Raw genomic sequence first — 204484 nt, 5'->3', positions numbered from 1 at the left:
GGGAGACTTCTTTCTGAAGAACGTTAAAATCAAGTTTTTCTAATGAGCCATACATTTCAAATGGTAAAAGCACACAATATCCTGGTAGAAATTGAGTATCGCCAATGGCAGCAAAACCACTCCTCATTTTTTTTATAATCATAGGATTTTCCCCTCGATGTGCAGATGCTATTCTATCTATTTTCCATTTATCATTAATTGTCATATGGTATTTCTCCTTAGATTAATAGTGGGGTGTTATTTCCCCGTACGCTCCAATATTCCTGGATAATCATCATATATGACATTCATTGGCTTCTCTATGTCCTCCAATATTTTCTCTAAGTTGATGGATTCACCTTCTACTTCCTCATTAATTGTTCTATACACTGTAATAACTGCTTCTATTTTCTCTTGGTCTTCACTATTTATCGCATAAGAGTGATTTTCAAGGAATTTATTCGTCAACTGAGTTATGAATTCATCGGTACGAATCAAGCTAAATTTTAATAAATCCCATGCAGAGGATTCTTCCTCATCTGTATGTAATGTCGAAATAGCATACAAATAACTATGAATACTTTTACTTTCCCCTTTTACAACACGCCATGCATAGAATAATTCACTGTCCACCTCACTATTTTCTTGATTCTCCATCTTTAAGTTGGCGAATTCCTCGATCCAATCAGCCAAGTTGTCACCTTTTTCAGAAATGATTTCTAAATACTGATAATTTCCTTCGATACTCTGTTTAATATAGTGTCTGTATTCCAGATGGGTATAGAGACTATATAGCATATATATACCAATTAATAATAGTAGAAATCTGCGTACAAGCTTTTTCCAATTTTTCTTCATCTAATCCCCCGTCGTTACTTATCTAAGATATCGTTTATGTGTACAGAAGCGCTTATCGACTTTTTGTATGTTAGTGACTCAAGATTTAACTAGCTCCCCTTGATTTGATAACAATAAAAGACGGCCTTCTTTTTTCATTTACTAATTTAGGCATTTGCTCTAATCCAGATGGGATTGACTGTGGCTCAATAACCTTTTCTAATATAAATCCGTTGTCTAAGAGTGTATTTATTAAAGTTGAAATGGTTCTATGATAAACAATTACACCATCCACATACCAATTATGCTCCCTTTTTCCTTCTTCCTGATAATTGTCTAAAGCCCAATGTAGCTTTTCTCCGTTGCTATCCCTCAACCAATTGTCCATCTCAATTCGGGCAGTTACAATAGGATGTTCTGTTGAAAATATAAATTCGCCATTCTTACTTAATAAATTTCTTACCTTCTGAATCAGATTGGTATAATTTTTTATATAGTGTACAGCTAACGAGCTTATAATTAAATCGAACTTTTGGTTTTGTAATTCTAAATCTTCTATTGGGGTACATATATATTCTATTTTCTCATTCTCGTTTTCTTTTTTAGCCTGTTCTATCATATTTCTGGAGATATCTACTCCTATAACCTTTGATGCACCGTTATCTACACAATACTTTGCAAACTTACCGGCACCACACCCTAAGTCTAATATAGTTTTATCTTTGAGCGTAGAAATGGCAGATTTTATCGCTGGTTGTTCAATGAAATCATTATAAGTTATTCCACTTTCACGTAAATCCATATACTCTTTAAAGAAATCAGGATTGTCATAAATATTTTGCTTCATTTGTTTTCCTCCATTTTTAGATAACAAATAACTTCAAGTTATTGTTAAATATATAACATTTGAAAAACTACTTATCTTTTTCAAGTAGAGCGAACAAATATGCAAGGATGATCTCTATTTTTACGAGAGTGTTATAATAACCACGGTACTACAGTTGCAAGTAGATTAATGCCATTGTGCAATACGATTGCAGGTAGGATACTTCCTGAATTGGCTCTGATCCATCCTAAAACAAAGCCAGGATCAATGATAACGCTTAAATGATTGCCAAAGGTGATACCATGTATGAAGGCAAATAACAACGTAGTGATGATAGATTCCAACCTACCTTTGCTCCTCATAGCGTTTAGGAAGCTATAGAAAAAGATTTGCTATTCTTACTAGTGTTATTTCGATATCTATTCCATACGAACGGTCCGATCAGTAGGGTGATAATTCCTAACCATAGTGTAAAAATTGTTGATCATACACACAGCCACTCCTGACAAAGTATGTTCCAATATGTATTAGCAACAACACAAATGACAATTTGAATCGGGGTTTTCTTCACATACTTCTTCCCCTCCTTTTATTTGTTTTCTAAATCTTCTATTCGCTTTTCCAAATGATCTATCCTTTGCATTAATTCACTATTGGTGGTGTTAATTCGATTGGATATCATTTTTATAAGTGAAATAAGGAATAAGACTAAGACGACAGCACCTAGAAAATATCCAATGATGATTTCCATTGTATATACTCCTCCTTTTTTCAACTGGTTATCTTGATGAGTTCTCGCTATTTTTCTTTTCGGCGAAATAATTCCAAGTATGAAATATAGACCAAAACACAATGATTACTAGAAGTGTATAGTAGCTCGTATAAACCTTTGGAATGGAGAATAATAGGATTACAGCAATTATAAAAAATGGTGGCATTAGTATCCAATATCGTTTATTTTTAAAGTATTTAATTGCGACTTCCTCCTGTTTTCTTTTGAGAATATCTATTGTTATATTTTAACATAAAATAAAATTTCCTTCAGTGGGTGTTGAAGAGTGCTTCGATCTTTAACTTTTTGAATAATCCTTACTTCCGTCCAACTTAAAATCAATTTTGAAAAGGAATTTTACTATTTATGTCGAATATTCTAGAAAGAAAGGATGTGATTGCTATTATTATCAAGAAGCGACAGGAACCGGAAAGTATTTTAATGCTGAAACGTGGCCTGAAACGAATCAGAAAACGAAGGCGTGACATGGAGCTAGAACTTCGTAATATTGAACAAGGCTATCAAGCTGAATGCCAACTCGATTTTTACTTAGAACGAATCGGAATTAACTCAAACGATGTAGTTGTTCTTCAAGACCTCCGCCTCCCCGCTACAGATCGGCATTCCTTTTTTCAAATCGATAACCTTCTCCTTACTTCACACTTTGCTGTCAACATTGATGTGAAAAGCCAACCTGGTACATTCACCTTTCAAAACAACGCGCGAAATTTCCAATACGCTTTGCATGGAAAGAAATACGGGATGATGCACCCTATATCACAGGTAGAAGAACAGCGTGATCAACTCCGCTCATGGCTTGGTACTCAGTGGGAAAATTATCCGATCGTCAATCTTGTAGCTCTAGCAGATCCAAATGCTGAGATAGTTACGGACTCGAGTAGTGACTGGGTATATGATTGGGTTATGCCTTTTGCTTTATTGAAGAAATCTTTTAAACGTGCTGCTGATCAATATACGCAATCCTTTTTTCAATTAAGTGAGCTGACGCGTGTTGGTTATCAGTTAGCACAGGCGCATTGTAAACCAGAGATGCATTATTGGAAAAGATTTGGACTTGAACAAGGGGATGTCGAGAGCGGGGTGCTGTGCCCTTTTTGCGGTAGGTTGGCAATGGATCGCTTACGAGTAATCTGGGATTGTCCTCATTGTGGCGGGCGAGATCGTCATGCACATGTCACGAGCCTGCTCGATCATTTTGTATTTGTAAAACCGACAATGACGAACCAAGAGTGCAGGGAGTTTTTACATGTAGAAAAAGAATATACCGCTAGAACATTAATGACAAACGCCGGAATATTAGATTGGTACGGCAGTAAAAGCGGACGAGTTTATATTTTGAAGAAGTGATGTTATTTGAGCAAGTGCTATTCATTAAGTTTAATTAAGGGAAGGGTGGTTTTTCCTTGGAGCAGGATTTCGCTTCCGGGGATATTTGTTTCCCTTCCATGGATATATCCACTTATCCCGGGAACAGAGGATCTTATCCTTGGAAGGGAAGACTTTTTCCTTGGAACAGCATTTCTCTTCCGGGGATATCTACTCCGCTTCCGGGGATATTTGTTTCCTTTCCATGGATATATCCACTTATCCCGGGCACAGAGGATCTTATCCTTGGAAGGGCAGACTTTTTCCTTGGAACAGCATTTCTCTGCCGGGGATATGTACTCCGCTTCCGGGGATCTTTGTTTCCCTTCCATGGATATATCCACTTATCCTGGGAAGAGGAGGCTTTTTCCTCGGAAGGGAAAACTTTTTCCTTGGAACAGGATTTCGCGTCCGGGGATATGTGCTCCGCTTCCGGGGATATTTGTTTCTCTTCCCTGGATATATCCACTTATCCTGGGAAGAGGAGGCTTTTTCCTCGGAAGGGAAAACTTTTTCCTTGGAACAGGATTTCGCGTCCGGGGATATGTGCTCCGCTTCCGGGGATATTTGCTTCTCTTCCCTGGAAATATCATCTTATCCATGGAAGAGGAGGATCTTTCCTCGGAAGGGAAGACTTTTTCCTTGGAACAGCATTTCTCTTCCGGTGATAGGTGCTCCGCTTCCGGGGATATTTGCTTCCCTTCCCTGGAAATATCATCTTATCCACGGAAGAGGAGGATCTTTCCTCGGAAGGGAAAACTTTTTCCTTGGAACAGCATTTCGCGTCCGGGGATATGTACTCCGCTTCCGGGGATATTTGTTTCCCTTCCCTGGATATATCCACTTATCCTGGGAACAGAGGATCTTATCCTCGGAAGGGAAGACTTTTTCCTTGGAACAGCATTTCGCGTCCGGGGATATGTACTCCGCTTCCGGGGATATTTGTTTCCCTTCCATGGATATACTCACTTATCCTGGGAAGAGGAGGTTCTTTCCTCGGAAGGGAAAACTTTTTCCTTGGAACAGGATTTCGCGTCCGGGGATATGTGCTCCGCTTCCGGGGATATTTGTTTCCCTTCCATGGATATATCCACTTATCCATGGAAGAGGAGGTTCTTTCCTCGGAAGGGAAGACTTTTTCCTTGGAACAGCATTTCTCTTCCGGTGATATGTGCTCCGCTTCCGGGGATATTTGTTTCCCTTCCGTGGATGTATCCACTTATCCTGGGAAGAGGAGGTTCTTTCCTCGGTAGGGAAGACTTTTTCCTTGGAACAGGATTCTGCTGTAATACTCTGCATGCTTCCCCCTAACTTAAACAAGACGAACCAGTTTGAGCGTTTCTCTCAGCAATTGCTTTTAACCCCTTTGCTCTGCTAATGATAAACCTTGTCATATATTTTTCTAGAAACAACTTGTCAGCAATTCTTCCTATTAACCCAAAAGGTGACTTATACTCAAATGTATCAATCATTATGGTTCCACCTTTTTCTTCTACAAATTGATGTGTATGAGTAAATGAACTAAAGGCTCCTTTTACCATGATATCAACAAACTCCGTAGGCTTGTTCATATGAGTTACTTTTGCAGTTAGCCTTTGTTTAATGCCAAAGTGAGTAGCTTCCCAAGTGACCGTATCACCCTCATTTAATAACCCGTGTGTAACGCCACTAACAACTCTTTCCTTCGTATTAGCTGTTGTTTTAGTATGTATATCTACGCTTCTGGCAAGATTAAAACATTCTTCTACAGATGCTTCAATAAATTGTTTATGATAAACAATAGGCATTTTGTATTCTCCTTTGCTATGCGCCCATTACAATCAATAATTTGGTTTGCTGTTTCTTCTGTATAGTCTCTCTTGATTATAAAATCTGTTAAAGACCTCACCACATTAACTTCATAACAAATTGCTCACCAATTGGACCATGTTTTCTTTTTCCTGTATCTTGAAATCCCACTTTTTCATACAGTTTTTGAGCAGCTATGTTTTTGTGATTTACAGCTAAAACAATTTCATTACACTCTGGAAATTCTGCGCTAACGAATTTTCTTAGTGATTTCATAGCTTGCTTTGCGTAGCCTTTTCCCTGTTTAGTTTGGTTTATCGATAATGAGGTGAGCAACATTGCCTGAGGATTATCCGAATACTCCTTTACTCTGTCGGTTTCGTGCAAGAGAAAAAAGCCCACCGGCTCCATCTCGTCTAAAATAACAATTCGATGCTGTCCTTCTGTTACTTCTTTATAATTGATGGGCAACGATGTATATTGCGCTTGTTCATTAGGAAGTGCAAAGGAATTTAATACTTCTAAATATTCATTTGAAAAATGTCTTAATTCGATCATATCAGTTTTATCCATATAGCAAATCTCCTTTTAAGTTATGATACCGAAATGTATAGAGCCGTAAACAATCGAGCCAGTAATAAATAACACGCAAGTTACCGCACTTAGGAGATATGTTTGGTTATCTGTTGCAAACTTCCACTTCATCATGGCACGAAAAGCAAACATCAAACTAGGAACAATAAAAAGGAACAGTCTAAGCCTGTGATATTCACCAGTTATTGATGCAGGTATCAATAGCAAAGTTGCCCAGTGAAGGATATTCTCCACATATTTATGTGTTTTATTTACATATCTTTTCTCTAAGTCAGCCTCTTCCATGTTCATCTTTTTTATTAGCTTTCTATTGATAAGCTGATCCATGATAAAGATGCAAAATAGAATGACGATAATAACTATCATAGAAATCCCTTCCTTACAGATGCTAAATTTCATTTTAACATAAAATACCAAATTTACATCTTTTCATGCAAAAGTTCGTTCGCCATAGATAATGCTTGCTGATCTTTATATATTTCACCAGGCTTATTACCAAGTCCAAGGACATAGCCATCAAATGAAATACCAATAAAATCAAAAATATATTGAAATTGTTGGATCAAAGGCAATCCTTTCAATCGCGGATTATCCCCTCCTACAGCTATTACAAAGGCGTTTTTGGATTGCATTTGTTTTTTAAATTCCGGAAAGTTCGAATCCCTAAGTGTTTGAGACCAGCGATCAATAAAGGTTTTCATTTGCCCAGTCATCCCAAACCAATAAATAGGTGTTGAAAACACTAAGGTGTCATGAGCTAACAGCCGCTTTATTAATAAGTTATAATCATCATCGATATCTTTAAATCCTTCTTTTGCATGCCGTGAATCTTTGATTGGGACTATCTGATAATCATCCAAATAAATGCGTTCAGCTTGCACACCATGGATGGCATGTTCCGTTAGAATTTCCGTATTTCCGTTTTTTCGTGTCCCACCGTAGATAATTGCTATAGACATCCTATCCACTCCTTTATTATTCATATCCTTTGAGAAAAGGTTATTCATATCATAAAATAAAAACAATAATTAATAAAACTGAATATTTTGATTGCATCAATCGATATATTCGATTACAGGAGAATGAATATGGATATCAAACAGTTGAATACTTTTAAAATAGCAGCAGAAACTTTGAATTTTACCAAAACAGCTAAAATCTTAAATTTTGCTCAATCAAGTGTCACCTCTCAAATTAAATCTCTTGAAAAAGAACTAGATACCAAGTTATTTGAAAGATTAGGTAAGACATTATATTTAACGGAAACCGGAAAGCAATTCAAAACTTACGCAGACAAAATGGTTAACTTATCCGAAGAAGCAAAATCAATTGCAACAGGAGGAAATGAACCGTCAGGCACATTGATTATCGGAGCACAAGAAAGCCAATGTACCTATAGGCTCCCACCTTTACTAAAGGAGTTCCAACAGCAATTCCCAAAGGTCAAATTAATATTTAAACCTGCTCATTCAGATGAAGTCGCGAAAGAACAATTACTAAAAGGAAATTTAGATGTTGCTTTTATCATGGACGAAGTGAGATATACTGATTCTTTGGTAGTGGAGCGATTGGTAAAGGATGAAATGAAGATTGTGGCATCACCAGATCATCGATTAGCCAATCATTTAGAAGTGTATCCTCAGGATCTGAAAGATGAAACGCTATTGTTGACGGAGACAGGTTGTTCATATCGTACCATTTTTGAAAATACTTTAACAAAGGCAGAAGTATATCCTTCCAATAGAATAGAATTTGTCAGTATCGAAGCACTTAAACAATGTGCGATAGCAGGACTTGGAATAGCTAAGCTACCATATATGGCTGTTGAGAAAGATATACGCTCAGGTAGATTGAAAGAACTAAAATGGCAAAGCGATGCACCAGCTTTTTTCACGCAAATCGCATGGCATAAAGATAAATCAATGAATCTTCCGTTAAAATCTTTCATAGATTTGACTTGTCAGATGTTAAAAGATACAGAGGAAATTTAATGTAGATTCACTACAGAGAATCCCCATTAGCTTTTGTTTACTTTTTTTTCGCCATCAAAAACTAATTCCAGTACAGCTAGAAGCAATGCCATGATAACCTCTGTATACACGGAAAGGCTAATTCTTCTCATGAATTCATCTACCGTAAACAAAACGAACCAGTTAGATACCAATTCATAAACGAATCGGCTAGCTGGCGTTTGCAATTTACCTGTTATATTACGAAGGATTAACTTGAAAATCGGTTTGAAAATCAAATCGACAATAATTCCGATAACAAAGAAGCTGATAACAAAAACAATTAGCGACCAAACAGATGTATACTGAACACCCAGTAATTCAAAAACCCCTACAAATCCAAAGAAAAATATTCCTAATACAAAGCCAACTGCGACAATTATAAGAAGTGTTATGGCGACAACAGTAATGAGTTTCTCTTTTTTGTTCATATCATGGAATGAATCATTTTCTGACATAAGTCTGTTTCTCCTTCTAGAATTAATTAATTACTTTTTTACGCAACATTTTCTGGAGCTTTTTTTGATAAGACGCGCTATCGAGGTTCTCAACATTGAATTTCCCGATTGTCTCACGCACATCTTTATCGTGAATAATCTGACTTCTATATCGTTCATCTACTAGGAGGTTGTTGAACCACTGATATTTTTTAAGCTCTCTTATGTTTTTCTCTATTTCCATTTCAGTGACTTCCGTGATCAAAGGTGAGAAAGTAATGATACTTAACATATTCAAAACAAAATTTCTCAATTGAATCCCTCCTCAATTTAATCTGAAACTTAAAAATTTTCACTTGTTATATTTTAACATATATAAACCATTATCAGAAGCAAAAGAGTTGATAAAAAAGTTGATTTATGCTATAATGTAATATTAATAATTAGGTGATATAATAAGATTCTCCTGGCCAGGGGAATCTTATTTTTTTGTATAGGAGGAAGATGTTAATGAAGCAGAATGAGTCAAGTCTAACTTCCTTAGTATCGGCTTTTGGCCGAGCATATCACCATAAATACGATACGCCTAAGATTTTCGATGATTTTATTGCCAACGATTTACTATCCGAAGAAGAGTTTTCAGCTGTTAGTAAGAATATGATGAACGGAATTCAGTTTTTTAACAAAGATATTGGAGAGCGTTTTAAAGATCAGCCAGAAGAAATTTTGAAATGGATTACACAAGTACAGCTTTCTCCTACACCATTAGCACGTGCTGCATATTGTGAAAAAGTACTACTTCATGAAATTGAGTTGGGTTCATCACAGTATGTCATACTTGGTGCGGGATTAGACACTTTTGCTTTTCGGCACCCAGAATTGACAGATAGATTAGATATATATGAGATTGATTTTCCTGCTACACAGGCATTTAAAAAACAAAAGTTAGCTGATGTTAATTTTGATATTCCTGAAAATCTCCATTTTGTTGCGATGGACTTTACTACTACTTTTTCCCATCAAGATTTAACAGATCAAGGATTTGATAACAAAAAAACATTTATTAGCCTTTTAGGTGTTTCCTATTATTTAACGAAAGAGGAAAATGCGAATTTGATCCAACATTTATTTACTAACCTTCCTCCAGGCAGCTCTATTGTTTTTGATTATGCAGACGAAAAACTCTTTGAAGAAAAGGGCATTTCTAATCGAGTTGAAAATATGGTTAAAATGGCTGCGGCAAGTGGGGAATCAATGAAATCTTGTTTTACTTATGCGGAGATTGAGAGTTTGTTAGAGAAAGCAGGATTGCAAATTTATGAACATTTATCACCGACTGACATAAATGAGCATTTCTTTAGCAATAGGACAGATTATTTAACTGCTTTTGAGACGATTCATTTTATTCATGCTGTGAAGCGGTAATCAGAGAAAACCGGGTCCTTTAATGGATTCGGTTTTTTTACTGTTAAGATGCTTTTAAACTTACTCAAAAAATCAAGGATGATAGACGCCAATTTTTCTGAAGCCTCCATATTCACTTCATGACCCGCACCTTTCACTGTGCGAAATTCCCCTTTTGACATTTGTTCTACCAACTTCACCGCTGATTTTTTGTTTACTTTGTCATTTTCCCCACATAAGATTAATGTATTGCATGGAACCCTTTCTATATCTTTACTAAAATCTAATTCCATCATCGATTTCATCAATATAATAAATTGTCATACGTGGGGTCTTCATATTTCAGAAGATTAAACAAATCAGGATATAAAAAATCAGTTTTTCCCCCATGTGAGAGATAGTTTCTGCCCAACTTAAGACATTATACTTAAACACCCATTTCTCTACATCTTTTTGGTATTTGTCAAAAATTGATAACCCCAGTAAACTTGGCATATTAAAAAAAGCCCTATGAGAGTAAAAAAAGATACCTTATTCATATAGCCAAACATTGCTAATGCTAAAAGGCCAAATGAAAATAAAGTAGTCATCAAGTCAAAGGCTTTAGATTTCGCATTTTGATTGATTATGATATTTCGTTCATCATTTTCCTCAATATGTTGTCTTTTCGTCTTATATTTTTCGTGTATGATTGCTGAACCGCTCATAACAAATAATAAAATCCCACAAAAACTAACTGCTATTGGTACTAAATCCATTCTTACAAACGGAATTTTTAAAACTTCTGCACCAACAAACCTCAAAATAATTCCTGACAGTGTTAGCAAGACCCCCATAATTATTAAAGACCATGATAAATTATTTCTCATTATTCGTTTCCTCCTCATAGATAAAAATTTCTTCGATACTCATTCCAAAGTATCGTGCTATCTTAAATGCAAGAATAATAGATGGGTTATATCTTCCATTTTCGAGGGAACCAATTGTCTGTCTGGTTACCTCTAAAGCTGTAGCAAGTTCTTCCTGATTTACACCACGTTTTTTCCGTATTTCTTCTAATCTGTTTTTCATAACATAATTCCTTCCTCATAACGGAAAGTTGACTTTCCATAATTATAAAAGTATTTTTCTTTTTTGTAAAGCACGCTTTCCATTTGGAATATAAATTTGCAGGTTTAAATCAAAACCTGTAAATTTTATATTCAGTCCTATGATTTTAACAGCAAAGAGTAGCGGTTTTTCCACACTATTATCCGATATGATATGGCAAGCATTAGCTAATTTTTTTGGGGGATTCTACACGATAATCCGAATACCCCTTTAAAAAAAGACGGTGAATCTTAATGCACAGACACAAACCAATTTTTTGTATTTGCAGGTATAGCTTTGTAAAAAAGTTTAATCAAAAAGAAACTTAAACATTGAAAAATAAATGTTTCACTATCGGCTCAACAGTAATTTTGATCAATCTTTTTTAAAAACGGCACAACTTTTTTATATACGATCAAATACATGGTTATTAATTTTTATTACTACAAACGCAGCAAGGGCTGAGAAATGGTAGAACACCAGTAGTATTATATCGGTATATAAAGAAATAAGGATTAAATAGTGCCAGTGAAAATAGTTACTCATGGTTCATCTATTTAATTTTTTCAATTATGAATGAGGATTAAACAATTAAATAACGAAACCCATATAATGCTAAATTCGTCTTATTATATAAAGGGGGAGTGTATCTAATGAAAAAAAAAGTATTCATTACTTTTACTGCTATATTGTTAAGTATTTCAATAGCAGGGTGTGGCAAGTCTGATATGGAAGGTATTATTTTAGAAGTAACAGAAAATGAGATATTGCTTTCAAAGAATCTTTCTCTGGACAAGTATGAAGATATAAAAAATAAATCAATTTCAGAGATACAGGAAGAGGAAAAGGGTATTTCTTTAATTTCTTTAGCATATGACAATACAGAGGAATGGTCAAAAGGTGATGAAGTAAAAGTATGGATTGATGGAGATATACTTGCATCCTATCCTGAGCAAGCTAAGGCTAAGAAAATCCAATTTCAAAAATAAGTTTCTCAACAATTTACCTTTTTTTCCAAAACTTAAAACAAATTTTTAAACTTTACATGTTTAGACATAAGATCCTCCTAAAATTATTTACTGTCGATCAAGTATTCCAATCGCTTAATTAAGTCCTGACTTAGTGTCGCTAGGTATTTACTCTTGTTGCACCACAACCAATTACTGAACGCTCTTGGATAAGCTATTTATTGTTACAAGGTAATCCACCTTCACCACATTTTAGGTAGTTGGCTGAACTAATTAATGTATGTGAAAATTCAATGAATAATCTATGAGATATTTAAGAAGGGATAAGGATATGTTATCAAATTACTAATACGTAGTTTTTTTCACTCTTAAGAAGTTAGATGAAATACTTCTGCTATATCATAGAAGTGTTAGGAATAGAGGAGTACTTTGCTTACATAAATATCATCTGAATATTCAAGTCTCTCTATTGAATGTTTTCAGAGATAATAAAGAATTGTTCCTTCTCTGTTTAAGGAAGTTCTACTAGTTAGACGTAAGTATTACTGATAAGGTTACAAGCGAATGTATGATTAGTAATTTATTTCAAATAACTAGTATTTCGCTAGTTCCATTTTCGAATGATTCACCTATTGGTTCTTCCCCTTAATACCCCTTTAGACAATCATATACAAAGGGGTGAAGCTTCACGACTTTATTTTAAAACTACAGTTGGGTAATAAAGCCGATTTCTTAATGTAGGAAATCGGCTTCTATTAACTTGCAACCATAAATATAATAATATTATGCTTACCCTTTTACCGACCCAGCAAGTAAACCACGTACAAAATATTTACCTAATAAAATATATACCAGCAATGTCGGCATAGCAGCAAGCAATGCTCCTGCCATTTGAACATTCCATTGTACAATTTGACTACCGGATAAGTTTTGCAGTGCTACTATTACTGGTTGTGCATTGTTGTTCGTAATCGTTACGGCGAAAAGAAATTCGTTCCAAATGTTCGTGAATTGCCAAATCGCAACAACAACAAATCCAGTGATCGAAAGTGGTAAAATTATTCGACGAAAGATTCCTAAGAAGCTTGCACCATCCACTTGTGCGGCTTCAATCATCGAATCAGGAATGTTCGCATAAAAGTTGCGGAACATCAAGGTTGTAATCGGTAGTCCGTAAACCACATGGGTAAAGATCAACCCAATGATCGAGTTATAGAGATTGATAGAATTCAAGAATTGGATTAATGGAATCAGAATACTTTGATATGGAATAAACATGCCGAATAGAATCAGTGTGAATACCGTTTCGGAGCCTTTGAATCTCCATTTTGACAATACATATCCATTCATCGCCCCTAGTATCGCTGACAATAATGTTGCTGGGATAACGAGATAGAGACTGTTCATTAAATTTGGTGCGAGCTCCGTGAATGCGTGCGTATAACTAGAAAAGTCAATCGCTGATGGCAGTGACCACATTTCAGATAACGATACTTCATCAAGTGGTTTGAAACTGGTAATCAGCATGACATAGACCGGTGTCAGAAAAAAGAGAGCGATCGCGATTAGCACGGCATATTTAGCAATTTTCCTCACTACCATCATGATGCCCCCCTTCTTGAATTAATCAAATATGGCACGATAAATACGGCAACAAGTAGCAACATGATAATCGCGATTGCTGCACCGTTTGCGTAGTAGTTACCACGGAATGTTGTTTCAAACATGTAGACACCTGGTACATCAGTGACGAAATTGGCACCAGAACCTGTCATCGCATAAATCAGGTCAAATATTTTTAGTGAAATGTGTGCCATGATGATCACTACACTCATGGTAATTGGTGTGAGCATCGGTAGAATGACTTTACGATAGATTTGCAGTTCGGATGCACCATCAATTCGTGCCGCTTCTCTAAGCTCATCTGGAATTCCAGTAAGTCCTGCGACATACATCGCAAGTGAGAATCCCGTCATTTGCCATACAGCCGCTATTACAACAGCAATCATGGCGACAGGTAAACCGAATTCAATACTTCCCCACTGGAATCCCGCCAGAATGTTAGTATCTGTATACCATTTTGGTTGGATACCGAACACTTGTAAGAATTGATTGAAACCAGTAGACGGATTTAGTAGCCATTGCCAAACGACCCCCGTTACGACGAAAGATAACGCCATCGGGAATAAAAAAATATTGCGAAATAACGAATTAGCTTTTTTCGTTTGGTCGAGCAAAATCGCTAAAACTAATCCTAAGATAATAACAAATCCGATAAATAGAATTGTAAAAAAGACGGTATTACGTAAATCTGCTTGGAAACGATAATCTCCAAATAGATAGATATAGTTCTTCAAACCAGCAAATGACATATCAGGCACAAGGGTATTCCAATTACTTAAGGAAACCCAACCAGTCCAACCAATAAACCCATAGACAAATATAACAATGAGCAAAAAGGATGGGGCTAAGAACAATAATGCCATCAGCCGATCTCTGGTAATTTTCATCGCGATTGTCCTCCCATCTGAAGTAATTTCTTTTTTTTTTGAAGTAATTGTTGTTTTGGTTCGCATAAAAAGAGTGGGTTATTTGCAACTTTTAAGATTTATTTGCAAGTTACACTTTTTATTTGCAACTTTGCAGATTTATTTGCAACTTCCTCTTTTTATTTGCAACTCTGCAGTTTTATTTGCAACTTTCTCTTTTTATTTGCAACTTCCGCGCTTGTTTCAAAAGGAAGGCTCGCACAGGGCGAGCCTTCAGTTTTAAAGATCTCCTGCTATTTGTTGTAGTTTTTCGATAAATTGGTCGACATCTTGTTGGGTGACGAAGATATTTACTTCTTGATTTGCTTTCGTTAGGTATCCCTCTGATGCGGCTGAACCGTGCGCTAAGCTTGGTGATAAGTTACTGTTTTGGAAATCTTCCATTGTGTCTGTACCGTATTCATCATATTTGGATGGATCAGCATCGACACGTGCTGGTATCGAACCTTTTAATGGGTTGAATTCATCTTGGCCTTCCACGGAACCAAGAACTGCTAAAAATTCTTTTACTGTATCTGGATTTTCTACACCTTTAGGTAGACCGAATGTGTCGGTGATAACCATAAAGTCTTCTGTTGTACCTGGGAACGGGAAGTAACCAAAGTCAACATTGGTTTCTAAATCTAAATCATTAGAGAAGTAACCTTTTGCCCAGTCACCCATGTTAGTCATTGCTGCTTCTCCTTCACCAACAAGTTGGGAAGCGTCTTGCCAGTTACGGGATGCATGGTCTTCGTTGACATAACCTAGGATTGTTTCGAAGTATTCTGCTGCTTGGCGAACACGGTCATCGTCAAAGCCAACTTCTCCTTCCCACAATGCGCGATAGTCATCGGGACCAAGTGTTGCTAGTAGTAAGTTTTCAAAAATTTGTGTTGCTGTCCATGCTTCTTTATCACCCATTGCAAGTGGTGTGACACCTGCTTCATCAAGTTGTGCTAATACATCGACAAATTCCTCTAATGTTGTTGGTACTTCAATACCGTTCTCCTCAAATACTTCCATGTTATAGAAGATCACATTTCCACGGTGAATGTTTACCGGTACGGAGTAGATATCTCCGTCTTTACTTACCATGTCAATTAATTCTTCTGGAAATTTATCCATTAAATCATTTTCTTCATAAAAATCGTTCAACGGTTCCATCTTGTCAGCTGCAACCCAACTCTCATTTAGTTCTGCTCCACCATGTACCTGGAACGTGGATGGTGGGTCATTCCCTTGCATTCTCGTAGCTAGTACGGCTTTTGCGTTCGTACCTGCACCACCTGCTACTGCAGCATTTTCCACTTTAATATCTGGATGTTGTTCTTCGAATAAATCAATAAGTGCAAGTAAACCATCTTCTTCCCCTGCACCAGTCCACCAGCTGAAGATTTCTACTGTATCACCATCTCCTGACGATTCAGCATCTTCTTCCTCACTTGCTCCATCATCTGAAGTATCTTCTGTTTGATCGTCTGTGGTGCCTGTATCATCTGTCGTCTCTTCATCTCCTCCGCATGCCGCTAAGGCAACCATGAAGATGAACATAAATAGAAACATTAAACTTTTCTTTAACATCTTTTTTCCCCCTCGATATAATATAAGCGCTTTCAACTATGATTATATAAAAAGTTTTCTTCGGATAGATGGTTCATATACTGTAATATTTTAAGAATGCCTGCATTATTTTAAGATCATCATTTGATACTGTTTTGGGGAACGACCAACATTCTTTTTGAATACCCGACTAAAATAATTTGGATCCCGATAACCAACTAAAAAACTAATTTCTTTTAACGTCGCCTCATTTTGCTGTAATAGTTCTTTTGCCTTTTGGATTCGAATTTCTGTTAAATAGTCGCTGAATGTCTCTCCTGTTTCTTCGTGAAATAGATTCGATAAATAGTTAGTACTTAAATCAGTATATTTCGAGACATCCTCTAGACTAAATGATTTATGATAATTTTCATGAATAAATTTTTTTGCGCGTTCAACCTTGTTTTTGGATTGAAAATACCGCCGAATTTCCAGACATACAATTTGAAAGAATTCACGCCATTCTTCAGATGAAGTAAGTTGTTCATAAGGTATTTCTGGAAAGCTCAGATCTCTTTCTTCTAGTAATTGTTTCACCTTAAAATATGCTTCGATATCTAACTGTTTGACCGCTACATCAAAATAAGACCAAACTCTATCTTCATCCCCTTCTTTGAGTGCCTGCATTAACGGCGTAAAATCTGGTGATGATTCGATCCTTGTTGGGAAGCCGTATTTTTTTTGACCAACCTCAACTAAATGACGTAGTGCTTGTTTTGCTTCATAATAAGATGATGCTAGATTATTTGGTAACGAATATGGATGACCAACCCCAATAAATATGTCCTCACCTAATTGGAGTTGGAGCTTCCTCACCATCTTTAGTACAAATGCATTGTCTATTTTTTCATCAGAGACATAAAGACCTATTTTCTCATATTGAATAAATTCAGAAGGTAATGCCACATATTTATTCATTACAATAAAAAAGCCACTTTGCATGTTTGGACACAATTTTCTTTGCAAATTATACGTGTTTTCACCCTGTATGAGCATTTTAAGTAATAAAGTGCTTCGGATATCACTCATTTGCTTATCTTGATCGATTTCTTTCATTACACGAAATATAGCACGAATGGTTTCTTCCTTTTTGCTTGGTTTGAGGATATATTCTTTCACCCCTAACTTCATAGCCTGTTTGGCATAATCAAATGAATCATATGCGGTTACCATTATAAATTTAGTCATTGGGTGTATATTACAAATTTCCTCCATTGCTTCAAGTCCATTGATACCAGGCATTTTAATATCCATTAGGATAATGTCAGGTGATAGGGTTTTTGCTAATTCAATCGCTTTCCTACCATTCATAGCTTCACCCACCACTTCTAGGCTTTGAATATTTTCTTCTAAGAACTTACGCATTGCCTTCCTTTCTACAATTTCATCTTCTGCAATCATTACTTTCATGCTACTTCCCCCTTCTTCTGTAACGGCAGATAAAGTTTAATTTTTGTTCCTTCTCCTAGTTTGGAGTCTATGAATAGTATATTTTCTTCTTGATAAAACAGCTGTAATCGCTTGATCACATTAACAAGGCCTATTCCTGTAATATGACCAACATGTGCATCTTCCTCCATATTCAGAATCTTGCTCTGTTGATTCTGGCTGATGCCTACTCCATTGTCACACACTTCAATTAAGGCATATTCACCTAAATCATGAATAAATAATTCTATCTTACCGCCTTCTTCCAATGTCTCTAACCCATGAATAAAAGCATTTTCCACTAAAGGCTGCAAAATTAACCTCGGAATTTGAACATTCAAATGATCTTCTAACGAATCAATATGAAATTCGATTCGTTCCATGAATCTCATACGTTGGATATGAATATACTCTTCGACCATCTTTATTTCATCTTTCAATTGTACTGTTTTCTTTAAATCCCCTAAGCTATGTCGCATCATCGAAGCTAACGACTCTATTAATCTCGAAGTAGAATGTGCATCTTCTAAATATGCCATCTTCGTTACGGTGTTAAGCGTATTAAATAAAAAATGTGGTTGGATTTGATTTTGTAAATGCTTGAGTTCTAATTCTTTCATGAGCATCTGTTGTTCTGATTGATCTTGTATTTCTTTGATTAATTTTTGAATATTAGAACGCATCGTATTAAAAGAGTCTCCTAATAATTTCAACTCATCCGTTGATTCGATTCCAACAGGTGTACCTTCAAAATTCCCTTGCGAAACTTCACCTGCTACACGTGATAATTCCCGAACAGGGTGATGAATCCCCTTTGCAAGCCTAAATGCAAGATAAATGCCGATCATAATAGATGAAATTAACAGAAATATCGTAAAATATTTAAATGATTGACTGCGATCTTGCATATCTACATAGAATGGTTGATATTCCGTTAAAGAAGTATCAAGTAATTCCAGTGCTGTCTCTTGAGTGTAATTAGCCATACTTTGTACTTCTTTCATATGGGTTGTATATTGTTCAATATCATCCCGAATAACAAAGCCGATTGTTAATTCAGATTGATAGATAAGAGATTCAATCAAATTAATATAGTTTTTGTATTCAATTGGTGCTGATTCAGATAATAATGGTTGGATTTCCTCTTTTAGAAGCATTCTTTGCTGATAGTATTCTTGGAGGGCTGTATCTTCTCGATTTAACACATAGGATTTCGTAGCTTCTGATAAATTGGTAGCAGTTTTAGAAATAGAATTAAGTCGTAACAGAGATTCCGTATTCTCATGGTATTGTTTCATCATTTGGGTAGAACTAAAGTAGATAGAAATGGTTACAATATTAAATAATATAATAAAAACAGCAAAAATTAAGGTTAATTTCGATTGTATTGTTCTGCCACTGATAATAGTATAAAACCAATGTTTCATGGTAACTCCCCTACTTCTATCGGTGCAATAAGCTCACCATTATAAATATGGGATGAATCCACTACCCCGGTTTCCGTATAATAAAAAGGTTCAAGGGTTTGGTTTTGCTGCAGTTGTAACATCAGCTCCACCGATCTTCTCCCCATTTCTTCCGGATACTGAACAACCGTTGCTTCTATATATCCTTTCTCTATCTCATCAAGCGTTTCGGGTAATATATCAAATGAAATGATATATGGATGTTCCTTTGTTTTCATTTCTTTGATTCCTTGTACAATACCGATTCCATCTAATGCGCTGGCACCAAAAAAGGCAGTAATATCAGGATGTTCTTTTAATACACGATAAGTTGCTTGTGCTGCACCGAGTGTTGTAATATTGGATTCTGCTATTCGGATTAATTCTATCCGTTCTGATAAATCGATAGCATCTTGAAAACCAGATAACCTTTCAATTTGATTTTGAGCATTTCTCGTACCAATGATTACCGCCACTTTCTGCTCGCCAGTAGTTTGGTTGACCATTGTCTGCCCCGCTAAATATCCAGCCTTATAATTATCCGTGCCAATATAAAAATGACGACCACTATTCTCATTATCTGCGTCAATCGTTGCAACGGTAATATTATGATTGACTGCTTTTTGGACGAGGGTATCAAAGCGTTCATTATTAATCCCTTTGATAATAATACCATCTACATCTGCTGCAATCATACGGTCAAATATAGCAAGCTGTTCTTCTTCATCTAACACTTTGGGACCAGTGTACTCTAAATATATATTATGCTCTGCAGCTTCCTCTCTTGCCCCTTTCTCCACAAGTCGCCAATAATCATTACCTATTTCTTCTATAATCAGGACAAAGTGATAATCATAGGGGTTTTCCGTACCAAGTTCTCCTTCAATGTAAAAAGTCTCTTTACCAAAATAGATCATTAGCAAAAATGAAATACTAAATAAAAGAATAAATATCAGCTTCTGCATCTGTTCTCCCCCCTAGTCACTTATAATGGCAAACTACTTTAATTCCCATGACTATATTTGGAATAGGAAAGTCTCTCAAAGAGCAACATCTTTAAGAGACTTAGTTAATTTATATGTCATGTTTTCTTCTTTTAACATAAGTGAAAGTAACTATTACACCAATCAGTAGTAATAAGCTACCTGCTATTAAAATGTTAAATGTACTTGTAGCTGTATCTGGTAATTCGTCAGCTGTTTCGCGATTTGTATTATCTTCGCCTTTAGATGGATTGTCGGGATGCTGTTCAGAATCCGAAGTGTCATCCTGATCATCTTGTTTCTCAGGTTCATTTGTCTCATCATCCGTATCATCACTGGTGTTATCCTCCGCTTCAAATACCCCATATGCACTAAAATGATCAACTAGGGCATATACTTCTCTGCCTTCTCCATTGCCCCATTCGATCTCTTCATCTAGATCACTCGTGTAGATAACTTTAACCTCATCCCAATTTGGGTCTGCATTCTCATCTATCATAAAAGTAATGGTAATCGATTCAGGAAACTCGGTGATTTCTTCGTTTCCAATGAATAATTGAAAGATTGTCACATGGCTAATCGCTTCATAGCCCTCTACTTTCTCTTCCACATCTTCCATGACTAGACTGATATCTTCCCCCTCATATTGAGCCAAAAGTTGTTCTATTACATCGATGGGGAATGTTACTTTTGCTTGTGAAATCTCAGAGCTAAACACTACTGCTTCTGTTACATTCTTTAATTGCTCTTTCGCAATCACTTGTCCTGCTTGTACTTCTAATATTTTGATTTTCTCTTCTTCCTCGGGCTGTTTCTCTTCTAATGACTCTATAGCTGACTGTAAAGCAGTGATGGCCTGTTGTAAGTCTGCTTCTGTCTCAATCTTGGATCGTGCTACTTCAGCCTCTTCAATTGCTGTTTGTAATGCCTGATAGGATTCGCTTGTGTATTGTTCATCTGCATTATCTATCCTTTTCGCTTCCTCAATTAGATCTTCTAACGGTGTGATGTCAATTGGCTCTACCATATCAATTCCTATCGGACGTAATCGATAGCTATGTGTATATTCTTGATTTGCAAAAAGCGTAAATCGATCATACGGCCTCGCACCCCAGCTATTGTCACCACCAAGACCCATTTGTTTGTAGTTTAATCGTAAAACAACTTCCTCTCTTGGGGTTAACATGTATGGTCTTGAAACACTGTCTAAATCTTTTGGTGTATAATGAAGCGCATTCACTTCCATTAATGGTAGGCCTTCTGCTTTTAAACCTACCCCCTCTTCATTAGTAAGGGTCACCCAACGCACGTCTGTTTTATTTCCTACTTCCTGTGGTTCAATATGAGGTACGAATTGCTCTTCAACAGTACTGCTATATGTCCCAACAAAAGCACCGGTATTGCGATCCCAATAGTTTTCTTGTGGTCCTCTGCCATACCAAGTTAGGTTTTCAAATTCTGCTGGTAAGGTTAGCATCATTCCAATTTCCGGAATTTCAGGCAAATTGCTTCCCGGGTCTAACCACGTATCAACTTCGATTTCTCCATTCCCGTAGATCATATAGCTAACACGGTATTGCGAAGAATTATTTGTCGGTAGGGTGGCATTCACTATAACTTCTACTGCTTTATCATTTAATTGCTCAACATCGACACTATCGACTTGCCAGTTCTCCCCAGCATTACGCCATGTTCCCGTACGATTAGGCATACCATTACCTTTATCATTATCATTTGGTGCTCTCCAAAAATTAGGGATTGGTCCTGATTCAATAAGGGATGTGTCGCCGAACTGATAAGAAGTTAATGTACCTAATTTTTCACTAAAAGTCACTTCAAAAGTAGACCCCTCTATTGTAATTATTCCTTCTTCATTATTGAAGACAACATCGTCCATACCCGATATAGCTACATTTTCTCGGTATGGTATATCTTCAGATAAAGTAATTTGTTCACTCGCCACAACATGACCACTTTCCGCCCATTTAGTATCATGAGGTAATATAAAACTTACATTGACAAAATATTCTGCTCCTGCTTTACGATTATACTCATGATATGGAATCGTTACTTCACTACTATTTAATGCCTCTACATCAACAGTAGATGAACCACTGTCTACTACTTCCCCATCTTCCAGCAAACTCCATTCCATATTAAATTCACTCGTATTCGTAAACAAAAACTTATTTTTAATTTCCATAGTACCGTCTTCAATATTGACGGGAACTATATCAATATTTTGGTATACTTTTTTCACTTCCAATAGTTCCGGTTGCACAGTACGATCAGGAAAAACTAATCCATTGGCACTAAAATTACCATCATTTGGATTGTCTCCCCAGTCACCACCTACCGCATAGAATTCTTTCTGATCATATTCTTTTGCTTCGATATCTTCAAATTCCATCCATAACACGGCGGAATCATCTGGTTCTCTTGTCACGTCAATGATTTCTTCTAGTGAAAGAGCACGATTATAAATACGAACATCGTCAATTGATCCGCTTAATTGTCTATCAGGATGTTGTGAGTTGCGCCCGATATTAACAGGGTAAGGATTACTGTTTAATGTTCCGCTTACCTCCATTTCGCCAAGTACTTCTCCATCCACAATCAGTTGAGCTTTCTCACCATCATATACACCTGCTACATGATGATAATTACCATCATACCAATCATCAGGAAGAGGTGCTGCAACTGCTTGCCAAGTATCATTATAGACATAGAATTCCAATTCATCATCATTTTGTTTAATGGCAAATTGGGTATCACCTTTTCCTACAAAAGGGCTATGTGTTGAGGTTTGACTAGGCTTTACCATTGCTTCAACAGTCAATGCTTCCGTAAGGTTTAACGATTCAGTTTCTGGAACAGTCACATACCCTCTAATACCGTTTCCACTTGAGCCTGTAACGGATTCACCATGAAGCTGACCTGTAATATCATTGACCGCATCAGTAGTTAGGTAACGAATTGGTGTTGGCCAAAGCAATGCCTGGTCTACCCAATCCCAGATAAACCCACCTTGAAGGTTCTCATACTTTTCAAACACATCCCAGTATAAGAATAAGTTACCGATGCTATTCCCCATACCATGTGCATATTCAATCTCTAGATGTGGTTTACTACTACCTGACTGACCATACTCTTCCAACCAATCGGGGGAGTGATACATGGTCGAATCAATATCCGTCCATCTACTGTCTCCTTCATATTGTGTTAAACGGCTTGGATCACGTTCTTTTGTCCATTCATGCATTTCCTTAAAGGTATTACCTTGACCCGCTTCATTTCCTAATGACCAAATTAACACGGAAGGGTGATTTTTATCCCGTTCCACCATACTTTTCATTCGGTCTAATGAAGCCGGTAACCATTGTTCATCACTCGCAGGTATATAGGAACGAGCTCCATGTGTTTCTAAATTAGCTTCATCCACCACATATAAACCATATTCGTTAGCTAATTCATAAAAACGCGGATCATTCGGATAATGGGAAGTTCGAACAGCATTAATATTATGCTGTTTCATTAATTTGATATCTTCTATCATACGTTCTTCAGACATTGTCCTACCTGTCACTGGGTCTATTTCATGGCGATTTGTACCTTTGAACATAATAGGCTTACCATTTATTTTCATCTGGCCATCTTTCAGTTCAAATTCACGGAAACCAACTTGCGTGCTAACGCTTTCAACAATGTTATCATCATTATCTTTTAGACTTAGCACAAGCATATATAAATTTGGATCTTCGGCTGACCATTTCAACGGATTTTCGACCAACTCACTAAGTTCAACCTTCATTTCCTTTTCTTCTCCTATCGAAGCCGTTACTTCAACAGGATTAGATAAAACCTCTTCCTTATCGGCATCATATAACATAGCTTCCACAGTATGGTCTTCTAAAGTACCATCGATATGACTAGCTACATCTACTTCTACATTTAAAGTGGCATTTTTATAATCTTCATCTAGATCTGTTGTCACAAAGAAGTCACGCATATGAACCTTTGAAGTGGAATATAAATAAACATCTCTAAAAATACCACTTAATCGAATAAAGTCTTGATCCTCTAACCAGCTGGCATCAGACCACCGATACACTTCAACCGCAAGTGTATTTTCTCCTTCTACTAAATAGTCCGTTATATTAAATTCTGCTACAGTAAAACTGTCTTCACTGTATCCAACCCTTTCTCCATTAACCCACAGATAAAAAGCAGACTCTACCCCTTGGAAAGAAATAAAGACCTCTCTTTCTTCCCATCCTTCGGGCACGGTAAAAGTTTCTCGATAGGAGCCGACAGGATTATACTCTGTTGGAGCATTTGGTGCATTGGGATTTTCCACCCCTGTCCAAGGATAAGTGATATTTGTATAAATAGGATAATCATATCCTTCTAGTTGCCAGCTACTTGGTACTGGAATCGTATCCCAGTCAGAATCATCGTAATCTACCTCGTAAAAGTTCTTTGGGCGTGATGCTGGATTTTCTGAAAACTGAAATTTCCAATCTCCATTTAATGCTTGATAATTAGAAGACGATTCCTTGTCTCGTTGTAGTGCAGATTCGACGTCATTAAACGGAATAAAACTTGCATGTACTGGCTCTCGATTTACTTCATAGATTTCTGGATTACCATTCCATTCATCGTGATTGCCTGTCCATTCTTGCTCTGTAGCATAAGAAGTGATAGGAAGAATGAGTAAAATAAGTGTCATAAATGGTAGAGAATATAGATATCTTTTCCCCATTATATTTGTTACCTCCTTAACAATAAGATAGTCAGGCACACTTTTCTATTGCATCACTCTTTTAATCACCCCCATGTCACTAACTTTTTAAAACGCTTTCACTCATGATTATAAAGAACAGAATTAGTTATAAATTATTATTTTCTATATTATTTTAAGAAAACCTTCATTATTTTACGATTAATTTTTTTATTTCAGATAATCATTATGAGATCGGAGGCGATCAGTGAGATATTAACTGTACAAGTACTTCATGTAACTGCATTTACCGTCTTCATATCTTTCATGTATGATCATTGCGGCCAAGAGACAGATTTATGTCCAAAAAAATGCGCATGAATGCTTTAAAACGAATTACACAGCAAAAATCAAGACGAATTTTCTCTCCCTTATCAGTACACTAAATACTAGAAAAAGGAGTGAAAATATGAATAATAAATCTATCGGATTATTCCAAGGAATTGCATTATATATGGCAGCAATTCTAGGATCAGGTGTCCTTTTTTTATCATCTGTAACGGCAGCAATTGCTGGCCCTGCATCTATTGTATCTTGGCTTATTGTTATTTTAATTAACTTTCCACTCGCTTATTCGTTTGCTAGTTTGGCACAGAAATATCCTGATGCCGGAGGGGCAGCAACTTTTGTTAGAAATTCTTTCGGATATCATCTTGGCAATATCGTTGGATGGTTTTACTTTGTTACAGCAGCAGTTGGCCAAACAATTGTATCCTTAACCGGAGCTTTTTACATCAGTCAGGCATTTGGACTTTCACATTTTGAATCGACTATAACTGCCATCTTTATATTGGTCATTGCAGGTGTTTTCAATTATTACGGCGTAAATGTCAGTAGTAAAGTTGCAGTTATTTTAAGTTCATTATTACTGATTCTTTTAGTGTCAGCCGTATTAGTGTCATTTACAAGGATACAATGGGGAAATTTTACTCCCTTTGTTCCAAATGGATGGTTTTCTGTCGGCAGTGCTATAACGGTTATCTTTTGGTCATTTTTCGGTTGGGAAGCGATTTGTAATCTAGCAGAGCGCTTTAAAAGTCCAGAAAAAAATATGGTCAAAGGCGCAGTTGTTAGTTCAGTTATTATCGGATTATTATTTTTATCGTTAAGCGTTGTTACGATTGGAACGGCAACGTATGGTAGTCAGGAAAGTAATCTGTCTCCTATTGGTGTTATAATGGAAGATACAGTAGGCATCGGTGCTAAAGCCGTCACTGCTGTTTTAGCGTTAATTATTTGTACTGGGACAGCGAATGCTTTTGTAGCGAGTCTAACACAATTAGGATATTCACTAAGCAGGGATGGTGCTTTTCCAAAATTTCTCTCAAGACTACATGGTACTACTCAAATTCCAAGACAGATGGTATTGTTTGTTATCTGTTTTTCGATAACAGGTGTTTTAGTGACGAATGCTTTGTCACTAACGTTTGATGACATCTTGTTTATACCGACCTCTCTAGGGATATTAGTTTATGTTCTTTCAATGGCGGCAGGCGTTAAATTGCTTAAAAATTACACACCTGCATGGTGGGCATCGTTCATCTCTTTTATTTTATGTATGCTAGTAATTCCTTTCTTTCAGCTGTATATATTTGTTCCGTTCGTGATCATCATTTTATATATGGTTTATATGATAAGTAAGAAAATGAAGGGAGAGTCTGATGATGAGTGAAAATAATCTTTCCAAAGGAACCATGTGGCAAGCTACGACAACTTGTGATCCAGCTTATGACGGGGTTTTCTATTACGCCGTAAAGACAACCGGGATTTTCTGCCGACCATCTTGCAAGTCGAAGGTTCCCAATCGTGAAAATGTTGGTTTCTTTTCAAACGCAGATGAAGCTAAAACGGCAGGTTATCGCCCATGCAAGAGATGTCGACCAGATCTAAGTATTAAAAAATATGATCCGCTCGAATACATTTTAGAAGATACTATGCAATTGATAGAAAGTAACTATGATGAAAAAATGTCTTTACACGAAATGGCCTCTAGTATAGGAGTTAGTCGTTTTCACTTAAATCGGATTTTTAAAGAAAAAACAGGATGTACTCCACGAACATATTTAGAAAAAGTCAGAGTTAAGAAAGCGAAGGAACTTCTCTTGACAACAGCATTTAATAACACAGAGATTGGTTATCAGGTAGGTTTTCGGAGTATGTCCAGCTTTTATCATGCATTTAAACGAAACACAGGACTTTCACCTAGTCAATTCCGTGCTTACTATAGTGGAAATACGCCGAAGTCAAGAACTTGAATGAATTCACGTTCTTAACACAAGACAGAATGGGTAACAATGGTGTTTAGTACTAACTAGTCCGTTAACAAGAGACGATTACTCTTCTAAAATAATTGTACTAATGGTTTAAGGTGTTTTTCTCTATTTTTCTTTAATCATTGTCATGAACTCCGCATAATCAGTGGTGAATTTGTCCTTCTCTACAAACCCCAGTTTTTCATATAAGTGTATAGCTCTATTATTAAATGTTGCCACTGTTAATCTTATCGGGACTTCCGGGTTGTTTTCTTTTATATAGTTAATAATAAACGAACCAAATTGATATCCGTAACCTTTTCCTACATTGTCAGGATTCATGCCGAGACCTAAATCTATACTCTTAGCTTTATACACACCAAATTTATGTCCAACTGGGATTTGAGCTGTTTCACCCGTACATAAAAAGCCAAACAAATTACCTTCATCATCTATTATCGCTTTATAAGAACCATCGAGGCGTTCATTTAACTCTTCTTCCGTAACTTCACTATTATAGAAATCATAAGGTTTTTCATATCTCCATTGAAGTAGCTTTCTCGCTAAATTCTCATCCATATTTTTAATGGTTAAATGCATCCTAATCACTCGTTTCCTTTATTGTGTAGAAAATCGAATGGCTCATCGTCTAAATCGTACTCATACATAGGGTTTATACACTTTAAGATAGAGACAATTGCATTGTTATATCCAGACAATCTTTCTTTTTCCCTTTTATCTTTTAATTCTTCGTTTTTGAACTGTTTGGCTATTTCCTTTACTTTGTGGAGGTACTTACTTACAAATTCTTTTTCCTTCATTTCTTTAATATCCGCTAACATTTGATTATAAGCTAGTAATTCACCTTCATCATTATGTTTAAAATCCGTTTTATCGAATACCGTATTCGTGTTTAAAAAATGAATATTCCTTTTTCCCTTCGAACAATTTTTTCGATTTTCATATCGATCGATTATTCATAATCTTAACCTTTATTGATACCACCTGGGTATTAATCTATCGAAATAATCATGATCTTCTAAAAACATGTACACTTTGTCTAGCATTTTATTTATGTCGTCCGGAATAGTTTTTAAGGTCCATACTACTGTAGAAAACACACACATTGCTAGATAAAGTGAATATAATCTCCAAAAATATTCGTCAGGGTCATTATTTTTCAAATAGCCTTTAATTTGTCCTATTGAAAAAGGAATGCTTACTTCTCGACTAAATATCCCAATTTTAAGAAATTCATGAATGGGATCTCCCCAGTCATACCTGTTGAAGTCTATCACTCCAGCAAATTTCTTATTATTTACAATGATATTTCCAATATGGAAATCATCATGTTGAAACAAATTCGGACGTTGTTTCATGAGGTATATATTCTCCTCGATAAAATTCATTATTTTGTGGTCATTTTTCACTTTTACCCCACATGCTAAGTATGCGTTTATATAATTCTTATGCTTTTCTACTTTCCTTGAGTACCAGGAAGAAACATGACTTGGTGCTGCATACTGATGCATTTTTCTTAATTCTTTTCCTGCTTCTAAGCCAATATTAAATTGCTCTTGATCGGAGTATGTTTGAATTTCATCCTCAGCATCTATACCCTCAATGTATGATGTAATAATATACCCTCGATTTCCTGCTTCACCTATAGAGATTGGTTTCGAACAAGTAACGTTATAATCTTGCATTCGTTCTAGAATAAAAAACTCCTGCTTTTTTGATTCAATATCATTTAGCTCAAAAGTCCGTAGAAGTAACTGTTTGTCGCTATTTTGTACTAGATACTTTTCATCTGAGGAAAACCCCTTCTTAATTTGGAAATAGTCCTTGAAATCACCTAGTTCAGGAATCTGTTTTATTAGCGTTTCAATCATTTCCTCACCCTACCTTTTTGGCTTTCTATTATTTAAAGCACTCCCATTGAATTTTCCAATCCCAGCTTCAAACGCTAGAAATGAAAGGTCTAGTACGCACGGTAGAACTTAACCGTTTTGGGCTTGCATCAGTTCATATATCTTACGAGCAGTGTTGACATTCCTTACAGTAACTTGTTTGTATATCTTTGACCCAACGATCTTTGACATACCGCTTTTGGTCATATTTTTTTTATCAACCGACCATAGGATCGCGCCAGGAACATATTTTACTGTATCTATATTCGGTTTAATGACTAAATTCTCAAGTACAGATTTATCATCAATTTCATCCCACAAAAACATGACATCACTTTTCATGTCTTTGTCATTTTTCCACGTGTCTGCAATAGCGTTCATGATTTCGCTTACATATTTGATACTTCGAACTACTACCTTAATTTGCAACCCAAAATCATTATGTATCGCTTCCTCCAATAAACGTGATAGTTCGTTTTTTGAAAAACCATTATAAGAAAAAATAATATTTCCTGTATTGATGTACGTGATCACATCATTCATCCCAACTTGTTCAAACGTTTGTTTCAGTACCTTCATGTCTATTTTATTCTTTCCACCCACATTAATCCCTCGAAGAAGAGCAACATAAATCATAACCATCCTCCTACATTTTTGGTTTTTGACCTCACAAGATATGGAATACTAACTTAATATTGACCATCACACTACTCCTTTTGCGGCAGTGCAAAAAGTCATTCCAACTAAATACTAATCTTACCAGTTATCCAACCTTCAACAAATTGTTTTAAGGAATTTGCAATCCAAGTTCTACTGTCATCCTCATGATTCCAAACAAATATATCGTTTTTTTCAATGTTTCCGTTTTTTTGTATTGCGTAACAAAATAAGTCGCCATTACCTGCGTCTGAAAAAAAGAAAAGATTATCGAAAGGCATGTAAATGTCTCTATATTCTTCAAATCCTCTAAAAAATTGATTGTCCTCCATAATCAGGGAAGTTGACCAAATTAAAGGACAATTCCAACTATCACACACACCATTGGTTTCATTCAATAAGGCCGCTAATTCTTCTGGTAATTCAACATTTAATTCTTTTTGAATTTGAGAAATCTCATACTTTGATGCAGGTTCTTTAAAGTAATATTCCTCTGAAATGGAAGTGATAAATTCTTTCCACATATCCTTTCCCCCCTGAATTGGATGAATATCTGTTATATTCCATTTCTATTTATGAAAATCCTGCATTTAAGGAAGGTAATTTCTATTTAAAAAAGAAAAATGATATTTTACCGTGCAACACTTCCCAACACAAAAGATACAATGGAAAACATGCCTAAAAAGAAACCAAGAAACCCATAAGCGGCACCTTCAAACCCTCTAATGTTAACAAAACCTATATAGAATAGAACAACAGCAGCTATAATCGTTATGATTCCAGGCAACAGTCTTACTGATAAGGGAAAACCCTTTTTGCTGAACCACCAGGTCAACGCCAAAATAATCAGCCCCGGAATAAGTGCTATTAGAAAAGGTCCTAAAAGCATCATTGCTATTCCCTCCTCTCACCATATTAATCTATATTCATACTATTCATCAGTTGAATGGAGTTTTTCTTCTAATTCCTCAACCTTTCTCATAAACGGGCCCATACTATTACTTATTGAAATATTCAAATCTAAACCTACATCTCGAAGTATTTCTCGTAATTGTTCAAAATTCTTCTTATCATCTTCCGTTAACTCAACGAAACTATATAAAACGTCATTAGAATATTGATTTAATTTTGAATATAAATGGCTTAACGTTTTCTTATCACTGTTTGAGAGCGTCCCTAATTGTTCACCAGTAGTTATCCCAAGAGAAATACCTTCCAATATATCTCCTAATTCAATTGTCACTAAGTTAGGTTCTGACCAATTGTTCTCACTTTGGTGAGCAATTAAACCTTCTAATTCGACTAAGTTATATTGGACTTCTGTTAAAAAGGACTTGTTCATTTTAATAAACCCTCATATTACGATAGTGATAAATAAGATATTCAATCCTATTAAAATACTAAAAATTAACTTCCTTTTTTTACTCAATTTACCCCCCTCATATGAAATCGCCTTGTTAAACTATAGCCATTCGTTAGCTTAATAGTGAACCCAATATTAATGGTGCAACAATCAGTATTATGGAAGTGAAGGTTAATGTAATGGAAACCTTTCTCGGCAATTTCTCTCACCCATCTCCCTGATACCAACCAGAGAATTGTAATTTGTTTCTATATAATACAAAAAGCAAAACTAATATCGCTAATGCACCGAGCCACGAATAACCTTCAGTTGCTTCATTGATCGTATAAAGATCTCCTAAAATTGCCCAACCTAAATTACCAAGTAATACGAAAATAATTATTATACGTAGTAGTTCTAATAATGTCCTCATTACTTATCGCTCACCTACCTCTTTTATACCTAATTCGTTTATCCAATTCGGTCTTCGCTTGTCCACCCAGTTTGTTCAATAAAAATTATTAGTTTTGGTAGCAAGTCTCATATTCGTCTTTCATTAACAAACTTTTACAAGCCAAACCATTTTCGTGATAAATTTCTTTACCGATTTCTAATTCAATGCTTCTATTTGAATTGGGATAATCAGGGTCGTCATTTAGAATGTACAGTGTATTCCCATCCAGCCATTCCATCGAAATATTACTTTTTGCATCACTATAATAAACAGTTTGCACTTTGCTTTTCTCATTATTATCTGTGATTTCAACCCATACATTAACACCGCCTGCTGCACCACCATATAGTTCATAATAAGCATTAGCTGTATATTCCTCAGTGGGAGAGGTTAGGGGTCCAGGTCCCTTTTGCATGGATTCTCTATCAATTTCACTAAATGTAAAAAAATATGTTTCATATATATAGATCGAAAAAACCAGAACAACCCCACACAAAGTTGCAATCAATAATTTTTTAGGAAAAGGCTTATTTTTAATGAAAGAAATTATTATTCTTGTACATAAAATCAAAAGTAATATAACGGTAATGAAAAGTATTAAGAAACCAAATAAAATTAAAATCATAATCTCCCCCATACTATGTTCAATAACAGTATCTCAAATACTTACAAATATTGTAATACGCTTATTCAACTCATCAGCTTCAATAGTGAATAAACGTAACTGCTTATTCCTCCAGATAATAAATCTAATCCTTTAATGGGTAGCACATATCAAAAAGATTCCTTCTTATTCAAGAAAGCACCCGATTACAAAAGTTGAAAAAAGGTGTTAATTAAGTTCCCCCTTTTCCTTTAAGCTTAACATAATTATGTATTTTGAAAATTCATTAAAACTAACATGTTGTTATTCTAACCTGCCTTGTTAGGCGTGAAGAAGGAAAGCAAGGGCAAGTTTTCGTTTACCTTACAGGTAAATATTAATTTCTTTTTAAAAATTTTTCATTCACCTATTGAACAACACGTAACGTGCTGATTTATACTAAAGAAAATAAAGATGAGGTGAAGTAATGTACACGATTGGAAAACTCTCGAAAAATACAGGAGTTACTGTGAGGACATTGGATTATTATGATGAAATTGGTTTGATTAAACCTTCATCAAAAACGGAGGGAGGGCACCGCTTATACAGTGAGGATGACGTTATGCGGCTGGAACGAGTTTTAGCTTTGAAATATATGGGATTTTCACTGGAGCAGATTAAAGATATCCTGGAAAATTCTACTTCGACCTGGCAAGAGTCGATCCAGCAGCAGCTGGAATTGGTTAAACGAGAACAGGAACGACTGCAGGTCCTAGAGCAAGCACTGCTTGGTATCTCGTATTCCATTGAGATCGAGGGAGAAATTAACTGGAAAATTATTTTTAGTATTATTCAACTTTATCAACAGGATCCTGAAGATGCCTTACAGCAATATAAAGATTACTTGAATGACGATGAAATGAAAAAAATCATGGATATGAATGTGCAAAATATGAGTGAGGAAGACATACGGAAATGGATAAAGGTCATTCATGACATCAAAAATAATCTTAACATTGACCCGGCTTCAGAAAAGGCACAGCAGCTGGTGGAAAGCTGGTTAAACCAAGCAGAGAAAATGTATGGAAATGATGAAAAATTACTTGGAGATATGTGGCAAGCACTGCAAAATTTAAAGGAAGGCATTGCTTTTTACCCAATGAACAAAGATGTTATCCAATTCATTGAAAGTGTTTTTATTGCAAAGGAGGAATTAAAAAAATGATTCTCGATATAAAAGGTGTTACGAAGGTTTTTCCTGGTAAAGGAGAATCCAAAAATGTTGCCAATGACAATCTCACATTTACGATTAATGAAGGAGAAATATTTGGGCTTCTTGGACATAATGGTGCGGGAAAAACGACGTTGGTTAATCAAATATTAGGACTATTAACACCTGATCATGGTGACATTCATTTGCTGGGAGAATCAGTAATGCAATCACCTGCACGTGCCAGGTCCATTTGTTCCGTACAGCCGCAATCCCAAGTGTCATTGGGCTTACTTACTCCAAAACAGGCAGTAACACTGATAGGGAAAATGCGGATGGGAAAGAAATTTGAACCAAAGCGAGTAGAAGCGCTTTTCGAAGCATTGGACATGGGGGATTGGGCGAATACAGAAGGCGAAAAACTATCAGGTGGCGTGCGAAGGCTGACAGCCTTTTGTATGGCGGTGATCGCCCCAGGTGAGTTAGTTATCCTTGATGAGCCAACCAATGATGTTGATCCGGTTCGCAGAAGTTACCTTTGGCAGGTAATACGTGACTTGGCGAAAAACGGGAGCTCCGTTATTTTAGTAACGCACAATGTTCTGGAAGCAGAAAAGGCAGTGGATCGCGTGGCTATTATGGATAAAGGAAAAATATTGACACAAGGGGATCCAGCGGAAGTAAAAAGTTTAGTAGGAGACCGGATGCGAATTGAACTTAGTCTTGAAAAGGAATTTAAAAATATCGAGGTTCCTGGATGGGCACTTTCGCCGCATCAGAACGGATCCCGTCTAATTTTCTCTTTAGATCCATCAAAAGTATCATCCACGATTGATTGGGCAAAGAATCAGGTAGATAAAGGCCTTGTTATAGACTATTCCCTGTCTCCAACTACAATTGAGGATGTTTATATTGAATTAACTTCTAAAAAGGGGGCAGTTTCGTAATGAATATGGTCAGCCATTATAAGTATGTTTTTCAAATGCAGTTTCTTAGAAATGCCGGGTTTTTTATATTTATGGCTTTATTACAAATACTGATATCCATAGGGATTGTTATAGGCTTTTCCTATCTTATGCCAAATCCGGATACGGAAACGATTCTATTTTTAGCAACAGGAGCCCCTACGATTATTTTGATTATTGCAGGAATGGTTATCCTGCCTCAGCAAATTGGTACTGCAAAGACAGATGGATATATGGAGTACATGCGTACCTGGCCTGTGAGCCGCTCCGTTATCCTTGGGGCAGATACAACCATATGGTTATTGATTACCTTGCCGGGAATAATCGTTTCATCTATTGTTGCACATCTCATGTTCACTCCGGGATATGATATCTCTTGGACGGTAGTACCGGCATTACTGATGATTGCATTAACGTCAATTGGTGTTGGATATGGATTTTCCTATCTGTTGTCACCCACAGCATCAATGGGTATTTCCCAGATTGTTGTATTTGGAGCACTTATGTTTTCACCAGTAAATTTCCCAATGGATCGGCTGCCCGAATGGCTTCAGTCCCTTCATGAAGTGTTACCAATTTATTCGATGGCAGAAGTGATGCGTGCTTCCCTAGCTGCATCTACCTTTGATGCAACGATGGGAAATTATATTAATTTAATGGTATGGTGCATTTTAGGGTTTGGCGGAGCTATATTTATTTTGAATCGGAAGTAACGGTAAAAAAATATTCCATTTCAGATGAAAAAAGGGACTTGGAGGGAAGTCCTTTTTGCTAAACCACCAGGTTAACGCCAAAATAATCAATAAGTGCTATTAGAAAAGGTCCTAAAAGCATCATTGATATTCCCTCCTCTTACCATCTTAACGTTATATTCCATTTTTGCAGCGTTACACCTATTCCATTGATCTCTAATTAGTCCACAAGTAATAAACAAACTTTAGATTTTGTCCATCTATTTCTTCAGCGTCTGTTCTAATATGCTCAAAACCGTTTTTCTCCAATACTTTTTGTGATGCTATATTATTATTTGTTGTCTTGGCTAAGAGCTGTTTTATTCCTTGCTCACTTACTGTTTCTATTAATAGCCTTAACGCTGTGTAAGCAATTCCTTTTCCGGTATATGATTCTCCTACTCGATAACCAACATGTCCCGAATAACCCGACTTATCTATATCTACCAAATTCATTCTTCCAAGAATTTCTCCACTGATATTTTTAATTAAATAAAAATATGATAAACCTTGTGCTTGTTCATCTAATAAGGCTTGATGCCGTTTTTTAAATATCTCAAAGTCATAATAATCATCTCCACGACTTGGTACCATTTTTTCAAAGAAATTTCTGTTTTCAAGTTCAAATTTAAATAATTTATCTGCATCTTTGTACTGTAATTGCTCAATTAAAATGTCCATAGTTCCCACCTTCTTAAACGTTTGTGAATATCATCTATTCTAAAAGAGTGACTTTATTGATTTAATCGTATCCGTTAAAAATAGAACTGTTAAAACTCCGATTATCATAAACATATTTGAGAGTGAATCATTAGAAATATATATACTAAGAAATACTAACATAATTCCTATATAAAACCCTGGGTCTGAGAATTGATCAAAGTTTTCTTCTTCATCAATACTTATCTTATCTTGTAAGTCTTTATCACTTCTTATCAAATCATCAATCGTCACATTAAAAATATCACTTATTCTAATAAGATTATGTATATCCGGATAACCTTTATTCGCTTCCCATTTATAAACCGCTTGACGTGACACATTTATTTCCTTAGCTAAGTCATCTTGAGACCAAGCCCTTTCTTCTCTTAATGTCTTCAGTTTATTACCAAATTCAATATCCATATTAGCACCTCCTAAGAAAACACTACAACAATATGACATAATAAGAAATAAACTTATAGTTACAAGTGCAAACTCTTTGTTTACATCATTTAATAGCCTTATATAAATTCGCACTTAATGCCTACTTTATTTCTTTTACTGATTATTGATCTGTGCAGCTCCAACAACTAACTATTTGAGTATTTTAACATAAAATGCCAAGAACCATGTTAAATGTAAATTATAAGAAAAAGATCGCCACAATGGACGACCTTTATGTTTGTTTATGCATGTTTTAGATTTTCCAATTTACTTTTTAGCTATCAGAAGAAATCTTTTAGAGTTTGTGCGAATTCCTTTTTCACTGCTATAGTTCTCTATGAAATCATTCAATATTTCAAAGTCCTTTTTATCTTGACCAAAGTCAGGAATAATTGGTGTATGTTTCAGCAAAAAAAGAAGGTCTTCTGGTCTTTTAAAATATTCTATTGCATCATATTCAAAAGATTGAATGTCAGAAAAACCTGCTTCTTTCAGTTCATGAACATATCGTTCTTTTAATACTCCATCGGTTTGATGATAAGCTTGCCCTCTACCAAATGCTTTTTTTATATTTAATTTATCCGCTTCACTTACTTGTTCTGTCAAAAACCAACCATCGTTCTTTAATACCTTAGCTATTTCTGTTGCCGAAAAGGGTGCGTGACAGCATGACACAATGTCAAAAAAACAAGTAGGGAATCGCAACTCAGCAGACGACATTTGAAAGAACTTTACGTTTGGTATGGTTGATTTCTGTAAATTAGATTGAGCTGTTTCCACCATTGAGTTGGATAAATCAATTCCAACCAAGAAAAATAGGGAAGGTGCAATTCTTAATAAGTTTTCACCGCCACCAGTACCAATATCTAAAAGTACGTCTGTTTTCAAACAGCTATTGATTACTTCTTGATAAAAATCCCATTTAACACCTTCAGAGAAAGACTCTATATGAGTAAAATCCCAACCATTTAATTTTCCAACTTTATCGTAAAATTTTTCATCATTCATTTTTTACCGCCTTTCAAATGTAAAAAAACAAGACTACAGTGTCTTGTTTTCATCGTAATATCAATGACTTACCAACACTGTTCAAAATATAGGTTCTTAAAAAAGGGCATACTTCTCCCTTGACGGCTGGTACGCGTTTTTTCCAGCCCGAGAAACTAGATACTTCGAACAAGACGGTATAACATTCCATTCACCCCATTTGAAAAATTAGCTTAAATATAACAAATTCCACCGAGTATTGTAAACCTTTTCTTCTTTGATTTTTTGTGGGATTAAACACAAGAATAACAGGGATTTTAGTCCTTTGCTAAATCTTTTCGATTAGCGGCCAATGGTGGCTGCTCTAACCATTCATTTGCAATCATAATATTTGCGAAATCCTCCGAAAACTTCAACACCTCTGCTACTAATCGTGAATAATCCACAACTAAATCACTTCGTCGGCTCTCTGATATGGCTACTCCATAGTTTCCAATACCAGCATAAATCATAAGCCCAAAATGAAATAGCATTAATTTATCCGAAAATGGAGATTCTGTTGAATCGGTTACTTCCTGATCAAAGGACATAGGTACAGGAAGAGAGTTCATTTCTAAATAACTACTAAAGACCTTTATATGTTTCAAGGCAATGTCTTGCCCTCTTAACAGAAAATTAAGAATTTTTTTAGATTGAGCAACTTGACTAAAAGCCACAGCTATACTTGTTCCTAATTGGTTAGTCTGAATATTGGCATGAAGGTTAGCTATCTCTGCTCCCGTAAGCGCTTCTCGTCTACCTAGTCCTTCTAATAAAAAGGATTGTTTCTGTACAAACTCTAATTTTTGTGGATATGGAATCGATGGAGGACGCATGGCTATTCCTTTTTCTAATAAAAGCCTAGACAACTCCGTATCTAGCTCAATAGTAGATGTTAAACATTTGGAGAAAAAAGAACGGACATCTTGTCGATAGATATTGGATACTATTCTTCCATAAGTTTCTAACCCTCCTTTAGCCATATTCTTCATATATTTTAAATAAAACACATCAGAAAAAAGTCTTTTGGCTTTTAGGTTTACATCTTGTTCTGTAAATCCTTGTGGGATCTGTATTCCTTCTTTTGTGAACATATCTTCAATCATCACCACATGTTCCTGAGATAAATCCAATGCGTGATTTAAAATAGATTTAACATCTTCGTCTTCGATGTGTTCAAGAAAATACTTAAATACACAAATAGCCATACTATCTCCCATGTATGTGTTCCATAAGTAGGATGTTTCAGCGGCTGTTAATTTAACATTTTCGTGATTATTTTCCATCTGAACAACTCCCTAATAATAAGTTAGGACTATTATCTCTCATAATAGAAAAAATTATGAAAGAACAATTTCAATAACAAATGCTTTTTATATTAGCGAAAACTTTCTTTATTTTTTCTGTCGTTTTCTTGTGTAATGACTTATGTTCTTCACACCTTAAAATATACTTAAATCCCATTGCTTTGCTATATGCCGGAGAAGTTTAATTCCTGCGATACTATTGCCCTGTTTATCAAGCGCAGGGCCATAAACTCCGATTCCACACCCTCCAAGGAAAGGAAGATCTTCTTGTCTTGCTCTAGGAGGAGAAACGGCAATAATTCCACCAGAAACACCACTTTTAGCTGGAATTCCGACATACGCAGCAAATTTCCCAGATGCATCATACATCCCACAAGTCAACATCAAGGACTTTGCTAAACGAGTAAATTGCTTTGGAATAATGTCTATCTCTGTTTTCGGATCCCTACCGTCATTTGCTAGTACCGTTCCTAAATGCGCCAAATCCTGAAGGGAAATTTCAATTGAACATTGTTTAAAATACGTTTCCAATGTCAGTTCTAACTCTGATTCCAGATAGCCAGTTTCGACTAGATAATATCCAATAGCTCGATTTCGCATCGAGGTTTCTCTTTCCGATTCAAATACATCCATGTTTAATGAAGGACGATATCCTAGAATGGTTTCCAACAACTGAAAAAGAGGCTCCAATTTCTCATCAGATGTTTTACCGTTCAATAGCGAGCTTACGGTAATTGCACCGGCATTCACAAATGGATTAAATGGCTTTTTGAGCTGCTTCATTTCTAGATGCATAATCGAATTAAAAGCCTGACCAGTCGGCTCCACGTCAACCCGATCTAACACATAGGAAACGCCTCTTTCCATACATGCTACAATAAAGGTAAAAACTTTCGATATACTTTGTAGTGTGAAGGGAATATCAACATTTCCAGACTCAATCTTAACTCCATTAATCCCCATGATTGAGATTCCTAAGTGACTCTTTTCTGCTTGACTTAAAAGTGGTATATAGGAAGCAACTTCCCCTTCCTCTGTATGTTTCAAATAAAAATCCACCCAGTCATCCACATAATTTTGCAACCAATCTTTGGTTAACTTTGTATTTTGATTAATAGCTCCTTGTACCAAAATAACCACCTCATCAGGTAGTAGTTTGTGTATCTATTCGGGAAAGTTGCATGCAGAGAGAAAATAGTTACATTATTAAGTTCGGGATAACTGGTTATTCGTAGATGCAAACATTTAATTCATGATTTTAGGATTCTCTTCCGGGGATATGTGACGCTCTTCCGGGGATAACTGCTTCGCTTCCCGGGATATTCGCATATATCCCCGGAAGGGAAAACTTTTTCCTTGGAGCAGGGGGCTCGCTTCCGGGGATATGTGGCGCTCTTCCAGGGATATGTGTTTCGCTTCCCTGGATACTAGTATATATCCCCGGAAGGGAAAACTTTTTCCTTGGAGCAGAGGGCTCGCTTCCGGGGATATGTGACGCTCTTCCGGGGATAATTGCTTCGCTTCCCTGGATATTAGCATATATCCCCGGAAGGGAAAACTTTTTCCTTGGAGCAGGGGGCTCGCTTCCGGGGATATGTGCCGCCCTTCCGGGGATAACTGCTTCGCTTCCCGGGATATTAGCATATATCCCCGGAAGGGAAGACTTTTTCCTTGGAACAGGGACTCGCTTCCGGGGATATGTGCCGCCCTTCCGGGGATAACTGCTTCGCTTCCCGGGATATTAGCATATATCCCCGGAAGGGAAGACTTTTTCCTTGGAACAGGGACTCGCTTCCGGGGATATGTGCCGCCCTTCCGGGGATAACTGCTTCGCTTCCCGGGATATTAGCATATATCCCCGGAATGGAAGACTTTTTCCTTGGAACAGGGGCTCGCTTCCGGGGATATGTGGCGCTCTTCCGGGGATATGTGCTTCGCTTCCCGGGATATTAGCATATATCCCCGGAATGGAAGACTTTTTCCTTGGAACAGGGGCTCGCTTCCGGGGATATGTGGCGCTCTTCCGGGGATAACTGCTTCTCTTCCCTAGATATTAGCATGTATCCTAAGAAGAGATATTGCTTATCCAAGAAAAAACACGCACATCTTATAAAATGTGCGTGTACCAGAAAAAAATCAATCTCTAAATTCACCTTCCATAACCGTTTCCGTTAGTGGACGACGAACAGACGGTTGTTCACGTTCTTGGAATTTTTCCTCTAATTTATCTATTTCATCTTGGTAGCCGATTGCAACGACGGCATGGATTGCATATTGGTCTGGAATGTTTAATACTTCACGAGCTTTACCCTTATAAAATCCACCCATTGCGTGTGTGATGAGTCCTTTTTGCATTGCCTGTAAAGCTAAATAACCCCAAGCTGTACCAGTATCAAAACCATGTGTTCCTCCGACTTCTGTATCAGAGATAATTAGTACATATGCGGGTGCCTTGTCACACCAAGCAAGATTTCCATCCATAATAAAAGATTGAAACTTCTTGCGGTCCTCTTCTGTTCTTGCAATGATAAAACGCCATGGCTGCTTGTTACTTGCAGATGGTGCCCAACGTGATGCCTCCAATACTGACATCAATGTCTCTTCATCTACTTCTTGTTCTGAAAAAGAACGAGGTGACCAACGCTTTAAAAAGATATCATCAATTGGGTAATCTGGTTTACGATAATCATTAATATTAATGTTTTTCACGATATATTCCCCCTTCAACCACACATTATATGCTAACTTGGAAAATATCTCAAAAATCACGATTTTGGGCGATTGTCATAACTTATATTAACTACATAATCAAAGGAGATAACAACACCATGAAAAGTTTTTTTTATTTTTGCTTCATCATGATTGTTGGTTTCGCCATTTTTATCATCTGGTTACTTTTTATTGTACCGTTGATCGGCTTAAAAACATTTATCATTTTAGTAATTTTATTAATACTCCTGTTTTCGATCAAGATCATTTGTAAATAAATTGAATATTTTAGAAAATATATGGATTTTATAATGATTCTATAGTATTATATATATTGTACTAAATTTTATAAGGAAAGTGATGTGAAATCAGTGTATGAAAAAGGAAAATTAATACGTCAATATCGTAAAGAACACAATTGGACGCAAGGAAAACTGGCCAATAAAGTGGACACGAGTGTTACAACAATCAGTAGAGTTGAATCGGGTAAATCTTACCCCTCTCAAGAATTAATGTCGAGGATCGTAAAAGTCCTGCAAATAGGAGAACTTTCCCATCCAGAATACCATCCGCTCAATAATCAATTAACCTCCTGGCAACAAAGCATTAACCAAAGAAATTATGCGACCGCCAATAAATACTACAAAGAACTCAAAAAATTTCCCATAACTTATTTTTATAGTCAACGTGTGATATATACGTGGTGTAATTTCCAACATGCACTTAATCTTTTCCACACAGATGTAGCTGAAAGGTTCTTAGAAGATGCTAAGAAGTATGCTGATACCCTTACTCCTGTTAATAACTATCCATTTCACAAATCAATCGGCTTATATTATTTGTTACTCGACCAAATAAAGGATGCATTTACTTATTTAAATATAGCGATCAAGCAGAATCCTGTTATGTTTGAAAAAGATGGTGAAATTCACCTATACTATGCTCTTGCCTATGATAAAATCGGACAAACCTTATGTTCTGTTTCCTATGCCTCCACTGCACTATCGATATTTCAATCAACGCTAAATCAACCCAACATTTTATTATCTCGCATCATTAAGATTAAAAGTTCCCTTCGTAGTCAACAACTACCAATAAAGAATATCATTCAAGAATTACATACCATTCTGGATAACTACACAAGCATATACAGAAATTACATCTATTATTTATTAGGGACTGCTTACTTAGCAGACAACGATTTTGAAAGCGCACTAAAATATTGTAGAAAAGCAATCTACAATGAAAAAATAATTCCATTAAAAGTCATCTATAACTTTTTCAACGCTCTTATATACGCATTGCTTGAAGATGAAGAGATGGCATTAGATGTGATTGATGGTGGAAAATCACTTAACAAAAATAAAAAGTATGACTATTATTTCTACTTATTAAAAGGCATTATTCAAGGGATACATGGCTCTGAAAATTACCGAAACAAAATCACAAATGAAATCATCCCTTATTTCCAGTTGACAGGAAATTCGCTTGACGTGAAATATTGTCATGCCATTCTAGGAGATATTTATTACCAGAAAAATGTCTACAAAAAAGCAGCTGATAATTATTATATTTATCTTAAAAATGCTTATATTTCAGAGTTGCTAGCCAAGTACCCGCAAAAGTAAATTTTCCCACACATTATTTTGGATTCTTGAATCAGAATATCCATATAGGAGGTGTGTGAGATGGCGAAAGATGTTAAATGTGAGGTAAATAACTGTAAGTTCTGGGCTGAGGGCAATAGATGTCATGCAGCTACCATCTATGTTGTCAGTCATACCGGAAAAAGTGCTGCCAATGAAAAAGAAACAGATTGCCAAACATTCGAACCGACCGTCTAACAGCCTTCTTTAATGACCTCAGCTAACTATGGGGGTTAGCTGAGGTTAAATCATTTACTACCTCATTTTTTCAGGTAAAGCAACAATGGACTCAATTAATGTATTGAGCTTCGTTTCGATACGGTGTAACAAATAAAAAGTCACCGCAACTGGAAAACCGAGATCGGTAACTAACGATATCCATGTTTGCTCCATGTGAAGAACTCCTCTCCTTAAAGTAGTTGTATTTTGTTTGGATATTTTTAGAATGCTTTCTCCTTGAAACGTGCTTACATCACCTACATGAAAAGGAGAGCTAGTCTGCTCTCCTTTTTGTTACCTTAGATTTCGATTTCGCTAAAATTTCGTTCGACAATGCGGGCGCTTTTCTTTGTGACTAAGTCACCGCCAGAAGAAAAGAAGGCATTTTCATTAAGGATGGCATCCATTGCTGCATTAACTTGCACGGGATCGACAGGCTCCACTGGATTATCCAATGAGAAAGTAACTGTTTTCCCTTCTTCATTTTCGAATTTCAATTCGATCTTCTTCATTACCTACACCTCCCTAGTTCTGATGATTTTTGGATTAATCCTCTGTGATTAATTCTGTGTCATTACGTTTCACCGAATATAAGTCCATTTGTTGTAATGGGACAAGCTCTTGCGTGATCGCTAGCAGCTGGTCAGCTGTCGCATCTAACTTCACGTTGTTAAAAGACTTGGTCTTATAAATCGGATCTCCAGAGACTGGGTCTGTGCCTTCTTCGAATGTCAATTGTAATCTAGAATCAATTCTTTCTGCAGAAGCCATGTGTGCCACCTCCCTTCATCTTTATAATCAAATTTGAAGGTAAAAAGGTGTCACTATACTGTTGTTCGTTCCTCATTTTCATAAGTTAGAAAACTTTCTCCATTCTATATATCATTTTCTTACCTTTTCTATCCTGCATTGAAATCAGGTGCACCTAGTCTTGTTTGATAAATGTGATTAGTTACCGACACTCCCTAAATATTTTGTGATTAAAAAAGACACTCACCGATAAGGTGAATGTCCTAAGATTTTTACGATTCTTTTACTGTTCTGTCTTCAAACAAACGATATTTTTTAATTTGACCTTTATCATTTGTATAAGAGGCATTTACATAAGAAACTTTATCCTCTTCCCACGTTATAAATAGTATTATCTCTACTTCTCCATTCTTAAGCCCTTCTTCATCTATAGCGTCAACTATATCTTCGTTTTCGAAGGGCTGTTCAAAATAATAACCTTTAATTGGCCTAATGTTATAAAGCCATGTTGGTTCAGCATTCTTTGCATCATAACCTTTTTTGAATGGCTCTCCTATTAATTCTTTAACCTCTTGTTCAATCATTCCGATTTTTAATTCGTTTTTGATAAATTCAATATCGATTTCTTGTTCATCAACGCTTTGTTCTTTGGTTGCATCCTTACTTTTTTGTGAATCATCTTCGGATTCTTGTGATGTTGTTGTCAACTGTTGATCAGATTCTTTTGTAACAGCTTCTTCATTCTCTTCACTAGCCTCTGCTTTAACATTAGAATCTGTAGATGCTTCTTCAAGTACATTTTCTTCGCTTTCATCATTAACTGATTCATTTGGAGTTACTTCATCCTCCTGTTGTCCACATCCAATTAATACTCCAGTAACTACTATTAATAACAACCATTTTTTCATACTAATTTTATCCCTCCATATTTTATTCTCACTCATTTAGACGAATTAAATTACATTATGGACTCATTTTTGTTACAAAAAGATTACAAGTTTTAAGGTAATTAAAAAAAGTCATTAGTCAAACTGTATTATTTGTTTTTACTGTAGTCTTTTTAAAGTCAATCCGTACTATATCATATACTAAGGATAAGATGGAGCTTTCAAGAAAGTCATATTAGATATAAGAGGCGCAGGAGGATACTACAACTTCCCAATATATAGGTTAGAAATTTGCTGCTTCACATCAAGGTTAAACACATAATATTCGTATATTCTCTTAATAAGTAAATTATGCTCTTGTCTCATAACAGTTTTTGTAATGATAGAATTTTCATCGATCATAATCCCTTGTATTTTAATCCCCTTATGAATTCCAATATCGTACTGAATGGAAATATATATACTCTAAACTATCCATATCGGTAAATTTAAAGTAACCATTTGTACCAATCTCAAAATTACTCTATCCTTAAATAAAAAGAATTGCTGAATTTTGAATAACTTTTTCTTTTGGTTACGTCTAATTTATAAAGGGAGGTGGAGGGTATTGGAAATAAATAACAGGTTAGAGAGTGTACAATTAAAGGAAGATTTGTTAACTAAACTAATGGAAGACTTTGGTGACGAATTAAAAAGAATTGCTTACCTTTATCTGAAGGATAAATCACAATGTGACGATATTGTTCAAGAAGTATTTATATCTTGTTATATGTACTTAAACACATTCCGCCATGAATCAGATTACAAAACTTGGTTAATTAGAATCACATTAAACAAATGCAAAGACTACCACCGAAAATGGAGTATACGAAATATTATTCATAAACCCGTAATTGATTCAGATTTATACAATGATAACTCTACAAATTCTGCTGAAAAAATGGCGGAACAAAAAGAGATAAAAAATGAAATCATAAATACTATCTCCAGCTTAAAACCAAAGTATAAAGAAATATTAATTCTTTATTATTTGCAAGATTTTAAACTCAAAGATATAAGTATCACTTTAAAATTAAACTTTCATACTACTAAAACAAGGTTCATTAGGGGTAAAGCTTACCTAAAAAAAGAACTGGAAAAGAGGGGATATAAAGATGGATCATTTTGATTCCCAAGTTAAAAATCATTTAAAAAATCATTTAGACAAGAATGTTTATTTTTCCATAGATAATAAGGAAAAAGTTACACAGTCTTTATTAAAAAAAAGGAGACATCCTTTTATTATTACAGGATTAACAACTTTTATATTCTCCTTAGTGTTAATACTCGCAATAAGTTTCCCTTTTTGGATACAACCGGAAAACAATATTATATTAGAACAAAGTGCCTCTCCTTTTTCAGAATTGAATATTAGTGTAAAAGAAATAATTCCTGAAGGCTTTTTTAAACAAAAAGAACAAGAAAGCGAAAAGATCAATACTATTGAAAATAATAAAAATGATAGTGATCATAATGTAAGTAAGCATAATGAAAATACCTCTATAGAAGATAATAAAGATTCTAAAGCGGAAGATTCTAATAATCAGTTTAATCAAAATGAGACTGTTGATGAGGAAACTTTTATTCAATTAGTTAAAAAATACAATAACATGGGAAATTATTTAACAGAAAATATGACATTTGAGGAATCCTTAACACCAGAAGATGGTCCCGATTCTATAACTTCCTTTGAATCAAAAACTTTTAGTTCTAAAAAAGAATATTATGACTACCTTTCAACTTTCATGACTTATGATCTAGCAAAAGACTTATGGGATTACAGGCTTGTGGAGTATAACAACAAACTAGGGGTTATCCCGATGGATGGACATATATCATTTTTATTAGATCAACCTTATACAATAGAAAGACTTTCTGACACAGAGTACTTCATTAACCAAGAGCACAGCTCAGATTTATATGGCGTTATAAACCTAACAATTTATTTTACTTTCCAAGAAAACCAATGGTTAATAAGTAAAATTGATAAAGGATAAAACTAATCAAGGATGTTCAGTAACAGTCCATTATCATTAATTTTTTATTATTTATAAATAAAAAGCTAAATTGATCAGCGGACAAATTAGCATTAGTCTCAAATGTATCACCGCTAAAACTTGGTCCGCTGTCGTATCTACCTTTATATTTGCTTTTAAAAACCCCTTAACTTGACATTTAATTCTTTTTCTCGAAAGTTATCTGTATTCTTGAATCAAGACTTTCTCCATAGCAATTGTACAATTTCATTCACATCGCTCTAACCAAATTCAGAGGTGTGGACGTGTCTCTTTGAAGATTCAAATTATTTCTGTAACTTTTTATAAACAGTACCGTCTAAGTATATAAAGAACCTAGGAGGTATGTACATGAAACTATTAATGTTTAGCTTTTCTCTGTTGTGTATATTTTGTGTTATTGGCTGTAGCCAACAAACAATAAAAAGTCAAAGTAATGAAGCCACTATTATAAAAAAAGATCAAAAGACAATTCCAGTTCAGTTAGATGGAAGAATAATCGAAAGTATATCAATTTCAGAGATTGGAAAGGTTAATTCCGATGAAGAGGAGCCTTATATTGTTTATTCTCAAGAAGAATTCGAGACAATTTCTACTTTTGCAGAAATGGTAAAACGAGGAGAACGAATTAAGGGTGTTGTTGATGTTTTAAAGTCAGATTGTGCAGTTACTTTCATGTTTCAAGATAGATCCACTTCAAAATATTACATGAATCTAGGTGAAGATGAAGGTTCGATAATGAATCAAAATGACTCCAGTACAGTGTATATAATTCCTGAGGATTTAATCTTAAGTTTAAATCAATTAGTTTTATCGAATAACGAACAAGTAGCTCTGTGATAAGGGCTACTTGCTCGTTGGATTATAATTATCAACCTGTTGGAATAAACTTTCTAAATATTCATCTACATTTTCTTTTGTAACGACGGTGATGATATCATCATTTTCTTCTGGTTTTTCCAAGGCTTCAATTAACCTGTCTGCTTTCTTATGATTAATATGAGTTAAATCAAACCATGTGCCTTCTACATTCTCTGTAATCGGAGAAATCATTTGAAAAGAATACACTTTATCAAACTGGTTTACCATCGCATGATACCATTTATCAAAGCCATCACGATAGCCTTCTATTTTCAACATAGCCACTAGTTTACGGGCTGGCATCGGTTCAGTAAACGGAACAAATTCTGTTGTAGGATTACTATCGATAAGGTCTTGTAACATATCTTCATAATCAGGATTAAAGTCGTATTCTTCCATTTCCTTTTCTGACATCTTTTTTTCATATTCCTTGATTTTTTCTAGAATATCTGACCCATCTTGACCAGTAAATGCAACATTATTTCTTTTATATGCTCTGTGCCCTGTGAATTCACCTTCTGTAGACATTTTAATACTTTCCTTAGATTTTTGATAGGTATCATAAGAAAATAAAGAGGTATATCTGTAAAAGGGTTCATTTGTTGTTGAAATATGAACATCCGGATGTTCTCTTGTAATTTCGTGACCACTATGAGATGAGTTCAAATACATTTCCATATAGATTTTTTTAAATGGTTGATCTTTTTGTTTTTTGGCATATTCAATGTAATAAGGATACTCTAAAAATGATTGTGCACTTAATCCATAATTATAAGTAGGTTCACTAAAATGATACTGATTCATATAGGTTGTCCTGCTTGTTCCAATAAGCAAGTTATCATAATCAAACTCATCTCCAAATGTAATATCATTTGTTTTTTGCTGTCTTTCATTAAACCCTCGTTGCACACTATTGTACTTATTACTATGATCAAAATTCCATAATGGATCTACATACATATTAAATCCCATGATTGCACCCACGGGCAACCCTAAGAATAAAGTACCTGAGGAGATTAATAGTATTAGCCACTTCTTTGCATTCACCTCAAACACTCCTTTAAATTAGAAATTAAAATATAAAAATTCACTATTCTTATTAATGAAAAATATTACCACTAATGTAATGGCTACTAATAATTGTACAAAAGCTATATTGGTAAGATTTGTTTTAAAACCTTCTAATAATTCTATAGAGTTTCTACCAATAAATGAAATCAATAATAAAACAAACAAGCTTGCGACAATTATCTTTGGATTATCCAAATGAAAGAGTATAAAATCAAATTCATTACCCGAAGCGAATATTTCCATGGGTTTATTAAAGAATTTTCGAATTGGATACTCATAATTATATTCAAACAAGAACATTTTTTTTATAATTGTATTTGCTTGATCAAAACTTGTTGCTCGAAAGTACACCCATGTTGTATTCACAAATATAAATGTAAGAAACCATGATACAACCCATGGAAATGAAAGATTGATTTTTTTCATTAACCGCACAATTACTGAAGCTATTCCATGAAGCATTCCCCAAATTATAAACGTCCATCCAGCTCCATGCCATACACCACTAATAAAGAAAACTATTAAAATATTGATATATGTTCTACTTATTCCATTACGGTTTCCTCCTAAAGGAATATAAATATAATGTGTTAAAAAGCGAGTTAATGTCATATGCCATCTGTTCCAGAAGTCTTGAATATTACGAGCTTTATAGGGTGAAAAGAAATTCACTGGTAATTTAATATTAAATAAAAGTCCTATCCCTATTGCCATATCGCAATAACCACTAAAGTCAAAATATAGTTGTGTTGTATAACTTAATGAAGTCAACCAAGCATCAATAGTACTTAAATTTTCATAGTTTTGAAAACCTGCATTCGCCCATATCGCTACCGTATCAGCAATTGCAACTTTTTTTGTTAAGCCTATGATAAAAATAAATAAACCTCTAGCTATATTATCCCAGTTTAATCGTTTGTTTTCTTCATTTTCGAACTGAGGCATCATTTCTTTATGATGTACGATTGGTCCTGCTATTAATTGCGGGAAAAACGTAACAAATAATAAATAAGTTGAAAGTTTTGGATCGGTATAATTTCCTTTATATCTGTCCACAAGATAGGCAATTTGTTGAAAAGTAAAGAAACTAATTGCTAAAGGCAACATGATATGAAGCAAAGCAATTTCAGTCTTGAATACTGCATTGATATTTTTAATAAAAAAGTCGACATATTTAAAATAACCAAGTAGCCCTATATTAAATAAAATACCAAGGACTATTGCGCCTTTTCTAATTTTCCTATTCAAATTTTGCGAAAAACATTTTGAGATTGAAAAGTTCACAATCATTGATCCAATTATTAAAAAGATATAGATGGGATTCCAATATGCATAGAAGAATAATGAACATATTATTAACCATATTTTAGAAAATTTCCCCGAAGCAATCTTCGCTAAAATAAAATATCCTATAACTGCTACTGGTAAGAATACAAATATAAAAGGTACTGAATTAAACAACATAGATCTATGTTCCTTCCAAAGATGAAATTATGAGTAAATAATCAGCTCTAAGTAAATAGAGCTGATTATTTATTAAACTTTTTGATTTTTTCCAAGTATCTTTCTTACACTGTTTATTATTGGCTGATGTCCATTCATAACGATTCCTGATAATTCAGCAATTAACTGAATACCAATAATAATCAATCCTAAAATAATCAATGACGTTAACATGGTTGCACTGTTAAAGATAATCGCCATAATACCGAAGAAGCCGCTAAATGCATAAATAATTAACACAGAAGTTTGATGGCTGTAGCCCATATCAACTAGCTGGTAATGGATATGCTTACGGTCAGCTGTCCCTATATTCTGCTTATTGATCAACCGGCGCACAATGGCGAAGAGCGTATCAAAAATTGGAACAGCTATTATAATAATCGGTATGATAAAACTAAAAAAGGCGACATTCTTAAAGAGACCGAGCATGGATATGACGGAAATCGCATATCCTAAAAACAAAGCACCCGTGTCGCCCATAAAAATCTTGGCCGGGTAGAAGTTATGGTATAGAAAACCAAGGCAGCTTCCAACTAAAACCATTCCTAAATAAACAACGATCATACGGTAATCTGTGATCGCAATAATTAAAATGCTGGTTAAACCTATCGCTGATACACCGGCTGCAAGTCCATCCAAACCATCGATAAGGTTAATGGCATTAGAGACACCGACAACCCAGATAATGGTAAGAATTAAGCCTAACCCTTCTAAATGAACCGTACCTACAAAAGGCAACGTTAATTTATCTATTACTAATCCAGATGAAACAACAACAAGCGCGGCGGCTAGCTGCCCAATTAATTTCTGGTATGCTTTTAATCCAACAATATCATCAATGAGACCTGTTATAACAATAATGATACCACCAATAATGATCTCTAACATATGCGGATGCTGAGGCTGTAAATAAAGCAACCCTGCAGTAACACCTAGTACTATAGCAAGTCCACCTAATCGTGCTTTAATACCATCATGTTTTTTTCTATCACCTGGTAGGTCTACTGCATTTATTTTAATTGCTAATTTTTTGATAAGAGGAGTCGATGCGAATGCTACGGTAGCAGAAATTAGAAACGCTACGATTAACTCCGTTATGTTAAACATATTTACACCTACTTAATAATATAGAAGTCCTAATAAGGAATTTTAACATATTCCCATCCATTGTTGTAGAATTATCTTGACCATTATATCACGATTTTACTCGATGTATACTATAAATATACGATTTTGATGATTAATTCCAGACCGTTTTTATTTAGAATTAATCTCTACTATATAGATCACGTGTATACACTTTATCTTTCATAGCTTTTAATTCATCTGTTAAACGGTTCGCAACAATCACATCTGCAACTTCAGTAAAAGTATCAAAATCATTGATTACTTTAGAGTTAAAGAATGTTTCATCATTTAGGTTTGGTTCGCATACGACGACTTCTACTCCTTCTGCTTTCAAACGTTTCATGACTCCTTGAATAGCAGATTGTCTGAAGTTATCGGAATTTGTTTTCATTGTTAAACGATAAATACCAACTACTTTTGGATTCTTCGCTAAAATACTGGATGCGATATGGTCTTTGCGGGTACGATTCGCATCTACAATCGCTGCCATAATATTATTTGGTACGTCTTGGTAATTTGCCAATAATTGTTTTGTATCTTTAGGCAGACAATAGCCACCATAACCGAAAGAAGGATTATTATAATGTTTGCCGATTCTTGGATCTAAACCTACTCCTTCGATGATTTGTTTCGTATTGAGACCACGTACTTCTGCATAGGTATCTAACTCATTAAAGAAAGCAACACGCATCGCTAAATAAGTGTTCGCAAATAATTTAATCGCTTCTGCTTCTGTTGAGTTAGTAAAAAGAATATCGATATCTTCTTTGATTGCACCATCTGCCAACAAATCTGCAAAGATACGAGCACGTTCTGATTGCTCTCCTACAACAATACGAGAAGGATATAAATTATCATACAGTGCTTTTCCTTCTCTTAAAAACTCTGGTGAAAAAATAATTTTTTCAGTTTGGAACTTTTCACGTAATTCTAACGTATATCCAACAGGTATCGTTGATTTTATTACCATCGTTGCATCTGGGTTAATAGATAACACCGTATCAATCACTTTTTCTACAGTTGATGTATCAAAATAATTTTTATCCGGGTCATAGTTTGTAGGGGTTGAGATAATCACATAGCTTGCATTTTGGTAAGCTTGCTTTGGGTCTGTTGTAGCTGTTAAATTTAATTCTTTGTTCGCCAGAAAATCTTCAATCTCTGGATCAATAATAGGAGATTTTTTGTTATTAATAAGTTGTACTTTTTCTTCTACTATATCTAAAGCATATACTTCATTATGCTGTGCTAATAATATTGCATTCGATAACCCAACATAGCCTGTTCCTGCTACAGCTATTTTCATATGATTTCGTCCCTTCTTTACACTCTTGTAATCATATATCATCTTACCACATTTTATATATATAACATAGGATCTAGTTATTTCATTAATACGTTGTAACTTTTGTTGCAAAATGACGTCTAATATATTAAATTGTAAAATTTTTTCTGAAATCCAATTTACGTCCACCTCATTTCATAGTAAAATGATAGTTAGTGTGGGCTATTCTAGAAATCGGGGGAAATACGATGTCAAAAAAAGATGTGAATTCCAGAATTCAAATAAAAGAAAAGAAAAAGAAAAGTAAACGTAAGAAGATTTTATTCTTTATTTTCATACCTTTAATTATTTTAATTGGTGCTGTCTCTGCTTATGCAATTAACTTGGTCAATGAAGCAGAGAAAGCCGTATCAAATTCGTATGAAAGTGATGGGCGTGAAAATAACAAATCAGAATTGCGTGCTAAAGAGGTAGATCCTACAGAGGATCATGTTTCCGTACTGTTTATCGGTGTAGATGGTAGTGAACACAGAGGAGGAAACGATGAACCTATCCGTTCTGACGCATTAATCTTAGCTACTCTTAACAAGAATGATAACAGCGTAAAAATGCTAAGTATTCCTCGTGATTCATATGTTTATGTCCCAGAAGTCGGTTATGAAGATAAAATTACGCATGCACATGCATTTGGTGGCGTTCATGCGACGATAGAAACGGTAGAATCTTTCTTAGATGTTCCCGTTGACTACTACGTGAAGTTGAATTTTAATGCCTTCGTTGATGTCATTGATGCAATAGGTGGAGTTGAAATGGAAGTTCCATTTGAATTTACCGAATCCGATTCAAATGATAAACGTGACTCTATTCACCTTCTTCCTGGAGAACAGAATTTAAATGGTGAAGAAGCATTAGCGTTGGCGAGAACACGAAAAATTGATAATGATATAGAGCGTGGTAAAAGACAACAAGAAATCTTGAAAGCTGTAATTAATAAAGCAACATCTGTTAATTCTGTATTTAAATTAGATGAGGCAGTTCAAGCTGTTGGTAACAACATGACGACAAACTTATCTTTTGATGAAATGAAAGCTTTCTTATCTTATGGTACATCTGGCAACATTGATATCGAAACATTGAATCTTGAAGGTAGTGACCTCTGGTTAAACAATATCTATTATTATGGTCTTGATGAACAGAACCTTTCAGAAACGAAGGATATTTTACAGACGCATTTGGATTTAGCTGATGAAGAGAATGTAGACAATTGGGAGGGTTCTGAAGCAGGTGATCCTGCTAGGGAAACTCCGATACAATAAATAAAAACCGAACTTCTCGGAAGTTCGGTTTTATTTTATACTTATTTAGATACTAAATGGAATGAACTTGCAACTGCTTTAGCTGTTGTTTCTCCTATTTTTTTTAAGTAAGCTTCACTACTTAATAATTTATTGTCCGATTTATTGTCTATAAATAAGTACTCCATTAAAATCGCTGGCATGTTAGTATTTCGTAATACACTGAAGTTTGCTTGTTTCATACCACGATCCTTAAAACCCATTTCACCAACAAGATACGTGTGAATTTCTTTTTGTAAGTTCTTTGTCAAGCTTGATACATTACCATTATGGACATAACTCTCAAATCCACTTGCATTTCCATCGAACGCATTCGTATGAAAACTAACAAAATAGTCAGCTCTCCAATTATTAGCTAATTGAGATCTTGCTTCGAGTCCTACAAAGGTATCAACCGAACGAGAAAGTTTAACTTCTATGCCTTGATAATTCTTCTCTAGATATTGTTTAGTGTAATTAGCAATTTTTAATACAACTTTCTTCTCCTCTAGACCATAACCAGAGCCTCCTGGATCACTACCACCATGACCAGGATCAAGGAATATTTTCACTGTATTTTCTGGAACTTTAGACTGCTTTGCTAAGGAATTATTTTCTTTTGCCATATCTTTGATATCATTTGAAACAAATGGTGATTCTGTTATTTTGTTATATCTGCTAATTGCAACATCAAATTTTCTAGCTTCATGTTGAGCTGTAGCCCAAGAATAAAGATTAAGAGCACTAGAATTCAAACCTGCATTAATTCGTGAATCATTAGGATATAGAATAGCTCCCGCTTCATATGCATCAAATATTCCTGATGCTGTCGTTTTCGCTTCTGCTTCTTTCAATAAATAATCCGCGGAAGGGATTCTATTGGATTTTTTAGCATATGCTAGCTTAATGTCTATTTCTTTCAATATCATTGTATCAAGTCTTGGAACCTTTAACAGTTTTTCATAACGATCAATAGCAGTTGTATAATTACCGTTATTATGTTGGGATGAAGCCCAGGATAACAAATTACTAGCTCCATAGGTTATACCTTCTATAACTTGATTGTTTTCTGGATAAAAGGCGAATGCTTCTAAATAAGCATTAAGTATTCCCGATGCTGTTGTCTGCTGCTCCGCATAATGCAACATCTCATTTGCAGTTGGGATCTTTTTATTTTCTTTTGCGTATTTTAATTTTGTCTCTGCTTCTCTAATATACTTATCTTCTATCGCCGGTGTTTCCAAGATTTTTTCATATCTCGCAATCGCAGTCTGATATTCACCCTCACTTTGTTTATCAGTCGCCCATGATAAATAAGAAGAAACAACATCATTTATTGCTACTTCGATTGCGGTATTACTTTCATCGAAGTAATAATAAGCTCTAACAAGTTCTTCTAACTTTTGTGACAAGGTATTTTGATGTAGTGCATTTTCAATCATTTGTGAAGGTGTAGGAATACTTTTATTGTCCTCTGAATAATTTAACTGAAGTGAAATCTTATCTCGAAGTCTATCTGAAATATTTGGCACTTCTAGTAGTTTTAAATAACGGGCAGTTGCCACTTCATAGTTACTCTTATTATGCTGATTGGTTGTCCATTCATATAATCCATCAGCACCTTCTTGCATTCCATTTACAAAGCGTTGATCGTTAGGATAAAATTTATACCCTTCTAGATACAAATCTAGAATCCCTGAAGCTGTTGATGCATTTTTTGCAGCTTTATAAATTACATCTGGTGACCTCTTTCCGACTTTCGCATCATCTAGTCTTTGTTTTACTTGTTTAATGATGTTATCATTTACTAGTGATGCATTTAATATTTTTTCATATCGAGTTAGAGCTGTTGAATAATCTCCTTGATCATGTTTATTTTTTGCCCAGTCAAACAGATTTTCTTGACTTGCTAAGAACCCATTGACTATACGGCTGTCTTCCGGGTACCACACATAAGCTTCTTGATAGGAATCCATTAATCCTGATGCAGTTGTTTGTTTCCTCGCATTATCATATAAATCATCAGCTTTCGGAATAAACTTTTCATTTTCAGCTAATTGAAGGAACTTCTCAGTTTTAATTTGTAATTCAGGCGATATACCTTCAATTTCCAATATAAACAAATACCTATCAATTGCCGTTCTAAAATGACTATTATTCTGTTTATTACTCGCCCAATTCAATAGATTTTCAACACTAGTTTGTAACCCTCTTTGAAAACGAACATCATCTGGATAAAAATCCAACCCCTCCACATTAAGGCGAACTTTACCAGTAACTGTTCTTTCCTGTTCAACCATTTCATAAATGACATCTGATGGTCTCTTACCACTTTGAGTATCTGCCAATCTTTGTTTTACCTGATCCTCAATTTCTTTGTTAAGGATTGGAGCAGCTAGTAGTTTATTGTATCTGGACTCTGCTGTTTCATATCTAGCTTTATCATGTTGATTTTTTGCCCAATTAAATAATGCCTTTTGGCTTTTAAAGAATCCATTGAGGATTTGATCATCATATGGATACCATTTATAAGCTTCTAGGTAAGCATCAAAAATTCCTGAAACAGTCGTTTCTTGTTGTATTTTATTCTCCAAGTTAGATTGTAATGGTATTTTGTTCAGAGCATTTGCTTGTTCTAGATATTTTTTTGTAAGTTCTATGATATCTGACTTTACTCCATTGGTGCCTAAAATAGTTTGATAACGATCTTTCGCTATTTCATATTCACCATTATTTTGTTTTCTGCTAGCCCAACCCAACAAATTTAATACACTATCTTGAAGACCTTGTTCAAACCTACCATCATTAGGATATTGTTGATACCCTTGTTCAAATAACTTGACTTTACTTGTGGCTGATCTTTCATTTTTTGCTTGTTCATATAGCTCATCTGCTGTTAATGAAGAACTTATTTGCATTGTCTGTAATGAAGTTTGTTCTTCACCTTCTGAAACTTCTTTCTCAAGCAATGATTTTTCACTTTCCTCAAGCTCTCTTTTCACATCTTGTTCTTTAGACTGTTCATCCACGTTACCTTCAGTTTTATCTTCTTCTGGTTCCTTAATACTATCCTTTTCGTTGGCCTCAATATTTTCCTCCTCTGTTTCGATTAACACCTCCTCCTCATTTGTTGTTTCCGCATAAAGGGTTGAGGTTATACCCAAAAATAACGTGATACTAAGTACGAAAACTAGCCTTTTCATTACATCTCCCTTTCTCATGAACTAAGTAAATAATGATGATAAGCAACCAATTATATTATAACAAATTCCGACCATAAGTAATAGAACAAATGATTCATTCTACTAGAATTTAACTAAAATTTATTGAACAATGGTCTATTACGGAGGTTTTAAGTGGGTTAATTGAACTATATAAGTCCAAAAATATACCCCAAAAGTCAAAGCTTTGTACTGTAACTTTTGAGGTGCAGAAAACATAATGATATATTTCATACGTTCTAATTGATTGATTTAAACTATAACCATATAATTTACAACTTATATCAACCCATGTTTTATAATAAATGAAGAGCTTTTTCTATATGCTTTAACGTTTCTTTTTTCTTTAGTGGATTATGTCCAGACTTTTTATCGGCATATAGTATAACCTCTATTTTTTCATTAAAATTTATTGCATCAATATCCTTTAACCCTAAAATAAAAGGATCGAGGTGATGTGTAATATCTCGGTAACTGGAAATGTTTTGCAAATAAATAATTCTTGGTACAAATTCCTTTTCTTTATAAAGATTAATTACATTCAATCGTTCCTTGTAATTCTTAATAATGTCTTCTCTATTCATATCAGGTAATGTACTATTAAACATGGCGTTTACATGTCGTTCATAATAATTCCATACTATTGTTTGAGGGTTATTTACCAATACTGTTGGTTCCTTTAAAAGCCCCCCTAACATCAAAGACATAAAACCACCTGCAGAACTTCCATATAGTAAAGTTTTATTTAAAGCTATATTAAGGTTCATTAATAGATATTTAATAATAGTAGAAATTTCTTCAAGGTAATGGACATCTTCTCGTCCAAATCCCCAACCTATATTTATTTTCCCATGGTATAAAGTAGGGTCGTTATAATATATAAGATTCTCATCAAAATCCCCTATCCATTTATGTCTTTGGAAAATAGGTGGTTGCAACTCTGAATTTGCGTCATAAGCTCCAGACCCGAGAACAATAGCTTTGTCATTGTCTTTATTCGTTTTAAGCAAAAATTCAAAGTGTATACCATCTTTTTCAACATCAAGAATAACAGGTTCCTCTTGGACAAGTACTTCATTTTCCAATTGGTGAAAAGAAATACTTCTTTTTTGAAAGCCATCCATAAGTTCATTCCCCTTAGACATTAGTTTTTATATTTTGAATGTACTTTTCCATTTAGCTGAAACGTTACATACATTTAGTAAATTTTTCTCTCTTAATTTTTTAACATCTTCACTTATTTCTTTATTTTCTATTATATAAGATTCATGAGAATGGATATTAGGTCCACCGTCTAGAACATAATCCAAAACATGCGAGGCATATACAATCGTAGTACTTGTATTTACTTCTTCATTAGGAATCAGTAATGCTACATCATACTTGTTACATAGAGTATAAACCTCATCCACAATTGGGGTTTTAATGTCATTTTGATAATATGGCCAATGATATATAGCCATTTTTTTATTTTTTTCACCAGCATCATTCATATTTCGCAAAATAGATTGTATGCTTTCCTCTGATGCAAAATCACCTACAAATACATAGTCATAAGTTAAGTCATCTGGTTTTTTATTCATGATTGGTATCGGCCTAGGAAATTTTTTATTATATGTTTTTGGATCAACAAATAAATCCTTTTCGTCCTCAACATTATTCTGCCACCATTCGCCGGCTTCTCTATAAATTCTCCTTAATCCAAACCTTATTGTTTTAACATGGGTTTGGCTTGTCCCAGTTAAAGAACTTTCACTAAATAAAGCTAAAGATAAAGGTACATTGGGTTCCACTAGAGCTAAACTATCTTCGCCAAATGCCTTTTGAAGTCTCCACAAAAATTCTGTGTCTCCTGCCACTCTTACACTATCCCATCCACCAATAACTGAAATAACTTTTCTATCAAATAATAAAGAAGAGGTATTCATAATAAGAAACCTTTTACTTAGAAGAGATCCTGCATTAATGGGCAATAGTTCATTTGAAATTCTTATTAAATTTGAAAAAGAACCTATAACTTTTGGCTTTTTTAATATTTCAGTTAATTGGATTTCCAACTTCTGAGGATGGGACCAATCATCGCTATCATGAACTGTTATATAATCACCTGTTGCTTGCAAAAGTCCTTCATTCCTTGCTGCATATGCTCCTTCGTTTTTTTCTTTTCTAATTAATTTTACTCTTGAGTCTCTTTTAACAAATTCCTGGACAATCCCAGCTGTATTATCCGGGCTGCAATCATCCACAACAATTATTTCAATATTTTTTACTGTTTGTTCTAACAAACTATTGAGAGCAATATGTATCGAATCTTCCGCTCTGAAAGCAGGAACAATGATACTAATTTTATACTGATTTAGATTAGAATCGGCCCTTTTTGAGTTCGATATTAAGTTATCTAAGGCTAAATTTCTATCCTGATCTCTTTTTTCAACTAAAGTGTAGCCATGTTTTTCATATATTAAATTTAGCCATTTTAGTTTGTTTTCAGGCGTTTTTTCTACATGAGCCATTGCTAAAATAAACTCCGAATTAAAGCCAACCTCTTCAGAAATATTCCATAATTTATTTTTTGCTAAATCAAGTTTTCCTTGGCTTCTTAGAACTTTTATTTCTGATATTGTGTTACTTAAGAAAGTATTCTTCCTCATATCAAATTCATTTACATATTTTACTTCCTCCAAAGCACGTTCATAATCTTGTAAATCATAATACCATTTTGCTAAAATCCATGCTGCTCTTACTCTTATATTTGTTGGCTCTGATAAAGAATTTTTTATATCTTCTACTTCCGGTAATGCGTATTTAGAGAAACCTCCCCATAAGGCCTTTTCAAGTTGCTTTATTTTTTCTATTGAACCTTTTCCTGACTTTTTATTATTTGTTTTTATATTGAATTCTTCTTTATATTTCTTACCTTTGAGAGAAGCAATAGTATATCTAATAGGAAAAGTCATCTTCCAAATCCTGCTATTTTCTACCCTTCTAAGCTTCTTTTCTTCTTTCTTTTTTCTTGATAATTCCTTTTTATATAAATCATCCGTTGTTTCTGACTTTAAGTTCAATTCATTAAATTTATTTATTAGTTTCTTTTCCTTTTTTTCTTCTTCTTCTAAGCGCAATTCTAATTCTTTGAGTTGTTTTTGTAATTCATTGAATTTTTTCTTCTTATTGATATTTGTTTGTTCTGAAGTCAAAATATAGCCCTCCGATAAGTTAATATCATATTTATTTAACAAGCTTTTTGATTCTGCGTATTGGATCAGTCACTTTCCATGCACGGCTATTTTGAATCTTAGTGTATTGTCTTTTACAATATTTCTGCTTATTACGAAATAAAACTATTTTTTCTGATTGTTTTTTTATTTGATCTTCTAAGGCTTTAATTTTTTGCCTTTTTGATTTATTCTCGTTTCTTAGCTCTTTAAGTCGAGTTTCAATATCTCTTATTGCAAATTCTGTCTCTAATATTTCATGATTCATTTCTTGTTCTTTTCTCAGTAAGTCTATTGTGTTCAGTAATAAATTCTGGTTGGAGTTATCATATTCACTATTCATTTTTATTTCTTTCGCGTACCCCTCTTTCACATTTTGTAAAGCCTTTTTATAATTAACTGGTTCATCTTGATAGTAACAAATAAGTCTCCTATGTTTGCCTTTCTTAGTATCCCTTAATGGTTCTTCAACTATTATATAATAACTAGGTTCCCTTCCAAACCATTTATTTACTTTATCTAAATCTACCGGGTCATGAATGTGCTCATCTTCTGAACCTTCAATCCAATTATAGGGTACGGATATTAACAATCTATCCGAAACCTCAAGTAGCTTTTTTGCAAATTCATCCACTTTTGGAATATGTTCTAATACTTGAAGACAAGTTACAAAATCGAATCTGTTTTCTGGATTAAACTCCAAGAAATCCATTTCTATCGAGGTAACGTTCGGGGAAGAATAGGGTTTACTTATATCCAATGTATACTTATCAGATATCCAATCGAAATTTTCAATATATGCTGTATTAGCTGTCCCTACATCAAGGATATTTTTTGCATTTATTGCAAATGCTCTCACTAAAAAATCAATATATTGGTAATACATCATGTTAGTCCTTCTATTCCAATAAGTCTCATTAACTCCTACTTTGTAATTCAAAACGTTAACCTCCAATAAGTTTAAGGATATTTGATAAATTACTCATATTGTATCATACCATATGGTTTTTTTTTTGGGAAGAATCACGAAATAAAAGAAAGAGATCCCTGTCACTGCAGGGATCTCTAGTTATATTATCTGTAGTTAGGAATATCAAAATGAAGTATCGGGTTTTCTAATTGACTGTATAGATATTTTATATTACTTATTTGTTTGGTTGCCCATGCCATATCTGTTGCATATTGCGGATAGCCAGGATTTGCAGGGTTCCATCTCATTTTGTATAGGGTATTTTGTTTATAGCTATTATGAATGTATGATCCACCAATAAACTTAGCACCACCTATAATTGCTGCTTCTGGTGAAAACCAGCCTTCTCTATATGCTTTGAAAGCACCTAGCCTTTTTGGATCGCTATCTGCTGCTCCAATTCCAAACATGTTATAAGTAGTTTTTATATTGGATAAATTATCTCTGTTTTTAGAATTCACTAGCTGGAGATTTCCATTTGAATCTTTTCCAACCTTAATTCCATTAGCTAAATCAGAACTACCGTGACCTGTTTCCAGTATTGCGTGTGAAATTAAATAAATCTCATTAACAGAATGCTCCAAGCCAGCTTCAATAAACACTTGACCTTTTCCTGATAAAATACCTTTTCCTGAAAGTATATTATTTAGTTGTGTATCTGACACACCAGGGCTAGAAGACAATACTAAGTGTTGGTAAAGATCGTTATTGTCAGGGTCTAAGTATGTTACTACATCTGAGGCTTTTGCATTTCGCCAAGCACCTAGACTAATTTCATACCATGTATTGCTTCCGTTCCATGTGTCACCTTTCACACTCTTAATTACTGATACTTTCTCACCTTTATTATATGAGGTATAAATATGGCTATCAGGATTAGTAGATGCGTAAATATTCGCCTTTTTTTCTATTTTCCCAGAACTAGACACAAATGAACTGTGAATATAAGCAGGTTGATTTCGATATTTATCAGTTTGAGGTGGTGTAGACAAACTCATCTGAGAACTAAGAGCGTCCATTAAAGAAACATTATAGTTGCTATTTTCAATAACTTGTCTAGTAGGCACTTTAGTCTGCTCAGCTAAAACTTTGTTTCTTTCCGCAATATCTTTAACACTATCAGATACTTCGGGCGAAGCAAGTAATTTATTGTATCGATCAATTGCAACATCAAATCTAGTATTCTCATGTTGCTTCATTGCCCATAATAATAGATTTAATGCACTAGAATTCAATCCAGTGAAAAACCTATTTTCATTCGGGTACAATATAGTGCCTTCTTCAAAAAGTTCAAATTTAGTAGAAGCACTATCACTCCGATCGGCTTGCATATATAAGTAATCTGAAGATGGGAAGCCACCTCTATCTAAGGCATATTTTAATTTAATTTCTGCCTCCTTTAATATTATGTTTTCTACTTTAGGCGCTGAAAGTATCTTTTGATAACGATCTATTGCCGTATCATAGTTACTATTTTGATGTTGTTTAGTGGCCCAATCTAACAATGCTTGTGCTCCATCATTTATTCCCTCTATAAACCTGGAATCACTGGGATATAAAACGTATCCATCAATATATGATTCTAGGATTTTTGATGCACTAGTTTGATTTTGTGCAATTTCTAGTAATTCTTCACTTGAAGGTAAAGTATTCTCTTCTTGTGCATAATTTAATTTCATTTGAGCTGATTTTTTTAGCTCTTTAGAGACTGCCGGTGCATCTATAATCGCCTTATATCGAGCTGATGCAATTTCGTAATCTCCTTCATTATGCTTACTTGAAGCCCAATCTAACATTGACTCGGCAACTTCATTAATAGCGTCAATTAATGACTGTTCTCCTTTATAAATAGCATAACCGTCTGTAAGTAAATCTAGACGTGCACTCAAAGTATCTAGATTCATAGCTTCTGTTATTAAATTAGAAACAGAAGGTATTAATTTATCTTTCTCTGCATAACTTAGCTGAAATGTTACTTGATCAGAAAGGTCCTTTGTAATAAGTGGTAGATTTAATAGATATATATATCTATCTTCTGCAGTTGTATAATTACCACTTTGATGTTTTTTTGTAGCCCATTCAAATAGAGTTTGACTGCTTGTTTTTAAACCTTCTTCAAAGCGTTTATCATTTGGATAGAAATTATAGCCTTCTGCAAAGAGATCTACAGTTCCTGAAGCAGTAGTTTCCTCTTTGGCAGCTTTATAGATAACATCTGCTGGTCGCTTACCAATTTGAGCATCTGCTAGTTTACTTTCAACTTGTTTCAGAATATCCTGATTTTTTATAGCAGCACTTAGAATCATATTATATCTTTCGATAGCTGTTTCGTACCTTGCTCTATCATGTTGTAACTTCGCCCAGTTAAACAATTGCTTTTGACTATCGAGAAATCCTTGATGAAATCGATCATCCTCTGGGTATAAACCATAAGCTACTTCATAAGCATTAAAGATACCTGAAACCGTTGTTTCTTTTTGTGCGCTTTTATACAACTTATCTGCTGATGGTATTTGCTTCTGATTTTCTGCTAATTCTAAATAATTTGATGTTTGCATTTTTAAATTATCGGTGATTTTTGGTGTATTTAAGATTATTTGATATCTCTCAATAGCTGTTTCATAATCACCATTATTTTGTTTTTTCCTTGCCCAATTCAATAAATTTTTAGCACTTTGATTAATTCCGTTATGGAAACGGGTATCATTTGGATAGAATTCATATCCTTCAAGGTACAAATTAAGTTGTCCGGATGCTGTCCGTTCATTAACTGCTAATTCATAAATAACATCTGCCGGTCGCTTTCCTTTTTGTGCATCCTGGAGACGTTGTTCGACATTATTATGGATCTCTTGATGAACTAAGGGTGCGCTTAAAATCATTTCATAACGTTCAATAGCCGTTTCATATCTTGCTTTATCATGTTGCTTTTTCGCCCAATCAAACAAAGTCACTTGGCTATTTAAAAATCCTTCAGATATTCTTTCATCAAAAGGATGCCAATTATACGCATTAAGAAAAGTATTAAATATACCTGAGACTGTTGTCTCTTTTTGAGCTTCTTCGTATAGTTTGTCAGCTGATGGAATGGCTTTGTTTGCTTGAGCCTGCTCTAAATATTTTTGGGTTAAGTTAACTATCTCATCTTTTACACCATATGTTTCGATTATAGTTTGATAGCGATCAATAGCTGTCTCAAATTCATCACGATTCTGTTTTTTTCTTGCCCAATCTAAGAGCGATAAAGCACTTGATTGCACACCTTGCTCAAATCTGGAATCATCAGGATATTGTTCCATGCCTTGAGCAAATAGTTCTAACTTCCCTGTAGCAGTTCGTTCTTCTTTAGCCATTTCATATAGTTCATCAGGTGATGATGCCTGAGCTGTAGTTTGCATTGTAGTATCCTGGTTATCTACTTCTTCTTCATCACTAGCTTTTGTTTCTTCGTTAGCTTCTTGTTCACCCTGCTGTTCTTCTCCACTAACCTCAGTTTCTTCATAAGTTAGTTCTTCTTTACTAATAGATTGTTCAGTCTCATCTGGATTTTCGTCTTCCTCGCTTTGTTCTAATTCTTCGCTTTTATTTGTAGTACTCTCTTCTGTATTTTCAGAATCACTTTGAATACTACTATCCTTATTAATTATCTGCTCATCGTTCACCTCCTCTGCTGTTTCAGCATAAATTACTGGAGATGAGATCATAAACAATGTAATTGTACTAACTATGCAAACAAACCTTTTCATTCAATCTTCCTTTCTGACATTAAAATTACAGCTATCAACCATATTTATTATATCAAAATCAAGCTTATAGTAGTATATATAATTTCAAATTATATGACGAAATGCCAATAACCAACAGTTTTTGTGTAGTTATTTGTAATTAATAAAAACCAAGCCAATAGGCCTGGTTTTTATTTTGAGATTATTTTCTCTATTCTTTTTTGATGCATGCTATAGCTAAAGTTTTCTTCTACAAAACGTAAAGCTTTTTCTGAACTACTTTTCATTAGAGTTGGGTCATTACGCAATTTCATAATAAGAGTTTCTACCTCATCAGGCTCTGCGTAATTGGCAGCATCCTTAAAAAGTGGTTTATAGTTATTTGGTAATACAACGGGTACTCCTACAGCCATCGCCTCTATTATCACTCGTCCGAATGATTCAACCCAATCGGAATGTGTAAAGTAAATGAATAGGTCTAATTCTTTTAAAAATTGTTGAGGTGAAATCTCGCCAAACTCATATACCTTCCAATTTTCCGGCACGTAACCAATCACTCTTTCAGGAATACTCGCTCCTCCCAATACTAATACCTGACAATTACTGTTTTCTGGATATACAGAAAGCATTTCTTCTTTTGTTTCCGGCCACTTTACGTAAGAATCCCTTGAATGTCTACCTATTTTAATTAGATCTGGTTTGTTTTCTTTTGTTTTTCGAAAGTTATTCCATTCCTCAATATCGATAATGTTATACCAGTCATCTTGTGATAGTGGCTTATTAGCTATTTCACTTTGATGATGCGTAATCAATGCTTCCCTTATAAGTGGACCAATAGTATGCCAAGTACCTGCCGTTCCAAAATAATGAATCATACTTTTATAAATTTCATCTAATTCATAACGAATTTCAAAATTAGTCCCATAAGCACTTTGAGGTGGTTGATTAATGATTAGTCTAACATCTTTAGCAACTACATCTGGAATATAAATTTGTTTTTCTTGCAACATAGGAGGATATCGTAAAATTAATACATCACAGGAAACTTTTTCTCCGTATACTAATAATTGTACTGTTTCTCCATCAATTAAATCTCTAATCTTAGGATTAATCTTCTTTTTTGGAGGATAATCATAACGTGCCATTTGAATTATTCCTGTTTTATAACCCGCTTTTTGTTGTGCTTTAATTTCTTCGACACTTGATAAAGTGGAGCCACCGTCTAATCGAAAATCAGAGACAATTATAACATCAAAATGTCTTCTAATTGATTTGTCTTTAATTCGTTCTGGCAACATTGGTTCTGGAACCGGGAACGGTCTGTTTTTCATCGGAAATTCATAATATAAATTTTTATTGTTTTTATGATAGTATACTTGTGCTTCTAAATATTCTTTCCTTGCTCCCATAAAAAATCCAGGAAATCCGAATGATGAATTACCAGTAAGGGACGTTTCACTCTGTCTTTGGAAAGATAGAGGACCTGTTTCTAATTCTATAATACTCTCTTCTCCGAAAACATGCTTAATTCTTTTAATAAATTCGGAATCACCACCGAATCTAACTGAATCCCAATATCCTATCGCACCCATAACTTCTTTTCTTCTAAACATAAAAGAAGACATGTTACTAAATATATATAACCCTGGTTTACCTCTTCTAAAGAAACTCAAATTTTCTGTTGCCCTAGCTTGCTGAGAGGTATTCCCAATGTAATTTTCATTTTTTAGTAAATGCATCACTTGCGTTTCTATCTTCTTACTATGGGACCAGTCATCAGCGTCATTTATGGTCACAAAATCTCCCGTAGCTTTGGATAAAGCAATATTACGTGCTACATAAGCACCACTATTGGTTGGAGTTTTTAACAGGTGTACTCTATTATCTTTTTTTTGAATTTCCCTTATGATATTTTCTGTCTTATCATTACTGCAATCATCAACTACCATTACTTCTAAATTACTCCATGTTTGATTTAAGATTGATGACAAAGAAGTTTTAATTACTTCTTCAGCATTATAAACTGGTATAATAACAGTAACTTTAGCTTCATTAAACTTTCTCGAAGATGCATTTTCAGTTGATAATTGATCATATGGATCCCGCTTATCATTTGTTTGAGTAAAATATACATTACTTAGTGAAAAATATTTGTAAACTTTATTTACCCATTTTAAGCGCTCAGTGATCGAATCCTCTGTATTCGCTCTAGCCAAATATAAATCTGGATGGTGTTCTACTCTAAGCATCTTATCTAGTATACTTTTAGCTCGTTCTTTATGCCCCAAATACATTAAATTTTCAGCTTCAATTATAGTAATTTGCCTTAATTTTACTGGGTCTTTTTCACCGTTTGAAACTATTGGTAATAACTTAATGCTTTGTCTTGCACCTTCTTCTGTTTGTTTATTTGAATGCCAAACAGCTAACTCCCAAGCAATTAATTTCTTCATTAAATTATTATTAGTGGCCTCCATAAGCTGCTCTAATTCAATCAAGGCTTTTTCTTCAAAACCAAGGTTTCGTAATTTATATTTAAGCCTTTCTACCTTATTGAATTTTTTCTGTTGTTTTCCATTTTTGACAAGACCCTTAATACGATTTTTTATTACAGATGGAAGCTTATCAACGATTTGGCGACGATGTTTAGAAGAGATTACTTTATAAGCACCAAATTCAATTATACTTACAATAATTTTTTTGATTTTTTTCTTCATGCTTTAAAACACCCTATTTACCTGATTTTTTTTCTGCTAGCCTTTTGTTATATCTATTAATTGCTTCTTCAGGTTCTCCATCAAAAACAACTCTTCCTTTTTCAAACCAAATTGCCCTTGTGCATACAGTTTTAACAAAATTCATGCTATGTGAAACGATAATTACTGCTTTTGCACTTAATATCATCTCTTGAATTCTCTCTGTAGCTTTTTGCTTGAACTCCATATCCCCTGTAGACAAAGCCTCATCAATTATAAAAATATCCGGCTCTAGCGTTGAAGCGATACTAAAACCTAATCTTGCTTTCATACCACTAGAATATTCCTTAACTGGTTGATTGATTTTATTCCCTAATCCTGAGAATTTGACAATATGGTCATAATTTTTTTCTACTTTTTCTAAAGGCATACCTAATAGCATACCATTTAAATATATATTATCTGCTCCAGATAATTGAGCATTAAAACCAGTACCATAACCTAACAATGCCGAAGTTTCTCCGTTAATCTGTATTTGCCCTTGTTCCGGTTCAAGAATTCTCGTTAGAACTTTACAAAGCGTACTTTTCCCAGCTCCGTTATGACCAATAACTCCAATAATTTCTCCCTCTTTAATATTGAAATTTACTTCTTTCAAAGCCCAATGTGTTTTTTTCTTTAAATTATATGCTACACTTATGTTTTCAGCTTTAATTACAGTATTATCTTTTACAATTGTCTCTGTTTTATCGATTTCTAATTTCTTCTTTGGCTTCTTTGGTGGTAAGGACTGTTTATAATGCTCGACTATTTGTTCAGGATCTCCAACTTCGCGTACTTCTCCTTTGTCTAACCACATTAATCGATCACAATTTTTTTTAGCAAATCCTATACTATGTGTAACTATTATGACCATTTTTGCCTTTTCAACTAATTCTTTTATTTTTTTAGATGCTTTGTTACTAAACTCTGTATCACCTGTATTTAAAGCTTCATCCAAAATTAATATTTCTGGCTCTAAATGTGCAGCTACACTGAAACCTAGACGTGCTTTCATACCACTAGAATAGTACTTCATTGGCTCTTCAAAAAATTCCTCTAATCCCGAAAAGTCATGGATATCGTTAATAAATTGAGCAATTTTCTGTTTTTCAATGCCTAACATCATTCCATTTAGATACACATTTTCTCTTCCTGTTAATTCTTTATTAAAGCCCATTCCAAATGAAAATAAAGCCGTAACTTTGCCATCAACAGTGAGACTTCCTTTATCTGGTTCTAAAATGTTTGAAATCGTTTTGCAAAGGGTCGTTTTACCAGCTCCATTTGATCCAATTATCCCTAGTACCTCACCTTTATAACCAGTAAAATTAATATTTTTTAGTGGCCAAACTAGTTTCTTTTTTTTGTTTTTATTCTTGTCCTTTCTTTTCATCCAATTTAATGCGTGTGACTTATAATCGTCTTTTTTAAAGTTTGGATCAAAAGATATACCTAAATTCTCAGCTTTTATTAATATTTCTTTATTATTTACTGACATAGAAAAACCTCATTTATAAAGCTTTAATTATTTTATGCTCATTTTTCATGAAATGGTAAAGCATGAATACAATGGCAACGCATGAAGCAATAGTGATTACAAATAATCCTGTAAATTCTGGAACCTGCTGATACATTAATATAGCACGATAAGCATCAAGAATGATTGCCACAGGATTAATAGCCACAACCCAATCTAGCTCTGCTGGAAGTCTACTTCCTTCCCAAATAATTGGAGAAGCATAAAAAAACATTCTTATTATATGTGACAAAATATAATCAATATCTTTAATAAACACACAAATATAAGAAATGAACATACCAAGAGCTAATAACATTAATAATTGAATAAGTATGATTAACGGTAAATAAACTATTTGCCATCCTGGCATTACCCCAAATGCTATTAAGAATATTGCTATTACCACTAATCCAAATACAAAGTTAAATAATTGTGACGTAGATAAAGCTATCGGGAACATCGACTTAGGTAGATAAACTTGGTTAATAATCGATGAATATTTAGTAATTGCTTTTGCAGATGACCTAACAGTTGTATTCATCCATCTCCAGACAACCAATCCTATTACTAAATAAACAGCATAATTTTCTCCACCTCGCTGAAGAATAATTACTACTAAAAAGTAGTATACTAGCACATTTAATAAAGGATCTAACAACCACCAAAAATATCCTAAATAGCTATCTCTATTCTCAGCTTTTAAACCTGATTTAACTAAATATAATAATAAATCTTTTCTTTTTAATATTTCAGATAAGTAATTTCGCATAAATCAAAATGACACCCACCTATATTTTAATTGCTTGCAAGTCAACTGCTATAATTATAGTTTAAGCTAGACCGTTTTTCTATCAGGAACCTCTATATCATTCGAAAATATTTCTTTCTTTATTAATGTTGAATACTAAAAACTTTATCAACGAATCAACATAAGAATATATATTAACCTAGATGATTTCATTTGTAAAGGTTTTACATATCTCCAACTAAATATATTGCTCATTATAAAATTTTCATTGTTGTTCAAAATAGAAATATATAAAAGATATAAAGGAGCATATAAATGAATAAAAAATTCAAAAATCTGCTATTTAATTCAAGTAATAAACATTCAGAATACCTTGAAGAAAGTAATTGGGATTCAAACCCGGATGATATAGATGATCTAGATATTGAATATGAGTTTGAAGGCTTTATTAATAAAAATAAAGTTGATTAATTAATTTATTATTTAAAGAAGCACAATATAGCTATATTGTGCTTCTTTCTATTTATAATCTCCACAATTTGAATTTCTCAGGGCAAGCCTCTTTATTCAATTTACTTTTTAGATCAACTAATATATTTACGTCATTTTTAACTAACCTTTCAAATTCAGACCATGATTTTTCTAAGTAGAATTGATGCGGTACAGCTAATACAACTGCATCAGATGGCTTTAAATCTTCATAAGGAATAAGCTCCACACCGTATTCACTTTTTGCTTCTTCTGATGGAGCATAAGGATCAGAAACTTGAATATCCATACCATATTCCTTCAGTTCATTAATTACATCAATAACTCTAGAATTTCTTAAATCAGGTACATTTTCTTTAAAGGTTAGACCTAGAATGGTTACGGAAGCTCCATGAACTTGTATTTTTTCTTTGATCATTTCTTTTACTAAAGCTGTAGCTACATATTTACCCATATCGTCATTAATTCTACGTCCTGAAAGAATAAGCTCTGGTCTATAACCTACTTTTTCAGACTTGTGTGTTAAATAGTATGGATCAACGCCTATACAGTGTCCCCCTACAAGCCCTGGACTAAACGGTAAGAAATTCCACTTTGTTCCTGCTGCTTCTAACACTTCAGCGGTATCAATACCCATACGGTCAAACATAATAGCCAATTCATTCATTAATGCTATATTAACGTCACGTTGTGTATTCTCAATAATTTTTGCAGCTTCCGCTACTTTTAATGATGATGCTCTAAAGACTCCAGCATCAACAACACTTTCATACACTTCTGAAATGATATCAAGTACTTCTGGTGTTTGACCGGAAACAACTTTGGTGATTGTTTTAAATGTGTGTTTTTTATCCCCGGGATTAATTCTTTCTGGTGAATAACCAATAAAGAAATCTTCACCTGATTTCAAACCTGATTCTTCTTCAAGTATTGGGACGCAAACCTCTTCTGTAGCTCCTGGATACACAGTAGACTCATACACAACAATAGTACCTTTTTTCAAGTGCTTACCTACTGTTCTTGAAGCTCCTTCCAATGGTTTAAAGTCCGGTAATTTGTTCATATTAATTGGAGTTGGAACAGCAATAATTAAAAAGTCACAATCTGATAGCTGAACAGGATCAGACGTAAATGCTATATCTGCCTTCTTTAATTCTTCTATCTCTACCTCATTGGTAAAATCAATATTATTTTTTAATGTGTTAATTCTATTTTCGTTAATATCGAAGCCTACCACATGGTGTTCTTGCCCAAACGCAACTGCTATTGGTAGACCTACATATCCTAAACCTACAATGCCTATTTTTCTATCCATTATCTACACCTCTTATAATTTAAGTATTTTCAGAAAAAATCTTAACTAGTATTACATAATTTTATTTTTAAACAAAATATCAAATTTAAACATACTTAGAAATTATACAACATATTTTTTTATTTTAAAATATGCATAATGCATAAAATACCAAACACTTTTTAACAAATTTAGTTTTTCCACTTCTCGATATACTTTCCAATTTTGTTTAGCCATTTTTATTTTATTACTAGAAATAGAATTTTGTCTAACTCGATATTTAGCCAAAGTTTCTTGCAAACCAAATGCAGTAAAACCTCTTCGTGTCAAATTCAACCATAATGCATAATCTTGTCTCGCTCTTATATTTACCATCTGGATTTCATTGATTTTATCTCGGTCTAATATAACTGTTAGACATCCAATCACACAGTTTTTTAACAAATCATTATATTCTACAGCATCAGGAATTGTTACTACTTTATTTTTTGCATCATCTGAGTGAATTTCCAAATAGCTTGTATAGGTAAAAGCATAATCATGCTCTTGCATAAAAGTTAATTGTCTTTCTAATTTTTCCGGCAACCATCTATCATCACTATCCAAAAATGCAATATATCTGCCTTGTGCGTTTTCGATTGCTGTATTTCTGGCGACCGCTGCTCCTTGGTTTTTTTCAAGGGCAATCAGTCGGATTCTATCGTCTTCTTTCTGATATTCTTCAATAATCGCGATTGTCTGATCGCTTGAACCGTCATCCACAATTATCATTTCCCAATTTGGATAGGTTTGCTGTAGGACCGACTCTATCGTCTCTTGTATATACGTTTCTGAATTATAGGTTGGCGTAATTACAGAAACAAGATTGTAATCTTTTATTTCATTCATATTTTCCATCCTATTTATTTAATAATTGCTCATACCATGCTAAGAGCTTTTTCTCCTGAGATTCCCAGCTCAACTCCTGTAAGACCGCTTTTCTACCATTATACCCCATCGTCTCCGCTTCTAGTGGATGATTGTTTAAGTATTCTACAGCATCGATCCATTCTTGCTTATTTTCAGGGTCAACGGTAATACCACATTGATGCTGGTCGATAAATGCTTTCCATCTTGAAAAATTCGAGCAGATGATCGGCAATCCTGCACTCATATATTCAAAAAACTTCGTTAGTTCTTTCTTCAAATAATGATCGGTTGCAGGGAAAATCGCTAAACCGGCAATCCAGTTTTCATTTAAATAATAATCATCAATCTCTTCTCGCTCAACAAAACGGTCAATCCCGTCAAAGTGGAGGTAGTCTTGCTTGTCACCTGCTTGTTCTTTCATTTGTTCTGCTAAACTACTCGGGCATTTCCCAACTAAATAAACATGCTTGTCCATGATTTGCGGAATTTCAGCATGATAAAATGCGCCTCTTTCCACCGATACATTTCCGGTGTATAACAATTTGTTGCTCACCTTGCTACGATCGATTTTTTGATTGATTAATTTCTCATTCAAGATCGGATAATTGAGGATGCATGTCCCTCGTTGATAACGATCAAAGTAATATTTTTCTGCCAGGCAAAGCTCCATTTTCTTTACTAATAAGCGTTCTATACTATTGTACAATTTACCGATGATTCGTTTGATGGGCTGAGGAAAATACTCTTTCTGCATAATACTTGTATAGTAATCCTCATGTACATCATAGATGACTTTGTTATCTTTCTTTTTTAACAGCCAACCGACAAAGATTAATTCCGGATCATGAAAATGGTAGATATCCGCCTTCATCTTTTTTGCTTGTTTATAGGCTTGGATTGGCCCAAAGAGCATTCGTTTCCATCGATTGGCATACTTCTTAAGTGGAATGATTTCTACATTTTTTTGCTCATCCTGACTATCACTCTGTTCATCGATTGGTGCCATTAACGACACATCATATCCATTCTTTTGCAGTGATACACATTCTTTATGATAAATTCTCGTATCATATGGGTGATGAACAGTCGTGATATGGACAATTTTACTTGATTGAGACAAATAGATAAACCTCCACTTCTATAAAGGCAAGCTTAAGTTTTGCCTTCGTTTAACTGATACTTTTGAAAAAATAATTCGATGATGTGAACAACCATTAATTATAGCACATCTAGAAAAATTTGTTCATATTGTCTTACGATCTTGTTAGAGTTAAAGAATGTCGCACGTTCGTAACCTTTCTCTGTGATTGTTTGCAATTCTTCTGATGTTGCTTGTAAAACAGCAAGCATATTCTCTGCAAGCTGTACTTCATCACCGACAGGACTTAACAACCCATATTTGCCGTTGTCCAATACCTCTGATGGACCAGAGCGACAGTTGGTTGATACAACAGCTGTTTTGCTAGCTAATGCTTCGGCAATTACATGACTAAATCCCTCATGCCTAGATGACAGTACAAATAAGTCGGCATGACGGAAATAAACATATGGATTTTGTTGAAACCCAAGAAAATGTACACGATCTTTTATGTTTAATTCGTTTGATAACTGTTTTAATTCATCATATAAATACCCTTCTCCAAGCATCACCAGTTGACTAGCGCATTGTTCATTGACCTTTGCAAAAGCACGTAACATCGTGTGGTGATCTTTTTGAGGGACTAATCGTCCAGCAGTAATGATCATCTTATCATCTGTATCAAATAATGACTGATGATCGAAGTCTTCTTCTTGATTAGCCAGATCTGTAATATTGGCGACATCGACCGGGTTATAGATTACTTCAATCGATTTTCTCGGTACTTTATACCGTTCGACTAGATTGTCTTTTACCCCCTCTGAAAGGGAGATAATTTGATTCGCTAATCGATAAACAAGGCCAAATCCTAATAACTGAAGATTTTCTTTCCATGTACCACCTAGATTATCCGCTTCCCTAATCACATTTTTAGCTTTTGTGAAAGAGGCTAGTTTTGCCAATATCGCAATCGTGTTTACCCTTGGAATTGTGCTAAATACAATGTCTACTTGTTGTTCTCGAATTATTTTTGCTAATTTAAAAATGGATCTGCTCAAACGTTTCGTGTCCAATTTAATAAAGGTTACATCATCTTTTAGTGCATGCTCATAAGACCCATCGTAGTTTAACGTGACTAAGATGGGGGAAAATTTATTTCTATCTAAGTTATTGATAATGTTTAATAAAGTTCTGGCAGCTCCACCGGCCCCCATTTGATAGATAAAGAACACGATGTTTACTTTTTTCATCTGTTTTCTTTCCTCCTGCTTACGATCAGGCTGCTTATATCTGTTCGTTTAAAATATCTGTTTATGACTGTGCGACCGAAAACTGCAATATTTTACATTTTCATCACATATCTTTCTATTTTATACGATAATCAATAGAAACGAAAGAGTTATTAGCGAAATGTAACGCAATTGATAAAGAGTAAAAGGCAGTACTATTCATTCGTCACTTAGTGGGTAGTTTTCTTCATAGAATTAATAATATCCTATTTCAGAGAACTTTCCCTAGAAAAAGAGCTATATCCACAGAACAGCTCCTCTTATCCCCGCAAGAGCACTCCTTGTTCCCTGGAAAGGGCAATATCCATGGTAGATCATATTTTAAAAAGAAAAATCTGAACACCATTCCTATTCTACTTTCATAGAACCTGGAATAATTGTTCAGATTAATCTTGTTACGCTTCTTTCTTTTTCTTACCTTTTCTCGTAAACCATCCTTTAATACGCTCTGATAGGTTATCAAAGTACGTGTAAACGACTGGAATTAAGACTAGTGTAAAGACGCTGGATGTCAATAAACCGAAGATTACGGTTATAGCCATTGGCTGTTGCATTTCCGCACCTTCACCATATCCTAACGCTAATGGAACCATTGCTAGGATTGTCGTTAAGGTTGTCATTAAAATAGGACGCAACCTTGTTTTTCCGGCTTCGACAATGGCTTCGTGTCGATCCATTCCTCGATTCCTTAGAATATTTATATAATCGACCAGCACGATCGCATTGTTAACTACTATACCGGCGAGCATAATCACCCCAATAAAGGCCGTGATGGATAACGGCTGACCGGTAATGAACAGTCCACCAAACACCCCTACTGCTGTTGCAGGCATGGAGAACATAATGATTAATGGATGCAGGAAGTTTTCAAATTGAACTGCCATAACGGCGTATACTAAGAAAATCGATAATACTAAAGCCAGACCTAAGTCAACAAAGGCTTCTGTCATATCTTCCGCTTGACCGCCGAACGAATAATCATAATCTTCTGGGAAGTTCATGGAATTCAATGCACTTTTCACATTTTGTGATACAGTACCTAAATCACTGTCGACAATACCAGATGAAATATTAATTTGTCGTTCCTGGTTCTGACGTGAAATGGTTGCGGCACTTTGTACTTGTTCGAAATCCGCAATCGTCTGCAAAGGAATGGTCGTTCCTTCTTGATTTTGAACCATTAAATTTTCTAAGTCATTAATGGTTGAACGTTTATCTTCCGGATACATTAATTTGACATTCATTTCTTCTCCGGCTTCACGATACTGCATGATCGTCTGACCGGTAAAACCGAGCTGAACTTGACTCATTACTTCTTGATAGCTTAAACCATATTGTGCTGCAAGCTCACGATCAACTTGAATCGCAATTTCAGGTTGCGTATCAGAGAGAGATGATGTTGGATTGTAGACACCTTCCACACCTTCTAGTACCGTCAGTACCTGATCTGACAGTTCCTGTAACACTTCTGTTTCTGGACCTGAAATTTGGATTTGGATCGGATCGCCTAATCCGGCACCCGAACTTGCTTCGTTAACGGTAATTTCCGCTCCCGCAATATCTTGCAACTCTTCATCTAATTCTTGTACAACGGATGTTGTTGTTTGATCTCGTTCATCTACAGGTACTAATTGTATTTGATAGGAGGCAGCAGAACCACCTGTCATCAACGCTTCTTCCGAATTACCACTACCGACCGTTACATAACTGACATCAATGACATCATCGTAATCTGCCAATATGTCATTTACTTGTTCAGTGATCGCAAGGCGTTTCTCCTCATTTGTACCTGTTGGTGTTTCAACTGTGATACCTAACTGACCTTGATCGCCTTCTGGAATAAAGGCAGTGCCAATAAACGGCAATAAAGAAACACTTCCAATGATAGCGACAATCGTAACCACAATCGTTGTTTTTCTTAATTTCAAGGCTTTTTCGATCACTCGCTGGTAGCCGCTCACTATCTTTTGTAAGAAACGATCGAACCAGTAACGACGACCATTATCCTCCATAGCTTTCGTTAAAAGTTTGGATGATAACATCGGGATGAGCGTAACCGCAACCGCTAGTGATGCAATTAATGCAAACGAAACGGTTAATGCTAACGGAGTAAATAATTCCGATGCAATACCTTCAACGAAAACGATCGGTAAAAATACCACTAACGTTGTCGTTGTTGATGCTATAACGGCTGGCGCAAGCTCTGAAGCACCTTTTATCGCTGCATCTTTCATACCATATCCTTTTTGCCTGTACGAGACAATATTTTCGAGAATAACGATGGAACTGTCGACCATCATCCCGATACCGAGTGCGAGACCACCCATCGTTAATACATTCAACGTTTCACCGGTGAAATATAACAGTACAAACGTTGAAACAATTGCAATTGGGATCGACACCCCGATAACAAGAGTTGCTCTAACACTTTTCAGGAATAGTAGCAATACTAATAACGCGAAAATCCCACCAAAAATCATATTTTGAATAACAGAATTGATCGATTGTTTAATAAAGTCTGACGTATCAACAACTACATCGAGACTTACACCTTCTGGCATATCTTCATTCAAATCATCAATTGCAGCTAATACATTATCTGATACTTCCACTGTGTTACCGTCTGATTGTTTTAGAATACTTAACACAACGGCTGTCTCGTTATTGACAAGGGTTGTACCATTTTTTTGTGTCGTATCGTTGACATCTGCCACATCTTCGACCGTTATTTGTGCACCTTGTGGTGTTTGTATAATTGAGTGAGCAATGTCATCTACTGAATTAAATGTACCATCTACACGTAGCTGTAAGTCCTGCTCACCACGTTGAATCGAGCCTGCTGAACCAGATTGATTAGCACCTTGCAACGCCTGCTGAATCACTTGTGTTGATACACCATATTGCATCATCGCTGCCCGGTCTAACTCTAATTCTATAACTCTTTCTTCGCCACCTTCGATACTGACAGAGGCAACACCGCTTTGTCGTTCAAAATATGGTTGAATGGTATCCTCTGCTACTGTTTGTAATGTGTTGGTATCACTGCCTGTTAAACCAACCCACATAATTGGCATTTGATTTGGGTTAAAGCGAAGAACACTTGGATCATTAGCACCATCTGGCAATGCCGCTTTTACTTGATCTACACTTTCCCGGACCTCCAGTAAGGCATTGTCGAGATCCGTGCCATTTTCAAACATAATAATAACTAAGGAAGAGCCTGTTTGCGATTGTGATTGAATCGTGTTGACCCCTTCAATCGAGCTAAGACCGCCCTCAATTGGTTCTGACACTAATTTTTCGACCTCTTGAGGTGCTGCATCTGGATAGCTGGTCGCAACCACTGCAATTGGTAAATCAATTTCCGGGAAAAGATCTATCGCTAAATTTCGAACTGATATAACACCCATTGCAATAATAGCGAGGACAATCATGATGACCCCGACTGGCCGTTTAACTGATGTATTGACTAGTTTCATGATTAATCCTCCTCTACTACACTAATTTTGCTGCCATCTACAAGTGTCAATTGCCCACTCGTAATGATTTGGTCTCCTTCATTAAGCTCTGCTTGAATAGCTGTTAATTCGGACTGTGTTGCCTGAACGTCTATTTCTACTTTTTTAGCTGTATCATCTTCTACAACAAATACAAACGTATCATCATTATCTTCAACTAATGCTGCTGTTGGAATTAGTAATGAATCTTCAATTACGGTATCTTCTAACACGACAGTAGCAATGACGCCTGCTTTGTAATGGGTTGTTTCATTATCGAATGACAAGTCAATCGGGAATAGTCCCGCTTCATTGGCTGCATCTGCTACATATTCAATCTCTGCTTCATGTGTTTCTTCTTCTGCACTTTGTAATAACAGGGTTACTTCTTTCCCTTTCTCAAATAAATCTAGTTGTACGTCAGGTACTTGTAATTGAACAGTTAACTGTTCCAAATCAATGATCGTTGCTAATGGATCTTGATTGGAAACCATCGAGCCTTCTTTTGCTTCCAACTGAGAGATAACCCCATCTGCCGGTGCTTCTACGGTGATTTTTCCTTGTGGGCTAGAGATGGTTGCAATGTCATCATCTTCTTCCACCTTGTCTCCATTTTCCACTTCTAGTTCCTCGATTTCACCTGCTACAGAAGGAATAACTGGGGTTGTTTGATTTGGCATCGTACGACCATAGAAATTACGTTCCATAACTAGGTCACCTTTCGTTACCTCTCCTGTTTCGACTGGTGTTACGCGCTCTACTTGCTTTTCTTCCTCATCGCTGTTTTCTGAACACGCAACTAAAGTGATGATAACAATCATCAGTAAAAATAATAAACGCTTCATCTTCTTGTCCCCTCTCAATATTTATAAATATGTTTTTAACGATTGAACAAATGGTTTAATAGTTGCATAAGATTCTAAATGCTCAATCATACTTTGAATGATAATTTGTTTAGATTCTTGCTTTTGCCATTCTTCTTCTAGTACATGTAATGCTTCTGCTATTTGCTGTCTTTCACCTCTTTCTAAGTCTGTGATTTGGCCTTTTATTTCCTCGATGACAGCTTGAAATGACTGGTCACTCTTTTGCTTGAATCGTTTCAAATCCTGATAGTCAAATACAGTAGGCGCAGAATTTGTTAAAATGCCTTGCACCAGAATATCGACATTTTTGGTGATATAACCCGCTAATTGGTCCGGATCGAAGGAAAGGTCATGAATCGCAATCCATTTAAAATAACCACTCATCACTCCATCGGTTAGGATGATGGCATCTACTATGTATGGCTTTAGTTCTTCACCATAAATGCTAATTAATCGATCTTCCATCCAATCATAGCTCTGCTTATGTAGATTTAAAATCAATTCATCCTTCTTATCACCAAGGTGGACATTTTCTCGAAAATGCATCATCAGGTATTCCTTGTGTTCTTTAAACAACTGAAGAAATGCGCTAATCTGTTTTGTGAATTGGTCAAAAGGTTTACCTGTTTCCTGGTGTAAATTACTCAATTTTTGAAGAACTGTCTCTGTATAATATTTGTAAATTTCGACAAACAAATCATCCTTCGAATCAAAATGTAAGTAAAATGCTCCTTTGGAAACATCACTTTGATCAGCAATTTCTTGAATGGAAGTAGAGTGGAAGCCCTTTTCCGAGAAGAGTTTCAAACTCACTTCAATCATGCGCTTCTTTTTACTGTCCATGTTTTTGCAGCGCCTCACTTTCTCTAGTACGATTTCCCCTTTATGAATGTTTCATTTTTTTATTTTTGTGAATGACTGGTCAGTCAGTAGTATACTATACCAGTTATCAAGTTGAATATCAAAGGAAAAGGGCTATTTATTAATGACATAAGAAAAATAGCAAAACCACTAAAAAAAGTGGAGTTTCAGGCAAAACGAGTCCCACTAGAATTGAAGTGTGCCGCCTTCGCAAGATATCTACTCATAATAATAAACCCTGCTTCTACTGAAACAGGGTTTTAGGTTTCTACTTTAAGTTGACTGCTTTTGATGGTGATCAATCATTCCTGTGGATTATCTTCATCTTTCATTGGACCTTCACCATTCTCAACAGCATCTTCCATGTTCTTTTCCGCTTCGTCTAAGTTTTCTTCCACATTTTCACCTATGTCTTCTCCGGTTCCGCCATCAGCGCCACCGTTTGTACCACCGTTGCCACCTTGTTCGCCACCATTAGGAGCTTCATCTGTTGGAGCTTGTTCTTCTTGTTGTGGCTGTTGTGGCTGCTCTTCTTCAAGCGGTTGTTCTTCTTCATTTGTCGCACAACCAGCTAACAGAGCTAGTGATAATAACAAAGCTGAAAGATACTTAACGTATTTTAATTCCATGTGATATCCTCCTTTAAGTCGTCTTCATTGGTAGGTTAACCAAATAATCTACAAAATATGCCATAAATTTTATTTATATTTTTGTGGGGATTTTATTGTCGGATGAGAGGAGTTTATTCAAATAGAGGGTGCTAGAGCCAATCCTTTTCATATCGGGCTCTATACAAAAAGAGAAGCTTTGCAAAGCCTCTCTTTTACTTATTTCACTGCAAATGTAATTTCCGCTTCACAAGCAAGTTCACCGTCTACTGTTGCAACGGCTTTCCCTTTTCCGATCGGTCCTTTTATACGGATAATTTCGACTTCAAGACGGAGTTGATCTCCAGGTTTTACTTGACGTTTGAAACGACACTTGTCAATTCCTGCAAGAAAACCGATTTTACCTCTGTTTTCTTCTTTGCTCAAAATCGCCACCGCTCCAACTTGTGCTAATGCTTCGACAATTAATACACCAGGCATAACAGGATAGTCCGGAAAGTGTCCCTGAAAAAATGGTTCATTAATAGTTACATTCTTTTTGCCGACAATCCGTTTATCATCTTGCTCGGTGATCGCATCCACTAACAGAAATGGATAACGATGTGGGATCGTATCTTTAATTTGTTCAATATCCATATGTATGACTCCTTTCTTTTCTCCACTAAAGTATATCAAAAAGAGAAGAAAAAATCATAGCTTGACAAGTGTCTTTCATTGAAGCTTCCGAGGGGAGTAGTTTCTCTTCCTTGTATATCTTTATATTTCCACGGAACAGAGTTTTTCTTCCGGGGATATTTGCCCGCTTCCGGGGATATTTGCTTCTCTTCCGAGGATATTTCTATATTTCCACGGAACAGAGCAACTTTTCCTCGGAAGAGAAGGTTTTTTCCACGGAGCAGAGTTTCTCTTCCGGGGATAATTGCTCCGCTTCCGGGGATATTTGCTTCTCTTCCGAGGATATCTCCATATTTCCACGGCACAGAGCACCTTTTCCTCGGAAGAGAAGGGTTTTTCCATGGAGCAGAGTTTCTCTTCCGTGGATATCTTCCACCCATGCTTCTAATGGAAATTTAAAAACACGTGAATGCCTACGCAAAATCACGTGTTTTATCAGATCTATCAGTCGAAGTTATTATTCTTTAACGAAATCGATAATATGTTGCCAGGTTTCCCATTTTAAGACGTCTAATGGGCTGCCATCTCCAAGTATGCTAAAACCTACAATGAGACCGATCATTAAAGCAAATAAACTAAGCACGATAATAATCAACACCTTCGCCCAAATTGGGATGAGGCGACGGACGTATTTCTTCTCTTGTTGTTTTTTCTTATCAGCTCTTTTTTCCTTTTTCGTCTGTGTCTGGGCTTTTTTTTGTTCATTTGCTTTATTTGTATTTTTATTTGTTGCTTTTGTTTCCTGTGACATACGGGATGACTCCTTATTAAAAACTACACTATCTCAACTGATTAATGAGGCCTCTCATTTGGTCATGCATTGAGATGGTTCGTGCATTAAATTGATATGCTCGTTGCGTTTCGATCATATCTGTTGTTTGTTTTGCTAGGTCTACATTGGAAGCTTCTAATGAACCACTTTCCATGCTTACATCTGCTAATCCAACTCCGTTGATGATTTCCCCAAACGGATAATTTTCAAGCGATTGTTCAGATAGGCGGAATAAACTGTCTCCTGCAGCTTCTAACAATCGCGGACGTACTGCTTCGACAATCTCCAATTGGCCTTCGACAGCTTGCACACCATTACGTGTTACATTAATCATACCATTTTCCTCAATTTTCAGATCGTCCATATTATCAGCTAAGACAATCGGTTCTCCACCAGCTCCAAGAACAGGATTTCCATCAGAAGTAACGAGCATCACTTGATCATCTTCCAATGGTGTTAAATAAAAGTTACCAGCTCTCGTATAACGAACTTCTTCTTCACCATTTTCATTAACAGCTACCTGAAACAGATGGTTATCTTCCAATAAAGCAACATCAAGGTTACGATCTGTTACTTGTAGGGATCCTTGGTCAAAATTAAAATTGGTATGACCTAGCTTTGCACCATTCCCAACTCGTAATCCATCTGGTGTTAATCGTCCTTGTGGATTAGTTGGATCAGGCTCGGTGTTGATTTGCTGAGACAGTAAAGAAGAAAAGTTGGCATCACGGTTTTTATAGCCTGCTGTATTAACATTCGCAATATTATTTCCGATATTATCTAATCGTTTTTGTAATTGCCCCATCGCTACAGCAGCTTGGAAGGTCATTCTTGTCATTTACTTCTACCCCTTTTGTCATCCAAGTCGTGCAATTTCATTGACTGCTTTGTCTAAACTACGATCGTATTGTTGGACTACTTTTTGGTTTGCTTCAAAACTGCGGTATGCTTGCATCATATCTGTCATTGTTTGTGCGGCATCCACGTTTGAATTTTCTAAATGGTTCTGTTGGACATTGAATTGTAAGCCGTCTACACCTCTGGCATCGACTAATGCCGCACCATCTTCTGCAAGTTCAAATAAATCTTCTCCGTTTTTCACTAAATCATTAGGATTGGCACTATAAGCGATCCCAAGTGGCACTTCGCCATCGTCTAATTGGACCATACCTTCCGGTGTTACTGTAAATGCTAAATTGTCCGTATTGATTGGATTCCCTTCGTCGTCTAAAACATAATAGCCATTAGACGTTGTTAAATTCCCTTCACCATCAACAGTGAAATTACCGTTTCTCGTATAACGGATATCTCCTTCACCATTTTGCACCGTGTAAAAGATAGATCCTTCTTCATCTGGTGTTTCACCTTGTACTAGTGCCATATCTGTAGAAACACCGGTTTCCTGAAGGCTTCCTTGTACGAAATCAGGTATCGTTTCGTGTACATATACCCCTGTGTTAATAGCCCCGATTTCAGTCATGGTCGGTACACTAGTACCCTGTGAATTGGGAATATCACGGTTTTCCATACGCTGGATTAATAACTCAGGAAATGCTCTTAATGGTGTTTGATCTTGTTTGTATCCAGGAGTTTGTGCGTTGGTCATATTATTGGATAGCACTTCCTGTCTACGTTGCTGTGCCATCATTCCATTTGTAGCTGTGTAAAAACCTCTAAGCATGAGTCGAACTCCTCTCCTAAAGACGCAAAAGCTTGTTTATGTCTAGCTTCAGCACCAGCGACTAGTGACTTTCCTCAGCTCTGTAAGATCAGTCAACTGCAGTTCCTCCGCCACTGTACTTCTTTTATCGCCTAGTCATACGTCGCTATACTGGCGCATACGCTTTTCTTATGTATTAAACAATCGAACGCTCTAGTTTATCAATATTGTCTAACATAATGCCTGTACCTTTTGCCACGCAATTCATTGGTTCTTCCGCTAATAGCACAGGTACTTTTAATTCTTCTGCCAGCAATTGATCTAAGCCATTTAACAATGCACCACCACCGGTTAGAATGACACCTCTGTCAATAATATCTGCTGATAATTCTGGTGGTGTTTTTTCTAAAACAGTTTTCGCAGATTGTACAATTAGTGAAATCGATTCTCTCAACGCTTCTTCCACTTCTTCGGAATAGATCGTGATCGTTCTTGGTAAACCTGTTACCATATCACGACCGCGAATATCGATTTCTTCTTTGCGAGCACCTGGAAATACAGTTGCAACATTCACTTTAATATCTTCTGCTGTTCTTTCACCAATTAATAATTTATATTTACGTTTTACATATTGAAGAATTTCACCATCAAATTTGTCCCCAGCCATTTTGATCGATTGAGCCGTTACGATATCTCCCATCGATAGTACAGCGATATCTGTTGTTCCACCACCAATATCTACGACCATGTTCCCGCTTGGTTGGAAAATATCCATACCTGCACCGATTGCCGCTACTTTTGGTTCTTCTTCTAAGTAAACTTTTTTACCGCCGGATTTTTCCGCAGCTTCTTTGATTGCTTTTTGTTCTACCTTTGTAATGTTAGTTGGACAGCAAATGAGCATTCTCGGCTTTGATAGAAATCCTTTGACATTAATTTTGTTAATAAAATATCTTAGCATTGATTCTGTCACATCAAAATCTGCGATGACCCCATCCTTAAGCGGACGAATCGCTTCGATATTGCCTGGTGTACGGCCAACCATACGGCGTGCTTCTTCACCAACCTCTAATACTTTACCGGTATTGCGATCCATCGCAACAACGGACGGTTCATCCAGTACAATACCTTTTCCCTTCACATGAATAAGTACATTCGCAGTTCCTAAATCTATTCCAATATCTCTTGAAAACATGAACGATTATCCTCCCTATTTCATTACCTTACTTGAGATTTATGTCGATCAATTAATGATGTTTATGTAAGCTGCTGGTAGATGACTTTTCTCTATTATGGTACATAATACCTCTAATTATATATAATATCATAAAATGCTCGAAATCGTTAGATATTTCCATAAAAAAATGTCGTTATTTTTATATTTTTATGGAATTTTGCGAAAAATAGTTGATAGCAAGGAGTATCTGTTATTAGTATGGTGTTAATCTGAAGGTATATGTATGAATTAGAGAGGATATCATTTGGGTTATTTAGTTAATAATTCTTCTGTTTCTGGTGGTACTTTTTTACCATTAAGCTGATATTTCATTTTGGTTGCTTCTCCACCTCGCAGGTGTCGGATTGCTTTATGATGGCTTAGTATGTTTTTAACTTCGTTTGCCAGTTCGGGATGTATTTCTGGTAATCGTTCTGTCAGGTCTTTGTGTACTGTACTTTTTGAAACTCCAAATTCCTTGGCGATAACTCGAACCGTCTTCTTCGTTTCGACAATGTACCTTCCAATCCTTAATGTTCTCTCTTTGATGTAGTCATGCACATCACTCGCCTCCCCAAAGTTGTCAGTCCAAGGTGTGAACAGAGACAAGTCCTACTTATAAAATTATCCACAATACCGACGAATAGCATCCTCACCTTAGACAAATAAAAGATAATTTGTACCATCATATTAAACAGCACATCCCATTATGACAGTAAATTTTGCGTCAACATACTGGCGAGAGAGGATTGGAGTTTGAAAGAAAAAGAGTGATGGCTCTAGCCATCACTCTTTTTAACCGATATCACCGTAATCTGGATCACACTTTTTTACGAACTTTATAGACATTTCTCCCACTCCCCATATTTTCTTTATATTCCTAAGCCTTCTGAAGCCTTAAGTGGCAACCTTGCGAAAAAGTGATCACTCCTTTTCTCCATAAAGTATTGATAAGAATATATGAAAAAATGTTGCTTCTTTGTTGCTAAGCCTAAGTAATATTGTGTAAACGGAGTTATCATGTCTAACTGTTCTAACATACCAATTGCTAATTCACAGTTCCCTCTCGCGATCTCCAAGTGAGCTCGTTCGATAGGATCCTTAGTGGAAACCCCTTCCACTCTACCAAAATGGGCACAAATAAATGGATACGTATGGGAATCGATATATTCTAATGTATCTTGATCATCTAAGCAATTAGCAATGTACTTTGCTTCTTCGATATGATAAACACTAGATTCAAAATCTTCATATATATAACTGAGTGCTAAGTCTAGGTGGAGGCGTGCTTTTAGTTTGACATGATGAGGCATTTGTAACGCTTCATAGGCGTTCTTTCTTGCTAAGATTAATTCATTTCTTTTCCAATAATAGTGAAATAATAAGTTCTTCATTCTAATTTGGAAGAATGTGATAAATAGTGGATTATCTAGATGACGTAGATATTTCTGAATTTTATTTAGGTAGTAACCGATTCGCTCATAGTTATATACTTTCTTATCTATTTCAATATACAAAAAGTATTTTAAACAACGTAATTCAGGGTGTTGAACGGAAACCGATTTCGATTGAGTTCTTATTTCATGAACAGGTGTTCCATTTTTTAAATCTAGCATGAACTGATAAAGTATCGCTAGTGATTGATTTAATGGATTCATACTTTCCTTGTTCACTTCTATAAAATATTGTAATTCATGATAGCATTGGTTAATATCAAAATACTCTAGAGCTAATCGTTTATCTAAGTCAGAATTGCTTTGATGTAGGAATTCCTTTGCTAATTCCAATTGTGCTGCTTCATCACTATCTAGGCTGATCATGGTTAAAAATTGAGGAAATTGTAGTTGCTTTTCTGATTCAAAATAGTCGCGCATTGTCCCGATCCTTGTTTTTGTATTTGTTTGTACCATAATCTATCTCCTTTCACAGTTACTTATTATTTCATAATCGAGAAATTATGCAATAGGTTTTTTGATAGAATCGTTCGTCAAATAATTATCGATATCGACACTATTTGATCGTTTTTCATAGCTTGTAAGTAGAATATGTAAGAATAGCGTTGAAAAATGAAAAATCTCCCTACCTTTTTCACAGGTAAGGAGATTTCGTTTACGCATGTTCCATTGCGCTTGATGATTCTGTGTCATTTTCAGCATCTGTATTGTCTTCTGATTCTGTTGCGTTTTCATCTTCAGCTGAACTATCATCTTCCGTCGGTGTTTCATTTTCCTCTGAACTTTCTTCTGCCTTCTCTTCATCTTCTGCAGCTGGTTCCTTGTCTTCTTCACCCTTGTCAGGTCCGACAATTTTATTAATTGGTTGATTAATAAAATGCTCAGGGTTGACTGGTGTTCCATCTTTTCTCACTTCAAAGTGAACGTGGACACCATTGTCTTGACCGATTGTATTCTGTCCAGCTGTTCCAATGGTTTCTCCTTGCTTGACTTCGTTACCTTCTTCAGCAAAAACTTCATCTAAACTAGCATAGTATGTGGAAACCCCATGCTCGTGCTCCATCTTCACCACATTACCTAATAATGGATCTTGCTTCACTTCTGTAACCGTACCAGACAATGATGCTGTCACATCAAATGCCTCATGGTCAGCAGTGGAGATAGCAATTCCATCACTTTGATAGAATTTGTTTTGGTGTGAAATGAGCGCCTGTTCTTGTTCTTCTGCATCTGCTCCATAATCATAAAATTTGGTCACGATTTCCACTTGCAAGTCTTCTGAAACTGGCATCTCTAGTACTTCCTGTTGTTGCATGACAGTAGTTGCGTCTTCTTCATCTTGTGCTTCTTGATCTTCTCTTAGATCATCTAGTTGATTTTCCATGTCCTCTGCCAAGTCTGGACCTTGATTTACGGCATTTTGGTACCATAGAACCCCTGTTAAAAGTAGAGCAGCTACCGCTAGATATACAGCAGGAAAAAACCATCTTTTCTTGAAGATACGTTTCCAACTATTTTTTGAAACGTTCTTGTTTTCCTCCATTATGCATCACCTCAGCAACCATTGTGATCATAAAGAGGAAATTTTATACATGTTTTTTTTATTTTTTTGCTAAAAGGGTTGGAGTTGCTTGTTCTAACGTGCTTACTTGTACGCCCTGATAGTAATGTTCGATGATTTCTTCATAGTTTTTCCCTTCTTGTGCCATCCCATTTGCGCCGTATTGGCTCATTCCTACACCATGACCATTACCTTTCGTTGTAAAGACATAATGATCATCTTTTCTCGTAATTGTGAAATCACTAGATGGGAGCTGAAGATAGTCGCGGATGTCGCGTCCTGAGAAGGTCTCTCCACCAATTGTTGCCGTATCTACTCTTTTACTTTCTGTTCTTGTCAACTGAAAATCTTCTACCGAATTGGAAAGATTGATGTTTAATTTATCTTCCAATTCAGCTACCGTGAATATTTTTTGGTCAATAAATTTAGGGGATATCTCTTCATCCCAAGGACTTTCAACTGATCGTAAATACGGCAGTTGATTTGTCCAATAATCTTCGGAGTTTTCTGTATAGCCATTACTGGTCGAAAAAAACGATGCGGTGATTGGTTCATTACTATACGTAATAATCTGCCCTTGGGTAGCTGCGACAGCTTCGGTAATTTTGTCAATTTTCCAATGGTAATCACTACCCCATACTTGTCTTAGCTCATCCGTATTTTTATAGACTTGATGTTCGACAGTATCTTTCACATCAGCGCCACCAGCAAGTTCCTCTCTATTTTGCTGCATCAGGAAGCGTACAATAAAGGTTCTTGCTGCTAATGCCTGTGCTTTTAATGCTTCGATTTCAAAATCTGCAGGCATTTCAGAGGCAACCACATGCGTCACGTACTCTTCTAAAGGAACTTGTTCCACTTCATTTGATTCAGTTCGTAATACATGGACATCAAAAGGAGATTCTAATGAAATATCTTTTTCCTCTGCTGAATTGCTGGCTGTTTCTGTTTCTACAGATGCTTGAGTTGAATCATCGCCTGTGAAAGGTATAACAATAAGCGTTGGGATGATAAACATGAATGTGAGTAATGTGGAAATGATGATGATAGTTGGTAATTTCCAGTTAGTTGATGTTTGTTTGTTTTGCCACCTGGCCATGGCTAACCTCCTCTGTGTTTCTTATGTTTCTACTCTATCTTATTCACAAGATTAGGAGAATAGAACAATGAAAAACTTAAGAAGTGAAGTATAGAAAATAGGCTTGGACAATTATTGACTTGATAACAGTTTGTAGATTGCTAATGTATTATAAAAAGAGGACTAGCTTCTATTAAAGCTGTCCTCTTTTTATTATTGTACTTCTAATTGTTGTACTTCAGTTATAATAGTAGTTTCTCCTTGATTGACTCTTTCAATGTCAGCTCCCAAGTTAGCAAATTTCTCTGTAATATCTACATATCCTCTGTCGATATGATGTAGAGAAGTTACACGAGTATACCCTTCTGCTACCAATCCTGCTAAAATTAAGGCTGCTCCGGCGCGTAAATCAGTCGCAGCGACTTCTGCCCCTTGAAGACTAACAGGCCCCTCTACGATGACGCTACGCCCTTCAATTTTTAATTTAGCATTCATTCTACGGAATTCCTCAACATGCATAAATCGGTTTTCAAAAACAGTTTCTGTAATCATACTAGTACCTGATGCCTGTAACATCAATGCCATCATTTGTGATTGCATATCTGTCGGAAATCCTGGATGTGGCAATGTTTTGATATCCGTAGCTTTTAATCTTTTTGGTCCGATTACACGGATACCACTTTTCTCTTCGATAACTTTAACGCCCATCTCTTCCATTTTGGATACTAGGGCACGAATATGCTCAATTTCAGCGTTTTCTATTAAAACATTACCACCTGTAATAGCTGCTGCTACCATAAATGTTCCTGCTTCGATACGGTCTGGAATAATCGTATGCTCTACTCCACGAAGCTTGTCGACACCTGCGATTTTAATTGTCTCTGTGCCTGCACCTATAACATTAGCACCCATTTTGTTTAAATAATTCGCTAAATCTACTATTTCTGGTTCTTTTGCAGCATTCTCAATAATTGTTTTTCCTTTTGCTAGTGCCGCTGCCATCATGATGTTTTCTGTTGCACCAACACTAGGCATATCTAAATAAATTTTAGCCCCTTTTAATCTATCTTTTGTAGAGACTTCGACAAATCCATTACCAACATGGACATCTGCCCCCATAGCTTCAAATCCTTTTAAATGCAAATCAATTGGTCGTGATCCAATTGCACAGCCACCTGGTAATGCAACCTTCGCATGACCATATCGTGCTAAAAGAGGTCCTAAAACTAGGACAGATGCACGCATTTTTCTTACATATTCAAAAGGCGCCTCCGTTAATAATGGTTTAGTTGCATCCACTGTTACGGTATTTCCTTGATAGTCAACTTCTGCATTCATATGCGTTAAAACTTGGTTTATTGTGTGTACATCTGCCAATGCAGGTACTTCGTGTATAATGCTTTTTCCTTCACTTGCGATTATGCTTGCGGCAATGACAGGCAGTACGGCATTCTTTGCTCCTTCAACTTTTACAGTACCATTTAACTGCCTACCACCACGTACGATGATATTTTCCAAGGCTCATTCTCCTCTGTAGACCATATTCATTATTATTAGTATTCATGTATTAGGATAGGTGTTCCTATAGTGATAGTTGTCCGATCTCCTATCCGCTCTCTTACTGCGATTTGCAAATTAATTTCTTCATCATTTTGCTGCAATTTATTATTCCATTCTGGTGTATAGCCAGTCCACGTATAAAAATCTGGCTCTTTTATTTCGTCGTTTATTGTCATATTCAGTCGCGTTTTTACAAAATTTATAAAACAAACAATATCTATAATACCATCTTTCCAGGCTTCAACACAAGAAAAATATTGTGCATTTTTTGTAAATAAGCCATTAGTAATTGTTTTTATCTTCTCTTTATATACTTTTAGTACTTCCGGTGCTGTTTCAGTTGCTGTAATCGTATAAATGATCTGATATTGTTCCTCCTGTTCATTTGTGCGCACTAGTAAAACTGATTCGGTAATTCCATCGTTTTCATGTCGGTCCGAACTAAATTCAAGTCGATTTTTATCTTGACCTTTTTCTTCTATACCAAGTTGATACCCGTCGATTTTAGAAATAAAACTTTCTATATCCACTATTTTCATCGATTCTTTTATAGTAGTTTGCAAGTTTGATAGTTGAAGATCCTGTTCTTCCACTAATTCTATCAATTCGTCTATTTCCTTTTGATTTTCTATATTCGTTTTTGTCTCAGTAAGTAATTGATCTACAGAAAACATCATGCCAACTGTCGCTAACAATATAAAAAAATACTTCATTTCCCGCACTCCTTTTTTTATTAGAAGTATTGGCTGGAAATAAAGTATTCATACTCTTTTTTTATTATTTTAACTTAAAAAAGGTAGATTAATTGTTGGGACCACTGTAAGAAGTCTAGGAAAAAGTTACTCACGGTTGAACCAATTGCTATCGTAATGAAGATAACCAATATCCGTGCTTCAAACACTTTATTCTTTCTAAATAATTCGTCGAAATTCAGAGCTTGAAGTACTTGCCATGTAATCACGATAAAAATGAGATGAGATAACATCCCAATCAAGCCTTCTTGCGCCAAACTTTGCATCATAATATATCCCTCGTTTACTTGTTTTTCTCTATTTTAACATATATATTAACGATTCGCCTTAATTGGATATCCTTCGATATTTCCCGGGAAATTTAGCTAAAATACTTTTTATTTAGGTATTAGGTTTGGTCGACAATCCATTTTGTACCATCTTAAGGGTCGGAGTTGGGGCTAAAGGGTGGTTATAATGATATGAGCACTTTATTTAGTAGATACGAAAGTGTCGACCTGAGAAATGTAGTGAATTTTCGACAAGGAATTGTTCTCCTCTTTTTGGTGATAACCTACTTGAAAAGATGAGATGTGTGCACTGCTTATATATTTATTTGCAACTTGAGGGATTTATTTGCAACTTGAGGGATTTATTTGCAACTTGAGGGATTTATTTGCAACTTGAAAAGGGGCTGCACTCAACCAGTCGGTTGAGGCAGCCCCTTTTCCTTGTTATCTATTTTCTACGACGTCGATTCGGTTTAAGGCACGTTTAAGTGCTAATTCTGCCCTTCTGAAATCTATTTCATCTTGCTTAGCTTGTAAACGACGTTCTGCTCGTTCTTTCGCTGCACGAGCACGCTCGATATCAATATCGTCAGGTCGCTCTGCTGATTGTGCAAGAATTGTCACTTTATCAGGACGAACCTCAAGGAATCCTCCACTTACTGCAATTCGTTGTGGATTTTCTCCTTTTAAGCGCACTGCACTAATGGACAGTGGTGCAACGAGCGGAATGTGACCTGGTAAGATCCCGAGCTCTCCACTCTCAGCTTTACAGCTAACCATTTCAAATGAATCTTCCAGAACAGGGCCATCCGGAGTAACAACACTTACTGTTAGTGTATTCAACAGAACCCCTCCTTAGGCTGGAATAAAAGCTAAAGGCGAATTACGCCATTTGCTTTGCTTTTTCTACTACTTCTTCGATGCGACCGACTAAACGGAATGCATCTTCTGGAAGGTCATCATATTTACCATCAAGGATTTCGCGGAATCCTTGAACAGTTTCCTTAACTGGTACATAAGAACCTGGTTGACCTGTAAATTGCTCTGCTACGTGGAAGTTTTGCGATAAGAAGAACTGGATACGACGCGCACGTGATACAGTAAGCTTATCTTCATCAGATAACTCATCCATACCTAAGATTGCGATAATATCTTGTAGTTCTTTATATTTTTGTAATGTTTGTTGAACTTCACGCGCAACATTGTAATGCTCTTCCCCTACTACTTCAGGGTCAAGGGCACGAGATGTAGAGGCAAGTGGATCCACCGCTGGGTAAATACCTTGCTCTGATAATTTACGATCAAGGTTTGTTGTCGCATCTAAGTGAGCGAACGTTGTAGCTGGTGCCGGGTCAGTATAGTCATCGGCAGGTACATAGATCGCTTGAATAGATGTAACAGAACCTTTGTTAGTTGATGTAATACGCTCTTGTAATTGACCCATTTCTGTTGCAAGTGTTGGTTGGTAACCAACGGCAGATGGCATACGACCAAGAAGTGCCGATACCTCTGAACCTGCTTGCGTAAAACGGAAAATGTTATCAATGAACAATAGCACGTCTGCACCTTTTTCATCACGGAAATGTTCCGCCATTGTAAGACCTGTTAGTGCTACACGCATACGTGCTCCTGGTGGCTCGTTCATTTGACCGAAGACCATCGCTGTTTTAGAAATTACGCCTGAATCTTTCATTTCATAGTAAAGGTCGTTACCTTCACGAGTACGTTCCCCTACACCAGCGAATACGGAAATACCACCGTGTTCTTGTGCGATGTTGTTGATCAACTCTTGAATTAGTACGGTTTTACCTACACCCGCACCACCAAATAAACCGATCTTACCACCTTTAATATAAGGTGCTAATAAGTCTACTACTTTAATACCTGTTTCTAAAATTTCTGTTTCTGTTGCTAAGTCTTCAAATTGTGGAGATTCACGGTGAATTGGATCACGGCGAACATCTGCACCAATTTCTTCGTCAAGGTCAATTTTCTCACCTAAAACGTTGAAGACACGACCTAGCGTTTCATCACCTACTGGTACTGAGATCGGTGCGTTTAAATCTGTAACTTCTGCTCCACGTTGAACACCTTCTGTAGATGACATCGCGATTGTACGTACAGAGTCATCGCCTAAGTGAAGGGCAACTTCTACTGTTAATTCTTGCGCTTCACCGTTCACATCATACTGTACTTTTAACGCGTTGTAAATTTCAGGGAGATGGCCGTCTTCGAATTTAACGTCGACAACCGGCCCCATAATCTGAATAACGTGTCCTTTTGCCATCGATTTCCCTCCTAACTAAAAATTTACTACCGTACGATTGTATTATTCTAATGCGGCTGCCCCACCAACGATTTCGGTGATTTCTTGCGTGATTGCTGCTTGTCTTGCACGGTTGTACTGTAATGACAAGTCATCAATAAGTTCATCCGCGTTATCTGTTGCACTTTTCATAGCAGTCATACGAGAAGCATGCTCACTCGCTTTACTGTCTAATAGTGCACCGAAGATCAAGCTCTCCGCATATTGTGGCAATAATACATCTAATATTTCTTGTTGATTTGGTTCATATTCATATGCGCTCTTTGTACCACTAGATTCTTCTTGTAGATCTGTAAGTGGTAAAAGTTTTTTCGATGTTACTTTTTGTGAAATCGCACTGACGAAGTGATTATAGAAAATCACTAGCTCATCAATTTCTTCATCAATAAAAAGTTGTACCGTTTCAGACGTTAAGTCTTTTATATCAGCAAAATTAGGTTGATCTGAAAGACCAGTGATTTCCTTAAGAACTGGAATATCACGTTTTCTGAAGAAGTCGCGGCCCATTCGTCCTACTGCGATAACGGCATATTCATCTTTTGATTGATGCTTCTCTTGAATCGTGCGATAAACTTCACGAAGTATTCCACTGTTAAAAGCTCCTGCTAGACCTCGATCTGCCGTGATAACAAAATATGCTGTCTTTTTTACTTCACGTGTCTGAAGCATTGGGTGCTCTGCATCTTGGCCACTACCGGCTATGCTATTAACAACTTCTTTAATTTTATCACTGTATGGATCAAAAGCTTTGGCAAATTCCTCTGCTTTACTTAATTTAGATGCAGATACCATGTGCATGGCTTTTGTGATCTGTTTCGTCTTTTGCGTGGAATTAATCCGTGTTTTGATATCTCTAAGAGATGCCACGTTGTTTCACCGCCCTTTCCTAAAAGGTTGACGCTATTACTTATGAAAGAAAACTTTCGCTTTTCTGTCTGGCTCGGGGTGTCCAGAAACAAGTGACTTTCTTTCAGTTTCGTACGATAAGTCATCATCCGTTCCTTCGTCACGGTGATTCCTTTATCTCCTACACTGCAGTTCAAGTCATACATTTCTAAACGGACACTTTCGCTTTCCCTCTATTACTCAGAAACAACAAATGTTTTCTTGAATTCTTCTACTGCACCGCTCATGTCAGCATCATCTGCTAGAGCACCTGTTTCTTTAATGGTAGCAAGCAATTCTGCTTTGTTGCTGTCTAACCATGTTAAGAACTCCTCTTCAAAACGAGTAATATCTTCAACAGGAATGTCATCTAGGAAACCTTTTGTTAACGCATAGATGATCATAACTTGTTTTTCTACTACTAATGGCTTGTGAAGGCCTTGCTTCAGTACTTCTACTGTACGAGCACCACGGTTTAATTTTGCTTGTGTTGCTTTATCTAAGTCAGATCCGAACTGTGCGAATGATTCTAACTCACGGAATGAAGCTAGGTCTAGACGCAATGTACCAGCAACCTTCTTCATCGCTTTGATCTGTGCAGAACCACCCACACGTGATACCGATAGACCTGCGTTGATCGCTGGACGTACACCGGAGAAGAATAGGTCAGACTGTAAGAAAATTTGACCATCTGTAATTGAAATAACGTTCGTTGGAATGTAAGCGGAAATGTCCCCTGCTTGTGTTTCAACGAATGGAAGTGCTGTTAAAGAACCTCCACCTTTGTCATCATTTAATTTTGCTGCACGCTCTAAAAGACGAGAGTGTAAGTAGAATACATCCCCTGGGAATGCCTCACGTCCTGGCGGGCGGCGTAATAATAGGGAAAGCTCACGATATGCGTTCGCTTGTTTTGTTAAGTCATCATATACAACTAATACGTGTTTGCCGTTGTACATGAACTCTTCACCCATTGATACTCCTGCATATGGAGCTAGGTATTGAAGTGGTGCAGGTTCACTTGCACCGGCAGATACAACGATCGTGTAGTCAAGAGCTCCGTGTTTACGAAGTACTTCTACTGTTCCACGTACGGTAGAGTCTTTCTGACCGATTGCTACATAGATACAGATCATATTTTCATTTTTTTGGTTCAAGATTGTATCGATTGCTACGGTTGTTTTACCTGTTTGACGGTCCCCGATGATTAACTCACGTTGACCACGACCGATTGGTACTAGTGCATCAATCGCTTTGATACCAGTTTGCAATGGCTCATCAACTGATTTACGGTCCATTACTCCAGGTGCTGGAGATTCAATTGGGCGTGCTTTTGAAGTCTCAATAGGACCTTTCCCATCAACTGGTTGTCCTAATGGATTAACGACACGACCAATAAGTTCCTCCCCTACTGGCACTTCCATAATACGACCTGTACGACGAACTTCGTCACCTTCACGAATTTCCGTATAAGGCCCAAGGATTACGATCCCGACGTTTGATTCTTCTAAGTTTTGTGCCATACCCATGACACCATTTGAAAATTCAACAAGCTCACCAGACATGACGTTATCAAGACCATGTGCACGTGCGATACCGTCACCGATTTCGATAACCGTACCAACATCACTTACTTCGATGTCTGAGTCATAGCTTTCAATTTGCTGCTTAATCAGCGCACTGATTTCTTCAGCTTTAATGCTCATGCCATTTCACCCCTATCGTCCTTAATTTGCTCTTCTTATTTGTCGTTCGAGACGATCCAATTTACCTTTGACAGAGCCGTCATATACTGTGTTGCCGACTTTAATCTTGACACCACCAATAACGGATGGATCGACATGGTTATTTATTTTCAACGTTTTTACATTTAGTTTCTTCGTGAACACATTTTCGATTTCTTCTTTTTCTGCATCTGATAATGCGCGAACCGAAAAGACCGTTGCCTCTTTCACACCTTTTGCCTGATTAGCAAAAGTGATAAAGTGATCGACAATATCTGGAACAATCGATTCGTTATGGCGATCTACAAGTAACGAAAGTGTATGTAGTACTTCCTTCGAAAAGCCTGCGAACGCTTCGTTAAGTAGCTGCTTTTTCTTTTCTGCTTCTACTTTTGGATGTTGTAAAAATTGAAGAAATGCTTGATTCGTTTGGAAAACTTCCTTGACTGTTGCGAGTTCCGTTTCCAAGAAATCAACTGTTTCCTTTTCAGCACCGATTTGAAAAAGAGCTTCTGCGTAACGCTTTGCTACATTCGTTTTACTCATTGCTCTTCTCCTACCTCTTTAATGTACTCACTGATCAACTGTTCTTGATCTTCAGCATTAATTTCTTTCTCGATCACTTTAGTAGCAATCTGGACAGATAATGTTGCCACTTGTGCCTGAAGTGCTTCAACTGCTTTTTCTTTCTCGCGTGCGATATCTTCTTCTGCAGACTTCTTAATACGAGCTGCTGCTTCGTTTGCTGCTTCAATAATCGCTCGTTCTTGCTCAGTTCCAGCTTTTTTCGCATCTTCTATAATTTGTTGCGCTTCTTGACGCGTCGCTTTTAATTGTTCGTTTGCCTCACGCGCAGCTTTTTCTGCCTCGGCACGGTTCTTTTCAGCTGTATCAATTTCATTGGCAATATGGTTTTCACGTTCTTCCATTTTGTTCATTAATGGACCCCACGCGAACTTCTTCAATAATGCTAGTAAAGCTAAAAAGCTGACAATGGCAAACGCCATATCTCCACCTTGTAAACCGCCGATTCCACCTGCTTGAATGACGAGCCCACCTGCTAAAAGTTGCACAGTGTTCACTCCTTCCCACGATTAGTCATCTATTTCTTCTCACATTACATTCTTTTTTCATAGCTTATGTCGCCTTATTTCATAGGGCGCTCTTTGCTTTTCTTGTTTGTCCAGCTCTAAGTGCCAGAAACTAGCGGTTTTCCCTCACCTTCGTACGATAAGTCAACATCGACTCTTTCTTCGTCGTGTTTCCTTTATCTCCTACACTTCAGTCCAAACCGTACGTTTCTTAACGGCACTCTTTGCTTTTCTTGTTGTCTAGCTCCAAGCTCCCAGCAACTAGCAAACTTTCCTCACCTCATGACACGATAAGTCAACATCGATTCGCTTTCAGCTCATCGTGTTTCCTTTATCTCCTTCCGGTTCAGTCCAGTTTGTACATTGCTGAACGGGCGCTCTTTGCTTTTCTTGTTACAAAGGAATGGCGAAGGTTGTCGTAGACGAACTTCGCCATTCTATCAGATTAAGTATAATTACATTACCATGAAGGCAATAACTACGGCGAAAATTGGAATCGCCTCTACTAACGCTACCCCGATAAACATTGTTGTTTGAAGTGCACCTCTTAATTCTGGTTGACGTGCAATCCCCTCTACTGTACGACTTACGATCATACCGTTACCTAAACCAGCACCAAGTGCCGCTAAACCAATTGCAATTGCAGCTGCTAAAGCTCCCATTGTTTGTTTCCTCCTTTAAAATGTATAGATAATTAAGATTGTATTATTTTAATGGTCTGAACTCACTTTATGAGACATATAAACCATTGTTAACATAGTAAAAATAAATGCTTGAATAGCACCAATAAATAAACTAAAACCTTGCCATGCCATCATAGGAATGATGGATATAAGCGTGAATGGTAAGGCCGCCATGGCCATTTTGGTAATAAGTGATAATAAAATTTCACCAGCAAAGATATTACCGAAGAGACGTAGACCTAGTGTTAAGGTGTTTGTAAACTCCTCAATAATTTTGAAAGGTAATAAAAACGGTACAGGGCGGACATAGTCTTTCATATACTCGCCGAAGCCTTTCGTTTTCACCCCGTAATAATGGGTTAAGATAATGACCAACGCTGATAATGATAATGTGAGCGTTGCATCAGAAGTAGGTGATTTCCACCATAGTGTATGTCCCCATACCCCCATAGTAATTACACCAAGGATGTTACTAATAAAAATGTACACTAGTAGAGTTAAACCTAGTGGTAAGAATACTTTCCCTGTTTTCCAATCCATCGTATCCCCGATAATGCCTTTGACAAAATCGACAATCCACTCCATAAAGTTTTGGAAACCGGTTGGCTTCATCTGAAGATTTCTTGCTGCCAATGTACAAATAATAAATACGATAACAGAAGAAATAAACGTCATTAAAGTAGTGGATAGGTTAAAATCTAACCACGGAATGCCAAACAGATCATGCAACAGCGGTGATTCGTGATCCAATTCCTTCACCTCACTTCCTTTTGCTCGTCTTGTTTTCTGAATAGTGCAAAATCTATCATAATAACAACATAAGTTGTCATTAATCCCAAAATAACAGCCATCAAATGGAAATATTCTTCAAAGCGCATTGCGATGATAACCGCTAATGCTGCCGTGGCTAAGCGGGTAAATGTACCAATTCCTGCTGGTCGACCACCATGTGAGATAGCTTGTCCGAATCGGTCGATCTTCCGCTGCATAACCCACAAATTATAAAAGCTTAATGCTGTTCCCAGGAGGAGTCCGAGGAATATTCTTGTGAAAGGTGTAAACCCCCAGCCAAGAACAAAAAGTGCAAGAAGGTAGAACATCCATTTACGTTGACGGGTTATCATATTTTTGTATTGATCCATGGTTATTCGTCTCCCGTTTTATCTCGTACGTAATGAATGGTTCCATAAAAACCGGCTCCCAGACCCAAAAAAAGTCCGATCACTAAAAAAAGTGGTGATGTGGATAAATACTTGTCTATATTTCTACCAATAAACAAGCCAATTAACGGTGCGCCAGCGAGTTGTGATAAAATAGCACTATATACCGCCAGACCATGGTAAGGGCTCCTTTTTGATGGTGACATTCTTTCACTCCTATGATACAAACGTATTACTTATGTATAAAGGAAGAAAATCTCACATATACACATGTTATTTTCTTCTGCAGTGATTTTCGTCATACCTCTGTAACCCTTATCATCCACACTAAATTAGCATACAATAGGGACCCCCTATTGTCAATCGATTTCAGAGACAAAAAACAAAAATAAACGGACAAGTTTCCACACCTTTCGGCAGATCCCTTTCACTGCTAGTCACCAAGTACAACAAGCCCTTTTTTGAAAATATTGTGAAAATTCCTTCGAGTTTCGAAATAACTGATTTTGTGCGGTTTAAAGGGACTTTTATCCAGTCCCCCCCTGACCACTTATATAAGAAAACTCATCCTGCTCCCCCTTCCCAGATTGTCTGATATTGGTAGGTTTGATTTTCGTTGGTTTCAATCGTTATATTTGCGATATATTGGTTTTTTAGTTGTTCTTGTTGTTCAACTTCTCCTTCAATCACACCGGGTTTTAAATCTGTACGTTCAACTAAGGTAGTAACATATGCGAATGTTTTGGCATCATACAGGTCGATCGTCAATTTTTCAGCCTCTTCTACCAAATACAATTGATAATGATAACTATCTTCCAACGGTGTTATCGTTAACTCTAACCCCATTGCTTTAGGGATATCGTGTGCTTCGGTCAGGAACATATACGGAATGGGGGTTTCATTTACATATAGGTAACCTTGTTTAATACCTTCCTCCATTTGTCCTGTTCTGATCGTTGCTTTTACTTCTACAGTTTTCTTTTCGTCTGGCTTTAAAGTAAAGCTTTTCGGCAACTGAAAACGAATGTCTGTATCTTGCTCTGGTAATTCAAACGCATATCGCTTTTCATGATCTGAGATATTTTCCACCGTTAGCTTGCTTACTTTTTGTTCACTGTTGTCCGTTATTTTGCCAAATTGCAGCAGGGACTGATCAATTAACGTATCTGTTTCCAGTGCTGCTTTGGCATCAATTTTACCTGCCCCTTGTTCAGTAGGTTGGAAGTTTTGAAACGGGTTTGCTGTCGTAAGTATCGCTGCTTTTAGCTGTGCTGGTGTCCAATCTGGATGGGCTTCTTTCAGTAATGCCATTACCCCTGCCACATGTGGTGCCGCCATACTGGTTCCGCTCAATGCTTGGTACCCACCTGGTACTGTACTTAGAATACCAGCACCTGGAGCAACGATTTCTGGCTTTATCGCCCAATTAACAGTAACAGGGCCACGTGAACTAAAATCGGTAACGGTATCCTGAATCTCCTGATATTCTATGCTTAAATAGCCTGGATTCTCTTTTAGCCATTTGCCGTCTTCTTGACTAATTGCTGCTACTGGTATCGAAATATTCGGATCTACTGCACCTTCAAAGACTCCTTCTTCTTCATTGTTAGCGATTAACAATGCTGCTGCTCCTTTTTCCTCTGCTTCTATAGCTAATTGAGCAAAAGGGATCTCTCCCCGTTCCATCATTAGGATCGTATCATGTGTAACCTTTTCCTCTTGATTCGTTACTTCGAGGTCACGTGGAAAATCCCAATTAGGGGAACCTTGCATCGGTATTATTTCAATTTTCTTGTCATGAAATCGCTCGTACAAAAAAGGGCGCTTTAACTTAGGGGTTGATGCCCCGACTGAAATAACCTGATTCGCTGTTGCAGGTGAGCCAACCGTCCATAAATCAGGACCTGTATTACCATTAGCAATGACGACTGTGACCCCTTGTTCTGCAGCACGGTTAACAGCGACACTTGTCGGCCAATCGGGACCATTAATCGAATTACCTAAAGATAGGTTGATTATGTCCATTCCATCTTTGACTGCCTTTTCGATTGCCGCCATCACTTGTACCGATGTCCCGGTTCCACCTGGTCCAAGTGCACGGTAGCCATATAACTCCGCATCTGGCGCAACACCTTTCATCTGTCCATTCGCACCAATTATTCCCGCGACATGGGTACCATGTAACGTAGGCATACCCTGCTCAGGGGTTGTTTCCATTGGGTCATCATCAAAATCAACCAGATCATAGCCACCTCGATAATTGGCCTGTAAGTCGGGGTGTGTATAGTCTATTCCGGTATCAACAACTCCTACCTTGACACCTTTCCCAGTATAGGGGAGTGGTTCAGGTATTAAAAAAGGGATACTTTCATTTATGTTAGTCTCTGTTATTTGTGTTTGATATTCTTGAACCGAATAGATTTGTTGAAAGTTTGTGCGTCTTTTGATTCTTTCGAGGTTACGCTGGTCCGTTTTGATTGCAACGCCATTGAAGATCGTGTCGTAAATTGCAAGAACTTCTACATGGGGATGATATGTTTCTATTTGTTCAGCAAACTCATGTGGAGCACCTTCAACTTCGATAATAAAGGAGTATTCAGTTGAATCTGTAGCTGCTGCGGTAAATAAGAAAAGGGATAAGATCAATGACACAAGAAGCACTCCTTTTAATTAGATAGGAGTATTGTTTACGTTTGGAAGGGGAGATATGTATGGAAAGATTACATACTCCACCTCATAATAAGAATACAGAGTCACTCTCTCAGCTATGTCTAATAATAAATCAATAGATGAAATTATTTTATTTTTTCCAATTCAACCGAAAATCCATCTTCAAAAAGAGTAACGGCTTTTACCTCTCCTTCTGGGTCTTTTAAAAATGAAACAATACCAGGTGACATTTCCAAGCTAAAAATATCTTCTGAAGGTGATTGTTTAATTGGTTTTAGTTCTAATGGATATGCTGGATTTTGAGCCTCATATATACAGAGACGCTCGTTTACATACTCTACGCTGAAGGGGATATTCATGTTAGGCTCTAAATATTCTCCCAAATACTTCTGGAAATTTAATTGATTTTGTTCCAAGTAATCTTTTTTCTGTGGTAACGTTATTAATTGTCCATCTAGAATAGCACGAATATCTTGATGAATAATATCAATTCGAGAACCATAATAGGCTCGATTACTTAATATAATAATAACTAGCTTTTCATCCATATATCTACTTATGAGTGAGTTAAAACCTGTAATTCCCCCTTCGTGATGCACACTTTTTTCAGAAACTTCCCATCCATACCCGTAATTTCCACTGTGTTTTATAAAAAGTTGATGACGAGACTCCGAACTTAGTATGGCATCCGAATATAAAGATTGGTCCCATTTGTAAAGGTCTTCTACTGTTGAATAGACTCCTCCTGCACCATAGCATATGGAGATATCCAACACCGGTCCTTCCTTATAACCATCAGCTGTACCTGTGTATCCAATCATGGGCCTATCTATATTCGTACCGCTTTTAAGTACTCCCGTATCCTTCATGTTGAGTGGCCGAAAAATCGCTTGATCTAAGTATTCTTCATAAGATAGATCCGTTATATATTCAATAACTTTCGTAAGTAAAACATAACCAGAATTACTATAATAACTTTTACTACCAGGTTTAAACAGTAAATTCCTATCGCTAAAATAACCAATAATATCCTCGGGCGTATGGACTTTTGTCCTGTTGAGATAATATTCGAGGGTTTCTGTGTAATTAGGGATTCCAGAACTGTGAGTCAGTAAGTGATGAAGCGTAATCTGGGGTGCATAAGTATAGTGTTTTAAATATTTGTCCAGGGTGTCTTTAACATGTAATTTTCCTTCTTCTTGCAACTTCATGATAGCAGCAGCAATGAATTGCTTGGATACAGAACCTACCAGAAACTTTGATGATGGGGTGTGCGGCTTTTTCTGTTCATAGTCAGACATACCATAGCTTTCATTGAATAATATTTGATCTCCTTTTGCTACCAATACATTGCCAATAAAATAGTCTAATTCGTAGTTTGCTTGCATTAGCATTTCTATTTTTTCTTTCATTTCATTACCTACCTTTTTTGATTTTTCTATTTTCCTTTATTACTTTCGACATTTCCCACCTCAAATCCTGTTCTTTTGCGTACTTTTTAAGAAAAGCGCAGAGCGCTCGCTTAGAAACGTAGCGGCTTCAGAATCAACTGAGATAAAGGAATCACGGTTAGTTTACGAACCTATGATGACTTTCACCTAAAGGTACGACGAATACGATGTTCTAGTATCGACGTTGGTCACAGGACGTGACCGAATTTAGTCGATGAAAGTGCGACTAAGCCTCTGGTTTTCACCAATCGGCAAGTCTTCTTTGATCGTAGGGCGATTCGTGAAGTCGCCTAGTTTTTTGGCGCTCGGAGCTAGACATCTGCGTAAATTTTATACTTTTAAATATACAAAAAAAGGAATGCATGACAACATTCCTTTTTTGTGTTTAGCGTACTATTTTGTTCCGAACAAGCGGTCTCCTGCATCACCGAGACCTGGGATAATATATCCTTTTTCATTCAACTTCTCATCAAGCGCTCCAAGGTAAATATCAACATCAGGGTGATCTTTTTGAATGACTTCTACCCCTTCTGGAGCTGCGAGTAAGCACATTAACTTAATGTTAGTTGCTCCACGTTTTTTCAAGGAATGAATGGCATCATTAGCAGATCCACCAGTTGCTAACATTGGATCTACTACGATTAATTCACGCTCTTCGATATCAGATGGGAGTTTAATATAGTATTCGACAGGTTTTAATGTTTCAGGGTCACGATAAAGGCCAACATGTCCAACTTTAGCAGCAGGAATAAGAGACAGCATTCCATCCACCATACCTAATCCCGCTCTTAAAATAGGAATAATCCCCATTTTCTTACCACTTAATACTTTGGTTGTAGCAGTAGTGACAGGAGTCTCAATAGTTTTCTCCTCAAGTGGGAGATCTCTCGTAATTTCGAAAGCCATTAATGTCGAAACTTCATCTACTAAAGCACGGAATTCCTTCGTTCCTGTATTTTTATCTCGTATGTACGTCAATTTGTGCTGAATTAACGGATGATCTAATACAAACACATTACTCATGAGGAAAACTCTCCTTTTTTTTCAAATTATTATCCCAAAAATCCACAATATTCATCCTTAAAATTGTACAGAAAAACAAACAAGCATGCAAGTATAACTGAGCAAAGCTTGAGAACATAGAAAGGGGTTATTCATATCGGGCACTTTTTATGACTTATCGGGCACTTTTCCTTGGATATCGGGCACTTCTTTCCATTTATCGGGCGTTTTTTCTCGGATATCGGGCACTTTTGCACATTTACCGGGCACTTTCACATAAAACGAAAAAAAGCCAGACTTAGTAGTCTAGCTTTTTAGTATTATTGATATAATGGGAATTTTGCAGTTAGGGCTGCTACGCGTTCACGAGCTTCTTTTAGAGTTGCTTCGTCTTCAGGATTCTTCAACGTTAGCGCAATAATTTTTGCGACTTCTTCCATTTCCGCTTCTCCAAAGCCACGGGATGTTACTGCTGCTGTACCAACACGGACACCACTAGTTACAAATGGGCTTTCAGGGTCAAAAGGAATCGTGTTTTTGTTTGTTGTGATACCCACTTCATCTAGTGCTGCTTCTGCAACTTTACCAGTTAAGTTTAGACCGCGAACATCTAATAATAACAAGTGGTTGTCAGTTCCGCCTGATACGGTGCGGATACCTTCTGATTCTAGCACTTCACCGAATTTCTTAGCATTTTTAATAATGTTTTGACCATACTCTTTGAAGGATGGTTGTAATGCTTCTTTGAAGGCTACTGCTTTTGCCGCGATTACGTGCATTAACGGGCCACCTTGCATACCAGGAAATACCGTTTTATCAATTTTCTTAGCAAATTCTTCTTTACATAACACCATACCACCACGTGGACCGCGTAATGTTTTGTGCGTTGTTGTCGTTACGAAATGTGCGTGTGGTACCGGATCTGGATGTAAACCTGTTGCCACAAGTCCTGCGATGTGTGCCATATCTACCATTAAATATGCTCCTACTTCGTCAGCAATTTCACGGAATTTCGCAAAATCAATTTGGCGAGGATAAGCACTTGCACCGGCAACGATTAATTTCGGCTGTACTTCTTTTGCTTTTGCCAATACATCCTCATAATCAATTTGTTCGGATTCCTGATCAACACCATAATCAACAAAATTGAACAGTTTACCACTAAAGTTAACTGGACTTCCGTGTGTTAAGTGTCCACCGTGACTTAAGTTCATACCGAGTACTGTGTCACCGGGCTCTAAAATAGTAAAATAAACCGCCATATTTGCCTGTGCACCAGAGTGTGGCTGAACATTAACATGCTCTGCACCGAACAATTCTTTGGCACGGTCGCGGGCTAAATCCTCTGCGACATCAACATGCTCACATCCACCATAGTAACGGCGACCAGGATATCCTTCTGCATACTTATTGGTTAATACCGAGCCTTGTGCTTCCATTACTGCTTCTGAGACAAAGTTTTCTGAAGCAATCAATTCAATCTTATCGTTCTGGCGTTTTCTTTCATCTTCCATCGCTTGGAAAATTTCTGCATCAAAATTTTTTACGTGATCCATTTTTGCTCCCCCTAATAATTTTTGGTAGGTGTTTCATATTATTCGTTATTTACATGATCTTATTATAAAATAACATCATTTTTCAAATAATTCTATACTTTTTCACGAATAAAAACAAGAAAATATGCACCTTTTATTCGTGAAAATAAAAAAGGTGCATATTTAGCTCGCTTATTATCCGGGATAAACTGCTCTTGGGCCACCAATTAATTTTGGTCTTGTTCGTGCATTCGTTGTTCTTGCATGACCTACGTAACGCTTCTCCATTCGAAGCGGGATTGCCACAGGCTTCAGTTGCATACCAATCATCGTTTCGCCAATATCGATACCGGCATCTGCTTGTATGGACTCAACTACCACCGCATCTTCTAAATGATCATATGCGTATGCCGCCATCGAGCCGCCAGCTTTTCGTACTGGTCTTACTGACACTTGATCAAGGTTTCGTTCGCGCATGATTTTCTTTTCTAAGACGATCGCTCGGTTCAGGTGTTCACAGCATTGGAAACATAACTGAACACCTGTTTTTTCCTTTAAGCGAGTTAGTTCACGAAAAATCATTGCTGCTACTTCCTCACTACCTGCTGTACCAATACGTTCCCCAGCGACTTCACTCGTCGAACAACCGACGACAAAAAGGTCACCTTCGGAAAGAAGCTCGAGTGAAATCCATTCATCCACAATTGCTTTGAGATCTAATCCCCATTGATCGAGTTTCATGGAATTTCCCCTCATTTCATTACTTATTCTCGTAATCTGATACTTTTCCAATTCGATTAGCGTGACGACCGCCTTGGAACTCTGTACCTAGCCATTCTTTGACAATTTCTCTTGCCAGGCCAGCCCCAATGACACGTTCTCCCATTGTGATCATGTTCGAATCGTTATGCTCTCGAGTTGCTTTAGCACTAAAAACGTCATGTACGAGTGCAGCACGAATGCCTTTTACTTTGTTAGCTGCGATCGACATTCCGATTCCTGTCCCACAAATCAAAATACCACGATCAAATTCTCCATTTGCTACTCGTTCAGCTGCCGGAATTCCGTAATCAGGGTAATCAACAGAATCTGCACAATTGCAGCCTATATCTTCATATTCCATATTTAATTCTTTTAATAGAGATGCAATTTCTTTAGATAAATGAATCCCGCCGTGATCAGATGCTAAAATGACTTTCATCGCATTTATTGCTCCTTTTTTTATAAAAGTGTTGTTTAGCTTAGCTTAAATTGCTCGATCTTTATTTTCAAGTTTTGTGCTTGTTGATCGAGTGAGATCGCCAACTCCTCTAAATTTTCGGCAAAACCTGCCTGTTCCTCAACAGTAGCCTGCATTTCTTGGGCACCAGCAGACGTTTCTTCCGCAATCGCAGCAACATTTTGTGACTTCGCTTGTGTTGCTTCGATTTCTTGTAACTGATTGTCTACGAGCTGTGATATTTCTCTGATAGCGGATGCTACCTGGTATACCGAATCCGACATATTATCGATAACTTGGTTCGTTTCTTCCCCTTTTTTCACTTCTCCACGTGTTTCATCAACCTGTGTACGCATATTGCCTACTACCAGTTCGACATCTTTTTGCATATCCTGAATCAAGTTAGAAATGGTTTGCACAGCGTCAGAACTTTGATCCGCTAATTTCCTCACTTCTTCAGCAACAACCGCAAACCCTTTTCCTTCTTCCCCTGCACGAGATGCCTCAATCGATGCATTCAATGCTAAAAGGTTCGTTTGTTCACTAATGTCACCTACAAGCGAGATAACATTTTCGACTTCTTTCGCCTTTTGGGATAAACGATTCACGTCATGAAGTGCATAATCCTGATTATCTGCCAGCTGGCCAATACCTGAAACTAATTGACTGATAACCTCTTTAGATTCATTTAACTGCTCAACCATTTCATTAGATTTAAGCTGTGAATCTTCTGCTTTTTGATCTACTTGGGTTGCTAAACGTGTGGAATTTTCCACTGCTTCTGCTGTTTGTTGAATCGCATCAGAAGTTTCTTCGGCACCAGTCGAAATTTGACCTATCGTATCCTCTAAAACATCTGTCTGTTGTTTTGTTTTAGATGCCGCATCTTTCATTTTATGTACAGATTGCGATGTTTCTGACGCATGTTGTTCAATTTCCGTTAAAACTGTTTTTAAATGGTGGACCATTTTTTGAAATGCGATCGTTAATTCACTGATTTCATCGCCGTTCGTTTTCGGTTGTTCAATCTCGACATTTAAATCTCCATCTGCCACTTTAATTGCAACACTTTTCAATTTGTTAAGTGATTTCGTAATAAATCCTGCTGCAAAGAACGCTAAAATACCAGACCAGATAATCCCAAGTGTTAATGTCCCTAATACATACCATACATCAGGGATATCAATAAACCCCCCTATTATATCTTTTAAAACATAAATAAATAGCGCACTAGTAGAGTATGTAATGAGAGCTAGCAAAGTTGTAAATATTACCAATCTTATCCTTAGACTTACCCCTTTTTTTGTTTTCCCTTCCATTTGACGTCCTCCTCAAAAAACATGACTTTTTATCTATCTTTATTGTCTATCTTTTTGACTAATAGTTCAAGATAATTGTCCAAATCTTCATAAGTTTTTTGATAAGTCATGTAATTTCCGCCAAACGGATCGATTATATCAACGTTTTGAACTTGCTTTTCCAACTGATTAATTTGATCTAGTAAATTTGGGTCAACTTCACTTTCTGTTAATTTTGCTTCCTCTAATTGCGCATAGGCTTCTTTTAGCTCATTCCAATTTTTTTCATAGTTTGGGTCAGCATACTCTTTTAAGGTAAAGATTTTCCCTGTATCTGCTGGATAGCTTTGTTTCAACATATCTCGATGATTCTGCGTCATGGTTAGAACTAAATCAGCCCATTTTATCAAATCTTCTGTAACAGGTTGAGACTTATGGTAAGATGAGATTCCTTCCTGTTTCAATACCTCGCTTGTCCCTTCGGAAGCCGGCATCCCTTCACCTGCAAAGAGTCCGGCTGATTGAACGTTATGCTCTGTTTTATGTTGTAATATCGCTTGAGCCATCGGACTGCGACAAGTATTGCCTGTACAAACGAACAAAATATTCATGTATTGCTTGCCTCCATTATTGATACTACTCATTATTTTCATCATTAAATAATTTCCAAGGAGCTAGTGAAGTTCTTCCTGGGATATCTGCCTTTTTCCAAGGAGCAGCATTTCCCTTCCAAGGATATTTCCTTCTGTTCCGTGGATATCTGTCTTTTTCCTTTGGAAGAGAAGACTTTTTCCATGGAGTAGGCGTTCTCTCCCTTGGATATTCGTTTCCCAACCTTTAATTTAATCATATATCTAAAGAAGCGGGGTTCTTTTCCAGATACAAATCATAATCTCCTTTTATTATATCATATTATTAGAATAATACGTGCAGTCCAAAAGCAAAGAGAATAGCTCCTCCCAACAGTTCACTGTAGGTGCCTAGCAAATGATGAGTTCTTCTGCCTATTAGTAATGCACACCAAGTTAATACCGTACTGAAAAGACCGAACATGGTAATTGCAAATACTGTTGCAACTCCAGAAAGGCCAAGTGATAGACCAATTGAAAAGCTATCCAAACTTACACTAAAAGCAAACATGATTAAGCCAAAACCAACCGGCGCTAATATTTGTGTATCTTTTTGCCAAAAAGTTTGAAACATCATTTGAAACCCAATTGCACATAATAATAACCCTGCAGCAAGTATGGCAATTCCTTCTATTTTATCGGAAAGTATTGAACCTAACAACAAACCAATAAAGGGCATGATCATATGAAAAATACCGACCACAAGACCGATTAAAAATATTCTTTTCAAACGGATTTCTTGCATCCCCATCCCTAATCCGACTGAAAAGGCATCCATTCCCAAGGCAAATGCCATACATATAATAGATATAATTTCCATGATTGATGTTACCATTCAAAAAAAAAGCCCCCTTCGCACTTAAACAAATAACAAGTGAGACATGCTAGTCCCCTTGTCCCATTCTTATGCGTGGGGGGATCGTTATATGTTTTTGTTTTGCGTATAACGATGAGTGGCAGCTTTCGTCAGTCGATTCATGATAGCATCACCAATACCTTCTTGCGGGTAGGTTTCAGCTAAAATAATGTCAACGTCCGTGTCATTAAAATACCTTAATCCGTAGTAAAGGTTAGCGGCTACTTGAGATAAGTCATCTCGACTGCCACAGTTATAACTGATATCAGCTTGAAGCTGATTAACTAACGGTTTACTGGCAATGATCCCAACTTTTTTTCCTTCTTGTTGATAGCTGTGGATATAATTTTGGAAAAAGCTTTGATCGCCATCTATTAATACAAGCGGAGCGTCTGGTTCATAATGAGTATATTTCATCCCCGGTGATTTTGGCTGATTTTCTTTTAGAGAACTTGTTAATTCCACTTTGCCTGCAACTTGCTCTATCTGCTGTTTAGTCACGCCACCAGGTCTTAAAATAACCGGTATATCACCTGTTGCATCGACAACAGTTGATTCTAAACCTACGCCTGTCGCACCACCATCAATAATTCCAGCAATTCTTCCGTATAAATCCTGGTAAACATGCTCAGCTGTCGTTGGACTCGGTTTTCCCGAAAGATTTGCACTTGGTGCAGCAAGTGGCAGGTTAGCCTCTTGAATTAGCGCCCTACCGATTGGATGGTCAGGAATCCTGATTCCCACGGTGTCCAATCCAGCTGTGACCGTGTCTGCGACAGTTCCATTACTTTGTAAGATAATCGTAAAAGGGCCCGGCATAAAATGTTCGATTAACTGTTGGGCCATTGTGGATATCTCCGTAACATAATGTTGGATTTGACTTTGATCATGGACATGGACAATTAAAGGGTTATCAGATGGGCGGCCTTTGGCTTTAAAAATCTTTGAGACCGCAACTTCACTCGTTGCATCCGCTCCTAATCCGTAAACTGTTTCAGTGGGAAATGCCACTACTTCTTGCTTATTTAATAATTGAGCGGCTTTTATTAATGACTGTTTGCTTGCATCCCATTTTTCTGTTTTCATGTTATCCCTCGATCTAGATAGATTCTACCCACTATTATGAAGTTATCAAGAAAATTGTGCAAGCACCTTTTGTTATCCACAGCATTTTCCACAACAATTATAAAAAATGTGTACAAATCAGCCCTTTATACACATTTTTATAAACAGAGCATATTTATAAATGATAAATCCTTTTAGTTACACACAAGGTTTTACACATTCACATATAATTTTGTGTATAACCGTTGTTTTTATCCACATTTTCTAGGATAGTTATCCACCACGATGCTTGTAATGATTCTTCTAAAACTTGATCTGTCAGGTTATATCCTAATTGTGTTAATAACTGCTCGAGAACAGCTGTTTTGCTGTGGATAATTAAAGACTTAGCACCATAACTCTGCGTTAACTTCTCTGCTGTTTGAATAATCGATACCGGTAGTAGAACAGGTGCATTTCTTTTCATGATTAAACTCCGTAACCAATACGTATGGCGATCAACTGGAATAAGGGAGAAAAAGGCTGCCGGTTCTTCTTTTTTATAAATAAAATATCCATATTGCTTCATCTCTATTTCATTGAATTGCGGCACCTTTTCATCAAAAAAAGCTTCAAATTCCTTTTGATCCAACTCCTTCGTCGGTATTAATTGCATCCTCTCACCTCTATCATTTCGTCTTACTATTAATCTATGACAAAATGATAGTTTTATGATTAATTAAACCATTTTAAAAAGAAAAAAGTGTATTCTACTTCCTCTTCTCCCTTTTCTTCTTCCTCTTGTTCTTCTGTTTCTTGATCCTCTTGATCAGCTTCGGCAGCCTCCACAGTTGTACCAAATGAAAAATCTAAAAAACATAATGGCGGAAAAACAACACACCACCAATTGGATCCTTCTGCTTCTCCTAAAGTGATCAGAATTGCTTCGTATTCGCCAGCTGGGTAGAGATAATCATCATATAGTTTCGTCGGAAATTTAACATCTTTACGATATTCCACCGTATACGCTTCACCTGCTACTGTATCTTTCACGATTTGATCGATATCATCAATGCGAGAGGAAATCAGTTGTCTCGCTTCGTCAATATCATCCATTTCTTCTACCCATTCTGTCACTTCTTCATTTACCGCATCCCTAACAGCGTGTTTTAGCTCCTGATCTTTCTCAGCATCGCTGTTTGCTAAAATCCTTAAACGGATTGCTTCATCAGGAATAACTTGGTAGGATTGTTCGTTACTCGTTACCTTTTGTGGAAAAAAACCTATAATTAAAAATATAAGTACACTAAATAAAATAAGCTTTCGCATTTTTTAATCCCCCTGTAATTAACGTTTGCTAGTCACAGTGTGGACAATATCGAAAGCTTTTAAACTTTTAATCTATTAATTTTTCGATAAGGAGGACTTTTATCTAGTAACAATATGTGGCATTAGCGCTATTACGATGTAGTAATAAGCGGTCCTTCCTTCGTAAGAATAATCGTATGTTCGTATTGAGCCACAAAACTTTCGTCGGTTAGGAAGGTCCATCCATCTTCGGATTGGTAAACTTCTTCTTCCAATGTCGAGATAAAAGGTTCAAAGGCAATGACCATACCATCTTTTAAAATTTCGTCATCCCAGCGCGAGTAGTAATTGAAAATATGATCTGGTGCTTCATGAATGGAGCGCCCAACACCGTGTCCAGTAAGATTTTTGATGACGGTTAAGCCGTGTTGTTTTGCTACATTGTGTACAGTTTTTCCGAGCGCGCTTTTTTTCGAACCTGGTTTTGCCTTCTTTAGACCAGCGTCGAATGCTTCTTTAGCAACGTCACATATTTTCTGTAAATGGCTCTCTCCTTCCCCCATTACAAAAGAAATTCCAGTGTCTGCGAAATAACCGTTTTTCGAACCTGAAACATCAATATTCACAAGGTCCCCTTCTTGAATGGTCCGATCTCCAGGAATCCCGTGCGCTACTTCTTCATTGATGCTAATACACGTATATCCAGGGAAATCGTATACTCCTTTTGGAGCAGATTGAGCTCCTGCTTTTTCAAACATCTCTCCAGCAATTTCATCGAGTTCTTTTGTAGTAATTCCAGGTTTAGTGCAATGGACTAATTCATCTCGAATCGCTCCACAAATTCGACCAATTTCTTTTAAACCATTAAAATCCTCTTCAGTTTTTGCAATCATCGTATAACCTCACTTTTTAACGTAATTTTATGCCTTTCGTTTTATCTCCGAAACGGCTTTTTCTTTAATAAGTTGTTCCTGCTTACAACATCGCTCGTACAATTCGGTCTTTGCCATTGATGTCTTGGAAGATGGTCACTTCACTGTTAGGAAATTGCTGCTTAATCAGTTGATTAACTACTTCTGCTTGTTTATGGCCAATTTCAAAAAAGATCATGCCTTGTTTATTTAATACTCGACCTGCTTGGTGAATAATTTGTTGATAAGCGGCTAAACCATTGTGATCTGCAAACAACGCCATTTCCGGATCAAAATGTTTTACGGTTTCCGAAAGACCCTCAGCTTCACCGTATGCAATATAAGGAGGGTTGGAGACGATAAGATCGACTTTTTTTCCTTGTGTGATGATTGGTTCTAAGAAACTCCCGTGATAAAAGTCAACCTTCGCTTCATGTTTGTCTGCGTTTTTTTTAGCGACTTTTAATGCCTCTTCAGAGAGATCTGTTGCGAGCATTTCGATCTGCCTGTTGTGTTCCCATTCTTTTGCCAGGCTGATAGCGATTACGCCACTGCCTGTTCCGATATCCACACAAGTAATATTGGTTTTATCCACAGCTTCTATTACCTGTTGAACGAGTTCTTCTGTTTCCGGTCTTGGAATGAGCACATGTTTATTAACATGGAAGATACGACCATAAAATGCTTCGATACCTGTTAAATGCTGAACGGGGATTTTTGTTTCGGCATGTTGTTCGACCTTTTGCTGAAATTCGGCTAACTTACCTTCAGCAATCGAATCGCGTAAATGAATGATTAGGTCGGTTTTTGACCAATCCATTATGTGTAAAAGTAAAATTTCTGCCACTTTCGGTTCACAGTTATGTTTTTGTAAAAAAGAAGAAGCCCATTCCAGGGCCCCATGTACAGTTGATATTTGCATGTTATTCACCGATTTCTTCCATTTTCTTCGCTTGTTCTTCGATGATAAGTGCATCGATTACTTCTTCCAGCTTACCTTCTAAGATTTGATCAAGCTTTTGAATGGTCAGACCGATACGGTGGTCTGTTACACGATTTTGCGGGAAGTTATACGTTCTGATCCGCTCTGAACGATCACCAGAACCGACAGCAGATTTACGTGTTTGATCATATTCTGCTTGTGCTTCCTGTTGGAATTTATCATAAATACGAGCACGTAAAACTTTCATCGCTTTTTCTTTGTTTTTAATTTGCGATTTTTCGTCTTGAATCGATACAACTATTCCTGTTGGTTCATGCGTTAATCGGACTGCAGACATCGTGGTATTTACCGATTGTCCACCAGGACCACTAGACGCAAAGGTATCAACGCGGATATCTTTTTCATTAATGTCGATTTCCACTTCTTCTGCTTCCGGCATAACGACTACGGTTGCTGTTGAAGTGTGAATACGCCCGCCCGATTCAGTTTCCGGTACTCGTTGTACACGGTGGGCACCATTTTCAAACTTTAATTTCGAGTAGGCGCCAGTTCCATTGATCATGAAAACAACTTCTTTAAATCCACCAACACCAGTCGTATTGGAGTCCATTATATCAATTTTCCAGCCTTGTGATTCCGCATAACGGGAATACATTCTGAATAAATCTCCAGCAAAAAGGGCTGCTTCATCCCCTCCAGCTGCACCGCGAACCTCCATAATAACGTTTTTGTCATCGTTAGGATCTTTCGGTAGTAATAAAATTTTCAGACGTTCTTCCAACTCTTCTTTTTGATCAGAAAGCTCCGCAACTTCCATCTTTGCCATTTCGCGCATTTCATCATCAAGATCGTCTTCTAACATCTCTTTAGCATCATCTAGTTGTGTAGAGACATCTTTATATTCACGATAAGCTGAAATCACATCTTGAAGATCTGATTGCTCTTTCGAATACTCTCTTAATTTTTTCGAATCATTAATGACTTCAGGGTCACTTAATAATTCATTCAATTTATCATAACGTGCTTCTAACGATTCTAAGCGATCTAACACGTTCTTCACCTCTTTCTCCGATTAGCAAAACTTCACTATGATACAGTATATTAAAAATAACGGAGACCGTCAAAATCTACTATGTGCTTTTAATTTACTTTTCGGATGATTTGGAACGTCGTGGTGATGTCTGCAACGCGGTTCATATGCTTCTTTGGCACCAACTAAAATAACAGGATCATCATAGGAAGCAGGACTGCCATTAATTAAACGTTGGGTTCTGCTTGCAGGTGAACCACAGACGGGACATACTGCATTTAATTTGGTGACAAATTCACTAATCGCCAAAAGCTGTGGCATCGGTCCAAATGGTTCACCGCGGAAATCTGTATCTAATCCTGCAAGAACAACACGATGACCTCTATCAGCCAGTTCTGACACGATATGAATAATATCATCATCAAAGAATTGTACTTCATCGATTCCGATTAGATCAATATCATCCGTAATGTCTTCTAATATGTCAATTGCTCGTTTGACAGGTTTTGCTACTAACTCTGACCCATTATGGGAAACGACACATTCATCTTTATAACGATTGTCAATTAGTGGTTTATATACAGCAACAGAGAGGTTACCGTAAGTTGCGCGACGTACTCTGCGAATTAATTCTTCTGATTTGCCTGAAAACATGCTTCCGCATATTAGTTCAATCCAACCGGCATGCTTCATAATGTGCATGATAATGTTGCCCCTTCCAGCATTATTGTTTCTCTATATTTAAACATTTTACCATGTTTTTCGTATAAATATGTAGCTGATTACATTGTCCAGCCTCTAAACATCAAATAAAAAACAGGCAAATTTTTGGTGCATTTGCCTGTTTCAAGGATTTGTATCCTATTATATCGTCGTACAGTGAAAAAATACCAATTAGCTAAGGTTGTATTTTTTCTTGAATCGGTCAACACGACCGCCGACTTTATCAGCTTTTTGCTTACCAGTATAGAACGGGTGAGAAGCTGAGCTGATTTCTACACGGATTAATGGGTAAGTATTGCCATCTTCCCATTCAATTGTCTCTTCAGATGTTGTAGTAGATCCGCCTAGAAATTTGTAGTCAGAGCTTGTATCAAGAAATACAACTTTGTGGTATTCTGGATGAATATCTTTTTTCATGTCTGTCCACTCCTTTTGCCCTGAATCCTGAGGAAACAGAGTTAGATTCATGCTTGCTGAGCATTTTTGTCATACAGAAGAATTATAACAACCTAAAGCACTGTTTGCAAGGGTATTTTATTATTTGCGTGAATTAACTTGATTTCTTCGTTCCTTTACGCTTCATTTCTTCTTCTAATACCGATAAAAATTCCTCGTTACTCTTAGTCGAACGTAATTTACGTAAGAAACGTTCTAAGAAATCAGGTGAATCCTGCATACTTTTGCGAATTGCCCACATTTTTTCGAGATGTGTTTTCGATACAAGTAGTTCTTCTTTTCTAGTACTAGAACGTAAAATATCAATTGCCGGGAAAATACGACGTTGTGCTAAATTACGATCCAAGTGTAGTTCCATATTGCCTGTACCTTTAAATTCTTCATAGATTACATCGTCCATACGTGAACCTGTCTCTACTAGGGCTGTTGCCAGAATAGTGAAGCTTCCACCATCTTCAATATTTCTTGCGGCACCGAAGAAGCGTTTTGGTCTATGGAAAGCAGCAGGGTCAATACCACCGGATAACGTTCTTCCACTTGGCGGAATCACAAGGTTATAAGCACGGGCAAGACGTGTAATACTATCCATAAGAACGACGACATCTTTTTTGTGCTCAACAAGTCGCATCGCACGTTCTAACACTAGTTCAGCTACTTTAATATGATTTTCCGGTACTTCGTCAAACGTGGAGCTGACAACATCGACATTCTCATCAACAGAACGCTCTATATCAGTTACTTCTTCGGGACGTTCGTCCACTAAAAGTATGATGAGTTTCGTGTTCGGATGATTTTTGGTAATACTATTTGCAATTTGCTTAAGAAGCATCGTTTTACCTGCTTTTGGCGGAGCAACAATTAAACCACGTTGGCCGTAACCTACAGGTGTTAATAAATCCATGATTCTAGTTGAAATCAACTTTGTATCCGTTTCTAAATTCATCAAGCGATCTGGATATAGCGGTGTTAAAGCCGGGAAATGAACACGTTCTTTCGCTGCTTCCGGATCTTCACCATTTACGGCATCTACATGTAATAGTCCGTAATATCGTTCATTTTCTTTTGGCGGACGTACTTTACCAGATACTTTGTCACCATTACGTAAGTCAAAACGACGAATTTGAGATGCAGAAATATAAATATCTTCTGCACTAGGTGAATAATTGATTGGACGGAGGAAACCGAAGCCTTCTGTTGGGATGATTTCTAAAATACCATCCATAAATAAATAGCCGCTTTTTTCCGCTTGTGCTTTTAATATCGCAAATATTAGTTCTTTTTTTGTTAATTTTGCGTAATAAGATACTTTGAATTCTTTTGCTTTAGCATAAAGTTCTTTTAATGTCATCTGTTCTAGTTCTGAAATTGTTACTTCACTCACAAAATCACCACACCTATTTTTTTATTATATATTCCATCTTCATGTAATTTTCGAGATTAACAGTTTGTAGATTTTAAACGTGGGGAACCTAATCAATCTGACAAATTGATCTTTCGTTTGTTTATACATTTGTTTTATCTGTCTATGGTCAATCAATATATGGAAACTCAATGGGAGCACCGAGATCGCTTGAAATCTCAAGAAGAGTATGAGATGGAAGCACCTTCATCCAACCCGTTTGCAGGATGATATTGGAAGAACTCAATTACTTGGAATAAATGAGTCAATGATATTCTTTCTATATAGTACATGGTTACAACTATATATTCAACTAATTTTTATGAAAAAGTGATTTTTTTGTAAAATTAATGTGAATTTTCAAGGAATGGTTAGGTAAAACTTTATTTTATCCACTTTGACTAAACCGTCATGAATTGTTGATACATACTACGAAGTAATGAAAGTTTTGTTTGTTCGAAGTAGTGCAGCAATTAGATGTGCGGCAATCTAAGACATCATTTTGAAATATATAGGGATGATTACTACCACTCCGGCTGCCCACTTCCCTTTCCGTGGCGTTTGCCCTTCAGCTAACTTTTTCGAGCAAAAACCGCTCGAAAAAGTGGATCTTCAGGTCAAACGATTCCCACAGGAGTGGAAGTGGGCGGCCTTTGTTAAAATATGCTCCACAACACTAATCCGAAATCAGCCAGTCGATTTTTCCACCATATGTAGCATAGGAAACAAAACAGAAAATTAAAATCCAAGATTTCATTTCTTTCTATAATTAAAGAACAAAAATAGCGTAGGCAGAATACGGAGACTCCTATGGGACTCACAGATGACAACACTTCTCAAAATAACAGACGGAGGAGAGTAAATCCATGCACACTTTATGCATCATTTTCCTAATATGCAACAGAAAAGAGAGACTTCGTGGTCTCTCTTTCTTTAGGAATTCTGAAATTGTTGTATCTCTTTTTCAGTCATTTCTTCTCGCCAAACTCGGGCACCGAGCTCGTCTAATTTCTCTGTTAGGTTAGCATAGCCTCTGTCAATATGTTCCAACCCTGTAATCTCCGTTACTCCATTTGCCATTAGACCGGCAACAATCAGAGATGCACCTGCTCGTAAATCACTCGCCTTTACTTTTGCACCCTCCAACGGTGTAGGTCCTTGGACAATGGCTGAACTTCCTTCTACTTTAATTTGAGCATTCATTCTTCTTAATTCATCGATATGTTTAAAGCGTGCTTGGTATATAGTATCTGTGACAACTCCTGTACCTTCTGCTTTTGTCAATAATGCTGTAAAAGGTTGCTGCAAATCCGTTGGAAAACCAGGATGTACAAGGGTTTTGATATCAACACTTTTGAGCCCATTTCCTCTATGTAGAAGTAATTGCTCTTCCCCTTCTTCTATCTGTACACCCATTTCCCTTAATTTGGCCAACAATGGTTCAAGGTGTTGCGGAATAACATTATCAATCAAAACTTTCTCGCCTTGAGCAGCGGCCATTATCGTATAGGTACCTGCCTCAATACGATCGGGAATAATAGTATGCATGCATCCAGTTAATTGCTCTACACCATCAATACGAATAACGTCCGTACCTGCACCCTTAATTCTCGCACCCATACTGGTTAGCAAGGTGGCTACATCAATAATTTCCGGTTCTCTTGCTGCATTCTCAATAACTGTACGTCCTTTTGCTTTAACAGCAGCAAGCATAATATTGATCGTTGCACCTACACTGATAACATCCAAATAAATACGGGCACCTTTCAGTTCTTTTGCTCGTAAATAAATAGCTCCTTGTTCATTCGTAACGGTCGCACCGAGGGCTTCAAAGCCCTTAATATGCTGGTCAATTGGTCTTGGACCAAGGTAACAGCCACCAGGTAAACCAATCACCGCTTCCTTAAAACGCCCCAGCATAGCACCCATAAAATAATAAGATGCTCTCAATTTTTTAACACGTCCATTTGGTAGCGGCATAGCTGTCATGTGAGCAGGATCTATATGAACCGTCTGTCCTTTTCGCTCTACTTCCCCGCCAATTTCCTCTAGTAAATAGCTTAACGTTTCTACATCAGAGATATCTGGTAATCCTTCAATAATTACTTTTGTATCTGCCAATATAGAAGCTGGTAATAATGCTACCGCACTATTTTTAGCACCACTGATCCGAACGTTTCCATTTAATAAATGACCGCCCTCTATAAGCAACTTCTGCATATATTTCCCTCACTTTCAAGGATTCCTGTAAACATACAGCAACAACAATATTATTAACTTATTCTGTACGAAACCTGCCAATATTATGTAATAAAAACAAACTTAAAATCATTATATCTCATTTTCGAGTGATTTAAAACAGGAGATTGAGACAAGGGAAAGTAGATCGATTAATTTCTGGAGTGATTTAATGTGAACTATTCGGATTTACTATCGACTTCGGGTCGTTTTCTGGTAACTTTCTGGATTTACTGGCAACTTCGAGCTGTTTTCTGGCAACTTTTCGGATTTACTGGCAACTTCGGGCCGTTTTCTGGCAACTTTTCGGATTTACTGGCAACTTCGAGCTGTTTTCTGGCAACTTTTCGGATTTACTGGCAACTTCTATTATCAATGCAGAAAAAAACCATACTCACTTAAGAGTATGGTTTTTAAATGAATTTATGCTTTACCTGAAGAACCGAATTCGCGCATTTTACCGATTACTGTATCTTTAATCGCGTCACGACCTGGTCCTAAATATTTACGTGGATCGATCATTTCTGGGTTCGCTTCTAATACTTCACGAACTACTTTTGTTTGTTGAATTTGGTTTTCTGTATTTACATTGATTTTAGATGTACCATAGGAGATTGCTTTTTGAATATCTGCAACTGGGATACCAGTTCCACCGTGAAGTACTAATGGTACTCCAGCTACTGTGTTGATTTCTTCCATTTCTTTGAAGCCTAAGTTTGGTTCACCTTGGTAAGGACCGTGAACTGAACCTAATGCTGGTGCAAGACAGTCAACTCCAGTACGTTCAACTAGCTCTTTACATTCGTTTGTATCAGCATACATGATACCACCTTGTACACCATCTTCATTACCACCAACTGTACCAAGTTCTGCTTCAACAGATACTCCGTGGAAGTGTGCAAGTTCTACTACTTTAGAAGTTACAGCAATATTTTCTTCAAACGGATCGTGTGATGCGTCAATCATTACAGAAGTGAAACCTGCATGGATTGCTTTTGCACAAGACTCAAAGCTTGAACCATGATCTAAGTGGATTGCTACAGGAACGGTTGTACCTTGTGCTTCCATTGTAGCTTTTACCATTGCTACGACTACATTGAAACCACCCATGTATTTTCCAGCACCTTCAGATACACCAAGGATTACCGGTGATTTTTCTTCTTCAGCTGCTTGAAGAATAGCTTGTACATACTCTAGGTTATTAAGATTAAATTGACCTACAGCATAACGATTTTTATTAGCTGTTTCAAGCATTTCTTTCATTGAAACTAATGGCATAATTGCTCCTCCTTTAAGGTATGTATATACAATTGATTTAACAATCGATCCTCTTACGAAAGATTGCACCCATTAATAGAATACCAATTCCGACAAAAAGGTGCAACAAAACAATCGATAGTAAACGCTTACCCCCCGCAATTTTCTCAAAATCTTTGAACCATTGCAGAAAATTTAATCAGTTATTCCAAAATCTTCTTCAGTAATTGTCTGATATCATTTAATTGAAATGGCTTTCCTATAGTTTTGGACACAGATTTTAGATTTTGTACATCATCTTCAGCTTTCTCTGGCAAACCACTCATTATAATAGTTGGAATGACGATATTATCATTTTCCAATTTCTTGACTAATGTTGGACCATCGATGATTGGCAACTTATAATCTAACATAATCAAATCAGGCTTATTATCCAAAATTTTGTCTAACGCTTCTTTGCCATTTAAAGCTAATTCTACATTATACCCTTCTTGCTGAATTACTTCCTCAAGTAACAGCCGAATACCAATTTGATCATCGACTACTAATACTGTTTTGCTCATGCTCTGCCAGCTCCTTTATGTTTTTCTATTTATATATATTTAGTTGCTTGATACATTGTCATAAATTGCGAATTGGCGTCCATTTTGTAATAAGCCCTTTTTCTTATAGTTCGATATGATAGACGAAAATCCTGCAATATTCGTAGTATTTTATTAATTTTGTCTTTATTTGAGCTGAATAAAAGCAAAAACAAAGCGATTTTAGGTAAAAAGAAACCGTCATAGTAATGTACTATGACGATTAGTAAAATGGAACTTCTTCCCACATTATTATTTGTTTACGGCTGCGTTGATAAAGCCTTTAAACAATTGTTGTGGTCGAGTTGGTCTTGATTTGAATTCTGGATGGAACTGTGATGCGACAAACCACGGGTGGTCGTTTAGCTCGATTGTTTCTACTAGTTTTTCATCAGGGCTTGTCCCTGAGAAAATAAAGCCATTTTGTTCCATCTGATTGCGATATTGATTATTAAATTCAAAGCGGTGACGATGGCGTTCATATACCACATCTTCATTATGATAGGCATCTTTTGTTTTTGTTCCTTCTTTTAAGCGGCAAGGATACAAACCTAAACGTAATGTTCCGCCAAGATCAGAAATATCTTTTTGCTCTGGTAAAAGGTCGATAATCGGGTGTGGTGTATTTGGATCAATTTCAGCTGAATTAGCCCCTTCTAATCCTAACACATTACGTGCGAATTCAACCGTTGCCAGCTGCATACCTAAACAAATACCTAAGAAAGGTAATTTGGTTTCACGAGCAAAACGGATTGCTTCAATTTTACCTTCAATGCCACGATCCCCGAAGCCACCTGGTACTAATAATCCATCAACGTCTGCTAATTCCTCTGCCACATTTTCAGCACACACTTTTTCCGCGTTAATCCATTTCACGTCGACATCTGCATCATGTGCGAACCCTGCATGTTTTAATGCTTCTACAACAGAGATATATGCATCTGGTAATTCTACATATTTACCTACAAGTCCTATTGTGACTTTTTTCGAAAGGTTCAGTACTCTTTCCACTAATTCGTTCCATTCTGTCATATCTGCTGGACCACAGTCTAAACCAAAGTGATCACATGTTAGTTGATCCAGTTTTTGTTCCTGCATTGCTAAAGGGATATGATAAAGGGTATCAGCATCACCTGATTCGACAACTGCTTTTTCATCAATATCACAGAATAATGCGATTTTCTCTTTCATTTCCTGGCTGATTTCATGTTCTGTACGCAATACAATTACATCGGGCTGGATACCTAATGAGCGTAATTCCTTCACACTATGCTGGGTTGGTTTGGTTTTTAATTCTCCAGCTGCTGTAATATAAGGAACTAATGTACAGTGAATATACATGACATTCTCTCTACCAATGTTACTTTTAATTTGGCGAATTGCTTCAATAAAAGGTAACGACTCAATGTCGCCAACAGTACCACCAATTTCAGTAATGACGATATCTGCGTTTGTTTGCTTTCCTGCTTGGAATACTTTGTCTTTAATTTCGTTCGTAATATGCGGAATAACTTGAACAGTTCCACCTAGATAATCACCACGACGTTCTTTCTTAATAACCGTTGAATAGATTTTACCTGTTGTAATGTTACTGTATTGGTTTAGGTTGATATCGATAAATCGTTCATAGTGACCTAAGTCCAAGTCTGTTTCAGCACCATCATCTGTTACAAACACTTCACCATGTTGGTAAGGGCTCATCGTTCCCGGGTCAACATTGATGTAGGGGTCGAACTTTTGAATGGTTACTTTTAATCCTCTGTTTTTTAAAAGGCGGCCTAGAGATGCTGCTGTGATTCCTTTTCCAATGGAAGAAACAACACCACCAGTTACAAAGATATATTTCGTCACACTGTATCCCTCTTTCTTTTGTAATTGTTCTATCTTTTGCTTAGTATTCTGTTTTTATAATAGTAGGCATACTAAGCTTGATGATAAAATGATTTAAGGGGATGTTCAAAAAGTCCGGGAAAAATTGCTTTGAATCTCTGCGTCAGCTTACTTCTCCGGTCCTCACGTATTGAAAGGCATACGCTCCGGTCCTCAAAGGCTGCGCTTCCTTGATCTTCTTTGCCCTTTTTGTCCTCCTTTTTGAACATACACTTTAAATAATAATTGCTTGTTAAAAAATAAAAAGCGCTCCCCTTGAGCAGGGGAACGCTGTGAAATTCCATTAATTTATGGAGCCCAATAAAAATTTTACTCAGAAGCTTGTGGAAAGTCAAGTACTCTGATGGAACTATTTTTCTAGTTCGTCATTTGTGTCAAAATCATCATCTACTTCTTCTTCGAGGTCATCATCATCGAAGTCAAAGTCATCATCCACGATGTCATCTGTATCTAGATCCTCATCGAAGCCAGTTAAATCCTCATCACCAATAACTGTTTCATCAAGATCTTCTGTTTCCTCCAATGGTTCCACTGGAGCTTTTTTCTTCTTCGCTTTTTTCTTTTTCTTCTTTTTCGGTACAGGAGTAATGTCTTCATCAATCTCTTCTACCGGATACCATCTTTTTAATCCCCACAGGTTAGAACCTTTCGTCATAAAACGGCCATCTATATTTAAATCAGTATAAAATTGCGAAATCCAGGCGTCTTTTTCCGTCTCGGATAATTCCTTTAACTTTGCAACACGTTCAAAGATTTCACGGAAATCCATTGCCTTGTTTTCTTCTTCTAAAATTAACGTTGCAATATCAATCATTGCCAATTCATCTATTCTTTCTTTTGTTAAGTCCTTTAAACTCACGCTTTAGCACTCCTTTTTATCTAATCTATGTAAACAAATTCACTGACTAGTTAAGTTCTACCATCATATTATATGGCTTTGTGAATTGAATTGCAACAATCTTTAAGGAAGCTATTTTTGAATGAAACTTACCAGCTTATCAACCTTTTCTTCCGTTAAATCACCGGAATTATCAAAAATGTTGATGTTTTCTTTTGGGATATCCCAATTAATGGTTGGTACAAAATCTACTCTAGTTTCATAAGAATCCCAATTTTCCAACTTCCATGTATCACGGTCTGTGCCTCGCTCTTCAATTCGTTTACGTTGTTGCTCCATATCCTGCAATGTTACAACTACAACCTTCACATCAACCTCTGCTTTGGATTTGCCACTTGCTGCAATTACTTCTTCGATCCATTCTTTATTTTTTAACTCTGCAGTAAACGGTGAAATCATAAAAACATTTTGTCCAACACGTAAGTTTTCAATACATATATCTTTCGTTGTATCATACTCTAAATCGCGAAGGTTTTCCTTATAAAATGTTGAATCACGATCTTTTGGATCTAGATCATTCATTTCTAGAAAACGTTCTACAAAACGTCCCCCAACTGTATCACGATCAAGAAATGCACAAGAGATATCTTCTGATACTTTTTCTGCTACTGTTGTTTTACCTGTTCCTGCTACACCTACAAAAAACACTAATTTTTGCACGATTAACACCTCTTTTATTTATCTGTCCTTCTATATGTTAACTTATTATCGGGAAAAACGCATCCATTATGATGCTTATGATTTTAACCTTTTTTGGGTATAGTAACAAGAAGAAAAGAGGGAAAAATATATGTTTTGGATAATCATCCTTTTTATTCTCTTACTAATTATTGATTTCCAACTTGGCCGTTTTCTTGTTTCCCATCGTAATAAAAGTCAGAGTTGGCGGACCACTACTGAAGAAGTCGAATTGTTTGCTGACGGGAATTCACTATTTGAGACGATGCTTTCCGATCTCGAGAAAGCCACTGAGTCGATTGATATACAATTTTTTATCATTCGTAATGATCGAATTAGTAACCAGTTTTATACCCTGCTCACACGTAAACATGCGGAAGGAGTTCGTGTCAGGTTGTTGGCCGACTGGGTGGGCAGTTTTAAATTTCGCGAAAAATGGCTTGACCAAAAATTTTCCATGCGCAAAATGAATCCCCCGCGCTTTCCTTTCTTCTACCATCTACAACAGCGGAACCATCGCAAAGTGCTTGTAATTGATCAGAAGATTAGCTACCTTGGCGGCTTTAATTTAGGTGATGAATATGTTGGCAAAGATGTGAAACTGGGAAGATGGCGTGATTATCATTTGCGAATGGTTGGGGAAATTAGCGAAGTGTTACGGAACAGCTTTGCTATCGATTGGGGAGAAACAAATACTAGCCAAAATGCTCAAACTGGTGATGTACAGGTATTAGCGACGGAAGGGGATCTATTGGAGCATACATTGTTGGATTATATAAAGACAGCAAACCAATCGATTGAAATCGGTTCTCCTTATTTTGTACCCACCCGACAACTTGCAGAGGCTCTTATGGCGGCATTGGTAAGAGGTGTTGAGGTGACCATCTTAATTCCAGCAAAAGCGGATCATATTGTGGCTAAGGCTGCAGCTCTCCCTTATTTGAGAAAACTGAAAGAACACGGTGCAACCATTCATCTCTATGTTGATGGCTTTTTTCATGCAAAAGTGATATTCTTTGATCGAAAAACTTGTGATGTAGGTACAGCCAATTTCGACCGCAGAAGTCTGCAGTTGAATCAGGAGTTAAATCTGATCGTTAGCCATGAGCACCCTATTTACCAGAAAATGCGCAAAGCCTATGACGTCGATATCAGCAACAGCAAAATAATGACAGATAATTGGCTCACACACCAACCGCTGTACCTTAGAATCTTGTCTTGGGTTAGCATCCCATTCCGGATCTTTTTATGATCGGTTTGGAGCACCTTTCATTTCGTATTTCATTCACCCTATAACGTTTGGCACTAAATCAAGATATACTAAGTACCAAATTTCCTTTCTGCATGATTAGATTTGGTACTTAATTGCAATTTAAGTACCGTTTTGGCTTCTTCAAGATTAAATATGGCACTTAGTTCAAAAGGTGTTATTAAGAAAAGCGCAGAACGCCCGCTTAAAAACGTAGCGACTGGAGCTAATCAACTGAGATAAAGGAATCACTGAGCAAAGCGAACCGATGATGACTTATCGGAGGGCGATTCGTGAAGTCGCCTAGTTTTTGGCGCTCGGAGCTAGACATCTCCGCAAATTTTATACTTTCCTTACAAGTCAAAAGAAAAAGGGTAGCCATAAGTCTTTAACTAAACTTATGACTAGCCCTTTCTTACATACTTTCCGGTGCGTGGACACCGATTAGTTTCATTCCGTTTGCCAGTGTGATGCGAACTGCTTGCATTAATGCGAGTCGTGCTTTTGTTGCATCTAAATCAGTTTCATTGATTACTTTTTCGGCATTGTAGAAGCTGTGTAAGTTTGCTGCAAGATCAAAAATGTATTGAGTGATGCGATGTGGTGTGCGGTTTTGTGCTGCATCGGCAACCACTTGGGTAAACTCGCCCAGCTTTTTCAATAAATCTTCTGCTTTCTCAGACTGCAAAATGGTTGCATCATAATCTGTAAAGTTGATTCCCTTCTCTTCTGCTTGCTTAAGCATCGTACAAATACGTGCGTGCGCATATTGTACATAATAAACTGGGTTATCGTTAGACTCTGACTTGGCTAAGTCCATATCAAAGTCTAGATGAGAGTCTGCTGAGCGCATAACGAAGAAATAACGCATGGCATCAATACCGACTTCTTCCATTAACTCTCTTAATGTTACTGCTTTACCAGTACGTTTACTCATCTTTACCTTTTCGCCATTTTCAAAAAGATTGACCATTTGAATGATTTCCACTTCCAATGTATCGGCATCATAGCCTAAAGCTTGGATTGCTGCGCGCATTCTTGGGATATACCCGTGGTGGTCTGCGCCCCAAATGTTAATCAGCTTATCAAAGCCGCGATCAAGCTTATTTTTATGATAAGCGATATCTGGTGACAAATACGTATAAGAACCGTCTTGCTTGACTAAAACACGATCCTTATCATCTCCGAAATCCGTAGTGCGGAACCATGTCGCACCATCTTGTTCATAGATATAGCCTTTTTCTTTTAATAATTCAATTGCCGGGACAATTTTGTTTTCTTCATATAAGGATGTTTCGGAGAACCAATTATCAAAGGTTACACGGAATTGTGCTAGATCCTCTGCTAATTTATCTAATTCGAATTTCAATCCATATTCACGGAAAAAGGATTGCTGCTCTTCTTCTGATTTTTCCAACAACGCTTCTCCGTGTTCCTTTGCTAACGTTTCCCCGATTCCGATAATATCGGCACCATGATAACCGTCCTCTGGCATTGGGAATTCTTTCCCGAAAGCTTGCATATAACGTGCTTGGACGGATAACGCTAGGTTATTAATTTGATTACCAGCATCATTAATGTAATATTCACGCTGCACATCATAGCCTGCTTTAGCTAAAATATTGCACAGTGCATCACCGACAGAAGCACCACGAGCATGACCAAGGTGCAAGTCTCCTGTTGGGTTGGCTGAAACGAACTCTACTTGAATCTTTTCGCCATTACCAGTGTTTGATGCTCCGTAGCTTTCAGCTTGTTCTAAAATAGTTGGAATTAAATTTGTTAAGTATTGATTGTTGATGAAAAAATTGATAAAGCCTGGACCGGCGATATCGACACTTTTAATTGAAGCTTTCGATTGATCTAATTGTGCAACAATGTCTTCTGCAATTTGGCGTGGTGCTTTTTTAGCGACCTTAGCCAGTTGCATCGCGATATTCGTTGCATAATCACCGTGCGCTTTGTCCTTCGGTTGCTCGAGGACAACAGCAGGGATTTCTGCTTCCGTTGCCAACTCTGCCGACAGAACCGCACGCTTTATTTCTGCCTTTAAGTTTTCCTGCATCTTTTGCATCACGTTCATACAATAACCTCCATTAGTTTTCTTTTGCTAAGCTAATCGTTAAGCGGTGACGTCTCGGTGTTTCCCCATTCAAACTGGTTTGATAACTGATGAATAATTTACCATCTTGATTTGCAACAGGTGGTTGGTATACTATTTGATCTGTTTCAGTTTCCATATGCATCGTACCAAACTGATGCCGATAAACATTTTCGGTTATTTGCTTGTTTTGGAACTTTTGCAGCATCGATACCGCTCCAGACCTTTTGACACTAACTTTGTCCGTTTGAATCGTAATCAAGGAATCAGTTTGCTCATTATTTTCGTTTGTTTCACTAAATTTCAATACAGTAGTATCATCTTTCTCCAATAAATGACCTTTTTCTTCAACAACCGTAAGATCTTTGTTTCCTAGTTCGATAATTTCCATTGTCATTTTAATGGATACGGGTGATTTGTTCATTTTATTCATCCTTCTATTGATCAAGGGCGTTTAACGCCTCAAGAGGTAATCTCGCATAAAAATAATCATCACGTTCTTCAATAAAACGTTGATAAGATGTCCGTAACAAATATTTATCCTGCTTAGCTCGTCCTAAATAATATTGTTGAAAAGGGGTAAGTTCCTCGAAACTTTCTAATATACGGATACATTTGTCTAGCTCATTTTCTGCCAAGGCAATATGGGCTTGCTCTGCCTGGTCATCACTTGTGACACCTTCTGTCTTTTTATAATAAGCGGCGATAAAAGGCAACGTGAAGTTTTTCAAACCATACATCGCTCGTTCATATTGCAATTCTCTAGCAATCTCCATTGCAACAGAAACATGATACATAGCCTGGTCATAGCTTTCAAATAAGTAACCTTGTGCTAAAATATTATGAATATCAATTTTTTTACATGGATTATTGGTGTCCGTTAATAATTGATAACCATACTTCCTTGACAAAATCAGTTCATTTCGCTTCCAATGATAAATAAACAACGTCTCATTTAATCTCGATTCCAATAAAGTATACAATAATGGATCTTTTACATGGAGAAGATCTTTTTTAATCGATTGATTAAACGTACCAATTTTGCCATACTGATGCATATCAAAGTAACAGAAAATATGAACAAGATCACGAAGTATTTTCAAAAAATATTCATCATCCTTTATCCTCAATCGATTTACGGCTTTGATATATTTTGCTGGCGCATCTGGCTTTAGTTGTTTAGATCTTAGTGTTTTCCGGTCATACATGATCTGAAAAATTCGTGATGTTTTACGAACCAGCTTGTTGGTAGCATATTCTGTCTTTTCAATTAAGAGCTTTAATTCAGGAAATAAACCATTGGCATACAAATATTCCATCGCGGCACACTGATTTGCTGCACCTTTACTTTCTAAGCAAATTTCACTCATATCTTTTATTTCATTGGGCTGACCTTTCAACTGCTGATATACAACATGTAACGGCATCTCTGTCTCATTCAACAAAAAATCTCTCACGATTTGATTCCTTTTCATGTAATATCCCCTAATCAAAATATAAACTGTAACATATTTTATCATATTTACGTCATAGTTTACATCTCGTGTGACTTATTTTACCCAACCTAACAACATTTCTCGGATAAACTTGCTCGCAGCAATTACAGTCTGTTCTGTTGGGTCATAATTTGGCGCTACTTCGACAAGATCTGCTCCGACTACATGCAGATTCGATCGAGCAATCAAATGAATAGCTGCCAATAATTCTTTTGACGAAATCCCTCCTGCTTCCGCTGTTCCTGTACCGGGTGCAAAAGCGGGATCTAATACATCAATATCTACGGTAACATAAACAGGACGACCCGCTAATTTTGGCAACACCTGCTCTAATGGCTCCGCTACAGCAAATTTCGCCATATACATACCACTTTCTTCGGCATAACGGAACTCCTCACGGTCACCAGAACGGATGCCGAAGGAAAAGACATTTTCGGGTCCGATTTTTTCACATACTTTGCGAATTGGTGTCGAATGGGATAACGGCTCGCCTTCATATTCCTCGCGCAAATCTGCATGGGCATCGATATGGATGACCGCAAGATCAGGATATTTTTCATACACCGCTTCAATAATTGGCCAACTGACCAGATGCTCGCCACCTAAACCTAATGGAAATTTTCCTTTTGCTAGAATTTGATCGATATAATCCCGAATCATCTCCAGACTACGTTTGGGATTACCAAAAGGGAGTGGAATATCACCTGCATCAAAATAATTCACTTCTTCTAAATGACGATCTAAATAAGGACTATATTCCTCTAGACCAATCGATGCTTCCCGAATCCGGTTAGGACCAAAACGTGACCCCGGACGAAAACTGACTGTCCAATCCATTGGCATCCCATAAAGGATGGCATCTGCCTCTTCAAAATCCGGGCGCGACATAATAAATACTTTTCCTGAATAGGCTTCGTCAAATCGCATTCCGCTCCCCCCTTTCTAAACAGTTAAATCTTCTACGAATCTCGGTAAAACAAAACAAGCATGGTGCAGCTGCTTTGTATAATATTTCGTGTCTATTTCAAAAAAGCGTTCCTCTTTTACTTTTAATGGATCATGAATTTTACTACCGATCGTAAATGTCCACAATCCACTTGGATAAGTTGGAATATTTGCCGTATACAAGCGGGTAACAGGAAAAATTTCTTTCACGTCTGCATATACCTGGCGAATTAAATCTGCTTTAAACCAAGGATTATCGGTTTGTGCTACAAAAATACCGTCATCTTTTAATGCTTTTGAGATCCCTGCATAAAAACCTTTGGTAAAAAGGTTGACAGCTGGCCCGACTGGCTCAGTAGAATCGACTAGGATGACATCGTACGCCTTTTCACTTTCGGCGATATGCATAAAGCCATCTGCTACACGTACCTCCACACGCGGATCATCTAGTTTCCCTGCGATCGACGGTAGATATTTTTTAGAATATTCAATGACTTTTCCATCGATATCAACTAGCACTGCTTTTGTAACAGACGGGTGCTTTAAAATTTCACGAATGACCCCTCCGTCACCACCACCTACAACTAGTACTTCTTTCGGATTGGGATGTGTAAACAGTGGAACATGTGCAACCATTTCGTGATAGACAAATTCGTCTTTCTCTGTTGTCATCACCATGTCATCCAATAACAGCATGTTGCCCCATTCTTCCGTTTCGACCATGTTCAGTTTTTGAAAAGCCGTCTGTTCTGTATGGTATGTTTGCTTAATTTTTGCAGTAATCCCAAAGTTGTCTGTTTGTTTCTCGGTAAACCATAAACCCATCTGGATCGCTCCTCCATCTATGCGTACAGATAATTATTTTAGTAGTAAACAATACTATTCTAGAGTTTTTCCGTAAAAAATCAAGTAATTCTTCCATCTTGTATGTTTATCCCCGGTTTTTTTTATCCATAATGCTAATGATGAGCATTCTACTCATAAATGCTTCTTGATGAGATAAGAAGTGGAGGTGTGGTCCGGTGAGGCGTAGATATAGACGCAGGAAGAGAAAGAGACGGTTATTAAAGTTTAGTTTTTTTCTAGTATTAATGATGGGGTCTTGTATTGCAGTGCTGTTGATTGCTAGCTTTTTACTTGGCCCACCGTCCTTAGAACGACCGCAGAATACGATTTATTATAGTAATACAGAAGAAGTGATTGGGGAGGAATACGGTTCAGAACAAAGATACTGGGTATCCCTTGCTGAAATAGATGACCGCTTGGAGCAAGCAACGGTTTTAACAGAGGATCAACATTTTTATGATCACTTCGGGTTTGATCTTAAACGTTTAGTCGGAGCAATTTGGAAGGATATTCAGACGATGTCCCTGAAAGAAGGGGCAAGTACGATTACACAGCAGTATGCTCGAAATCTTTTTCTTACACATGATAAAACATGGAAACGGAAATTATATGAGGCTTTTTACACGATTCGATTAGAAATGTTTTATGATAAAGACGAGCTGTTAGAAGGATATTTAAATACGATATATTATGGCCATGGTGCGTATGGTATTGAAGCTGCCAGCAAGTACTTCTTTGATAAATCTGCAGCTGATCTCAGTTGGGCCGAAGCAGCAATGCTGGCAGGGATACCGAAGGGGCCGTCTCACTACTCGCCTTTTCATAATTTAGATAACGCTAAAAACAGACAAGAGTTAATCTTAAACAATCTTCTTGAGAAAAACGTGATCGATGATAGCGAATATGAAACAGCCATGAATGAAGAATTATCTTTTTCTGAGGATCGTGATATTGCTAGCAAAAGTGTTGCACCGTATTTCCAGGATGTCGTTGTGAAGGAATTGCAAGAATTGCTGGATGTAAACATCGAGGATATCCGTTCAGGAGGATATCAAGTTTATACGACATTAGATTTGAAGCAGCAACAAGCAATGGAACAAGCTTCTGAAACGATCGATAGAGATTCAGAGATCCAAATTGGGGCATTGGCAATGGATCCAGATACGGGTGGTGTCACCGCACTGCTTGGTGGCAGGGACTATGAAGATTCTTCCTTTAACAGGGTAACACAAGCAAAAAGAATGCCAGGGTCTGCTTTTAAGCCGTTTCTTTATTATACAGCTTTAGAAAATGGGATGACGCCTGCCACGACCTTAATGAGTAAACCGACCACTTTTGAGTTAGCGGATGGCAAAAGTTATCAGCCTAGTAACTATAATGACTATTATGCCAATCAACCGATCACAATGGCCCAGGCAATGGCACTCTCTGACAATATATTTGCTGTCAAAACGAATTTGTATGTGACACCAGAACGGTTTGCACGAACAGCAAAAAATAAATTTAAATTTAATAGTGAACTGGAACCAGTCGCATCGTTAGCATTAGGAACAGAGGTGGTAACAATGCAGGAGATGGTGACAGGATACAGCATGATAGCGAATGGCGGTATAGATGTTGAAAGCCATACGATTACAAAGGTGACCGACGCGTATGGAGAAGTGTTGTACGACCGAGAGGAAGAACAATCAGAGAATAAAGGATGGAATCCATTCTCTAAACAAGATGATAACCAAGTATTGCGAAAAGAATATGCCTATATTCTTGCTGACATGATGAAAGGAATGTTTGAGGAAGAATTAAACGGCTATATGAGTGTGACTGGTGCTTCTATCGCTGACAAGCTAACACATGAATATGCTGGAAAATCTGGAACAACCAATGTCGATAACTGGATGATGGGCTTTAGCCCTGCTCTGACCGCTGGTGTTTGGGTTGGATATGATGATAATCGCGAAATTGTACAAACTAGTGATCAGCAGTATGCGAAGGAAGTCTGGGCAAATTTTATGGAATCAGCTCATGATAACTTACCTGAAGAACATATCGTAAAACCTGACAATGTGGTGGAAGCAGCGGTTGATTTAAATACAGGTTTCCTGGCAGGAGATGGATGTGGACAGACACACACGATGTCATTTGTCCGAGGAACAGAGCCAACAAGATATTGTACCGCCCATTTAGATGATGAGCATGAGCACCCTGAAGAATTAGATGAGATGATCCCTGAAGACCGCCTGCTGGAGAATTGGTGGGAATGGATGTGGACAGGAGAAGATGAGCAATAGAACGGAAAAAGGCTGGGCTAATGCCCAGCCTTTTCCGGTCCTAGTAACGAAGAGTTACCATGTGTGTATATTTTAAAAAAATTGATCTCTTAGGACAAGTATAATCGCTCATTTTCAGATAATGTTCACAAAATGTTCATTATTCTGGTAAAGCTTTCCTTAATTCATCGGATGAATTTTCCCACATCTCTGGATCAAATTCGCGTAAGAAATCAGCGAGTAACTTTTGTGACTTTTCATCCATATGCTCGACAATCACATGTCCTTTCATCGATTTATCCATATGATTGACATGTTCTGGCATTGATTTATAAGCACGTTTGATCGAACGGTCAACACGGATTTCACACCCAGTTACACCATGATAGTAAGGACCGGTATCTCCACGTTCAACCGTAACCCAAACAATCCAGTACAGTTTACCATTTGGCACATCTTCTTTATTTGGGAGAAACTTCACACGGCGTTCTACTTCACTTCTTGCGTGCATCGCTCCCATATCAACAAAGGCACGATCTTCATTCGGATCGACAATCACGGGGGAGATATTTTCTAAACTAATCGACCCGACACCATATCCGCCATGACCATCCGTGGAATCGTCCTTCATGATCGTAAATTGATTGGATTTCTTTTTTTCTTCACTCATGACAATCCATCCTCCTACTTATTTTACTTATTATTGTAGCATGTTTAAAACTGAGTTTTCATCTTCTGTGTTTCCCTCTTTTTGTTTTTACGATACAATTATATCGATATCCCATAACAGAAGGAGAGAATACATATGCCATACGTAACAGTACAAATGCTAGAAGGCAGAACAGATGAACAGCGCAAAGCTTTAATTGAAAAAGTAACAGATGCGGTTGTAGAAACAACTGGGGCATCTCGAGAAAAAGTGGTTGTGTTTGTCGAAGATATCGATAAGCGGAATTATGGCGTTGGCGGCAAGCGGTTAATCGATTGATGCGTATTCGGATTCAAGAAGATGAAGGACACTTTTTTCGGATTTGATGTTTTTTTGTCCTTCATTTCGCTTATGATGGACACTTTTTTCGGACTTGGCGTTTTTTTTGTCCTTCATCTCACTTATGATGGACACTTTTTTTCGGACTTGGCGTTTTTTGTCCTTCATCTCGCTTATGATGGACACTTTTTTTGGATTTAACCAATTTTTGTCTCTCATTATCCATTATGATCCTTATACTAGCAATAAAAAAGGATGTGTTTTATTTGCTTTACGCGGGTTTAGGTAGATTGCAAGGTGGCGATATGTTTTTCGCTCTTATTTCGTTTATCCTATTTCTAAGCATCATTACTATTTTAATCCTATTGATATTTCGTTTAGGAAGGAAAAAGAAACAATTAGAGCGAATCGAAAATAAGCTAGATCAATTATTAAATGAGCAGAATAACAACATATAATTGCAAAGAAAAATAACCCATCACAGGTGGGTTATTTTTGCAATCTATCGATAAATGCCCAGGCTTCTTTGATATCCTCTGGTGTATAGTTCGATTTCTTTTTCACTTCTTGTACCTTTTGTTCGATCTCAGGCATTGGTAAATGATCGAAATATAGCATCGTACTTACAAGCTCCAAAAAGCGTGAGCTCTGTTCTTTCATCTCTTGCAAAAGCGACTGTTCTAATGGCAGCTCGGTGTTGGAATGTTGGAGAAAATCTTCTCCCTGCTCTGTTACTTGGTATCGATATTGATAATAATTGCTCTTCTTTTCTCTTACTTCTGAGACAAAACCTAGATTAGTAATCTCCTCAATTCGCAAACTTAACTCCTCAGAATACGGCCCGTAAAAATAGAACGTATACTTTTCTTCAAAAGGTAGTCCAAGTTTTTTCATGATGTAAATGATTTTTTGCAACTTTTTGCGCCCTACTATTCCCTCCGATGCTGCGATCACTTTAACAAGCTTTGCATGATTATCTAGCAATGAAAACACCCCAGTTTCTTTAGCTTTCTTGTTTATGTAAAATTTTCTTTATTTGCTGTTTCTCCGGTCTATCCTCTGGCAATTTCTCGATTAAATCTTTTGGATAATATAACTTATGATCGGTCCGTTTCTTCCCTGAGATTGCCTCTACAATGTCAGACTGACGAGACAATTCACGTAATTCCTTATTTGGCATTAGCAAATGAATCGGTAACCGTTCTTCTTCCTCACCTGGTCGGTAAAAATCATACGGTAAATCGGAGGAGGAATCTACTACTAAATAATAGTCCGGATCAAGGTCTATATCTCGGAACAGTTGATACAACTCCATCCATTCATTCATTTGCAAATTTGGATTAAATTCGGCATATTTAAACAAACGACGATTGATAAAACGATAGGCCAAATCACTTAAAATCGGGTCATCTTCATCCGCCCACATTTGGAAATAATACAAGACTACCGCTTCATCTAACTTAATGTAATCCTCCAGTGACACCTGCTCCTCGAAGAAAGATACAAATGGCGTCGGCTCCACTTTAAACGTGTATCCCCCGTCATATAATTGTTTGACACGGTGCAAAATCTTCGTCAAAATTACTTCGGCACTACGAGTAACCGGGTGAAAATAGACTTGCCAATACATTTGGTAACGGCTCATAATATAATCTTCTACTGCGTGCATACCCGACTCCTTGATCACAACCTGATCTTCTACAGGGCGCATCACGCGTAAAATCCGCTCCATATCAAAGTGACCATAGCTTACCCCAGTAAAATAGGCATCACGCTGTAAGTAATCCATCCGGTCCGCATCAATCTGACTCGATATCAAACTTACTACTAATTTGTCGTGATACGTCTTATTAATAACATCGGCAACTTTTTGTGGAAATTCAATACTAATATTTGTTAATACTTGATTGACTTCCGTATCACCAAGAATAATCGATCTCGTGAAATCCTCGTGATCTAATTTAAAGACTTTCTCGAACGAATGGGAGAACGGCCCATGTCCTAAATCATGAAGCAGTGCGGCACATAAACAGAGCAATCGTTCCTCATGATTCCAGTTTGGCCTGTCCTCAAAATTAATGAGTATTCGACGAACAATTTCATAAACTCCTAATGAATGGTTAAAACGACTATGTTCCGCTCCGTGAAAGGTTAAAAAAGATGTGCCTAATTGCTTGATCCGTCTCAATCGCTGGAATTCTTTGGTGCCGATCAAATCCCAGATCACTCGATCACGAACATGGACATAGCGATGGACTGGATCTTTAAATACCTTCTCCTCGTGTAACTTTTCATCTTTATAAGCCATGGCAAATACCTTCCTCTTTTTTCTTACTATTAGTATAATATAGTTTTAGGTGAACGAAAAGGTTTGGAGGATAATAATGAAAGATTGGAAGCAATTTTTTAAAGATAAACAAATTAGAGTGATCGACCATAGTGATCCAGAGGTGCTAGGAACAGCAATGGCATCATTCGCAGTCGATGATACGTTGTGTGAATCGATAGGGCGAAGCAGTAACGAGGTTGCGTGTCGGTTCTGGGTCCATGACAACACGGTTGTTCTTGGCATTATCGATAGTCGCTTGCCAGCCGTGGACGATGCTGTCGTTTTTTTACAAGAAAAAGGATTTGATGTTGTCGTTCGGAATTCTGGTGGTCTTGCGGTAGTGCTTGATCGGGATGTCTTGAATTTTTCATTTGTGGTGCCAGATTTGGATGAGATGGGGATTCATTCCGGGTATGAGTTGATGACGGCGTTTGTCCAGGATATGTATGGAGATCTTACGGATGGAATTGAAGCGTTTGAAGTGGTTGGTTCGTATTGCCCTGGTGATTATGATTTGAGTATTGGTGGCAAGAAGTTTGCTGGTATCTCACAGCGACGGGTGAAAAAAGGGATTGCGGTGCAAATCTATATTTGTGTACGTGGTAGTGGAGCGGCACGTGCTGAGTTAGTTCGTGATTTTTATCGTGTGGGGCGTTCGATTGATGATGAACGCTTTGCGTACCCGGAAGTGGAGCCTGATACGATGAGGTCCTTGTCAGAGTTGGTTGGTAAGGAGTTAACAGTCGAGGACAGCATAGATCGCGTTTTGCGTTTGTTAGGGGATGTACAATACACTGACTTAGCAGGTGATGAGTTAGCTATTTTTGAAAAAAGGATGACACAAATGGTAGAGCGGAATCAAAAAGCACTTAAGTAAGTACTTTTTGATCCGTTGTGGGCAGGTTGAGATCGTAGCCAATTCCTGACTCTTTTGGCAGCGTAACATAACCGTTGTGGACTTCAACCTCTGGAGTGATAATATCTTGATGCCAATAACGATTGGATGCTCCTGGATCTGCGGGTAGTGTGAAATTTGGTAATGTTGCTAACGCCAATGATTGGGCACGCCCCACTCCTGCTTCCAACATTCCACCACACCAAACAGGAATGTTGTGTTCTTGGCAATAGTCATGAATCTTGATCGCATTGTTGAATCCACCAACTTTTGCTAATTTAATACTGATAATTTTACAACTATTGAGTGCAATCGCTGTTTGAACATCTGCTAGAGTATGGATACTTTCATCAAGGCAAATAGGTGTATTCATTTCTTGCTGGAGTTTGGCATGATCGATGAAATCATCAGATGCTAGTGGTTGTTCAATCATCATTAAGTTGTATGGATCCATTTTTTTAAGATGGGCGATGTCGTTGATTGTATATGCAGAATTGGCATCGACCATTAGTGGTGTTGTCGGATAATGGCTGCGCACTTTTTCTAACGTGTGCAAGTCGTTTTCCGGCTTTATTTTTAGTTTGATCCGCTGATAGCCTTGCTCTAGTGCTTGTGCAATTTTTTCAATAAGCTGCTCATCGGTGGATTGGAGGCCAATCGCAGCTCCTACTGGTATTTGGTTAGTTGTACCTCCGATTGCCTGATAAAGTGGTTGTTGCGATCGCTTCGCATAGAGATCCCACACTGCACCTTCGATAGCTGTTTTTGCCATATGGTTACGGCGAATGTTGTCGAGCTTGAGTTCTGTCGGATGGTTGATCTGCTGCTTTTTGATTAATGGCCAAAGGTGGTGCTCCATCATGAATTGTACTGTATCTGTCGTTTCCTCTGTATACCAAGGGGAATCAAAGGCTACAGACTCGCCGTAACCAATGAATCCATCTTGATCATGAAGCTCGGTAATGATGATATCCTTTTCTATGATCGTTGTGCTACTGTTCGCAAATGGATACTTAAGCGGCATTCTTAATCGGTGTATGATTAATTTTTTGAATGAGATCATATGCGTGGCTCCTTTTTATGAGTTGCATTTTATTGGACACTTTTTCAAGTTTATTGGACACTTTCGAGTATTTACTGGACACTTTTAATCGTTTATTGGACACTTTCGGGAATTTACTGGACACTTTTTGATGTTTATTGGACACTTTTAATAAAAAGGGATTAATTTGGGATGTTTATAGATAGCATTTTTATTTGCTCCTTCTTTAATGAAGCCTGCGCGTACCATCAACTTTCGAACAGCGTCAGGAGATTTCATACATAAAAAGCGAGATGCTAACTGCTTTGTCACTCTATTATTCGATAATAATGCGATTTTGTATAAGAGCTTATGGTGTGCATCGGTGCTTCTCGTTCGACAAAAAGGACATTGCCAACGCATTCGCTCTCTTCGCATGGGCCGTTTGTTACAAGAGGGACATGGTAATCCTTTGTGTAAATCATCCCACAAAATGGCGTGTTTTTCTAGTATCGAATTCGCACGCTCGCGATGATTTTCCACTAAAAATTGTTTGATTTGTTGATTTGCTTCTTTGGAAAGGATGGGAGGGTGCTTTTCTGCTAAATTTTCTAAAATAGTTGGCACTCTTTGGGATGTTAGTACGCGTTGATATTCAGGATAGTCATGTAAACGGAGGATCGCGTTAGGATTGACAAAGACTGCGAAGCGATAAGTTGGTAATTGGTCGATGTTGTGAGCGGTGAAATAAGCTCGTAAATTAGCATATTGGCGATCAACTTGCAAAAGCGGATCTTCAAAACCTTCTTTGATGCCGTCTATGATACGTGTCAACTGATGGGATTTCGCATCAAAATAGATTTCTCCTGTGTGACTTTTCACTTCGAAAATAACTCGGAATCCTAATCCAAGAACGAGCCAATCGTGTTGGAATGCACTGTGGTGTTCGAGTCGTAACCTTTTGATACATGATAGATATGGGACCTGTGCTTGATCGAGGTAGTAAGCGAGGTTGTCTTCTCCAGCTTGTCCAGCTTCTTGCCGGCGGAAATAATTACTAATGTTGGGGTACTCAGGATGTTGTTCTGGAAGGAGTTCTCGGAGCGCCCAATATTGTTGCAATAAAATGGGGCTGTCGGGTTTCATAACTATTCTCCTTTCTCCCCTTAATATAGCAAAAAGCACAGTAGAAATCTACTGTGCGTCTAATGCTTGTGCTGCGGTGATTAGTGCTAATTTATAAGCATCTTCACTGCTGCATCCACGTGATAGGTCATTTACAGGCTGGTTAAGTCCTTGCAGAATTGGGCCAACTGCATCAAAGCCACCTAAGCGTTGAGCAATTTTGTAGCCAATGTTACCTGCTTCAAGGCCCGGGAATACAAAGACATTTGCGTCACCATTCAAAACAGAACCTGGTGCTTTTTTCTCTGCTACGGATGGTACAAAAGCTGCATCAAACTGGAATTCACCATCTAATGTTAATCCCGGAGCTTTTTCTTTTGCGATGTTAACTGCTTCAGCAACTTTCTCTGTTTCTTCTGATTTTGCTGAACCTTTTGTTGAGAAGCTAAGCATTGCAACACGAGGGTCAATATCAAACAGTTTTGCGGTTTCAGCACTGCCGACTGCGATTTCTGCTAAGTCTTGACTGTCTGGTGCAATATTGATCGCACAGTCTGCGAAAACGTATTTCTCCTCTTCACGCACCATAATAAAGACGCCAGAAGTTTTCTTGGTACCTTCTTTCGTCTTGATAATTTGTAACGCTGGGCGGACTGTGTCTGCTGTGGAGTGCGCTGCACCACTTACTAAGCCGTCTGCTTTGCCCATGTACACAAGCATCGTACCAAAATAGTTTTCGTCTACTAACATCTTACGTGCATCTTCTTCTGTAGCTTTCCCTTTACGACGTTCCACGAAAGACGTAACCATTTCATCAAATTCAGCGTAAGTGCTTGGATCGAGAATTTCCACTCCATCGATAGCAACGCCTAACTCCTTCGCCTTCTGTTCCACTTTTTCATGTCTTCCGACTAATACAGGTTCAACTAATCCATCTTTTTTCAACATGCTTGCTGCAGTTAAAATTCGTTCGTCTAAACCTTCAGGAAACACGATTTTTCTAGCATTTCCTTCTAATCTACTTTTAATATCCGCAAATAAATCGCTCATGTTATAACCCTCCAAATTATTATCTGTATTATATGATACGCGTTTTTGTGTAATAATGAAAGTAGGAACCAAAATGAATGCGTTTCATTATAAAAAATTTTAAAATTGTTCATTTTTCTGTAAAAATTTGTTATTCGATACAGCATTTCAATAAGTATTTTTCCCCAAATATGTTATATTAAAACGAAAGAATCAATTCTAAGGAGTGAATCAAAATGCCAGAAGCAGTCGAAACAATGGATGGTTGGTACTGTTTACACGATTTACGTAAAATAGATTGGACAAAATGGAAAAAAGCTACCGAACAGGAGCGCAACGAAGCAGTCGATGAATTACAGAAGATGCTCCGTGAATGGGAAGAAGTATCAGAAGCACGTGATGGCAGTCATGCGTTCTACTCTATAATGGGACAAAAAGCAGATATCATATTAATGATTCTTCGCCCAACCATGAAGGAACTAGAAGAAATCGAATTGCGTTTTAATAAATCAAAATTTGCTGAGTTCACAACACCAAGTTACTCATATGTATCAGTTGTAGAACTATCCAAATATATGTCGAAAGAAAACGACAATCCCGAAGACAATCCTGGTGTTCGTGCACGCTTGAAGCCGAAGTTGCCACAATGGGATCATATTTGCTTCTACCCGATGGACAAGCGTCGTGAAGGTAATGATAACTGGTATATGCTGCCGATGGATGAACGCCGCCAATTAATGTATGAGCATAGTTTGACGGGCAGAAAATATGCTGGTGAGATCAAACAAATTATTACCGGTTCTATGGGTTTTGATGATTGGGAGTGGAGTGTTACGTTATTCGCCAAAGACGTGCTACAACTTAAAAAAATTGTCTATGAAATGCGTTTTGATGTTGTCAGTGCACGATATGGTGAGTTCGGACCATTCTATGTTGGCAATATATTAAAAACAGATGAGATTCCAGCTTATTTAGCTGTCTAAACACACGGTATTTACCGTGTGTTTTTTCTTTATGCATGTTTACGAAACAAAATGCATATAGATGGCTAGTAGGAATGCGGAAAAATACACGAGCATATTTCCGATTATAGAAAGGAGTCTTTTATCGATGAGTCAAAATCAAAACCCGAACCAACAGCAACCTGTGAATATGCAGCCATATACTCCACAAGGCTATTATGGTATGCAAAGTGGTTATGGAGGATATCAGTATCCATATGGACAAATGCCACGGATGGATCAACTTGGACAGATGGGTCAGATGGCACAGTCAGGAGGAACAATCGGAACTGGCCAACAACAGCAACCATCTGTTTCAGACGTACCTGGCATGCTTCCGGCAGAGGAGTCCTATATTGAAAACATCCTTCGGTTAAACAAAGGCAAAAGGGCTACCGTATACATGACGTTCGAAAACAATGACCGCTGGAATGCAAAAGTATTTAAAGGAACTATCGAAGCAGCAGGCCGTGATCACATTATTTTAAGTGATGCAGAAACAGGTAAGCGTTATGTGTTATTGATGGTATACTTAGATTATATTACATTCGATGAAGAGATAAATTATGATTATCCATTTAATCAAAATCCAGGTACCGTAAACTATTCACCACGCTAAAGCTTATCGCCATAACCTGAGTTATCTTACACTTTGTAGATTGAAAATTGCTCTACATTGATTAACTACTTTACTATAAATTACCTAACATGGAAAAAGAATATACTTCAACAGCCCAGACACAAGTAATTGCTTGTGTCTTTTTTATGGAGGTAAAGATCGTGAAGAAAAAAGCTTCAAACGATGAAATAACGATTGCCTGTTTTAGTTTGACACTTGTATTTATTATACTCGCATGGCAAAATCAATCGACTTTGCTAGGGGTGATTGCTTTAGCAAGTTTAAGTATAAATTTATTTATCGAAGCTTGGAAAGAGTGGAAAAAGGGGCATTCATTTTTCTTTTCACAATTTATATTACGAGGTATTGGCATCATCGGAATTATGGCGCTTATACTTTTTCTATAGGTAAAAACAATGACCCTTTGGTGGTAGCAAAGGGTCATAAAAAGCTAGATAAACTTAATTACGGCATAGCCTAACAACACCCAGCCGACTAAAAATGCCAGTCCGCCAATTGGTGTAATCATCGCAAATGTTTTGATCTGGGTTGTGGAATAGATATAGAGACTGCCAGAGAACAGGATGATTCCCGCAAAGAAAAACCAGCCTGCTGACACCATACTTCCAGACGTAATTTTAGGCATTAATAAACCTGTTGCAAGTAAGGCGACAGTATGAAACATTTGATATTGTACTGCTTTTTCCCACGTAGCAAGCATCTTCTCTGATAATTTACCTTCTAGACCATGGGCACCAAAAGCTCCCAGAGCCACGGCCAGAAAACCATTTAGAATACCTAATAATAAAAAGATTTTCATCTGTATCTCCACTCCCTATTTAAAAGTCAAGTAGTGAATCTCCATTAGCACCGTCATCTTCCACCTTTTTCTCTTGTTTCATCGGTGGTTTTGGCGCAGGTTGTCCCACCATTTTCTGCCACTCTAAACCGTCAATTGAGCTCGTAGATTGAGACGGTGCACTCTTATCCTGATCTAATAATAAATCTGTTAAAGATTGCACTGCTTTCGCATGCTCTCGTACTTTGCTTTCATTGTTTAATGCTTGTTCACATTCGGCTATTATCTTTCGTAAAATCTGCTGATTGGTAATCGCCATAATCGCTCATCCCCTCTCACGCTATTATACTATTCCAAGCGAATTTAAGAAAATGATAGCAATGATGAATGGTGCGATAAATTTCACTAGTACATACCAGAGACCACCAATTGGGTTATTCGTTAAATCCGATGCTTCCAACGCCTCTTGTTTAGTAAAATACCAGCCGACAAATAATGCCATCGTGAATCCTCCAATGGGTAAGAACACATTGGAGGATAGAAAGTCCATCGAATCTAAAATGTTACGATCACCAATTAAGGTGATACCGCTCCATTTTCCCATTCCTAAGGAAACTGTGACACCTGATGCAAAAATCACGAGTCCGACAATAAGTGATGCTAATTTTCTCGACATATTAGCCGCACGCATCAAATAGGCAACTGGTACTTCTAGCAATGAAATCGAAGAAGAAATCGCCGCTAAGCTTAATGCTGTAAAGAATACCAAACCAATAATACCACCGAAATTCATTTGATAAAAAATTTCCGGTAATGTGATAAATACAAGCGGCGGTCCAGAACTAGGGTCAATGCCAAAGGCAAATACAGCTGGGAAAATGACAATACCTGAAATGATCGCGAATAAAGTATCCATCACACCAATTCCCACTGTCGCACCAGGTAACTGATGTTGTTTCGTTAAATAACTTCCGTACGTCATCATCGTACCAACACCTAAACTCAGTGAAAAGAAGGCTTGTCCTAATGCCGCAATATAGACAGAAGGGTCCTCTAATACAGACCAATCCGGTTGAAAAAGGAAAGCAAGTCCTTCACCTGCGCCAGGCAATGTCACACTATAAATCGCTAGCGCAATCATCATTAATGCTAAAATCGGCATTAATATTTTATTGGCTAACTCTATTCCCTTCTTTACCCCGACTAATACGATAAACATAGTAATCCCCATGAAAAGCGCATGCCAGAATAATGGCGCATAATCCTGTGAAATAAAAGCCTCAAAGGATCCACCAAATCCATTGTCCGGCATCTCGGTCATTGCACCTGTTACATATCTCCACCAATAGTACAACGCCCAGCCAGCTACAACACTGTAGAAGCTTAGAATCAAAAAGGCACTCGCAACACCTAAGTAACCGACCATAAACCATGGTTGTTTCGGTGCTAATTTCTTATACGATCCAACTATATCTCTTTGCGCCTTTCTTCCGATACTCACTTCTACTAATAATAATGGAATACCGATAACTAATACACTCAAAATATATAAAATTAAAAATGCGCCTCCACCATTTTCACCAGCAACATAAGAGAACCGCCAAATATTACCTAAGCCAACAGCAGAACCCATGGCAGCTAGCATAAAACCTAATCTTGATGCCCAATTTTCTCGTTGCATATATTCTTTTCACCTCTATTACCTATAAATAAATTCTTTCCTATTGTACACGATAGAACCTCGCTTTTCTACCTTGATTTTCAGATGCTATACTAGTTTTACAAGGAGGGAGCGTTATGCACGAAAAGTTACAATTAATCGGGGATGATTCCCCTGTCCAGCTTGTTCAGCCAATAGCTGGTGGTGATATCAACCAGGCTTATTATGTCCAAACAGCTGAGAAGCATTATTTTATCAAAACCAATCAACATGTACCTGCAGATTTCTTTAAAATAGAAGCGGATGGCTTAGAACGAATTCGTGCTACTAATACCATTGCTGTACCAGAAGTATTTCATTATGACATCGCTAAAGGTGATGAAGAAATGGTGTTAATCATGGAATGGGTGGAAGGAAACAAAAATAACTCGACTGGTCGAGTATTAGGAGAGAATTTAGCAGCTTTACATTTAGCTGAGACAAGTTCATCTTATGGGTTAGATCAAACAACTTTTGTCGGGGAATTGACACAGAAAAATATCTGGTATGACAGCTGGGTTGACTATTATCGAGAGATGCGCCTTCGCCCGCAAATGCAGCTTGCTATAAAAAAAGGGAGAATGAAGGGTAAAAGACAGAAGCGGATGGAATCTTTGTTAGTAAATCTCGATCAATACATACCGAAAACACCACCAGTATCACTGCTACATGGCGATTTATGGGGTGGTAACTGGCTTGTTGGAAAGGACGGAGAACCTTATTTAATTGATCCATCTGTTGTTTACGGGGATCATTTATTTGAAATAGCGTTTACTGAGTTATTTGGTGGTTTTCCGGCTGATTTTTACCAGAGTTATCAAGCTGTGTTTCCTTTGGAGAATTATTATGAAGAAGTAAAGCCGATTTATCAATTGTTTTATTTGCTTGTTCATTTAAATTTATTTGGTGAAGGATATGGCGGGAGTGTAGACAGAGTTCTTGCACGGTATGGCACGAGCCGAAAATCCACTTTACAAAGTTAGTTGAGACCGTGCCCTTGGAAAGCGAAGTAATTAGTCGAAGCGTTGCCATAAAATATTTCACAATAACTACTTCGTTTAACACGTTCATTATGCTGATATTATATCTTCTTTGCATACAAGAAAAGCCATCTTACGATGACTTTTCTTGGTATTGATATACTTGATCTGACGATTGGCGTTTGTTTTTTCGTTCTTTCCACCATTGTTGAATGCGGTCTGTTCTTCCTTCGACGATTGGTTGGGTGAAGGTTACAACCCATTTGGATGCTAAGAACCATACAATGGCAGCCGCAATCACAGCAAGACCCAATGTGTCAAAGTTTTGGTCTACGGCCAATAAATGCGCTTGACGGCCGTATTGGATAATAACACCATGTAATAAATAGACATACATCGTATTTTGACCAAGTGTTGTAAAAGAGTAATGTTTATTCGGGACTAAAAGTAATACCGAAAAAACCATTATTGTTGCTACGATATATAACAATGCTCGAATCAAACCACCATTAGCCGCTGCATCCAACACCTGATAAGATTGGGAACCAAATAACCATTCGGAAGGTATTGTTGGTGTAACAAAACTTACAATAAACACCGCAATTAACGCGCCTACTGCGATTGCCTTTTTATTGACTGTCTGCCAGCTAAATATTTGATCCTTGCTTAGCCAGTACCCGATTAAGAAAAAAGGGAAAAAGACAAGCGTTCTTGATAAACTAAAAGATGGTCCGATAAATGGTAAATAACCAACCAAAACACCTATTACAAAAGCTAAAGAAATTCCGTAAAAAGGTTTTAACTTTTTAAATCCAATCAATAATATGTGCCAACTAAATAAACTTAATAAGAACCATAATCCCCAATGCGGATCATACAACGTGGTATCCCAGCTATTCTTACCTATGCTTAAAAAGTAGACAGAATAAAATATCTGGAATAAGAAATATGGAATTAGGATCCTTTTAGCTAATTTAAGCAAGTAGCCTTTATCACTTGCACCTTTAGCAAAAAAACCACTTACTAAGATAAACACCGGCATATGAAATAAATATATCCATTGATATAGAACATTAACTAATTCGATATGCTGTTTTAAAGGTTGAATTAAATGACCAAACACAACTAAAAATATAAAGACTAGCTTGGCATTATCAAAATAAGCTTCACGTTGCATCTATTTATTCTCCCTTTTCTAACGGTTTTATACTATCTTACCCTCTATAAGGAAGAACAAAAAGTAATTCCGTTTATTGTTAACAATTTGTAAATGTTGTGTTAAAGTTTTGAAATTTTTAGAAAGAGATCGCCCATGTACCATTACGGAAAATCGCCTCTTTTTCTCCGTCTTTCGTAATTCCATCAATATTCATATCTGCAGAACCAATCATAAAATCCTCATGGACAATACTGTCATTGACACCGTATTGCTCCATTTCCTTGTCCTTCATATCAGAGCCGCCTTTTATATTCGTTGGGTACGCTTTTCCTAAAGCTATGTGACACGAAGCATTCTCATCAAATAGGGTATTAAAGAAAATAATCCCCGCTTGGGAGACTGGAGATTCATGCGGTACTAAGGCAACTTCACCTAAGCGAGATGCTCCATCATTATCTGCTTCTAATAACTGTTTAAGCGCTTTTTCTCCCTTCTCACATGAGTAATCAACTACCTTACCGTCTTTAAATGTCAGGGTGAAATTCTCGATTAATTGACCTTGGAAACTAAGAGGTTTTGTACTTGTTACTTGACCATTAACTCCGTATTTATGTGGCATCGAGAATACTTCTTCTGTCGGAATATTCGGATTGAATGTCACGCCATCTGTCGCCTTTGCTGCTCCTCCATGCCAAATATGTCCTTCAGGTAATTCAATCGTTAAGTCAGTACCTACTGCTTGAAAATGCAACTTAGCATAATTTTTCTCATTTAAATATTCACGAGCATTGCGTAATAATTGATTATGTTTATTCCACGCTTCGATTGGATCATCTTGATCAGCACGTCCAATACGAAAAATTTCTTTCCAAAGTGTTTCCTTCGCTTCTTTTGCATTTAAATCTGGATATATTTTTTGTGCCCACTCCGTCGTTGGGTAACCAACAATCGACCAACGTGCTCGGTCGTTCATCAAGTAATCACGGTATTCTTTTAAAGCAGTAGAACTTGCTTTCGTTACGGCTGCCATTCGTTTCCCATCGATATCTTGCAAAAGGTCAGGGTTTTCACCATAAATATTTAATACTGCATAGCCCTCCTTCACCATGCTAACCATGGCATTTTTTCGCCATTCCGGGAACGTTTCTAACACTTCCATTGGCGCATGTTTCATTTTCAAATAAGTTAATTCATCATCTTTCCATTCAACATGGACATTTTTTGCTCCCATTTCATATGCTTCTTTGACAACGATTCGGACTAATTCAATCGCTTCTATCGGGGCCAGGACTAGTAATCCTTGACCTTCTTGTAAATTCACACCTGTATGTAATGCTAGTTGAGCATATTTTTTTAATAATTTTTGCATGTTTTTATCCTCCTCTAATTAGGGTACTATCATATTATGCTCTCTAATTGGATAAAATTGCAAACGTTTGTTGTTTTCATTTATTTCATTATATACAATATACATAATGGAGACCCCCAACAGTGAGAGTAATTTAGTGAGGTGAAGTTTTTGGAAACTTTAATTAAATATCGAAAAATAGTTTGGATTTTCGTTTTATTATTAATCATTACAGGAATTTTTACATACTTACAAACGCCAAAACGTGATATACCGGAAATAGAACAAAACATTGCTACTATTTCTACTGTTTATCCTGGTGCAACTCCTGAAATAGTGGAACAGATGATTACCGACCTGATTGAGGAAGAAGTAATGGAAATTGATGGTGTTGACCAAGTAACGTCAGCTTCAACATATGGTTTTTCCAATATTTCAGTTATTTTAGAAGATGATGTTAATAGTGATTTCGTTTATTCTAAGATAAGGCAGACTGTACAAGACACTCAAAATAGCTTTCCAGAAGAGGTTGCGACACCCAATGTAACAACAGACCTGGCGACCTCTAGTGTTGCTACTTATCATCTATTAAGTGAAGACCATGAACAGTTGTTGTCTACTTATGAACAAATAGAAAATTGGAAATCTATTTTAAGTGAAATAAACGGAATTGCTACTGTTTCGGTGAAAGGATTACCAGATCATAAAGTGGTTATTGCATTGGATCAAGAATTGCTACAAGAAAATCGTATTCAACCAAATCAAGTAATTGAAGCGATCCAAAATGAATTAACACCAAGTGCATTAGGAACAGAACGGGATGAGGAGCAGAATATTCTCTTACATATTGACTCTACCAACGAACTGTCACAATTAGAAAATATCATGATAACTGCGGACTCGAATTTATCTGATCTTGCTACAATTTCAGTAGAAAACGATCCTTTAGAAGATATAATCACACAGAATGAAAAAGCGGCTATTTCTCTGACATTGTTCGCGGATAATGGTGTGAATATCTCAAGCCTGCAAGCCAAAATAGATGATGAGATAACCAGCTTAAAAGAAGATTTACCTACTAATGTTTCTGTAGAGCGATTTTATTCCCAAAGCACTGTTATCGATGAGGTTTACACGAACTTACTCATTTCCTTTGGAATATCCTTACTTGCTGTTATTGTTATTATGATTCTAGGATTACCATTATCATCTGCTATTTTGGTGGCATTCGCTATTCCGATCTCGATTATTATTGGTTTAATCCCTTTGCCATATGCAGGAGTTGATCTGAATCAAATTTCGATTATAGGTATTATTGTAGCGATCGGTATCTTAGTTGATGATGCGATTGTTGTGAACGATAATATTATGCGACGCTATCAATTGGGAGACCCACCACTAGAGGGAGCAAAAAAAGGGGTAAAAGAAGTCGGTGTCTCAATTGTAACATCTACTTTATTAATCGTGTTCAGCTTTTTTCCCTTGACCTTTTTATCCGGAAGTAACGGGGAATTTATTAAAGCTTTACCAATCGCTCTTATGGGAACGATTATTTCTTCTACGCTTATTGCCTTAACCGTTATTCCTACTATTCAATATACAAGACAATTAAAGTTATATCGCACTAAAAAACGCCAATCTGGTTTACTTACAGCCCTTTTTCGTCGCTTAGAAGAACGTTATGCTGAAAATATTCTGCCAGCAACACTGAAAAAACCATGGCTAACCGTTGCAAACGGGATGATCGTTTGTATTTTATTACTGTTGCTAATTATAAAAGTACCGTTTGAATTTTTTCCTGCAGCAGATCGACAGGAAGTAACACTTTCTCTAACGTTGGACGAAGGTACACCAATAGAAGAAACAGACCAAAAATTAGCCGAAATAGAACAATATATCCAAGACAATACCGAGTATGTGGTTGAAACAGTTCGTTATACAGGGGGTGGGCTACCTAACATCTTCAATTCAAGCTTAACGAGAGCTGGCGAAAATACCGGTCAAATAGTTGTGCGCGTTAATCGTGACCAAACTACAGCAACTCAATATATTGAAAACTATCAAGAAGAATTACGAGAGCAATTTCCAAATGGAGAAATATTTCTAGAAACAATTGTATCAGGACCACCACCATCTCCAACAATAGAGTTAAAACTAAAAGGGTCTGATTTAGCAGTATTGTTGGAGCAATCTACTTTATTAAAGAATAAATTAAATGAACTCAAATCTGTTGAAATTGCAACATTAAATGCCGGAACAAGTCAATTAGTAAAAACGTATGAAATTGATCGTGATTTTATCGCAGAAAATGGCATTGCAATTAGCCAAATAAAAAACACGCTTCAGCTTGCAAATGCTGGTATGCCACTATCTAAAATTAACACTGATAATAACAAGTTAGACATGGTATTAATTTTGGATGAGGGAACAAACGAGGAAATTGACCTTAGTTCACTACAAGTATTTGTTGCGTCAGAAGAAGGAATACCAGCGGCTTATTCATATGATGAATTTGTATCTACTTCAACTGAAGAGCAAACTGCAGCAATTACTCATGAAAATGGAGAAAGAATTATCACAATAGCTGCATATGACTCAGGGGAAGGAGATTTCGCTGCCGATACTGCAGCAGTAATTGAAAGAATGCAGACAAAACTTGCTGGATTAGATGATGATTATGTATTAATGGAGGGTGGAGAAGCAAGTGCAGAAACAGAATTTTTTGTTGAGATTGCTAAGTTGTTTGTGATTGTATTATTTCTAATCTATTTAACACTTGCCGTGCAATTTAATTCGTTGTTGATGCCTGTCTTAATTACAAGTACTGTGTTTTTTGCTGTGACAGGTGCAGTTGTTGGTTTATTTATTAGTGGGCAACCACTTAGCTTCTTAGCAGTACTTGGTATTGTTTCTTTATCTGGTATCGTTGTTCGCAACTCTATATTGATCATTGAATTTATTGAACAAAACAAACAACAACATGATGGTAATATAGTAGACGCCATCGTTGCAGCAGGACGTGCAAGATTACGACCGATCATATTAACGACCTTGACTTCGATTGCTGCGTTGACACCTATTATCATTGTCGGTGATGTATTATTTAAACCACTCGCAGTATCCATTGTAGCTGGGATTATTTTCTCGACAATATTGACTTTATTATTACTTCCAGCTCTTTATATAACGATGGATCGATGGAGAATTAAAAGGTAATAATGCAATGATAAAATCCCCTCTTATGGCTAAAAGAGGGGATTTAAAAGTTAATTATAAAGAAATGTCTTTATTAATTGCTTCTTTATCATTATACGTTTTAATGTTTAGTTTTTTTATGAATTTAGATGTTAATGTACCCGATAAAATAGAGCCATTTACGTTTAATGCTGTACGCCCCATATCGATTAATGGTTCTACTGTGATAAGTAAACCTGCTAGTGCTACAGGTAAATTCATAGATGATAATACGATTAGCGCAGCAAATGTTGCACCACCGCCAACACCAGCAACGCCAAATGAACTAATACCAATGATTAAAATCAAAGGCAATAAGAAACCTGGTGATAACGGATCGATTCCTTGACTAGGTGCGATCATTACCGCTAACATCGCCGGATAGATACCCGCACAACCATTTTGACCAATCGTTGCCCCAAATGATGCTGCCATATTCGCTGTACCACTATGGACACCTAGACTTTCCTTCTGTACCTGAATCGTTAACGGAATAGTACCTGCACTTGATCTAGATGTGAAGGCAAAGCTTAATACTGGTAATACTTTTCGTGTGTAAGTAAATGGATTTAATCCAAACAAAGCTAACAGAATCATGTGAATGATAAACATGATAATCAACGCAACATAAGATGCACCAACAAATTTACCGAGTTCAATAATACCTGCTACATTTGTTTGTGCTACCGTATTTGCCATTAATCCTAAAATACCAAATGGTGCTAAGCGTAAAATGATGGTCACAATACGCATGATTACAGTGTAGAAAGTGTTGACGATATCTACGAATTTCTCTGCTTGTTCCGGTTGTTTTCTTCTTACACCTAATACGGCAACCCCAACTAGTATAGAGAAAATAACAACAGCAATAACAGATGTTGCACGCTCTCCTGTCATATCTAAGAAAATATTAGATGGAATAAATTCTAGAATTTTTTGCGGTGTCGTCATCCCTTCAACTGATCCTAGTGTTTCTTCTAGTGACTCCGCTCGCTCTTGTTCAGCTTGCCCCATTTCAATTTGGTCTGCATTTAAATTAAAGATAGAAGAGCTAGTTACACCAACTACTGCGGCAACCATAGCGGTAGAAACAAGAATACCAATAATCCATGCTGACATTTTTCCTAATTCAGATGATTTCTCTAAATTAATGATAGATTGAATAATAGAAACCATTACTAATGGTATAACGATCATCATTAATAAGCGGACATAACCACGACCTACAATGTTATACCAATCTGTCGTAGCCGTAACGACTTCAGAATCTGCTGAATAAGCAATCTGTAAAAAGGCACCTAGAAGAATCCCTAGACCTAAACCTGCGAAAACTCGTTTACTGAACGATACATATTTTCGCTGCATACCTATTAAAATACCAATGAATAATAACATAATGGCAATATTGATAATTATGAAGACTGTGTTCATCTTTTTTCCTCCTTTTGATTAATCTGATATAAATACTTGGAATATCATACAGTTAATTATGTATTATGTCAAAACTTATGTTTTGTGCTTGTATCAACGCAATATATGGTCATTTTTGTGATGATTATCGTAGGGCTCTTTCGGGAAGGCGCCTAGTTTTTTGGCGCTTTAAGCTAGAGATCTTTGTTTATACTTCGTTATCGGAAAATAAGAAAAACCGGGAAAAAGCCCACCCGATCCTTTTCATTGACCAACATAATATATCGATGGTATAAAGTAGTTTATTTTCCATGGGGCGTGTTGTAAAGAAGATCGCTTTCCAAAAGTGGATCTTCAGATCACGCTGATCCCACAGGAGTCGAAGTGGACAGCCGCAGCGATGATTTCCTGTACAAGCTATTTCAAAATGGCTACTCTGCTTAAAAATGCGTTGATGCCGCGGATTATACACTTTCCTATATTATAAAAAAACTTGCACTCACGAGGAGTACAAGTTAGCTTGCAATTGAAAGGTCTTCTTCTAAGACTAGTTCGACGTTTCCTTTAATTGCTCGAGAGATCATACAGGATGACTCTGCTTGTTTAACGATATTTTTGAGTTTTTGCAAATGATCGGCAGTTGCCTCTTTTTTTAATACGACAACCGGGCGATGAGTGATTCGTTGATAAGTAAATACTCCATTGGTGACATCCACATCACCTACAGAGCTTAACTCTATGTGTTCAAGAGGCAAATTCGCTCGTTCGATCATCGCTGCCACCGTAATTAAATAACAAGTAGCAGCAGCACCTAATAACATTTCATCTGGATTCGTACCAACTCCTGGACCATTCATTTCAGGCGGAATGGAGATCTTAGTATTTAAATTACCTGATTCAATATGTCCTACTTCATTTCTGCCACCAGGCCACGTGGCATTTAATGTAAATTGGTGTATCGCCATTTATATCATCCTTTCTATTTCCATTATAAGTATCGGAATTCAGACGATAAAATGATTTGTTTACGCTTCAGCATCTTTCTTCTTACTAGAAAGGAACCAACCAGCTACAGCGATAGCCACTAAAATGATATAGAATGTTAATTTCCATGGTGTCGAATGCGGGAAATCATGTGGTATTAATAGTATATCTTCGTGAGCTAATACACTTACGACTAATTTAATCCCAACCCAGCCAACTATAACAAATGCAGCCATTTCCAATCCTGGGCGATCATGCAGTAATCTAACGAACACATTCGCTGCAAAACGCATAATGATTAAACCAATCATTCCTCCAGCAAGTACTACAAGGAACTGGCCTGTATCAAGACTACCGACCGTACCAAGGTTTGTTGCTGGTAATGCTTGAGCTAACGCAACAGCCGCTAAAATAGAATCAACCGCAAATGCTAAATCAGCAAATTCTACTTTAAGTACGGTCATCCAGAAGCCTTTTCCACCTTTATTCTCAGCTTGTTCTGCTAGTTCTTCTGCCTCCGTTTCACCTTTATTTTTCTTCTTAAATGTATCATACAAGTGCTTAATGGAAATAAACAATAAATAAGCGGCTCCGATTGCCTGTACTTGCCAGACATCAACAAGGAACGAAATAATAAATAATGAACCGAATCTTAAGATAAAAGCACCAGCCAAACCGTAAAACAATGCTTTTTTTCGTTGTTCTTCAGGCAAATGCTTCACCATAATCGCTAAAACAAGTGCATTATCTGCTGCTAAAATCCCTTCTAAACCAATTAAAACTAATAAAACCCATCCGTACTCTAATAATAATTCCAAACTACTCCATCTCCTTTAAAAAATGATCTCCACCAGTTGGTAAAGATCACACAAAAAAACGAGACCTTTACCACTGGTGGTAAAGGTCTCGCCAACAACGCCTGAGTTGCCAATAATGCCGGAGATAATTCTCGAAATGACGACATTTATTGTAACAGCTACTCCCCTTTATGTATGTTATTACTATAAGTCTTTTTTTATTTCCTGTCAATCTCTACCCTTCAAAAAAGAACCTATACCATCGCAGTGATAGCATTAGGTTCTTCTTTTTCCCAGTCATTATACATGAATAATCTTGTTTATTCTTTCCTCTACTTCTGCTTGGATAGTTTGCAATAGCGATTTGCTCTTCTCAGCGTTATCTGTTTTAACACCAAAATAGCTTTTAATTTTAGGTTCCGTACCTGAAGGACGGAAGCATATCCATGCATCATTTTCCAATAAAAATTTCATAACGTTTTCTTTTGGTAAAGTAATGTCTTCCTCGGTTGCATTTACTGGTAACTGACGCTTGCTGCTTTGATAATCTTCAATAGCCATTACTTGTAAACCACCTAATTGTGTAAATGGATTTTCACGAATATCTTCCATAATGGTAGCAATTTGCTCTGCCCCATCTTTACCTTTTAATGTTAAGGACTTCTGTCCCTCTAAGTAATAACCATGACGTTCGTACAATGTGTCTAATGCTTCTAATAATGTTTTGCCTTTCGCTTTCCAGTAATTCGCCATTTCACATGCTGCTACTGCTGCTTGTACCGCATCTTTATCTCGAACGAAATCTCCAATTAAGTAGCCATAACTTTCTTCATAACCGAAAAGGAAATGTCTTTGATCTGATTCAAATTGCTTGATTTTCTCACCGATAAATTTAAATCCTGTTAACGTGTCAAGCGTATTAACACTATAATAGGAAGCGATTGCTCTTCCTAACTCTGAGGTTACGATTGTTTTAATTACTTGTCCATTTTCAAGTTCCTTCTCACTTACATGAGATAATGTGTAATCTAACAATAGTGACCCAAGCTGATTACCTGTTAACACTTGATAGGACCCACTGCTATTCTTTACAGCAACACCTAAACGGTCAGCATCTGGGTCTGTACCAATTAGAATATCCGCACCGATTTCTTCCCCTTGCTTGATTGCCAACTCAAATGCTTGATGCTCTTCAGGATTTGGCGACTGTACTGTTGAGAATTCCGGATCAGGCTTTGCTTGTTCTTCCACGACATGTACTTGATCATAGCCAATTTGAGCTAACCCTTTTAATACGAGGTCATGTGCCGTTCCGTGCAATGGTGTAAAGACTATATTCACATTATTTTCTTCTGCTTGCTTTTGAATGGTTTTGAGTTCGCTAAGATAGGCATTATCTACTGTTTCGCCAACCCACTCCAATAGACCAGCACTTTCGACTTCTTCCTTGCTTTTGACGGTAACATTTAATTCATCTTCTACTTTATTTACCTCCTCTATGATCGCAGCAGCTTCTTGTAATGGTACTTGTCCGCCATCCTCGTTATACACTTTAAAACCATTATACTCAGGAGGATTATGACTTGCGGTAATCATAATACCAGCAGCTGTCTTTAAATAGCGCACCGCAAATGATAGTAATGGTGTCGGGCGTAGTGATTCAAATACATATGCTTTAATATCATGTGCACCTAAAACCTTTGCCACTTCAACGGCAAATTCTTGTGACATATAGCGGGAATCATACGCAATAACAACTCCTCTGTTATGCGCATTATCTACATTTTTCGTTATGTAATTTGCTAATCCTTCCACCGCTTTACGAACCGTATAAATATTCATTCGATTGGTTCCAGGCCCTAGCATCCCGCGCATTCCACCTGTACCAAAAGTTAAATTCTTGTAAAAGGAATCTTCTAACTCCTTCTCATTTTTAGATAGTTGTTTTAATTGTTCTTGTAAATCTTCATCTAGCGTTACATGAGTTGTCCATCTTTTTAATGTATCTTGCCATGACATGTGATTTCCCCCTTAGACCTACATTATATATTCTTATACTAGCATAGACTTTCTTCTGTTTCTATTGTAATCTCACACTATTTGGAAGAGACTTGTGTTCCAAAAACCATTTTTTTCATTTTATATGATAGAATAGGATAAACGAATAATGACAGAAAAGGTTGTGGCACTTTTGTTTGAAAAAAAGAGCATACGGATTCTCGTAACATGTATACTTATTTTTACTTTAATCTATCTCCTCTCGTTAACTAAGTTTATATTTGAACCTGTTGGTGCTTATTTGACTGCCATTGCGGTTCCTATCATAGGAGCTGGGATTATCTTTTATATTACAAATCCTATTGTTAATTGGTTAGAAAAAAAGAAAGTACCGCGCATTGCCGGTACGTTTATCGTATTTCTCATCATCGTCTTAGTGATTACGATTATTATTAACTTCGTTGCTCCTATTGTACAAAGACAATTTTCAAACTTTGTTGATAGCATCCCAAAAATGGTAGAAAACGCAGAAAGTCTGTTTGGAATGTGGCAGGAAAATCAAAACATTATACCACCGCAATTTGAAAATGCGATCCAAAATGTAATGGATAACTTAGACCAATATGCAGAAACCATTACGTCCAGTATTATCGGAGTAATCGGCCAGATTTTCAGTTTTGTTTTTGCCTTTTTCCTAATCCCGTTCTTTCTTTTCTTTATGTTAAAGGATGGATATAAATTTGTACCTTTTGTTTCAAAATTTCTAAGCCCTAAAAAGGCACAAAGCTTTAAAACTTTAACTACAAACATTAATCATACATTGGCGTCTTTTATCCAAGGACAGTTTATCGTTAGTGTTTGTGTCGGTGCTATGCTTTATATCGGTTATTTGATCATTGACCTTGATTACTCCTTGTCCTTAGCGTTGTTCGGATTATTAATGAATTTTATTCCATTCTTAGGTCCGTTTTTATCAGCAATTCCTGCCATTATCGTTGGGTTCTTTCAAGAGCCGATTATGGCTGTATGGGCTGCAATCGTGATGATAGTCGCACAACAGATTGAAAGTAACCTTATCTCACCAAATGTAATGGGAAGAGCGCTATCCATTCATCCGTTAACGGTTATTACCTTGATTCTAGCTGCGGGAGGAATTGCAGGATTTTTAGGATTGTTGTTTATCATTCCTGCTTATGCAGTTGTCAAAACGATCATTGCTCATTTCTATCGTGAGTGGAAGAAAAAACAACCAGAAGAGGATCCGGATTTGTTTTAAGAGTGAAGGATTGATGATAGTATAAGATACCATGGCATTTCGCCAATTAGGTTGGCGAAAGCCTGTTACCTTATAAGATAATATAAGATCTGTAATAATGGGATACTTTTAATACTATTTTAACTGCTTGACCATAATATAATTATTTTGTTCCTCATCTCCTATATAAATCGAGTAGGATCCTCTCTTTTCAAATCCCATTTTTTCATGAAAATCAATAGCATTTTTGTTTTTTCGCCATATGCCTAACCAGATCTCACTTTTGTCTCGCTCTCTTGCGATATCAATTGCTGTTTGTAGTAATAATTTACCTAATCCTTTCTCATGAAAGGTATTTTTTACATAAATGCGTTCGATTTCCAGTGCATTATCACCAATTTGGTATGTTTGAGCTTCTCCTTCATTTACTTTTAAGTAACCTGTGAGCATTTTGTCTACGTATTGGAATAAAAATGTTGAGGATGGATTAGATAATTCTTTCGTAAGTTGTTCTGCATTGAAGGCTTGGTCTAAATATTCGTTAATATTTTCGGGTGTGTTTAGATGACTGTAAGTTTCATTATATGTTTCTGTACCTATGTCCTGTAACAAATGCAAATCTTCCAGTGTACATTTCCTGATACTTGTCTTCACTTAACCCTCTCCTTTACAGTTAGATTTACATTAAACTTTGCTTATGCAGCAAAATTTAACGGCAGATAATTTAAGTATATTGTGAAATTCATTCAGAGTCAATGAAAGCGAATTCAGATTTAGATTTTTTTATGTATAGTCCTTATCACTAAATATTAAGTGGATCTGCGATTGTTGTAGTAGCCATTTTGAAGTATATAATCGCATAACCACCACTCCGGCTGCCCACTTCTCTTAAAATCTGCTCTACAACATAGGTCAGAGCTAAAAACTTAAAAAGTTGTGATACCAATGTTTAGACAGAAAAAAAGCCTTAGCATTCTGCTAAGGCTTTTTAGTGAATGTTTATTCACCCATTATTTCTGCAATTTCTTCTTGAAGTTTATCGAAGATTGCCGGATCAATACCTTCTACTTCATCACGATAGTATTGGTGTACGGGTTCTGCAACCTCTCTAAACTCAGCAATTTGATCTTCATCTAGTTCAATAATTTTAGTTTCGTTTTCTGAATCAGCTTCAATTGCTTCTAAACCTGCTTCGTTTTGAGCTTTTTGCTCATCAAATACCCAATCTTGCATTTCTTCTACAGTTTCATCTACTACTGCTTTTACATTGTCATCAAGACCGTTATACCAATCCGTATTAGCCGTAGTCATCGCTACATAATTATTATGGTTAGAAATGGTGACAGTGTCTTGTACTTCATGGAAACTTGCAGATTCAATAAAGAAAATTGGATTTTCTTGAGCGTCAACTGTTTCACGGTCTAGTGCTTGGTACAATTCACCCCAACTTAATGACTGTACTGTTGCACCGTATGCATCATATGTTTCACGCATTAATGGTGACTCTTGCACACGCATATTGAGCCCTTCCCAATCAGAAGGAGATTCAATACCAACATTACTAGACCAAGCCATTGCACCTTCAGTCCAGAATGAAAGTGGTGAAATACTGTGTTCTTCATATTTTGCACGTAAGTCCTGGTTCAAAGCTTCACTATTTGTTAATACTTCCTGTACTTGCTCTTGATCAGATGGGAAGAAATAGTGAAGTGAGAAAATCTGTCCATCTGGTACTTGCCCACCTGTAAAACCTGGTGACATGACTGCAAGCTCAACTCCACCTTGTTGTAATAATTGTGCTTGGTCAACTTCACTTCCAAGTGCACCATACTCTAGTGGTTCTACGGTAATTGCTCCACCAGTTTTTTCACTAATACGGTTAGCAAACTCTGCTGCATATTCGTATTGAACCTCTCCTTGAAGTTCTTCTGTTACGAATTGCCAACTATCTTCTTCAAAATCTCCAGCAGCTTCTTCTCCGCCTTCGTCCGTTTCTTCTGTAGCTGTATCGTCACCTGTGTCTTCTGTTCCTTCTTCTTCGTCGCCTCCACCACATGCTGCTAGCAAAAAGCTAAGCGTTAAAATGGAGATCATCATAAGGAAAAACTTTTTGTTTAAAATGATCATTACCCCCTAATAATTTTTGTAACAATTTATTTAAAGTGGCTGAATAGATAAACCACTTTAGTAACTTAGATTAATACTAATGATAATTGTGGGAACATAATTAGTAGAACACCAATTATCAGTAACATGATAATAAATGGCGGTGTACTTCTAATTACTTCTAAGTAAGGTTTCTTAAATACCGCACTTGCTGTAAAAATATCTACACCAAATGGTGGTGTTGCTGAACCTAGTGCTGCTTGGAATGTAATAATAATTCCAAGGTGTATTAAGTCTACACCTGCTTGCTCTGCTGCAGGAGCGAAAATAGGTGTCAATATTAAAATAACCACAATAGGATCTACGAACATACATCCTACAAAGAAAAATATACTGACAATAATTAAAACATATATTGCACTTGGGTCAGTCCCCAACACCGCTTCAGTAATTTGTTGTGGAATTCTAGCATAACCCAGCACCCAAGTAAATAATTGTCCACCAGCCACTAAAATAAATACGGCCGATGTAACTAATCCAGTTGAAAGGGCGATGCTAGGGATTTTTTTCCAAGGTATTGTTTTGAAAATGAGTACTTCTAAAATAATCGCATATAATACCGAGATACCGGATGCTTCAACCGGAGTAAAATATCCTAAATAAATACCACCGATGATAATGATAGGAAAACCTAGTGGTAATAAAGATTTTCTTAAAAACTTAAATCTGTCGGGCCATGATACTCTTTCTGCTAATGGAATATCTTTTATTCTTGCATAAATAACACTATAAATTGTAAACGCTAAAAACACCATCAGACCCGGAATAATACCAGCAATAAATAAATCACCAACTGATACACCTGACCCTGCCGCCATAGCGTAAATAATCATCCCAATACTTGGAGGTACAAGCAATGCGGCATCACTTGAGTTAATGATAAGTGCCATGGCACTAGAATCTTTATAACCGACCTTTAATAATCTTTCCCGCATTGGTCGACCTATTGCAACAACTGTTGCCTGTGTTGATCCCGAAATTGCACCAAACAATGTACATGCAGCCGCTGTCGTAACTGCATATCCCCCGCGAATATGTCCTACAAACGCACCAATAAAGTCCAATAATCTGTTTGATGTTTTTCCAGATGTCATAATGTCTGCTGCAAATATGAATAACGGAACACACAATAATACAGGTGATTCAATACCTGTTAACAACTGCCCCATTAATAAATCCATATTTAAATTTGGATTAAAAATTAACATGATGATAACGGGTCCTAATATTAACGGTATCATCATCGGGAAATTTAACAGCAATAATATAACCATTATCGTTAATAATGTGGCTAACATAAACTTTTCCTCTCTACTCTTTTATCGTTTATACAGATAAATCTTCCAACTTTACTTCTTTTGTCTCTTTATCATTGTAATCTACTGCATCGATACCTAAATATACTTTATCTTTTGCTTTAGCTGTAAAGTTAACGTACGTATTACGTAAAAATTGAATACCTGCTGTTACGAAACCGATTGGAATAAAGACAGCCATCAAATATCTAGGAAGTTCTAATGAAGTCGTGATTGCTCCTGTACTATGTTCAAACATCACATAGCTGTAGGAAAAGTATGCCATAGCAAACATCACAATCGCGGTTACGAAATTAATAATAATCATCATAACTTTACGCACTTTGAACGGAGCAAAATCATAGAATGCTGACATACTGATATGTCGCCCTTTTCTAGCTGCATATGCAATCCCCATGAATGTAGCAATAACGATAGCAAATTTACTTACTTCATATGCAAAGTAGAAAGCTCCCGATTGAAACACTTCACGTGCTATAACATTACCTACTATCATGATGGAAATTAATATAATCGAGAAGCTAAGGATAAATTCCTCCAACTTCATAACAATCTTGTCTATCCAGCGAAATATTTTCAACAATTCCTTCCTCCTCTGTATAAAAGGATTACTGCATATCCGAATTTATACTATATTTAATGTTACAAAAATGTTGCATTCTTCACAAATTTACTATACCCCGATTGAGATCAATTAAACCACAAATAGTCGTATATAAAAAAAATGTTCGGCTTTCATGGATATATAATGTCATATGCTCATAAATAATTCATAATCCTCCAAAAAAGGTACATCCTTTTCATTTTTTTGGTAGTTTTTGTTTATTTTAGTAAGTTACTTGCCTATTCCCAATAACTGATTTAGGCTTAATTAAGAAGATTCTATTTAATTGGAGTGAAGATTATGAATAAAAAAGAAATCGAAGCGGAAATAGAAGACTTAAAAGCTGATTATACAAGACTATCTGCCGACCTTGAGAAATTAGTATATGTTGGCGGGAACACAGAATATAATGAAAAAGAATTGGAACGTTTGGCAGCTAAAATTTCCTCCCTTCGCCAAAAGCTCCAGCAGCAAAAAAGCTAGCAACCATTTGTTGCTAGCTTTTTTCATTTCTTTTTCCCTCTAGTTTTTCCTTGATTTTATGAAATTCTTTACTTGGTGGTGTTAAGCTGACAATCGTATCGCCTGCTATTGCTGTTGTCTCTAAATCTTCGGTAAAGAACTCGATTTGTTTAGACTGTTTTAACACAAATAACAGTACGGTTTCCTTGTCACGATCTTTCAAATAATCTTCATACAAATAACGATCTGTTAGGGATGTTTTTCGTAAAACATAACCGCTCTTTAATTTGTATTTCAATTCTTCGATGCCTTCTGTAGGTGTAAATACTTCTCTTCCACCAATCGTATGATCAATATCTACTAAATGATCACCGCTATGATTTTGTTTTGGTAAGCGGAACACATTCTTTCGGCCAAACTCAGGCAAGAATGTAGAACATACTAAGGCATTATAGGAATCATATTCAGTCGCTGTTAACAAGTAATCATACGGTGTGAAATCCATCGTATATTCTGTTTGCTCTGATAAAATTTCGCAATGATTATGCTGAATGCCTGCTTTTCTGGCACCGTTCAGACGATCCCACGATGAATCAACAACAACTGCTGGAATACCTAGTTCTTTCATCGTCTTTGCTAATCCATTTGTAAAGCGGTTAGAACCGACAATTAACACACCAGGATTTCCTTCTGATGAAAGGTTTAGTTTTTTCGCTAGCCAGCCAATTGAAAAGCCATGGACAACAACCGTGGAAAATACTAATGCAAAGGTTAAAGGTGTGACAAGTGACGCACCTGCAAAACCTTCATCTGCTAGAATAGTTGCAAAATAGCTTGCTACTGTTAAAGCAACAATCCCTCGTGGAGCGATCCAACCAACCAATGTTTTCTCTTGCAACGATAAACCAGATTTAATCGTTGATAAGAAAATCGATAGTGGGCGAACGACAAACAGCATTAATAATACATATCCAATAATTGCTGGTTGGAAAACATCCATTAATGTGTCCATTGTCAGCGATGAAGTTAAAAGAATAAATACTGTTGATATTAAAAGCATCGAGATATTTTCTTTAAAGTGACGCATATCCCTAATAGAAGATATACCAAGATTCGCCAGCGTCATCCCCATTGCGGTTACTGCTAATAAACCTGTTTCATGTTTCACTTCATCCGCTATGATAAAGCAAGCAATAACTAATGCGAAAACTGCAGGTGATTTTAGAAATTCTGGTATATGCCCTGACTCAAACATCCATCCAGTAATTTTTCCAAAGACAACCCCAAGTACTACAGCAAATAAGGATGCTAATAAGAAGAACAATAATGCTGTTGCGTCTCTTCCATCAGCTAACAAGAATAAAATAAATTCAAACGCAAAAACAGCTAATAAAGCACCAAATGGGTCGACGACAATCCCTTCCCATTTTAATATTTTTGCTGGCGTTGGTTTTAATTTCGATTGCCTTAACAATGGCAAAATAACAGTAGGACCTGTTACAATAAAGATACCACCGATGACAAATGCAACCGCCCAAGATAAGCCTGCTACATAATGGGCAGTTAGCGATCCGAAAATCCAAGCAAGAAACGCTCCCCATGTAACAATACGAAAGACTGGCTTTCCTAGCCCTTTTACTTCTTTAAAATTCAGGTTCAAGCTTCCTTCAAAAAGAATAATCGCCACAGCTATGGAAATAAATGGGCGATACAAATCACCGAAAGCTTCCTCTGGATTCATTAGTCCGAATATCGGCCCAGCGAGTAACCCTGCTATCGACATAACGACAATTGCCGGCAGTCGAAATTTCCAGGCTACCCACTGCGAACCAACACCAAGCACAGCTATAAGCATGAGTATTAATAATAATGAGTCCATCATTATCCCCCTTTACCTTCTATCTTTTATCTATATTTACATTCATTAATTTCATAAGAAGCTAGAATTATTTTAAAGGTTAATAGGTGGGATGTAAATATTTTTATTTCAAACTTTTTTCTTTGTACGATAAAGGTATTTATTTCTATGGAAGTAAAACAATGAATGCGCCATAAATAACAGGCGATAAGCCAAGTTTTGCTATATGTATTGTGGTTAAAAAATGTTATGCTAACAATGAGTTTATTAAAAGGATGATATTTTGTGAGTACGTTGGATTTATTAAAAAAATATTTTGGGTATGATGCTTTCCGGCCTGGACAAGAAAAAATTGTGAACCAAATCCTCCATCAAGAAAATACGCTAGCCATTATGCCTACTGGCGGAGGGAAATCAATCTGTTATCAAATCCCCGGTCTCGCACAAGATGGGATTACCGTCGTGATCTCCCCACTGATTTCCTTGATGAAAGACCAGGTGGATGCCCTACAATCTTTAGGTGTTGCAGCCACCTACATAAACAGCTCCCTGACAACGGAAGAACAGTTCAGCAGATTAGCTGAGATTCGTAACGGTGAATACAGGTTTGTCTATGTTGCACCAGAACGTTTTGATTCTAATGCTTTTTTTGCTGCCATTAATTCGTTGGATGTATCATTGATTGCTTTTGATGAAGCTCACTGTATTTCACAATGGGGGCACGATTTCCGTCCCAGTTATCGGACCGTTGTCCAAGCTGTCCGTCAATTACGGAACCGCCCTGTACTGATTGGTTTAACAGCAACAGCTACCGCGGAAGTGATTCGTGATTTACAGCAACTGCTCGATGTCGAGGATAATGCTGTTGTTAACACTGGCTTTGCACGTAGTAACCTTACGTTCCAAGTTGTAAAAGGACTTGATCGTCAAGGATATGTTACGGATTATTTAAAGGCTCATCAGGATGACACTGGTATTATTTATGCGATAACCCGGAAACAAGTCGATCAGCTATATTTTTTGTTACAGGAAAAAGGATTCTCTGTTAGAAAGTATCATGCGGGTATGTCAGAAGAAGCTCGAAAAGAAGCACAAAATGATTTCATTTATGATAATGCACGAGTAATGGTCGCTACCAACGCATTTGGGATGGGGATTGATAAGTCCAATGTCCGTTATGTACTCCACTATGCCTTACCGAAGAATCTAGAAAGTTATTATCAAGAGGCCGGTCGCGCTGGACGGGATGGTGAACCAAGTCAATGTGTGATACTTTTTTCTGGACAAGATATTACGTTGCAAAAATATTTAATTGACCAGTCGGAAATGATGGATGAAGAAAAAAAGAAGGGTGAATATGATAAATTACAGGCGATGATTAATTATTGCCATACCGATCAATGCCTGCAGCAATATATTCTTCGTTATTTTAATGATACAATTTCTTCAACAGAAGCATGCGGCAATTGCTCTAACTGTGACAGTGATTTAGAAAAAGTTGACCGCACTAAGGAAGCACAGATGGTACTATCTTGTGTCAAGCGGATGGATGAACGATTCGGAGCCAGTTTAGTAGCGAAGGTTTTAAAAGGATCCAATGATAAAAAAGTAAAGCAATTTCGCTTTGATCGACTATCCACGTATGGATTGATGAAAGAGATGACAGAGAAAGAGCTTGTTTCCTTTATTCAATTTTTGATTGCAGAGGATTTTTTAGTATCTGAAGGCGGGCGTTATCCAATCCTACGCTTAAGCAAGCGAGCTCTTTCGGTTTTAACAGGAGAAGAAAAGGTATATGTGCAGTCAGCCAAGGTGGAAACAAAAGAAGTTGTTGCATACGATATGGAAATGTTTGAACAATTACGGAGATTGCGAAAGACTTTAGCAGATCAGCAAGGTGTTCCGCCATATGTGATTTTCTCTGATAAAAGCTTGCGCGAAATGTCTGTAGTCAAGCCGAAATCGAAAAACGAAATGCTACAGATTCATGGTGTTGGTGAGCGCAAGTTCGAACAATATGGAGAAGTCTTTTTGGAGTGCTTTTTGGAAAAGGCCTAGACTTTATTGGACACTTTTTATGAATTATTGAACACTTCCGGAAATTTATTGGACACTTTTTGAAGTTTACTGGACACTTTCAGGTGTTTACTGGACACTTTTCACATTTTATTGGACACTTCCTAATAAAAGAACTCTCGAAAGTCAAACGAGAGTTCTTTATTTTATTAACAGAAAGTATAAAAATTGGGTGTCTGTCTACGCAAGCGTCCAGAAACTAGGCGGCTTCGCGAATCGCCCTACGATAAAGAAGACTTGCCGATTGGTGAAACCAGAGGCTTAGTCGCACTTATACCTTTAGGTGACAGTCCTCATTCGTTCGTAAACTCACCGTGATTCCTTTATCTCAGTTGTTTCGCTCCACCCGCTACGTTTCTAAACGGGCGCTCTGCGCTTTTCCTATATTAATCAAAATCAATGGCCCATGCACCTTGACGGAATACCGGTTCTTTTTCTCCGTCTGCCGTTTCTCCATCGATATCTAAGTCTGCCGATCCGATCATGAAATCAACATGTGTCAGACTATCATTTACACCATGTTTGTCCAGCTCTTCCTCATTCATATCAGAGCCGCCTTCAAGGTTTGTTGGATATGCTTTTCCTAATGCAATATGACAAGAAGCATTTTCATCATACAAAGTGTTATAGAAAATTAAACCTGATTGTGATATCGGAGATGCATGTGGTACTAATGCTAATTCTCCAAGTCGTGTTGCTCCTTCATCTGTCTCCAATAAATGCTTTAATGTGTCATATCCTTGTTCTGCTTCAAAGTCGACTACTTTGCCATCTTTAAACGTTAAACTGAAGCCATCAATCATATTACCACCATATACAAGTGGTTTTGTTGCAGTTACTTTACCATCTACTTTGTATTTATGTGGCATTGTAAAGACTTCTTCTGTCGGCATATTCGGGTTGAAATTATTACCATTTGGTAATTTCGCAGATCCACCCTTCCAAATATGACCTTCTGGTAGTTCAAAGCGAATATCTGTACCTTCTGATTTAAAAATTAATGCTTTATAAGATTTTTTATTTAAGTATTCTCGAGCTTGTTTTAATGTACGATTATGTTCATCCCATGCAGCGACAGGATCTTCCTGATCAACACGAACGATTTTAAAAATCTCTTCCCATAAGCTTTCGATTGCATCTTCTTTAGATTTATCTGGGAAGATTTTTTGTGCCCAATCACCTGTTGGAATGGAAATGATCGACCACGGAATTCGGTCATTCATCGTATATTGACGAAATTCCTTCATCGCTTGTCCACTTGCTTTGTTTGCTTTTGCAACTTTCGCAGAATCGATATTTTTCAGTAAATCCGGATTAGTCGAGCGGATCGATAATAGCGCCGCACCATCTTCAGCAAAATCTAAATGCTTCGCTACTTGCCATTCTGGTATATTTGTTAATACCTCTTCTGATGCATAGTTAAATTTCAAATAGGTAAGCTCATCATCTGACCAATTAATATGGACATTTTTAGCACCCATTTCATATGCCTTATGGGCAACAATTCTCGTAAAATCTGCTCCTTCAATGGAAGAATTGATCACTAGTGCTTGTCCTTCTTGTAAGTTCACACCTGTTTTTAATGCGAGTTCTGCGTATTTTTCCTGTAGTTGTTTGTCTGCCATTATGATTCCTCCTTCAGTTCTTCTATTAAAAGGGATAGTTCTTCCCATCTTTCCATTTTTTCTTCTAGTTGTTGCTCGATTTCACTTTGTTTATTGTATAGTGGTTGAATTTTGCCTATATCACTACCTGCTTCGGCAATTTCTGTAGCGATTTGCTCAAGTTCTGTTTCCAATTCAGTTATTTCATCTTCAATTGTATCCCACTCTTTTTGTTCATGATAGGATAGCTTTTTCTTTTTTCGTTTCGGTTTATGCTTGGATGTCGCTTTGTTTTGCTTATCCTCTGATTCTTTTTGCTGTTCACGGAATTCAGAATAATTGCCATAAAAAAAGGTTAAAGTTTCATTTTCAGTAAAGGCAATAATCTGTTCAACGGTTTTATCCAGAAAGTAGCGATCATGAGATACTGTGATTACGACACCAGGAAATTGATCTAAATAGTCTTCAAGTATCGCGAGTGTTTCGGTATCTAAGTCATTAGTTGGCTCATCGAGAAATAATACGTTTGGTTCGCGCATTAATACGGTTAATAAATATAATCTGCGGCGTTCCCCACCTGATAACTTCTTAACATATGTCCATTGTTGTGATCTTGGAAATAAAAATCGTTCCAGCATTTGTTCAGCGGTAATAACACTGCCATCTATGGTATGGACAACCTCTGCTACGTCGCGGACAAGGTCAATTACTTTGACACTATCATCTAATCGCGGATGATCCTGGGTATAATAACCGATTTTCACGGTTTCTCCGATATCGATTGTGCCTGTATCCGGCTCGACACGGCCAGCTAAAATATTCAGTAATGTCGTTTTTCCACTACCATTAGCACCAACTATCCCTAGTCTGTCACCAGGCTTAATTAGAAAATTAAAATCTTTAAACAAGGTTTTTCCATCATATGATTTACCTAGATTTTTAACTTCCATAACTTTTTTTCCAAGGCGAGTGGATCCGACTTGAAACGATAGATCCTGTTTTTTTGTGTCGAAGGTTTTCTCTTTCATCTCTTCTACACGATCAATCCTTGCTTTTTGTTTCGTTGTTCTGGCCTTCACACCTGCTTTGAGCCAGGCAATTTCTTTTTTCAGAATATTTTTATGCTTTTGTTCTGCTTGTATTTCTTGTTCTTCTCGTATAGCTTTTTGTTCTAAGAAAGTTTGATAATTGCCTTCATATGTATATAAGTTACCCTTATCCAACTCAAAAATACGGTTGGTAATTCGGTTAAGAAAATAACGATCGTGTGTAACAAGCAAAATAGCTCCCTGATAAGTTGGTAAATATTCCTCAAGCCATTCGATTGTATCGTTGTCGAGATGGTTGGTTGGCTCATCAAGTATTAGTAAATCTGCTGGTTGAATTAAAGCTTTGGCTATTGCTACACGTTTACGTTGACCGCCAGAAAGATTTTCGGTTTTTTGGTCAAACGCCGGAACTCCTAATTTGGTTAGGATTGTTTTAGCAACGGTCATGGCGTCCCATGCCTCGATTTGATCCATTTTTTCCTGCATTTTTAAAAGTTGATTTTGCATGGTTACATTTTCAGGATCTCTCTCCAAAGCTAATACGGCTGATTCGTATTGTCGTAAAGTGACCATCATTTCAGCATCACCGTAATATATTTGATTTAGCACCGTGTCCCCGTCCGTTAATTGTGGATCTTGATCTAGGTATTCTATTCGGTAATCGTTTGGATGATCGATCACGCCAGATTCTGCCTGATCGATACCTGCTAATACTTTTAGCAAGGTGGATTTCCCTGTACCATTAACTCCAATCAAACCGATACGATCGCTGTCTGTAATCGAAAACGATATCTCGTCAAACAATACTTTCTCACCATACGTTTTGACTAGATCCTCTACTTTAATCGTGCGCATTGTATCTATCCTTTCTAGTTAAGAAAAACTAAGCAAAACCTCCACGTTCCTTTACGTTCACCTGATTCCTAGTCGATATAAACTGCGAAGTAATGTGGTAATTAGATGTGCGGTCACCTAAGAGATAATTTTGAAATATATCGTGATGATACCTACCACTCCGGCTGCCCACTTCCCTTTCCGTGGGGTTTGCCCTTCAGCTAACTTTTTCGAGCAAAAACCGCTCGAAAAAGTTAGCTGAAGGGCAAACCATTCCCACAGGAGTGAAAGTGGGCGGCCTTCGTTAAGATATGCTCCACAACGCTTATCCGAAATCAGCTAGTCGATTTCTCCACCATATGTAGCGTAGGGTACGACTATGCTAAAGAGGCATTCACACCCAATTAGTACTGTAATAAAACAGAAAATTTTAGTTCCATGAGTTCATTTCTTTCTATAATTAGAGAACAAAAATAGCGTAGGCAGAATACGGAGACTCCTGTGGGACAGCGAGAGCTGAAGATCCACTTGGTGAAGTGCCTTTCTTCACCAAGTTAGCTGAAGCCGAGCCCACGGAAAGCGCAGTATTCTGCCGGAGCGGTTTGCATGCACTCTCTAAGTCAAGAATGATGGTAGTGAGCAATTCCTTGTCCTCGTGACTGCGCAGTTTATGTTTTTTTGTACAGCAAATTGATTCTGTTTCTTTGTCCGAATTTCTACAAAATCGGTGAAATCAATCTTGAAATAGACTCTTTAAAACGAATCCATAAGGAACGTTGTTGATAGAGAGAATATGTAAGATTGGTTACGTGCTCCATATCTTTTTCAAATTCATCAACTAGCATTTCTGCCATCGTTTCATTATATAAAAAAGCATTTACTTCGAAGTTAAGACGAAAACTTCGCACATCAATATTTGCCGTTCCAATCGATGCTATTTTGCTATCGACTACTATCATTTTAGCATGCAGGAAACCTTTTTGATAAATATAAACGGTTGCTCCGGCTTTTAACATTTCCCCGATATAGGAATAGGTTGCCCAGTAAACAAAGGGGTGATCCGGTTTGTTCGGGATCATTATCCGAACGTCCACACCTGACAGACAGGCAATCTTCAAAGCATCCAACAGGCTTTCATCTGGGATAAAATAAGGCGTTTGTATAAAAATATAATCTTTTGCTGACATAATCATTTTTATATAACCATGTTTTATCTGTTCCCATTCGGAGTCCGGACCACTTGAAACAATTTGCATGCCGACATTACCAGCAGGGACAGGTATATAATAACGTTCATTATATTCAATATCATGACGGGATGCCTGATTCCAGTCCAGAATAAACCGTGTTTGCAAATGCTTCACCGCGCTACCGGTAATGCGCAAATGCGTATCGCGCCAATATCCAAATCGCTTATCTTTCCCTAGATATTCATCACCAATATTAAAACCACCTATATAGCCGACTTTGCCATCAATAATAACCAGTTTACGGTGGTTACGGTGATTGATCTTTAAATTAACTTTCGGAATCAATGGTGGGAAAAATCCTTCAACCTCTGCCCCCGCATGCCGCATTTTTCGAATTAACTTTCTGCTTAACATCCGGGAACCTAAATCGTCATATAAAAAACGGACTTCGACTCCTTCTTTTGCTTTTTTTATCAACGCATCTGCTAAGCGTGAACCGAGATGATCAGATCTAACTATGTAATACAGTAAATGAATATGATCGGTCGCATTTTCGATATCTTCCAATAAAGAATTAAACTTTCGATTGCCATCGGTAAATATGTTAACTTCGTTATCCTGTGAAAAGATGGCATCATTATTACGTAAATGCAAGTAAAATAAATCTTTATATTGATACATCCTAGGATCATTAATAAAGAAATCTCCATTTTCAATGTCTCGCAATTGATGCTGTACAGCAGTTTTGACACCTAGCTTGCTTTTTGTATCCCATGTAAAAATCGTTTTATTACTTAATTTCCGACCAAAAATAAGATATAAAATAAAACCAAAAATTGGGATGAACGTCAAGACCATAATCCATGCCCATGTAGCAGTAGCATTTTTGCGCTCTAAAAAGATAATGGTTAAAGATAAAAGAATATTAAAAATTAAGATAAAACTAACGACCAGTTGTGTAATCTCCACATGAAGCCCTCCCTTCCCTTGACACCTTACACACTATAAATATAGCACAATTATGACCAAGCTAATAGCAATCGCTATCAGCTTAGTCGATCGTAATCGAATCATTGTCTTTTTTCGTTTTAGGACCTCTAATTTCTAACACTCCATTTTGGAAACTTGCTTTGGCTGTCCTTTTATCAACTGCATACGGCAATGTAATAGTGCGTTCGTTACGATGCTGTCTTCTTTCCTTATGATAATAATGATATGATTCATCATACTGTTCGGTTTCCTCATGATGATCTATCATTACTGTAATTTGATTACCTACTATACGCAGTTGTATTTGATCTTTTTGAAGCCCCGGCAAATCGACACTAACGATCCACTCTTGCTCTGTTTCAGCAACATCCACAGGAATTTGTTTCGGTACTTTTGCTTGTTCAAAAAAACTATCGATTGTTTCCATCACATTGCGTGTCGGTTTTTCGTAAAGAAACGCATCTAATTTCTTAATGAAGTCTTCTCCCCACTCTGGTATTCCACCTTTTTGTGCCATTTTGCTCACTCCTTTCTAATAAAATTCCCACTTTATTTTATGCATCAAAGTGACAAATGATCCTGTCGTTAATTTTTATTAATATTCTGATTTTTTATTGACGGTTTCCAATATATAACTTATAATAAGTACAATCGAATTGTATAAGTAATAACTCTTATCTAGAGCGGCAGAGGGAATAGGCCCTATGAAGCCCGGCAACCGTCAGTTTGAACATCAAATTGAAAAGGTGCTAAATCCTACAGGTTTAACCTGAAAGATAAGAGGAGGACAACTAGTATTTTCAACCTCTTCTTACCTTTTGTTAAGAAGAGGTTTTTTATTTTATAAGGAGGGTACATAATGACAAATTCGTTCCAATTTCCAGGTAGTGAAACCAATCTATTACACGGAGGACAACAAGTAGACCCTGCAACAAATGCTCGTGCTGTTCCAATCTATCAAACTACGTCTTACGTATTTAACGATACGGAACATGCACAGAATTTATTTGCTTTAGCAGAAATGGGCAATATTTATTCTCGGATTATGAATCCAACAGTTGATGCGTTCGAACAACGTATTGCCCTGTTAGAAGATGGCGTAGCAGCAGTCGGTACAGCATCTGGTGCATCTGCTATTACGTTAGCTATTTTAAACCTTGCAAATGCAGGGGATGAAATTATTGCAGATAGTAATTTATACGGTGGTACTTTTAATTTGTTTAACAAAACATTGCCTAAATACGGTATTGACGTGAAATTTGTAGACGGAACAGATCCAGAAAATTTCCGAAATGCGATTACACCTAAAACAAAAGCAATTTTTGGTGAAGTAATTACAAACCCTAGTTTGAATATATTTGATATTGAATCTGTTGCTGAAATCGCGCATGAACAAGGTGTACCATTAATTATTGATAATACTTTCGCAACGCCATATGTATGTAAGCCCATTAGTTGGGGGGCTGATATCGTAGTACACTCCGCAACTAAATGGATTGGCGGCCATGGAACATCGATCGGTGGTATTGTCGTAGATAGCGGCAGATTCAATTGGAATAATGAACGATTCCCTGGCTTCACTGAACCTGATGAAACATATCACGGTATACGTTTTGGAATTGATATTGGACCACCTGCATTTGCCATTAAATTGCGGGTACAATTATTACGAGATATCGGTCCATCTTTAAGTCCACAAAATGCATTTTATTTCTTACAAGGACTAGAGACGTTACATTTACGTATTGAGCGTCATAGTGAGAACACGAAGGCTGTTGCAAATTACTTAGAAAACCATCCGCAAGTTGAATGGGTATCTTATCCTGGTCTTGAAAATCATCCGTCTCACCAATTAGCAAAAAAATATTTGTGTAACCATTTCGGCTCTATTATCGTCTTTGGTATAAAGGGTGGTAGAGAAGCAGGTCGTCAAGTGATAGATAATATTAATCTATGGTCTCATGTGGCCAATGTTGGTGACGCTAAATCATTAATAATTCATCCTGCATCTACTACACACCAGCAGTTAAATGATGAAGAATTAGAGTCTTCCGGTGTTAAAGAAGAATTAATTCGTTTATCTGTCGGAATTGAAACGGCAGATGATATCATTGCAGACCTGGATCAGGCAATTGCAAAAGCAACAAATAGTGAACCGACGATCGAGCCAAATACAGAGAAAGCCATTGCATGGGCTCTTTCATCTCCATTAGCTCGAGAGAATGGCGATATCCGTCCGAAAACAATTGCGGTAGCAGGTGATAGCGAAGATTCAGAGGCACTAACTAAATTGAATAAATTAGGTTATCAAATTGTTTCTGCAAATACTGCAGAGGGTGAAATCGATATTTTATTTGTCACCGATAGTAAGGAAGCAGCAACTGCATATACTGATCAAGCAAAAATTGTCTGGTTTGCCAAAGAGCAAACAGATAAGGAAACGAAAACTAAGGCGGAAGCAAACGGACAAATTATCGTTGAAGATAAATGTCCGTTCCAAGAAGCAGATCGCTTACGCCGAGGAGAATAACTTTCTCCCTGAACATCGTTATTTATCTCCCCAAGATAAATATAAATACATAAGACCGCAGACCTTTTATATGGCTTGCGGTCTTATTCTATTTACAGCACATTTTCCTATTTACCATAAAATCTTTAGTGTGATACAATACATACCATTATATAAAACAAGCATTTTCAGCCCATGAACTGCATATCCTGTAACACATAACCAAAGATTAATTGTCGAGCTCTGCTCTAATTATTTGATTCGAAATAGATACATACTGCGAACCAGTGATCATTTATCTAGGTGCCTAACATTTACGAAGCGGACATTAAGTACGTTATTTGACTGAAAATCACCTATTTTTCAATGTTACCGGACATTGAATCCCTTATTTGGTTCATTTCGGCTTCCATTAGTTCTATTTTCGATGAATAACGGAATAGATGTCCGCGACTACTCTAAAAACGGCACTATTGTCACAAATAGTGGAACAAAGTCCGCGCTCTGCCCAAAATTCACTTGGAAGTCCACTTTATTTCGCGGTTTGTGTTATATTTAGATTTTCTGTTAACAAATATAAAAGACGGGTATAATCAAGAAAGAGACTTTTTATTGTAGGTGTTAATAATGAGCAAAAAGGTGTTCATTTTTCTTATGATGTTTATTTTCGTTGCTGGAATCGCTATCTTTCTATTGCTTTTCCAAACGAATAATAATAAACCAAATGAATCTATTTCACAACCTAGTGAAGAAACAGCAGAAGAGACGACAGAACAAGAAACAAGTGAAGAGGAAGAAGAAGAAGAATCACTTAGCCAAAACGTACGCAACGCAGTAAGAGAGGCACTTAGCTTTTTTCAAAAAGATACACATATTACTGCAATTGGCGATTCCTTAACCCAAGGGGTTGGCGATGAAACAGGCAATGGTGGTTATATTGGTATTTTAGATGAACGATTGGACGAACAAGATATCGATGTTACATTTGATAACTTTGGCAAACGTGGTAATCGTACAGATCATTTGTTAAAAAGACTACAGGAGAATCCTGAGATTAACGAATCTTTAGCAAAAGCAGATATGGTTCTTATTACAATTGGCGCAAATGATATTATGCAAATTATGAAAGATAATTTTATGAATCTAACAGAAGAACCTTTCAGCGAAGGACGCGGACCATATGGTGAGCGCTTATCAGAAATATTAGATCACATTATATCAGTACAACCAGAAGCTGAGATTTACCTGTTAGGCTTTTTCAACCCTTTCGAGAGATATTTTGGTGATATTGAAGCCCTAAATCAGATTTTGACACGTTGGAATAATGAAAGTTTACAAGTTACCAATCAATATGAACAGGTTCATTATATTCCCATGCAGGATATCTATCAATACGAGAGAGAGAATGTATTTTCAGATGATAATTTCCATCCGAATCATAAAGGATACCAATTGATGGCAGAACGAGTCATTACTTATTTAGAAAATGATTTACAAGAAGCCCAAAACTAAAGGATGACATGAATGAAAGACAAAATAACTAATTGGAAAAAATTATTTATTACTTTAGCTTCAGTTAATCTTGCTCTTATGGTGGGAATTGTCCTTTTCATTTTCTGGCCAGCGCCTGGTGCGGAACCACCAGAAAAAATTTTTCTTGAGGAGGAAGCGGGGGCAGAATTTACCATCCGCTCCAGCAAAGATAACTTGAATGAGCTTGTCAACGCTTATATCGCGAAATTACCGAAGCTGGATAATATTCAATATTCACTTCGGCTAGATGAAGAAGTCCATTTGATGGGGAGTGTGGAAGCTTTTTCAACAGAAGTGCCCGTCAACATTTCGTTTGAACCGATTGTACAAGAAAATGGAGACGTTATTCTTCAATCAACCGGTATGTCACTGGGATTATTACGATTACCACAAGATCGTATCTTGCAATATGTCAGCAGTCGCGTGACAACGCCCGAATGGATAACAATCAATCCAAAGGAAGAACATATTTATATTGCTTTAACTCAGATGGAATTAAAAAGTAATTTCCGTGTACGGGCACAGCAAATTGATTTAATCAATGATAATATTTCTTTCCGTATTAAAGTACCAAATGACACTTTGGGATTATGAAGAGGCAGGGCAAAGTTTCCCACCTTTTTGGTCACCTTCTATTCATTTTCTATTAATCCGTTTTGATAGGCATAGACCGCTGCCTGTGTACGATCTTGTACTTCAAGCTTGCTTAAAATATTACTGACGTGGACTTTGGTGGTTTTGAGCGCAATAAAAAGGGCATCAGCAATTTCCTGGTTGGTCTTACCTTGGGCGATCAATAATAAGATTTCCAGTTCTCTTTTAGTTAAGCTGTCATGTAAGCTTTTCGACTTTCGATTACTAAATTTCGCCATCATTTTAGCTGTCACTTCTTTTTCAAGAACTGATTCGCCAGCATAGGTATCACGAATGGCTTTGGCAATGACATCTGCCTTGGAAGTCTTTAATAAATAACTTGTCGCACCAGCTTCTAAAGCAGGATAGACTTTATCATCGTCAATAAAACTTGTAACAATTAATATCTTTGCTTCCGGCCATTTAGCGATAATTCTTCGTGTTGCTTCGATGCCGTCCATCCCATCCATGACTAAGTCCATTAAAATCACATCTGGTTTATGTTCCAAGGCCAATTCTACTGCTTTTTGGCCATTATCCGCCTCTGCAATCACATCGATATCATCTTGTGTCATCAAATACGCACTAACACCAATTCGCACCATTTCATGGTCATCGACAAATAATACGCTTATCATTCTTTCTCACCTTCTTCACTGATTAATGGAACACGCACTTCTATTTTGGTCCCCTCATTTGCCAAACTTACGATGTTGAGCCTGGCACCCACTTCTGCTGCTCGTTCATACATATTAGTGAGACCATAAGAACTTTCCCTTTTTTCCTGTACATTAAATCCAATACCGTCATCGACGATTCTTAGTATTAAAAAATCATCGCGTTCAATTAATAAGACGTCAATCGTCGATGCTTTCGCATGTCTTAACGCATTGGAAAGTGCTTCTTGTAAGATTCGGAACAGCTGATCTTCAATTCCTTTGTTCACTTTGATTTCTTCCAAATGCCAGGAAATAGCCATTGGAACCTTGGCATGAAGCTCTTCTAGTAGTTGCTCCATTCCTTCATTTAATGATTTATCTTTTAATAAGACTGGTCGCAAATGTAATAGCAGTGCCCGCATTTCTAATTGTGCCTGTTGTATCATTGCTTCAATTTGGTGTAATTGTTTGGTCTTTGTTTCTTTTTGCCCCTGATTTGATGTGATCACAGCAGAAACAAGCATAGATGCGGCGAAAAGCTCCTGACTGACAGAATCATGCAACTCTCTTGCTAAACGATTACGCTCCTCGGAAATAACTTGATTAATTGTCTCTTCCTGTGCACTTGCTCTTTCATCGATTAATTTCTGGGTTCGTTTCGTTTGATCCTGAATGTATTGCTGGACTTCTTTTAACCGGCTAAGCACATGATTCATTTCTTCATACGATACAGGATCAGAGAAAGTTTGGTTTTTCAGCAATCTTGCTAAACTATTTTCTAAAAATTGAATTCGGCGTTGCCAAATCGCAGCGACAATAATACCGATAATCGAACCGAAAAGGATCGTAATAGTCGGTAACATGACGACAAATGGAATCTCTAGAACTTTTGTCGTCCATAGTAATTGCCAATCATCAATTGGAAATGCTAAATAATAGAATACACTTAAAATGATGAGAAGGAATAAAGCAAACAGAGACCCGGTAGCGATCATTCTTGTATACATTTTCATCCTCTTCTCACCTCAAGCTTTCCGGCAATCATTTGGATAAAGATTTTTACCCTTTGAGGTGATTCATGGTACCCTTTTGTTTGCAGTTGAATATGGCGGTTGAAGGCGTTTTTCTCCTCATGATCAAATGCTTCAATATCACCAAATACAACAGCATGATCGATCGTAACTTCTACATCATACGGTACGACTATAACAATTTTTCCAGCAAGATGGCGAATAACCATAACTGACTCTTCCTTAGGCAGCATCGTATCATTTAAATCAACGACAACATCACCAACTGCTGATTGAATATTAAGGTCTTGCCAGGAGAAACCATTTTGAGTTGTATGGTATTTGCCAAACCATTTATTTTGAATTACACGGTCTTCATATAATGTTTCTTCTGTTATATCAATGTGATTAGGCAATGGCTGCTTTTCTTTTTGTTTCTGTTGATACCAATGCCAAGCGAAATAAAGTATAATAACAAAAATAAAAAAGCGTATCACAAATGTATTAATAACAGCAATAAAAACAATGAATGCGCCACCCCAGAAGAGCGTTTTACCTGTTGTAGTATGAAAGGAACGCCTCCCGAAGTACATGCCGACTGCCCCTAATGCAATAAGAAAAAGGAGGCCAGCATCCATAAAAATAAATTCTACAAGTAAAAATACACAGCCAATGATCAATAAAGTCTTTAATAGATCATTATTTGGTTTAGTTGACATTGGTGCAGACCTCCTTTTTGTACATTTTTAACGGGAAGTAAAAGGTGCAGTATAGACTGCACCTGCTTGTATTACTTCACTAACGGTCACAGAGAATTACTCGACCATGATCGTAGTCCCTCTTTATAGGATAGCATGTTTTTAGTTGTTTGTTGTAGCTTTTTTTTCTAATTCTTGAAAGCGTGCATCTAAAGTATGCAGGCGATAATCTGATTGGACACGCTGTTCAATGCGTTCAATGTAGCTTTCAAGCTCTGCAAATTTCGAAGCACTTTTGGAAACTAATTCAGTTTCCAACACTTTGTTCATCCCTTGTTTCGTACGAGCAACATTTTCTCTGCTGCGTAATTCTAGTCGCTTAACATATAGATCCTTTAATTTCTGTTTCATTTGGACATATTTCGTTTCAAGTGTTTCTAGATCTTTGACTGATTTATCGGACATTTCATTTAAATGGGCAACGCGTGCCTCGAATTGCTCTAATTCTGTTTGTGCCTCCGTTCGTAATTCCGCTTCTTGCATTTCATCTGCTAATTGGACTTGTCGTTTACGCTTTTCAACCATCATTTTGGCGTGGTTTAATTCTTTTGCAATATCCTGTTTTATTTCATATTGTTTCTCCACCAGCCGTTTGATTTTCTTTACTTCCTGCTCACACTCGCGAATGTATTGGTTAACGTGTGCGATTGGATTTTTCTCCTCTTTTCGATCCATAGCCTCGTGTAAATCTGCCATCACCGAATCTTTAATACGTGTAAATAAGTTTGACATATTATATTCCTCCTTAATTTGATTTAAAGCTTGTCCCACTCTAAGTAATCTTGACGTTCTTTTTCTTCCTGATATTTTTTATAACTGTAATACAAAACGACTAAAGCTACTACACCGATTAGTGCCGGTATGTTCGACAGTGACATGGAAACACCGATTAAGATGACTATTCCCCAGCCGACTTTCTTTCCGGTAGTATTCGCTAAGATGAATTGCTTCACACCATAGTAAGCAAGCACCACACTAATCAATAGCATGATCATCGGGCCTAGATTTGCTAGTAAAATGATTGAGGCGATCACCGCTAAACTGATAAGTAGAAATGTTTTCAACTGCGTTCCCTCCTTCCATAACTTAATGATAGCTTGTCTCATCGATTTGGGTAACGGACTGCGGATATATTTTAGACTAAGACCCGAGGCTTATTATTACTAGGACCATGCGTGTCAGCACCACTTTTTGCACATTGATACATTACCGGAGACTAAAACTAAAAACACACGCATCTCGTGAAAAGAGAATGCGTGTGTTTCATTCGGCTAATAGCCAAACAGCGCTGGCAGCAAAATTGGTGTGGTGCCATATACTATTCTATAGTTCTCTAATATCAAATGATATAACGCGTTCTGTTGTCGGGTTATAAATTACTGTTCCTCTGACAGTTATCCGTTCTTGCGTATTTTGTAAAGAATAATCGAAGACTTCTCTCACTCGATTTTGCGATGGCTGTGTTTTTTCAACAAAATTATAATCTGTCACATTATAGTTCGGATAAGCAGTCTGGGTAACTTCTAACAAATACTTTCCCCATTTAACCTGCTCCAATTCAGGTGATGGTTCAAATTGAATGGGCAACACTCCTACAGATGGATTTACACCTAATGCCTCAAATGCCCTGCGATGCAAGTTTAAATTTGTTTCCGGTGCGTTCGGTACTGTATCCACGACCGTCACAATAACTTCTCTAGCATTCTGCGGGTTTCTTACTTTAATCGTTTGACCACATTGATAAGGGGAATTGGTGCTGACAGCTACTGTCATGTATTGATTATAAGACCAAGGAATATTACATTGCGTTACATTCCCGCCTTCTGTCCAAGTCGCCTGCCCATTAATGAAGTTTTGCCGGAAGTCATACGGATACATGTGATATTGCGGGTAGCCGTACTGGTAATATGGGTACATATTCTTTTCCTCCTAAACATTTACTCAAGATATTCTATGAAAAACTGGGCAAATGTTGTGACTGGAAATATTCGATAACAAGCTTATCTGAACCTTTTCATAAGATAACCTGGGCAAACCTCGCTCGAAATAGTGGATCTTCAAGTCAAACAATTCTCACAGGAGTTGAAGTGGGCTAGGATCTAATCTCCACTAAATGTCAGACCTAGCTACTTTGGTTATTTTCATTTGTCATAGTTCAAAATCCTTTTCTTTCACGGGTTATATACTTTCTTTCCTTTTAAACAAAAAAACAAGAGCCTTAGTTCAGACTCTTGAAAAATAAATATATAAAATAATTGCTGTTAACTGTAAATTCTTTTCCATAATGGTATTTTCACATGATAACCACCATGATGCTCTAAATAAACGGGTAAATCACCGTGATAAATTAATTCTAAGGCTTTCCACTCTTTTAAGTCCTGCGGTTTTACCAGACATGCCGGTTTCTCATCAACATAAATCCCTGCCTCTTTCAAGATGGTAACGACAAATTCTGAACAGAAATAAGCGTGCTCGCGTTGCCATTCCAAGTTTAAGAGCACACCAAATAGACCTAACAAATTATAGCGGTATTGATCTGTTTCAGCTTCCATTTTTTCTATCCGTTGCTTTAATGCATAATATGTATCTTCTGATATCGATAATTGATAAATTGCACATTTCGAATGACTAAAAAATGGAGTACGTAAATTTTCTCTGACAAATCCGCCAATCCAAGGATTATATGGATGCTTTCTCCCGAAACTATATACTTCTGTTAAAGAAGAATCGAAAGCAATCGATGCATGATTTAAAGTTGATTTTGTACACAGATTAATCATACGCGATAAAAGCGTCCCAGTATCTGTGAAAAGAAGATAAACTTTTTTCATCTTTGCCCCCTCCTTCCATCTCTATATGATAGTTTGTCTTATCGGTTTGGATAATGGGCTATAGATATATTTTGATGTAAGACTTGAGGCGTATTTTCATCATTTATTTACTTTGATTTTCTTAGGTGGAAAAAAATTCAATACGAACGTATTTTTACTATAGTATATTTTTTACCGATGTGCAAGGGTGAGTTGTCAATAAGTGTAAGAAGATCTGTGATTAACCTAGTAGCCATGTGAAAGTGGGTGGCCTACGCTAAAAAACGATCTACATTTTTTTAACATACGGACATTATGTCTTTTATTTTACATTGTATAAAACCTCAAAAAGTTAGCTGTCACTTACGTTGTAGAGCTGCTTTATAGCGTAGGCCGCCCGCTTCAACTCCTGTGGAAACTGTTTTACCTAAAGATCCACTTTTCCAAGTGGTTTTTGCTTGGAAAAGTGGATCTTTAGGTAAAACCCCACGGAAAGGGAAGCGGGCAGCCGGAGCGTTGCTTTCCGTCTACATATCATTTCAAAATGACCACCTATGATACAAAAACACTATCATGCAGCGTATTTTATACTTTCTTACAAGTAAGAAAAAACAACGTGACGGAACTAACCACCACGCTGTTTTTTTCTTTTACTTTTTCTTTAATTTCGAAAGTGCATCTGCCAATGCAGTGTTGGTAAATTCGTCGTCCTGCTGTTTCATATATTTGTTTACATCACGTTTCGTTGCTTTATTCTTGCCTTGTTTTTCTTTTCGTTTTTGAAATGAAGATAACTTTTCACGATATCCACATACACAAGAAAAGGTTTGTCCTTCACCTTGTCCGCGTAGTTCCATTCTTTTATGGCAATTCGGGCAACGTGCATTTGTTTTCTTGGCGATCGGCTTACGCTCTCCACACTCTCTATCTTGGCAGACTAGCATGCGACCTTTCTTTCCATTTACTTCTAACATAAGTTTTCCACATTTAGGACATTTCGTACCGGTCATGTTGTCGTGTTTATACTTGGCATCAGTCGTCTTCACCTGGTGCACGATTTCCTTTGTATATCCTTTTATTTCACTGATAAAGGCTGTTTTCTTCAGTTGGCCATTTGCGATCTGGTTCAGTTTCTTCTCCCACTCTGCTGTTAACAACGGAGAACGTAAATCAGCTGGTACAAGCTCCAGTAATTGTTTACCTTTTGACGTAAGGTGAAGATATTTTCCTTTTTTCTCGATGTAAAAGGTATTGAACAATTTCTCGATAATATCCGCTCTCGTTGCAACAGTTCCTAATCCACCAGTAGCTTGTAGCGTTTTGGATGCGTGTTTTTCATTTTGTTCTAAAAACTTCGCTGGGTTTTCCATTGCTTGTAGTAATGTACCCTCTGTTAAGCGTTCTGGCGGTTTTGTCTCCCCTTCGCTCATTGTTAAAGTTGGTTTTTCCCAGACATGCTTTTCTTGGATTTCACTAATTTTTTGTTCATCATCATCGTCATTGTCATGGTTATAAACAGCTTTAAATCCTTGGTCAATCACATTTTTACCACTAGCTGTAAATATTTCACCAGCTATTTCTGCCTGTAACTCAATCTTCTCATATTGAAATGGCGGCAATAAAACTGCTAAGAAACGTTTGATTACAAGATCATATATTTTCTGTTCCTGATCAGATAATTTCGATAGATACACCGGCTCTTCTGTCGGGATAATCGCATGGTGGTCGGAAACTTTGCTATTATCAACAAATGATTTATGAGCTTTAATCGGCTGTTTTTTTATTTTGTTTGCAGTCTTCGCATACGGACCTACTCCACAGCTTGTCACCCGTTCCTTTAATGTAGGTACAATATCGGTAGAAATATATTTAGAATCAGTTCTTGGATAAGTTAATACTTTATGCTGTTCATATAGCTTCTGCATGATCGTTAATGTTTGTTTTCCGGAGAAACCGAAAATACGGTTTGCATCTCGCTGCAAATCGGTTAAGTCATAAAGGCTAGGTGCATAGCTTTTTTTAATCTTTTTGTCAATCTGAGTGACGGTTAACGGTTTATTTTGCAATCTGGATTGAAGTTCATTTGCCGTTGATTGATCAAACAGGCGTGTTTCTCCTGTAGCATTTCGCCAAGTTAGGGTAATGTCGTCCTTTGTTCGCGCCTTGATTTGAAAATACTTTTTCGGTTGGAATTGTTTAATTTCCTTCTCTCTTGATGCTATCATCGCCAGAGTTGGTGTTTGTACACGACCACTTGATAGTTGCGCATTAAATTTCGTCGTTAGCGCTCTCGTTGCATTCAATCCGACATACCAGTCAGCTTCTGAGCGAGCAACTGCTGATGCATAGAGGTTATCGTATTGTTTGGCTGGTTTTAAGTTTTGAAAACCTTGCTTAATCGCTTGATCTGTTACAGAAGAGATCCATAATCTTTTGACAGGTTTGTTCACACGAACCTTTTCCAAAATCCAACGGGCTACTAATTCCCCTTCTCGTCCAGCATCCGTAGCAATCACGATATCCTGCACATCTTTTCGAACAAGCTGACTTTTTACTGATTGAAACTGTTTGCCGGTTTTCTTAATTACTACTAATTTCAAACGATCTGGTAACATCGGCAATTCATCCAGTTTCCATGTTTTATATTTATCATCGTAAACCTCGGGATCTGCTAGTGTAACTAAATGTCCTAACGCCCAAGTAACGATATATTTTTGACCTTCTAAAAAGCCATTTCCTTTTTTATTACACTGTAATACGCGAGCTATATCCCGAGCAACAGAAGGCTTTTCCGCTAACACTACGGTTTTCTTCATGAAGGAACATCCTTTCCATAATCATTACACTTTAATATAACATACTAGCGACTTTACTGACATTTAAATGGGTACAAACATCTTATCATAGTTATTTTGAGATCGATATTGGGCGTAACAGCTGCTACGGCTTGCCTACTTCGTTTAATGCAGTTATTGCACTTATTTTATACTTTCTTTCATCCAAATACAAAAAGTTAAAAAATCACCATCGGTATATCCCGCATGGTGATTTTTTCTTTCTTTATCAACAAAATGAATCTTTTGGTTTCGGTACGGATAATCCAAACAACGGTCTAAGATATAGTGCCACAAAAGTGCCTGCTAATGCTAGAATCCCCCAAATATAACCGTGAAGGCTAAAGGAGGCAATTCCGCCAAAATAAGCACCAATATTACATCCGAATGCAAGACGGGCACCATAGCCCATCAGTAGACCTCCTATAACAGATGCCAGCGCATTTTTTCCAGTTATTTTTGAAAACTTGAAAAGTCCACCTGCTGCTGATGCGAGGAATGCCCCAAGAATAACACCTAAATTTAACACAGTAGTAGAGTCAGCGAAAATAGATGCATCTAAAGCTGACGCGTTTGCGCCTTGCCAATATCCCCAACTAGCTACATCGACTCCAAAAAATTGTGCTACTTTTGAGCCCCATAAGGCAAAAGCAGAGGTAACCCCCCATGGTGCACCACGCGTCATTAATGTTAAGGCATTAAGAACGGCCAAAACAATTGCTGCAGCAAATAATGGCCATGATCCTCGGAAAATCCTCCGCCATCCTTTTTCAGAAGGTAATGGCGCCATTTTAGGTGCACGTTTCTTTTTCTCTACAACTAAAGATACCCAAGCTATTAATCCAAATAATACAATCGATAAGATCCAAGCTCCACCATAACCAAGTCCTGTAGATGTTGCTAGAGAAACAGGTTCAAAGGCTGGTAAGTCTTCTGTCCAAAACGGTAGATGATAGGCTCCTATTGTTGAGCCAATAATAAAGAATAATAGCGTGACAAACATGACAGAGCGTCCACCACCGACTGCATAAAGAGTACCAGATGCACAACCACCACCTAATTGCATCCCTATCCCAAACATGAAGGCTCCTACAACGAGACTTACTCCAACCGGCGACACATAACCAGCAACTTCTCCTCCAAAGAATGAAAAGCCAAATGCTAGAATAGGAGCAAATAATGTAACAGCAACTGCCAACATTAACATATGTGAACGTAACGCCTGCCCATTTCCAACAGACATAAATCTACGGAATGCAGAAGTAAAACCAAAGCGTGCATGGAACAAGGTATAACCAAGTAACAGACCAATTACTAATAATAACGGTTGAACACTATTTTGGGTAAACATTAAATAAATCATTAATATGAAACCAACTGCTAATCCACCAATTATAAGTGGCATTTGTGGTTTATTTAAATTTGAATCTTTTGGTTGCACGGATTCTTTTGCTTCATTTATAGTTTGGAGCTTCGTTGTTGTTTCCATCAAACCACTCTTTCCCTATTAATTTACTAGGATTTACTTCTATTATCATAACGGCAAGTTGTCTTGGTGTCAAAGGAATAATTTAGGTTTGCGATCCTTTAAACAATTTTAAATGCTAAGTAGATCTGCGATTCCCTAGTAACCATTATGAAACTGACTGTTTGACCACCACTCCTTATGACTAAAAGAAATAAATTCACCATTTCTCTTCAGGCCAAACATATCCACAGGAGTTGAAGTGGGCGGCCTTCGCTATCATCACGCTCTACAACGCTTGCAGTTTAACACGGTCATTGCACTGATTTTATACTTACTTGTCTAATTTAAAAAAACGCCCTAACAATGTTAAGGCGCTTTTGACTATATGGTGGTCTTATTTTCTAAGAGATTATCTTCCAAATTTCACAGCAAATCACGAAGGCAAACTAAACGTTATGGTCCATTGGTAAGAATAGTTGAACAAAATCCGTGATTATTTGAATGGAACTAAATGATTCTAGCGAGAAAAGGTGAAGTCTGTTGACGATGAACAAAAAATAAGCTGTTGTTAAAAAAGAGAAATACAGAATTAACTCTCTTTTATTTTTTCTTTTCCATAACTGTTTAGCATCTATAATGATAAGCACTATAAATGCAAGCGATAATCCAGCAAACCACATCTTTTAGCATCCTTTCACTCTATCTCCGTTTGAGTTGGTTCGATAATTAATCCTGACCTTCGAATATTTGCTTCCACTTGAATATCAAATGTCACTTTTTCAAGCATTTCATCTGGCTGATCTTGAGCTGTTTTCCATGCATCCGGGTAGGCTCTTCTCAATTTCTGCCCAATCCCATAAATATCTGAACCCATCTCTTTTGCATGTTCAAATTCATTTTCAATCCGTGATGTAATCACTTCACCTATTTCCTTTTCCACTTGCTCCATTCTATCCGGCTCTAGTAGATCTGCTGGACATGTCTGATCAGAAAGGTTTCCTTCTACAAATATATCCAATTTATAGGTCAATTCCTCGTCTTTTAATGTCAACTCATCATCACTTTCATAGTCAGTGGACTGAAAGGAAAAAAAACCCTCCTCATTCCCGGGGCATACTCCTTCTACAACGAAATAATCATATGTGTCCTTCAAAAGCTCAGTACCCGCCATAATAGTACCACCAATATAGCCTACTAGTTGATCGTCTTTAAATATGGCGACATCATTCAGCTCGTAAGCTTCCACTTGTCCTCGTATGTTTTTCGGTTGTATCACATCAAGAGATGGATCAATTCCAGGCGTTGTTAATACTGTAGTAAAGTCACGCAGTTTAACTTTCCGGGCGATAATTTGTCGCTGTTCAGCTGAATCTAAAAGGTCACTCATTGCTTTTGCCGGAATACTGCCAAGCTCTATTTTTTGATTTAATAAATCTTGGGCACTGCCTCGGGTTACTACTACATAGGAACCAGCACGACTATCTCTATCTCGTTCAAACCATGTGATAATCGGCGCAACACCTTCTCTAGCTAATCCTTCACTAAAAATGATAATCTGAAGGTGGGACCAGTATAACCGTCGTGGGGAAAGTCTATTTAAATTTTTAATCGCATCCATGATCGTTTCACCTTGAGCTGTCACACTCCATGTTGGTAATTCTGCTCCTTGTTGATCATCTTCTTGCGGTTTAATTACCTGTGCTGTTATTTCATAAACACCCTCATTTTCACTAACTTTATCAATACCTACCCCAATTACAACAGCAACTTCATTTAATTCTTTCTTATCCCAGCAACCACTTAAAAGTACAATACAAACAAATAGCAAAACTAATCTTATTATTTTCACTTTTTTTGTCTCCTATTTAAATGGTTATTATCTCTTGAATCAGACATCCTATCCTTGTTTTCACCTGCAACCTCATTTGGCCGTTCTCTCATCGCCCACCATGGTGTTCTTATCAATAAATCTCCCCAATTGTCTTTATGAAAAGGTACAATAGGGGTTAAATATGGAACACCAAAGGAGCGCAGTGTAGTCAAGTGGATATACATAAATATCAGCCCGAAAATTAAGCCAAAAGCTCCGAGAACGGCAGACAATGTTATCAGCACGAACCTTAGCAATCTTGCCGATATTGCTAAGTTATAGGAAGGTGTTGTAAAAGAACATATTGCAGTTAACGAAACGGCAATTACGGTTGCTTGTCCAACTAGACCAGCTTCTACTGCTGCTTGTCCTAACACTAATCCACCCACGATGGATACTGCTGCACCAATTGTTTTAGGGAGCCTGAGTCCTGCTTCCCTTAATATTTCAAACGTTATCTCCATAAAAAGTACCTCAATAGCTATTGCAAATGGTACCCCTTCTCGTTGTCCGGTTAAGGCAATAAGTAGTGGTGTCGGTATCATTTCCTGATGATAAGTAAGCAACGCTACATAAAAACCTGGTAAAACGACGGATAAAAAAAATGCAAAACCTCTCAGCATTTTAAGAAAACTTGCAAAATCATATCGTTGATAATAATCTTCATTCGATGTCAAAAATAAGCCAATTGTAGCTGGTACCACTAAAGCACCTGGGGTACCCTCTAACAAAATGGCGATTCTTCCTTCTAACAAACCAGCTGCAATTCGGTCAGGTCTTTCTGAATTAAAAATGGTTGGAAATGGCGTATAACCATTTGGATCTTCAATAATCTCCTCTAAATATAAAGAATCCAGAATGCCATCTATTTCGATTTTCTCCAAACGGCTTTTAACTTCCTCATACATTTCTGGTTTCACAACACCATCAATGCCTAATATAGCGACCGGGGTTTGGGATAACTCGCCAATCTTTATCTCATGAACCTTTAATTTATGCGTATGGAGACGTCTTCTAACTAAACCGATGTTGGTTTGTAACGATTCATTGAAGGACTCTCTTGGGCCGCGGACAACTGTCTCCACTTCAGATTCAGAAACTTGACGTCTCTCCCCACCTGCAGTATCAAGTGCAATTCCACTTGTTTGATTTTCTCTTAAAACAAGCGAATATCCTTGTAACAAGTATGTAAGGGATTCCTTTAAAGATGATGTAGCTTCTTTTTTTATCGTAGCGAAATGAAGTTCTTTTAAGTTTTCATCTTTCTTATAGTTTTCATTTAATTCACTGATTACATATGCTTCAATCGATTCCCTTTCGATTAAACTGTCTAGATACAAAACGGCAACAGAGCTCTCCTTTTCACTGTCAATAAAACGAACAACTAAATCAGAACTATCCCCAAACAATTCTTTGATGATTTTGATATCATCATTTAGGTTACCTTGAAAGCAAAGATCCTCTAGTTTCCTGTTCTGTATCTTATTTAACTTTGGTTTTCTTCTAAACATATCATTCAACCTCTTTTTAACTGCTTAAATTGACTGATTAGGAGTAACAGTAAGGGAATAACTAATGCTATAAAAGTTGAAAAGTATGGATAAATATGCATTAGAAATCGATATACCCCAATTAAGTCATCACTTGTAATTAAAGAAAAAATAGCTAATAAAGCAGCTGTTGGAATTGTTAACATTTTGTAATCATCTAAATGAAATAATTGTGCCAACCCTAACACAATTGCGTAGAAAAATAAGGCAATTTTGGAGAAGGATCCTAATGACCATAATAAAACGCCAAGAATATCCAACCTTTGCAGCGCACCAATCTCGATATCTCTTAATGTTTGAAAGGTCGGAAAGTATAGCCCCATCGCACGCTCTTCTCCGAAAACTGTCACTACACCTGTTACAGGGCCCAAGAACATAACGATCAAAATCAGCATCGTCAGAATACTAAACCTCTTCAATTTTTTCTTATTAGAAACAAACGGAAAAACCATAGCCAAAACAATAAATGAACTATATAGTGAAGTAATGTTAAATGCCCCCATCACGACAGGACTGAATCCGTCCTCAAGTATGGGGAGTAAATTTTGATAGTCTTTATCTTTGTGCGTTAAAAATGATGCCAATATTCCAATTGGTATCATTAATATAAGAAAGGTTTGATTCGTTCTTGCTAATATTTCTAACCGATTTCGAATTGCATATGTGGCCAGAATTAACATTGCCACCAAATAAATCATCAGTGGTGTTCGTGGAGTAATCGCAGAATTGTAAAATTCGCTAAAACCTCTTAATGATAAACTTGCCTCATGAAAAAAATAAAAAAGAAATATAATGGCTATTATTTTTCCAATCCATTTACCAAGAATAGTCTGTGAATATTCAATTAATGATTGTTCAGGATACCGCTGTGCAAGTAAAGCTATCACAAATCCAATCAGAACGGCAGGAATGATAGCAAAGAGTAAAGATATCCAACTGTCTCTCCCGGCATGATTAATAATAACGGGGATAAATAATAAATGACCTGTCACAGTAATGCTAGCTACTCCCAACATTAAAGCTTGAATGGACGAAATCCTTATACTTTCCATATATCCCCACCTCCATAGTACATACAGTTATTAACCAGTATTGTCTATTGGTGGTACATTTATACAAACCTTAATGATGAATCACCCTATCTGTATGCAGAAGGTTTAAAGGGATGGTATTATTATGTAGGAAACGAGTTCTTAGAAGATTCAAAAGGCGTTTAATCGATTCCCTACTCTTTTGCACCTATACAAGAGATTTGGAGCACGAATTATACATTTATCTGACATTAGTGTTTTTAATCTATATAATGGAGTGAACCAGCTTGAAAGCATGGATAAGAAGTTTATCAAAGCAGCAACTTTTAATATACATCCTGATAATTGTAGGCTTTATCAGTTCGATTATTTTTGTCAATCACAATCACGAATTCTATGACAAACCAATTGCCAAAATTACCAATACAGTAGAAACCGATAAAGCAGAAACGGTTGACCAGCACCAAAATCGAGATTATCGGGTTACCCAGGAAATCACCGCTGAAATACAGAACGGTTCCAACAAAGGGGAAATGATCGAAATAACGAATGAGTACTCCGGATCACAGGCAGTTGATCAAGCATTTAGCACAGGGGATGAAGTATTTGTCACCATCGATGAATCCACTTATAGAGGAAGCATTGAAGATGTCAAACGTGATAAGTATCTCATTTTGGTAGCCTGGGTTTTCATCATTATTTTGCTGGTCGTCGGCAAGAAACAGGGTGCTCTATCGGTTATCAGCTTAGCAATAAATGCCTTCATCTTATCGCTGGCACTCGATATCTATCTGCAAAATTCAGACCTTAGTCTAGTAATCATTTGCGGTATTAGTATTGTCCTTTTTACCGTGATATCGTTACTGTTAGTCAGTGGTTTTGATGAAAAGACATATACAGCGATTGTCGCCACCTTACTTGGTACATTAAGTTCACTCTTGATTGCCTACTTTGCTCTATCTGTGACAGGAGAACAAGGATTACGGTATGAGGAAATGTCCTTTCTAAGCAGAAATCCACAAATTGTTTTTATGGCAGGGCTTTTAATTGGATCCTTAGGGGCGGTAATGGATGTCGCCATCACCATGTCGTCATCTATCTTTGAACTATATGAAAAAAATAACCAGATAAGTCTAAAGAAGCTTAAAGCATCTGGCATCGATATAGGCAAAGATATTATGGGGACCATGATTAATGTATTATTTTTTGCTTATGTAAGTGGATCAATCCCGATGCTACTTTTATATTTTAAAAATGCATCACCAATAGGGTTCACACTATCCATGAATCTATCTATTGAATTGGCACGTGCCTTAGCTGGTGGTATCGGAATTGTACTGACTATTCCGATTGCTATCTATACATCGATTTTCTTTATCCGAAGAAAGAGGGCTAGAACATGAATGTATTAGTGTTATTGTCGATCATCTTATTTACGTTGATGGCAATTGTTGGAGGAAAAAAAGGAATAAAATCTTTCATCGCTTTATTCTTAAATTTTGCCATTGTTATCGCCACGGTTTTAGTGATGAACGATCCAAATGCCAATCCGATTTGGCTAACGCTTTTGGCATGTGCCTTCATTAGTGCTATCAGTCTGTTCTATATTAACGAGGTTAACAGTAAAACAATGATGGCCTTCTTATCTACGATTGTAACGTTAGTGATATTGTTACTTTTCATCATTATCATCACGGATCAATCGATGATCCAAGGTTTCGGTGAGGAAGAAAGAGAAGAAATGATGGCTTTTTCCTTAAATATTGGGATTGACTTTGTAAAAGTGGCCACTTCGGTGATTATTATGAGTACAATCGGGGCAATTGTTGATACAGCCATTTCGATTACTTCACCGATGCGTGAAATCCATTACCATAATCCAACGATTAGTAGAAAAGAGTTATTTCTGGCTGGAATCCGAATCGGAAGAGATATACTTAATACAAGTACCAACACATTGTTCTTCGCCTTTTTCGGTGGTTATATGGGGCTCTTGATGTGGTTTAAAGATTTATCTTATTCATTCGGGGAAATTATTAATTCCAAAGTATTTAGTGACGAAATGATTACCATCTTTACTGCGGGAATGGGAGTTGCGATTGTTATCCCAATCGCTTCGGGGATGACTGCCTATTATCTTGTTAGCAGGAAGCAAAAACACTAGGCTTGAGAATATTATTGCGCGGACATTCGTTCCGTTATTTGGTTAAATACTGCCCTTTTTTAGCAGTGAGCGGACATTTAATCCCTTATTTGGCGAAATTAATCAGAAATAAGAGCTATTTATGTAAAATAACGGAATAGATGTCCGCGAATACCTTCAAAACAGCAATTCTGTCACAAATAGCGGATTAAATGTCCGCCTACTATTTCAATTTATTATATTCCAACATCATCTGGTCATAGTTTAGCGGACCAAATACATTAAACTGGATGATACCATTGGAATCTAACATATAGGTGGTAGGAATAGGACGAATTTGATAGCGATCGCCCACGATATTTCCCTGATCTAACGGAATCGTAAATGTCAGATCATATTCTTCGACAAACTGACCAACATCTTCAAAATTAGCTTCCGTATCCGTTAAATTAATCGCTAAAATGTTCATGTCTGTATCCTGATAAAACCGTTGCATATCTGGCATTTCCGATCGGCATGGAGGACACCATGTTGCCCAAAAGTTAAGCATTACCGGCTCACCGCGGTAATCAGATAATTTCACCGTTTCACCATCCAACGTTTCCATTTCAAAATCCGGCGCAATATTTCCTATTTCCAAACCAATATTATCTGCTTCAGTTACCTCGTTATCTGTCACCATGTCGATAACAGCCCATACTACCATTGCTAGTAAAACGGCACTAATGATCCATTTTTTCATCATAGACTCCCCCTGTTACGGTAATATGTATATCCTTGGAGAACGCCAATCATGACTAAAAAGATATAAAAGATTAGATGTGGTGTAAATTGAAAAATTGATGTTGATGTTACTATTTGCAGTAATCCCCATCCGATCAATGTAATGTTTGCAATGATGATTGGTGATTTTTTATCACTAGAGTAGATGATAAATAATAAGAGTGTGATTAAAGCTATAAGATATAACCAGTTCTCATGGTACAATATATGATTCAAAAAAGAATAAATGAAACTAGCACTGAGAAATACTGTGCTAAATACATAGAGATTGTCATAATATTGATCAATCGTCTTGATCCATCTCCAGTTACTGAACAGAATGGTTATGATAACCGCTAGGTAAAATGCATTCGTATTAGCTGAATAAGCTAAGATAGCAACAGGGTCTGACAAGAACGTTTGGAATTGAAGCACTATTTTTCCAATCCAAATGGAAATCACGAATGTAATAAAAATATTAGAAACCGTATCGATTAAGTTCTGCGTTTTTTCCTTTTGATATGGGCTAATCCAGTAAAAGAAAAGAAAGCCAAGTACAAAACCAATAATGATTAGAACCAAATCAACCTTTATCACGAACGGGCCAATCAACCAAGCTTGCGGCATGTCCCCACCTCCATCCTCTATTATATATCGATTGGGAGAGAAGTTGATAGGGAAACACCATTTAATTTTCCACATGTTACTAAGAAAAGCTTAGTGCGCCCGATTAGAAACGTAGCGACTGGAACGAATTAACTGAGATAAAGGAATCACGGTGAGTTTACGAACCGATGATGACTTTCACCTAAAGGCATAAGTACGACTAAGCCTCTGGTTTCACCAATCGGCACGTCTTCTTTATCGTAGGGCAATTCGTGAAGTCGCCTAGGTTCTGGGCGCTCGGAGCTAGACATCTGCGCAAAATTTATACTTTCTTAACATATAAGAAAAAACGGGAAAGCCCACTTTGCCCTATCCAAAGTAGTTATAATTTGACATGAATAATAGGCGTAACAACCGCTGCGGCTTGCCCACTTCGCTTTCCGTGTGGCGTGTCTTTAGCTAACTTTTGTAAAAAGAATCGCTTTACAAAAGTGGATCTTCAGATCACGCTGATCCCACAGCAGTCGAAGTGGACGCCTACGCTAAATAACGTTCTACATTGTTTTAACGTACGGACATTACGTCTTTTATTTCACATTGTATAAAACCTCAAAAAGCTAGCTGTCACATACGTTGTAGAGCTGGTTTATAGCGAAGGCCGCCCGCTTCAACTCCTGTGGAAACTGTTTTACCTGAAGATCCACTTTTTCAAGCGGTTTTTGCTTGGAAAAGTTAGCTGAAGGTAAAACCCCACGGAAAGGGAAGCGGGCAGCCGGAGTGATGCTTTCCGTCTACATATCATTTCAAAATGACCACCTATGATACAAAAACACTATCATGCCGCGCGTTATATGCTTTCCTTATAATTTAGAATAGGCAGAAATATTTAATAATATTCCTGCCGAAATCATCGTGACTATTAATGACGAACCACCGTAACTAATAAAAGGTAAGGTAATACCAGTAATGGGCAACATTCCTAAAATCGCACCTAAATTAACAAACGCTTGGATAATGATTTGAAAGGTAATCCCAATGGCTAACAGCTTACCAAATTCATCGCTTGCATGCATTGCAATACGAATCCCTTTTACAAAAAGAAAGAAATAGAAGCTTAACACAGCTATGACTCCAAACAGACCTAATTCTTCCGTTATAATCGACATAATAAAGTCTGTATGTGCCTCTGGTAAAAAGCCAAGTTTCTGAACACTTCCTCCTAATCCATTTCCAGTAATACCTCCTGTATGTATCGAGATATAAGAATTAACTAACTGATAACCTGATCCTTGAGCATCTGCAAAGGGATCAATGAAAGATGTAATTCGCTCGAGTCGATAAGGAGACATCATTGCGAAGAAAATAAATATCGAGACCGCAACACTTCCTAATAAAAATAAGTGACGAAATCGAATTTTTGTAAAAAACAAAATTATCCCACATGAAAATAATATTAATGTTGCAGATCCTAAATCTGGTTGTTTCAGCAACAAACCAAATATAATTGCCAAGATAATAAGTGGTGGAATGACTCCTTTACCAAAATGCCCAATATAGGCTTCTTTTCTACTATAAAAGTAAGCAAAATAAATCAGCATAGCTAATTTTGCAAATTCAACTGGCTGAAATAGAAATCCACCGATTGAAATCCATCTAGTTGAAAAATTCCGCTCCACTCCAACTCCAGGTGTTATAACGAGAATTAAGGCGGCCAACGTAAACAAAACAAGCAATGGACTTAACTTTCCATATATCTGATATGGTAATAACATAGCGCCTATTAAAAACAAACTGCTAATAAAAGCCCAAAATAACTGTCTGTGAAAATAGTATGCTGCACTATCATACTGGATATATGCATAAGGGTAGCTTGCACTATAAACCATTACGACACCAAAGGTAACAAACAACAAAAGGACAATTAACAATGTTAAGTCTATTTTTCTCATACGCTTCATCATATACTCCCTTTATGCTGCCATATCATTCTCTGATGCAAACATATAATCTTTAGAGCGCACATAAATACTTTGAACTAAGCCTAATGCAAGCATATTGGTAATTAACGCACTTCCACCATAACTAATAAACGGTAGCGCAATTCCTGTTACAGGCATTAATCCTATCGTCATCGCGATATTTTGAAAAATTTGGAAGGATAAAAGGGTAATAATACCAACACAAATATAAACACCAAATAAATCGTCTGTTTTTAACGCAATTACTATGATGCGATAAATTAGTAAGAAATAGAGAACGATTAAGATACTTCCTCCTATGAAGCCAAATTCCTCCCCAATCACAGCGAACACAAAGTCAGTATGCGCTTCAGGCACACGCCCACTTTGGACTTGATACCCTTGGTTAAACCCTGATCCTGTCAACTGACCTGCACCTATTCCTAACATCGCCTGTCTTAATTGATATCCGAAATTCATCGTATATTCAGCTGGGTTAATCCAGCTGTAAATACGGCCTAATTGATGTGGCTCAAAAAATTTTGATATCCATTCTTCCTGATACGTAAATAAATAGATTACTAATATTACGCCGGAGCTCAATACTGACACAACACAGGCAACCATCTTATTACTTATATTAGACATCAATAATAAACCTAGTGCTGCCACCGCAATTAAAAGAGCAGATCCTAAATCTGGTTGTTTAAGAATCAAAATAAACGGAATTGCCAATGCAGCGACAGTTTTTAAAACAAGTGGAATACTTTTGATAAAGGTTAATTTTTCTGTACCATATTTTTTATACATAGCTGCCAGATAAATCACTAAAAATATTTTCATTAATTCTGATGGTTGTAGATCCATAAATCCTAGATCCATCCACCTTTGAGAACCATTTCTTTCAATACCAAAATAACGAACATAAATAAGTAACAAAATCCCCAAAATATATAAATAAACGGCCCACTTTTCAAGTAAGTCATAATCAAAATAAGCAATTCCAATCATAATAGCGATACTGACGATGTACCAAATAAGTTGTCTTCTGGCGAAATAAAATGATTGCCCATCCGTGTATTGACCTGTTCCACTGTAAACAGCTAACAAACTAATCATTAATAGACCGATTAAAATAATGAGCATTAGATAATCGAGTGTAGGTTTCTTTGTCATTTGTCTCTTCCTTTGTTTAATGCTTCATTGATAATGATTGCATAACGTATTGTATAACTAATGCATCATCTAAATACCCTACAGGAAATAAATAATCGGGAATCATATCGATTGATGCAATAAAATAAAACAATGCGCTTCCCATTAATAAAAGCTCTTTTTTAGATGCTTTCTTTTCCTTGAAGGTTTGATACATATACTCCAACTGTTGTATATACGGACCTTGTCCCCCTAAAGCAGCCATTTTAGATTTAAACTGATCCAAAATGGTAGCTCTTCCCTCTTCTGTATTACTTTTTTTCTGATACTTTTGTATATTTTCTTTCAAGCTGTCAGCTGAAAAATCTTTTACAGGTAGATTCATTTCCGAGATAATGGCACGAACATGATTAAAAGATACTGACTGAGTTGGCTCACCACTTTCTTCAGAACTTACCAAGTCTGATAAAGGAATATATAAGCTTGTTGAAATTGCTTTTAGATGATCTAAATTTGCCTTTCTCTTCCCGTTCAGAATTCTAGAGATAGTGGAAACATTAATCCCTGTTTCTTTTGCTAATTGACGCATACTTTTATTACTTTCATGTAATGCTTCTTTTATTAGCACAACATCATTTGTTGACATAGGTGTGCACCTTCTTTTTAAAATCTATATTTAAGATAAAGGAGTGTTGACAAAATGTCAACACTCCTTATATGTATGGGTTTTACTTCCATTATCATTCCTCAGTTTATTCTATCCATATCGAAACATTTCGGATATAATATCTATGGAGCATTACTAAACTAAAATAGTTTTAAAATAAAAGAGATAAAAGGGGACACAACATGAAAGCGATGACATGGAGAAGATTTAATATGGTGCTTATTGGAAACCTATTTATCGGAATTGCTGTAGCACTGTTACGAATTAGCGCTTTAGGGACAGATCCTTTTTCAACATTAAACTTAGGAATAAGCGGGTTTCTTGGTATATCATTTGGTGTTTATCAATTGATATTTAACCCTTTTCTACTAGGTATTGTATTTATTTATTATCGAAGTTTAATTGGAATCGGAACTATCGTAAATATGGTTGGAATCGGTTTTATTTCTGATTTTATAGTCTTTGGTTATAACTTTTTCTTTGATGATATGTCAATCCTTTCCATTCGAATAGTGATGATGGCAGCAGCAGTTATTTTTGCAAGTCTAGGTGTTGCTTTATATATTACGCCGAGCTTAGGCATTTCACCCTATGATGCATTAGCTTTTGTTATTGAAAAAGTTTCAAAAAACAAAATTCCTTTTCCTATTGCGCGGATTACGACAGATATTTTATGTGTTGCGATTGGCTTTTCCTTTGGAGCGATAGTCGGTGTTGCTACCGTAATATTCGCCTTTTTTACCGGACCTCTTATCCAATTTTTCCGTAAGCATGTAGCTGAACCTATGCTCGCTCATGAGAAAGCACCAGCTGTTGCACCTGTTGCAGTACATAAATGATAGTTGAAATCAATTGGATGTATTTTGTGAGCCTTTATAAATTGTGTAAGGAGGATTGGACAAAAAAGGAATTAGATAGGAAAAATCCGAACATTAATGTCTGAGTACATCTATCGCTTCGGCAAAATACTTCGCTTTCCGTGGGCACGACTTCAGTGTAATTTGCCTACACTTAGATCAGATTGTTCGGATTCTCGTTCTATCTATTTAATTATGTCCTAGCTTCTTTTTATTATTTCATATGGAGTACAAATAAGCGAGAATAGAAGTCCCCGGCTACTTCGAGTTGTTCATTTTCTAATACTGTAAAAATATAGCTAGATTGATTTGTTTGTAGATGGAATTCTCTTGTTTGTTCATTATAAGTTATTGCCATATAAATACTCCTTACTTTAGTAATAATCCGGCAACCAATCTCCATGTTCTTCGATTAAATCGTCACATAAAGCGATAATATCATCGATGGATAACTCTGTTGCAGTATGTGGATCGAGCAGTGCTGCCTGATAAATTTTTTCTTTTTTCTTCGTGAGTGCCGCTTCGATCGTTAATAGTTGTGTATTAATATTGGTCCTGTTCAGTGCTGCCAATTGTTCTGGTAAATCACCAACATAGGTAGGTGTTACCCCACTGGCATCCACCAAGCAAGGGACTTCAACAACAGCATTTTCTGGTAAGTTGCTAATAAGTCCTCCCGTATTTAGTACATTACCACCAATTTTAAATGGCTGATTTGTTTCCATTGCTTCAATGATGTATGAACCATATTCATGTGTGCGTTCATGCTGCAAGTTTTGATCATTCACAAGGTCATCCCGCATTTTCTTCCAGCCTTCAATTTGGTTCACACAGCGACGCGGATATTCATCTAATGGAATATTATATTTCTCGATTAATTCCGGATATTTGCTCTTAATAAAGTATGGATGGTATTCCGCATTATGCTCTGATGACTCTGTCACATAGTAGCCGAACTTATCCATTAATTCAAAACGCACCATGTCGTCATGCTTTTCTTGTTGCTTTTCCTTTGCACGTTTTTTTATTTCTGGATAGAGATCTTCCCCATTCCTTGTTATTTCAAGTAACCATGCCATATGATTAATGCCAGCAATCTTCCACTGTACATTATCTTTTGGCATGTCTAAAGAATCTAATAAATGGCTAGCACATACTTGAACACTGTGGCATAACCCAACAGTTTTAATCCCTTCTTTTAGCATCACATTGGTTAACACTGCCATTGGATTGGTATAATTTAAAAACCATGCATCAGGGCAAACTTCTTTCATATCACGGGCGAACTCCTGCATTACAGGAATTGTTCTTAAATTTCGGAAAATCCCGCCTATCCCTAGTGTATCTGCAATCGTCTGGCGTAATCCGTATTTCTTTGGAACTTCAAAGTCAGTAATTGTACACGGGTCGTAACCGCCAACTTGTATAGCATTAATCACATATTTGGCATCCCTCAGTGCCTCTTTGCGATCATGGTAAGCAGTTACTTTCACATTCGCGTTTAAGCTTTTCTTTAAATTGTTTAACATCATCTCCGAATCATTCAAACGCTCATGATCAATATCAAACAAGGCAAATTCAAAACCTTTTAATGCCTCAACTGTCATACAGTCACCTAGAACATTTTTGGCGAAAACCGTACTTCCTGCTCCTAGAAACGTAATTTTAGACATATTTTCTCCTCCTCATTCGTACTAAATTGCTATTATTAAGTACCATCATATGGGGATATTAAACCGTTTACAATCGTAAATATTTTAGATAAGGGTAAAATATTGCTAATTTTAATCAATGAATAATCGATCAACCGGCATCACGTATTTATTTTGACGGTACTCACTTGGCGTCTCATTCAATAATTTTTTAAACACTTTACTAAAATAATTACTGGAAGAAAATCCGGTTTCTTGGGCAATTTCTTCTATTGTCTTCTCATTATTTTGTAAAAGGTCTAAAGCGTGCTGAATGCGTACTTTCGTTAAATATTGAACTGGAGTTTGATTGATAGAAGTAGCAAATAGTCTCGTGAAATGATATTTGGATAAACCAGAGACGGCAACCATATCATCTAATGAGATATCCTCTCTATAATTTTTTTCAATAAAAGAGACTGCCGTAGCGATCGCAACAGGCAACTGATCCTCTTGAAATTGCTCATGTTCAAAATATTGTGAGCATTCCATCAAAAAACTATAGGCATAGCCTGAAGCTTCATAGCCATGCTTAATACCTGTTGCTTCAATCTTCTGCAGTACTCGCAATATGTGTTTAATTGGTCTGGAATGGTCCGGGAGTTGAAGGATATGACCATGTTTTTCTGATAAATACTGAAAGTGACGAATGGCTTCATTTCCATAAACAGTCATATAGATGAAATCCCAGTTTGTTGATTCTTGAGGTAAGTAGTAACAATGGTCACTAGGAACTTTCACAAAAAAAGCATTCCCTTTCGTTAATGGGTAGATTTCGTTACCAATTCTAATTGCTCCTTTGCCACCTAACGTATATTGGAAAACTACTCTTCCTTCTTCTCCTCTTTTTAATCCATCCCAAATATAAGTATGCTCGGTCCGTGACTCCCTGCCGATTGAATGAAGTCCTGCAACGCGTTCTTGATAATCTCCTTTTAAACGAAAACCGTATGACTGATGTTTAGAATATGTCTGCATGAGATCTTTCCTCCTTACTACTATCATACCGAATTTCCTCAGAATGTCATTCCTTGATTGACTTCCTATCCCAAATCGCTTAAGCTTGCTTTATGATATGAGATAATGGAGGAATTTTGGAGTATGCTACAAGCAACTAATGTAAGTTTACGTTTTGGTGATAAGAAGTTATTTGAAGACGTTAATATTAAGTTTACTGCTGGAAATTGCTATGGTTTGATCGGTGCTAATGGTGCTGGTAAATCTACTTTTCTTAAAATATTGTCAGGTGAGATCGAACCACAGACTGGCCACGTTTCGCTTGGAAAAGGTGAACGCCTTGCTGTATTAAAACAGGATCACTTCGCCTATGAAGAATACGAAGTGTTAAAGACTGTTGTCATGGGACACACTCGTTTGTATGAAGTGATGCAGGAAAAAGACGCTATTTATGCTAAAGGGGAATTCACAGAAGAAGACGGTATGCGTGCTGCTGAATTGGAAGGCGAATTTGCCGAGATGAACGGTTGGGAAGCAGAATCAGATGCTGCAATTCTGTTAAAAGGTCTTGGTATAGGTGAAGACCTCCACACGAAAAAAATGGCTGATTTAACAGGTTCTGAAAAGGTAAAAGTATTATTAGCACAAGCTTTGTTCGGTAATCCAGATATTTTATTATTAGATGAGCCGACAAACCACTTAGATATTCAAGCGATTCAATGGTTGGAAGAATTTTTAATTAACTTTGAAAATACCGTTATTGTTGTTTCCCACGATCGTCACTTTTTAAATAAAGTATGTACACATATCGCTGATGTCGACTATGGCAAAATAGAAATGTACGTCGGAAACTATGATTTCTGGTATGAATCCAGTCAACTAGCCTTACAAATGGCTAAGGATCAAAACAAGAAAAAAGAAGAGAAGATTAAAGAATTACAAAACTTTATCGCTCGCTTTAGTGCCAATGCATCGAAATCAAAGCAAGCAACTTCTCGTAAAAAAATGCTCGATAACATTACACTGGACGATATTAAACCATCTTCCCGTCGTTATCCGTATGTAGCCTTTCAGCCTGGTCGTGACATTGGTAATGATTTATTACGTGTCGAAGGTATTTCGAAAACAATTGACGGCGTGAAGGTGTTAGATAATGTTAGTTTTACGTTGAAGCCTTATGATAAAGTGGCATTTATTGGACCAAATGAAAATGCTAAAACCGTGTTGTTTGATATCCTAATGGGTGAAATGGAGCCTGACGAAGGAAGCTATACTTGGGGTGTTACCACTTCCCAGTCTTACTTCCCGAAAGATAACTCAACATTTTTCGATGGCAATGACATGACCTTAGTAGAATGGTTGCGTCAATATTCACCAGAAGATCAAACCGAAACTTTCTTACGTGGATTCCTTGGCCGTATGTTGTTCTCAGGGGAAGAAGCATTGAAGAAAGCAAATGTTTTATCTGGTGGAGAAAAAGTACGTTGTATGTTATCAAAAATGATG

The 204484-nt window shown here is 36.9% G+C and carries 193 protein-coding genes, 1 pseudogene and 1 riboswitch (1 of these 195 cut by a window edge); of the genes and pseudogenes, 37 read left to right on the top strand and 157 right to left on the bottom strand.

Annotated features, from left to right (window positions below):
- The 5 genes and pseudogenes from GHT08_RS06225 to GHT08_RS06205 form a co-directional block, all read right to left on the bottom strand.
- Positions 1-205 (bottom strand): annotated as a pseudogene (locus tag GHT08_RS06225) (hypothetical protein); the annotation flags it as partial.
- Positions 206-237: 32 nt separating this feature from the next.
- On the bottom strand, positions 238-837 hold the full coding sequence (locus GHT08_RS06220) for a hypothetical protein (RefSeq protein WP_163580564.1): 600 nt from the start codon (positions 835-837) through the stop codon (positions 238-240).
- Between the two features lie 85 nt (positions 838-922).
- On the bottom strand, positions 923-1663 hold the full coding sequence (locus GHT08_RS06215) for a class I SAM-dependent methyltransferase (RefSeq protein WP_163580563.1): 741 nt from the start codon (positions 1661-1663) through the stop codon (positions 923-925).
- Between the two features lie 131 nt (positions 1664-1794).
- A complete protein-coding gene (locus tag GHT08_RS06210) occupies positions 1795-2004 on the bottom strand; it encodes a CPBP family intramembrane glutamic endopeptidase (RefSeq protein WP_272953883.1) in 210 nt (69 codons plus the stop codon).
- Positions 2005-2231: 227 nt separating this feature from the next.
- A complete protein-coding gene (locus GHT08_RS06205) occupies positions 2232-2393 on the bottom strand; it encodes a hypothetical protein (protein ID WP_163580561.1) in 162 nt (53 codons plus the stop codon).
- A 387-nt stretch (positions 2394-2780) separates the two neighbouring features.
- On the opposite strand from GHT08_RS06205, the gene GHT08_RS06200 reads away from it, so the two are divergent.
- Together GHT08_RS06200 and GHT08_RS06195 are read left to right on the top strand one after the other, a co-directional pair.
- Positions 2781-3782, top strand: a complete 1002-nt coding sequence (locus tag GHT08_RS06200; RefSeq protein ID WP_163580560.1) for a nuclease-related domain-containing protein — start codon at positions 2781-2783, stop codon at positions 3780-3782.
- Positions 3783-3788: 6 nt separating this feature from the next.
- On the top strand, positions 3789-5111 hold the full coding sequence (locus GHT08_RS06195; protein ID WP_163580559.1) for a hypothetical protein: 1323 nt from the start codon (positions 3789-3791) through the stop codon (positions 5109-5111).
- Here GHT08_RS06195 and GHT08_RS06190 read toward each other — a convergent pair.
- From GHT08_RS06190 to GHT08_RS06175, 4 genes are all read right to left on the bottom strand, one after another.
- Positions 5108-5587 carry an SRPBCC family protein gene (locus tag GHT08_RS06190; RefSeq protein WP_163580558.1) on the bottom strand — a complete coding sequence of 160 codons (480 nt, stop codon included), beginning with the start codon at positions 5585-5587 and terminating at the stop codon, positions 5108-5110. The two genes, GHT08_RS06195 and GHT08_RS06190, sit on opposite strands and share 4 nt — an antisense overlap.
- Positions 5588-5684: 97 nt before the next feature.
- Positions 5685-6161: a GNAT family N-acetyltransferase gene (locus GHT08_RS06185; protein WP_163580557.1), complete on the bottom strand. Its 477-nt coding sequence runs from the start codon at positions 6159-6161 to the stop codon at positions 5685-5687.
- 15 nt (positions 6162-6176) lie between these two features.
- Positions 6177-6548, bottom strand: coding sequence for a DUF4181 domain-containing protein (locus tag GHT08_RS06180; RefSeq protein WP_163580556.1), 372 nt, complete (start codon positions 6546-6548; stop codon positions 6177-6179).
- A gap of 53 nt (positions 6549-6601) precedes the next feature.
- Positions 6602-7141: a flavodoxin family protein gene (locus GHT08_RS06175; RefSeq protein WP_163580555.1), complete on the bottom strand. Its 540-nt coding sequence runs from the start codon at positions 7139-7141 to the stop codon at positions 6602-6604.
- Between the two features lie 129 nt (positions 7142-7270).
- Between GHT08_RS06175 and GHT08_RS06170 the strand changes: the two genes are divergently transcribed.
- Positions 7271-8173: a LysR family transcriptional regulator gene (locus GHT08_RS06170; RefSeq protein WP_163580554.1), complete on the top strand. Its 903-nt coding sequence runs from the start codon at positions 7271-7273 to the stop codon at positions 8171-8173.
- A gap of 26 nt (positions 8174-8199) precedes the next feature.
- Here the strand turns inward: GHT08_RS06170 and GHT08_RS06165 are convergent, their stop codons facing one another.
- Together GHT08_RS06165 and GHT08_RS06160 are read right to left on the bottom strand one after the other, a co-directional pair.
- Positions 8200-8649 (bottom strand): YrvL family regulatory protein, encoded by a 450-nt coding sequence (locus GHT08_RS06165; RefSeq protein ID WP_163580553.1) that lies wholly within the window; start codon positions 8647-8649, stop codon positions 8200-8202.
- A 22-nt stretch (positions 8650-8671) separates the two neighbouring features.
- Positions 8672-8941, bottom strand: coding sequence for a hypothetical protein (locus GHT08_RS06160; RefSeq protein ID WP_163580552.1), 270 nt, complete (start codon positions 8939-8941; stop codon positions 8672-8674).
- 197 nt (positions 8942-9138) lie between these two features.
- Between GHT08_RS06160 and GHT08_RS06155 the strand changes: the two genes are divergently transcribed.
- On the top strand, positions 9139-10053 hold the full coding sequence (locus tag GHT08_RS06155; protein ID WP_163580551.1) for a class I SAM-dependent methyltransferase: 915 nt from the start codon (positions 9139-9141) through the stop codon (positions 10051-10053).
- On the opposite strand, the gene GHT08_RS06150 is transcribed toward GHT08_RS06155, so the two are convergent.
- The 3 genes from GHT08_RS06150 to GHT08_RS06140 form a co-directional block, all read right to left on the bottom strand.
- Positions 10035-10328: an alpha/beta fold hydrolase gene (locus GHT08_RS06150; RefSeq protein ID WP_163580550.1), complete on the bottom strand. Its 294-nt coding sequence runs from the start codon at positions 10326-10328 to the stop codon at positions 10035-10037. The genes GHT08_RS06155 and GHT08_RS06150 overlap by 19 nt on opposite strands.
- 147 nt (positions 10329-10475) lie before the next feature.
- Entirely contained in the window at positions 10476-10901 is a 426-nt protein-coding gene (locus tag GHT08_RS06145) for a hypothetical protein (RefSeq protein ID WP_163580549.1), read from the bottom strand.
- A complete protein-coding gene (locus GHT08_RS06140) occupies positions 10891-11103 on the bottom strand; it encodes a helix-turn-helix transcriptional regulator (RefSeq protein WP_163580548.1) in 213 nt (70 codons plus the stop codon). The genes GHT08_RS06145 and GHT08_RS06140 overlap by 11 nt, the downstream gene beginning before the upstream one ends.
- A 671-nt stretch (positions 11104-11774) precedes the next feature.
- Here GHT08_RS06140 and GHT08_RS06135 point away from each other — a divergent pair.
- Entirely contained in the window at positions 11775-12110 is a 336-nt protein-coding gene (locus tag GHT08_RS06135; protein WP_163580547.1) for a DUF3221 domain-containing protein, read from the top strand.
- Positions 12111-12878: 768 nt separating this feature from the next.
- Here GHT08_RS06135 and GHT08_RS06130 read toward each other — a convergent pair.
- The 7 genes from GHT08_RS06130 to GHT08_RS06100 form a co-directional block, all read right to left on the bottom strand.
- On the bottom strand, positions 12879-13691 hold the full coding sequence (locus tag GHT08_RS06130; protein WP_163580546.1) for a carbohydrate ABC transporter permease: 813 nt from the start codon (positions 13689-13691) through the stop codon (positions 12879-12881).
- Positions 13691-14599: a carbohydrate ABC transporter permease gene (locus GHT08_RS06125; RefSeq protein WP_163580545.1), complete on the bottom strand. Its 909-nt coding sequence runs from the start codon at positions 14597-14599 to the stop codon at positions 13691-13693. The genes GHT08_RS06130 and GHT08_RS06125 overlap by 1 nt, the downstream gene beginning before the upstream one ends.
- Positions 14600-14857: 258 nt before the next feature.
- Positions 14858-16201 carry an ABC transporter substrate-binding protein gene (locus GHT08_RS06120; RefSeq protein ID WP_163580544.1) on the bottom strand — a complete coding sequence of 448 codons (1344 nt, stop codon included), beginning with the start codon at positions 16199-16201 and terminating at the stop codon, positions 14858-14860.
- A 105-nt stretch (positions 16202-16306) separates the two neighbouring features.
- Positions 16307-17629, bottom strand: coding sequence for a response regulator (locus GHT08_RS06115; RefSeq protein WP_163580543.1), 1323 nt, complete (start codon positions 17627-17629; stop codon positions 16307-16309).
- Positions 17626-19074 carry a sensor histidine kinase gene (locus GHT08_RS06110; RefSeq protein WP_163580542.1) on the bottom strand — a complete coding sequence of 483 codons (1449 nt, stop codon included), beginning with the start codon at positions 19072-19074 and terminating at the stop codon, positions 17626-17628. The genes GHT08_RS06115 and GHT08_RS06110 overlap by 4 nt, the downstream gene beginning before the upstream one ends.
- Positions 19071-20057: a sugar-binding protein gene (locus tag GHT08_RS06105; RefSeq protein WP_163580541.1), complete on the bottom strand. Its 987-nt coding sequence runs from the start codon at positions 20055-20057 to the stop codon at positions 19071-19073. Before GHT08_RS06105 ends, GHT08_RS06110 begins: the two co-directional genes overlap by 4 nt.
- A 109-nt stretch (positions 20058-20166) precedes the next feature.
- Positions 20167-24837: a glycoside hydrolase family 2 TIM barrel-domain containing protein gene (locus GHT08_RS06100; RefSeq protein ID WP_163580540.1), complete on the bottom strand. Its 4671-nt coding sequence runs from the start codon at positions 24835-24837 to the stop codon at positions 20167-20169.
- A 427-nt stretch (positions 24838-25264) separates the two neighbouring features.
- On the opposite strand from GHT08_RS06100, the gene GHT08_RS06095 reads away from it, so the two are divergent.
- Both GHT08_RS06095 and GHT08_RS06090 read left to right on the top strand, forming a co-directional pair.
- Entirely contained in the window at positions 25265-26527 is a 1263-nt protein-coding gene (locus tag GHT08_RS06095) for an APC family permease (protein WP_163580539.1), read from the top strand.
- Positions 26517-27110, top strand: a complete 594-nt coding sequence (locus GHT08_RS06090) for an Ada metal-binding domain-containing protein (RefSeq protein ID WP_163580538.1) — start codon at positions 26517-26519, stop codon at positions 27108-27110. Before GHT08_RS06095 ends, GHT08_RS06090 begins: the two co-directional genes overlap by 11 nt.
- Positions 27111-27233: 123 nt before the next feature.
- On the opposite strand, the gene GHT08_RS06085 is transcribed toward GHT08_RS06090, so the two are convergent.
- The 9 genes from GHT08_RS06085 to GHT08_RS06045 form a co-directional block, all read right to left on the bottom strand.
- A complete protein-coding gene (locus tag GHT08_RS06085) occupies positions 27234-27707 on the bottom strand; it encodes a GNAT family N-acetyltransferase (protein WP_163580537.1) in 474 nt (157 codons plus the stop codon).
- A gap of 5 nt (positions 27708-27712) precedes the next feature.
- Complete coding sequence (locus tag GHT08_RS22125; RefSeq protein ID WP_238343511.1) at positions 27713-27928, bottom strand: hypothetical protein; 216 nt, start codon at positions 27926-27928, stop codon at positions 27713-27715.
- A gap of 171 nt (positions 27929-28099) precedes the next feature.
- A complete protein-coding gene (locus GHT08_RS06075; RefSeq protein ID WP_163580536.1) occupies positions 28100-28999 on the bottom strand; it encodes an aminoglycoside phosphotransferase family protein in 900 nt (299 codons plus the stop codon).
- Between the two features lie 108 nt (positions 29000-29107).
- Positions 29108-29653 (bottom strand): DUF1697 domain-containing protein, encoded by a 546-nt coding sequence (locus tag GHT08_RS06070; protein WP_163580535.1) that lies wholly within the window; start codon positions 29651-29653, stop codon positions 29108-29110.
- A gap of 107 nt (positions 29654-29760) precedes the next feature.
- The gene (locus tag GHT08_RS06065) at positions 29761-30198 is read right to left on the bottom strand and encodes an SMI1/KNR4 family protein (RefSeq protein ID WP_163580534.1); all 438 of its coding nucleotides are present in this window, start codon (positions 30196-30198) and stop codon (positions 29761-29763) included.
- Positions 30199-30305: 107 nt separating this feature from the next.
- Entirely contained in the window at positions 30306-30566 is a 261-nt protein-coding gene (locus GHT08_RS06060) for a YesK family protein (protein ID WP_163580533.1), read from the bottom strand.
- A 39-nt stretch (positions 30567-30605) separates the two neighbouring features.
- Positions 30606-31016 carry a hypothetical protein gene (locus GHT08_RS06055; protein ID WP_238343510.1) on the bottom strand — a complete coding sequence of 137 codons (411 nt, stop codon included), beginning with the start codon at positions 31014-31016 and terminating at the stop codon, positions 30606-30608.
- Between the two features lie 226 nt (positions 31017-31242).
- Entirely contained in the window at positions 31243-31449 is a 207-nt protein-coding gene (locus GHT08_RS06050) for a hypothetical protein (RefSeq protein WP_238343509.1), read from the bottom strand.
- Positions 31450-31537: 88 nt separating this feature from the next.
- Positions 31538-32095, bottom strand: coding sequence for a DUF5412 family protein (locus tag GHT08_RS06045; RefSeq protein WP_163580532.1), 558 nt, complete (start codon positions 32093-32095; stop codon positions 31538-31540).
- Between the two features lie 445 nt (positions 32096-32540).
- Here GHT08_RS06045 and GHT08_RS06040 point away from each other — a divergent pair, with 445 nt between their 5' ends.
- From GHT08_RS06040 to GHT08_RS06030, 3 genes are read left to right on the top strand one after another with little or no spacing between them, the layout of a single operon-like run.
- On the top strand, positions 32541-33278 hold the full coding sequence (locus tag GHT08_RS06040) for a MerR family transcriptional regulator (RefSeq protein ID WP_163580531.1): 738 nt from the start codon (positions 32541-32543) through the stop codon (positions 33276-33278).
- Entirely contained in the window at positions 33275-34210 is a 936-nt protein-coding gene (locus GHT08_RS06035) for an ABC transporter ATP-binding protein (protein WP_163580530.1), read from the top strand. Before GHT08_RS06040 ends, GHT08_RS06035 begins: the two co-directional genes overlap by 4 nt.
- Complete coding sequence (locus tag GHT08_RS06030) at positions 34210-34941, top strand: ABC transporter permease (protein ID WP_163580529.1); 732 nt, start codon at positions 34210-34212, stop codon at positions 34939-34941. The genes GHT08_RS06035 and GHT08_RS06030 overlap by 1 nt, the downstream gene beginning before the upstream one ends.
- A gap of 195 nt (positions 34942-35136) precedes the next feature.
- Here GHT08_RS06030 and GHT08_RS06025 read toward each other — a convergent pair whose 3' ends face one another.
- The 6 genes from GHT08_RS06025 to GHT08_RS06000 all read right to left on the bottom strand — a co-directional run bounded on the left by GHT08_RS06025 (position 35137) and on the right by GHT08_RS06000 (position 41147).
- Entirely contained in the window at positions 35137-35640 is a 504-nt protein-coding gene (locus GHT08_RS06025) for a GNAT family N-acetyltransferase (RefSeq protein WP_163580528.1), read from the bottom strand.
- 39 nt (positions 35641-35679) lie between these two features.
- Positions 35680-36084, bottom strand: a complete 405-nt coding sequence (locus GHT08_RS06020; RefSeq protein ID WP_163580527.1) for a helix-turn-helix transcriptional regulator — start codon at positions 36082-36084, stop codon at positions 35680-35682.
- A gap of 288 nt (positions 36085-36372) precedes the next feature.
- Positions 36373-37113, bottom strand: coding sequence for a class I SAM-dependent methyltransferase (locus GHT08_RS06015; protein ID WP_163580526.1), 741 nt, complete (start codon positions 37111-37113; stop codon positions 36373-36375).
- Positions 37114-37409: 296 nt separating this feature from the next.
- Positions 37410-38417, bottom strand: coding sequence for a DUF3231 family protein (locus tag GHT08_RS06010; protein WP_163580525.1), 1008 nt, complete (start codon positions 38415-38417; stop codon positions 37410-37412).
- Positions 38418-38573: 156 nt separating this feature from the next.
- Positions 38574-39569 (bottom strand): glutaminase, encoded by a 996-nt coding sequence (locus tag GHT08_RS06005; protein WP_163580524.1) that lies wholly within the window; start codon positions 39567-39569, stop codon positions 38574-38576.
- A gap of 1005 nt (positions 39570-40574) precedes the next feature.
- Positions 40575-41147, bottom strand: a complete 573-nt coding sequence (locus GHT08_RS06000) for a nitroreductase family protein (RefSeq protein WP_163580523.1) — start codon at positions 41145-41147, stop codon at positions 40575-40577.
- Between the two features lie 362 nt (positions 41148-41509).
- Here GHT08_RS06000 and GHT08_RS05995 point away from each other — a divergent pair, with 362 nt between their 5' ends.
- A complete protein-coding gene (locus tag GHT08_RS05995) occupies positions 41510-42775 on the top strand; it encodes a helix-turn-helix domain-containing protein (RefSeq protein ID WP_163580522.1) in 1266 nt (421 codons plus the stop codon).
- Positions 42776-42835: 60 nt separating this feature from the next.
- Positions 42836-42991: a DUF1540 domain-containing protein gene (locus GHT08_RS05990; protein ID WP_018930735.1), complete on the top strand. Its 156-nt coding sequence runs from the start codon at positions 42836-42838 to the stop codon at positions 42989-42991.
- Positions 42992-43048: 57 nt separating this feature from the next.
- Here the strand turns inward: GHT08_RS05990 and GHT08_RS05985 are convergent, their stop codons facing one another.
- The 4 genes from GHT08_RS05985 to GHT08_RS05970 all read right to left on the bottom strand — a co-directional run bounded on the left by GHT08_RS05985 (position 43049) and on the right by GHT08_RS05970 (position 44670).
- Entirely contained in the window at positions 43049-43186 is a 138-nt protein-coding gene (locus tag GHT08_RS05985) for a YvrJ family protein (RefSeq protein ID WP_018930736.1), read from the bottom strand.
- A 125-nt stretch (positions 43187-43311) separates the two neighbouring features.
- Positions 43312-43524 carry a DUF2922 domain-containing protein gene (locus GHT08_RS05980; protein WP_163580521.1) on the bottom strand — a complete coding sequence of 71 codons (213 nt, stop codon included), beginning with the start codon at positions 43522-43524 and terminating at the stop codon, positions 43312-43314.
- Positions 43525-43558: 34 nt separating this feature from the next.
- Entirely contained in the window at positions 43559-43783 is a 225-nt protein-coding gene (locus tag GHT08_RS05975) for a DUF1659 domain-containing protein (protein WP_163580520.1), read from the bottom strand.
- Positions 43784-44034: 251 nt separating this feature from the next.
- Complete coding sequence (locus GHT08_RS05970) at positions 44035-44670, bottom strand: hypothetical protein (protein WP_163580519.1); 636 nt, start codon at positions 44668-44670, stop codon at positions 44035-44037.
- Between the two features lie 586 nt (positions 44671-45256).
- Here GHT08_RS05970 and GHT08_RS05965 point away from each other — a divergent pair.
- The 3 genes from GHT08_RS05965 to GHT08_RS05955 all read left to right on the top strand — a co-directional run bounded on the left by GHT08_RS05965 (position 45257) and on the right by GHT08_RS05955 (position 47543).
- On the top strand, positions 45257-45817 hold the full coding sequence (locus GHT08_RS05965) for a sigma-70 family RNA polymerase sigma factor (protein ID WP_163580518.1): 561 nt from the start codon (positions 45257-45259) through the stop codon (positions 45815-45817).
- Positions 45804-46685: a hypothetical protein gene (locus tag GHT08_RS05960; protein ID WP_163580517.1), complete on the top strand. Its 882-nt coding sequence runs from the start codon at positions 45804-45806 to the stop codon at positions 46683-46685. The genes GHT08_RS05965 and GHT08_RS05960 overlap by 14 nt, the downstream gene beginning before the upstream one ends.
- A gap of 369 nt (positions 46686-47054) precedes the next feature.
- Positions 47055-47543 carry a YhfM domain-containing protein gene (locus GHT08_RS05955; RefSeq protein WP_163580516.1) on the top strand — a complete coding sequence of 163 codons (489 nt, stop codon included), beginning with the start codon at positions 47055-47057 and terminating at the stop codon, positions 47541-47543.
- 6 nt (positions 47544-47549) lie between these two features.
- On the opposite strand, the gene GHT08_RS05950 is transcribed toward GHT08_RS05955, so the two are convergent.
- The 4 genes from GHT08_RS05950 to GHT08_RS05935 all read right to left on the bottom strand — a co-directional run bounded on the left by GHT08_RS05950 (position 47550) and on the right by GHT08_RS05935 (position 52572).
- Positions 47550-48611: a hypothetical protein gene (locus tag GHT08_RS05950; protein WP_163580515.1), complete on the bottom strand. Its 1062-nt coding sequence runs from the start codon at positions 48609-48611 to the stop codon at positions 47550-47552.
- A gap of 18 nt (positions 48612-48629) precedes the next feature.
- Complete coding sequence (locus GHT08_RS05945; RefSeq protein ID WP_163580514.1) at positions 48630-50099, bottom strand: MBOAT family O-acyltransferase; 1470 nt, start codon at positions 50097-50099, stop codon at positions 48630-48632.
- Between the two features lie 72 nt (positions 50100-50171).
- Positions 50172-51245: a glycosyltransferase family 4 protein gene (locus tag GHT08_RS05940; protein WP_163580513.1), complete on the bottom strand. Its 1074-nt coding sequence runs from the start codon at positions 51243-51245 to the stop codon at positions 50172-50174.
- 160 nt (positions 51246-51405) lie between these two features.
- Positions 51406-52572, bottom strand: a complete 1167-nt coding sequence (locus GHT08_RS05935; protein ID WP_163580512.1) for a nucleotide sugar dehydrogenase — start codon at positions 52570-52572, stop codon at positions 51406-51408.
- 227 nt (positions 52573-52799) lie between these two features.
- On the opposite strand from GHT08_RS05935, the gene GHT08_RS05930 reads away from it, so the two are divergent.
- The gene (locus GHT08_RS05930) at positions 52800-53867 is read left to right on the top strand and encodes an LCP family protein (RefSeq protein WP_163580511.1); all 1068 of its coding nucleotides are present in this window, start codon (positions 52800-52802) and stop codon (positions 53865-53867) included.
- A 41-nt stretch (positions 53868-53908) separates the two neighbouring features.
- Here GHT08_RS05930 and GHT08_RS05925 read toward each other — a convergent pair whose 3' ends face one another.
- The 8 genes from GHT08_RS05925 to GHT08_RS05890 all read right to left on the bottom strand — a co-directional run bounded on the left by GHT08_RS05925 (position 53909) and on the right by GHT08_RS05890 (position 70042).
- Positions 53909-57088, bottom strand: a complete 3180-nt coding sequence (locus tag GHT08_RS05925; protein WP_163580510.1) for an N-acetylmuramoyl-L-alanine amidase family protein — start codon at positions 57086-57088, stop codon at positions 53909-53911.
- Positions 57089-57402: 314 nt separating this feature from the next.
- Positions 57403-58230: a glycosyl transferase family 2 gene (locus GHT08_RS05920; RefSeq protein WP_163580509.1), complete on the bottom strand. Its 828-nt coding sequence runs from the start codon at positions 58228-58230 to the stop codon at positions 57403-57405.
- A gap of 27 nt (positions 58231-58257) precedes the next feature.
- Positions 58258-60303: a glycosyltransferase family 2 protein gene (locus GHT08_RS05915; protein WP_163580508.1), complete on the bottom strand. Its 2046-nt coding sequence runs from the start codon at positions 60301-60303 to the stop codon at positions 58258-58260.
- Between the two features lie 31 nt (positions 60304-60334).
- Positions 60335-61261, bottom strand: coding sequence for a class I SAM-dependent methyltransferase (locus tag GHT08_RS05910; protein WP_163580507.1), 927 nt, complete (start codon positions 61259-61261; stop codon positions 60335-60337).
- 134 nt (positions 61262-61395) lie between these two features.
- Positions 61396-65037, bottom strand: a complete 3642-nt coding sequence (locus GHT08_RS05905) for an N-acetylglucosaminidase (RefSeq protein WP_238343508.1) — start codon at positions 65035-65037, stop codon at positions 61396-61398.
- Between the two features lie 170 nt (positions 65038-65207).
- Positions 65208-67733 carry a glycosyltransferase gene (locus GHT08_RS05900; protein WP_163580506.1) on the bottom strand — a complete coding sequence of 842 codons (2526 nt, stop codon included), beginning with the start codon at positions 67731-67733 and terminating at the stop codon, positions 65208-65210.
- Positions 67734-67746: 13 nt separating this feature from the next.
- On the bottom strand, positions 67747-69252 hold the full coding sequence (locus tag GHT08_RS05895; RefSeq protein WP_163580505.1) for an ABC transporter ATP-binding protein: 1506 nt from the start codon (positions 69250-69252) through the stop codon (positions 67747-67749).
- Between the two features lie 13 nt (positions 69253-69265).
- Positions 69266-70042: an ABC transporter permease gene (locus tag GHT08_RS05890; protein WP_163580504.1), complete on the bottom strand. Its 777-nt coding sequence runs from the start codon at positions 70040-70042 to the stop codon at positions 69266-69268.
- 294 nt (positions 70043-70336) lie between these two features.
- Between GHT08_RS05890 and GHT08_RS05885 the strand changes: the two genes are divergently transcribed.
- Positions 70337-70492: a hypothetical protein gene (locus GHT08_RS05885; RefSeq protein WP_163580503.1), complete on the top strand. Its 156-nt coding sequence runs from the start codon at positions 70337-70339 to the stop codon at positions 70490-70492.
- 52 nt (positions 70493-70544) lie between these two features.
- Here the strand turns inward: GHT08_RS05885 and GHT08_RS05880 are convergent, their stop codons facing one another.
- The 55 genes from GHT08_RS05880 to GHT08_RS05610 form a co-directional block, all read right to left on the bottom strand.
- Entirely contained in the window at positions 70545-71825 is a 1281-nt protein-coding gene (locus GHT08_RS05880; protein ID WP_163580502.1) for a nucleotide sugar dehydrogenase, read from the bottom strand.
- Positions 71826-71927: 102 nt separating this feature from the next.
- Complete coding sequence (locus GHT08_RS05875; protein ID WP_163580501.1) at positions 71928-72692, bottom strand: glycosyltransferase family 2 protein; 765 nt, start codon at positions 72690-72692, stop codon at positions 71928-71930.
- Positions 72693-72702: 10 nt separating this feature from the next.
- Entirely contained in the window at positions 72703-73833 is a 1131-nt protein-coding gene (locus GHT08_RS05870) for a glycosyltransferase (RefSeq protein WP_163580500.1), read from the bottom strand.
- Positions 73834-73931: 98 nt separating this feature from the next.
- The gene (locus GHT08_RS05865) at positions 73932-75041 is read right to left on the bottom strand and encodes a glycosyltransferase (RefSeq protein ID WP_163580499.1); all 1110 of its coding nucleotides are present in this window, start codon (positions 75039-75041) and stop codon (positions 73932-73934) included.
- A gap of 434 nt (positions 75042-75475) precedes the next feature.
- Complete coding sequence (locus tag GHT08_RS05860) at positions 75476-78559, bottom strand: efflux RND transporter permease subunit (RefSeq protein WP_163580498.1); 3084 nt, start codon at positions 78557-78559, stop codon at positions 75476-75478.
- Positions 78560-78561: 2 nt separating this feature from the next.
- Positions 78562-79422 carry an efflux RND transporter periplasmic adaptor subunit gene (locus tag GHT08_RS05855; RefSeq protein ID WP_163580497.1) on the bottom strand — a complete coding sequence of 287 codons (861 nt, stop codon included), beginning with the start codon at positions 79420-79422 and terminating at the stop codon, positions 78562-78564.
- Between the two features lie 21 nt (positions 79423-79443).
- Positions 79444-80286: a TetR/AcrR family transcriptional regulator gene (locus tag GHT08_RS05850; protein ID WP_163580496.1), complete on the bottom strand. Its 843-nt coding sequence runs from the start codon at positions 80284-80286 to the stop codon at positions 79444-79446.
- Between the two features lie 320 nt (positions 80287-80606).
- A complete protein-coding gene (locus GHT08_RS05845; protein WP_163580495.1) occupies positions 80607-80933 on the bottom strand; it encodes a hypothetical protein in 327 nt (108 codons plus the stop codon).
- A 198-nt stretch (positions 80934-81131) separates the two neighbouring features.
- Positions 81132-81548 (bottom strand): 3-hydroxyacyl-ACP dehydratase FabZ, encoded by a 417-nt coding sequence (fabZ, locus tag GHT08_RS05840; protein ID WP_153836462.1) that lies wholly within the window; start codon positions 81546-81548, stop codon positions 81132-81134.
- A gap of 35 nt (positions 81549-81583) precedes the next feature.
- On the bottom strand, positions 81584-81892 hold the full coding sequence (locus tag GHT08_RS05835) for a hypothetical protein (RefSeq protein ID WP_163580494.1): 309 nt from the start codon (positions 81890-81892) through the stop codon (positions 81584-81586).
- 152 nt (positions 81893-82044) lie between these two features.
- Entirely contained in the window at positions 82045-82338 is a 294-nt protein-coding gene (locus GHT08_RS05830) for a DNA-directed RNA polymerase subunit beta (protein WP_163580493.1), read from the bottom strand.
- Positions 82339-82366: 28 nt separating this feature from the next.
- Entirely contained in the window at positions 82367-83197 is an 831-nt protein-coding gene (locus tag GHT08_RS05825; RefSeq protein WP_163580492.1) for a flagellar hook-basal body protein, read from the bottom strand.
- Positions 83198-83215: 18 nt separating this feature from the next.
- Positions 83216-84040 (bottom strand): flagellar hook-basal body protein, encoded by an 825-nt coding sequence (locus GHT08_RS05820; RefSeq protein ID WP_163580491.1) that lies wholly within the window; start codon positions 84038-84040, stop codon positions 83216-83218.
- A 175-nt stretch (positions 84041-84215) separates the two neighbouring features.
- Positions 84216-85214 (bottom strand): rod shape-determining protein, encoded by a 999-nt coding sequence (gene mreB / locus GHT08_RS05815; protein WP_163580490.1) that lies wholly within the window; start codon positions 85212-85214, stop codon positions 84216-84218.
- 291 nt (positions 85215-85505) lie between these two features.
- On the bottom strand, positions 85506-85796 hold the full coding sequence (gene spoIIID, locus GHT08_RS05810) for a sporulation transcriptional regulator SpoIIID (protein ID WP_018930768.1): 291 nt from the start codon (positions 85794-85796) through the stop codon (positions 85506-85508).
- 311 nt (positions 85797-86107) lie between these two features.
- The gene (locus GHT08_RS05805) at positions 86108-87145 is read right to left on the bottom strand and encodes an AimR family lysis-lysogeny pheromone receptor (RefSeq protein ID WP_163580489.1); all 1038 of its coding nucleotides are present in this window, start codon (positions 87143-87145) and stop codon (positions 86108-86110) included.
- A gap of 199 nt (positions 87146-87344) precedes the next feature.
- The gene (locus tag GHT08_RS05800) at positions 87345-88232 is read right to left on the bottom strand and encodes a stage II sporulation protein SpoIIQ (protein ID WP_163580488.1); all 888 of its coding nucleotides are present in this window, start codon (positions 88230-88232) and stop codon (positions 87345-87347) included.
- A 58-nt stretch (positions 88233-88290) separates the two neighbouring features.
- Entirely contained in the window at positions 88291-89349 is a 1059-nt protein-coding gene (gene spoIID, locus GHT08_RS05795) for a stage II sporulation protein D (protein WP_163580487.1), read from the bottom strand.
- A 192-nt stretch (positions 89350-89541) separates the two neighbouring features.
- On the bottom strand, positions 89542-90846 hold the full coding sequence (gene murA, locus GHT08_RS05790) for a UDP-N-acetylglucosamine 1-carboxyvinyltransferase (RefSeq protein WP_163580486.1): 1305 nt from the start codon (positions 90844-90846) through the stop codon (positions 89542-89544).
- A 35-nt stretch (positions 90847-90881) separates the two neighbouring features.
- Positions 90882-91601, bottom strand: a complete 720-nt coding sequence (locus GHT08_RS05785; protein WP_163580485.1) for a YwmB family TATA-box binding protein — start codon at positions 91599-91601, stop codon at positions 90882-90884.
- 74 nt (positions 91602-91675) lie between these two features.
- Positions 91676-91909, bottom strand: a complete 234-nt coding sequence (locus GHT08_RS05780; RefSeq protein WP_018930774.1) for a DUF1146 family protein — start codon at positions 91907-91909, stop codon at positions 91676-91678.
- Positions 91910-92353: 444 nt separating this feature from the next.
- Positions 92354-92752 (bottom strand): F0F1 ATP synthase subunit epsilon, encoded by a 399-nt coding sequence (locus GHT08_RS05775; protein WP_153834868.1) that lies wholly within the window; start codon positions 92750-92752, stop codon positions 92354-92356.
- A gap of 40 nt (positions 92753-92792) precedes the next feature.
- Complete coding sequence (gene atpD / locus GHT08_RS05770; RefSeq protein WP_163580484.1) at positions 92793-94196, bottom strand: F0F1 ATP synthase subunit beta; 1404 nt, start codon at positions 94194-94196, stop codon at positions 92793-92795.
- Positions 94197-94238: 42 nt separating this feature from the next.
- Positions 94239-95102 carry an ATP synthase F1 subunit gamma gene (atpG, locus tag GHT08_RS05765; protein ID WP_018930777.1) on the bottom strand — a complete coding sequence of 288 codons (864 nt, stop codon included), beginning with the start codon at positions 95100-95102 and terminating at the stop codon, positions 94239-94241.
- Between the two features lie 215 nt (positions 95103-95317).
- Positions 95318-96826, bottom strand: coding sequence for a F0F1 ATP synthase subunit alpha (gene atpA / locus GHT08_RS05760; protein WP_163580483.1), 1509 nt, complete (start codon positions 96824-96826; stop codon positions 95318-95320).
- 21 nt (positions 96827-96847) lie between these two features.
- Entirely contained in the window at positions 96848-97390 is a 543-nt protein-coding gene (locus GHT08_RS05755; protein ID WP_163580482.1) for a F0F1 ATP synthase subunit delta, read from the bottom strand.
- Positions 97387-97917, bottom strand: coding sequence for a F0F1 ATP synthase subunit B (atpF, locus tag GHT08_RS05750; protein WP_163580481.1), 531 nt, complete (start codon positions 97915-97917; stop codon positions 97387-97389). Before atpF ends, GHT08_RS05755 begins: the two co-directional genes overlap by 4 nt.
- Before the next feature lie 473 nt (positions 97918-98390).
- Positions 98391-98597: a F0F1 ATP synthase subunit C gene (gene atpE / locus GHT08_RS05745; protein WP_018930781.1), complete on the bottom strand. Its 207-nt coding sequence runs from the start codon at positions 98595-98597 to the stop codon at positions 98391-98393.
- 48 nt (positions 98598-98645) lie between these two features.
- Positions 98646-99368 carry a F0F1 ATP synthase subunit A gene (gene atpB, locus GHT08_RS05740; RefSeq protein ID WP_163580480.1) on the bottom strand — a complete coding sequence of 241 codons (723 nt, stop codon included), beginning with the start codon at positions 99366-99368 and terminating at the stop codon, positions 98646-98648.
- A 5-nt stretch (positions 99369-99373) separates the two neighbouring features.
- A complete protein-coding gene (locus GHT08_RS05735) occupies positions 99374-99760 on the bottom strand; it encodes an ATP synthase subunit I (RefSeq protein WP_163580479.1) in 387 nt (128 codons plus the stop codon).
- A 2-nt stretch (positions 99761-99762) separates the two neighbouring features.
- The gene (locus GHT08_RS05730) at positions 99763-99984 is read right to left on the bottom strand and encodes an AtpZ/AtpI family protein (protein ID WP_163580478.1); all 222 of its coding nucleotides are present in this window, start codon (positions 99982-99984) and stop codon (positions 99763-99765) included.
- 358 nt (positions 99985-100342) lie between these two features.
- On the bottom strand, positions 100343-102430 hold the full coding sequence (locus GHT08_RS05725) for a S8 family serine peptidase (protein WP_272953882.1): 2088 nt from the start codon (positions 102428-102430) through the stop codon (positions 100343-100345).
- Positions 102431-102573: 143 nt separating this feature from the next.
- Positions 102574-103860, bottom strand: coding sequence for a serine hydrolase domain-containing protein (locus GHT08_RS05720; protein ID WP_163580477.1), 1287 nt, complete (start codon positions 103858-103860; stop codon positions 102574-102576).
- A gap of 432 nt (positions 103861-104292) precedes the next feature.
- Positions 104293-104922 (bottom strand): uracil phosphoribosyltransferase, encoded by a 630-nt coding sequence (gene upp, locus GHT08_RS05715; RefSeq protein ID WP_163580476.1) that lies wholly within the window; start codon positions 104920-104922, stop codon positions 104293-104295.
- A gap of 299 nt (positions 104923-105221) precedes the next feature.
- The gene (locus tag GHT08_RS05710; protein ID WP_163580475.1) at positions 105222-106457 is read right to left on the bottom strand and encodes a serine hydroxymethyltransferase; all 1236 of its coding nucleotides are present in this window, start codon (positions 106455-106457) and stop codon (positions 105222-105224) included.
- A gap of 174 nt (positions 106458-106631) precedes the next feature.
- The gene (locus GHT08_RS05705) at positions 106632-107177 is read right to left on the bottom strand and encodes a TIGR01440 family protein (RefSeq protein WP_163580474.1); all 546 of its coding nucleotides are present in this window, start codon (positions 107175-107177) and stop codon (positions 106632-106634) included.
- Positions 107178-107196: 19 nt separating this feature from the next.
- On the bottom strand, positions 107197-107637 hold the full coding sequence (gene rpiB / locus GHT08_RS05700) for a ribose 5-phosphate isomerase B (protein ID WP_163580473.1): 441 nt from the start codon (positions 107635-107637) through the stop codon (positions 107197-107199).
- A 35-nt stretch (positions 107638-107672) separates the two neighbouring features.
- Complete coding sequence (locus GHT08_RS05695) at positions 107673-108974, bottom strand: methyl-accepting chemotaxis protein (RefSeq protein WP_163580472.1); 1302 nt, start codon at positions 108972-108974, stop codon at positions 107673-107675.
- Positions 108975-109003: 29 nt separating this feature from the next.
- On the bottom strand, positions 109004-109564 hold the full coding sequence (locus tag GHT08_RS05690; protein WP_163580471.1) for a low molecular weight protein arginine phosphatase: 561 nt from the start codon (positions 109562-109564) through the stop codon (positions 109004-109006).
- Positions 109565-109868: 304 nt separating this feature from the next.
- The gene (locus GHT08_RS05685) at positions 109869-110417 is read right to left on the bottom strand and encodes a manganese efflux pump MntP (RefSeq protein ID WP_163580470.1); all 549 of its coding nucleotides are present in this window, start codon (positions 110415-110417) and stop codon (positions 109869-109871) included.
- A gap of 87 nt (positions 110418-110504) precedes the next feature.
- The gene (locus GHT08_RS05680) at positions 110505-111524 is read right to left on the bottom strand and encodes an L-threonylcarbamoyladenylate synthase (RefSeq protein ID WP_163580469.1); all 1020 of its coding nucleotides are present in this window, start codon (positions 111522-111524) and stop codon (positions 110505-110507) included.
- A 199-nt stretch (positions 111525-111723) separates the two neighbouring features.
- Positions 111724-112158: a hypothetical protein gene (locus GHT08_RS05675; protein WP_163580468.1), complete on the bottom strand. Its 435-nt coding sequence runs from the start codon at positions 112156-112158 to the stop codon at positions 111724-111726.
- A 59-nt stretch (positions 112159-112217) separates the two neighbouring features.
- The gene (spoIIR, locus tag GHT08_RS05670; protein WP_163580467.1) at positions 112218-112811 is read right to left on the bottom strand and encodes a stage II sporulation protein R; all 594 of its coding nucleotides are present in this window, start codon (positions 112809-112811) and stop codon (positions 112218-112220) included.
- Positions 112812-112942: 131 nt separating this feature from the next.
- Positions 112943-113683, bottom strand: coding sequence for a type I methionyl aminopeptidase (map, locus tag GHT08_RS05665; RefSeq protein ID WP_163580466.1), 741 nt, complete (start codon positions 113681-113683; stop codon positions 112943-112945).
- An 82-nt stretch (positions 113684-113765) separates the two neighbouring features.
- Positions 113766-114623 (bottom strand): peptide chain release factor N(5)-glutamine methyltransferase, encoded by an 858-nt coding sequence (gene prmC / locus GHT08_RS05660; RefSeq protein ID WP_163580574.1) that lies wholly within the window; start codon positions 114621-114623, stop codon positions 113766-113768.
- Between the two features lies 1 nt (position 114624).
- Positions 114625-115695 carry a peptide chain release factor 1 gene (gene prfA / locus GHT08_RS05655; RefSeq protein WP_163580465.1) on the bottom strand — a complete coding sequence of 357 codons (1071 nt, stop codon included), beginning with the start codon at positions 115693-115695 and terminating at the stop codon, positions 114625-114627.
- A gap of 69 nt (positions 115696-115764) precedes the next feature.
- Positions 115765-116376: a thymidine kinase gene (locus GHT08_RS05650; protein ID WP_163580464.1), complete on the bottom strand. Its 612-nt coding sequence runs from the start codon at positions 116374-116376 to the stop codon at positions 115765-115767.
- 192 nt (positions 116377-116568) lie between these two features.
- Complete coding sequence (locus GHT08_RS05645; protein ID WP_018930801.1) at positions 116569-116814, bottom strand: type B 50S ribosomal protein L31; 246 nt, start codon at positions 116812-116814, stop codon at positions 116569-116571.
- A 133-nt stretch (positions 116815-116947) separates the two neighbouring features.
- Positions 116948-118234 carry a transcription termination factor Rho gene (gene rho / locus GHT08_RS05640; protein WP_163580463.1) on the bottom strand — a complete coding sequence of 429 codons (1287 nt, stop codon included), beginning with the start codon at positions 118232-118234 and terminating at the stop codon, positions 116948-116950.
- A 951-nt stretch (positions 118235-119185) separates the two neighbouring features.
- On the bottom strand, positions 119186-120472 hold the full coding sequence (locus tag GHT08_RS05635) for a UDP-N-acetylglucosamine 1-carboxyvinyltransferase (protein ID WP_163580462.1): 1287 nt from the start codon (positions 120470-120472) through the stop codon (positions 119186-119188).
- Between the two features lie 441 nt (positions 120473-120913).
- Positions 120914-121768: a class II fructose-1,6-bisphosphate aldolase gene (gene fba, locus GHT08_RS05630; protein WP_163580461.1), complete on the bottom strand. Its 855-nt coding sequence runs from the start codon at positions 121766-121768 to the stop codon at positions 120914-120916.
- 182 nt (positions 121769-121950) lie between these two features.
- Entirely contained in the window at positions 121951-122310 is a 360-nt protein-coding gene (locus GHT08_RS05625) for a response regulator (RefSeq protein WP_163580460.1), read from the bottom strand.
- Between the two features lie 270 nt (positions 122311-122580).
- Positions 122581-124179 (bottom strand): CTP synthase, encoded by a 1599-nt coding sequence (locus GHT08_RS05620; RefSeq protein WP_163580459.1) that lies wholly within the window; start codon positions 124177-124179, stop codon positions 122581-122583.
- Positions 124180-124567: 388 nt separating this feature from the next.
- Positions 124568-125077, bottom strand: a complete 510-nt coding sequence (gene rpoE / locus GHT08_RS05615; protein ID WP_163580458.1) for a DNA-directed RNA polymerase subunit delta — start codon at positions 125075-125077, stop codon at positions 124568-124570.
- 111 nt (positions 125078-125188) lie between these two features.
- On the bottom strand, positions 125189-125776 hold the full coding sequence (locus tag GHT08_RS05610) for a P-loop nucleotide/nucleoside kinase family protein (RefSeq protein ID WP_163580457.1): 588 nt from the start codon (positions 125774-125776) through the stop codon (positions 125189-125191).
- Between the two features lie 130 nt (positions 125777-125906).
- On the opposite strand from GHT08_RS05610, the gene GHT08_RS05605 reads away from it, so the two are divergent.
- Entirely contained in the window at positions 125907-127046 is a 1140-nt protein-coding gene (locus tag GHT08_RS05605; protein WP_163580456.1) for a phospholipase D-like domain-containing protein, read from the top strand.
- A 412-nt stretch (positions 127047-127458) separates the two neighbouring features.
- Here the strand turns inward: GHT08_RS05605 and argS are convergent, their stop codons facing one another.
- From argS to speE, 5 genes are all read right to left on the bottom strand, one after another.
- Positions 127459-129126, bottom strand: coding sequence for an arginine--tRNA ligase (gene argS / locus GHT08_RS05600; RefSeq protein ID WP_163580455.1), 1668 nt, complete (start codon positions 129124-129126; stop codon positions 127459-127461).
- A gap of 13 nt (positions 129127-129139) precedes the next feature.
- Entirely contained in the window at positions 129140-129568 is a 429-nt protein-coding gene (locus GHT08_RS05595) for a YwiB family protein (RefSeq protein ID WP_163580454.1), read from the bottom strand.
- A gap of 13 nt (positions 129569-129581) precedes the next feature.
- Positions 129582-130619 carry an AimR family lysis-lysogeny pheromone receptor gene (locus GHT08_RS05590; protein WP_163580453.1) on the bottom strand — a complete coding sequence of 346 codons (1038 nt, stop codon included), beginning with the start codon at positions 130617-130619 and terminating at the stop codon, positions 129582-129584.
- A gap of 75 nt (positions 130620-130694) precedes the next feature.
- Complete coding sequence (gene speB, locus GHT08_RS05585) at positions 130695-131567, bottom strand: agmatinase (protein WP_163580452.1); 873 nt, start codon at positions 131565-131567, stop codon at positions 130695-130697.
- Positions 131568-131582: 15 nt separating this feature from the next.
- Positions 131583-132410, bottom strand: a complete 828-nt coding sequence (gene speE / locus GHT08_RS05580) for a polyamine aminopropyltransferase (RefSeq protein ID WP_163580451.1) — start codon at positions 132408-132410, stop codon at positions 131583-131585.
- Between the two features lie 197 nt (positions 132411-132607).
- On the opposite strand from speE, the gene GHT08_RS05575 reads away from it, so the two are divergent.
- Entirely contained in the window at positions 132608-134719 is a 2112-nt protein-coding gene (locus GHT08_RS05575; RefSeq protein ID WP_238343506.1) for a transglycosylase domain-containing protein, read from the top strand.
- A gap of 139 nt (positions 134720-134858) precedes the next feature.
- Here the strand turns inward: GHT08_RS05575 and GHT08_RS05570 are convergent, their stop codons facing one another.
- On the bottom strand, positions 134859-135368 hold the full coding sequence (locus GHT08_RS05570; protein ID WP_163580450.1) for a YwhD family protein: 510 nt from the start codon (positions 135366-135368) through the stop codon (positions 134859-134861).
- Between the two features lie 135 nt (positions 135369-135503).
- On the opposite strand from GHT08_RS05570, the gene GHT08_RS05565 reads away from it, so the two are divergent.
- Complete coding sequence (locus GHT08_RS05565; protein WP_018933515.1) at positions 135504-135686, top strand: 2-hydroxymuconate tautomerase; 183 nt, start codon at positions 135504-135506, stop codon at positions 135684-135686.
- 266 nt (positions 135687-135952) lie between these two features.
- Positions 135953-136144, top strand: coding sequence for a DUF4083 domain-containing protein (locus tag GHT08_RS05560; RefSeq protein WP_163580449.1), 192 nt, complete (start codon positions 135953-135955; stop codon positions 136142-136144).
- A gap of 31 nt (positions 136145-136175) precedes the next feature.
- Here GHT08_RS05560 and GHT08_RS05555 read toward each other — a convergent pair whose 3' ends face one another.
- Complete coding sequence (locus GHT08_RS05555) at positions 136176-136670, bottom strand: YwgA family protein (protein WP_163580448.1); 495 nt, start codon at positions 136668-136670, stop codon at positions 136176-136178.
- A gap of 19 nt (positions 136671-136689) precedes the next feature.
- Positions 136690-137994: an HD domain-containing protein gene (locus tag GHT08_RS05550; RefSeq protein WP_163580447.1), complete on the bottom strand. Its 1305-nt coding sequence runs from the start codon at positions 137992-137994 to the stop codon at positions 136690-136692.
- 76 nt (positions 137995-138070) lie between these two features.
- On the opposite strand from GHT08_RS05550, the gene GHT08_RS05545 reads away from it, so the two are divergent.
- Positions 138071-138892, top strand: a complete 822-nt coding sequence (locus GHT08_RS05545) for a lipoate--protein ligase family protein (protein ID WP_163580446.1) — start codon at positions 138071-138073, stop codon at positions 138890-138892.
- Here the strand turns inward: GHT08_RS05545 and menC are convergent.
- The 3 genes from menC to pta form a co-directional block, all read right to left on the bottom strand.
- A complete protein-coding gene (gene menC / locus GHT08_RS05540) occupies positions 138885-139973 on the bottom strand; it encodes an o-succinylbenzoate synthase (RefSeq protein ID WP_193568278.1) in 1089 nt (362 codons plus the stop codon). The genes GHT08_RS05545 and menC overlap by 8 nt on opposite strands.
- A 147-nt stretch (positions 139974-140120) precedes the next feature.
- The gene (locus GHT08_RS05535) at positions 140121-141077 is read right to left on the bottom strand and encodes a nuclease-related domain-containing protein (RefSeq protein WP_163580445.1); all 957 of its coding nucleotides are present in this window, start codon (positions 141075-141077) and stop codon (positions 140121-140123) included.
- A 48-nt stretch (positions 141078-141125) separates the two neighbouring features.
- Positions 141126-142106 (bottom strand): phosphate acetyltransferase, encoded by a 981-nt coding sequence (gene pta, locus GHT08_RS05530; protein ID WP_163580444.1) that lies wholly within the window; start codon positions 142104-142106, stop codon positions 141126-141128.
- A gap of 215 nt (positions 142107-142321) precedes the next feature.
- On the opposite strand from pta, the gene hemQ reads away from it, so the two are divergent.
- From hemQ to GHT08_RS05515, 3 genes are all read left to right on the top strand, one after another.
- Positions 142322-143068 (top strand): hydrogen peroxide-dependent heme synthase, encoded by a 747-nt coding sequence (gene hemQ / locus GHT08_RS05525; protein WP_163580443.1) that lies wholly within the window; start codon positions 142322-142324, stop codon positions 143066-143068.
- A gap of 127 nt (positions 143069-143195) precedes the next feature.
- The gene (gene gerQ, locus GHT08_RS05520) at positions 143196-143705 is read left to right on the top strand and encodes a spore coat protein GerQ (RefSeq protein ID WP_163580442.1); all 510 of its coding nucleotides are present in this window, start codon (positions 143196-143198) and stop codon (positions 143703-143705) included.
- A 161-nt stretch (positions 143706-143866) separates the two neighbouring features.
- The gene (locus GHT08_RS05515; RefSeq protein WP_163580441.1) at positions 143867-144112 is read left to right on the top strand and encodes a hypothetical protein; all 246 of its coding nucleotides are present in this window, start codon (positions 143867-143869) and stop codon (positions 144110-144112) included.
- A gap of 44 nt (positions 144113-144156) precedes the next feature.
- Here the strand turns inward: GHT08_RS05515 and GHT08_RS05510 are convergent, their stop codons facing one another.
- The 3 genes from GHT08_RS05510 to GHT08_RS05500 are packed head-to-tail and all read right to left on the bottom strand — an operon-like array spanning position 144157 to position 146185.
- Entirely contained in the window at positions 144157-144525 is a 369-nt protein-coding gene (locus GHT08_RS05510) for a DUF423 domain-containing protein (RefSeq protein WP_163580440.1), read from the bottom strand.
- Between the two features lie 19 nt (positions 144526-144544).
- Positions 144545-144823: a YwdI family protein gene (locus tag GHT08_RS05505; protein WP_163580439.1), complete on the bottom strand. Its 279-nt coding sequence runs from the start codon at positions 144821-144823 to the stop codon at positions 144545-144547.
- Between the two features lie 24 nt (positions 144824-144847).
- Positions 144848-146185, bottom strand: a complete 1338-nt coding sequence (locus tag GHT08_RS05500; RefSeq protein WP_163580438.1) for a sodium-dependent transporter — start codon at positions 146183-146185, stop codon at positions 144848-144850.
- Between the two features lie 116 nt (positions 146186-146301).
- Between GHT08_RS05500 and GHT08_RS05495 the strand changes: the two genes are divergently transcribed.
- Positions 146302-147186 carry a fructosamine kinase family protein gene (locus GHT08_RS05495; RefSeq protein WP_163580437.1) on the top strand — a complete coding sequence of 295 codons (885 nt, stop codon included), beginning with the start codon at positions 146302-146304 and terminating at the stop codon, positions 147184-147186.
- Positions 147187-147316: 130 nt separating this feature from the next.
- On the opposite strand, the gene GHT08_RS05490 is transcribed toward GHT08_RS05495, so the two are convergent.
- Positions 147317-148360: an acyltransferase family protein gene (locus GHT08_RS05490; RefSeq protein ID WP_163580436.1), complete on the bottom strand. Its 1044-nt coding sequence runs from the start codon at positions 148358-148360 to the stop codon at positions 147317-147319.
- Positions 148361-148478: 118 nt separating this feature from the next.
- Entirely contained in the window at positions 148479-149711 is a 1233-nt protein-coding gene (locus GHT08_RS05485; protein WP_163580435.1) for an aminopeptidase, read from the bottom strand.
- Positions 149712-149852: 141 nt separating this feature from the next.
- Here GHT08_RS05485 and GHT08_RS05480 point away from each other — a divergent pair, with 141 nt between their 5' ends.
- Entirely contained in the window at positions 149853-152906 is a 3054-nt protein-coding gene (locus GHT08_RS05480) for an efflux RND transporter permease subunit (RefSeq protein WP_238343505.1), read from the top strand.
- A 54-nt stretch (positions 152907-152960) separates the two neighbouring features.
- Here the strand turns inward: GHT08_RS05480 and GHT08_RS05475 are convergent, their stop codons facing one another.
- The 4 genes from GHT08_RS05475 to GHT08_RS05460 all read right to left on the bottom strand — a co-directional run bounded on the left by GHT08_RS05475 (position 152961) and on the right by GHT08_RS05460 (position 158134).
- On the bottom strand, positions 152961-154355 hold the full coding sequence (locus GHT08_RS05475) for an L-cystine transporter (protein WP_163580433.1): 1395 nt from the start codon (positions 154353-154355) through the stop codon (positions 152961-152963).
- Between the two features lie 494 nt (positions 154356-154849).
- Positions 154850-155299 carry an OsmC family protein gene (locus GHT08_RS05470; RefSeq protein WP_163580432.1) on the bottom strand — a complete coding sequence of 150 codons (450 nt, stop codon included), beginning with the start codon at positions 155297-155299 and terminating at the stop codon, positions 154850-154852.
- 60 nt (positions 155300-155359) lie between these two features.
- Positions 155360-156136 carry a TerC family protein gene (locus tag GHT08_RS05465; protein ID WP_163580431.1) on the bottom strand — a complete coding sequence of 259 codons (777 nt, stop codon included), beginning with the start codon at positions 156134-156136 and terminating at the stop codon, positions 155360-155362.
- Between the two features lie 279 nt (positions 156137-156415).
- The gene (locus GHT08_RS05460; protein ID WP_163580430.1) at positions 156416-158134 is read right to left on the bottom strand and encodes a phospho-sugar mutase; all 1719 of its coding nucleotides are present in this window, start codon (positions 158132-158134) and stop codon (positions 156416-156418) included.
- A 148-nt stretch (positions 158135-158282) separates the two neighbouring features.
- On the opposite strand from GHT08_RS05460, the gene GHT08_RS05455 reads away from it, so the two are divergent.
- Positions 158283-159389 (top strand): AI-2E family transporter, encoded by a 1107-nt coding sequence (locus GHT08_RS05455; protein ID WP_163580429.1) that lies wholly within the window; start codon positions 158283-158285, stop codon positions 159387-159389.
- Between the two features lie 114 nt (positions 159390-159503).
- Here the strand turns inward: GHT08_RS05455 and GHT08_RS05450 are convergent, their stop codons facing one another.
- The 4 genes from GHT08_RS05450 to GHT08_RS05435 form a co-directional block, all read right to left on the bottom strand.
- Entirely contained in the window at positions 159504-160022 is a 519-nt protein-coding gene (locus tag GHT08_RS05450) for a GNAT family N-acetyltransferase (protein ID WP_163580428.1), read from the bottom strand.
- 345 nt (positions 160023-160367) lie between these two features.
- Entirely contained in the window at positions 160368-161495 is a 1128-nt protein-coding gene (gene dctP, locus GHT08_RS05445; protein WP_163580427.1) for a TRAP transporter substrate-binding protein DctP, read from the bottom strand.
- Positions 161496-161560: 65 nt separating this feature from the next.
- Entirely contained in the window at positions 161561-162832 is a 1272-nt protein-coding gene (locus GHT08_RS05440) for a TRAP transporter large permease (RefSeq protein WP_163580426.1), read from the bottom strand.
- Between the two features lie 28 nt (positions 162833-162860).
- On the bottom strand, positions 162861-163433 hold the full coding sequence (locus GHT08_RS05435; protein ID WP_337747145.1) for a TRAP transporter small permease: 573 nt from the start codon (positions 163431-163433) through the stop codon (positions 162861-162863).
- 321 nt (positions 163434-163754) lie between these two features.
- Here GHT08_RS05435 and GHT08_RS05430 point away from each other — a divergent pair, with 321 nt between their 5' ends.
- A complete protein-coding gene (locus GHT08_RS05430; RefSeq protein WP_018933487.1) occupies positions 163755-163937 on the top strand; it encodes an SE1832 family protein in 183 nt (60 codons plus the stop codon).
- 13 nt (positions 163938-163950) lie between these two features.
- On the opposite strand, the gene GHT08_RS05425 is transcribed toward GHT08_RS05430, so the two are convergent.
- Positions 163951-165798, bottom strand: a complete 1848-nt coding sequence (locus GHT08_RS05425; RefSeq protein WP_163580425.1) for a cation:proton antiporter — start codon at positions 165796-165798, stop codon at positions 163951-163953.
- 261 nt (positions 165799-166059) lie between these two features.
- On the opposite strand from GHT08_RS05425, the gene recQ reads away from it, so the two are divergent.
- Entirely contained in the window at positions 166060-167832 is a 1773-nt protein-coding gene (gene recQ, locus GHT08_RS05420; protein ID WP_163580424.1) for a DNA helicase RecQ, read from the top strand.
- A 404-nt stretch (positions 167833-168236) separates the two neighbouring features.
- On the opposite strand, the gene GHT08_RS05415 is transcribed toward recQ, so the two are convergent.
- The 4 genes from GHT08_RS05415 to GHT08_RS05400 all read right to left on the bottom strand — a co-directional run bounded on the left by GHT08_RS05415 (position 168237) and on the right by GHT08_RS05400 (position 174034).
- Positions 168237-169475, bottom strand: a complete 1239-nt coding sequence (locus GHT08_RS05415) for an aminopeptidase (protein ID WP_163580423.1) — start codon at positions 169473-169475, stop codon at positions 168237-168239.
- Positions 169475-171358, bottom strand: a complete 1884-nt coding sequence (locus GHT08_RS05410) for an ABC-F family ATP-binding cassette domain-containing protein (protein WP_163580422.1) — start codon at positions 171356-171358, stop codon at positions 169475-169477. The genes GHT08_RS05415 and GHT08_RS05410 overlap by 1 nt, the downstream gene beginning before the upstream one ends.
- 695 nt (positions 171359-172053) lie before the next feature.
- Positions 172054-173496, bottom strand: coding sequence for a cardiolipin synthase (gene cls / locus GHT08_RS05405; protein WP_163580421.1), 1443 nt, complete (start codon positions 173494-173496; stop codon positions 172054-172056).
- 82 nt (positions 173497-173578) lie between these two features.
- Positions 173579-174034, bottom strand: a complete 456-nt coding sequence (locus GHT08_RS05400) for an Hsp20/alpha crystallin family protein (protein ID WP_163580420.1) — start codon at positions 174032-174034, stop codon at positions 173579-173581.
- Positions 174035-174188: 154 nt separating this feature from the next.
- A riboswitch (SAM riboswitch) is annotated at positions 174189-174300 on the top strand.
- Between the two features lie 76 nt (positions 174301-174376).
- On the opposite strand from GHT08_RS05400, the gene GHT08_RS05395 reads away from it, so the two are divergent.
- The 3 genes from GHT08_RS05395 (at position 174377) to GHT08_RS05385 (ending at position 178153) form a co-directional block, all read left to right on the top strand.
- Positions 174377-176047 (top strand): PLP-dependent aspartate aminotransferase family protein, encoded by a 1671-nt coding sequence (locus tag GHT08_RS05395; RefSeq protein ID WP_163580419.1) that lies wholly within the window; start codon positions 174377-174379, stop codon positions 176045-176047.
- A gap of 606 nt (positions 176048-176653) precedes the next feature.
- Positions 176654-177538: an SGNH/GDSL hydrolase family protein gene (locus GHT08_RS05390; RefSeq protein WP_163580418.1), complete on the top strand. Its 885-nt coding sequence runs from the start codon at positions 176654-176656 to the stop codon at positions 177536-177538.
- A gap of 12 nt (positions 177539-177550) precedes the next feature.
- Positions 177551-178153, top strand: coding sequence for a YpmS family protein (locus GHT08_RS05385; protein WP_163580417.1), 603 nt, complete (start codon positions 177551-177553; stop codon positions 178151-178153).
- A gap of 38 nt (positions 178154-178191) precedes the next feature.
- On the opposite strand, the gene GHT08_RS05380 is transcribed toward GHT08_RS05385, so the two are convergent.
- The 13 genes from GHT08_RS05380 to GHT08_RS05320 all read right to left on the bottom strand — a co-directional run bounded on the left by GHT08_RS05380 (position 178192) and on the right by GHT08_RS05320 (position 192203).
- A complete protein-coding gene (locus GHT08_RS05380; protein ID WP_163580416.1) occupies positions 178192-178830 on the bottom strand; it encodes a response regulator in 639 nt (212 codons plus the stop codon).
- Positions 178827-179864, bottom strand: coding sequence for a sensor histidine kinase (locus GHT08_RS05375; protein WP_163580415.1), 1038 nt, complete (start codon positions 179862-179864; stop codon positions 178827-178829). Before GHT08_RS05375 ends, GHT08_RS05380 begins: the two co-directional genes overlap by 4 nt.
- On the bottom strand, positions 179861-180580 hold the full coding sequence (liaF, locus tag GHT08_RS05370; protein WP_163580414.1) for a cell wall-active antibiotics response protein LiaF: 720 nt from the start codon (positions 180578-180580) through the stop codon (positions 179861-179863). The genes GHT08_RS05375 and liaF overlap by 4 nt, the downstream gene beginning before the upstream one ends.
- A gap of 141 nt (positions 180581-180721) precedes the next feature.
- The gene (locus GHT08_RS05365; protein ID WP_163580413.1) at positions 180722-181351 is read right to left on the bottom strand and encodes a PspA/IM30 family protein; all 630 of its coding nucleotides are present in this window, start codon (positions 181349-181351) and stop codon (positions 180722-180724) included.
- Positions 181352-181374: 23 nt separating this feature from the next.
- A complete protein-coding gene (locus tag GHT08_RS05360) occupies positions 181375-181683 on the bottom strand; it encodes a lmo0954 family membrane protein (protein ID WP_018933472.1) in 309 nt (102 codons plus the stop codon).
- 259 nt (positions 181684-181942) lie between these two features.
- Positions 181943-182536 (bottom strand): DUF3889 domain-containing protein, encoded by a 594-nt coding sequence (locus GHT08_RS05355; RefSeq protein ID WP_163580412.1) that lies wholly within the window; start codon positions 182534-182536, stop codon positions 181943-181945.
- A gap of 344 nt (positions 182537-182880) precedes the next feature.
- Positions 182881-183450, bottom strand: a complete 570-nt coding sequence (locus tag GHT08_RS05350; protein WP_163580411.1) for a hypothetical protein — start codon at positions 183448-183450, stop codon at positions 182881-182883.
- 629 nt (positions 183451-184079) lie between these two features.
- A complete protein-coding gene (locus GHT08_RS05345) occupies positions 184080-186245 on the bottom strand; it encodes a DNA topoisomerase III (protein WP_163580410.1) in 2166 nt (721 codons plus the stop codon).
- Positions 186246-186492: 247 nt separating this feature from the next.
- Positions 186493-187752 carry a YeeE/YedE family protein gene (locus GHT08_RS05340; protein WP_163580409.1) on the bottom strand — a complete coding sequence of 420 codons (1260 nt, stop codon included), beginning with the start codon at positions 187750-187752 and terminating at the stop codon, positions 186493-186495.
- A gap of 425 nt (positions 187753-188177) precedes the next feature.
- Entirely contained in the window at positions 188178-188411 is a 234-nt protein-coding gene (locus GHT08_RS05335) for a hypothetical protein (RefSeq protein WP_163580408.1), read from the bottom strand.
- 14 nt (positions 188412-188425) lie between these two features.
- Positions 188426-189580 (bottom strand): Ger(x)C family spore germination protein, encoded by a 1155-nt coding sequence (locus GHT08_RS05330; RefSeq protein WP_163580407.1) that lies wholly within the window; start codon positions 189578-189580, stop codon positions 188426-188428.
- Positions 189577-191112 (bottom strand): spore germination protein, encoded by a 1536-nt coding sequence (locus GHT08_RS05325; protein ID WP_163580406.1) that lies wholly within the window; start codon positions 191110-191112, stop codon positions 189577-189579. The genes GHT08_RS05330 and GHT08_RS05325 overlap by 4 nt, the downstream gene beginning before the upstream one ends.
- Before the next feature lie 5 nt (positions 191113-191117).
- A complete protein-coding gene (locus GHT08_RS05320; protein ID WP_163580405.1) occupies positions 191118-192203 on the bottom strand; it encodes a GerAB/ArcD/ProY family transporter in 1086 nt (361 codons plus the stop codon).
- Between the two features lie 266 nt (positions 192204-192469).
- Here GHT08_RS05320 and GHT08_RS05315 point away from each other — a divergent pair, with 266 nt between their 5' ends.
- Positions 192470-193585 carry a YibE/F family protein gene (locus tag GHT08_RS05315; RefSeq protein ID WP_163580404.1) on the top strand — a complete coding sequence of 372 codons (1116 nt, stop codon included), beginning with the start codon at positions 192470-192472 and terminating at the stop codon, positions 193583-193585.
- Positions 193582-194346 (top strand): YibE/F family protein, encoded by a 765-nt coding sequence (locus GHT08_RS05310; RefSeq protein WP_163580403.1) that lies wholly within the window; start codon positions 193582-193584, stop codon positions 194344-194346. Before GHT08_RS05315 ends, GHT08_RS05310 begins: the two co-directional genes overlap by 4 nt.
- Positions 194347-194548: 202 nt before the next feature.
- On the opposite strand, the gene GHT08_RS05305 is transcribed toward GHT08_RS05310, so the two are convergent.
- The 5 genes from GHT08_RS05305 to GHT08_RS05285 all read right to left on the bottom strand — a co-directional run bounded on the left by GHT08_RS05305 (position 194549) and on the right by GHT08_RS05285 (position 199452).
- The gene (locus GHT08_RS05305; protein ID WP_163580402.1) at positions 194549-195067 is read right to left on the bottom strand and encodes a redoxin domain-containing protein; all 519 of its coding nucleotides are present in this window, start codon (positions 195065-195067) and stop codon (positions 194549-194551) included.
- Positions 195067-195714: a hypothetical protein gene (locus tag GHT08_RS05300; protein WP_163580401.1), complete on the bottom strand. Its 648-nt coding sequence runs from the start codon at positions 195712-195714 to the stop codon at positions 195067-195069. The genes GHT08_RS05305 and GHT08_RS05300 overlap by 1 nt, the downstream gene beginning before the upstream one ends.
- Before the next feature lie 839 nt (positions 195715-196553).
- Positions 196554-197651 (bottom strand): putative lipid II flippase FtsW, encoded by a 1098-nt coding sequence (gene ftsW, locus GHT08_RS05295; RefSeq protein ID WP_163580400.1) that lies wholly within the window; start codon positions 197649-197651, stop codon positions 196554-196556.
- Positions 197652-197663: 12 nt separating this feature from the next.
- Positions 197664-198827: a rod shape-determining protein RodA gene (gene rodA / locus GHT08_RS05290; protein ID WP_163580399.1), complete on the bottom strand. Its 1164-nt coding sequence runs from the start codon at positions 198825-198827 to the stop codon at positions 197664-197666.
- Positions 198828-198843: 16 nt separating this feature from the next.
- Positions 198844-199452, bottom strand: a complete 609-nt coding sequence (locus GHT08_RS05285; RefSeq protein ID WP_163580398.1) for a helix-turn-helix domain-containing protein — start codon at positions 199450-199452, stop codon at positions 198844-198846.
- A 203-nt stretch (positions 199453-199655) separates the two neighbouring features.
- Here GHT08_RS05285 and GHT08_RS05280 point away from each other — a divergent pair, with 203 nt between their 5' ends.
- Positions 199656-200312, top strand: coding sequence for a YczE/YyaS/YitT family protein (locus GHT08_RS05280; RefSeq protein ID WP_163580397.1), 657 nt, complete (start codon positions 199656-199658; stop codon positions 200310-200312).
- A 232-nt stretch (positions 200313-200544) separates the two neighbouring features.
- Here the strand turns inward: GHT08_RS05280 and GHT08_RS05275 are convergent, their stop codons facing one another.
- The 3 genes from GHT08_RS05275 to GHT08_RS05265 form a co-directional block, all read right to left on the bottom strand.
- Complete coding sequence (locus tag GHT08_RS05275; RefSeq protein ID WP_163580396.1) at positions 200545-200688, bottom strand: hypothetical protein; 144 nt, start codon at positions 200686-200688, stop codon at positions 200545-200547.
- Positions 200689-200704: 16 nt separating this feature from the next.
- Positions 200705-202003, bottom strand: coding sequence for an alpha-glucosidase/alpha-galactosidase (gene melA / locus GHT08_RS05270; RefSeq protein ID WP_163580395.1), 1299 nt, complete (start codon positions 202001-202003; stop codon positions 200705-200707).
- Between the two features lie 111 nt (positions 202004-202114).
- Positions 202115-202999: a helix-turn-helix domain-containing protein gene (locus tag GHT08_RS05265; RefSeq protein ID WP_163580394.1), complete on the bottom strand. Its 885-nt coding sequence runs from the start codon at positions 202997-202999 to the stop codon at positions 202115-202117.
- Between the two features lie 123 nt (positions 203000-203122).
- On the opposite strand from GHT08_RS05265, the gene GHT08_RS05260 reads away from it, so the two are divergent.
- A protein-coding gene (locus GHT08_RS05260; RefSeq protein WP_163580393.1) for an ABC-F family ATP-binding cassette domain-containing protein crosses the window boundary here: on the top strand, positions 203123-204484 show its 5' portion. Its footprint extends 258 nt past the window's final position; 1362 of the gene's 1620 nt are visible here — the first part of the coding sequence; it begins with the start codon at positions 203123-203125; its stop codon lies beyond the right edge, outside the window.

This window comes from Gracilibacillus saliphilus, from assembly GCF_010994085.1.
Lineage (GTDB): Bacteria > Bacillota > Bacilli > Bacillales > Amphibacillaceae > Gracilibacillus > Gracilibacillus lacisalsi.
Note: the sequence above shows the minus strand (reverse complement) of the source record. Positions and strands in the feature narration are given on the sequence as shown.

Coding starts and splice junctions, on each gene's coding strand:
- GHT08_RS06220 (WP_163580564.1), bottom strand. CDS start 837: ATGAAGAAAAATTGGAAAAAGCTTGTACGCAGATTTCTACTATTATTA.
- GHT08_RS06215 (WP_163580563.1), bottom strand. CDS start 1,663: ATGAAGCAAAATATTTATGACAATCCTGATTTCTTTAAAGAGTATATG.
- GHT08_RS06210 (WP_272953883.1), bottom strand. CDS start 2,004: ATGAGGAGCAAAGGTAGGTTGGAATCTATCATCACTACGTTGTTATTT.
- GHT08_RS06205 (WP_163580561.1), bottom strand. CDS start 2,393: ATGGAAATCATCATTGGATATTTTCTAGGTGCTGTCGTCTTAGTCTTA.
- GHT08_RS06200 (WP_163580560.1), top strand. CDS start 2,781: ATGTCGAATATTCTAGAAAGAAAGGATGTGATTGCTATTATTATCAAG.
- GHT08_RS06190 (WP_163580558.1), bottom strand. CDS start 5,587: ATGCCTATTGTTTATCATAAACAATTTATTGAAGCATCTGTAGAAGAA.
- GHT08_RS06185 (WP_163580557.1), bottom strand. CDS start 6,161: ATGGATAAAACTGATATGATCGAATTAAGACATTTTTCAAATGAATAT.
- GHT08_RS06180 (WP_163580556.1), bottom strand. CDS start 6,548: ATGATAGTTATTATCGTCATTCTATTTTGCATCTTTATCATGGATCAG.
- GHT08_RS06175 (WP_163580555.1), bottom strand. CDS start 7,141: ATGTCTATAGCAATTATCTACGGTGGGACACGAAAAAACGGAAATACG.
- GHT08_RS06170 (WP_163580554.1), top strand. CDS start 7,271: ATGGATATCAAACAGTTGAATACTTTTAAAATAGCAGCAGAAACTTTG.
- GHT08_RS06165 (WP_163580553.1), bottom strand. CDS start 8,649: ATGTCAGAAAATGATTCATTCCATGATATGAACAAAAAAGAGAAACTC.
- GHT08_RS06155 (WP_163580551.1), top strand. CDS start 9,139: ATGAAGCAGAATGAGTCAAGTCTAACTTCCTTAGTATCGGCTTTTGGC.
- GHT08_RS06150 (WP_163580550.1), bottom strand. CDS start 10,328: ATGATGGAATTAGATTTTAGTAAAGATATAGAAAGGGTTCCATGCAAT.
- GHT08_RS06145 (WP_163580549.1), bottom strand. CDS start 10,901: ATGAGAAATAATTTATCATGGTCTTTAATAATTATGGGGGTCTTGCTA.
- GHT08_RS06140 (WP_163580548.1), bottom strand. CDS start 11,103: ATGAAAAACAGATTAGAAGAAATACGGAAAAAACGTGGTGTAAATCAG.
- GHT08_RS06135 (WP_163580547.1), top strand. CDS start 11,775: ATGAAAAAAAAAGTATTCATTACTTTTACTGCTATATTGTTAAGTATT.
- GHT08_RS06130 (WP_163580546.1), bottom strand. CDS start 13,691: ATGGTAGTGAGGAAAATTGCTAAATATGCCGTGCTAATCGCGATCGCT.
- GHT08_RS06125 (WP_163580545.1), bottom strand. CDS start 14,599: ATGAAAATTACCAGAGATCGGCTGATGGCATTATTGTTCTTAGCCCCA.
- GHT08_RS06120 (WP_163580544.1), bottom strand. CDS start 16,201: ATGTTAAAGAAAAGTTTAATGTTTCTATTTATGTTCATCTTCATGGTT.
- GHT08_RS06115 (WP_163580543.1), bottom strand. CDS start 17,629: ATGAAAGTAATGATTGCAGAAGATGAAATTGTAGAAAGGAAGGCAATG.
- GHT08_RS06110 (WP_163580542.1), bottom strand. CDS start 19,074: ATGAAACATTGGTTTTATACTATTATCAGTGGCAGAACAATACAATCG.
- GHT08_RS06105 (WP_163580541.1), bottom strand. CDS start 20,057: ATGCAGAAGCTGATATTTATTCTTTTATTTAGTATTTCATTTTTGCTA.
- GHT08_RS06100 (WP_163580540.1), bottom strand. CDS start 24,837: ATGGGGAAAAGATATCTATATTCTCTACCATTTATGACACTTATTTTA.
- GHT08_RS06095 (WP_163580539.1), top strand. CDS start 25,265: ATGAATAATAAATCTATCGGATTATTCCAAGGAATTGCATTATATATG.
- GHT08_RS06090 (WP_163580538.1), top strand. CDS start 26,517: ATGATGAGTGAAAATAATCTTTCCAAAGGAACCATGTGGCAAGCTACG.
- GHT08_RS06085 (WP_163580537.1), bottom strand. CDS start 27,707: ATGCATTTAACCATTAAAAATATGGATGAGAATTTAGCGAGAAAGCTA.
- GHT08_RS22125 (WP_238343511.1), bottom strand. CDS start 27,928: ATGAAGGAAAAAGAATTTGTAAGTAAGTACCTCCACAAAGTAAAGGAA.
- GHT08_RS06075 (WP_163580536.1), bottom strand. CDS start 28,999: ATGATTGAAACGCTAATAAAACAGATTCCTGAACTAGGTGATTTCAAG.
- GHT08_RS06070 (WP_163580535.1), bottom strand. CDS start 29,653: ATGATTTATGTTGCTCTTCTTCGAGGGATTAATGTGGGTGGAAAGAAT.
- GHT08_RS06065 (WP_163580534.1), bottom strand. CDS start 30,198: ATGTGGAAAGAATTTATCACTTCCATTTCAGAGGAATATTACTTTAAA.
- GHT08_RS06060 (WP_163580533.1), bottom strand. CDS start 30,566: ATGATGCTTTTAGGACCTTTTCTAATAGCACTTATTCCGGGGCTGATT.
- GHT08_RS06055 (WP_238343510.1), bottom strand. CDS start 31,016: ATGAACAAGTCCTTTTTAACAGAAGTCCAATATAACTTAGTCGAATTA.
- GHT08_RS06050 (WP_238343509.1), bottom strand. CDS start 31,449: ATGAGGACATTATTAGAACTACTACGTATAATAATTATTTTCGTATTA.
- GHT08_RS06045 (WP_163580532.1), bottom strand. CDS start 32,095: ATGATTTTAATTTTATTTGGTTTCTTAATACTTTTCATTACCGTTATA.
- GHT08_RS06040 (WP_163580531.1), top strand. CDS start 32,541: ATGTACACGATTGGAAAACTCTCGAAAAATACAGGAGTTACTGTGAGG.
- GHT08_RS06035 (WP_163580530.1), top strand. CDS start 33,275: ATGATTCTCGATATAAAAGGTGTTACGAAGGTTTTTCCTGGTAAAGGA.
- GHT08_RS06030 (WP_163580529.1), top strand. CDS start 34,210: ATGAATATGGTCAGCCATTATAAGTATGTTTTTCAAATGCAGTTTCTT.
- GHT08_RS06025 (WP_163580528.1), bottom strand. CDS start 35,640: ATGGACATTTTAATTGAGCAATTACAGTACAAAGATGCAGATAAATTA.
- GHT08_RS06020 (WP_163580527.1), bottom strand. CDS start 36,084: ATGGATATTGAATTTGGTAATAAACTGAAGACATTAAGAGAAGAAAGG.
- GHT08_RS06015 (WP_163580526.1), bottom strand. CDS start 37,113: ATGAATGATGAAAAATTTTACGATAAAGTTGGAAAATTAAATGGTTGG.
- GHT08_RS06010 (WP_163580525.1), bottom strand. CDS start 38,417: ATGGAAAATAATCACGAAAATGTTAAATTAACAGCCGCTGAAACATCC.
- GHT08_RS05990 (WP_018930735.1), top strand. CDS start 42,836: ATGGCGAAAGATGTTAAATGTGAGGTAAATAACTGTAAGTTCTGGGCT.
- GHT08_RS05985 (WP_018930736.1), bottom strand. CDS start 43,186: ATGGAGCAAACATGGATATCGTTAGTTACCGATCTCGGTTTTCCAGTT.
- GHT08_RS05980 (WP_163580521.1), bottom strand. CDS start 43,524: ATGAAGAAGATCGAATTGAAATTCGAAAATGAAGAAGGGAAAACAGTT.
- GHT08_RS05975 (WP_163580520.1), bottom strand. CDS start 43,783: ATGGCTTCTGCAGAAAGAATTGATTCTAGATTACAATTGACATTCGAA.
- GHT08_RS05970 (WP_163580519.1), bottom strand. CDS start 44,670: ATGAAAAAATGGTTGTTATTAATAGTAGTTACTGGAGTATTAATTGGA.
- GHT08_RS05960 (WP_163580517.1), top strand. CDS start 45,804: ATGGATCATTTTGATTCCCAAGTTAAAAATCATTTAAAAAATCATTTA.
- GHT08_RS05955 (WP_163580516.1), top strand. CDS start 47,055: ATGAAACTATTAATGTTTAGCTTTTCTCTGTTGTGTATATTTTGTGTT.
- GHT08_RS05945 (WP_163580514.1), bottom strand. CDS start 50,099: ATGTTGTTTAATTCAGTACCTTTTATATTTGTATTCTTACCAGTAGCA.
- GHT08_RS05940 (WP_163580513.1), bottom strand. CDS start 51,245: ATGTTTAACATAACGGAGTTAATCGTAGCGTTTCTAATTTCTGCTACC.
- GHT08_RS05935 (WP_163580512.1), bottom strand. CDS start 52,572: ATGAAAATAGCTGTAGCAGGAACAGGCTATGTTGGGTTATCGAATGCA.
- GHT08_RS05930 (WP_163580511.1), top strand. CDS start 52,800: ATGTCAAAAAAAGATGTGAATTCCAGAATTCAAATAAAAGAAAAGAAA.
- GHT08_RS05925 (WP_163580510.1), bottom strand. CDS start 57,088: ATGAAAAGGCTAGTTTTCGTACTTAGTATCACGTTATTTTTGGGTATA.
- GHT08_RS05920 (WP_163580509.1), bottom strand. CDS start 58,230: ATGGATGGCTTTCAAAAAAGAAGTATTTCTTTTCACCAATTGGAAAAT.
- GHT08_RS05905 (WP_238343508.1), bottom strand. CDS start 65,037: ATGAAAAGGTTTGTTTGCATAGTTAGTACAATTACATTGTTTATGATC.
- GHT08_RS05900 (WP_163580506.1), bottom strand. CDS start 67,733: ATGAAGAAAAAAATCAAAAAAATTATTGTAAGTATAATTGAATTTGGT.
- GHT08_RS05895 (WP_163580505.1), bottom strand. CDS start 69,252: ATGTCAGTAAATAATAAAGAAATATTAATAAAAGCTGAGAATTTAGGT.
- GHT08_RS05890 (WP_163580504.1), bottom strand. CDS start 70,042: ATGCGAAATTACTTATCTGAAATATTAAAAAGAAAAGATTTATTATTA.
- GHT08_RS05885 (WP_163580503.1), top strand. CDS start 70,337: ATGAATAAAAAATTCAAAAATCTGCTATTTAATTCAAGTAATAAACAT.
- GHT08_RS05880 (WP_163580502.1), bottom strand. CDS start 71,825: ATGGATAGAAAAATAGGCATTGTAGGTTTAGGATATGTAGGTCTACCA.
- GHT08_RS05875 (WP_163580501.1), bottom strand. CDS start 72,692: ATGAATGAAATAAAAGATTACAATCTTGTTTCTGTAATTACGCCAACC.
- GHT08_RS05865 (WP_163580499.1), bottom strand. CDS start 75,041: ATGAAAAAAGTAAACATCGTGTTCTTTATCTATCAAATGGGGGCCGGT.
- GHT08_RS05860 (WP_163580498.1), bottom strand. CDS start 78,559: ATGAAACTAGTCAATACATCAGTTAAACGGCCAGTCGGGGTCATCATG.
- GHT08_RS05855 (WP_163580497.1), bottom strand. CDS start 79,422: ATGAAGCGTTTATTATTTTTACTGATGATTGTTATCATCACTTTAGTT.
- GHT08_RS05850 (WP_163580496.1), bottom strand. CDS start 80,286: ATGGACAGTAAAAAGAAGCGCATGATTGAAGTGAGTTTGAAACTCTTC.
- GHT08_RS05845 (WP_163580495.1), bottom strand. CDS start 80,933: ATGGAATTAAAATACGTTAAGTATCTTTCAGCTTTGTTATTATCACTA.
- fabZ (WP_153836462.1), bottom strand. CDS start 81,548: ATGGATATTGAACAAATTAAAGATACGATCCCACATCGTTATCCATTT.
- GHT08_RS05830 (WP_163580493.1), bottom strand. CDS start 82,338: ATGTCACAGGAAACAAAAGCAACAAATAAAAATACAAATAAAGCAAAT.
- GHT08_RS05825 (WP_163580492.1), bottom strand. CDS start 83,197: ATGACAAGAATGACCTTCCAAGCTGCTGTAGCGATGGGGCAATTACAA.
- GHT08_RS05820 (WP_163580491.1), bottom strand. CDS start 84,040: ATGCTTAGAGGTTTTTACACAGCTACAAATGGAATGATGGCACAGCAA.
- mreB (WP_163580490.1), bottom strand. CDS start 85,214: ATGTTTTCAAGAGATATTGGAATAGATTTAGGAACTGCGAATGTACTT.
- GHT08_RS05805 (WP_163580489.1), bottom strand. CDS start 87,145: ATGGTACAAACAAATACAAAAACAAGGATCGGGACAATGCGCGACTAT.
- GHT08_RS05800 (WP_163580488.1), bottom strand. CDS start 88,232: ATGGAGGAAAACAAGAACGTTTCAAAAAATAGTTGGAAACGTATCTTC.
- spoIID (WP_163580487.1), bottom strand. CDS start 89,349: ATGGCCAGGTGGCAAAACAAACAAACATCAACTAACTGGAAATTACCA.
- GHT08_RS05785 (WP_163580485.1), bottom strand. CDS start 91,601: ATGAAGTATTTTTTTATATTGTTAGCGACAGTTGGCATGATGTTTTCT.
- GHT08_RS05780 (WP_018930774.1), bottom strand. CDS start 91,909: ATGATGCAAAGTTTGGCGCAAGAAGGCTTGATTGGGATGTTATCTCAT.
- atpD (WP_163580484.1), bottom strand. CDS start 94,196: ATGGCAAAAGGACACGTTATTCAGATTATGGGGCCGGTTGTCGACGTT.
- atpA (WP_163580483.1), bottom strand. CDS start 96,826: ATGAGCATTAAAGCTGAAGAAATCAGTGCGCTGATTAAGCAGCAAATT.
- GHT08_RS05755 (WP_163580482.1), bottom strand. CDS start 97,390: ATGAGTAAAACGAATGTAGCAAAGCGTTACGCAGAAGCTCTTTTTCAA.
- atpE (WP_018930781.1), bottom strand. CDS start 98,597: ATGGGAGCTTTAGCAGCTGCAATTGCAATTGGTTTAGCGGCACTTGGT.
- GHT08_RS05735 (WP_163580479.1), bottom strand. CDS start 99,760: ATGGATCAATACAAAAATATGATAACCCGTCAACGTAAATGGATGTTC.
- GHT08_RS05730 (WP_163580478.1), bottom strand. CDS start 99,984: ATGTCACCATCAAAAAGGAGCCCTTACCATGGTCTGGCGGTATATAGT.
- GHT08_RS05720 (WP_163580477.1), bottom strand. CDS start 103,860: ATGAAAGAAAAAATAGAAATGCTAATGCAAGCAAACTACGAATTAGAC.
- upp (WP_163580476.1), bottom strand. CDS start 104,922: ATGAGTAATGTGTTTGTATTAGATCATCCGTTAATTCAGCACAAATTG.
- GHT08_RS05710 (WP_163580475.1), bottom strand. CDS start 106,457: ATGGATCACGTAAAAAATTTTGATGCAGAAATTTTCCAAGCGATGGAA.
- GHT08_RS05705 (WP_163580474.1), bottom strand. CDS start 107,177: ATGAAACTCGATCAATGGGGATTAGATCTCAAAGCAATTGTGGATGAA.
- rpiB (WP_163580473.1), bottom strand. CDS start 107,637: ATGAAAGTCATTTTAGCATCTGATCACGGCGGGATTCATTTATCTAAA.
- GHT08_RS05695 (WP_163580472.1), bottom strand. CDS start 108,974: ATGGAAGGGAAAACAAAAAAAGGGGTAAGTCTAAGGATAAGATTGGTA.
- GHT08_RS05690 (WP_163580471.1), bottom strand. CDS start 109,564: ATGAATATTTTGTTCGTTTGTACAGGCAATACTTGTCGCAGTCCGATG.
- GHT08_RS05685 (WP_163580470.1), bottom strand. CDS start 110,417: ATGGTAACATCAATCATGGAAATTATATCTATTATATGTATGGCATTT.
- GHT08_RS05680 (WP_163580469.1), bottom strand. CDS start 111,524: ATGAAAACAGAAAAATGGGATGCAAGCAAACAGTCATTAATAAAAGCC.
- GHT08_RS05675 (WP_163580468.1), bottom strand. CDS start 112,158: ATGCAATTAATACCGACGAAGGAGTTGGATCAAAAGGAATTTGAAGCT.
- spoIIR (WP_163580467.1), bottom strand. CDS start 112,811: ATGCGAAAGCTTATTTTATTTAGTGTACTTATATTTTTAATTATAGGT.
- map (WP_163580466.1), bottom strand. CDS start 113,683: ATGATTGCAAAAACTGAAGAGGATTTTAATGGTTTAAAAGAAATTGGT.
- prmC (WP_163580574.1), bottom strand. CDS start 114,623: ATGCAAATATCAACTGTACATGGGGCCCTGGAATGGGCTTCTTCTTTT.
- GHT08_RS05650 (WP_163580464.1), bottom strand. CDS start 116,376: ATGCACATTATGAAGCATGCCGGTTGGATTGAACTAATATGCGGAAGC.
- GHT08_RS05645 (WP_018930801.1), bottom strand. CDS start 116,814: ATGAAAAAAGATATTCATCCAGAATACCACAAAGTTGTATTTCTTGAT.
- GHT08_RS05635 (WP_163580462.1), bottom strand. CDS start 120,472: ATGCAGAAGTTGCTTATAGAGGGCGGTCATTTATTAAATGGAAACGTT.
- fba (WP_163580461.1), bottom strand. CDS start 121,768: ATGCCATTAGTTTCAATGAAAGAAATGCTTGAAACAGCTAATAAAAAT.
- GHT08_RS05625 (WP_163580460.1), bottom strand. CDS start 122,310: ATGAGCAAAACAGTATTAGTAGTCGATGATCAAATTGGTATTCGGCTG.
- GHT08_RS05605 (WP_163580456.1), top strand. CDS start 125,907: ATGTTTTGGATAATCATCCTTTTTATTCTCTTACTAATTATTGATTTC.
- argS (WP_163580455.1), bottom strand. CDS start 129,126: ATGAACGTGATGCAAAAGATGCAGGAAAACTTAAAGGCAGAAATAAAG.
- GHT08_RS05595 (WP_163580454.1), bottom strand. CDS start 129,568: ATGAACAAATCACCCGTATCCATTAAAATGACAATGGAAATTATCGAA.
- GHT08_RS05590 (WP_163580453.1), bottom strand. CDS start 130,619: ATGAAAAGGAATCAAATCGTGAGAGATTTTTTGTTGAATGAGACAGAG.
- speB (WP_163580452.1), bottom strand. CDS start 131,567: ATGCGATTTGACGAAGCCTATTCAGGAAAAGTATTTATTATGTCGCGC.
- speE (WP_163580451.1), bottom strand. CDS start 132,410: ATGGGTTTATGGTTTACCGAGAAACAAACAGACAACTTTGGGATTACT.
- GHT08_RS05570 (WP_163580450.1), bottom strand. CDS start 135,368: ATGAGTGAAGAAAAAAAGAAATCCAATCAATTTACGATCATGAAGGAC.
- GHT08_RS05565 (WP_018933515.1), top strand. CDS start 135,504: ATGCCATACGTAACAGTACAAATGCTAGAAGGCAGAACAGATGAACAG.
- GHT08_RS05550 (WP_163580447.1), bottom strand. CDS start 137,994: ATGGCTTATAAAGATGAAAAGTTACACGAGGAGAAGGTATTTAAAGAT.
- GHT08_RS05545 (WP_163580446.1), top strand. CDS start 138,071: ATGAAAGATTGGAAGCAATTTTTTAAAGATAAACAAATTAGAGTGATC.
- menC (WP_193568278.1), bottom strand. CDS start 139,973: ATGATCTCATTCAAAAAATTAATCATACACCGATTAAGAATGCCGCTT.
- GHT08_RS05535 (WP_163580445.1), bottom strand. CDS start 141,077: ATGAAACCCGACAGCCCCATTTTATTGCAACAATATTGGGCGCTCCGA.
- pta (WP_163580444.1), bottom strand. CDS start 142,106: ATGAGCGATTTATTTGCGGATATTAAAAGTAGATTAGAAGGAAATGCT.
- hemQ (WP_163580443.1), top strand. CDS start 142,322: ATGCCAGAAGCAGTCGAAACAATGGATGGTTGGTACTGTTTACACGAT.
- gerQ (WP_163580442.1), top strand. CDS start 143,196: ATGAGTCAAAATCAAAACCCGAACCAACAGCAACCTGTGAATATGCAG.
- GHT08_RS05510 (WP_163580440.1), bottom strand. CDS start 144,525: ATGAAAATCTTTTTATTATTAGGTATTCTAAATGGTTTTCTGGCCGTG.
- GHT08_RS05505 (WP_163580439.1), bottom strand. CDS start 144,823: ATGGCGATTACCAATCAGCAGATTTTACGAAAGATAATAGCCGAATGT.
- GHT08_RS05500 (WP_163580438.1), bottom strand. CDS start 146,185: ATGCAACGAGAAAATTGGGCATCAAGATTAGGTTTTATGCTAGCTGCC.
- GHT08_RS05495 (WP_163580437.1), top strand. CDS start 146,302: ATGCACGAAAAGTTACAATTAATCGGGGATGATTCCCCTGTCCAGCTT.
- GHT08_RS05490 (WP_163580436.1), bottom strand. CDS start 148,360: ATGCAACGTGAAGCTTATTTTGATAATGCCAAGCTAGTCTTTATATTT.
- GHT08_RS05485 (WP_163580435.1), bottom strand. CDS start 149,711: ATGCAAAAATTATTAAAAAAATATGCTCAACTAGCATTACATACAGGT.
- GHT08_RS05475 (WP_163580433.1), bottom strand. CDS start 154,355: ATGAACACAGTCTTCATAATTATCAATATTGCCATTATGTTATTATTC.
- GHT08_RS05470 (WP_163580432.1), bottom strand. CDS start 155,299: ATGGCGATACACCAATTTACATTAAATGCCACGTGGCCTGGTGGCAGA.
- GHT08_RS05460 (WP_163580430.1), bottom strand. CDS start 158,134: ATGTCATGGCAAGATACATTAAAAAGATGGACAACTCATGTAACGCTA.
- GHT08_RS05455 (WP_163580429.1), top strand. CDS start 158,283: ATGACAGAAAAGGTTGTGGCACTTTTGTTTGAAAAAAAGAGCATACGG.
- dctP (WP_163580427.1), bottom strand. CDS start 161,495: ATGATCATTTTAAACAAAAAGTTTTTCCTTATGATGATCTCCATTTTA.
- GHT08_RS05440 (WP_163580426.1), bottom strand. CDS start 162,832: ATGTTAGCCACATTATTAACGATAATGGTTATATTATTGCTGTTAAAT.
- GHT08_RS05430 (WP_018933487.1), top strand. CDS start 163,755: ATGAATAAAAAAGAAATCGAAGCGGAAATAGAAGACTTAAAAGCTGAT.
- GHT08_RS05425 (WP_163580425.1), bottom strand. CDS start 165,798: ATGATGGACTCATTATTATTAATACTCATGCTTATAGCTGTGCTTGGT.
- GHT08_RS05415 (WP_163580423.1), bottom strand. CDS start 169,475: ATGGCAGACAAACAACTACAGGAAAAATACGCAGAACTCGCATTAAAA.
- GHT08_RS05410 (WP_163580422.1), bottom strand. CDS start 171,358: ATGCGCACGATTAAAGTAGAGGATCTAGTCAAAACGTATGGTGAGAAA.
- GHT08_RS05400 (WP_163580420.1), bottom strand. CDS start 174,034: ATGGCACAAAAAGGTGGAATACCAGAGTGGGGAGAAGACTTCATTAAG.
- GHT08_RS05395 (WP_163580419.1), top strand. CDS start 174,377: ATGACAAATTCGTTCCAATTTCCAGGTAGTGAAACCAATCTATTACAC.
- GHT08_RS05390 (WP_163580418.1), top strand. CDS start 176,654: ATGAGCAAAAAGGTGTTCATTTTTCTTATGATGTTTATTTTCGTTGCT.
- GHT08_RS05385 (WP_163580417.1), top strand. CDS start 177,551: ATGAAAGACAAAATAACTAATTGGAAAAAATTATTTATTACTTTAGCT.
- GHT08_RS05380 (WP_163580416.1), bottom strand. CDS start 178,830: ATGATAAGCGTATTATTTGTCGATGACCATGAAATGGTGCGAATTGGT.
- GHT08_RS05375 (WP_163580415.1), bottom strand. CDS start 179,864: ATGAAAATGTATACAAGAATGATCGCTACCGGGTCTCTGTTTGCTTTA.
- liaF (WP_163580414.1), bottom strand. CDS start 180,580: ATGTCAACTAAACCAAATAATGATCTATTAAAGACTTTATTGATCATT.
- GHT08_RS05365 (WP_163580413.1), bottom strand. CDS start 181,351: ATGTCAAACTTATTTACACGTATTAAAGATTCGGTGATGGCAGATTTA.
- GHT08_RS05355 (WP_163580412.1), bottom strand. CDS start 182,536: ATGTACCCATATTACCAGTACGGCTACCCGCAATATCACATGTATCCG.
- GHT08_RS05350 (WP_163580411.1), bottom strand. CDS start 183,450: ATGAAAAAAGTTTATCTTCTTTTCACAGATACTGGGACGCTTTTATCG.
- GHT08_RS05345 (WP_163580410.1), bottom strand. CDS start 186,245: ATGAAGAAAACCGTAGTGTTAGCGGAAAAGCCTTCTGTTGCTCGGGAT.
- GHT08_RS05340 (WP_163580409.1), bottom strand. CDS start 187,752: ATGGAAACAACAACGAAGCTCCAAACTATAAATGAAGCAAAAGAATCC.
- GHT08_RS05335 (WP_163580408.1), bottom strand. CDS start 188,411: ATGTGGTTTGCTGGATTATCGCTTGCATTTATAGTGCTTATCATTATA.
- GHT08_RS05325 (WP_163580406.1), bottom strand. CDS start 191,112: ATGTTTAGAAGAAAACCAAAGTTAAATAAGATACAGAACAGGAAACTA.
- GHT08_RS05320 (WP_163580405.1), bottom strand. CDS start 192,203: ATGGAAAGTATAAGGATTTCGTCCATTCAAGCTTTAATGTTGGGAGTA.
- GHT08_RS05310 (WP_163580403.1), top strand. CDS start 193,582: ATGAATGTATTAGTGTTATTGTCGATCATCTTATTTACGTTGATGGCA.
- GHT08_RS05305 (WP_163580402.1), bottom strand. CDS start 195,067: ATGAAAAAATGGATCATTAGTGCCGTTTTACTAGCAATGGTAGTATGG.
- GHT08_RS05300 (WP_163580401.1), bottom strand. CDS start 195,714: ATGCCGCAAGCTTGGTTGATTGGCCCGTTCGTGATAAAGGTTGATTTG.
- ftsW (WP_163580400.1), bottom strand. CDS start 197,651: ATGAAGCGTATGAGAAAAATAGACTTAACATTGTTAATTGTCCTTTTG.
- rodA (WP_163580399.1), bottom strand. CDS start 198,827: ATGACAAAGAAACCTACACTCGATTATCTAATGCTCATTATTTTAATC.
- GHT08_RS05285 (WP_163580398.1), bottom strand. CDS start 199,452: ATGTCAACAAATGATGTTGTGCTAATAAAAGAAGCATTACATGAAAGT.
- GHT08_RS05280 (WP_163580397.1), top strand. CDS start 199,656: ATGAAAGCGATGACATGGAGAAGATTTAATATGGTGCTTATTGGAAAC.
- GHT08_RS05275 (WP_163580396.1), bottom strand. CDS start 200,688: ATGGCAATAACTTATAATGAACAAACAAGAGAATTCCATCTACAAACA.
- melA (WP_163580395.1), bottom strand. CDS start 202,003: ATGTCTAAAATTACGTTTCTAGGAGCAGGAAGTACGGTTTTCGCCAAA.
- GHT08_RS05265 (WP_163580394.1), bottom strand. CDS start 202,999: ATGCAGACATATTCTAAACATCAGTCATACGGTTTTCGTTTAAAAGGA.